This is a genomic window from Gordonia sp. YY1 (assembly GCF_009872315.1).
GTDB lineage: Bacteria > Actinomycetota > Actinomycetes > Mycobacteriales > Mycobacteriaceae > Gordonia > Gordonia amicalis.
On sequence record NZ_WXYI01000001.1, the window covers coordinates 57,672 to 230,781 of the forward strand.

Here is a 173,110-nt window from a genome sequence, read left to right on the forward strand (position 1 = left end):
CGAAGAAGATCAGGTCCTCGATCGACTCCATCACGCGGTCGTCGGTCATCGCGGTGTGCACGATGCAGTCGGGCCTCAGGGCGATCAGCGCGTCCCGGTCGTCGGTCGCGGCGACGCCGAGGTCGCGTCCGAGGTCCGCCAGTTCGCCGGCGTCCTTTCCGACCTTCTCCGGATTCGAGACCCACACCCCGACCAGTTCGAGGTCGGGATGGGCGTCGATCCCGGCGATCGCATGTCTTCCGACGGTTCCGGTCGACCACTCGACCACGCGCAGAGCCATGCCCTCAAACTAGAACACGTTTCAAGTCCGCAAGGTGCGTTCGGTGAGAACGGGTCGTGATCGCCACCAGAGGCCGGTGACCACCGCGACGGTCGCGGCCATGCAGACGCCGGCCAGGACGAAGGCGGCCGCCATCACCACGGCGGGGGTGGACTCGTCGATGAACGGGCCGGGCAGGAAGGTGAAGACCAGCCCCACCGTCCAGGCGGCCGCATTCACCGGTACCCACGTCCATGCGCCGGGAAGCCGGTTCCGCAGGACGACGTACTGCGCCGAGGGGATGCTGGTCAGCAGTACCGCGGCGCCGGCACCGAACAGGAACCAGGTGAGGGGATTCCCGAAGTCGATGTCCACTCCCAGATCGACGAGACTCGACGGCGCCATCCCCAACGACCACGCGAGCATCGCGCCGACCGCGGTCGCCGGGACCCATCGCGCCGGCGGGACCTGCCACGACGTACCGCGAAGGGCGACCGCCTGACCGAATCCGAGAAGCGCGCCCTCGCCGGCCCCACAGACGACCATGAGCAACCAGGCCCATCCGGGCGAGAGCCCGGCGGTGCCGGAGATCGCGAACCCGGCCACCGGGATGAGGAATCCGGTCGACTCGGTCGCCGTCACAACACCGACCCACCGGGGCATGGAGAACGCCGCCACCTGCCAGACCCTACCGAGACTAGGCTCGGAAGACGATGTCCCAGATCAGCACACCGGCTTCCGATCCCTCCTCGGCACCCCTGTACATCGACTTCGACGGGCACCGGACCATGCTCAAGTGGCACCGTGGGCGTCGGCGCGCCGACGATCCGGCCTTCACCGCCACCCGCATCGTCGAGGGCATGCGGCACGGCGCGAGCATCGAGGTGGACCTGGTCATCCACGCCGACCGGGGCTTCGCGATCCTCCACGACCGCGTCGTCGACCACGCCACCACCGGCACCGGGGTCATCTCGGCACTGCCCGCCGCCTACCTTCGCGGACTGTCCTTGCGCGACAACCAGGGAAAGGCGCTCCGGGAGCCGGTCCTGCTGCTCGAGGACCTGACCGAACTGCTCTCGACGGTCGACATCGCACCGACGTCGATCCTCCAGCTCGACTTCAAAGAAGACGACGCCGCGCTCGATCGACGGGCGGTGGACACCTTCGCGCAGAGCGTCGAACCGTTGGCGTCGCACTTCATCCTGTCGTGCGGCGATGCGGCCGCCGTGGCCCGCCTGACGTCGGCCGCCCCCGGAATCCGCGTCGGCTACGACCCCTGCCACCACGGTGCCGCCGACGCCGCGATCCGGTCCGGGGAATTCGACGGCTTCGTCGCGCGCGCCCTGTCCGCATCACCGGACGCCGAGATGATCTACCTCGAGAACCGACTGATCCTCGCCGCGGACCGGCGCGGCCACGACCTCGTCGGCGCATTCCATCGACACGACCGGCTCGTCGACGGCTACACCGTCACCCGCATCGGACCGCGAGCCGTCCCGGAGATCAAGCGGCTCTTGGAGCTACGGGTCGACCAGATCACCACCGACGACCCGGAGGGCCTCGCCGCACTCGATCTCGACGCCACCCCGGCGGGCACCGGGTCGCGGCTGATCCGCTGGCTCCGACGCACCGGATCAGCCGGCCGGTCAGACGTGTAGGGACCAGAATGGTTCCACCGGAATGTTCCGGACGACGAACCAGATGAGCACCACGACGAGCACGACGACGGCGGAATAGCGCATGTTCTGCCAGCTGCGAATCCTTCGTCCGGTCCAGAGCCGCAGACAATACGCACCAAAGGCGAAGAGCAGCAATCCGATCGCGGCCACCCCGGCCGCGTTGTAGTGCAGGGCCGCGGACAGGTCGCCGTGCAGGAGCGAGTAGAGCGCACGCTGCGAGCCGCAACCCGGACAGGTCACGTTGAACATCAGCTTCGTCGGACACATCGGCAGTACCCCGCCGGGTGTGGTGGGGTCGCCCAACAGTACTGCGCCACAGCAGATCCCGGTCGCGGCGACAACTGTCGCCGGACCGAGGACCCGATGATTCGAGAGGGCCGACACCCGTGAGAGAACTGCCCTCTCGAACCGCTCAGTACGTGGACGTGGTCGCTGCTGTGCCGAAGAGGACGACAAAGAAGAGGACATAGGCCACGACGATCAGGATCGAACCGACGACACCGGCGATCGCACCCCACATCGCCCACTTCTTGGCATCATCGGCGGCTTTCTGGGCACCTGCGAAATCTCCTGCAGCCCACAGTTTGCTGACCGAGGTGGACTTGACGATCGCCACGATGCCCAACGGCAGGCAGCACAGGACCGTGGTCAGGATCGCCCACACGAGGTTGTTGTCCGGCTCGGGTCCGGGCGGCGGGCCACCCACGTATGCGCCGTACGGCTGTCCGTAACCACCCTGGCCGTAGTTCGGCGGCTGGTTCGGATCATAGGGATAGCTCATCTGCGCCCTTTCGACTCTCTCTGAGAACCCCAGGAGCGTAACCGACCCTCAGCCTGTTGGGCGGTTCCGGAAATCAGATTGCTTCCAACGATGTACACGCAACGTTCCCGCAGGCGAGAACGTTGCGTGTGACAACGATCGGGCTCCTACGCGGTGTCGCCGAAGAGGCGAGGCAACGTCGCCTCGCGCACCTCGCGCAGCTCGGTCAGCGGCACCGAGAAGTAGTCCTGGACCTCGACCTCGTCGCTGCCCTGATCGACCACGCCGATGCGCGTCCACGGCATACCGCGGGCGTCGAGCATCGCGGCGAAGCGCGACTCCTCGGTACGCGGTACCGCGACCAGCACGCGTCCGGCGGATTCGGAGAACAGCCAGACGAAGGGGTCGGCATCCTCGGGCAGCAGGATTCGGCAACCGGTCTCGCCGGCGAGGGCCGCCTCGACGACGGTCTGGATGAGGCCGCCCTCGCTGAGATCATGTGCGGCCGAGATCAATCCGTCGCGCGACGCCGCGGTCAGGATCTCCGACAGCAGACGTTCGCGTTCGAGGTCGACCTGCGGGGGCACGCCTCCGAGGTGGTCGTAGGCGACCTGCGCCCAGATGGAGCCGTCGAACTCGTCGCGCGTCTCGCCGAGCAGGATCAGCGTCTCCCCCGGTTCGGTGCCGAAGCCCGCCGGGATGCGGCGATGGACGTCGTCGATCACACCGAGGACACCGATCACCGGCGTCGGGAGGATCGCCGTCGCGCCGGTCTGGTTGTAGAAGCTCACGTTGCCGCCGGTGACCGGGATGCCCAGCTGTGCGCAGCCGTCAGCGAGTCCACGGACCGCCTGCTGGAACTGCCACATCACCGCCGGGTCCTCGGGCGAACCGAAGTTGAGGCAGTTGGTTACCGCCTTGGGGGTCGCGCCCGAGACGGCGACGTTGCGGTAGGCCTCGGCCAGCGCGAGCTGCGCACCTCGATACGGGTCGAGGAAGGTGTAGCGACCCGACGCGTCGGTCGCCAGAGCGATTCCGCGTCCGGTCTTCTCGTCGATGCGGATCATGCCGGAGTCGGCGTTCTCGGCCAGGACGGTGTTGCCGCGGACATAGCGGTCGTACTGGTCGGTGATGAATTTGCGGCTGCACAGCGCCGGGCTGGCGAGCATCTTCAGCAGCGTCTCGCGCAGCTGATCCGGCGTGTCCGGACGCTGCAGCGGCTCTGTGGTCGACGCGATCACGGTGTCCTGCCAGTCCGGACGTGCCACCGGGCGCTCGTAGACCGGGCCCTCGTGGGCGACGGTGCGCGGCGGTACGTCCACCACGGTCTCGCCGTGCCAGGTGATGACCAGATGGTCACCGTCGGTGACCTCACCGATCACGGTGGCCAGCACGTCCCACTTCTTGCACACGGCGAGGAAGGCGTCGACGTTCTCCGGGGCGACGACGGCGCACATGCGTTCCTGCGACTCACTGGAGAGCACCTCGGCCGGGGTCATGCCCTCGGCACGCACCGGCACCTGCTCCAGCTCGATGTGCATGCCGCCGTCCCCCGCTGCGGCGAGTTCGCTGGTGGCGCAGGACAATCCCGCGCCGCCGAGATCCTGGATGCCCACCACGAGTCCGGCGTGGTAGAGCTCGAGGCAGCACTCGATGAGCACCTTCTCGGTGAACGGATCGCCCACCTGAACGCTCGGCAGCTTCTTACGGCTCGGACCGCCACCCTCGGCATCGTCGAAGGTCTCCGACGCGAGCACGGACACGCCGCCGATGCCGTCGAGTCCGGTGCGCGCACCGAACAGGATGATCTTGTTGCCGGTGCCCGAGGCGAACGCCAGGTGCAGGTCCTCGGTTCGCAGCACGCCCGCGCACAGGGCGTTGACCAACGGGTTGCCCGCGTAGCTGGCGTCGAAGACGGTTTCGCCGCCGATGTTGGGCAGTCCGAGCGAGTTGCCGTAGCCGCCCACGCCGCGCACCACGCCGTCGACGACGCGTCGGGTGTCGGGAGCGTCGGCCGGGCCGAAGCGCAGCTGATCCATGACCGCGATCGGCCGCGCGCCCATCGCCATGATGTCGCGGACGATGCCGCCCACACCGGTCGCCGCGCCCTGATAGGGCTCGACGTAGCTGGGGTGGTTGTGCGACTCGACCTTGAAGGTCACCGCCCACCCGTCGCCGATGTCGACCACGCCGGCGTTCTCACCGATACCGGCGAGCATGTTGGCCCGCATCTCCTCGGTGGTGGTCTCTCCGAAGTAGCGGAGATGGACCTTCGACGACTTGTAGCTGCAGTGCTCGGACCACATCACCGAGTACATGGCGAGCTCGGCGTCGGTGGGCCGACGGCCCAGGATCTCGCGGATTCGCGCGTACTCGTCGTCCTTGAGACCGAGTTCGCGGAACGGTTGCGGATGATCCGGGGTCGAGGAAGCGGCTGAGACGGTATCCACCTGGGCACTCACGCAGACAAGTCTAGGCGGGCCCGGGCCGTCGGAGGCGACGGGGCGGACCTCAGGCGTTCGGTGCGCCCTCCTCCCCTGGGAGATCTGTAGCCGGGACCGGCCCGGTCTCGGGATAGTCTGTTCACTCGAGCCGTGCAGGGCCGCGGGACGTGCACGGGGGTGCAGGCACGCCGGCGACGCGCGGGGCACGACGTTGACACAGGGGGACGAGATGGCCGATGTCCGCAAGGCGAGGGCACTCTTCGAGCTGGGCGTCCTGTCCTTGAACATCCCCGTCGACGGTCAGGAGCCGATCAACAACCCTGCACAGGCCGCGAAGGCGTTCACCCGCGCCACCGAGTGGGATCCCTCGCTCGGTGACGCCTGGATCGGCCGCCTCGCCTGCGGGGACAGGAGCGACGAGGTCCTGCTGGGACTGTATCGGGCACGAGCGACGATCGGCGCCGAACAGCGTCGGCTCGGCCTTCCCCCGGGCACCATCGCAGGTCGCTGGGACACCGGGCTGCACATCGACTATCCCGCGATCACCGCCGTCGACGCCACTGCCGCATTTGCGTCCAGTCTGATCCGCGGTGCCGACTACTCGGGCGCCGAGGAGGCGCTCGACGAGATCCCGCCCGCCCATCGGTTGCCGATCGTGGAGTTCGTCCGCGCTCACCTCCACTACCGAACACAACGATGGCCCGATGTGCTGACCGCCCTCACCCGCTCGGACCGGTGGGGCGACACGGTCATGCAGTCTGTGGCCGACTTCATGGCCGGATCAGCGTGCGTGCACCTGGGGATGCTCGGCGAGGGCATGCGTCGCCTGCAGAACGCCATCGACGGTCCGGTCGCGGGCTGTTCGGTCAGCGCGATGTACGCCTACGGCCTGGCGCTTCGCGAGCAGGGTCACGAGGAGAAGGCCAAGGCCATGCTCGAGCAGGTCTACGCGCGCAATCCGGCGCACACCGCGGCGGCGCAGGCCATGCGGTCCCCGACGATCCGCGTCCTCCGCACCACGCCCGAGGAGATCGCCGCACGCACCGACCGCTGGGACCCCGCCTCGGTGCCGGACCGCAATCAGACCACGGTGTCGCCGGGCGGAGCCGACGGCGTCGAGAACGAGCTGGTGACCGACGCCCAGCGCGAACTGGAACAACAGATCGGACTCGAGTCGGTCAAACAGCAGGTCGCCAAGCTGCAGTCGGCGGCCACCCTCGCCAGGGTCCGCGCCGACCGCGGACTCTCGACCTCGGCGCGCAGCCTGCACCTCGCCTTCACCGGGCCGCCCGGTACCGGCAAGACGACCGTCGCCCGGATCGTCGCCAAGATCTACTGCGGGCTCGGCTTCATCAAATCCGACAAGGTGGTCGAGGCGACCCGGCGCGACCTGGTCGGCGAACACCTCGGCTCCACCGCCATCAAGACGTCGGCGCTTATCGACTCGGCCATGGACGGCGTCCTGTTCATCGACGAGGCGTACACCCTGATCCAGAAGGGTTTGTCGGGTGGCGACGCGTTCGGTCGCGAGGCCGTGGACACGCTGCTGGCGCGGATGGAGGACGACCGGGATCGTCTGGTCGTGATCATCGCCGGCTACGACTCGGAGATCGACCGGTTTCTCGCTGCCAACGACGGCCTCGCGTCGCGTTTCGCACGTCGGGTCCGATTCGACTCGTACACCCCGCGAGAGCTCGCGCAGATCGGCGAGTTCATCGCGCGCAAACGCGATTCGGTCCTCACCCCGGAGGCGGTCGCCGAACTGGAGCAGGCGTGCGCGCCGCTCTACCACGATGTCCGCGACCACGATGGCGGCACGCGTCGGGCCACCGATCTGGCCGGTAACGGCCGATTCATCCGCAACATCGTCGAGGCCGCCGAGGAGGAGCGCGAGTTCCGGCTCAGCACGGCCGGCGACCTCGCCTCGTTGTCCGCAGACGATCTGATGCGTATCGAACTCGACGACATCCGGTCCGCCATCTCCGGCGTGCTGTCGGGACTGAGGCGCTAGCGGCCCTCGCCCGTCCCGGCACTTCCGCTCGTTTCCCCAGAGAGGTTCTCCATGCTCATGTCCTGCACCCGCTTGGTCCGATCCGGCCTGCTCGCCGGCGCCCTCGCCCTGACCCTGTCGCTGGCCGGATGCTCGTCCGACGACGCCGAACCCGCACCGTCCGCGACCACCTCGAAACAGACCGCCGGCACCGAGCAGACCACCGGAGACACGGGGCGGCCCACAAGAGAAGCGGCCACCTCGGGAGCACCGTCGGGCGCCGTCCGGAGTTCCACCGCCAAGGCTCTGAGCTGCCGCGACTTCCGGGCACTCGAAGACGATGGGCGCGCGGCCGCCGTGGCGGCACTCGGGGTGAAGTCCAACGCCGATCAGGTCGCCACCGTCGCGGCGACGGTCTGCCTCAGCCGTCTCGACGACAAGGTCGCCGATGTTGTCGGTGAGCTCGTGCCCACACGCTGATACGTTCGTTGACCATGAGTGTCCGACCGTGGTCCCTCCTGCACGGCCCGTTGTTCTCCCGCGGCCGTCCACTGGACCGCGAACACGCCGCGCCCCGCATCAGCGCGTACATCTACGGCAACATCCTGATCCTGGCGGCGCTGATCCCGCTGCACCTCACCGACGATTTCGTCGGCATCCTGATCGTGCTCGGCACAGCCGCGTCGACCTTCATCGCACATGTCTTCGCCGAGGCGGTGGCGCGACGGGTGCACGACGGCGCCGTCCACCCCACGAAGACGACGGTCCTGCACCACCTTCGGGATTCGGTACCGATCCTCTCCTCGGCGTCGGTGCCCTGCCTCATCCTGGCGATGGCGTGGATCGGCTGGATCGAACCGCGCACCGCACAGCTGGCCGCCGAGATCGTGATCCTGCTGCGCATCGGCGGAACGGTCTTCGTCATCGACCGCCTGAACAATGAAAGACCCAACCGCGCAACGCTGATCGGGGCGACCGCGGTCACCGTGCTGGCAACCGCCATCGTCGTCGTGAAGGTGTTCCTGACGCACTGACGTTCATGGCGCACCGATCAGCGGAGTCTGCGGCCAACCCGTGGATCAGCTGCGTGCGGTGAAGCTCATCGGCATCGAATGCCACCCCTGGGTGGGCCAGGTGCCGCGCTCCGGGTTCCCGTCGACCTTGAAGGTGTCGATGCGCTCCAGCCAGGTACTGAGGATCGCACGTATCTCGATGCGCGCCAGACCTTCCCCGAGGCACCGGTGATTTCCGGAACCGAAGCTGGTCAGCTGGGTCTTGCCCGGCCGATCGATGTCGACGGAATCGGCGTCGGCGAAGATGTCCTCGTCCCGGCTTCCCGACGCCCACATCTGCAGTACGCGCTCGCCGGCGCAGATCGTCCGACCGCCGATCTCCACGTCCCGAGTCGCCGTACGCGCGGTGGCCTGCGTGGGGGCGAAGACACGCGCGAACTCGCCGACCGCCTTGGTGATCAGTTTGGGATTGGCGCGCAACTGCTCTCGTAGCTCGTGATCCTCGGCCAGATGCGCCAGCGTGGCGCTCGTGACGTCGGCGGTGGTCTCGAACCCGCCGACGATCAGCAGTATGAAGGTGCCGAAGATCTCCTCATTGGTCAGCGGCCGTCCGTCGATGTCGGCCTCCATCAGCGCCGACATCAGATCGTCGCCGCCGGGCTCGGCCTTGGTCTTCTCCATCCACGCCTGGACGTAACCCATGAGATCCATGAAGGTCACGCCGAGCGCTTCCTGGTCACCGGAGGCATTGGCCGACACCATCCCCTCGTGCCAGCTCTTGAATCGCAGACCGTCTTCCTGCGGAACGCCCATGAGCATCGCCAACGCGCTCGAGGACACCCGGTAGTTCAACTGGGATGCCACGTCGGCATGACCGTCGTCGATGAAACTGTCGATGCACTCATGCGCGATGCGGACCAGCTCGGGCTCGAACGCGGCGATTCGGGATCCACGGAAGAAGGGAGCGACCAGGGCACGGTAGTCGGCATGCTGGGGCGGATCGGACTGGACCGGAAGCCATGGAAAGACTCCCCCGGTCATGTCCGGAACGACGAACACCTCTGCTGCACTGAAGGTTTCCGGATCGCCGGCAACCTGTTCGATGTCGGCGTGTTTGAAGACCGCCCACGCGCCGCCGAACTGCTCGGTCCAGGCAACCGGGCACTTGCCGCGCATATTCTTCTGGACCGCGACAGGGTCTGCAAGGTTCGCCTCGGACAGCGGATCCCAGTCTGATGTGACATTGGCCATGAGGGGGATTCCTAAATCTTTTGGGCTACAACGACACACCTAGTGTGGCAACCACCACCTCAACCCGTCAAGGGACAACGTTGTACCTTATTCGCCTGGGCCCCCGTCGGCCTCCGCGCCGAGCGAGATTCCGTGCAGGATCAGCGCAGACATATGTCGCACAACAACTTCGTCGTCATCGTCAACCGATCCCAGCACCGAAGAGTCCATGCTGACGTAGCCCATCACCATGCTGATGAGCGCTCGAACCGTGATGTCGGCATGCTCCGCTGGGTACCCGTGCGCGGCGATGGTGCGCACCGCGATCTCCAGCACCGAGCTCATCCCCTCATCGATGGACTCCCTAACCTGTTGGCGCACTTCGGGTTCGAGCTGTTCTCCGGAGAACATCAGCAGCCGGAGCACGGCGGTGTGGTTGCGGCTGTTCTCGAACAGGTCGGAGATGAACTCGTAGACGAGCTCCAGCTCCGGTGGCTCCTCGGCGAGACGATCGGCCCAGCGGCTGGTCCAACTGTCGGCGAACTGGAGCAGCGGCTTGGTCATCACCTCGGCGAAAAGATCGGCCTTGGTGGCGAAATGCCGAGTGAGGACCGACCTGGTGACGCCGGCACGATTGGCGATGGCCGCCATCGTCGCACCCTTGTAGCCGAGGTGGCTGAACTCCTCCTCGGCCGCGACCACGATCAGGGCCTGCAGGTCCGACGAACGTCGCCGAGTGGTGGGGCTCATGGATTGACGACGTTGGCTACTCATGGATCCGATGATGCACCACGCCGCCGTCCGCTGTCATCGACGCCGATCACACCGGTCCCAGATCATTCCGTCACCGATTCATCGGCCGCCGGTCGGTAGTTCGGCATTGACTCCGGAGATGTCGACGATCTTCCAGTCCTTCGACTTGTCCAGTCGCAGCTTGTATGTCGCAGTCGACTGGATACCGTCGGGGGCCTGGGTGTTCTTCGTGGTGACGCCGACGAAACAGTCCACGGAGTACACGTCGCCGTCGACCGACGTGGTGACCGCGGCTATCGGCTCCGCCGTCGACGTCCACTGCAACGGTGTGACGATCTGCTCCATCGACGTGGCCGCCTGGGTCAATCGGGCGGCCATCTCCTCCGAGGTCCCCTCGGTCAGTCGGGATCGCCAGGCTGGCAGGTCCTTGAAGTCGATCGCGGCGGCACCCTTCGCATAGTCCAGAGCAACCTTCTCGGCCTGCGATTCCGCCGTCGCAGCCGCCTGCGTCGCGGTCAATTCCTCACTGCGCGAGTGCAACTGCCAGCTGACGAGGCCCAGAGCCGCGACCAGGGCGAGGATCACGCCGCCGACGATCACCGACCGCAGGGACACCTGATGCCCACGAGCTCGGTCCCCCGCGGCGTGGCCCGGCACTTCCGTACCGGTGCCGCGCGCACCGCCGGCAGCGGTCGCCGGTTCCGCGCCTTTCTCCAGCACTGCGATACCCGATGTCGTCGCGCTCGCCGTCCCGTCGTCGTCCTTCGTGTCGTCCCTGCGTTCTGGGTCGTTTTCCATGGTCCGCACCGTTTCTCATCCGTTCGTGTGGCTGGCTGCTGTCATCTGCCGCGTTCTTCCGGCAGGTCGTGTATCAGGACCCGGGCACCCCCGCTTCGACGTGGAGCGACCCGTTCCGGACCGCGCCCAGCGCACGGCCGAGCACCGCGCTCGGGTCGACCGTGCGCAACGCGCCGGCGCCGGCGCTGACCGTCGGCAGGAGGTTGTCGCCGATCACCTTGAGATCTGCGGCGGTGTTGTCCAGGAACTTCTGGAGTTCCATCAGGAACGGTCCGGCACCATCCTCGATTCCGGTGGCCAGCGGCCCGCCGCGGAACACCGCGAACTTCAGCGCGTCCTGGAGGACACCGAGATTCCGGCCGAACCCCTCGGCGACCGGGGCAGCCCCGCGGAACGCGGCCGGGATCTCTCCGCTCCTCATGAGCAGCGGCTGCAGGGCGCTGAGCAGCGTGGTGAGATTGTCGGCCTGACCACCGATCGTCGAGGCCAGACGCTCACCGGCGCGGTTGATACTGCCCAGCACGTACTGTTCGTCATCGGTGCACACCCCGCCATCCGTGCACGGGCCGGGCAACGCCACGTCGAGGGTCTCGAAGATCTTTCCCACGCTCTTGGGGTCGACCTGTTCCAGCAGTCGGGTGACGCGCTCGGACAGATCCTTGAACGTGGACGGATCATCGACCTGCGACCGGCCGATCACCGCATCCTCGGCGATGTACGGGCCGGTCGCCACCGCCGGCGTGACCGCCACGTAGGGCTCACCGAGCGCCGACAGGGTCTCGATCCGGAACGTGCTCTCGGTGGGGATCTGATACTCCGGACGGTATTTCATGCCGATCGTGACCCCACGCGCAGACGGACGGACCGATGCCACGGTGCCGATCTCGACGCCGCGCAACAGCACTCGTGCTCCGGGGACGAGACCGTTGCCGTCCGAGACCTCCATGGTGACCCTCCGGTCGTCGCTCTCCCGGCTGACCGGGAGCCCGAGGGTCCCCATGTAGACGAAGGCCAGAACACCGATCACGAGCATCCCGGCAATCGACAGCGTCGACTTCTTCATCGCACCGCTCCCAGCATCCGCAAGAGGTTCTCCACATCGCCGATCAGCTGTTCACCGCCACCTCGTGCCGTCACCGAGGTCACATCGACCGATGGGTTGGATGCGAACGGAAGCAACACATTACGGAGGAAGTCCGAGGTCTTGATCGCCAATCGCGGTCCATCGTCCACGATCCCGCGCACGTCGTCGGACGTGGCCGCGAGAGAATTGAGCATCGGCACCAGCCAGATCCCGCCCTCGAAGATGCTGCCGATCGAGGGCAGCAGATAGGCGATGTGAACCAGGAAGCTGTCGGCATCACGCCGCCAGTAGGTCGCCGCCTCGGCGCCGAAGATCTTGGTCAGCTCGTCATGGCGCTCACCGATCGCCGCGGCCGAATCGTTCATGCCGGTCAGGAAACGATCGATTTCACCGGTGTTGCGTCCCAGGTCTCTCAGATCCACCGACGTGACCGTCGCGAGCCGGCGCAGATCCTGGCGCTTGGGCATCACGTTGTTGATACGCGCCATCGCGTCCTGGATCTGGGCGATGGTGCCGCCGTTGACGAAGTTGGCCAGCACCGCCAGCGTGTCCTCGAGCGGGGGTGGCGACACCGTGCGTTCCACGCCGATGACCGACCCCGGCTCGAGATACCCCCGGGCACCTGTCGAACCGTCTTCTCCGTCGCCCGCAGGCGGGACGAAGGCGATGTAGGTGTCACCGAGAAGGGTGTTCTGCCGGATGACGGCATCGGTGTCGGCGGGAATGCGCGTGCCCTTGCGGATTCGCGCCGCGACCTCCACGTAGTCGTAGGTCAACTCGAGCCCGGTCACCTCGCCGATACGCTGCCCATCGGCGACGACGTCGGCACCGTTCGGCAGCGACAGGACACTGGCGAATCGGACCGACACCTCGTAGCCGTCGCCCGTTCCGGGACGTACCGACGGCAGGTCATCGGGACCGATCGCGCACCCCGCGAGCACGATCGACATGACCATCGCCGGAATCGCCACCGGCACGCCCCGGCGGATCGTCCGCCGACCCAGGCGGGAGAACCATTTCCGTCTCATGACCGACCCCCCAGCAGGACCATCTCCAACAATGCGTCACCCCGGAACTCACTGACCGCACCACGTCTCGTACAGGTGTTGGGTCGCAGCCTGTTGGCCTGAGCGCACAATTGCGGCGAGAGGTCGGACACGCGAACCGTGGGCGGTGTGTACCGGACCGAGAATCCGCGCCCCTCGCCCTGAGTCTGCTGACGCACCGCCTGCGCAACCGCGGGGATGGTCGACACCAGCGACGAGATGTCCGGCGCGCGAGCGGCCGCCAGCGAGATCGCCTGCGTCACCGGACCGTGCACGACCGGCCAGATGTCGCCACCGTAGTTCCGCTCGATGTCGTACAGGGTCGCCACCGTCCAGGCGACCCCCTTGGTCAGTTCCGTCGCACCGGTCCAGAGTTCGGTGCCGACCTCGAGGATGTTCGGCGCCTGGGTGAGGATGGACTCGATCGCACCCCAGTTCTTCAGCGCATCCTCGCTCAGCGGTGCCATGTCGGAGATGACACTGCCGATGTCGGCGATCACCTTGTCCGGGTTCTGCGCCGCATCCGCTGCATTCGTCATGACGTCGCGGGCGTGCGGCCCCACCCCGCGGAGCGCGTCGGCGAGTCCGGTCACGGCTCCCCGGACATTCTGGCCCTCGCCTGCGGGGGCCAGGTCGTCGACGAAATCCGCTGCCGAAGCGGAGATCTCCGAGATCGTCTTGGGCGTGTAACTGTTGGTGAGGGCGATGCATCGGTCGCCGGTGAGCCGAGGACCCGAGGCATAGTTCCCCACGAGCTCCAGACTGCGGTCGGCGAGCAACGACTTGGACCGGATCACCCCCTTCACATCGGCGGGAATCGCACGGGGCGTGTCGATCTCGAAGGTGACCAGGACGCGGTCTCCTCGTGGCTGCACCGCGGCGACCCGGCCGATGCGGTATCCCATCTGTGTGACCGGATTGTCGGCGTACAGACCGGTGGCATCCGGCATCTCGGCGCAGAACTCCCCGGTGGTGGGCGGGAGTTCATCGGCGGCCAGCGCGGTGCCGGCACAGCCGGACAGCGCGAGAACTGCCACGACCCCGATGATTCCCAGGTTCGGACGTCGCATCATCAGCACTTCCTCCCGGCGACCGGGATACAGATATCGGAGGCGAGCACGGTTCCGCCTTTGAGTTCCTTGATCCCCTCGGGACCGAGCCAGCCCGCCAGCTGGTCTCGCAGCGCGGTCAGCTTGTCGATGGCCGGCCCCATCGTGTTCTGCGCGGTCTCGGCGATCTGCCGGAACTGATTGATCGCCGCGACGACCTGATCGCTGTGATCCAGGTAGTAGGCCTCTAGCGGTTGGATCGACATCAGAATCCGTCCGAGCCGCGCATACGCCTCGTTGAACCCCACGTGAGTGTTGTTGTAGGTCGAGAGCACGATGTCGGTCTGTCGCAGCAGATCGAAGATGAATGCCCGGTTGGCCTCGAACGCCTCGAGGTACTCGGTGCTCAGCGCTGCGATCGCGTCGACCTGTGATCGCTGGCGGGCGATGACACCGGTGACGCTCCGCATTCCGTCGACCATGTCCCGCAAGGACGGCGACTGCCCGCCCAGGGCATCGGCGACCTGACCGAGATTGCCGTCGATGTCAGCGGCGTCGACGTTGTCGGTGACCGTCGGCACCTCTTGGATCACGTCCCCGATGCTGTAGGGAACGCTGACCGCACTGGACTGAATCCAGGTGTCCCCCAGTGGAACATCCCCCAGCGGAATGAGCGTCGCGGCGTAGCCGCCGACCGGTGTCAGCATCCGGACCTCGACCCGGGAGCGATCCCCGATGAAGATCTCCTCATCCACCTCGGCGGTGACCCGGACCTCGTTGGCGCCTAGTTCGAGTCCGGTCACCTTGCCGACGTTGAGCCCGGCGACGCGCACGTCCTGCCCGACCGCCACCGACGACACGTCATCGGTGAGGAAGGTGAACTGTTTCTTCCCCGGGGGATTGACGTAGACGACGACGATCACGGCGGCGATGACGATCACCGCGACCAGCAGCGCCGCCCCGATCATGACCTCGCGCCCGACCCTCTTGGTCAAACGTCCCAGCATGGCCGGTGTCATCGTGCCGCGCATACGACGACCTCACTTCCGTCGAGCAGCAGCTCGACATCGGACGGCAGGTCCGCGAGCCCGTTCGCACAACTGCGTCCGGAGTGATCGATGCCGGCCGGGACCTGGAGACCGGCAACCGCCACCGGGATCATCCGGAGCGCCTCGGCGGCTTGCGGAATCGAGCTGAACGCATCGGTGAGCAGCTTGTCGACGTCGAGCCCGGGCCGCAGTCCGATGTTGCCCATCATCCGGTCGATCGGCTCGGTGAAGGCGGGTCCGTAGCGATCCGTCTTGTAGAACTCCTCCAGAACGGTCATTCCCTTGGCGACCGGGATCTTGACCGAGTGAAGGAACTCCATGACCTCCGGGGTCCGGCCTCCCATGGTGTCGGCGATCCGGGCCAGGTTGGCGGTGAGCGTGGAGATCAACCGTTCACGGTCCGTCGCGAACCGGGACAGTTTCGCCACGTTGTCGAGCATCGGCGCCAGTCCGCTGCCGTCTCCCTGCAGGATGGCCAGCGCATTGTCGGTGAACTCGTTGACCTCGTCGGTGCGCATCGTCGCGAGTACCGGCTGCAGGCCGTTGAACAATTCGGTGATGTCGAAGGAGCCCGTCGTGTGGCTGAGCGGGACCGTGTCCACCGGCCGTCCGGCCGGCCCGAAGGCGACGTCGACATATCTTGCGCCCGTGAGATTCTGGTACTTCACGGTCAGACGCGAGTTCTCCGTCAGCCGATACGACTCGTCGAGGGTGAAGTCGACCTCGGCCACGCTGCGCCCGTCGACGCGGACGATGCGCGTGTCGGTGATCTTCCCGATCCGCACCCCCTTGGTGCGCACGTCGCCGTTGATCCGCAGTCCGGAGATGTCGGAGAACTCGGCCCGGTAGGTCCTCGTCGGTTGATCGACCGGTGACTTCATCGCACTGATCACGATCGCGAAGAGCACGGCGCACACCGTGACCGCCACAGCGAGCTTCGCGACGGTGGCAGTCGTCGTGCTCACCGCGCACCTCCCTGCGGCCCGGTCGCGACGTGCGACAGCGGCGCGGCGAGCGCCGGAAACGTGTTGACCACCAGCGCGACATCGAGGGTCGGACGACCGCCCTTCATCGCGAATGCACTGTTGTACTTGTCGATCAACTGCATCAGGCCTTTCGGGGACATACCGCCGCCGACGAAATGCGGGATCAGATCGGATACCTGCGTCACCACCTGGGTCAGGGGTGTCAGTTCTTTCGGATGCGAGGCAAGCAGGGTGCCCGCGAGCCCGAACAGCTGCGAGGACGCCAGTTCGAGGCCGTCACCGAGGCTGTCGAGTACCTCGGTGTCCGCGCGGCGCACGCCGTCGGCACCGACCGGATTGAACGAGTCGTTCTCATAGATCGCGAAGAGCATGTCGATGAGTTCACGGCTGAACTCGGGAGCCTCGGCGAGGATGTCGTCGAATTTCTCCATGAGCTCGTGCGGGAGATGCCGCTGCGTGGCCGCGACCCGATCGGCCACGGTGATGCCGGTGTCGATGAGCGGTGCGAGCCCGTCGGTATAACGGACCGTCTTCTCCAGCGAGCGCACGATGTCGGTCGTCAGGGTCCCGTCGACGACCAGCGAGCCGCGCTCGATCATCGTCGACATGGTGAAGTCGCCCTTCGGTGTCCGTTCGAAGGTCTCACCGCCGGTGAGCGGTTCGCCACCCGGCTGAGCGACGATGTTGATCCCGGTGGTACCGAAGTAGTTCCGCGGCCGGAAGTCGACGTCGAAGGTCGACGTGACGCCCTCGATCAGCTCCGGTCGCAGCCGCATCGCGATGGTGATGTCACCCGGAGCGGCGCTGCTGAGGTCGGTCACCTCACCGACCTCCGAACCGCTCAGGATGACCTTGCTGCCCTCGGTCACCCCTGGGCCCACATAGGAGGTCCGCAGGGTGATGTCGATGCCCGGCGGAGCGTCGTAACGGGGGTAGATCCACGTCGCCGCGACGACGATCAGCACGAGCACCGCTGAGATGATGCCTCCGACGACCACCACCGAGCGATTCTGCCGATCAGATGTTCCGCGAACGAAGTCCTGGCTGTAGGTCCTCGATCCCAACGCACTCACCCCTTGAAGACCAGTTCCGGACTGAGACCCCAGATCACCACGGTCATCAGGAAATTCAGTACGACGATGGCCACCAGACTCGCCCGGATCGCCCGTCCCGACGCCGAGCCGACGCCGGCCGGGCCACCCGCGGCGAAATAGCCGTAGTAGCAGTGGATCACCGTCACCACGGCGCAGAACAGGAGCGCCTTCACCAGTGACGCCGCGAGGTCCGGATAGTCCAGGAACTGCGCGAAGTAGTGGTCATATGTGCCGGGCGGCTGCTTGTAGAAGACCTTCACGATGAGTCCGCCGGTGAAGAAGCTGATCACCAGGGCCATCAGATATCCGGGGATCACGATCAGCATGCTGCCGATCAGTCGCGTGCCGACGACGAACGGAATCGCCCGCAGGCCCATCGATTCGGTGGCGTCGATCTCCTCGGAGATGCGCATCGATCCGATCTCGGCGGTCATCCGGCATCCCGCCTGGGCGGCGAAACCGATGCCGGTGACGATGGGTGCGATCACCCGGACGTTGCCGAACGATCCGATGATCCCGGTGAGGGGCCCGAATCCGAGAAGATCGAGCGCCATGAAGGCCTGGATCGCGACCACCGCGCCGACGGCGATGCCCAGGAAGAACATCAGGCTCAGGACACCACCGTCGACGATGAGCGAACCGTTGCCCCACGCCATGTTGTTCATGGTCTGCAGGGTCTGCTTGCGATAGTGCCGAATGGTGGTGGGCAGCAGAGCGATCGTCTTTCCCCCGAAGATCGCGATCTGTCCGACCTCGGCGAAGACGGAGGTCACTGTGCGGGAAACGGCGTCGACCGGTCGGTTGATGACCGCGGGAATCGCCCGGTACCGGGCCGGTGTGTTCGTCATGCCAGCGCCGCCGGGAAGAACATCGTCTGCAGCTGACTGATCAGCAGATTCGACACGAAGATGCAGAACACGCTCAGGACCACCGAGGCGTTGACCGCGTTGGCGACGCCTCGGGGCCCGCCTTTGGCCTCGAGTCCACGGAGGCTGGCGATGAGCACCACGATGGCCGCGAAGGTCAGCGCCTTGAAGACCGAGAACATCAGGTCCGTCGGAGTTGCGAAGGCGCCGAAGGACATCCAGAAGCTACCCGGGACGACGTCGTTGATGTTGGCCGAGATCGCCAGGCCCGCACCGACACCCGCCGCGATGATCACGATGCAGAGCAGCGGCGCGATGAAGATCATCGCGAGGAAACGCGGGACGATCAGGCGCTCGACCGGGTCGACGCCCATGACACGCATGGCTTCGATCTCCTCGCGGATCGATCGCGCGCCGAGGTCGGACGCGATGGCCGACGCGGCCGCACCGGCCATCAGCAGTCCGGTTGCCATCGGCGCACCCTGGCCGACCACGCCGAGCCCGGATGCGGCGCCGGCCAGCGAATTCGCCCCGACCTGGTTCATGATGCCGCCGACCTGAACCGAGATCTCCGCGCCGATGGGAACCGCCATCAGCAGTGCGGGGAGGGCGGTGACCTTCAGCAGCCGCCACATCTGGTCGACGAGTTCGGGCCACTGCAGATCGAGCCGGAGCAGCCCGGAGACGATGCATTTTCCGATGGCGGCGGCGAGCAGTGCGGTCCGCCCCAGCGTCGCGAGGCTTTCACGTGGTGCCCGCCGTAGGTATTTCACGATGGGCGTCAACGGGTTTCGCACGCGACGCCGCCGTCCGGCGCGCTTGTTCTCGTACGTCGGCGAGTCGACCGGCAGCGCCGGGCTCACCGGGTCAACCGACCTCAGGGCGGTCGTGGCTGTCATGGTCACCTTTCCGGAAATGGGCATCGACAACTGGCCGTGCGCTGGGACTGTTCGAGCACGGCTGGATGAGAATCGTGATGTATGACGAGCGGCTTCGGCGTGTGCGTCTGCCTCGCGGACGGGCGTGATGCCCCGGCGTGGGGCGGGTTCTCCGGTCAGCCGGCGGCGACCGCCTTGCCATCGCGAGCACGCTCGGTGACCTTGACCAGATTGCGTTCACCATCGACCAGGATCCGGTCGCCCTCGCCGATTCTCCGGGTTCCGCTCTCGGTTCCGATCACGTAGGGAACCCCGAGCTCGCGGGCGACGACCGCGCCGTGACTGGCCGATCCCCCGATGTCGATGACCAGGGCCTCGGCCATCGCCATCAGTGGCGCCCAGCTCGGATCGGTGAAGCGGCACACGAGGATGTCGCCGTCGTCGAGCTCGATGTCCTCGGACGGGTCCGACAGGACCCGAGCGCGGCCCTCGACGACCCCACCGCCACTGGCAGCACCCGAGAGCTCTACCGCGCCACCGTCATCGGCGTTGTCGTCGATCCGCTCCGGCTCGGGCATGCCGTAGAACGCGACCGGAAGGACCATCGCCTTGTAGTCCTCACGCGTGGCTCGACGGGTGTCGACGATCCGCTGGGCGTCGGCCAGGCGGCCCGCGGCGAGATCCTCACATTCCTCGACCGTGAGGAAGAAGACGTCGTCGACCTCCCGGAGCGCGCCGAGGTCGACCTGCTGGCGGCCGAAGGTCCGGGCGGCGGCGCGGGCGCGGTCGATCGCGATGAGGTAGGCGGCCTTTCCGACCTGCAGTGATCGGATGACGTCACGCATCTTGCGGACGAGCCACCGCGTGACGGGTCGCTGCAGAGCCGGGGTCGCCGCGAGCAGCCGCGCCTCGGCCGCGGACCCGACCTGCTGCGTGGCCGACGCTCGCGCGGCCGGCCGTTCGGCGCGCTGAGCGAGTGACGCGGCGAGTGATCGCACCGCTCGAGGGTCCTCACGCCACACCGTGGCGAACAGATTGCCCTCGTTGGGGCCGTGGTATCCCCATGAGGACAAGAACTCCGCCTCGCCGATCTCGCCGCGCCCGAGCCGCCACAGGTCATCGGCCATTTTGGCTTCGTTGAGATCGCCTACGCCGGAGAGCAACTGGTCGACGAGCCCCGGTTCGCCGAGCTTCTCGGCCGCCCCGGTCACCGCACTCTGGGCTCCCTGGAAGATGAAGCGCCACACGCAATGCACGCTGAAGACCCGTTCGAAGTCGGTACGGGTCTGCACCAGACGCTCGATCGGGGTCTGGCTGGGCTCGCCGTCGACGACCGTCGCCAGCCAGTCGGCGTACATCTCCTCGTAGAGACGTTCCAGACGCTTCCGCGTCCGCATGAGCGCGACCGGCGCCTTCGCGGCGATCACCGGGACCCGGCCCGGACTGCCGGAGAACTTCGGCGCGTCGGGTCGCACCGAACCCATGAGATCTCGCTCGAAGTCGTCGGCACTGAGTCCCGGCACCGCCGCCATCGTCTTCTTGATGACGTCCACGTTCAACGCCTGACGCCCGTAGAAGCAACTGACGCCCAGCTCATTCGGATCGTCGGACACCACGAGCTTGCTCCGTGGGATCACTCCGAACGAGTACATCGGATACAACAGCCCCTGCTCGGTCGCCGGGCCCCACAGGCTCCAGCACATCGGTGACATGACCTCTGGGCAGGCCTCGCCGAGATTGGTACTCGTCCAGTAACGACCGGGCTCCGAGGAGCCCTTGATGGGATCGGTGACGGGTGTGGGCACGACTGCTCCTTCACGGCTTCGCACAGTGTGACGCCTGTGATCGGCTTCCCCCGGGGAAGGCAGCTCCCTCGCTGAGATGTGACACTCTCGGGAAGGTGACTGTGATCGCTGACACAACAGTTTTACTCTCGCAATGGACTGTTTGTCTATAGATAAACGGAATTTTAGGGGCGATTGTGTCCCTTAGCCGTTGCCGATGTCACTCCACGAACCCGGGGGGACTCGTGATCACTTCCCGATCACACGCCGGCGATCAGCCGCCCGCCCCCTCGGTCGTGACGGTGAGGATCGCCTCGGTGAACTCGGGACGGCAGATCACCAGGTCGGGCAGATACGTGTCGTCGTTGTTGTAGACGAGCGCCGAACCGTCGATGCGTCCGCACCACAGCCCCTTCGCCCGGGCGACGGCTACCGGCGCCGCGGAATCCCACTCGTACTGGCCGCCCGCGTGCACGTAGGCGTCGGCCTCACCGCGGACCACCGCCATCGCCTTCGCTCCCGCCGATCCCATCGGCAGCACCTCCCCCGCGACCGCCGCCGCGACCTCGTCGGCGAAAGCCGGCGGCCGTGAACTGCTCACCACGACGCGGGGCACGTCGCTGCGTGGTCGCGACGCCAGTCCCGACGTCGGTTCGACCTCGGTCTCGTCGTCGAGGTAGGTGACCCCGAGAGCCGGGAGCGCCACGGCCCCGGCGATCAATCCGCCGGTGGCCGACCACAGCGCCACGTGCACGGCCCAGTCCGCGCGACCGGCGCCCGGCTCGTACGTCCCGTACTCACGCGTGCCGTCGACCGGATCGACTATCCAGACCCGGTCGGCGTGCAACCGGGACTTGTCGTCGGCCGATTCCTCCGACAGCACCGCGTCGTCCGGCCGGGCCTCCGCGAGGCGTCGCAGGAGGAACTCGTTGGACCGCGCATCTCCGGCCCGGCCCAGTTCCTTGCCGGTCAGCCCACTGGTCCGGCGGATGTCCAACAGGAGTTCACCTGCCGCGGTGGCCAGTTCGCCTGCGAGTGCTCGATCGTCGGTCACGCTGTGTCCCTCTCTGGCGGTTGGGCTGGTACACCGGCGCCCCGGTGTCCGGTCATGACATACCCACCGGCATCGCGGGCGAACCGGGGCGTCACAGTCCCAGGTTACGGAGGACCATCTCGGCGACGTCGGTAGGCGCGCCGTCCTCGGGAGTGATGACGAGTTCGGCGTGCGTCGGCCGTTCGTAGGGCGAGTCGATGCCGGTGAACTGACTGATCTCACCCCTACGGGCCTTGCCGTACAGCCCCTTCGGGTCCCGACGCTCACATTCCTCGAGCGGGGTGTCGACGAAGATCTCGTAGAACGGCAGGCGTCGCTGTGCGTGGATCTCCCGTGCGCGCTGCCGTTCCTCGGCGAAGGGGCTGATCAGCGAGACGATCGCAACCGCACCCGAATCGGCGAACAGGGCCGCCACCTCACTCGTCCGGCGGATGTTCTCGCGCCGGTCGTCATCGGAGAAACCCAGATCGGAGTTGAGTCCGTGGCGCAGGTTGTCCCCGTCCATCAGGTAGGCGGGTCGGCCCTCGGCGACGAATCGTCGCTCGAGTTCGACGGCGAGGGACGACTTCCCCGACCCCGACAGCCCGGTCAGCCAGATGGTGGCGCCGCGATGCGCCCGGTGCTCGCGGGCGACCTTGCCGGCCTGCCACACGACGTGGCTGTCGTGGCTCACCGGCGCGGTGATCATGCCCGCGCCGACGGTTCGGTTGGTGACCTCGTCGATGAGGATGAAACTCCCGGTGTCACGGTTGCGGCGATAGGAGTCGAACATGACCGGCTCCTGGGTGTGCAGGGTCACCCGCCCGATCTCGTTGAGCGACAGGACCTCGGCGTCCTCGTCGCGATGCAGCGAGTTGACGTCCAGCCGGTAGTTGAGCCCGGTGATCTGCGCGCGGGTCAGCCGCGTTCCACACAGGAGCTGATAACGGCTGTGTCCGCGGAGCTCGGTGTCGTCGTCGAACCAGCAGACCATCGCATCGATCTCGCGCCCGACGTACGGCCGGTTGTTGGGCCGGGCCAGCATGTCGCCACGCACGATGTCGATCTCGTCGGCAAGTTCCACCGACACCGCCATCGACGAGAACGCCTCGTCGACGGCGGCTCCGCCGGGACCCCAGATCTCGGTGATCGTCGTGCTGAAACCGCTCGGCAGGACCACGACCTCGTCGCCCTTGGCGAAGACGCCGCCCGCCACCGTGCCCGCATAGGCACGATGGTCGGCACCGTCGCTCCGTTGCGGACGGATCACGTACTGCACCGGCAGTCGCGCGTCGATGAGATTGCGGTCCGACGCGATGTAGACGTGTTCGAGATGGTCGAGCAACGGCCTACCCCCGTACCACGGCATCGCCGCCGACTGCTCGACGACGTTGTCGCCGCGCAACGCCGACATCGGGATGAAGGTCAGGTCCACGACGTTGAGCTTGGTCGCGAAATCCGCGAAATCCGCACAGATCTCGTCGAACCGTTCCTGAGACCAGTCCACGAGGTCCATCTTGTTGACGCAGACCGTCAGGTGCGGGATCCCGAGCAACGAGGAGAGAAACGCATGCCGCCGAGTCTGTTCCAGCACTCCCTTACGCGCATCGACGAGGATCAGCGCGAGGTCGGCCGTCGACGCGCCGGTCACCATGTTCCGCGTGTACTGAACGTGACCCGGGGTGTCGGCGATGATGAATTTCCGCTTGGGCGTGGCGAAATACCGGTATGCGACATCGATCGTGATGCCCTGTTCCCGTTCGGCGCGCAGTCCGTCGGTCAAGAGGGCGAGATCGGCGTATTCGTCACCCCGTTCCGCACTGGTCCGCTCGATCGATTCGAGCTGATCGGTGAAGATCGCCTTCGAGTCGTAGAGCAGCCGGCCGATCAGCGTCGACTTCCCGTCGTCGACCGATCCCGCGGTGGCGAGCCGCAACATCTCGGTGGCGCCCCGGACGTCCGGAACACCCCTGCCGGCATCGACCCCGTGCATCAGAAGTAGCCCTCCTTCTTGCGATCCTCCATGCCCGACTCGGAGATCCGGTCGTCGGCGCGCGTGGCCCCGCGCTCGGTCAGCCGGGTCACCTCGATCTCCTCGATCACCTTGCCGACGTCGTCGGCCGTCGACAGGACGCAACCGGTGCAGGTGGCGTCGCCGACGGTGCGGAACCGCACGGTCTCGGTCCGCACCTCCTCCCCCGGAAGTTCTTGCAGGAAGCGTGTTCTCGCCAGCAGCATGCCGTCCCGGGGGATCACCTCCCGTCGGTGGGCGTAGTAGATCGACGGCAGGTCGATGTTCTCCTCGGCGATGTACTGCCAGATGTCCAGCTCGGTCCAGTTCGACAGCGGGAACACCCGGATGTGTTCGCCTTTCGAATGACGACCGTTGTACAGGCGCCATAGTTCGGGGCGTTGATCGCGCGGGTTCCACGCGCCGAACTCGTCTCGGAAGCTGAAGACCCGTTCCTTCGCGCGGGCCTTCTCCTCGTCGCGCCGGGCTCCGCCGAACACGGCGTCGAAGCGGTTCTCGGTGATCCCGCGCAGCAGCGCCGTGGTCTGCAGGCGGTTCCGGCTCGCACCCGGCCCGGTCTGCTCGACGACACGTCCGGCGTCGATATCGTCCTGCACGGAGCTGACGATCAGCCGGACGCCGGTCTCGGCGACCACGCGATCACGGAACCGGATCACCTCGTCGAAGTTGTGTCCGGTGTCGACATGCATGAGCGGGAACGGGACCGGCGCCGGCCAGAACGCCTTGCGTGCGAGGTGGAACATCACCACCGAGTCCTTGCCGCCCGAGAACAGCAGGACCGGGCGCTCGAAGGTGGCCGCAACCTCCCGGATGATGTGGACCGCCTCGGCCTCCAACGCGGCCAGGTGGGACAACTCGTACCCGTGACGTTCCATCCGGTCGGGCGTGTCGGTCGTGCTCGCCACAGTGCGCAACCCCCTTGACATGTCGAATATTCGACACTAAGTGTTGATAATGTGACATCGACGGTAGGCGACTTCTCCGAGGCGCGTCAACCGGCACGCGCCGGGTCGCCACCGACCGCACGCGTGGTTGCGATCGTCGAACTGCTCGCGGAGGCGAACCAGCCCGCCCTCACCCTCGCCGAGATCGTGCGCCGCACCTCATTGTCGCGCGCGACCGCCCACGCCATCGTCTCCGAACTCGTCGAACACGGCTGGCTTATCCGGGATCAAGCGGCCGGCACCTTCGCCATCGGCCCGGCCTTCGCCATGCTCGCCCGCAACCTGGGCGGCGCCGACCATCTCTTGCGGTGGGCCACGCTCACGGTGCGGGAGCTGTGCGCACGGTTCGATGTCCCGTGCTTCGTCGCGCGCCGCACCGCACCCGACGTCGTGACCCTCGCCGCGCACGCCTTTCCGCCGCATCTCACGCCCGACGCCGGACTGCATCCGTGGTTGCGCGACGGCGCCCGCATCCGCCTGCGCCCACCCATCAGCCGGGAGTTCATCGCCTGGGATTCCGCGCAGGCGCAGGCGGCCTGGATCGCGCGCGCGCCCGAGTCGAGCCGCACCCGCCTCCGGCTTGCCCTCGACGCCGTGGCCGAACGCGGATACTCGATCGAACGGATGACCGCCGACCACGGGGCGATCATCGATGCGCTCGGCTCGCTGGACACCGTCTCCGACAGCCTGCGGGCCCGGGTCGACGACCTGCTGACCGAACTGTCGGTCATCGATTATCTCCCCGACGAACTGGACGCGTTCGCTGCCGCCGGCGCCGAGGTGCCCGTGGTCACCGTCGGCGCACCCGTCTTCGACGCCGCCGATCACGTCACCGCGGCGATCGTGACCTGCCCCAACACCGCGCTTCGCGCCGACGAACTACGCGAACTGGCCGAGGCCACCCGTGACGCGGCACGTGGGATTTCGGCGCATCTCCACTGAGTCTCACGACCCGATTCGGCCCGATCGTGATGTACACTACGTCTCTATTATTTATAACTAGAGAAGTTCCGTGGTCCATCCCCGCGCTCCTCCTGCCTCACGGCAGGTCCCGCGCGTCACCCCGATCGCCGAGGAGGCTCCATGTCGATCGACGACAGAACCCCCGACGTCATCTCCGACCCGGTCGATTGGGCTGCCCATTTCTGGGATCAGCAGGCCCTCGACGGCGATGAGAGGCGTTTCCTGACCCTGACGTCGCTGTTGCGTTACCAACGGATCGTCGCCGATGCGGTGGACGTGAAGCTGAAGGCACATGGCCTCAACATGACGGACTACCTCCTGCTCATGACACTTCTCCTGTCCGAGACCGGCACCCGCCTGATCTCCGCGCTCGCACGCAACCTCCTGGTCCACGCGACCACCGCGACCCTCGCCACCGACCGCCTCGAGTCCAGGGACCTGCTGGAGCGGAGCCCCCACCCGACCGACCGCCGCGCCACCTGCGTGACCATCACCGACAAGGGACGCGACGCCGCGCGCGCGGTCACCAGCGCTCTCACCGCCGACGAGTTCGGCATGCACGGCGGCACCGATCAAGACGTCGAACAGCTCCGCGCCGCTCTGACCGCGATGCGACAGTCCGTCGGCGACGCCTAGAACGAGCCTTCAGATGCCCCACCTGATCACCAGACCCTGCTGCAACGACGCATCGTGCGTGAGCGTGTGCCCGGTCAATTGCATCCACCCGAAGGATCTCCCCGGATCATCGTCGGCGACCGACTTCGTCGGCTGGTACAACGGACATCTCACGGCCTGACGACCGGCCGGCGGTGCCGGCCGGTCGAGGATCAGACCGGCTCGATGCGTTCGGTCCCACCGGAGCGCATCGAACGGAGCATCGCCATGTGCACCGCCGTGTTGGCGACCCCGTCGTCGAACGTCGCCGGCCCGGCCGCGGCAGGGTCGTCGCCACCGGACAGAATCCGCTGCCGCACAGCCTCGTACATCACGCGCGTCGGTTCGCGGAGCATCCCCGAGGCGCCGGAGAGGGCACGGGACAGCGTGTTGGTCGACACCAGATCGGTGATCGTGGGATCGGTGGTCGCAGCGGCGCGGGGTGCCGCAGCGGCCAGGACCCGCCGGCCCGAACCGTCATCGACGACGATCGACCCGTCCGGGTCGGTCCATACGCAGCCCTTTGTTCCGCTGATCCGCTGAACGCTCAGGCCGGAACCCGCGGTCCCCACGGAGCTGAGGATTGTCCCGACGGCCCCGGCACAGGTCACGAACTGCGCCGCGAACGTGTCCCCGACATCCCAGTTCCGTTCGGTCACCTGCTGCTCGAGAACCGTCACAGAGGCCAACTCCCCGAGCAGCCCGCGGATCTCGTCGATGAGGTGTTGCACCTCTGCGTTGAGCCAACCACCGAACGCGGCCCGCTCACCGAACCACCCCGGGACGGTGGCGCCGACCCCGGCGAGAGTGCTGCTCAACCGGGTGTGGGTGAACAGCTTCGGTGCACCGATCAGCCCCGATCCGACCGCCTCGCGCGTCGCGATCCGGTCGCCGAGGAAACGGAACTCATGGCCGACCACGCCGAGCACCCCGGCCGCACGCACGGCGTCACGCATCCGCTTCGCATCGTCGAGCGAGTGCGCAAAAGGCTTCTCGCACATCACGTGCCGTCCGGCTTCGGCCGCCCGGACCACGAGCGGGGCGTGAGTGTCCGGAGGGGTTGCCACCACGACCAGGTCCACAGCGGGGTCGTCGAGCACTTCGTCGAGGTCGACGGTGGCGCGGTGCACCCCGGCCGCTGCCGCCCGCTCGTCCGTACGTTCCCGATCACGGCCGACCAGCCAGCGGACGTCGATCCCGACGTCCCGCATCGCCGGCGCGTGAGTGAGAAGGCCCCAACCGGTGCCGACTATCGCCGCACCCACAGGTCTGTCATCGGATACCACTCGACCTCCGTCCACCACTCCGGGGCCTGACGCTCCGGATGTCCCGCACTGCCGCACTTAGTCTACGTGTGGATAGTCGCCCACTCGACCACATTCGGAGGTCGCCCCATCGACCGACTCCGATTCGGGCAGAACGGAACGAGAATCCGGTCGTTTCGCGACAATCGGCGGGAGCCGGATCGAACGACCGGCCGCAGACGACACGCGAGGAGACCGAACATGGCAAGGACGAAGACGCTCACCAGGTTGTCCGCGACAGCCCTGGCGCTGGCCGCCGCCGCGGGCCTCGGGCTCGCCGGCACGGGCGAGGCCGCGGCGTCCCGCGAGTTCCCGGTCTCCACCTGCATCGGACCCAGTCCGAACATCGTCGATCTCCCGTTCATGGTCCGACGCGCCATCGTCGGCACCTACGCCGGGAACGCCTACATCGCGGCCGACTTCCCGAGCTACTTCCCCGGTGGCTACCAGTCGTCGTTGCGCATGGACTGGCACAACCCGTCCGCCGGCAAGCACGGGACGAAGCTCAGCAACACCCAGGTCCGCCCGCCCTACCAGGGGGTCCACAACTTCGTCATCCCGGTGTCGCAGATCGGCAAGGGACGCGTCAACGTCACGTTCAGCGCGGTGAACCGCAACGCACTGTGGAGCGTGCCGTCGACCAGTTGCAGCGGGACCATCGTCATTCCCTGACGCCGTGGGTGCATCGCGGCATCCCCCACTACCAACCAAGCACTTGCTAGGTTACGCTCGTGGACATGAGTGATGCCGCCATCCCGCCCGCACTCGGACCCGATGACCTCGGCCCGGACACCACTCCGGTCGCCTATGAGGTCGGCGGTCCCGAAGGTGCCGTCGCGTACGTGACCCTGAATCGTCCCGAGTACCGCAACGCACAGAACTCGGTCATGACGTATTCGCTCGACGCCGCCTTCCGCAAGGCCGTCGAGGACACGGCCGTGAAGGTGATCGTCCTGCGTGCCAACGGCAAACACTTCTCGGCCGGGCACGACATCGGCACCCCCGAGCGCGACTTCGACACCTACTACGAGAACGCCGCCGTGCTCCACTGGGATCACACCGACAAGACCGGTGCCGATCAGCGTCTCGCCCGCGAGATGGAGGTGTACATGGGGATGTGCCGCCGCTGGCGCGACATCCCCAAGCCCCTCATCGCCCAGGTCCACGGGGCGTGCATAGCAGGTGGCCTGATGCTGGCCTGGATCTGTGATTTCATCGTCGCCTCCGACGACGCGTTCTTCTCCGATCCGGTTGCGCGCATGGGTATCCCGGGCGTCGAGTACTTCGCTCACGCCTACGCTCTCGGCACCCGCCGCGCGAAGGAGATCCTCTTCACCGGTGAGCGCTTCACCGCCACGCAGGCCGCCGACTGGGGCATGGTCAATCACGTGACGCCGCGGGATCAGCTCGAGGCCAAGGTGAACGAGATCGCCGAGAAGGCCGTCGCGATGCCGATGCAGGGCCTGTTCCTCAGCAAGAAGGCCGTCAACATCTGCGAGGACCAGATGGGACTGCGCAATTCGATGGACTCGGTCTTCGGCTGGCACCACTTCGCACACTCGGCCAATGCCGAGGCGTCGGGCGGTGACTCGCTCGGCGGGATGGACGCCAAGTCGATGAAGGCCGCGGGATCGACGGCGAACGCGGCGTCGGGATCGGGTAGCTGACATGGACCTTCTGTTCGACGACACGGCCCAGCAGTTCCGGTCCGAGGTCCGCGCCTGGCTGACCGAACACGTTCCGCGCGAACCGCTTCCGTCCATGGACACCGCGGAGGGGTTCGAAGCCCACCGCGAATGGGAACGCACGATGGCAGCCGACCGCATGTCGGTCGTCAGCTGGCCCGAGGAATTCGGCGGCCGCGACGCCCCCCTCCTCCACTGGGTGATCTTCGAGGAAGAGTACTACCGGTCGGGTGCGCCCGGCCGGGTCAGCCAGAACGGCATCTTCCTCCTCGCCCCGACGCTCTTCGAACACGCGAATCCCGCTCAGCTGGAACGCATCATGCCGCGCATGGCCCGCGCCGACGACATCTGGGGCCAGGCGTGGAGCGAACCGGAGGCGGGCAGCGACCTCGCTTCGCTCCGGTCGACGGCGGTGCGCACCGACGGCGGCTGGCTGCTGAACGGCCAGAAGACGTGGAGTTCCCGGTCGAGTTTCGCCGACCGCGCCTTCGGCCTGTTCCGCACCGACAAGGAGGCCCAGCGGCACAAGGGTCTCACCTACTTCATGTTCGACCTGCGTGCCGAGGGCGTCACGGTCCGACCGATCGCGCAGCTCGACGGCGAGGCCGGTTTCGCAGAACTGTTCCTGGAGAACGTCTTCGTGCCCGACGACCCGGCGAACCCAGGCGAGTCCGGCGTCATCGGCGAGGTGGACAACGGCTGGCGGGTGGCGATGAGCACCGCGGCCAACGAACGCGGACTCTCGTTGCGTGCTCCCGGTCGTTTCCTCGCCACCACCGACCGCCTCGTCGAACTGTGGCGGTCGAAGCGGGACGAGGTGCCCTCGACGGCCAACACCGACGCGCGGGTCGCCGACGCCTGGATCGGGGCGCGGGCCTACGAGCTGTCGACCTGGCACACCGTCAGCCGCCTGTCCGCCGGTGGACAACTCGGCATGGAGTCCTCGATCAACAAGGTCTTCTGGTCGCAGTGGGACATCGCCGCCCACGAGACCGCCCTCGACCTGCAGGGACCGGACGCCGAACTCGACGACGCCTGGATGGACGGTTACCTGTTCTCCCTGTCCGGCCCGATCTACGCCGGCACCAACGAGATCCAACGCAATGTCATCGCCGAGCGACTCCTCGGCCTTCCTCGTGGAGATCGCTGATACCCCATGGACTTCCAACTCTCCGACATCCACTCGGACCTCGCCGCCACCGTCGACGCCATGCTCGGCAAGGCGGACATGCCCGCCGCGGCGCGCGCCTGGGCGGCCGGTGACCGCAAGGCGGTCACCAAGGTCTACTCACAGCTCGCCGACGCCGGGATCAGCGGCCTGCTCATCGACGAAGCCCACGGCGGCAGCAGCGCCGGCGCCGTCGAGATGGTCGTCGCGGTGGAGCAGCTCGGACGCCATTGCGCACCCGGTCCTATCGTGGAAAGCGTTGCCGTCCTCCCGATCCTGCTGCGTGACGCGGACGTGACCGGACCGCTCAACGGTCTCGCCGAGGGCCGGCTGGCGACCTGCGCCATCGCCCCGCTGCAACCGCTCGCGCCCGACGTCGAGTCCGCCGACGTCTACGTCGTCTCCGACGGTGTCCTCTCGACGGCCACCGTGCTGAGCACCGAGCCGTCCGTGGACACCACCCGCACGCTGTCGCGGGTCGCACCGGACAAGACCCTGGCGTCGGGGGTCGACCCGTCGGACGCCGTCGACGCGGGGGCACTGGCCACCGCGGCCGAACTCCTCGGTCTCGGTCAGGCGATGCTCGGCCTCGCGAGCGAGTATGCACAGTCCCGCAAGCAGTTCGGCCGGCCGATCGGCTCCTTCCAGGCGGTGAAGCACCACCTGGCCGATGTCGCCATCGCCCTCGAGATGGCCCGTCCCCTGGTCCATGCCGCGGCACTGGGAATCGACGGTCAGGTACCCGAGGAAACGAATGTGTCGCGGGATGTGTCGGCGGCGAAGGTCGCGGCCGCCGACGCCGCCCACCTGTCGGCCCGGCGCTCCCTTCAGGTACTCGGGGCGATCGGTTACACCGCCGAACACGACATCTCCCTGTACATCACCAAGACGCGAGCACTCCTGTCCGCCTGGGGTTCGCCCGCCGTCCATCGTCGACGCATCCTGGAGACACTGTGACCGCCGCCCTGTCGATCTCGGCCGAGGAACGCGAAGCGCTGGCCGAAGCCGTCCGTGATCTGCTCCGTCGCCGGGGAGACTCCGGGGCGGTCCGGACCGCGATGGCCTCGGCCGAACGCATCGACGCCGGACTGTGGCAGACGCTGTGCACCGAGATCGGTGTGGCGGCGCTTCCCATACCGGAGGACGCCGGCGGTGCCGGGGCGTCGTGGATCGAACTGGCCGCCGTGCTGGAGGAACTCGGTGCGGCGCTCAGTCCGGTGCCCGCCTTCGGGTCGTCGGTGCTGGCGACCGGCGCGATCCTGTTGGCGCAGGACGACGACATCGCGTCACACCTCCTTCCCGCACTGGCCTCAGGTGAGCAGACGGCCGCGTTGTGCTGGGCCGGTGAACGCGGATGGAACACCCCGGGCGTGCACGCCGACGCCGGATTGCTGTCGGGCACCGCGCACTTCGTCGTCGATGCCGAATCCGCGGACACGCTCCTCGTGCTGGCGTCGGGACCGGGTGAGCACGTCACCCTCCATTCCGTCGCGGCTGATGCCGCCGGTGTCACGGTGTCGCCGTTGACTCTTCTCGATCCGACGCGCGCGTTGTCCTCGGTGCGGTTCGACGAGGTCGCGTCCACCGTGATCCCGACGCCGTCGGACCTGGCCGACAGTCTGCGGACGCTCGGTTGGGCGTTGCTCTCGGCCGAGCAGGTCGGCGGCGCCCAGCGCGCGCTCGACCTCACCGTCGAGTACACCAAGTCCCGCAAGCAGTTCGGACGCACCATCGGCTCGTTCCAGGCGCTCAAGCACCGCATGGCCGACATGTACGTGCTCGTCGAGACCGCACGCTCCATCTCACGCGCAGCGGTGGCCGCGGTCGCCGTCGAGGATCCTGACGCGGCGGAACTCGCACTCGCCGCTCACGTGTACTGCTCGGATGCCTACCGGCGTATTGCCGGCGAGGCCATCCAGTTGCACGGCGGCATCGGCATCACCTGGGAGCACGACATCCAGCTGTACTTCAAGCGCGCCCAGGCGTCGTCACAACTGCTGGGTGCGCCGCACACCGCGGTCGCCGAGGCGGCAGCGGGCCTTCGGTAACGGCTCTCAGTCGGGGTTGCGCACGCGCGACAGCAACCTCTCGATGGGGTCGGTGAGGACGAGCAACAGGAGCGGCCAGTTCCCGCTCTTCGGGTACACGAGCGCGATGGCCAATGCGATCGCGAGCGCCAGCAGGGTTCCCCAGCCACCCGACGACCTCGTCCAGCGATCGGTGGCCTCGTCGTCGACGAGCAGATCCCGATGGCGGTGCCCCCACTGCCCGATCCCGACGAGCGCGGCCACCGAGATCGCGAGTACGCCGATGTAGAGCACGGTCGCCCACTCCACCCGGCTGTCGTCGACCATCGCCGTGGCGAACGGCAGGACCACGATGGTGAGCAGCCAGACGAAGGTGAGGTTGACCAGAACCCGGTCGTAGGCGCGGAAGTACTCCATCGTCTGATGGTGTTGGCGCCAGAGGATCCAGATGACCACGAAGCTGACGAAGAAGCTCGTCAGCTCGAGGGAGTGATCCGACACCACCTCGCCGATCGAGGTCTCCTCCGGCAGGTCATTCGCGATGTCGACCAACGGGAGCACCAGCAGCGTCAGCGCGATTGCCACCACCGCGTCCGCGAACGCGATCAGCCGGCTCAGACCTTCTTCCGACTTCCGACTCTCCGGTGCGGCCATGGGTTGCACTGTAGATCGGGTCCGGTCTCCCGCGCGCGGCATTCGCCCGCGGGAACGGTCCGCTACTCGCCGAACGCCGCCTCGACCATCGCCTCGTCGAGCCCGTAGTCGGCGAGCTGGTAGCGGTGCTGCGGTTTCCGGGCCCCGGCTTTGCTCTCCTCGTCGAGTGCGGTCACCGCGACGCGGGCCGCGTCGGACATGGGGGTGTCGAGAGCCGCGTAGACGCGTTCGACGGTGCCCATCGGGTCCGAGCGGAGGTCGGCGAAGTCAATGTCGAGGAACTGTGCGGGATCGTATTTCGCACGGGCGCGGGAGAACTCACGCAGCCCCCGTGACCACAGTTCGAGCTGGTCGCGGCCGATCTGGTCGCCGATGAAGGTCGTCGACCAGCCGGGGGTGGCGTGCTCGGCGAGACTGCACATCGACGCGATGATGGTGCTGGGCGCGCGATGGGTCTGGATCACCAGCGCATCCGGGTAGGCGGCCATCAGTGCGTCGAGCGCGAACAGGTGGCTCGGGTTCTTGAGCACCCACCGCTTGCCCGGGTCGTTGAGGCCGATCAGCTGCAGGTTCTTGCGATGGCGCAGGTACGCCGGCGTCCAGTCCTGCTGGGCGAGCCAGCGCGAGTAGGTCGGGATGTGGGCGAGCGACTCGTAGGAGATCGAGGTGACGCTCTGCCGCAAGAGCTGCCAGCATTCCTCGACCTCGCCCGCGTCCATGTAGTGCAGGCCCATGAACTCCGGGTTCTCGACGTGGTGCTGCTCGAAACCGGCCTGGATCTGTTGGTACACGGGGTTGTCGGCCCACGTGTCGCGGGGAGGCCGCGGCTGCGGGAACTCCGCGAGCCACATCTCGAGCCCCTGGTGATCCGGGTCCGCGGCCAGGAGCCGGTGCAGGGCAGTCGTTCCCGTACGCGGGAGGCCGGTCACGAAGATCGGCCGGGTGATCTCGACGTCGGCGTGTTCCGGGTTCGCCTTCCACGACGCCTCGCTCAGCAGGCGTGCGACGAGCGCCCCCTTCAGGAAGAAGCGGAACATCTTGCTGCCCAGCTCGGTGAGGCCGGCCTCGGAACGGTAGGAGTCGAGCAGGATCCCCAGCGGCTCGAGGTAATCGGTGTCGCCGAAGTCCTCGAGACCGGTCGCACGGGTGGCCGACGCGTGCAGGTCTTCGATGGTCCCGACGTCGGTCCGCTGCGCACTAGTCATGGTATTCACCGCAATTCACGTCCAGGGTGTGCCCGGTGATCGCCCGCGCCATCGGCGAGGCGAGAAACACAACGGCATCGGCGATCTCGTCCGGCTCGGGCAGTCGTTTGAGATCGGATTTCGACGCGGTTTGCTCGTAGACCTGCTCGGGGGTGATCCCGTACTTCTTGGCAACCTCGCCGAAGTACCACTTGAGCTGGTCGTCCCAGATGTAGCCCGGCGCCACCGAATTGATGCGAACACCCCGCTCCCCCAGCTCCGACGCCAGCGTCTGCGACATGGCGAGCAGGGCCGACTTGGCGATCTTGTAGCTGCCGTACCGCGGTTCCGAGTGCCGGATGACCATCGAGTTGATGTTCACGATCGACCCGTCCGACTCGGCGAGCGCATCGGTGAACGACTTGATCACCCGCAGCGTCCCGACGACCGTCACCTCGATGCTGTTGGTGATCTGGTCGAAGTCCGTGCGGCCCAGCGGTTTCATCGACGGCAGGGCGAAAGCGTTGTTGACCAGGACGTCCGCCCGGCCGAACTCGGCGAGCGTGGTGGCCACCAGGTTGTCGACGGCGGTGTCGTCGGTGATGTCGGTGGGAACGACGAGGCTCGTGCCTCCCGCGGCATCGATCTCCGCGGCGACCTCTTTCAACCGTGATTCGGTACGTGCGGCGAGCACCACACGCGCACCCTCGGCCGCGGCGCGATGACAGATCGAACGCCCCAGCCCCGGACCCACACCCGAGACGACGACCACCTTGCCGTCGAGAAGGCCCGCTCCAGCACTCATCCCAGCATCCTCTCGGCAAATGCGCGTTGCCGTGCCGCGATCCGCTCGGACCATCCGGCCTGATCGATCTTGTTGTGTTCGAGGTGCGGCAGGTGCGCGGCCACCTCGTCGATGCCGACGACCGTCGCGCTCGGTCCGAGCTCCGGTCCGATCGGCGAGTCGCTGCGCTGCCAGCGGAACTGGAGGATGCCCTGCTGACGGCCGGTCGTCTCGATCCAGTTGGCGACACCGGGATCGCGGTGGGACACGACCATCCGGATCACGCCGTCCGGATCGACCTGCGCCTGTGCGGAATTGAGGCTCGTCTGGTGGTTGACGTAGTCGAGCGAGATGTACCACATACTGCCGAGCTGGAATCCCTGATAGGGCGCATCGGATTTCGGGATGGAGATCACCATCGCCTCGTCGGGACCCAACCGGTAGTGGCCCACCGACGAGAACTGAGTGCTCAACCCGCCCGGGGTCTGGCGGGGCGGCGTGAAGGTGTTGACCGGTTCGTCGAGGTAGAACCACTTGGGAAAATTGAACCAGGTGTTGATGCGAGCGGTCAGCATCTTTCCCGCGGTCGCGTACCGGCGTGCGACGCGGGCGAGATCGGCCTCTTCCGGCGCGGTCCCGACCGTGTCGACACGTTCGATCGTGATCGAGCCCTTGCGCTCGGTCCAGTCGGAATACACTTCGCGGACCGCCAGCATCGACGCCCCCTCACCGAGGGCGAAATAGTTGTCGGGCGGGTCGGGAATCACCGGACCGAAGGTCAGCTCGAACGTGCCGTCGTCGGCGATGGTCAGGCGACGGTCGTCGAAGGCGTCCTCCCCGCCGGGCACCGCGGACGGCGTGTAGTCGCCGCGCAGGACCTGGAAGCTGAGATCGGTTGTGGTACCCCGACGTCCGCGGACCAGATAGGTTCCGGTCGGCTCGACATCCGCGTGGTAATAGAGCGTGTCCGGGTTGTCCAAGCCCATCTTGGTCGACGGTCCGGTCGAGGTCACGAAGTTCGGATGCGACAGGGACCGGCCGCGGACCAGCTGGATGATCGCGGCGATGCTGCCCGCGAGGTAATCGTAGCCCTCGGCGAGATCCTGCTCCGTCTCCGCGAACTCCGCGGAGGCGATCAGTCTCTCGGCCTCGGCGATCGAATCGGTGAGGGGTTTCGTGATGTCCTTCGGTACTGCGATCTCTCGCGAGCTCATAGCCAGGTGTCTCCGCCCGTCCACGTGAGGAAGTTCTCGAGTTCGGCCTGAGCCGGTGTCACCCGCGGATGCTCTGTCGACAGGTAGCCGCCCCGGTAGAAGAGCAACGGCTTGTCCTGCAACACCTCTCCGAGCGTGAGCGCACGGCCGATGACGATGTGGTGATCGCCGCCGTCGGTCACCCGTTCGACGTCGCACTCGACCCAGGTCAGTCCATGCCGGATGACCGGCAGACCGGCCGGTGACGGGTCCCAGATGATGTTGGCGAACTTGTCGTCACCCGGGGCGCCGAAGGCCGCGCTCACGTCCTGCTGCCGGTTGGACAGCACGTTGACGCAGAACTTGCCGGTTCGTTCGATGACCTTCCAGCTCCGCGAGGTCTTCATCGGGCAGAACAGCACGAGTGGCGGGTCGAGGGACAGCGCAGCGAAGGACTGGCAGGCGAACCCGACCGGTTTGCCGTCGTCGTCGAGTGTCGTGATGACCGTGACACCGGTGCAGAACTGCCCCATCGCGGTACGGAACTGCCGGGAGTCGAACTCCGCCGACCCGTATGGCGTGTGGGCCATGTCAGTTCTTGAACCCGACGCTGAAGTCATGCCCCCAGAGACTGACCGCGGTGCTCTCGCGTGCGATCCACTCGTCGTCGTTGACCGTTCTTCCCTCGCAACCGAACTCGACGTCGAAACCGCCCGGCGTCTTCATGTAGAAGGAGAGCATCAGGTCGTTGACGTGCCGGCCGAGCGTCGCCGACATCGGCACCTTCTTGCGCAATGCGCGGTCGAGGCAGAGCCCCACGTCGTCGGAGTTCTCGACCTCCACCATCAGGTGGACGATGCCGGTGCTGTTGGGGATCGGCAGGAACGCCAAGGAGTGATGACGCGGGTTACAGCCGAGGAAGCGCAGCCACGGCACCTCGTCGCCCTCTTCGCGTCCGACGACCTGCGGGGGCAGGCGCATCGAGTCGCGGAGCTTGAATCCCAATACGTCTCGGTAGAACTCGAGAGCCGCCTTGTCGTCCTCACAGGTGAGGACGACGTGGCCGAGCCCCTGCTCCTCGGTGACGAAACGGTGGCCGTACGGGCTGACGATGCGACGGTGCTCGAGCGCGGCCCCGTGGAACACCTCGAGGGTGTTGCCGGCGGGATCGTCGAACACGATCATCTCGGCGACGCGACGATCGGCGATCTCCTCGTCCTTGCCTTCGCGGAAGACGACGTGCGCAGCGGCCAGTCGGTCGCGGACCTCCTGTAGCGCAGCGGCATTCGCGACCTCCCAACCTGCACAGGACAGGCGGTCGTGTTCGGCGGGCACGATGACCAGGCGCGCGGGGAAATCGTCCATCCGCAGGTAGAGCGCGCCCTCGGTGAGTCCCGAGCCCTCGATCATGCCGAGGACCTTGAGACCATAGGTGCGCCACGCCTCGACGTCGGTCGCCTCGATCCTCATGTATCCCAATGAACGGATCGGACTGTCACTCATCTTCACTCCTTTTGCTCCCTGAGGAGCGAGCTTGCGAGCGCTTCCCGCTCCCTGAGGAGCGAGCTTGCGAGCGTCTCGAAGGGTCACCTAGACCATCGTGTCGCCGATGGGAATCCCGAACTCGCCGTTGCCGTATGCGACGTAGGCGCGTTCCGGGTCATTGGCGGCGTGCACGCGGCCGGCGTGGGCGTCGCGCCAGAAGCGCTGGATCGGGGTCCCGTTCTCCAGCGCATGGGCGCCCGAGTTCTCGAAGAGACGGTCGATGGCGGAGATCGCCCGACCGGTGGCGCGCACCTGGTCGCGACGGGCCGACAGACGCAGTTCCATCGGGATCTCCTCACCGGCGAGGATCAGGTCGTATTCGGCCTGCAGGTTGCCCGACAGCTGTCGCCATGCGGCGTCGATGTCGCTGGCGGCCTCGGCGATCCGGACCTTGGCGAACGGATCGTCCTTGGCCTTCTCCCCGGCGTAGGCGGCGCGGACACGCTTGCCCTGATGTTCGACGTGAGCATGGTAGGCGCCGTAGGCCATACCGACGATCGGCGTCGCGATGGTACTCGGATGGATTGTGCCCCAGGGCATCTTGTATACCGGCGCGGTGTTCTGCTCGAGGCCCGGGCTCTGCCCCATCGACATCGTGCGCATGCTGAGCATGCGGTGGCGGGGCACGAAGACGTCCTTGACCTCGATGGTGTTGGACCCGGTGCCGCGCAGACCGACGACGTTCCACACGTCCTTGATCGTGTAGTCCTCGCGCGGGATCAGGAAGCTGACGAAGTCGACCGGCTTGCCGTTCTTGATGACCGGACCGCCGACGAACACCCAGTCGGCGGTGTCGCAGCCCGACGACCAGGCCCACGACCCGTTGACCTTGTAGCCGCCGTCGACGACCTCACCCATACCCATCGGCGCGTACGACGACGAGATGCGGACGTTGGTGTCCTTGCCCCAGACATCTTCCTGCGCCTGCTGGTCGAAGAGCGCCAGGTGCCAGTTGTGGATGCCGATGATGCCCGACACCCAACCCGTCGACCCGCATGCCGAGGCGATGCGTCGCACGGCCTCGTAGAAGGTCACCGGATCGACCTGGTATCCACCCCACTGCTCGGGCTGCATCAGCCTGAAGAAGCCGGCCGTCTCGAGGCTGGACACGGTCTCGTCGGGGATTCGACGCAGATCCTCGGTGGCCTGTGCACGCTGTTCGATCTCCGGGAGCAGTGCGTTGATCTTCTCCAGGACCTGCTCGGCGGCTTCGCTCCGTTGTGCTGGCATCTCGCCTGCTCCTACCTGTCTCTCCCTCGGCCGGACGCACCGGCCGCTTACTCTTCGAGTTTGAGATTAGAACACGTTCTCATTTCTGTCGAGCACCGGGACTTTATGCCCATGTGCAGCACCTATCGCCGATCTGGGGGACGATCCGTCCAAAGTTTTTGAAACGTGTTCTAGTATTGGGAGCAGAGGTTCGATGCGACACCAGTCACAGACAGGAGAGGGCATATGTCATCTGCACCCGACACCGAGGTGGGTATCCGGGAGATCGACACCGGCGCGCCGCCCACCCGGTTCGCCCGCGGGTGGCATTGTCTGGGCCTGAAGAGCGAGTACGACGACGGCAAACCCCACTCCGTCCAGGTCTTCGGCACCAAACTCGTCGTATGGGTCGACACCAAGGGCGAGCTGAACATCCTCGACGCATTCTGCCGTCACATGGGCGGTGACCTCTCGCAGGGCAAGCTGTCCGGCGACAACGTCGCGTGCCCGTTCCACGGTTGGCTGTGGAAGGGTAACGGCCGCTGCGCCGGCGTGCCGTATGCCAAGCGCAACCCCAAGCTGGCCAAGACCCGGTCGTGGCCGTCGATGGTCCGCAACGGTCAGGTCTTCGTCTACAACGACCCCGAGGGCAACCCGCCGCCGGACGAGGTCATCATCCCCGAGCTGGCCGAGTTCGGCTCCGAGGAGTGGACCGACTGGACGTGGAACCGGATCGTCATCGAGGGCTCCAACTGCCGCGAGATCATCGACAACGTCGTCGACATGGCGCACTTCTACTACGTGCATTTCGCTTTGCCGGACTATTTCAAGAATGTCTTCGAGGGCGAGATCGCCGCCCAGTACATGAATTCGCATGGGCGCCCTGATGTCACGCTCGGCACCAACTACGGCGACAGCCGACTCGAATCGATCGCCGCCTATTACGGACCGTCTTACATGCTGAACCCGATGGTCCAGTACTACGGCGGTTACGCCGTCGAGACGATTCTGACGAATTGCCATTATCCGATCGACGAGAACTCTTTCGTCCTGATGTACGGCGTGATGGCGAAGGTTCCCGAGGGACTCACCGCCGAGCAGGCGACGAAGATGGCGACCAAGATCAGCTCCGGCGTCGAGGTCGGCTTCCTGCAGGATGTGGAGATCTGGAAGAACAAGACCCGCATCGACAACCCGCTCCTCGTCGAGGAAGACGGCCCGGTGTATCAGCTCCGACGCTGGTACGAGCAGTTCTACGTCGACAAGGCCGACATCACCGATGAGATGACCGGCCGGTTCGAGTACGAGATCGACACCTCGAAGGCGCTCGAGAGCTGGAACGCCGAGATCCAGGAGAACCTCCGGCGTCAGGAAGCCGAGAAGGCCGAGTCCGACAAGGCAGGGAACGAGACATCGCCGGACGGCGCCGCGGACTCCTCGGAGAAGGCGCAGGTCTGACGATGACCCGGGCCGCAGCACGAGCACACTGGGCCAAGGCGCCTGATTTCGGCGACGATCCCGACCGGGCGGCCCGGGTCCATGCGGCAACACAGCGCGATCGCGAGCACTACCTGCAGGGCGGCATGCGCGAGATCGAATGCCGCGCCTGCCACGCGTGCGTGCTGGTCAAGAAAACCAGCTCGTTTCACACGAGCGTGCAGTGGAACGCCGACGCCCGGAGTCGATGCCTCGGCCTCGAACAGATGCGTGCCGGCGGCGACGACGGGAACGGACCTCTGCTCCCGGGTGCGATGATGCCGACCTGCGTCCGATTGTCGGCGAGTATCGATCACGGCGTCGCAGAGGGAATCATTCCCGCCGAATCGCCTACGACCGATCCCGACGGATATTGGTGACATGCCATTGTGAGCCTCGTGTGGAACATTGATTAACACCGACCCCACGCATCACAACGGTCACACCTTCATCACACGTCGAGAACTATCGGCGACACGCGGGCATCCGGTCGGCCAATCTGATCATCATGTCCGATTTGCGAACCCGCTGTACGCGGGTCACCTGTGCTGTTGCTCTTTCCGCCGCGTTGGCTGTCGCGGCACCGTTCGCCGGCTCGCCGTTCGCTGATGCCGGAAAGGCCGCGGCAGCGGGGTCCAGTTCCGGCTCCAGCGATTCGACGGGATCGGTGCCGATCTACCTCCCCGTGCCCACCCCCACCGGCTTGACCGCGCTCGCCGCGTCGATGACCCAGATCGGCAAGCCGTACCGCTGGGGTGGCACCGGACCGCACTCCTGGGACTGCTCCGGACTGGTGCAGTGGGCGTTCTACACCGCAGGCGTCAAACTGCCCCGGACCAGCCAGCAACAGGCGAGGGTCGGCAACGCGATCCCGTTCAACGCCCTTGCCCCCGGCGACATCATCATCTTCGGCCGCGACGCCGGACACGTCGGCATCTACGCCGGCGGCGGCCGCCTGTTCAACGCCTACACCACCGGCAAACCCATCGGCTTCACCAAGGTCAAGGACATGGGACCCATCAAGACGATTCGTCGTTTCGGCTGACCCGGTCGGCATCAGGCGACCGTCCGGGCCACACCGAGGTCACCACCGCGAACCCCACGACGACGAACAAGAGCACCGCGACCACCACGGTGCCGATCAGTCCGTAACCGGGCTGCATCGTCGGGAGTTCGAGGTCGAGGGCCTCGGTGACCCGGTCGGAGAACAGGTGCGCGGCCGGATCACCCAACGTCCGGATCCCGACGGCCGCGGCGATGACCGAGGCCAGGCCGATCACACCGATCGCCGCCGGACGGAGACGTGCGCGCCACCACCCCAACGCGGCGACCACTGCGATGACCGCACCGAGGACGACCACGCTCAGACCGGGCCGGTCGGTGTCGTCCTCGAAGAAGAAGGCCACGTCCTCATCGCTCGCCCCCGGGACGGTCACCCGTCCGAGCCCGGTGATGGACGGTTGCACGCCCTCGTCGGTGCTTCCCCACTCCACCTGTGCGAACAGCACCAGGAGGAGTCCACCGACGAGGGCGGCAGGCCACACCAGAACGCGAAGTCTGGCGACGATGCCCGATTCTGTCGTCATGCCACCCAGGTTGCCATCTCCCCCGACCCGGCGATCGAGTAGGCGAGGGACCTCGATACGCGGCCGGCAGAGGAGCGCCACCCCCGCTGATTGAGCCGGCACCGAGCGACCTCGATACGCGGCGTCCTCGCTGCGCTCGGTCGGCGCTACTCGGCCGGCAGAGGAGCGCCACCCCCGCTGATTGAGTAGGCGAGGAGGTGCGACGAGCCGTTCCCCCGCTGATTGAGCCGGCACCGAGCGCAGCGAGGAGCCGTGTCGAAATCACGCCCCGGTATCGATCTCCCGTCAGCGCCCGAACCCGCTGTCGCAGCGATGAGTTTGCGCGACGCTGAGAGTCTCCACCTCAGTCGTTCAACAACACTCCGCATGACAAACGAAGGGACACGAGAACATGGCCGAGTACGCAGCCCCGTCCGGGGCGCCGATCTGGTTCGACCTCATGAGCAGCGACACCGAGAAGGCCGAACAGTTCTACGGTGAGATCTTCGGGTGGGAGACCGAGGAACCCACCGAGGAGTTCGGCGGATATCGGAACTTCACCAAGAACGGGAAGCCGGTCGCCGGATTGAGTCCTGCGATGGAGGAGGCCGGACCGCCGAACATCTGGTCGGTGTACCTGCACACCGAGGACGCGAACGCCACCGCGAACGCCGTCGAACAGGCCGGCGGCAGCATCATGGTCCCACCGATGCCGGTCGGCGAGGAGGGCACGATGATGGTGGCGACCGATTCCGCCGGAGCGGTCATCGGCTTCTGGCAACCGAAGCAGCACAAGGGATATTCCGAGTTCGGTGATCACGGCACCCCCTACTGGTTCGAGTGCCAGTCCAAGGATTACGCCAAGTCGCTCGACTTCTATCGCACCGTGCTCGGGGCGCGGATCGAGGAGGTCGGCACCGGCGGCGACCCCGACGCCGTGGGCCCCGACCATTACGGGCAGATCTTCTACGGCGAGGAGTCCTACGCGGGGATCATGGACGCCTCCACGCTCTTTCCCGACGAGGTGCCGTCGTTCTGGCAGATCTACATCACCGTCGACGACGTGGCGGCGACGGTCAAGCAGGTCGAATCCCTCGGCGGTGAGATCCTGATGCCCGGTGAGGACACTCCGTACGGGACGCTCGCGGCCATCAAGGACCCACTGGGCGCGCTGATCTGCTTGGGACACCCGCCGGCCGGGATGTGACACGGCGCGATCGGTAGAGGTGATGCGCGTCTGTGCGTGTGTTCTCTACCGATCGCCCGGCGGGTATTCGTCGGAGTCGTCGGGGCCGACATCGGTGGCTTGTTCCACGACGTCCGCGACGTTGGCTTCCAGGGCGATGTCCGGCCCTTCGGACTCGGACTCGGAGTCGGCGGGAGCCTCCTCGTCGGCGGGCTCGGCCGGCATCGTCTGCTCGACGACGTCGGCGTCGTTCGCTTCTCCTTCGGTCCACGGTTGTACGGCTGCCATGGGGACTCCTTCCGGTAGCTGGGTGCTCGGCACAGGTGTGTCCGGGCGCGACCTTCCGGTGGTGCGTCTCCGATGATCCTGTCGTACCCGGCAGGCGTCAACCGTCCTCGCAACGTCAACCCGCCTCGCAACGTCAACCCGCCTCGCAACGTCAACCCGCCTCGCAACACAGCGCCCGGATCGCGGGACTATGCCGGCAGGCGGAGGAGTTCGCCGGAGACGACGCCTCGGGCGGTCCGGGCGGCGACGACGAACCAGGCGGCCACCAGCACCGAGAACCCGGCGATCGCCGCGATCTCGAACACCGTCCAGCCCAGGGTGAGCAGCAGCGCGGAAGAGCCGGTCACGTAGGTACCCACCGGGAAGGTGAACGACCACCAGGTCATCGCGAACGGCATCCCCGCGCGCGCCGTGCGGACGGTGATCCGGGTGGCGACACCGATCCACGCCGTTGCCGCCACCCAGACGGCCAGACCGTAAGCGACCGCGAACTCGTGCATGGCACCCGCGACCGGTGCGGGCACTGCGTGCTGCGCCGCGTGCGCGAGCAGGCAGGCCGCCGTGACCGACTGCCCGAGCGGGCCCAGCACGATCCACCAGGTCGGCACCATGTGTGCGGCGCCGTGGTCCCCGGTGCGGAACCGCCGGAGGAGCGTGACCAGGATGGGCGTGGCGGCGAGCACCGCCAGACCGAACATCGCGCATCCGACGCCGAGTACCAGGTCCCGCGTCCACCCGGGGTCGAGCTGACCCGACAGGATCGCCGCGGCCGACGCCGACACCATCGGCGGCACGACCGGCATCAACCAGCCGCCGAAGGCGTCGTCGACGCCGGCGCGACCGAGGATCAGGTGGCGATACGGGATGACCAGCGCGGTGACCACGCCGCCGGCCGTGCCGACGATCCAGCACACGACGTCGACGCCGAGGGCGAGGTCCCGGCCGACGATCCCGGCGCCCACCACGAGGGTGCTGGTCCCCACGGTCATGATCGCCATCGGCACCGCTCCGTAGAAATGCGCGACGATGTGGTGCTCGTGGTGGCCGCGAGCGATGTCCGGGTCGGCTCTCCAGTGGCCGATCGTGGCCGCGACCACGCTTCCGAAGACGATGCCGGCCAGCAGCCAGAACCCGACGGCCACGGCACTCAGACCGGCCGGCTGCCACGGGAGACCGTGCGCGGCGATCGCGATGACCCCCGTACCCATCACGGCCGCGAACCAGTTGGGCGGGAACCAGGTGGTCCGGACGGGTGCGCCGGTCGCCGACGCGGTCATCGTGATCATGTCCACCACGATCCCGGCGATGCCCGACGGCCGGTAGCACCCGAATCGTTGACAGGGTACAAACCTGGCTTGTAGCCGGGGTACCACGAACGGTTGTACCCTCGGGCGATGGTGCTCAGTCCCCGGATGCCCGACCTCGCATCGCTGGAGACCCTGCAGAGGGTCGTCGGCACCGGCAGCCTCAATGCCGCGGCGTCGGAGCTCGGTATCACCCAGCAGGCGGTGTCGGCACGCATCCGTGCGTTGGAGACCCAGCTCGGCGTCGGACTACTGACTCGAACGCCGCGCGGATCGGTACCGACTCAGGCCGGGCGGCTCGTCGCCGAGTGGGCGGACCGATTGCTCACACTGGCAGGCGAATTCGATGCCGGGCTCTCCGCGCTGCGCCTGGAACGACGCGATCAGCTGCGGCTGGCCGCGAGTCTCACCGTCGCCGAGCATCTCCTTCCGCGATGGCTCGTGTCGTTCGCGGCCCAGCACGACCCCGCACCCAAGGTGTCGTTCACCGCAGCCAACTCCGACCAGGTCTGCACGCTGGTGCGCGACGGCGAGGTCGAACTCGGGTTCGTCGAAGGACCCCGCGTGGCACCGGGGCTCAGAAGCCGGACGATCGCCCGTGACGAGCTGGTCGTCGTCGTGCCGCCCGGTCATCCGTGGACACGCGTCCGCCGTCGCATCGTGGCCGCCGACCTCACCCACACCGCGCTGGTGACGCGCGAAGAGGGTTCGGGCACACGCGAGTTCTTCGAACGCGCGCTGACGCGAGCGCTGGGACCCTCGCGCGAGGTCACCGCACCGGTGCTGGAATTGTCGACGACAGCATCTGTTCGCGCGGCGGTCATCGCGGGTGCCGGCCCGGCGGTCCTCAGCAATCTGTCGGTCGCCGACGACCTCGACCGCCGGCTGATCCGCATCCCGGTCGACGATCTCCACCTCGAGCGTCCGTTGCGCGCGGTGTGGTTGTCGGGTCCACAGCCCACCGCCGGCGCCGCGCGCGACTTCCTGTCACACATCGGGCGTTCCTGAGCGCTCAGGGCACGTTGCGGTCCCCGACGTCGGTCCCGTGCACCCCGTGGTTGAGAAGTCGGTGCGCGTCCGGCGTCCCGTCGAGAGCACGACTCGTTCGACGTGCGACCTTCCAGCACGCACCGGTGCGCACGAACTTCCAGTGGTGCGCGGTCGCGCGGACGACGCGAAAACCCTTGTCACCGGCGATGACCAGGAGTGAGTGACTCGCGGCGATCGCCTCGTCGCCTTCGACGTTCACGTGGACCGCGCCCTGGAGGTGCGTGCATCCACGGGCGATGAGTCCCTGATGGGCATCGGAACGGACCATCGCGACGATGTCGTCGCGGCCGTGCATGAAGAGGCCGTCGACGTCGTAGATGCCGTCCGGTGTCCACAGTGCGGCCACCGCGTCGGCGTCCCCGCTGTCGACGAGTGGCCCATAGGCGGTGACGAGTCGCGTTATCTCCCGTTCGTCGGCGAGGAGCCGGACGGTGTCCTCGAGCCGCATCAGTCGCTGTTCGGCCGTCACTGTGATCATCCCTCCCGTCCGGCCAGCTGAGCGAGACATCGCAGTTGGCTGACGTAGTGGTCGGCCGACGACGCCCGGATCGTCACGCCGACGATCGTCGCCCCGGCCGCGCGGGTCTTCTCCAGTTCGGCGGCGGTGCCGTCGGCGTCCTCCGGATCGAGCGGCCCGGCACCGAGAACGATCTCGAAGCGGTCCGGCACCTCGACCGATCCGAGCATCTCCCGGAGCCGGGATCGACTCAGCCCGAACGGAACCCAACCGTCGCCCAGATCGATTGCCCGGCGGAGCGACCGCTGCGTTCGCCCGCCCACCCAGATCGGCAGACGCTCTTGCACCGCACACGGTTCGACGATCAGTCCTCCGAACCGGTAATAGGTGCCCTCATACTCCGGCTCGGATGCCGACAGCGACGCCCGGAGAGCGCGTAACGCGTCGTCGGCGCGATCTCCGCGGCCGTCGAACTCGACGCCGAGCAGCTCGAACTCCTCACGCAGCGAACCGACTCCGACACCGAGAGTGACGCGGCCACCACTGACGGCGTCCAGGGTTCCGTACCGTTTGGCGATGGCCAGGGGATGATGGTAGCCGAGGACCAGCACCTGGGTGAGGAATCGAATGTTCCGGGTTCGGCCGGCGAGAAACCCGAAGGTGGACAACGGGTCCCAGTAGGTTCCACCACGCTGCGCGGCGATCTCGGCGGGCACGGCCACGTGTTCGCTGCAGCTCAGGTACTCGAACCCAGTTCGTCCGCGGCGGCAGCGATCTCGGCGAGTTCGGCGATCCCCGCCGTCGCCTCCCATTCCCCGGCGACACCGGGCAGACGCGTGACGATCGGGCTGGTGATGCCGAGGCGCACTCTCAGCTCCGCGTCGGCGCCGCGGAGGCGGCTGCCTTCTGCGGGAACAGTTTCAGCATCGCCTCGTGCTGGGCCAGGATCAGGCTGCGCCGGTCGGGACCGTTGATCTTCTCCACTCGACGCGCGTTGCCGCCGGCCACCCACACCGGGCCGTCGGCGAGATGTTCGAGTCCTTCGCGCGCGACGTCCTCGGGCTCGCTCGCCTTCAGCGGCCCACCGAGATTCATCCCGGCCCGCTCCATGGCCGGCGTGCGCGTCACGCCGAGCACGAGCTCGAGAACGTCGACGCCGTGGTCACGCAGCTCGAGCCAGAGCGACTCGGCGAACACGCGCCCGAAGGCCTTCACGGCACCGTAGATCGAGAGATGCTTGCCGCCGAGGTAGCCGCTCATGGAACCGACGAGCAACAACCCGCCGCTCCCCCTCGCCCGCAACCGCGCACCGAAGTGGTGCACGAGCGCCAGCTGGGCGGTGATGTTGAGATCGATGACGGTCTGGAACTTCTCGAGGTCGCCCTCGACGAAGTCGTTGCCATATGTGTTCGCACCGGCGTTGTAGATGAACAGGCCGACATCGAGATCGTCGGTGACCGAGATGATCTCGTCGATGACCGACGGATCGGTGAGATCGGCCGACAGGGTCAGCGCCTGCACACCGCGGGCCCGGACCTCCTCAGCCGTCTCCTCCAGGGGTCCGGGCTTGCGCGCGACCAGTACGACGTTGATCCCGGCGTCGGCGAGCTGGTGGGCGAACGACGCACCCACGCCCTCGGATCCGCCGGCGATCACCGCCCACGGGCCGTACCGCTTCGGGTCGAAGCCGGAACCTTCGGCGTTCTCAGACACCGGCATTGGCGTCTTGCTTCTTCTTCAGCTCGAGCGCGATGTCGATGAGCTGATCCTCCTGGCCGCCGACGAGTTTGCGCGCGCCGGCCTCGAGCAGGATCTCTGCCGCCGAGACGCCGTAGCGTTCGGCATGGCCCTCGGCATGCTTGAGGAACGAGCTGTAGCAGCCGGCGTATCCCATCATCATCGCCGGGCGGTCCACCAGGCACTCCGACGGCATCGCCGGGCGAACCACGTCCTGCGCGGCGTCGGCGATCTTCATGAAGTCGACGCCGGTGGTGATCCCGAGCTTGTCGCACACCCCGACGAAGGCCTCGGTGGGCGTGTTGCCCGCGCCGGCTCCGAAGCGTCGGATCGACCCGTCGATCTGCTGGGCGCCGGCACGAATCGCGTTGACCGAGTTGGCGACCGCGATGTCGAGGTTCTCGTGACCGTGGAACCCGACCTGGGCGTCGTCGCCGAGTTCGGCGACCAGTGCCTCCACCCGCACGGTGACGTCCTCGAGCACGAGCGCACCCGCGGAGTCCACGACGTAGACGCACTGGCATCCGGCGTCGGCCATGATGCGAGCCTGCTTGGCGATGACCTCCGGCGGCTGGCTGTGGCTCATCATCAGGAAGCCGACGGTCTCGAGTCCGAGATCGCGTGCGAGACCGAAGTGCTGGATGGAGACGTCGGCCTCGGTGCAGTGGGTGGCGATGCGGCAGATCTGGCCGCCGTTGTCCTGCGCGGCCCGGATGTCGTCCTTCGTGCCCAGGCCGGGCAGCATCAGGAAGGCGATCTTGGCGCGCTTCGCGGTCTCCGCGGCCGCCTTGATCAGCTGTTGCTCCGGGGTCTTGGAGAACCCGTAGTTGAACGACGAGCCGCCGAGTCCGTCACCGTGGGTCACCTCGATGACCGGCACACCGGCCTCGTCGAGCGCACCGACGATCGCGCGCACCTCCTCCTCGGTGAACTGGTGACGCTTGTGATGACTGCCGTCGCGCAGCGAGGAGTCCGTGATGCGGATGTCGAGGGTGTCGGAGTACTTGCGCGCGTTGGCCATCAGCTTCGGGTCGCGCGGGGTGGTGACCACGTTGGTGCTCATGCGGGGACTCCCAACTTCTTCTTTGCGAGTTCTTCGCCGACCTTGGTCGCGGCGGCGGTCATGATGTCCAGGTTTCCGGCGTAGGGCGGCAGGAAGTCGCCCGCCCCCTCGACCTCCACGAAGATCGACACGCGCGCGAAGCCGCCGTTCAGGACGCTCGGCGGGTCGAACTGTGGGTCCTGCAGCAGGCGATAGCCGGGCACGTAGGCCTGGATCTCCTTCTCCCGACGGTGGATCGACTCCGCGATCGCATCGGTGTCGGCATCCTCGGGGATGGCGCAGAAGATGGTGTCGCGCATGATCATCGGCGGATCGGCCGGGTTCAGGATGATGATCGCCTTGCCACGCTTCGCTCCGCCGATCGTCTCGACACCGGCCGACGTGGTGGCGGTGAACTCGTCGATGTTGGCGCGCGTGCCCGGACCGGCCGAGACCGAGGCCACGGATGCCACGATCTCCGCATAGGGCACCGGCACGACCGACGAGACGGCGTGCACCATCGGGATCGTCGCCTGCCCGCCGCAGGTGATCATGTTGGTGTTCGGGGCGTCGAGGTGTTCGCGCAGGTTTGCCGGCGGGACCACGGCCGGCCCGACGGCCGCCGGGGTGAGGTCGACCGCGGTGATGCCGGCCGCCTCGTACTTGGGTGCGTACTCACGGTGCACGTACGCCGACGTGGCCTCGAAGATCAGGTCGGGCTTGTCCTGCGATCCGAGGAGTTCGTCCGCGCCGCCGCTCATCGTGATGAGCCCGTGGTCGGCGGCACGTTTCATGCCCTCCGACTCGGGGTCGATGCCGACCATCCAACGGGGTTCGATGACCTCCGAACGCTCCAGCTTGTACATCAGATCGGTGCCGATGTTGCCCGATCCGATGATCGCCGCGGTCAGTTTCGCCGCCACGTGGACCCTCCTCTTGTTGGTGAAGTCTGTTGTATGTCAGGTGAAGTCGAGGGTGACCGAGCCGAGACCGGCGAACTCGGCCACGAAGTGATCACCCGAGGAGATGTCGATCGCCCGCGTCGCCGTGCCGGGCAGGATCACGTCCCCCTTGCGGAGCCGGACACCGAAGCTGTCGACCTTGCGTGCCAGCCACGACACCGCGTTGAGCGGATGTCCCAGCACCGCAGATGAATTGCCCTTCGCCACGATCTCCCCGTTACGATGCAGGACCGCATCGATGTCCCCGGTGTCGATCTCGCTGATCGGGACTCGCTGTTGCCCGAGAATCCAGCCGCACGACGAGGCGTTGTCGGCGATGGTGTCGCACAGCGTGATCTTCCAGTCCTTGATCCGGGAGTCGATGAGCTCGATCGAGGGCACCACCCACTCGACCGCGGCGATGACGTCCTCGTTGGTGCATCCCTCGCCGGGGAGGTCCTCGCCCAGGATGAATCCGACCTCCACCTCGACCCGCGGGAAGCACAGCTTCTTCGCGTCGATGGGAGTCTCCTCGAAGTACTGCATCTCGTCGAGGAGGTGGCCGTAATCGGGCTCGTCGACGCCCATCATCTTCTGCATCGCCTCTGATGCGAGGCCGACCTTGTGCCCGGCGACCTTCGCGCCGGCGTCGAGACGCTTGCGGATGTTGATCAGCTGGATCTCGTAGGCATCGACCACGTCGAGGTCCGGATGGGAGTCCGTGGGACGGTCGATGGCCGTCGCGGAGGCCTCCGACTCCCAGAGCTCAGCAGCGATCTGTTCGCGAACCTGCTGGTCAACCGCCATTGTGCCCTCACCTTCCCAATGTGAACGTGTTCTAGTTTAGAACATGTTCCACTCGCGCAGGAGTCCCGTGCGCAATTCGCGTGGCACCTACGCGAGCGCCCCGCGGACGACTACCGTTCTCCCCATGAGTCCCGACGCCCCGAATCCCGAGAGCCCCACCGCCGACGCCGCCGTGCTCACCTCGTTCGACGGCGGCATCGGCCGGTTGACGCTCGACAACCCGCGCCGCAAGAATGCGATCACCCTCGAGATGGCCGCGGCGATCGAGCGGTTCTGCGATCGGGTGGTCGACGACGAGACAATCGGCGCGGTGGTCGTCGACGCCACGGGTTCCTATTTCTGCAGCGGCGCGGACACCCGAATCCTCGCGGGCGCCTCGGCCGATCCGGCGGCGCCGGAGTCGGTGAAGCAGTTGTCGGCCGTGTACGCCGCCTTCGTTCGTGTCGGTTCCCTTCCGGTCCCCACCGTTGGGGTCGTCGTGGGAGGTGCCGTCGGTGCGGGCCTCAACCTGGCCTTGGCGGTCGACCTGCTCGTCACCACCCCCGACGCGGTTTTGGACAGCGGATTCCTTGCCCGCGGCATCCATCCCGGCGGCGGTCACCTGACCTTGCTCAACCGCGCGGTGGGACGCGCCGACACGATCGCGCTCGCAGCCTGCGGTCAAGCGCTCACCGGCCACGAAGCCGTCGCTCGAGGACTCGCCTACGCCGCGGCCCCGGTCGAGGAGATCCCCGCGATCGTGGACGGCCTCATCGGTCCCGCGGCCCGCGACCCGGAACTGACCCGCAAGGTCATGTCGAGCGTGCGACTGGAGCTGGGTCCGCCCGCGGTGACCTGGGATTCGGCGATCGAGATCGAACGCGGCACCCAGATGTGGTCGATGGCGCGCAAAGGCCAGAACTGGTCGTCGCGGGGGCCCGGCCGGTCGTGACCGACGCTCAGCTATCCCCATTGCGCGCCGAGGTCCGCGAGTTCCTGCGCGCCGAGATCGATTCGGGTGCATTCACTCCCGACGTCGACAGCTGGATGACGGGTTTCGACCCCGCCTTCAGCCGCCGGCTCGGCGAACGCGGCTGGTTGGGTATGACGATGCCGACCGAGTACGGCGGCCGGGGACGCACTCCCGTCGAGCGGTTCGTCGTCACCGAGGAGATGCTGGCGCACGGCGCCCCGGTCGCCGCGCACTGGATCGCCGACCGGCAGATGGCGCCCGGCATCCTGGCCAACGGGACCGAGGAGCAACGACGCCGCTACATCCCGGGGATCTCGGCGGGCACCGTCTACTTCGCGATCGGCATGAGCGAACCCGATGCGGGTTCCGACCTCGCCGGCGTCCGGACACGAGCCACCGACAACGGTGATTCGTGGACGATCAGCGGCACCAAGGTGTGGACCACCGGTGCCCACATGGCCCACGCGATGGTTCTGCTCGCCCGCACGGACGGCACGCCCGACGACCGGCAGCAGGGACTGTCGCAGCTCGTCGTCGACCTGCCCCATCCGGACATCGAGGTCCGGCCGATCCGGAGCATCGACGGGCAGGCACACTTCAACGAAGTGGTCTTCCACGATGCGGTCGTGGATTCGTCGGCACTGCTCGGCCGTCGCGGACGCGGCTGGCAGCAGGTGATGAGCGAATTGGCCTTCGAGCGATCCGGACCGGAGCGCTACCTCAGCACACTGCCGCTGCTGCGCGCGTGGAGCGATCATCTGCGAGACCACGGAGCCACCCCGAACCAGCGGGTGACGCTGGGCCGGCTGACGGCGGAGGCGTGGGCATTGCGCCAGATGTCGCGGCAGGTGGCGCGCGAGCTGTCGGACGGAGGGAAACCGGATGTACTCGCCGCCATGGTCAAGGATCTCGGCTCGACGTTCGAGGGCGATCTGGTGACGGCCATCCGCGACGCCTCCGGCATCGTGCCGCGCCGCGAAGGCGGCACACACCTCGAACGACTTCTGGCCCAATCCGTTCTGCACACACCGGCGTTCACGCTTCGCGGCGGGACCAACGAGATCCTGCGCGGGATCGTCGCGCGCGGATTGGGGATTCGGTGACCGACCTCGCCGACGACCTCAAGGCGACCATCGCCGCGATGCTCCTCCGCATCCCGGCCGACACACAAACACCGGTCGCCGCACCCGACGCGGCCGTGTGGGCCGCCGTCGTCGAGGCCGGGTTCACCGGCGTCGACGTCCCGGAGGACGCGGGCGGGCACGGTGGTGAGCTCGGTGATGCACTGGCTGTCCTGGAGACCCTCACCGAAGCCGGGGCGGTGACTCCCTATCTCGAACACGCGCTGCTCGCGTCGTGGCTGGCCGGCGGCGTCGGACATCCACTCGGCGACTCGACGGCGACGGTCGCAGTGATCGACGACGCCGACGTCCGCGCCGACGGGGATCGAATCCTGGTGTCGGGCAAGGCAACCGGAGTGACACTTACCGACGGCAGCGATGTGATCGTGGCCCTCGCGGCCGGACCCGACGGCCCGCTGGTCGCCGTCATCGCCCGCGACGCCGCCGGCGTCGAGATCGAACCCGGAACCGACCTCCAGGGAGTGTCGTACGGCGACATCGTCTTTCGCGATGCCGCGGCGACGTTCTCCGCGCCCTCCCCCGTCGGCGTCGAGGACCTGCGCCGGCGCGGTGCGCTCGCCTACACCGTCGCCCTGGCCGCGGCCGCCCGCGCGGTCCGCGAGCACACGGTCCGATACGCCTCCGAGCGCACCCAGTTCGGGCGTCCCCTGGCGAAATTCCAGGCCATCCAGCAGCGGCTGGCCGAGATGGCCGCGCAGACCACACTCATGGAGACCGCTGCGCGAGCCGCGGTGGAGTCCACGTCGGGAGACCCGGCGCGGGTCCACACTGCCGTCGCGGCGGCGAAGGTCGTGACCTCGCGGTACGCCACCGAGGTGGCGTCCGCCGGATACCAGATCCACGGCGCGATCGGCTTCACCTCGGAGCACAGCCTGGGGCGGTTCACCACCGGACTGTGGACCTGGTCGGACCGATATGGCACCGGTCAGGACTGGGCGGAGTCCCTCGCGCGCGAGATCCTCGACGACGGTGCGGATCCGTGGGACGTGATCGCCGGTCACACACTGCACCCGCCCACCCCTGGCGCCCCATTTCTGTAACGTGTTCTAATTCAGGTAGAACACGTTCCAGCTGCGCGCACGAAGGGGACCCCATGGCCGGCTCGACCGATCCACAACAGACCAGCACCGAACCCGAGATCTACGACGTGGTCGTCGTCGGCGCAGGTGGTGCAGGTCTGGCCGCCGCGATCACCGCGGCCCGCAAGGGCCTGAACACCGTCCTGATCGAGAAGTCGCCCTACTGGGGCGGTTCGACCTCGCGGTCCGGCGGCGGCGTGTGGATCCCGAACAACTCGGTGCTGCGGCGCGACGGCGTCAGCGATACGCCGGAGAAGGCGCGCGAGTACGTGCACGCGATCATCGGCGAGCACGCACCGGCGGACCGCATCGACGCCTACATCGATCGCGGACCCGAAGCCCTCGACTTTCTCCTCGAGCACGCACCCCTCGACCTCGAGTGGGTGAAGAACTACTCGGACTACTACCCCGAGGCACCGGGTGGACGTCTCGGCGGCCGGTCGATCGAACCGCGGCCGTTCGACGCGCGCCGGCTCGGCGATGACCTGAAGACGCTGCATCCGCAGTACACCAAGGCGCCGCTGAACATGGTCGTTCTGCAGTCCGACTACCGCTGGCTCAACACCGGCCTGCGTCACTGGCGTGGGCCGCTGCGCATGGCCAAGGTCGGCAGCCGGTTCTTCTGGGCGCGCAGCCGCGGCAAGAAGCTCATCGCGATGGGTGCGGCGCTGGCCGCCGAACTCCTCATCGGCGTGCGCGAGGCCGGGGTCCCGCTGCGCCTGAACACCGGCCTCGCGGACCTCATCACGGAGGACGGCCGGGTGGTCGGTGTGATCGCCGAATCCGAGGGCAAGCGGTTCGAGATCCGCGCACGTCACGGCGTGATCCTCGCCTGCGGCGGCTTCGAGCACAACGAGGAGATGCGCAAGAAGTACCAGCGGGAGCCGATCGGCTCCGAATGGACCACCGGCGCACCGAGCAACACCGGCGACGGCATCAACGCCGGACTCAAGATCGGTGCCGCGGTCTCCCTGATGGACGACGCCTGGTGGGGTCCGACGATCCCGCTGCCCCGCGGCCCGTGGTTCGCGTTGTCGGAGCGGTCGGTGCCCGGCACCTTCATCGTGAACACGCGCGGCAAGCGCTACATGAACGAGTCGCTGCCGTATGTCGAAGCGGTGCACCGGATGTACGGCGGCGAGTTCGGTCACGGCGAGGGTCCGGGCGAGAACGTGCCGTCGTGGCTGATCTTCGATCAGCGTTGCCGTAACCGCTACCTCTTCGCCGGGATCAATGCGCGCCAGCCGCTGCCGAAAAAGTGGTTCGAGTCGGGTGTCGTGGTGAAGGCCGACAGCATCGCGTCCCTCGCGGAGAAGATCGGCGTCCCCGCCGAGTCCCTCGTCGAGACGACCGAACGCTTCAACGGTTTCGCCCGCGCCGGTGTGGACGAGGACTTCGGCCGTGGCGCAAGCGGTTACGACCACTACTACGGCGACATCACCAACAAACCCAACCCGAGCCTCGGCGAGGTCAGCAAGGGCCCGTTCTACGCGGTGAAGATGGTCCCCGGCGACCTCGGCACCAAGGGCGGCATCAACGCCGACGCCTCGGGCCGCGCACTCCGCGCCGACGGTTCGGTCATCGACGGCCTGTACGCCGCCGGCAACACGAGCGCACCCGTCATGGGCCACACCTACGCCGGTCCCGGTGCCACCATCGGCCCGGCGATCGTCTTCGGATACCTCGCCGCCAGTGACATCGCGGCCAAGGCGGCCGCCGCCCCCGCACAACAGACAGGAGCCTGAACCATGCCGATCGATCCCGCCGTCGCCGTCGGGGCGGAGCTGCCCGAGGTCTCGTTCGAGTGGTCGGCGTCGGATGTCGCGCTCTATCACCTCGCGGTGGGCGCCGCGACCGACCCGATGGACACCAAGTCGCTGGCGTACGTCCATGATTCGGCACCCAAGGTGTTGCCGACGTTCGCGACCGTCGCGGCCGGCTTCCACACCACCGAGCCGCCGAAGGTCTCCTTCCCCGGCGTCGACATCGACCTCGCCAAGGTCGTCCACGGGAGCCAGAAGGTCACGGCACATCGCCCGCTGCCGCCGGCCGGGAAGGCGACCACCCGGACCCGGATCGCCGAGGTCCAGGACAAGGGTTCGGCCGCCGTCATCGTCCAGGAGTCCGTGACCACCGACGACGCCGGCCAGACGCTGTGGACCGCGCGGTCGTCGATCTTCGCCAAGGGCGAGGGCGGCTTCGGCGGTGAGCGCGGCCGGTCGGAGAAGGTCGAGTACCCCGACCGCGAACCCGACCACCGCCTGCGCATCCCGACGCTGCCCAACCAGGCGCTGATCTATCGCCTGTGCGGAGACCGCAATCCGCTGCATTCCGACCCCGAGTTCGCCTCGCGTGCCGGTTTTCCGCGCCCGATCCTGCACGGCCTGTGCACCTACGGCACGGTCGCGCGGGCCATCGCCGACGAGCTGCTCGACGGGGACGTCGCGGCCATCGCGGAGTTCTCGGCGTCGTTCGCCGGCGTGGTCTTCCCCGGCGAAACCCTCGAGGTCGAGGTCTGGGACGACGGCGCCCGACTCCTGGCCACCGCAAGCGTCGTCGAACGGGAGGGCGCGAAGGCCCTCGCCAATGTGGTGTGCGCGCGTAACTGAGTCACCGGGCGGTCACCGGCCTTCAGTACGCTCTACACGCGGACCGGGAGTCGGTCCGCGTGTACCACGTCGCATATCCACGAGGAGACCGCATGAGCGATTCGCTGACGCCCCTACTTGCCGACAACCGCAGCGCACTGGTGACCGACCTGGTCGGTGTCATCGATGCCGAGGTGGCCGACCAGTCGGGACTGAGCGGCGCCGCTGTGAAGACCGCCTACGCGGCGGTGCAGAAGGTGAAGCCGGGCGTGGTGCGCAGCGCCACGGATCAACTGGCCGAGGACTTCCTGACGGCACTCGCGCCATTCTGGGATACGAAGCCGGCCGGTGTCGCCTTCGGCGATCATCTCTCGGCCCACGGCGACCCTGCCGCCGAGGCACTGCTGGCGGTCACCGACGGCCAGGCCGATTCGGCCAAGCCTGCACTGGCGAAGGCCTACAACTCGCTGCGCGGGAAGGCCAAGAATCATGTGGTCGCGGCACTGCCGCGGGTAGGCGCTGCCATCGAGAAGCACGCCGGGTAGTGACCCCGTCACGCGTCGTCGGCGGTCACACCGCCGACGACGCGATGACGACGAGCGTCACGATGACGCCGATGAGCGCCGCCAGCATCGACAGCACACGCCAGACGTGGAGGCGCGCAGGCGAGACATCGGTGGTGTTCGTGGAAGCGATCGGGGTCGCGCCGGTACTGGGTACTGCAGCGGCGGACGCGACGGAGTTCGACGCGATGTGGGGTGAGGCCATGACCTGTCACCACTTTCGATTGTCCGGGGCCAACATCGACCTTTACAGCCTCAGGTACTGCAGTGATAAATGTGTCACAAGTTACCCACGTTGCGGTGGTTCACCCCACGCGTGTCGCGATAACGAAACCGCAACACGGAAATCGGCAACCGTGCAATCTTACGAGCCAGACACTGAAATCGGGGGCGGAACATGAGATTGCCGAACTTCATCCGGATGGACGCACGCTCCGCCTGGCTCGTCCTCGTCGCCTGCCTGTCGGTGAGCATGGTGGTCGCCGCGATGGCGGCTCTCAACACCGCCCTCCCCGACATCGCCATCGACACCGGCGCCGACTCGGCCGAGATGACCTGGATCGTCGACGGATACACACTCGCCCTCGCCGCGTTGCTGTTGCCGGCCGGCGCGATCGGTGACCGGTTCGGACGGCGCGAGGTCCTCATCGTGGGACTCATCCTGTTCGGCCTGGCATCCCTGGCCGCGATCTGGGTCGACGGGCCGACAGAGCTGATCGTGACGCGATGTCTGGCGGGGGCGGCGGCCGCGCTGATCATGCCGACGACGTTGTCCCTCATCACGTCCGGCATGCCCGACGGCCAGCGAGCTGTCGGGATCAGCATCTGGTCGGCCATCGCCGGCGGCGGCGCGATCGCCGGCTTCCTCGTGACCGGAGTGCTCCTCGAGTTCTTCCACTGGCATTCGATCTTCATCACCTTCGCCGCCTCGTCGGCCGTCGCCGCACTCCTGTGCTTCACGATCGGGACGTCGAAGGACAGCGATCCCGGACGGTTCGACATCCCCGGCACCCTGTGCTCGGTCCTCGCGATCGCCGGTGTCGTGTTCGGCCTCCTGGAAGCCCCACACCGCGGGTGGGCCGATCCGCTCGTCCTGGCGTGCCTGGTGGGCGGCATTCTCCTCGCCGCGCTGTTCGTGGTCGTCGAACTGCGTTCAGCCTCACCGCTCTTCGACGTCCGGCTGCTCGGCAACCGTGCATTCGGGTCGGGTTCGCTGTCGGTGGCGGTGCAGTTCCTGGCCTCGTTCGGCATGTTCTACCTGGTCCTGCAGCTGCTGCAGCTGGTGTTCGGCTATTCGCCGCTTCAGTCCGCGGTTGCACTGATGCCGTTCGTCGCCGGTGTCGGCGTGTTCTCGCTGCTGTCGAATTGGCTGGCGGTGCGTCTGGATTCGCTCAAGTTCGTGATCGCGGGCGGCGCGCTGTTGTCGGGTGCCGGCCTGGTGGCGCTGGGTCTGATCCGCGCGGACGACTATTGGACGCTGGCCGCGATCCTGGCGGTGATCGCGATCGGGATCGGTCTCGCCTCGGCGCCGGCCACCACCGCCATCATGTCGAACACCCCGCTCGACAATCAGGGCGTCGGATCGGCGATCAACGACACCGCACGCGAGATCGGGGCGGCCATCGGCATCGCGATCGCCGGGTCCATGGTCGCCGCCGGATACGAGTCGAGGATCGGCCCCACGGCCGATCTCGCCCGCGAACAGCTCACCGCGGCCGGACAACAGCAGATTGCCGCGGGTGATCCCACAGGCGGGCAGGCCACCATCGCGCAGGCCGAGCAGGCGGGCACGCTCATCGAGCGGTCCCTCGCCGAGGCCACGGTCGTCGTCGACAAGCTCTCCGCGCAGTCGGCGGAACTCGCCCAGAAGATCGCCGACGGCAGCCAGGCCGCCTTCGACGAACCGTTCGAGCAGGCGTCGCTGATCCTCGGCGGCATCATGCTCGTGAGCTCCGCGATCCTGCTCTGGCTGACGCCACGCCGCGTCGTCGAAGGCCCCGTCATCATCGACCGCACCGGCGACCGCGGTCCCGATCTCGACGACACGTTCGCCCGCGACTGATCGCGTAACCTGTCTCCGGTGCTCACCGTGGACAGCATCGCCGGCTGCCTCACCGGCATCGCGGCCCTCGTGGTGGTGATCATCGCAACCCTTGGCGCGCAGCGTGTCCCGGCGGTCGTGGTGGCCGCACCGGTGGCGGCACTGCTCATCCTGCTCGGCCTGACGGACCTCAGCGCCGCGGCCGCCGAGGTCACCACCATGGCCCCGACCATCGGTTTCCTCGCCGCGATGCTCGTGATCGCGGATGTCTGTGCCCGAGAAGGCGTCTTCACCTGGGTCGGGACAGTGCTCGCCGGTTGGAGTCGATCCTCACCACATCGTCTGCTGCGCATCGTCTTCGTCGCCGCGGCGGTGACCACGGCCATCCTCAGCCTCGATACGACGATCGTGTTGCTGACGCCGGTCGCCGTCGCGACCGCCAGGCACATCGGTGCGCGGGTCACGCCGATCGCGTTCTCCAGCGCTCATCTGGCCAACACCGCGTCGACCCTGCTACCGGTCTCCAACCTGACGAACCTGCTGGCGTTCTCGGCCACCGGTCTCGGCTTCCTCGGTTTCACCGGGGTGATGCTGGCCCCGTGGGTCGCGGCGATCGTCGTCGAATACCTGATCTTCCGGTGGTACTTCGCCGGCGAGTTGCGTAGTCCCACACCCGAAGCTGCACGCCGCGAACCCCCACCGCAGTCCCGGCGCCCGACGGTGCTGCTGATGGGGCTGGCCGTGCTGCTCGTCGCGTTCGTCGTGGCCGAACCGTTCGGAGTGCCGCTCGCCGCGGTCGCCGGGGTGGGCGCCGTGTTGTTCACGCTGCCCGCGCTGTTCCGCTCCCCGGTGGCCACGCTGCGCACCACGATCACCGCGGTGAACATCCCGTTCCTGGGGTTCGTCGCCACGCTCGGCGTCGTCATCCTCCCGGTACGCGACGGCCCGCTCGGCGACTGGATCGGCGGACTCATCCCGTCGTCGGCGACGCTGCTCGGCATCCTGGCGGTCGCCGTACTCGCCGCTGTCCTCGCGAACCTGGTCAACAACCTCCCGGCGACGCTGCTGCTGATCCCGCTGGTGGCACACGATCCCGGCCTGGTCCTGGCGATGCTCCTCGGCGTGAACATCGGACCGAACCTGGCCTACTTCGGATCACTGGCCAACCTGCTGTGGCGAGAGATCATGCACCGTGACGTCGCCGCCCCGACCTCACGCGAGTACCTGCGGCTCGGCGCGATCACCGTCCCCGCGACGCTGGGCGTCGCGGTGCTCGCGCTGTGGGCGAGCCTGCAGCTCACCTGAGACCCTCCCGCTCCCTGAGGTGCGAGCGAAGCGGGTTCAGACCGGGGTGCTCTCCTTGGCCGCCTCCGCCTTGGCCCAGCGGTAGTCGGCCTTGCCCGCCGGCGTGCGCTTCACCTCGTCGACGAAGACCACGGTGCGCGGGACCTTGTAGCGGGCGAGGGTTTCGCGGCAGTGATCCTGGATCGCCTCGAGCGACGGTTCGTCGGCACCCTCCGCCAGCGCGATCACCGCGGCGACCCGCTGGCCGTACTTCTCGTCGGGAACCGGGACCACGAGCGCGTCGGCGATCGCCGGATGCGCGTGCAGCGTGGCCTCGACCTCTTCGGCGTAGACCTTCTCGCCACCGGTGTTGATGCACTGCGAGCCGCGACCCAGGAAGACGATCGAGCCGTCGGCCTCGACGGTTCCCATGTCCCCCAGGATCGAGATCCGGGTGCCATCCGGCAGTGTCGGGAAGGTCTTCGCGGTCTTCTCCTCGTCCTTGTAGTAGCCGAGGGGCACATTGCCGATGCGCGCGATGTAGCCGACGTCGCCCGACCCCGGCTCGATCTTGTTGAGCCGCTCGTCGACGACCATCATGCGATCGGTCGGCGGCACCTTCAGGTTGCCGTTGTCGTCCATCATGATCTCGCCGTCGTTGCCCGACTCCGACGCACCGAAGTTGTCGCGCAGCACCAGATCCGGCTTCACGGCGAGCATGCGATCGCGCACGTGCTGCGACCAGATGGCGCCACCTGAGGTGATGGAGAACATCGAGGACAGATCCACCTCGTCCTTGCGCTTCTCCAGTTCCTCCACCAGCGGCATGCCCATGGCGTCGCCGACGATGAGGACGATGTTGACCTTCTCCTTCTCCACCTCGGTGACGATGGCCGCCGGGTCGAAGTCGCGCTGGATGACCAGGCGACCGCCGAGGGTGAAGAACGTGAACAGCGAGTACGACGCCGCACCGTGCATGAGCGGTGCCGCCAGCAGGAAGGCGATGGACGGGAAATCCTTGACCGCGGTGCCGATCTCCTCGAGGTCCTTGCGGGGATCACCGTAGGGATTACCACCGGAGAGCGGCTTGCGGAAGAAGTCGTCGTGCTGCCACATGACGCCCTTCGGGTAGCCCGTGGTGCCACCGGTGTAGAGCAGGTACAGCTCTTCGCCGTTGCGCGGTTCGAAGTCCCGGTTGTCCGGCTTGGACTCCGCGTCGGCGAAGGACACGATCTCCACCGTGCGGCCGTCGGGCAGGTCGGCGGCGGCCGCGGTCAGTTCTTCGAGAACGTCACCGATCACAAACACCGTTCGGACAGTGGGTGTCTCGGTGAGCAGCGCGGCGACGCTGCGCTGATGCTCGGGGAGTTCGACGACGATCGCACGCGAATCGGAGTTGTCGAAGATGTACTGGAGTTCGGCGTTGGTGTACCGGTAGTTGATGTTGACCGGCACGGCGCGGACCTTCAGCAGACCGAGCAGGCTGGTGACGTGCTCGACGCTGTTCTTGAGGAACAGGGCCACGTTGTCGAAGGCGCCGATCCCGGCGCCCGCGAACAGGTGTGCCACCTGGTTGGAGAGCCGGTCGAGTTCGGCGTAGCTGATCTGGCGACCCTGGTAGCTGAGCGCGATCCGCTCGGGCACCGAGTCAGCGACCGTCTCGAAGACATCGGCGAGGTTGAACTTCATCGTGCGCGCTCCTTGTTGCGGAAGTAGTCGTGATTCGGTGCTCGGATCGGCGCTCATGCGGTCAGCACCAATCCACTTGTGGGGACGCCGGTTCCAGCGGTGACGACGACCTTCTCGGCGCCGTCGACCTGATTGACCGAGGTGCCCCGGAGCTGACGGACGGCTTCGGCGATGCCGTTCATGCCGTGGATGTAGGCCTCGCCGAGCTGGCCGCCGTGGGTGTTGAGCGGCAGCCGGCCACCCACCTCCAGGGCCCCGGGCTCACGAACGAGGTCCTTGGCCTCACCGCGTCCGCAGAAGCCCAGCTCTTCGAGCTGGAGCAGCGTGTACGGCGTGAAGTGGTCGTAGAGGACGGCCATGTCCATGTCTTCGGGACCGAGGCCGGACTGCGACCAGAGCTGGCGTCCGACGAGTCCCATCTCGGGCAACGACGCCAGCTCGTCGCGGTAGTAGCTGGTCATGATGTACTGGTCCGCCGCGGAGCCGGCCGCCGCCGCGGAGATCACGGCGGGCCGGTTCGGCAGATCCTTGGCACGCTCGGCCGACACGATCACCAGTGCGACACCGCCATCGGACTCCTGACAGCAGTCGAGCAGATGCAACGGCTCGGCGATGTACCGCGAGTTCTGATGATCCTCGAGAGTGATCGGCTTCTCGTAGAAGAAGGCGTCGGGATTGACCGCGGCGTGTTTGCGGTCGACGACGGCGATCCGGCCGAAATCCGCACTGGTGGCGCCGTAGTCGTGCATGTATCGCTGGGCGATCATCGCGACGAATGCCGCCGGCGTCGACAACCCGTGCGGATAGCTGAAGGCGTTCTCGGTACCGGAGGAGTTCTCCTGGTTGGCGACCGCCGAATTCACCTGTCCGAACCGCAGTCCCGACCGTTCGTTGAATGCGCGGTAGGCGACGACGACGTCGGCGACTCCGGTCGCCACCGCCATCGCGGCCTGCTGGACGGTCGCGCATGCGGCGCCGCCGCCGTAATGGATCCGGGAGAAGTAGGTCAGCTCCGGGATTCCGACGGCACGGGCCACCGAGATCTCGCTGTTGGTGTCCATGGTGAACGTGACGAGACCGTCGACGTCGGCCGGTGTGAGACCCGCGTCGGCGATCGCCGCCGACACCGCCTCGGCCGCGAGCCGCAGCTCGCTCCGGCCGGAGTCCTTGGAGAACTCGGTGGCCCCGATGCCGGCGATCGCCGCCTGTCCGGACAGCCCGCCCATCAGTGCCCCTCCCCTTGCGTCGTCGCGTGTTGATTCGTCGTCGAGGAGCCTTCACCGATGGTGAGGGTCACGGTCGAGATGACGTGCTTGCCGAGCGAATTGGTCCCGGTGACGGCGACCGTCAGCAGGCCGTCGTCCGCGATCTCGGTGACCTCCCCGGTGAAGGTGACCGAATCGTAGGCGTACCACGGCACACCCAGTTTCAATGCGATCGAACGGATTCGGGCGGTGGGACCGGCCCAGTCGGTGACGAACCGTTCGACCAGGCCGGTGTCGGTCAGGATGTTGACGAAGATGTCCTTGGACCCCTTGGCCTGTGCCAGATCGCGGTCGTGATGGACATCCTGGAAGTCGCGGGTGGCGAGTGCCGTGGCGACGACGAAGGTCGGGGTCGCGTCGATGACCAACGGCGGCAACGTGGTTCCCCCGCTCACCACCGGAGTGGCAACACTGGTCACGCTTCTCCCCCTTCACTCACCGGTTTCCACGCGTACAGCGTCCACGCCGGTGTTCCGGCGTCGTCTCGGGCGGGGAAGTCCAGGAACGTCACCCGTACCGGCATCCCGATCGTGACGTCTTCCGGTGCGACGCCGCGCAGTTCACCCAGCATCCGCACCCCCTCGTCGAGTTCGACGAGAGCGACGACGAACGGCAACTCGCGGCCGGGGACCTTCGGCGCCCGGTGGACGACGAAGCTGTAGACGGTTCCGGTTCCCGACGCGACGACGTAGTCGGTCTCCGGCACCGAACCGTCGGCCTCGCGCGGCTTCCAGGTCGCCGGGACCGGTGGATGGCGCAGAATGCCGTCTCCGTCGCGCTGAATGCGCAGTTCGTGCGCGGCCACGCCCTCCCAGAAGAACGCCGTGTCGCGCGAGACGCTCGGCTTGAGCAGCTTCGCCGGGTCGAGGTCATCGGGAGCCGACGACACCGGCTCAGGCGCAGCGGCCTTCGCGGCCGGGCGGAACTTCAGGATGCGGAAACGCATCTCCGCCACGACTTCGTCCTCGACGGACCACACGTTGCGGGTGGTGAAGAACCAGCCCTCGCCGAGCGCGGTGTTCTTGGGTCCGACGACCTCGACGAGTTCGGCGGACAGCGACACCTCTTCGCCCGGCCGGGTATAGCGGTGGTAGACGGTGTCGCAGTTGGTCGCGACCACCGAGGTGAAACCCGCCTCGTCGAAGAGCTGCGTCGCGCGGCCGAGCGGATCGTCGGCGGTGCGGGCTCCGTTGAGTCCGCGCATCGTCCACACCTGGGCCATGGCCGGCGGTGCGACCACGCCGGGATGTCCGGCGGCGCGGGCCGCGGCATCGTCGACGTAGATGGGGTTCTCATCACCCATCGCCTCGACCCAGTTGTTGATCATCGGCTGGTTGATGGGATCGCGTCCACGTACCGGTGCGCTCGCACCCGAGTCCATGATCTGCTGGGCGGCAACACGGATCGCCTCGTCACCGGCCGGCTCAGGTGCGCTCATCGCTTGGCTCGCGGGAGTCCGAGTCCGGCGGTGGCGATCATGTCGCGCATGACCTCGTTGACCCCGCCGCCGAAGGTGATGACCACGTGGCGCTTCTGCTGGACGTCGAGCCAGTCGACGAACGCCGCGGTCTCCGGATCGGTGAAATCGCCGTAGCGCCCCACGATCTCGTTGGCCATGCGGCAGACCGTCTGGATGCGCTCGGTGGAGAACACCTTGGTCGCGGCGGCGTCGGCCATGGAGATCGCCTCGCCGGTGGAGGCGACCTGCCAGTTGAGCAGCTCGTTGATCCGGCCGTAGGCGTCGATGGTGGCCAGCGCCCGACGCACGTCCGGGTGCTTGGCGATGACGGTGCCGTCGGGTCCCGGTCGCTGGGCCCAGGCGCGCAGCCGCGCCGCCAGCCCGTCGATGCGGCCGGCCGGGCCGAGCATGACGCGCTCGTGGTTGAGCTGGGTGGTGATCAGCTTCCAGCCGTCGCCCTCCTCGCCCACGCGCATCGAGACCGGGACCTTCACGTCCTGGTAGTACGTGGCGTTCACGTGGTGGGCGCCGTCGGCGGTGATGATCGGGGTCCAGGAGAACCCGGGATCCCTGGTGTCCACGATGAGGATCGAGATGCCCTTGTGCTTGGGGGCGTCCTTGTCGGTACGGACCGCGAGCCAGATGTAATCGGCGTCGTGTCCGCCCGTGGTGAAGATCTTCTGCCCGTTGACCACGTAATGGTCGCCGTCGAGCACGGCGGTCGTGGTGAGCGACGCCAGGTCGGTGCCGGCCTCGGGTTCGGTGTAGCCGATGGCGAAGTGCACGTCGCCGGCGAGGATCGCGGGCAAGAACTTCCGCTTCTGCTCCTCGGTGCCGTGCACCTGGAGGGTCGGGCCGACCGTCTGCAGCGTGACCGAGGGCAGCGGGACGTCGGCGCGGACGGCCTCGTTGGTGAAGATCTGCTGTTCGATCTCACCGAACCCCTTGCCGCCGAACTCCTTCGGCCACCCCACGCCGAGCCAGCCGTCGTCGCCCATGCGCTTGATGACCTTGCGGTACGCCGGTCCGTGGCGCTCGGTCAGCATGATCTCCGCCTCGTCGGGAGTGACGAGATCGGCGAAATACTCCCGGAGTTCTTCGCGTAGCGCGCGCTGTTCGGGCGTCAGATCGATGAACATGTGCTCACCCCTGTGCTCGGTCGGCCGGGGCAGCGCCCTCGGTGATGTCGGCGAGTTCGTCGAGCCGCACGGCGGCACCACCCACCAGGCGGGCGAGGTCCTTGGCGATGGAGAAGTACCGGTGCAGCGGATAGGTGATGTCCACACCGATGCCGCCGTGGAGGTGGGTCATCGTCCGCAGCGTCGGTGGGATCTCCTCGGCCAGCCAGTAGGCGGCGATGCCGAGATCGGTTGCGGCGTCGAGCCCTTCGGACAACCGCCACGCCGCCGCGGTGGTCGACAGCTCCATCGACCGTCCGATGACGTAGACGTCGGCGAGTTGCTGTCCGACGGCCTGGAACAACGCGATCGGCTTGCCGAACTGTTCGCGCGTCGAGACGTGGTCGGCGGTGAGCCGGGTCGCGCCCGCGACGAGACCGTCGGCGTAGGCACAGAGCGCCAGACGGTAACGGTCCCGCAGGACCGACAGCTCACGGCTGATGACGTCGGCGTCGTCGACCGGGACGTCGTCGAAGGTGACGGTGTATTCGCCCCACCCACTCGACGCCGGAGTGCGCGTGAGCGTGACACCGTCGGAGGTCGGGGAGACGGCCACGATGCCGGCGTCGGATGTGACGAGCAGGACCGAGGCGCCCTCGGCGTGCAGGACCCCGACCTTGGTGCCGTTCAGTCGCCCACCCCGGACGCTGGTCTGGGGAGTCGGTGTCAGCGGGTCGCCGTGTTCGCCGATCGCGATGGCCGCCCACAGGCCACCCGTCAGCGACTCGCCCCATCGCGACCAGGCATCCGCAACGTCCTCGGGGGACCCGGCCTTCGCGAAGACGAGGGCTGCGGTCAGTGTTCCCAGTGCCGGCGTCACCGCGGCGGCACGCCCCATGCGTCGGAACAGCGGGAGGAGTCCCGCCTCGTCGACCTCGTCACCGTCACGGTAGGCCGGCAGCGGCAACGCGAGCAGCCCGGCGTCGACGAGCGCCCGCCAGGTCTCGGCGTCGAAGCCCCCGACCTGATCGCCTGTACCCGCCTCACCGGAACCCAGCTTGCCGAAGGTCGACTCCCAGTCGGGTTGTCGTCGTGCGAACACGTCCTCCGCGACGTCGCGGACCGCAACCGCCGTACCTTCCAGGGCAAAGTCCACCCTGTGTCTCCTCACCATGCGCGAACTACAGAACTAGAACTTGTTCTAGTTGTATCAGAGTCCTCGCACAAGAGGGTAGAGATCGCGTTTTATCTGCGGTTTCAGGCCGATGGGACCGGTCAGCCGCGAGGCAAACCGAGAATGCGTTCCGCAGCCGCGGTCTTCAGAATCTGCGTGGTCCCACCGGCGATCGACAGGCAACGATTCTGGAGGACGGCGTCCGACGCCTCGGTGGCCGCCAGACCCTGTACGCCGAGGAGTCGTAGCGCGAGATCGGGCACTGACTGTCGGTGCTGGACGCCGATGAGCTTGCGGACGCTGGACAGCGCGCCCGGGTCGAGTCCGGCGAGCTGCTGCGTCGCGGCCCGGGCGTCGAGGACCCGGCCGACATGGGCGTCGGCGAACTGACCGCCGAGGGCCGCACGTTCGGCGTCGGTCAGCCCACGCCCCATGCCCTGCACCTGCCGCAGCAGTGACTCCATCTCCTTGCCGAGACCCGCCCCGCCCATCGCCACGCGTTCGTTCGCGAGGGTGGTGCGCGCCAACCGCCAGCCGTTGTTCACCTCGCCGACCACACAGTCGTCGGGCACGACGACCTCGTCGAGGAAGACCTCGTTGAAGTTGGCGCGACCGGTCAGCTCGCGAAGCGGCCGGATGTCGATACCCGGCGAGGACATGTCGACGAGGAAGTAGGTGATGCCCTTGTTCTTCGGCGCCTCGGCGTCGGTGCGGGCCAGGCAGATCGCCCACTGCGCGTTGTGCGCCTGCGAGGTCCAGATCTTCTGGCCGGACAGTTTCCAGCCGCCCTCGACGCGCTCCGCCTTCGTGCGCAACGCCGCGAGATCCGAACCCGCCTCCGGCTCGCTGAACAGCTGGCACCAGACGATCTCGCCGGCGAGGGTCGGGGCGACGAAGCGCTCACGCTGCGCGTCGGTGCCGTGGGACAGGATCGTCGGGATCGCCCAGGCACCGATGACGAGATCGGGCCGGACGACGCCGGCCGCGTCGAGTTCGGTGTCGATGAGCAGCTGCAGCGCGGCGTCGGCGCCGAGACCGTACGGCTTCGGCCAGTGCGGGGTCAGATAGCCGGTCTCGGCGAGAACGCGCCGCTGGTCGTCGGCGTCGACCTCCGCGATGCGGGCGACGGTGGCGCGGACCTCGTCTCGCTGGTCCTCGACCTGCGAGAGGTCGAGCGCGAATCGTCGGCGCGCCCCCGCGAGACCCCGGTCGGCGAGTGTCGTGGCGGCGTGATGCGCGCTGTCCAGAGCGGCCTGGGCCGCAAGCGCGGACCGGAGGTAGAGATGCGCGTCGTGTTCGAAGGTGAACCCGATGCCGCCGAGCACCTGGATGCAGTCCTTGGCCGTGGCCGCCGGGGCTTCCGCCACGACGACGTCGGCCGCGAGCCTGCTGATCTCGAGTTGCTCGCGCGCGGAGTCGGTGTCACCGTCGGACGCGGTGAGCACATCGTCGACCGCACCGGCCACGTCCCAGGCGACCGCCGTGACCTCTTCGCTGCGGCAGAGCATCTCGGCGCAGATGTGTTTGATCGCCTGGAAGGAGCCGATCGGTACACCGAACTGCGTACGGACCTTGGCGTAGTCGACGGCGGTGTCGAGGGCCCAGCGGGTGACCCCGCTCTGATACGCCGCGAGCGTCGCCGACAGCAGTCCCTCGACGAGCGGCGCGTCGGGCAGTTCGACGAGGTCGTCCGCCGTGACTCCGGACAGTTGCACGCGGGCCACCGAGGTGGTGCCGTCGAGCGGTGCCTCCGGCGCGATGTCGGCGCTGCCGACTGCCGGCGGGATGACCCACCAGCGGCCGTTCCGCCCCGGGACGTCGAGCGCCGCCAGAACCGCAACCCCTTCGGAGTAGCCCCCGACGAGTCCGAGGTCGAGCGTGTCGGACAGCGGGGCGCCGGCCCCACCGGTGTGGCTCACGATCGGCGTCACCACGGGGACCGCACCTTCGAGTACACGGTCGAGCAGGTCCTGCGCCCGTGCATCGGAGCTGGTGGAGAGCGCGATCGCGGCGGTCACCGTCGGCGCGATGGGCCCGGGGACCAGCTCGATGCCACACTGTTCGACCATGGCCGCCACGTCGACGAAGCCCGCTCCGAGCCCCCCGGCCGCCTCTGGCACCGCGGCCGCGAACACCCCGAACTCCACGAGCCGGCCGAACAGCTGAGTCCACTGATCGCGCGGTTTGTCGATGTCGGAGCGGACGAGTTCGGTCACCTTTGCGGCGCGCGCCCAGGACTCGATGCTGTGGCATACCGCGATTTGCTCGGAAGACGTGGCGATTGTCACGAGTGATCCTCTGTATGTCGAGTTGTGAGGAATAATTAGAACCTGTTCTAATATGCCATGGGTGGAGGTGATCGGGTAGCCACCCGTGTTCCTCGCCTACCCGATCGCCGATCACGTGAAGGATGTTCGAAAGCACATGGCCCGCTCTGCACCAGGCAACGCCGCGGTCGAGACCCCAGCCGGAACCTCGACCCCAGCCGCGTCGCCCGAAGCCGGTTCCACCGCGCAGCGCGAACGTCGTCGCCGCATCCTCGACGCGACTCTCGCCCTCGCCTCCAAGGGTGGCTACGACGCCGTCCAGATGCGCACCGTCGCCGACAAGGCCGATGTCGCGGTCGGCACGCTCTACCGCTACTTCCCGTCCAAGGTCCACCTGCTGGTGACCGCACTGGCGCGTGAATTCGAGCGCGTCGAGTCGAAGGTCGACCGCTCACAATTGCGGGGCGACACCGCAATCGACCGTCTGCGCCACGTCCTGGACATGATCACGTTCGCGATGCAGCGCGACCCGCTGCTCACCGAGGCGATGACCCGGGCCTTCATGTTCGCCGACGCGTCGGCCACCGCCGAGGTCGATCAGGTCGCCGGCATCATCGACCGGCTCCTCGCCGGCGCCATCGTCGACGAAGGCGAGCCGACCGAAGAGGATCTCGCGATCGCCCGCGTGCTCTCCGATGTGTGGATGTCGAACCTCGTGCAGTGGCTGACCCGACGCGCGTCGGCCACCGACGTCACCAATCGCCTCGAACTGACCGTGCGTCTGCTACTCAAGGACCGCGCCAACTGAGCCGAGCCCGACACGGACCTCTCAGGGTGCGGCTTTCGGCCGGGCATGCACATATGCCTCGACGACGGTCCGCATCACCGGCTTGCCGGCCACATTGACGAGTTCCGAGGTGGACGTGACGAGCGCCCGGTCGCGGTCGTCGAATTCGACGGCGTCGATGGTCAGCGAACCCGTCAACGTATCGCCGGGACGCACCGGCCGCAGGAAGACGACATCGGCAAGACGCTTGCCCGCGATGACCTTCCAGCGATACAGGACCGAGGTGACGGCGAGCTTCTGGTAGATCGACATCGTGTGCAGTCCGCTCGCGATGAGCCCGCCGTAGGCGCCGGCCTCGGCCGCGGCCTTGTCCGTGTGGAAGTCCTGTGGGTCCCAGGTCCGCGCGAAGTCGAGCAGTTCTTCTTCGGTCACGTGGTGCGTGCCGAACCGGAAGACCTGTCCGGCCTCGAGGTCATCGGCCCACAGTCGATCGGGTTCGCTCACTTCAGGTCGTTGGCGATCATCGGCCAGGTGGTCTTGAGGTCGCGCTCCCAGTAACCCCAGGAATGCGTGCCGTCGGGACGGAACAGAACCTTGTGCGGGACCTTCAGCGCGCGCATGCGCTGCGCCATCTGCTTGGTGCACTCGTTGACCGCGGCTTCGATGACCCCACCGACGACCACCTGGCTGGCAAGCGTGAAGGGATCCCCGGCGACCAGCGGGGCCTCGAGACGGTCGTACCACCCGGGAAGTCCGGTGCCACTGGTCATGTAGACCTTGGTTCCGCGCAACTTCGCGGCATTGACGTACGGGTCGTTCTTGCGCCATCCCGCCGAACCGATCGGGCCCCACATGTTGTCGACGTTGCCCATGCCGCGGTCGGCGACGACCATCCGAATGTACGTCTGCCCCAGCGGGTCACTGGTGCGGGCGCAACCGCTGTAGGCGGCGACCGACTTGTAGAGCCTGGGTGCGGCGATGGCGAGGTTCAGCACCGATGTACCGGCCATCGAGATCCCGGCGATCGCGTTCTTCCTCGTGGTGTTGAATTCCTTGTCCACCAACGGGGGAAGTTCTCGGGTCAGGAACGTCGTCCATTTGTTGCGGCCGAGGACCGGGTCGTCACGCTGCCAGTCCGTGTAGTACGAGAACGCACCGCCGATGGGCGTCACCACATTGACCTGCTTGTCGCGGAAGAACTTCGCGTACTGCGTCTTCGCCGCCCAGGTCGCCGAGTCCTCGCCGCCACCGGCCCCGTTGAGGAGGTAGAGCGTCGGACGCGGCTTGGTCTGGTTGTTGGGGCGCAGAACGTTCACCGGGACCAGTCGGCGCATCGCAGCCGAGTAGACGATCAGCGTCGTCTGGTGGGCCGAATCGTGGATGACGGTGTCGATCCGGGCGCGATTCGGGTCGGGCGCCGGTGCGGCAAGCGCCGCCGGTGCCCATCCGGTCGCCGCCACCGCGACGGCACACGCGACGACACTCAGTCGCCTCTTCCACGAGGAACGCACCAGTAGCCCCTTTTGTTAACAATGTTCTCAGACGTAACAAAGGTAACCGAGATCGGCGGGACGTCCCAAGCCGAGACGGTCGTCGTTAGGCGTTTGTGATCAGCGCGGCTGGAACCGCTGCGCCCCGTCGAGGCGCACGATCTCCCCGTTGATGTAGCCGTTCTCCAGCAGATGCTGCGCCAGCGCCGCGAATTCGTTGGGGAGACCGAGTCGCTTGGGGTAGGGCACACCCGCGGCGAACTTGGTGAGCGCCTCCTCCCCCATCGATTCCATGATCGGCGTGCGCATCGTGCCCGGGGCGATGGTGTTCAGGCGCACCGCAACCGAGCCGAGATCGCGCGCGCCCGACAGGGTGAGACCCATGACGCCGGCCTTGGCGGCGGCGTAGGCGGTCTGCCCGATCTGACCCTCGTAACCGGCGATCGAACTGGTCATCACGATCGCACCGCGCTCACCGGACTCCTTGGGCTCGCCGGCGGCGAGCTTCGCCGCGGTGAGACGCAGGACGTTGTAGGTGCCGGTGAGATACAGGTTGAGGGTCTTGACGAACCCCTTCATCTCTGCGGGCGATCCGTCGCGATTGACGATCCGCTGTGCCACACCGAAACCGCCGTGCGCGATGACCGCATAACGCAGGACGCCGAGTTCGCTCGCCTGCTCGAGCGCGGCGTCCACCGAATCGTCGTCGAGCACGTCGGTGCGCGCGTAGACCGCCCGCTCGCCCAGTTCTTCCGCGAGTTCCTTCGCCGGCCGGTCGGCCAGGTCGGCGATCACGACCGACGCACCGGCGGCGTGCAGGCGCCGCACCGTCGCCGCGCCGAGTCCACCGGCACCGCCCGTCACCAGTACGACTTCACCCTCAAACGACATCTGTTCTCCTCACATCGATCTCATGGTCAGATTGACAGCGGGCAGTTGACTGCGGACGACCCTCAGGCGCCGGTCCATTCGGGCTTGCGCTTCTCCGCGAACGCGCGGGCACCCTCGATCGCGTCCTTCGAGGTGAAGACCGGCGCCAGCAATTCGCCCTGACGGTCCCACTTCTCGTCGTCGCTCCACGATTCCGACTCGGCGATGATCCGCTTGGTGACGGCGACGGCCAGCGGGCCGTTCTCGGTGATGCGCTCGGCAAGGGCGAGAGCACCGTCGAGCGCACCGCCCTCATCGGTGAGGACGTTCACGAAGCCCCAGTCCGCGGCCTGCTCGGCGGTGAAGTTGTCGCCGGTGAGCGCCAGCTCGAGGGCCTTCTGATAGGGAATCTTCCTGGGCAGGCGCAGAAGTCCGCCGGCGCCCGCGACGAGGCCGCGCTTGACCTCCGGAATGCCGAACTTCGCCGACTTCGACGCGACGACGAGGTCGGTGGCGAGAACGAGTTCGGTTCCGCCGGCGAGCGCGAACCCCTCGACGGCCGCGATGACCGGCTTGGCCGGCGGCTTCTGCGTGAAGCCCAGCCCGCGCCCTTCGATGGCCACCGACTCGCCCGCCGCGAAGGCCTTGAGATCCATTCCGGCACAGAAGTTCCCACCCGCACCGGTCAGAATGGCGACCGACAGCTCCGGACTGTCGTCGAGTTCGTCCATCGCGTCGGCGAGCGACTGACTCACCTCGTGGTTGATGGCGTTCCGCGCCTGCGGCCGGTTGATCGTGATGACGAGGATGCGCCCCCGGCGCTCCACGAGAACTGCGTCGGACATTGTCGCTGACCCCTCACCGATTCGACGATCGCTGCGGACGCGCTCACGCGGAATCGGGCGGCGTCGGCCGCAGCTCACGAGTGATCGTAAGCAGAGACCGCCCGCCGAATTGGGAAAATGAACGAACTGAGTTAGACAAGTACCCCGTCGCTGGACCGAACCACGTCGATCATCTCCTCTCGGGAGTTGAACTTGGTCCGGCACCGCCCGGGCCGGGCACGTGCGACCTCAGCATCGTCGATGATCCGCCAGTCGGCAAAGTCGACGACCCTCGCAGGCAGGAGGTGCTCGACGCCGGCCAGGCCCGGCTTGCTGATGCACCTGACGGAATGCGCATCTGCAACCTGTGCGGCAGCGTTCTTCGCGGCAGCTCGATTCTGGGCCAGGTTCCCGAGCACTCCGCTCTGCGCACCTCCGACCCGGAAGATCTGCGTGCTGATCACCGGGCTGACAGGAGCGTCGCTCTCCGCCACGAACCCGATCGCGGTGATCACGGTGTCCGCGACGAACTCGACCTCGGTGTTCGACGCAGAATGTGTCCCCGCCAGGACCGCCCGGCCGTCGCGGTGATCCACCGCGCGGGTATCGACCGCGAAGTGGACGTTCACGGCCACCCGCGGTTCACCATCACCCGCCACCTGCTCACCGTCGATCGACACACCCACGCCCGGCAGCTCGCAGAGTTCGCGGAGCATGGCGGCGTCCCACCGCACCCGATCGCGAGGACCGCGCGCGACGATGTCGATGCGCCGGAGGTTCTCCGCTTCGAGCGCGGCTCGGGCCTCGTCGTCGACATCGCTACCGACAAGGTCCTCCGCCGTCTTGGACAGGAGTCGAGCGACGTCCATCGCGACGTTGCCCGCGCCGACGACGACCACCGATTCGCCCAGCGGCCTGCACGAATCGGCGTCGCCGCCGCGAAGGACGCTGTCCGGATCGGCGTTGATGAAGCGCAGCAACTCCCCCGCACCCAGGACCCTGGCGTCAGGGTGGACCGCTATCCCGATGGGCCGATCGTTCGGCAACCCGGTAGCGACGACGACCGCGTCGAAGGCGGCATGGAGGTCGGTCAGGGACAGGTCACGACCGATGCCGGTGTTGCCGACGAACCGCACACCCGGCGAAGCGAAGACCCAGTCGAACTGCCGGGCGACGTTCTTCATGCCCTGATGGTCGGCGGCAACGCCGTAGCGGAGCAGGCCGAACGGTGTCATGCGCCGGTCGAAGACGGTGATCGCCGCGTCGGGCATCAGCCGCCGCAACGCGATGGCGGTATAGCAACCCGACGGACCTGCACCGACGATGGCGACTTCGGCGTGTCGAGCATTCTGTCCTGCAACGGTTTTCGTCATGTCAGGCTCTCTCGGTTCAGTGCAGGCGAATCGGCAGCGAGCGGTAGTTGCGCCCGCGGTCGGTGTGGTAGGTGACCGGCTCACCGGCGAGTTCGATGCGCTCGCACCGCTCGGCGATGGTGGTGAACATCGTCTCGAGTTCCACCCGCGAAAGAAGTTGTCCGGCACAGGCATGCGGTCCGATGCTGAACGAGAGGTGTTTCGCCGCGAGCGGACGGGTGTGGTCGAACTCGTCAGGGCGCTCGAACACCTCGGGATCGCGGTTGGCCGAACCGATCATGAAGCGGATCGTGCTGCCGGCCGAAATCTGCACGCCGCTGATCTCGATGTCGGCGGTCGTGATGCGCGGGAACGACATCTCGGCCGGGTTGAGTCGGATGAGCTCCTCGATGATCATCGACCGCTCCTCGGGCTGGTTGCGGTAGGTCTCGAGGATGTCGGGCCGCTGGGCGAAGAACTCGAGGCCGATGGCGCCGGTGAATCCGGGGTTGTGCCCGCCGGAACCGAATAGCAGCATGAGGGTCTGAAGCACGTTCAGCTCGGTGAGCTCACCCCGATCCTGGGCGGCGATGAGTTCGTCGGCGAGTCCGGTGCCGGGATTGCGTCGCTTCTCGGCGATCATCTCACGCACCCGACCCTCGAGGTAGGCGAACGCCTGCGCGGCAGCGGCATCGGAGTCCGGATGCGGTTCGGCGACAAGAGCATCCATGGCCGTGATCATCGATTCCGGAACCGGCTTCACATCATGCTCCGGAAAACCCAGGATGCGGCACACCGTGACGTGCGTCGGCTTCACGGCCAGTTCGAGGTGCGCCTCGATGACCTCACCCGGAGTCGCCGCGTCGAGCGTCTCGCGCACGACGTCGGCGGTGTGCTCAGCCCACCGCTTGATGAGCTTCGGGGTGAACCACTTGGCCGTACGACGACGGAGCGCGGTGTGCTCCGGCGGATCCTTGAATAGCATCGTGTGGGCAAAGGCCTCCCAGGCACCCATGTCGGGGTCTGCGACGCTCATGCACGGGTCCTTGCCCCACCGCACGATGTCGGCGTGCCGGAAGACGAGGTACGTCCCGTCGGAGACCTGATAGACCGGGCTCTCCGCACGCACCTTCTCGTACCAGGGGTACGGGTTGTCCCGGAACTCCTGGTCGTCCCACGGCAGCAGCTCGGACTCCGGGGGCAGAGCGGGATCGTTGAACGAGGCGGCCGGTTCGATCGTGACGGTCATGGTTGAGCTCCTTCGTCGGGAAGCGACCGGAGTCGCGTTTGGTGGGCGGTCGTTGGCGCAAGGCATTCGCGCGCGATCAGTGGATCAGACTGCGAGAGCGGCAGATTCGACCAGTGCTACACGCGCCCAGTCGATGGCGATCTCCGAGGGGTCCTCACCCGACGCGGCATCGTGGCGCCCGATCTCCCCGACAAGTCGGGCGCCGAGATCGGTGAAGGCTGCCGAGAGCACGTCGACGGCGTTGTTGTAGGTCTCGTAAGTGCTGTCCCCGAGACCGAAGGCCAGGAACTCGATCCCGGTCAGGTCCGGGCGGGAACCGGAGAGTTCGGAGTGCAGCGGTTCCGCGGTAGCGGGCAGACCGCCCTCGCCGTAGGTCGAGGTGATGAGCAGCAGGCGCGTGTCACCGGCGGTCAGGTCGTCGAATCCGGTGACGTCGAAGTCGTCCATGGCGGTCACGGTCGCGTCGAAGTCGTTGTCGCCGAGGAATTCTGCGACGTCGTCGGCCACCATTTCGGCATTTCCGGATTCGGTGCCGTACAGGATGATCACGTTCATGGCTCGGCCTTTCGGAGTTGAGGGGTTGGCCGCCACCGGGCCGGGCATTCACGACCCGGCGGCAGACCTGGATCGGGAGTCGTTCTCAGAACTCTTGGCGTCCGATGCGCTGGTAGACGTCGGGGTTCTGGCCGCGCAGCACCCGCGCGTACAGGAAGCCGACGATCGGGATGCCGAAGGTGATCGCCAGGAAGACGGTGGTCACCGTGCCGGTGTCACCCAGGAGATCGGAGTAGTTGGCGACTGCGAGGTAGGCGACGATGCCGAGCCCGACAGACGCGACGACCGGGGCGACCACGGTCTTCCACTTCGACAGCGTGGTCACGGCGCGGCGCTTGTAGAAGTAGGCCACCACTGCCAGGCTCGCAAGGAACATGACGAGGATGATCGCGAGGTTCCCGGCGCCGGCGGCCTTCGCGTAGAGGCTGTCCGGGCTGGTACCGATCACCGCAAAGGCAACGAGCAGTACCGTCCACACGGCGCCGACGAACGAAGCGGCCATGAAGGGCGAGCGATGACTCGGGTGGACGCGACCGAGTTTCTCGGGAAGCACACCGTCGGTACCCAGCGAGAACAGATAGCGAGCCGAGGCGTTCTGGATCGAGAGCATCGAGGCGAGGATCGACGTGATGAGCAGCACCGTGATGATGTCGGAGACGACGCGCCCGGTGAGGGTGAGCATGGCGGAGTTGAACAGTCCAGCCGTGTCCGCCTCAGCCGCCGCCTGCGCCTTGTCAGCACCGAGGAAGGCCAGGTAGGCCCAAGCGGCGAGTGCGTAGAACACGCCGATGCCGGCCACTGCGATGAACATCGCGCGCGGGATGGTCTTCTCCGCGTCCTTGGCCTCTTCGCGGTAGATCACCGTTGCCTCGAATCCGAGGAAGTTGCCCAGTACGAACAGGACCGCGAGTCCGAGGGCGTTGTCGGAGATCGCCGGCAGCGTGAATCCTGCGCCACCGCTGTCGGCTGGTCCGCCGTTGACGAACGATGCGACGTCGAAGACGACGACCGCGATGACCTCGAGCCCCATCACCAGTGTCAGGACCTTGGCGGACAGGTCGATGCGCCGGTAGGCGAGAGCGGTGGTCACCGCGATGATGCCCAGCCCGTAGACGTACCAGGGGATCTCCGGGAATCCGAGTGGCTCGAGGAAGCCCTTGGCAGTGATCGCGAACATCGACGGCGCGAAGAACCCGATGGCCATGTAACCGGCCGTCGCGAGGAGCGCGCTACCCAGTCCGGCGGATCGTCCGAGCCCCGCGGTGATGAAGGCGTAGAAGCCACCGGGATTGGGCACTGTCCGGCCCATCGCGACGAATCCGACCGAGAAGACGAGCAGCAGCGCCGTCACTGCGAGATAGATTGCCGGCGCGCTCGACCCGCTGAAGAGCAGGAGAACCGGAATGAAGCCGGCAACCGTGGTCAGCGGCGCCGAGAAGGCGAGCACGCTCATCACGAGCTCGCCGACGCCCATATCGCCGCGTAGGCGCTGCGGCGCCGCAGGTGCCGTAGCGGCGGCCGCCTGCGGCACCTTGATCTGTTCGATGGTCATGTCGTGTTCCTTGGTCCGAAGTTCTCTGGTCCGTGAAATCTCTGCGCGCGAATCGATTCGCGCGGTAGCCGGTCGCGACGTCGTCGGCGGGATCGGCCCGGGGTTCCAAACGCGACTTCAGTCGCGACTTGAGTATGCGTTCTCATTTGTGTCCGATACGCAAATCGGGGTGACACGGGAGTAACAGCTTCCAGGGAGGTGAGCGTCGCGTGTCGCATTGACCAAGGAACATCGAAAAGTGTTCGCATACAAAATGTCTCGTCAAATTGCCGGAACCATGCCGGCCGACTGCGAACACGCAAGAACCCACGCGCAGACACACGTGGGTTCTTGTAAGTTATTGACAGACGGCCAGATAGCCGTGGACTAGAGTTCGCATCTCGTCAATCACCGACTCAGATCCGTCTGGATCGTCACGGAATGCGACCTGCCCCAAGCGTTCCAGTACTTCGACGACGACTTCACACTGCGTGAGCGTGAGATTCTCGAAGCACCCTTCGTAACCGGACAACTCCGCGTGGAGCATGACCGCCATCTCCTCGATCCAGATGCGGTCGCGCAGGCGGGTATTGGCGGTGAAGCGCTGACCGACCCAGATGGCACGGACGAGCGGTATGCGGAACCAATCGCAGTACTGGTCGACGAGGGCGTCGACGAACTCCGTCCAGGTCCCGAAGCCCGGGTCGGAGAAGAGTTTCGCCTGCTCCTCCCGCGAGTCCAGCATGCACTGGAGTGCCAGCTCATCGAGAACGCTGTCGGGGGTCTCGAAGAACGCATAAAAGGAACCCTTACTGAAGCCCGATCGTTCGAGCAGCAGCGTCGGCGATCCGACAAGGGCGTCGACGCCCTGTTCGAGGACGATCTGAGCCGCAACGTCGAGGACGTTCCTGATCGCCGCCTTGGATCGCTCCTGCAGCGGTTTCTTGCGGAGCCCCCCGGGAAGACGCGTAGGCGGGATCGTGCCCCAGACCCGCCCGGAACCGGCATCGGTCATGTCCACACCCCTCCTCTCGTCCATCCTCATAACGCGACCGAAGTCGTGTTTTGACGATAGCAAGGGTCATGTGACGCGAGTGTTAACTGGAATGACGGTCGCGTAATGACCTCACCCGGTCACGCAGCCACAGATGCAGCAGTCGCCATACGCTGGCGTTCCTTCCACTCCCAGACGGCATAGATCACCTCGGTGGCGTACCCGATGTCGAGTTTGCCGCCACCCACCGGCACCGTGGCATCCGCAGCGATCCGTTCGTCAGGCGTCCACCCGCCCGGCGCTTTGGTATCTGGACTCACGTCTATCTCCGAACCATCCGGCATGTAGAACGTGAACCGCTGTCCCCCATGCGCTTTGATCGCGAACTCACCTCTGTGCAACGCCCGGTGACACGTCCCGCACAACAGAATCAGGTTGTCGAGCTCGGTCTCGCCATCGTTGGACCAGAACACGACGTGATGCGCATGCAAATGCCGTGCGCCCGCACCCCGGCGTCTGGCAGCACCGATCCCGTAGAAACAGCGCCCGGATCATCGCTTTGGACGGCGTCCGCTGCTTACGCCCCAACCCCAACAACGCACGCTTACCGGGTCGACCAGACACCTTCTTCGACAACGCTTCCCGCACCGACGCCCCACACGCCGCTTCCGCCAGCTCCCCCTCCGCCAGCGCGGGTCCGTCATCCAGGTGAGGCTTCACCCCCTCACCCGCATGCACCAGGATCTCCGCACCGGGCGCCAACTCCGGCATGCCGATCCCTTCGTGGACCGCATCAGCCATCGCGACCACCGCCGGCGCCAGGTTCGACGGCACGTTGCGCCATAGATCCGGCCGGTTCGCCGGATTGAGCTCCGAATCCGCAGCACCCACGGTCTCCAGCCGATCGTCCGAAGCGTTCCGCGGAACGCTCCCCGACACCGGCAGATCCGGATCACCTACCGTGCGAGTCCTCTCGTACTCGGCCCGCACCACACCCGCCAAGAACCGGGCACCGTCCAACGGCGCCAGTCTCATCGACACCGACAACGTGCCGTCGAAGTTCCACCTGCAACTACCCCGTGACTCCACGGGCTGCTGCTCCCCATCACCGCCGGCCGAGCTGTCGATCTGCCGCATCGCCCGCACAACCCGCTCCAACTGCGACGCCGTGCACGACAACGCCACATTCACCAGTTCCTTCTCACGAAGCGGGGTTGCCACCCGCGTCAACGCACGCACCTTCGAATACGTCAACCGGCCCTCACCGAACATCTGCCGGACCGCTGGAAGTTCACGCAGCGCCCTGGCCACGTGGATCTGCTCCTGCGCCGTGCGCTGCGAAAGCCCCGCCCGCCACGATAACCAATGCCCCAGCGAATGAATCCCCGGACCCCGCCACGAATCCCGCTGATCCAACTCCGCCACATGGCCGAGGAATTCAGCGGTCATCGCGGTGATCTGCGCGGCATAGCCGAGCACCCGCCCCTCGAGTACCTCATCCGACAACGACGCCGGATCCGCACCGTCGAACAACGACGACACGCCCTCGCCACGCAACGCGGTAACAGACATCCCGACCTCCCAGCCAGTTCGAACAGATATACGAACAAGCTACCGCCGACTACCGACAGTTTCGCAGGTCACGACTTCGCGAGCGTTCCGCGGAACGCTCCAGACTCAGCCCCGATCTCGTCGACCAACCCCCAGCCCAGTGCCTGCTCGGCGTCGATCTCGGCACCGGTGACGAACAGGTGCAATGCCCGCCACCGCCCGATGCGCCGGGGCACGCTGACGGTGCCGCCCGCTCCCGGGATGAGGCCCATCGACACCTCGGGCAGTCGTATCCGGGTGTCCGGGGCGGCGACGACGCGCCTGGCGAAGGCGGGGATCTCGATTCCGGCGCCGACGCAGGGACCGTGCAGACGGACCTCGACGCGGTCGGCGAGCACGGCCACGAGTCGTCCCGCTCCCCCGCGGGTGCGGATCAGGTGGGCCGTCGACGCGTCGGGCATGTGTCCGAACTCGTCCAGGTCGCCACCGGCACAGAACGCACTGCCCGCCCCGTCGACGACGACGTGATCGATCGAGTCGTCGAGTATTGCCAGGCGCAACGCGTCGACGAACGCGTCGCGCAGCGCGGTGCCGTAGGCGTTGCGGCGTTCGGGCCGGTTGAGGGTGATGCGCAGGGTGTCACCGTCGCGGTCGAGCAGCACCGCGTCGACGGCGGGCGGCGGAAGCGGGCGCCCCTTGGCGCGACGCTCCTCCAGCCATCGGCCGAATTCGTCGCCGCCCTGCAGTGTCGAGTAGCCCAGGGATTCGACGTCGATGGCAGGGACGGGATCGAGCGGTTCGGCTGCGCGCACCACCTGCGCGGCGACGAGCGAGGCCTGCGGACATCGCGAGACCGCGTCGGTGAAGTTCCGGATTGCCACCTCCACGTCGTCGACGCCGATCACCGCGCGATGGTCGGTGCCGGGTGGGCCATACGTGAGATCGAGGCCATCCAGCAGAGGGAACAGTTCGTCGTCCATCATCCTGGTGGACGTCCCCACCAGGATGACGTCCGATGCCGAGGCACGGTCGGCCGCCCGGACCAGGTCGTCGTCGGTCACGTCGTCCACGGTGTCGAGGTCCACCAGCGCGACCGGCGACGCCACGGCTGCACCGTCGCCGAGCAGGTCCCCACCTCCGATGACCGGTGCTGCGGCCAGGTCGGCGATCGAGATACGACGGATCTGCATGGCGGTGAACCTCCTGAGCTTTACGTGCGGACGGTAGCATTTCGTCCGTGTCCAGCCATGCGTCCCATGATCCGGTGCGCGACTGGGCCGCCAGCGGTATCCCGCATCTCACCGGCCGATCCGACGGTCCACCTCTCATCCCGCCGGGTCGGGCAGCGACACTCGCGCGGGAACTCGGCGACTGGATTCGGGAGGCGAGCAACGGCGCCGCCGACATCGACGGCGCTGCCCTGTTCGCCGAGCGCGCCGCACTGACCGGGCACTCTCGGCAAGGCGATCTCACCCCGGGCGGATCAGGGCGCCTCCTGCCCGCCGACGACGGTTGGGTCGCGGTGAGTTCCGCCCGCCCCGACGACCCACTACTGCTGGGTGCGCTGATCGAACGCGAGGTGACCGAGGACAGCGTCTGGCCGGCGGTCGCCGAGTGGACGTCCCAGCACACCCGAGCGGATTTCGACACACGCGCCACCTTGTTGGGGATCGCCGGCGGCGGTGTCGCTCACGGCGACGAGATCGCCGACCAGGCACGTGACGCGTTGCGTCCGAATGGCGTTCCGCGTTCGGTCGACGGCCTGCTCGTCGTCGACTTCAGTGCCCTGTGGGCCGGCCCGCTGTGCGCACACCTGCTGGGTCTCGCCGGAGCGCGAGTGGTGAAGATCGAGACACCGCAACGTCCGGACGGCGCTCGGCGCGGAGACCAAGACTTCTACCGGTTGCTGCATGGAGGGCACGCGTCGGTTGTCCTCGATCCGACGGTCCACGCCGAACGCGGCGCGCTGAAAAGACTCGTCGCGGCCGCCGACATCGTGATCGAAGCGTCCCGACCACGGGCTTTGCGCGGATTCGGCCTGCGCGCCGAGGATTTCGTCGCCTCCGGAACCACCTGGATCTCCATCACCGCCGCCGGGCGCGACTCCGACCGCATCGGCTTCGGCGACGACGTCGCCGCGTCGGCGGGACTGGTCACCGAAGACGACGCAGGCCTGATGTTCGTGGGCGACGCGATCGCCGACCCGCTGTCCGGGCTGACCGCCGCCGCGCTCGCGATGTGTGAACCCGGTCCCGGTCGCGGCACGCTGTGGGACCTGTCGATGCGCGCCACGGTCGCCTCGACCCTCGGCGGACCACCGCCGCCACCCGCGTACCGCGACGGCGATCAGTGGGTCGTCGACACCGATTCCGGCACAGTCCCACTCGATCCGCCCCGGGCACGGTCCGGCTCCGCCGACCCCGCACCGTCGGGACGGGACACGAACTCGGTGCTCGCCGAACTGGGGATCATCCGGTGAGCGCGACGCTGTTCCGCCGTGTGACCCTCCCCGCGGGAGTCCGCGACGTCATCGTCGACCACGGTGTGATCACAGCGGTCGGCGTGGATCTCGACGGCGGCGCGATCAGAGGATTCGAGATCATCGACGGCGACGGCGGAGCGCTCATCCCCGGCCTTCACGACCATCACATCCACCTCCATGCGCTCGCGGCGGCCTCGGCGTCGGTGCAGTGCGGTCCGCCGCTGGTGACGAGCTCCGACGATCTCGCCGCCACCTTGGACCGCGCCCCCGATCTCGACCCCGCCGGCTGGGTCCGTGGCGTCGGATACGTGGAAACCGTTGCCGGGTTGCTCGATTGCACCACCCTCGATCGCCTCCACTCCCGCCGACCGGTCCGCATCCAGCACCGCAGCGGCGCGGTGTGGTTCCTCAACACCGCAGCGGCCGAGGCCGTCGGGTTGCGGACCGCCGAACATCCCGGTGTCGAGCGGGACGACTCCGGCGCACCGACCGGACGCGTGTGGCGCGCCGACGACTGGCTTCGTGAGCGGATGGGCCACTCCCGTCCACCCGACCTGTCGCAGGTCGGTTCCGAACTGGCCCGACTCGGCATCACCGGCGTCACCGATGCCACGCCGGAACTGTCGACGGAGTCCCTCGACGCACTCGTCTCATCACATGTGAACGGGGCTGTGCCACAACGACTTCACCTACTGGGAGTCCCACTCGATGCGACCCCCGACCTCCCACCGACGGTGACCGTCGGCCCGTTCAAGATCGTGCTGGCCGATTCCGACCTCCCCGACTTCCCCAGCCTGTGCGAGCGGATCCGCGCCGCGCATTCGCGGGGACGCGGGGTCGCCGCGCACTGCGTGACCCGGGAAGCCCTCCTGCTGCTCCTCGCCGCCTTCGACGAGGTCGGCCGTCGGCCGGACGATCGGATCGAACACGGTGCGATCATCGCTGCCGAGACCGTCGACGAGTTGAGCCACACGCAGATCGCCGTCGTCACCCAACCGGGATTCATCGCGGCACGCGGTGATGACTATCTGGATCGCCTCGACGCTTCGGACGTCCCCGACCTCTACCGGTGCGCTTCCCTCCTCGAACGAGGTGTGCCGCTTGCGATGTCGAGTGACGCACCGTACGGCCCCGTCGACCCGTGGGAAGTGATCACGGCGGCCGCAAACCGTCTCACCCCGGACGGCCGCACGGTCGGTGCCGACGAGAAGCTCGACCGCGTGACGGCGTTGGATCGCTACCTGACGCCGCTGAGCGCCGTGGGCGCAGCGCCGCGAACGGTCCGCACCGGCGAACCGGCCGACCTCGTCCTGCTCGACGACACGCTCGAGTCAGCACTGCAGACCGGCCGGGAGGCGTTGCACTGCACGATGATCCGCGGTCGCATCGCCTACCGACGCGAGGGATGATCCGGCTGTCAGCCGACGCCCGGCACCGGAACCTGCGCTCCCGTGACCGCGGCGGAGGCGTCGGAGACCAGGAAGGCGACGGTTTCGGCGATCGTCTCCGGCGACACCCAGCCCTTGCGGGAGGAATCCGGTTGGCTCTCCCGGTTACCCGGGGTGTCGATCACCGACGGCAGGATCGCGTTGGCCCGGATGGCGTCGTCCTTGTACTCGGCGGCGAGGGCACTGATGAACGCCCAGACGGCAGCCTTCGAAGTGATGTAACCCGCAGCACCGGAGAACGGCGCGAATGCGGCCTTCGCCGACACTCCCACGATCGATCCGCCACCCGCCTCGATCAGCTTCGGGATCGCCGCCGCGGACAGCAGATACAGCGACCGCAGATTGAGGCGGAGCAGCCGCTCGAACTCCTCGACCGGCGTCGCGTCCACGCGCTCCCCCATGGCGAACCCGCCGACCAGGTTGACCACCGCGGTCACCGGCGCCGAGGACTCCCCCGCGGCGGTCGCGACGACCTCTGCCACCGACGACTCGTCGAACAGATCGGCACGGAGGGTGACGAGCCGATCCGACTCGGGAAGACGCGACAGTTCGGCCTCGACGACCCACGGCACCACTACACGCCAACCGTCGTCGAGCAGCTTCGTCGTGACCGCGGAACCCAATCCGCCCGTACCGCCCGACACGATCACCGTTTGTGCCATCGCCAATCCGTCCTTGTCTCTCGCACTTCGTTCGACATCGGCGACACTACTGCAGGTGTCTGAATGTGTGCATTCATCTCACCGTATGCGTGAGAGGCTGTGTCGATGAGCACGAACGTCACCTCCGAGGCACCGGAGTGGTTCCGCACGGCCGTCGCGACGAAACCCGAGCACTCGTCGGTCACCGTCCATGGTGCGCGCATCACCTACCGCTGTTGGGGTGAACCCGGCTCGCCGGGCCTCCTCCTGGTCCACGGCGGTGCGGCCCACGCCGGCTGGTGGGACCACATCGCGCCGCGGTATGCAGGAGAACGTCGCGTCGTCGCCCTCGATCTGTCCGGCCACGGCGACAGCGACTGGCGCGACACCTACACCCTGGACACCTGGGCCGACGAGGTCACCGCCGTCGCCCATGCCGCACACGCGGGCGACCACGCGGTCCTCGTGGGACACAGTCTCGGCGGCCTCGTCGGCATCCGGACGTCGGTCGCCCACCCCGACCTGATCACCGACCTCGTGCTCGTCGACTCGCGCATCCTCGACGCCGAGATGCTGGACGAGATCCAGCGCCACCAGCCCGAGGGAGGTATCCCTCGACGCAGCAAGCATTACCCTTCGCTCGACGCAGCGCTCGAGCGGTTCCGCCTCGTGCCTGACCACGCGAGCCTCGACTACGCCAAGGACCATGTCGCCCGGCAGTCCGTCGTCCGCGACGTCGACGGGTGGCGGTGGAAGTTCGACCGCGGGTTCGCCGACGATCTGACGGATCTCCCGCCGCGGCCGCCGAGCGCCTGCCGACTCGGCGTCGTCCACGGCGAGCACGGGGTCGTGACCCCCGCGATGATCGACATCGTCACCGCCGGCCTCGACCAACCGGCGCGCGTCGTCGAACTCGCCGGGGCCGGCCATCACATCCCACTCGAACAGCCCCTCGCGCTGATGGATGCCATCGACGACTTCCTTCGGGCCTAGCATGGATGTCGATGACCGACGACCGCGCTCCCGAGATCAGCGACCGCGACTCGTCGGACTCATCAGAATCATCTGATTCACGCGACAGCGTTTTCGCTTCGCTGCACATCTCCAATTACCGGATCTTCTTCGCCGGCATGTCCGTGTCGATGACCGGCTCCTGGATGCAGGCGACCGCCCAGGCCTGGCTGGTGCTGACGTTGAGTGGATCGGCGTCGGTCCTCGGCCTGATCGTCGCGCTGCAGGCTCTGCCGGTTCTCCTGATCGGACCCTATGCCGGTGTCATCGCCGACCGCGTCGACCGTCGGCGATTGCTGACGGTCCTCCAGGCGATGATGGGCCTGCTGGCAGCGGTGCTCGCCGCACTCACGCTCGCCGGGGTGGTGGCGGTGTGGCACGTCGCGATCCTCGCGGTGCTGCTCGGCCTCGGACACGCCTTCGAACAGCCAGCGCGGCAGGCATTCATTCATCAGATCGTCGGGAAATCGCTGATCCGCAACGCGGTCACGTTGAACTCGGTGATGGTCAACGCCGCTCGCGCGGTCGGTCCGGCCGTCGCCGGCGTCATCCTCACACTCGTCGGTGCGGGTTGGTGTTTCGCGATCAACGCGGTCAGTTTCCTGGCGGTGGTCGTCTCGCTCATCGCGCTCGACGGCACGAAGATCACCCAGGAGACCCCCGTCCCCCGCGCGAAAGGACAGCTGCGCGAGGGCATCCGCTATGTCCGCGGCATCCCGTCGCTGTGGATTCCCCTCGCCACCATGGCCCTGGTCGGCACCCTGGCATACAACTTCCCGGTCACCCTGACGGCTGCCGCCGACTTCGTCTTCGACGGTGGGCCACAGGCTCTCGGTTTCATGACGTCGGCCATGGGGGTCGGCGCGGTCGTCGGGGGGCTCGTCGTCGCGGCGCGCGGCACCATCGGACTGCGGCCGCTCACGCTGGCCGCGTTCGGATTCGGCATCACGATCGCCGCGGCGGCGCTGGCACCGGACCTGATCACCGCCATCTGCGCGCTGTTCCTGGTGGGTTGGCTCAGCGTGACGTTCATGTCGACCGGCAACGCCACTCTCCAGCTCAACTCCGAACCCCGGATGCGAGGACGGGTCATGGCGCTGTGGTCGGTGGCTTTCATGGGGTCGACGCCGATCGGCGGTCCGCTCATCGGCGCGATCATCGAGGCCACCAATCCGCGGGTGGGGTTGGGTGTCGGCGCGGCCGCATGCCTGGCCGCCGCATTCCTCGCCTTCGTCGCCGACCGGAGGAGCCGATCGCGGGTGGGGCCCGAACCCGCCATCGACTGAGCCTGGTTCAGACGGCGTCGCTTCCGTCGATGCTGCCGAAGTCGCAGACCTCGACGTTGCCCTGATCGTCGACCGCGGTATCGAAGATTCCGTCGCAGTCGGTGTCGGCGACCGCGATGTCGGTGTAGCCGTCACCGTCGCTGTCGGCCTCGATCAGGTCGATCGCGCCGTCGTCGTTGGTGTCGTAGGCGATCGACTCGGCGTAGCCGTCATCGTCGGTGTCGACCACGATTCCGTCTGCGGGGATCTGGGTGCTCATGGTGTTCCTTTCGTCGTGCCCGCCGGTGCGGGCTGTCTGCTGCGTTCGTGTACTTGGAGCGGGAGCGGGTCGGGAATGTTCCCCGGCTGTCCCGGAGTCGTTCGGTCGGCCGACGTGCGTCTTTCGACGAATGTGCCCCGTCGTCTCACCACACCGGGTTAGCGTGACTCAGGTCACGATCGGAGGGGCGATGACGCCAGATCGATGGGGTATTCACACGATGCGGGGGCGACTGCACGGGGTCGCCTGCCTCGTCGCCGGGGCGCTGCTCGTGTCGACGATGCTGGTGTCCGCACCGGCGACCGCCGCGAACCACTGGTTCCCGGACATCTCCGAAAGCTCGGTACCGAAGGCCGATTGCGGTCCGGGCTCACGACCGGAGCCCGGCCTGCAGGGCGACGTCAGCGCCGAGGACCGGTTGTCCGGTCGCAGCATGCGTGGCTACCACTGCAACCTGACGAAACTCGGCAACGTGACCGGCGCGGGCGGCGGCATCGTGTCGGCGTCGTTCGAGCACTGCAGCTACACCGGAAGCCTGTTCCCCGGCAACAACTTCATGCCTCAGCCGGGCGTCCAGGTCATCGATGCCTCCGATCCCCGGAAGCCGCGAGTGGTTGGCTCGCTCACCGACACCGCGATGCGCGGTGGCACCTGGGAGACCCTGAAGGTCAACAAGAAGCGCAAGTTGCTCGCCGCGACCGGGGTTCCGCTTCTGTGGGGTGCCGGCTTCTTCGCGGTCTACGACATCTCCGACTGCACCCGTCCCAAGCTGCTCAACGCCCGCGGCGGCGGCATCGCCTACCCCACCCCGTTCACCTCACACGAGGGTGGCTGGTCGCCCGACGGCCGGACGTACTGGGCGTCGGGGGTCGCTCCGGGGCACCTGAGTGCAATCGACGTCTCCGACCCGCGCAATCCGCGGGTGATCTGGCAGGGTCTGCACAGCTTCCTGGGGCATGGTTTCGGCATCACGCCCGACGGCAACCGCATGTACCTGTCGAACATGGCGGGTGTCACGGTCCTCGACATCAGCGCCGTCCAACGGCGTGCACCCTACCCGCAGGTCCCGCATGTGGCCGCGTATCTGTGGCCCGACGGCCAGCTCAACCAGCACTCGATCCCGGTCACCTATCGGGGTACACCGCACATCATCACCGCCGATGAAGGCGGTTCGGGCGGCGTGAAGATCTTCGACGTCTCCCGGGTCAACACACCGCGGTACGCCGCACAACTCAAACTCGAGATCAACCTGCCCGAGCATCAGGACACCCAGTTCCGGTCGTCGATGGGCGGTTCGTTGTTCGGCAGCAACCCGCACTACTGCGCGGTCGACCGTCCGAAGGATCCGACGGCATTGGCCTGTGCGTGGGAGTCATCCGGCATCCGTGTGTTCGACATCCGCGACCTGTCCGCGATCAAGGAGATCGCCTACTACAACCCGCCGGCACAGAAGGGCGCCACCGCGCTCAGCCGGCCCAACTCGCCGCACGTGCTGGGCTCGATCATCGGCGCCCCGGGGATCGAATTCCTCAGCCTCGGAATGTCTCTCGCGAACGGGCGAGCCAAGCTGAACGACATGATCGGTCCGCGGATCGGCATGGTCGTGGGTGGTGACATGGCCACCGACTGGTGCTTCTCCCCGCCGGAGTTCCGCGGCAACAAGATCTTCACCACCTGCTCCGACGGCGGTTTCTACGCGCTCGAGTTGAGCAGCCGGGTCTACATCCCGCCGCCGGATCAGGATTCGTTCCTCGGATGACCGAACGGCACACCGACAGGCGCACCGGCATACAGCGACCCGCGTGGCCGCAGATCGCCGGACTGACCTCGCTGGCGGTACTGCTCGTGGCGATCGGAATCGTCGTGGGTTCGGTGTGGTCACCTGGTTCGCAGGACGACGTGACGACGATGAGTGCTGCCGACATCGGCTTCGCGCAGGACATGTCGGCGCACCACGATCAGGCACTGCTGATGGCCCGGACGATTCTCGCCGCCCCCGATGTGGACCCGACGATCCGCGGACTGGCCGACCAGCTCGTCGTCGCCCAGTCCGCGGAGAGCGCCACGATGCGCGGTTGGCTGCAGTTCTTCGGGCTGCCGCTCACCTCGGACTCGCCGATGTCATGGATGCCCCACGACGATTCGCATTCACACGGCCATCCGTCGGCGGCGACGCCCGACACCCCACCCATGCCGGGCATGGCGAGCACCGACGAACTCGGCCGACTCGCCACACTGCGTGGCGATGAGGCCGAGAAACTGTTCCTGCAGTTGATGATCCGTCACCACCGCGGCGGTCTCGACATGGCTCAGGCTGCGTACAACGACGACCGTTCCGCACCGGCGACAAAGCAACTCGCCCTGAACATGCTCGGCGACCAGGGCAACGAAATCGGTCAGATGTCGATGCTCCTGAAGGAACGCGGCGCCGAACCCCTGCCCACCTGAACCTTCTGGATTGAACCCCTCTGGGCCGTCAGTCGGTCTTGGGATGCAACGTGAACATCTCCCAGACCTCTTTCTGGTCCGCCGCCCACGGGTCGTAGACGAAGGGGGCGTGCCGCAACGCCATTCCCGCCTTCCGGGGCGTCCGGTCGGCCTTGAAACCGTTACAGGACTTGCACGCCGCGACCTGGTTGCCGAAAGTGCTGGGCCCTCCCTGGGATACCGGCAGGATGTGGTCCACCGTGTCGGCGGGACCGTCACAGTAGGCGCAGATCCACTGGTCACGACGAAGGATCGTCGCGTTGGAGGCGTAGGAATCCATCGTCTTGCCTGCGTACGGACGGTAGGCGTCCCGCTTGATCGCCACCACCTTGTGAATGGGCAGTGACACCGTCGGCGAATGGACCACGCGCACCAGGGGGGTGCCCTCGACGTTGCGCGCGACCTCGGTGGTCAGCAGGACGGCAGCGCGCCGCCAGGTGACGCGCGCGAGGATCTGTAATCCCGCATTCGTGACGAAGATGGTCATGGATACTCCTCGATGCGTGGGCGAGTGAGCGCGCCGACCATCGAGGTTCACGACCTCAGGAACTGGTGACGCTGGATGTGATTGGTCCGGACCGGGTTCGGGCTGGTAGCCCGTACCGGCAGCCGAGGTCGGTCATCCGCCACTCGCGAACGAACACCGCCATACCGATCGACATCTGCGCCACCTCCTTTCAGTTCTCTTCTGGTCTGCTGTCCGCCACGATAACCGCGGTCAGCGGAGCCTGCCACCGTTCAAGCCGTGTGTTCGCCGATGTTCACGTGCTGAACACAGTGTGTTCGCGGCCTGCCGGGCCGATCTCAGAAGATGTCGGGGAGGTCCTCCGACACCGTGTTCGGGTACGTCGCCGACCGCTTCTCCAGGAACGACATGACGCCCTCGTAGACGTCGCCGGACTGGCCGCGGTAGAAGATCGCCTTCGAATCGGCGTGATGGGCGTCGAGCGGGCTGGGCGCCCCGGCCATCCGCCACAACAGCTGGCGGGTCAGCGCGGCCGAGACGGGGGCGCTGCCCGCGGTCATCTCGCGCGCCACGGCGATCGCGGTCTCGAGGACCTTGTCCTTCGGCACGACCTGCTGGATCAGTCCGCGCTCGTGCGCCTCGTCGACCTGCACCATCTTGGCGCCGATCGTCCACTGCAGAGCGGTCGGCAGGCCGACGAGTCGCGGGAGGAACCAGCTCGACGCCGCCTCCGGAACGAGGCCGCGGGCGGCGAAGACGAAGCCGAATTTGGCATCTTCGGAAGCGATCCGGACGTCGGCGGGCAGGGTCATGGTGACGCCGACACCGGCCGACGGGCCGTTGATCGCGGCGACGATCGGCTTCAGCGAGGCGAACATGCGCAGCGTCAGTTTGCCGCCCTCGTCCGCCGGGACCTCGTCGCCGGCGACCTCCGAGGATGCGTCGAAGGTGGACCCGCCTTCCTCCAGGTCGGCGCCGGCGCAGAACGCCCGACCGGTACCGGTGAGCACCACGGCGCGCACGGAGTCGTCGGCGTCGGTCTCGTCGAATGCCGCTCGGAGCTCCTCGCCCATCTGCACCGTGAAGGCGTTGAGACGATCGGGGCGGTTGAGCCGGAAGATCGCGATGTCGCCGTCGCGCTCGACGGTGATGGTGGGTTCGGCCTGGGTGGCCTTCCGGCCGGCCTTTGATGTATCGCTCGTCACACGGGTGATGCTATCGAGAGCCGTCACCGACGATGCAGGCGGCCGATACAAAACGGCGGCGCCACCCTTTCGGGTGACGCCGCCGTCTGTGTCAGATCAGCTGAGGTCAGCTCGCGTCCGAACCGCCGTCGCCTGCCTTGGACAGCTCGACCGGTGCATCCGGAACCGCACGCGGCTTCTCCGAACCGGTGAAGGTGAACTTGGCGTCCTCGCCGTCGCCTTCGCCGTCCCAACCCTCGACGTCGACCAGGACGATCTGTCCGGGCGCGATGTCGCCGAACAGGATCTTCTCCGAGAGCTGGTCCTCGATCTCGCGCTGGATGGTGCGACGCAGCGGACGCGCACCGAGCACCGGATCGAAACCGCGCTTGGCCAGCAGCGACTTCGCGCGGTCGGTGACCTCGAGGGACATGTCCTTGTTCTTCAGCGCAGCTTCCACGCGCGTCAGCATGAGGTCGACCATCTGGATGATCTCGTCACGCGTGAGCTGGTGGAACACGACGATGTCGTCGATACGGTTGAGGAACTCGGGCCGGAAGTGCTTCTTGAGCTCGTCGTTGACCTTCTGCTTCATCCGCTCGTAGCCGGACTTGGTGTCGTCCTTCGACGAGAAGCCCATGCCCACGGCCTTGGAGATGTCGCTCGTACCGAGGTTCGAGGTGAAGATCAGCACGGTGTTCTTGAAGTCGACCGTACGACCCTGACCGTCGGTGAGACGGCCGTCCTCGAGGACCTGCAGCAGGGTGTTGTAGATCTCCGAGTGGGCCTTCTCGATCTCGTCGAACAGCACCACCGAGAACGGCTTGCGGCGCACCTTCTCGGTGAGCTGGCCGCCCTCCTCGTAACCGACGTAGCCGGGAGGGGCACCGAACAGACGCGACGCGGTGAACCGGTCGTGGAACTCGCCCATGTCGATCTGTATGAGCGCATCGTCCTCGCCGAACAGGAAGTTGGCCAGCGCCTTGGAGAGCTCGGTCTTACCGACACCGGACGGGCCGGCGAAGATGAACGAGCCCGACGGACGCTTCGGATCCTTCAGGCCGGCGCGGGTGCGTCGGATCGCCTTCGAGACCGCCTTGACGGCGTCCTCCTGGCCGATGATCCGCTTGTGCAGCTCCTCCTCCATGCGGAGCAGACGCGTGGTCTCCTCCTCGGTGAGCTTGAACACCGGGATACCGGTCCAGTTGCCCAGGACCTCGGCGATCTGCTCGTCGTCGACCTCGGCCACGACGTCCATGTCGCCGCTGCGCCACTGCTTCTCCCGCTCGGCACGCTCGGCGACCAGCTGCTTCTCCTTGTCGCGGAGGCTGGCGGCCTTCTCGAAGTCCTGCGCGTCGATCGCGCTCTCCTTCTCCTTGCGTGCGTCGGCGATGCGCTCGTCGAACTCGCGCAGGTCTGGCGGCGCGGTCATCCGGCGGATGCGCATGCGTGCACCGGCCTCGTCGATGAGGTCGATCGCCTTGTCCGGCAGGAACCGGTCGTTGATGTAGCGATCGGCCAGCGTGGCGGCGGCGACGAGCGCACCGTCGGTGATCGAGACGCGGTGATGCGACTCGTAGCGGTCACGCAAACCCTTGAGGATCTCGATCGTGTGCTCGACCGACGGCTCGCCGACCTGGACCGGCTGGAAGCGACGCTCGAGAGCGGCGTCCTTCTCGATGTACTTGCGGTACTCGTCGAGGGTCGTCGCACCGATGGTCTGCAGCTCGCCGCGGGCCAGCTTCGGCTTGAGGATGCTGGCGGCGTCGATCGCACCCTCGGCGGCACCTGCGCCGACGAGCGTGTGCAGCTCGTCGATGAACAGGATGATGTCGCCGCGGGTGTTGATCTCCTTGAGGACCTTCTTCAGGCGTTCCTCGAAGTCACCGCGGTAGCGGCTGCCCGCGACCAGCGAACCGAGGTCGAGGGTGTAGAGCTGCTTGTCCTTGAGCGTCTCGGGGACCTGGCCGTTGACGATTGCCTGCGCGAGGCCCTCGACGACGGCGGTCTTGCCGACGCCGGGCTCGCCGATGAGAACAGGGTTGTTCTTGGTGCGGCGGCTCAGGACCTGCATGACCCGCTCGATTTCCTTTTCCCGGCCGATGACCGGGTCGAGTTTGCCCTCGGCGGCGGCAGCGGTCAGGTTGCGACCGAACTGGTCGAGGACCAGCGAGGTGGACGGGGTGCCGGACTCGCTGCTGCGACCGCCGGTGCCCGCCTCCTGCGGTTCCTTGCCCTGGTAGCCGCTCAGGAGCTGGATGACCTGCTGGCGGACCCGGTTGAGGTCGGCGCCGAGCTTGACCAGGACCTGCGCGGCGACACCCTCACCCTCGCGGATGAGGCCGAGCAGGATGTGCTCGGTACCGATGTAGTTGTGGCCGAGCTGCAGGGCCTCGCGCAGCGAGAGCTCCAGCACCTTCTTGGCACGCGGGGTGAACGGGATGTGCCCGGACGGCGCCTGCTGGCCCTGGCCGATGATCTCCTCGACCTGACTGCGGACACCTTCCAGAGAGATCCCGAGCGACTCGAGCGCCTTGGCAGCCACGCCCTCGCCCTCGTGGATGAGGCCGAGGAGGATGTGCTCGGTACCGATGTAATTGTGGTTGAGCATCCGCGCTTCTTCTTGGGCCAGAACCACAACCCGTCGCGCGCGGTCGGTGAACCGTTCGAACATTGTTCTCCCTCACATTGCTAGCGCCCCGGCCGCCGCGAGAACCACCTCGTGTGTCCGGTCGGGACAACGCGGTGCGGGTAGGCGACGACCAGCCTGCTTCTACTCTAGAGGTCGTCTCGGGTGTACCTGCAGTTAACGCCCGTGCAGACTGCACGGATTGACCGCGACGGCGGGGATGTGCACTGTACAACTGCGCAGGCCGGGGCGGTGTTCCCGGTCCGCTACGCCGAGAGCGAACGGGCCGCCGGATCACCCGATATCACCCGATATGAGGAAGAACCGGGCTCAGACCGACAAGACCGAGAGAATATTGCCCGACGGGTCGGTGAACCAGGCGATGTCCGGCTCCCCGTCACCACCCCGCACGATGCCCCGCTCGTCGTGCTCGAAACCGTCGTAGCGCAGGATCTCGACCCCCTTGCCGACGAGGTCGTCGACCGTCTTCGCGAGGTCGTCGACGGCGATGTTCAGCACGGTGAACCCCCCCGACCGGTGATCGTCCTTCGGGTACACCATCACCGTCGTCTGACGGCTCACCCGGACACCGGCCACACCCATCGGATAGCGCAGCACCCGCATTCCGAGGACGTCCCGATAGAAGCGCTCGGCCTCGTCGAGGTCGCGGACCGCGAAAGTGCTGCACGTCGACGCGGGCGGCCCCAGCGCGATCTCCTCCGCGTCGGAGAACCAGACGATCTGGATCCAGTTGCCGTCGGGATCGGTGGCCGTCCCGAGGAAGTTGCCGTCGCGTTCCTCGAGGGGACTGATCCACTCGGCGCCGAGCGAGTCCAGGCGCGCAGCGGTCGCGCGCGGGTCGTCGACCTCCACGTTCAGGATCGAGCGGGCGCCGTCGCCGTTGGGGCCGGACACATCGTCGCGTTTGTCGAACATGAGGTAGAAGCCGTCGAGTTCGACGACGTCGTAGCCGGGCCCGCCGTCGCCGGTGGACTCGACCTTCGCCTCGAACGCCGTCGCGTACCAGTGCGCGAGTCGTGCGGGGTCGTCGCTGGACAGGAGCATTGAGCCGATCGTTGCGGTTGCCATACCAATCCTGACCGGACGAGGGCGCCGAATTCATCGGTCACGACCGAGTCGGGCAATTCACCCGACCGCCCCGATCAGGAGAGGCTAGCGTCACAGGTCATGAGTGCCGGCGAAAGACCTGCAGTCCCGTCCACTCCCGCCTCCCCGGACACCGGGGAACCGTCACGACGTCCGAGTTCGGTCAACCTGACCGTCTTCGTCGCGTCGGCCGCCATCGTGCTCGCCTTCGCGATCTGGGCGCTGGCCGCACCGGCTGCGGCGGAGACCGTCATCAACGACGTCCGCGATTTCATCACCCGCTGGTTCGGCTGGTGGTACTTCATCCTCGCCACCGCGATCGTCGGTCTCGTCGTGTTCCTCGGTGTCAGCAAGTACGGGCGGTACCGCCTCGGGCCGGAAGAGTCCCGTCCCGAGTACAGCTTGTTCACCTGGACGTCGATGCTGTTCGCCGCAGGCATCGGTATCGACCTGATGTTCTTCTCGGTCGCCGAGCCGGTCACCCATTTCCTCACCCCGCCGACCGGCGTCCCGGAGAGCAACTTCGCGGCACGGGAAGCCGTGACGTGGACGGTCTTCCACTACGGGATCACCGGCTGGGCGATGTACGCGCTGATGGGCGGTGCCCTGGCCTATTTCGCGTTCCGGCACAACCTGCCGCTGACCATCCGCGCGGCCCTGTACCCGATCTTCGGCAAGCGCGTCGAGGGACGATGGGGCGACGCGATCGACGTCGCGGCCGTGCTCGGCACCATCTTCGGCATCGCGACCTCGCTGGGAATCGGCGTCGTACAGCTCAACTTCGGCCTCAACGAGATCTTCGGCATCGAGCAGGGCAAGGCCGCCCAGATCGGGCTCATCGCCCTGTCGGTGGTCATCGCCACCGCATCGGCGACGTCCGGTGTGGACAAGGGTATTCGGCGGTTGTCCGAGATCAACGTGATCCTCGCGATCGTGATGCTCGTCTACATCACGGTCGCCAAGGACGCGGGCTTCCTGCTCAACGGTCTGGTCCAGAACGCGGGCGACTACGTGTCGACGTTCGCCGACCGCACCCTCGACACCTTCGCGTGGGATCAGGTGAATCCCGCGCCGGGACAGGACGCTCGGGCCTTCGTCGACGGCTGGACGCTGTTCTTCTGGGCCTGGTGGGTGGCCTGGGCGCCGTTCGTGGGACTGTTCCTGGCGCGTATCTCCCGCGGACGGACGTTGCGGCAGTTCATCTTCGGCGTCCTCGTGGTCCCGTTCAGCTTCATCCTCATCTGGATCTCGATCTTCGGGAACAGCGCCCTGGCTGTCGCCCGCGGTGATCAGGAGTTCGCCGAGACCACCGCCTCGACCCCGGAGGCCGGCTTCTACTCGCTGCTCGAGCAGTACCCGGGGGCAACGCTGCTGATCGGTGTCGCGACCATCACCGGCCTGCTGTTCTATGTGACCAGCGCCGACTCGGGTTCGCTGGTGATGGGCAACTTCACCAGCCGCCTCACCGACCCGATGGCCGATTGCCAACGCTCCCTTCGCATCTTCTGGTCGGTCGCCATCGGCCTGCTGACCCTGTCGATGCTGTTCGCCGGAGGTGGCGACGGATCGATCCTGACCTTGCAGGCCGCGACCGTCATCATGGGCCTGCCCTTCTCCTTCGTCCTCGGCCTGATCGGGGTGTCACTACTGCGTGCGGTACGCAACGAGTCGTACAAACTCGACAGCTTCCGTACGACGCTGCCGAAGGTGATCGCGGTCGGACGCGGGCCGACCGAACACGGCAGCTGGCGACAACGCCTGGTCGGAACACTCCGGTTCCCCGGTCGGGTCGCCACCCGCAGGTACATCACGGCGACGGTTGTCCCGGCGATGCACGAGGTCGCGGAACAGTTCGGTCGGGAGGGCGTCACGGCGACGGTCGACGAGTCGGAGGTCAACGAGGGTTTGCCGTCGCCTCGCCTCATCGTCGAACTCGCCGACGTCCCGGCCTTCGAGTACTGCGTGTGGCCGGTGTCCGCACCGACGCCCACGTATGCGGTTCGCAGCCAGCGTTCCGACGACCGGTACTTCCGGTGCGAGGTATACCTGACCGAGGGTTCACAGGGATATTCGTTGTCGGGGTACAACCGTGAACAGATCATCGGCGACATTCTCGATCAGTACGAACGACATCTGGGTTATCTCCATCTACGTGACTCGGCCGCCGATCACCACGACCCTGCCGCCGACCTCCCGGACACCGTCGCCGGCACCGGATTCCCGAACGCCGGTACGGTCGCAGAGGCGGACATACCCGACAGCGATCCGGAAGGAGCGCCTGCTCCATGAGCGAGACTCTCTACATCGACGGCCGGTGGTGCGCCGCGAGATCCGGCAAGACCCGCGAGATACGCTGCCCGGCCGACAATTCCATGGTGGGTGTGGTCGCCGAGGCGTCCGCGGACGACACCGAGGCGGCGATCGCAGCTGCCCGGCGCGCCTTCGATATCGGGGAGTGGAGCGCCACCCCGGCCGCCGAGCGGGGCGATCTCCTCCTCCGCGTCGCCGATCAGATCGATGCGCGCCGAGACGAATTCGTCCGAGCCGAGACCCTCGACACGGGCAAACGTCCGTATGAGTCGGATATCGACATGACCGACATCGCCAACTGCTTCCGGTATTTCGGAAAGCTGGCCGCGCAGGACGCCGGTCGTGTCGTCGACACCGGGTCGCCCGATGCCGATTCGCGGATCGTCTACGAACCGGTCGGCGTCTGCGGCCTCATCACGCCGTGGAACTATCCGCTGCTGCAGGCGGCGTGGAAGGTGGCGCCCGCCCTGGCGGCCGGCAACACCTTCGTCCTCAAACCCGCCGAGCTGACGCCGCACACCTCGATCCTCCTGCTGGAAGTGCTTGACGGCCTCGGCCTTCCGGCCGGGGTTGCGAACCTCGTACTCGGCGCCGGAGCGGATGCGGGAGCGCCGCTGTCGTCGCATCCCGACGTCGACCTGGTCTCCTTCACCGGCGGACTGGTGACGGGGCGGGTCATCGCGCGCGAGGCCGCGGCGACGGTGAAGAAGGTGGCCCTCGAACTCGGCGGCAAGAACCCGAACGTCGTGTTCGCGGACGCCTGCGCCACCGACGATCTGCTCGCCGCCGCGGTGGACAACGCACTCAACGCGGCGTTCTTGCACTCGGGTCAGGTGTGTTCCGCGGGCGCACGACTCGTCGTCGAGGAGTCGGCGCACGACCGGTTCGTCGACGAACTGGTCCGGCGCGCCGAGCAGATCCGTCTGGGACTGCCGTACTCCGAGGGCACCGAGACCGGACCGCTGATCTCCGAGGCGCATCGCGACAAGGTGCACGCCTACGTCGAACAGGCCCGAGCCGACGGCGCGATCATCCGCACCGGCGGCGCCTTCGCGACCGGCGACCAGGGGTCGGGCAGCCTCGACGACGGCTGGTTCTACCTGCCCACCGTCATCGACGGCGCCGACCGTTCGATGGCCTGTGTGCACGACGAGGCCTTCGGCCCCACCGTGACCGTCGAGACCTTCACCACCGAGGACGAGGCGGTGAGGTTGGCCAACGACACCGTCTACGGTCTCGCCGGGGCGGTGTGGTCGGCCGACGCCGCCCGCGCCCGCCGCATCGCCGGACGCATACGGGCAGGAACGGTGTGGGTCAACGACTTCGGCCCCTACCTACCCGAGGCGGAGTGGGGCGGCTACGGCCAGTCCGGCTTCGGACGTGAGCTCGGACCGTCGGGTCTGGCCGAGTACCGCAAGGCCAAGCACGTCTACGAGAATCTCCGGCCGGGTGTGACCGGCTGGTTCGAGAACCGGAAGGGGCCGCAGTGAGCGAGTCGCACGGCACGGAGACCTACGACTACGTGGTCGTCGGCGGCGGTTCGGCGGGCGCCGCGGTGGCGTCCCGGTTGTCCGAGGACCCGTCGGTCACGGTGTGCCTGCTGGAAGCCGGCCCGTCCGATGTCGGGGACGACGCGATCCTGCGACTCGACCGTTGGATGGAGCTGCTCGAATCCGGGTACGACTGGGACTATCCCATCGAGCCGCAGCGCAACGGCAACGACTTCATGCGGCACGCCCGCGCAAAGGTGCTGGGCGGCTGCAGTTCCCACAACAGCTGCATCGCGTTCTGGGCACCGCGAGAGGACCTCGACTCCTGGGAGCGCGACTTCGGTTGTGCAGGCTGGGGTTCGGAGGAGCTGTATCGACTCTTCCCTCGGATCGAGACCAACGACGCCCCCGGCGACCATCACGGCCGCAGCGGACCCGTCCACATCATGACGGTGCCGCCGAACGACCCGTGCGGTGTCGCCGTGCTCGATGCCTGTGAGGCCGTCGGCATCCCGCGGACCGAGTTCAACAGCGGGAAGACGGTCGTCAACGGCGCCAACTTTTTTCAGATCAACCGACGTCCCGACGGAATCAGGGCGTCGTCGTCGGTGAGTTATCTGCACCCGCACCTCGATCGGCCGAATCTCACGATCCGTACCGGATCCTGGGCCAAGCGGATCGTCATCGAGAAGATCGACGGCGAGCTCCGGGCCGTCGGCGTCGACATCACCGACAACGCGTTCGGCCGGACGACCAGGATCGACGCCGGACGCGAGGTGATCGTGTCGGCGGGGGCCATCGACACCCCGAAACTGCTGATGCTCTCGGGGATCGGGCCGGCCGATGATCTTCGTCAGCACGAACTCGACGTCTTCGTCGACTCCCCCGGCGTCGGCGAACACCTCCAGGACCATCCCGAGGGCGTCATCGGATTCGAGACGAAAAAGCCCATGACACAGGAGTCGACCCAGTGGTGGGAGGCCGGCATCTTCACGACCGTCGACGATGATCTGGATCGGCCGGACCTCATGATGCATTACGGCAGCGTGCCCTTCGACATGCACACCCTGCGCCAGGGGTACCCGACCAGTGAGAACACCTTCTGCCTCACCCCGAATGTCACCCATGCGCGATCGCGGGGCACGGTGAAGCTGCGCTCCCGTGATTTCCGGGACAAGCCGCGCGTCGACCCGCGGTACTTCACCGACCCCGAGGGTTACGACATGCGGATCATGACCGCAGGCCTGCGCAAGGCGCGCGAGATCGCTTCCGCCGCACCGCTGCGAGAATGGGTTGCGCGCGAACTGTATCCGGGACCGGACACCACCGGTGACGAGGAACTGGCCGACTACATCCGTCGCACCCACAACACCGTCTACCACCCGGTGGGCACGGTACGGATGGGACCGCCGGACGACGAGATGTCGCCGCTCGACCCCGAACTGCGGGTCAAGGGCGTGGCGGGCCTGCGCGTCGCCGACGCGTCGGTCTTCCCCGAGCACACCACGGTGAACCCGAACCTGACCGTGATGCTCGTCGGGGAACGGTGTGCCGAGCTGGTGGCCGGCAGCTAGGTCCGGAACGAGTCGACGATGCGGTCGAGGACCGCGGCGACCTCCGCGGTCGCTGCGTCCCGGTCCTGCGCCGCAGCGACGTACAGGGCGGCCTCGTCGAGCGCACCGATCGCGACGTGGGCGAGGGGTCGGGTCGGCTGATCGACGGCCTGACCGGCCGCGATCGCGGCCTGGATCAACCCCTCGACGAGGGCGAAACCGAACTCTTCACCTCGCGCGCGCCATTGCGCCCAGCCGAGGACGGACGGTGCCTCGACGAGGGTGATCCGGTGTACCGAGGGCTCGGTGCAGAGTTCGAGGAAGAGCCGCATGCCCGTCTTGAGCGCGACGATCGGGTCCTCGGCGGCGAGAGCGCCGGCGGCTTCGGCGATCTGGGCGACCACATCCTGTTCCACCGCGTCGTAGACGGCCGTGAACAGGCCCTTCTTGTCTCCGAACTGGTGGTAGAGCGCACCACGGGTCACGCCCGCCGCGTCGACGATCTCCTGGGTGCCCACGTCGGCGAAACCGCGTTCACCGAAGAGCTTGCGACCTGCGGCGATGAGCGCCGCGCGGGTGGCCGCGGTGCGTTCGGCCTGGGTCCGACGGTTGACTTTCATACAGTCTGCACGTAACTTTCGTACTCAGTGTTCGTATGTTATCCGAGTCTACGAGAAGCGGACCTCGCCATGGCAAACATGCTGCCGACCGTCGAACTCCCGTCCGGTGTGATCGAGTACGCCACGTACGGACCCACCGACACCACACTTCCGCCGATCGTCTTCATGCACGGCGCCGTCGTCGACCATCGCCTGTGGGAACCGGTGGCCGAGCTCCTCGCCGAACGCGGCCACCGTTGCTTCGTCCCGTTGATGCCGCTCGGTTCGCACCGGATCCCGTGGGGGCCGGACGCGGATCGTTCGCCGCGCGGGGCGAGCCGGCTGCTCCGCGAGTTCGTCGGACACTTCGACCTGTCGCCGGCGACCCTGGTGGCCAACGACACCGGCGGCGCGGTCACCCAGTTCGCGCTCGACGAGGATCCCCGCTTCGTGAGACGCGTCGTGTTCACCAACTGCGATGCCTTCGATCTGTTTCCGCCGCAACCGTTTCGGCTGTTCTTCGCATTGATGCGACACCGGTTGTTGCTGAAGCCCCTGGTCGATTCGATGCGGCTCAAGACCCTCCGGCATTCCCCGCTCGGCGTCGGCCTGCTGCTCAACGATCCCGACCCCGACGTCACCGCCTCCGTGTTCGTTCCCCTGCAAGACGACGTCCGCATCCGCGACGACTTCAGAGCGTTCCTGCGCGAGATCAGCCCAGCGGAGCTCGCCATCGTGACCGCCCGCATGTCGCGGGTCGACCTGCCCGTCCGCTTCGTGTGGGGCCGTGACGATCGGTGTTTCACCCTGGAACACGGCCGGCGGTTCGCCTCGGTCTTCACCGGAGCCGACGGCGAGGGTGCCCGGTTCGTCGAGATCGCCGACGCCCGAACGTTCGTGTCGCTGGACCAGCCGCATGCGGTGGCGGCGGAGATCGCGACGTTCACCGCGGAAGAGTCGGAGAAGAAACTTCGCTGAAGGGCGTCGGATTCCGGGCCCCCCGCACGACGATGAATACGTGAGCAGCGACCACTCCGATTCTTCCGGACCAGCGGGACTGCTGGCGGTGTACGACCAGGCACTGCCGGCGGTGTATGGATTCGTCGTCCGGCGCTGCGCGGATCGCCGAACCGCCGAGGACGTCACGTCGGAGACCTTCCTGGCCGCCATGGACTCCGTTCGCCGGCACCGGGGCACCGAACCGACGACTCCCTGGCTCATCGGGATCGCGCGGCACAAGCTCGCCGACCACTGGCGGCGTGCTCAACGCACACCGGAACCGGTCGACGACGTCCCCGACCACGGGGACGACCCGTGGGACACCGAACTCGACCGCATGGTCGCCCATCACACGCTGAGGCAACTGACGCCGATCCACCGCGCAGTCCTCACATTGCGCTACGTCGACGACCTACCGGTCGGCGAATGCGCGGAGATCCTCGGTCGCACGGTCGGTGCCACCGAGGCGCTTCTCACCCGCGCGAAGCGCGCCTTCCGCGCGGCCTACCCCGAAACACAACCCCAGAGCAGCGGGAGAGGAGGTCACGCATGAGCACCCGGAACAGCACACGCTTCGGTGAGGCACGGGATCCGCTGCACGTACTGCGCGCAGCCGACACTCCCGGCTTCGACGATCCCGTCGAACCCGACCGCGGTTTCGCCGCCTCGTTGCGCGACCGCCTCGAACGCGGGGCGAACCTACCGCAAGGAGTCATCATGGCCACCGCAACACAATTCGACGAACTGACCACCACCGATACCGCCATCACATCCGACGCGATCGTCGAACGCCCCGGCGCACTTCCCTACCTCACCGTGGCGGAGCCGCAGGCCGCCATCGACTGGTACATCGCCAATCTCGGCGCGCGGCTGCGTGGGCAGCCGATCGTCATGGACGACGGCGTCATCGGTCACGCCGAGCTCGAGATCGGCGGCGGTGTCATCTATCTCGCCGCCGAGTTCCCGGATCTGGGACTGCGGGCGCCTGCCCCCGGTCACGTGTCGGTGAGTCTGATGGTCGCGGTCGACGACACCGACACAGCCATCGCGACGACCGCCCGGGCCGGCGCCTCCGTCACCCGTGAACCCTACGAGGCGCACGGCACGCGGACCGGGGTCATCGTCGACCCGTTCGGTCACCGCTGGATGCTGACCGGACCGTCGAAGACACAGTTGTCCAACCGCATCCATCAGGGCGACATCGGCTACATGTCCCTGAACACCCCGGACGCCGCACGCGCGCGCCGGTTCTACGGCGAGGTCCTCGGTTGGGAGTTCGATCCCGAGGGGCGTCGTGTGACCAATATCGGTCACCGGCTGGGCATCTTCGAGACAGACGGCGACCCGACGGTGTTCTGCGCCTACGCCGTCGACGATCTCGAGGCGGCCCATGCGCGCATCGTCGCAGCCGGCGGACAGGGCGAATTCGGGTCGAGTCCCGACGGGCACCGGATCGTCGACGCCGTCGACGCCCAGGGCGTGCGATTCGCGGTGTACGCCACCGAACCCGGCGACGTGCGGCCTGCCCAACATCCCCGCGGCATCGGCGCGATGAGCTACCTGACCGTGCTCACGCCGGACAGCGCGCGCTACCGGGACTTCTACGGATCAGTGCTCGGCTGGACGTTCCACGGCGGTCGCATCGACGACGGCTGGGAGGTCGACGATGTACGACCCCAGGTCGGGATCGCCGGTGGCGCCGACACTTCCGTGGCGGTCCCGATGTGGGTGACCGACGATGTCGAGGGGGCGGTCGCACGTGTCCGCGCCGCTGGTGGCAGCGTCCTCGAGGAGCCCCGCACCGCTCCTTACGGCATCTCCGCGCGGTGCACCGACGACCAGGGAGCGCAGTTCTACCTCGGCCAGTTGTTCTGAGGGAGCCTGACTGTCAGACTTCATTTCGATGTTGCGACTTCGATCGAGGTCGCAACGTCGAGATGAAGTCTGGAAGTGGAAGGACCGATTCTCGCGTAACCCATTGCTGCACAACCTCTTGCCACCGCGCCTGTGGATGAGTATCTGTTCTTGTCGGTGGGGTGTTCTACCTTGGTTGGTGACAGATTCAGCCAACCAGGTTGGGCTGTAGACGTTGTGGGGGCAGCGTGTCAGACAAGTGGACCGATCTACCGGCCGAGTTCCTCGCCGGGGTCGATCCTGCCCACCCCGAATCGTCCGACACCGCAACACATATGACACGGATGCGGTCGATCCGCCACGGCGAGGCCTTCCTGGCCTGGTCTCGCTACCAGTCGATCGCCACCGTCTACGACCAACTCGTCCTCAACAGCACCGGCGGCTTTTTCATCGATCGCTACACCGAAATGGTCACCCGAGTGTGCCGCGAAGACGCCATCACCCGCTACCAGGCCGATCAGTGGGTCGGCGAAGCACTCGCGCTGCGCGAGCGGCTGCCGAAGGTGTTGACCACCCTGCGTGATGGCATCGTGTCGCGCGCACTGATCCAGACCGTCCTGTCCCGCACCGACCTGATCACCGACGACACGATCATGGCCGACCTCGACACCGAGATCGAACACATCCTGCGCAGCCGTAAGGGCGCCTGGTCGAAGCCGAAGCTCCGCGACATGGTCGATCGCCTGGTGTTCCGGCATGATCCCGATGCGGTGCGTGAGCGGCGTCGTGAAGCCGTGGACAAGCGCGGTATGTATACGGAGAATTTCGTCGACGGCACCGGTGAGATCACCGGCGTGATGGTCGCCGAGAACGTGCGCATCGCGGCGAAAGCCGTGAAAGCGTTGGCCGACACCGTCTGCGCCCATGATGGTCGCAACCGTAACCAGCGCAACTCTGATGCCATGTTCGCGTTGTTGACCGGCACCGCCTACGAATGCCAGTGCGGGCGTGAGGAGTGCGCCGCCGACATCCCCGACCCCGACGAGGTTGTCCGGTCGGTGAGCACCGAGGTCGTCATCCACGTCGTCACTGACGCCGCCACCCTCGCCGGCGCGCCCGGTATCGGCTGGGTGGACGGGCACGGTGTCGTCTCCGATGACCATGTCCGTGACCTCGCGCAGCGGCCCGACGCCACCATCAAACCTGTCACCCCGGTGCGCACGCCACCAGCCCGCGTAGTTGCCGAAGACGCTGCGTCGAAAGACGTCGTGATCGTCTACCCGGGTGCGCAACCGGCTGATCCGTACCGGCCGACCGCTGCTTGCGCCGATTTCGTGCGCGTGCGCGACGGCTACTGCACCGAACCCGGCTGCCCGAGCTCGTCATTCGACAGCGACCTCGACCACGTCACCGAGTACGACCGCACCAGCCCAACCCAGGGTGGGGCGACGTCGAGCGAGAACCTCAACGCCAAATGCCGGTTCGGGCATTTGCACAAAACCTTCGGCGACTGGATCGACACCCAGTGCCGCGACGACGACGGCCACCTGGTCACCGAATACCGCACCCCCGAAGGCTTCACCATCCCCGGTGACGCCGAAACCCTGGAAGACTTCTTCCCCAACCTGCGACGCATCCGCTACGAACAACCACCCCAGGCACCACCCACACCCAGAGTGATCACCGGGGACGACGCTCCCTCCACCGACAACCGGCTCGCGCGGAAACACGCACGCCGGAGGGCCGAACGTGCCCGCAACAAGAAACAACGCCTCACCGACCAGGCAGACCCGCCACCTTTCTGACCTGGACCGAGTTGCTCGTGCCTCACATGGTTCACTCTTACCCATGTCCTCACGCTCCCGCGCCCGGGCGCTTTCGGCGCGCCTGCCGTTCGGTATCGGGACCGTCGTACTGATCCTCTGCGCAGCGATGCTCGTCACCGTCGGAGTGGTGCTCTCCGGTGGTAAGTACCAGGTGGACGACACCGAGTACGCATATGGGGAACTGCGCGACTACCACCGGGCGCCGTCCATCGCCTGGACCATCGTCGGCCACGAGGATCTGCCCGACTATCGCGACGAGGTCACCATCCAGGTCGTCGACACCTCGGACGAGGGCTGGCTCATCGCGTACCCCTCCGGCCTGGGCCGCTCGTTCACGATGGTGGACCGACGCAACGGTCGTATGCTCTGGGACTCACCCATCAACGCTGGCCAAGGCGACTGCGCCGTCAACGAGGCCGGGCAGGTGGGCTGTGCCGTCCAACTCGGCACGCCGCTCGACGACGGCTTCTATCTCGTCGACGACGCGGGACACCCGACGCAGACCTCCGAGTATCTGGACACGAAGAAGGTCGTCGGACTCGGCAACAACTTCCTGCGCGTCAACCGCGTCGGCCACCAGGTCTCGCTGAACACCCCGGCCGGGAAGACCATCTGGGCACGAACCTTCGCCGCGCCGGTCGTCGACATCGAGGTCACCGGCGACATCGTCGTCGTCAAGACCGCGGACGCCAGCCAGTACCTGGTGAACCCGACGAACGGCGACAACCGCATCGCCTGCGACCAGTGCAACATCGCCCTCTATCCGACGGGCGTGACCGTCGAGCACCAGGACCACAACGCCGAGCGGGTCACCAGCTACGCCACTGTCAACGGACGCGTCGACGCGGACCCCGTCGACGACTCAGAAGGCCTGCAGGTGGAGTCCGGTCCGTCGACGCTTGCGCTGCTGACCGCGTCCAACCGCATCTTCGCCGACCGCGGGGAGTACGAGGTCCGCGACCCGGCCCGACACGGCGCTCTGTGGCGGATCAGCGACCGGGAACTCTCCAAGTCAGGGGCCATCGCCTGCGGCTCACTGGTCAACTTCGGGCGCCTCGACGGTTCGCGGACGACGTACGCGCTCGCGGACGGCAAGCACATCGGCAGCGGTCCGCCGCCCGGTCCGGAGCAACCCATCCTGGCCAATCCGGCCTGCATCGGGTCGACGGACACCACCATGATCCTCTCGAACCAGGGACAGCTGACCGCTCTGACGCCGGAGAACACCGTGGCCTGGGAACAGGGCGTCGGCTCCCCCGGGCTGATCAAAGTCGTCGAGGGTTACATCGTCCTCAGCGAGGGCGCCACGATGTCCGTTCTGCGTCCGAATTGAGGCTCGTGTGGGCCGTCTCACATCGACACGAGTGCGCCCGCGGCTACCTGCGAAGACACACAGTCGTTCAACTGTCCAGACCTAGGTTGGTCACGGACAGATAACGCTTTGCTCACGACCACGTGTACGGTCGGCTCGGTTCCGAAAGCACGAACCATCAGCAGTACACGCGAGGTCAGAGTTTTGGGTAAGCATTCCAAGCCACGGAAGAAAACACGCACACCGCTGTGGGCCACGGCCCTCCTCCCCGTCGGGGTCCTGGCGGGCGCGGCGACCGCAGGAGCCGAGCTGTCCCACCCGACAGCCGCCCCGGAGCCCAGCATCCCCGCCAAGGGCGTGACGGCCACCGCGGCCCCGGCCCTCACCCCCGCGGCGAACGTCCACCCGGTCGCCCCGGCACCGAAGCCGGCACCCGCCCCGGTCATCCGACCGGCGAGCGTCACCTCCGGCGCGGTCCCCGTGACCAACTACGACGCCTACACGAAGGCAGCGAAGACCATCGCCGACACCAACCCGCGCTGCGGCATCGACTGGAAGGTCATCGCCGGCATCGGCAAGGTCGAGTCCCATCACGCCGACCAGGGCAACGTCAATCCCGACGGCGTGCTGCGCAGTGCCATCTTCGGCCCCGTCCTCGACGGCTCGCTCGGCGGCAACGAGGTCATCAGCGACACCGACGGCGGTGAGCTCGACGGCGACGCGGCCTACGACCGCGCGGTCGGCCCCATGCAATTCCTGCCGTCGACCTGGAAGGCCTACGCGGCCGACGGCAACGGTGACGGAAAGTCGGACCCGCAGAACATCTTCGACGCGGCGCTGACCACTGCGCGCTACCTGTGCGACGACCACCTGGACCTGCGCAACCCGGCGTCGCTGACCACCGCGATCCTGCGGTACAACAACTCGATGGAGTACGTGAACAACGTACTCGGGTTCGCGCGTTCCTACTGACCCGAACTACTGCTGGGCTAAAAACGCCTGTAGCGCAGCGGAATACATCGGCACGTCGGCGGCACCCATCAGTTCGCGCGCGGAGTGCATCGCGAGCTGTGGAGCCCCGACGTCGATCGTCGCCAGTCCCGTGCGGGTCGCGGTGATCGGTCCGATCGTCGAACCGCAGGGCAGATCCGCCCGATGGACGTAGCGCTGCATCGGTACGCCGGCGTCGTCGCAGGCCATCGCGAAGACGGCCTCCCCCAGAGCATCCGAGGCGTAGCGGAGATTCTGGTTCACCTTGAGCACCGGACCGCCGCCGATCGAGATCCGATGGCCGGGCTCATGTCGCTCGGGATAGTTCGGGTGCGTCGCGTGGGCCATGTCTCCGGACAGGCACACGCTCGCCGCCATCGCCTGCAGATAGTCGGAGCGAGAACCGCCGCGCGCTAACACGATCCGCTCGCACACCGAGGCCAGGAAGTCCGATGCGGCACCGCGCTCGGAGCCGCTGCCGACCTCTTCGTGGTCGAACAGCGCCAGCATGCGGGTATTCGTCGACGACGAGCCGTCGAGCAGCGCCCGCAGTCCCGCGTAACAGGTGCCCTGATTGTCCAAACGCGGTGCGCTGAGCAGATTCTCCGCCGTACCGATCAGCGCCGAGGGCGCGATGTCGTGGGTCATCAGTTCCCAGCCCAGCAGTGTGCCGGGGTCGATCCCCGCATATTCGGCGACCCAGCCGAGGACGTCGGGGGCGCCGTCGTCGAGGCCCCAGAGTCCGTCGACGTGCCGCTGCGGATCGGGCGAGACGCCTTTCCGGTCCTCCGACAGGTGGATTGCCAGCTGCGGCACCCGTACCACTGCTTCGGTCACGTGGACGAGCGTGTGCGCCACGCGATCTCCCGCCCGATAGGCGAGTCGCCCGGACAGTCCGAGATCACGGTCGAGCCAAGAGTTGAGCCACGCGCCCCCGTAGGGTTCGAGCGCGATCATCGCCGCGCCGGCCGATGAACGGTCGGGATGCTGTTTCAGCCGGAGGTTGGGACTGTCGGTGTGCCCGCCGACGATACGAAACGCCGGACCTCCACCCGTTTCCCACGCGATGAGGGAGCCACCGCGGATCACATAGGACTTCGACGACGCCGCACTGACCGCGGACGGCCACGCCTGATCCTCGAAAAGCCGTGTGTACCCCGCATTCTCGAGCTCGCGGGCGACGGTGGCGCAGACGTGGAAGGGCGACGGCGACGCGTCGATGAACCCGCCGAGCCCGGACGCCGAGGCGCTGGTCGGGATCCTCGGTCCGGTCATACCGAGGCGAGCACCGAGTCGATCACCGAGTAGAACAGGCCGAGACCGTCGTCGCTGGGGCCGGTGAGCGGTTCGGTCGCGTGCTCGGGATGCGGCATGAGCCCGACGATCCGCCCGTTGGGGCTGGAGATCCCGGCGATGTCGAGTGCCGACCCGTTCGGATTGCGCTCCGGGTAGGTGAACACGATCAGGCCCTCACCCTCGAGCTCTTCGAGCTTGCGCTCCGACGCCACATACCGACCTTCGCCGGACTTCAGCGGGATGAGGATCTCCGCGCCCCGCTCGAACCGGGTCGTCCATGCGGTGGTGTTGTTCTCGACGCGCAGCCACTCGTCGCGGCAGATGAAATGCAGGCCCTCATTGCGGGTGAGCGCGCCCGGCAGCAGGCCGGCCTCGCACAGCACTTGGAATCCGTTGCAGATACCGAGAACCGGCATACCCTTGCCGGCCGCGTCGACGACCGAGCCCATCACCGGCGCGAAACGCGCGATGGCGCCGGCACGGAGGTAGTCGCCGTAGGAGAAGCCGCCGGGCACGATGACCGCGTCGACGCCCTTCAGGTCGGCGTCGCCATGCCACAGCGCAATGGGTTCGGCACCCGCGAGCCGGACCGCGCGCGCGGCGTCGACGTCGTCGAGGGTGCCGGGGAAGGTGATGACACCGATCCGAGCTGTCATGCCGCCTACTCCGCGACCCGAGAGACGTTGAAGTTCTCGATGACCGTGTTGGTCAACAACTCTTCGGCGATCCGCTCCAGGGTCACGTCGTCGACGGTGTCGTCGACCTCGAGTTCGAAGCGCTTGCCCTGACGGACGTCGCCGATCCCGGTGAATCCGAGCCGACCCAGTGCGCCGACGATGGCCTGCCCCTGCGGGTCGAGAATCTCGGCTTTGGGCATCACGTCGACCACCACTCGCGCCATGGCACCGCTCCTCAATGTCTACTGATCAGTTCTCGCCTGGTCAGCTTACCGGGTGCCCCAAATCGGCTCAGAGCACGGATTCGATCGCGGCGACGACGGTGGGGTCGGTCGGCTCGGTACGCGGACGGAAACGGTTGACGACCTCACCGTCGGCGTTGACGAGGAACTTCTCGAAGTTCCACTGGATGTCGCCGGCCTCTCCGTCGGCGTCGGCGTGCCGGGTCAGCTCGGCGTACAGCGGATGGCGCCCGTCGCCGTTCACGTCGGTCTTCTCGAGCAGCGGGAACGTGACCCCGTAGGTGGTCGAGCAGAAGGTCGCGATCTCTTCGGCGGTGCCGGGCTCCTGGCCCATGAACTGGTTGCACGGGACGCCCACGACGGTCAGCCCCTTGTCGCCGTAGGACTTGGCGAGCTGCTCGAGACCTTCGTACTGCGGGGTGAGGCCGCACTTGCTGGCGACGTTGACGATCAGCAGCGGCCCACCGAAGTCCTTCAGCGAGACGTCGGAGCCGTCGAGAGAGGTGACCGGGATGTCTTTGATGTTGCCCATGGGGAGAGATTAGACGTCCTCGACGGAAGTGCACCACGCAGCGTGAGACGGGGCTCACACCATCTCGCAGCATATGTGCCATTTCACACCTATTGCGTTTCCGCAATAGTTGCATCGGAGTTAGCATTTTCCGGTGTCTGAGGAAACCTCGTGCGCCTACGGCGCCGCCGACCCGATCGATTCTGCATCGATCGAGTCCGCTTCGGCGGCCCTCGTCGCATTCCTCGATCGGCTCCTCGACCTCGGCCGGCCCGAGACAATGGAGAGTCTCGCCGCCACCGACATCACCTTCTCGCAGCTGAGGGTGCTCTGCGCGCTCGGCAGCCATGACGGTCCGATGCCGGTCAACGCCATCGCCGAGCAGGTTCAGCTGTCCCTCGCGGCCGCGGGCCGGACGGTCGACAAGCTGGTCTGCAGCGGCTTCGCCGACCGTCGTGAGGACTCGGCGGACCGTCGGATCAAGCGGGTCTCGCTCACCGACGACGGCGTGCGCTACCTCGAGACACACCTGGCGCTGCAGCACGACACCGTACGACGGTTCGTGGCCGGCCTGCCCGCCGAACTCCGGGACAACCTGTGTTCGGCGCTGCGACCCATCGTCGACGACGCCGTCGACCACTTCTGCCTGACGGTCCCGACCAGGCAGGAGGCGTCGTGACCCCCACCCGGGGCCGCCCCCACGGCAATCTCCTCGCCCGTTGACCGCGAACAACTCCCGACACCCGCTCGTCGCCCGCACGTAGTAGATCGAGACCGCCCTTGCGCAGGGCCGTCTCTCGACCGACCGATAGGAACACGCATGACATCATCCACCGGAGGCCACCTCCACGAAGGTCCGCCGGACACCAAGCTGGACCGCAACGTCCTGATGGTCGCCGGTGTGGTCGTGCTCGGCGCGATCATGTCGATTCTCGATGTCACCGTCGTGGCCGTCGCACAGAACACCTTCCAGCAGGAGTTCAACACCGACGCCGCCGGTGCGGCATGGACCGCGACCGGTTACACCCTTGCCCTGGCCGCGGTCATCCCGCTGTCGAGCTGGGCGGCATCGCGTTTCGGCACCAAGAAGGTCTATCTCGTCTCACTGGTGCTGTTCACCCTCGGTTCCGTGCTGTGTGCGCTGGCCCCGAACATCGGTGCGCTGGTCGCGTTCCGCGTGATCCAGGGTCTCGGCGGCGGCATGCTGATGCCCGTCGGCATGATGATGCTGACCAAGGCCGCCGGCCCGGAACGAGTGGGCTCGGTCATGGCAGTCCTCGGCATCCCGATGCTGCTCGGCCCGATCTCGGGCCCCATCCTCGGCGGCGTCCTCATCGAGCAGCTGAGCTGGCACTGGATCTTCCTGATCAATGTCCCCATCGGAATCGGCGCCCTGATCTTCTCCTGGATCGTCCTTCGCGACGACGCGGAGACCACGCGCTCGTCGATCGACGTCGTCGGTCTGCTGCTCCTGTCGCCGGGCCTGGCGCTGTTCCTGTTCGGCATCTCCTCGAGCGCGGAGCACCGGACCTTCGTCAGCGGGCAGGTGCTGATCCCGACGATCATCGGCGCGATCCTGATCGTCGCGTTCATCGCCCACGCGCTGCGCAAGAAGAACCCGCTCCTGGATCTGAAGCTCTTCAAGAACCGCACGCTGAGCATCGCGGTGCTGACCATGGTGCTGTTCATGATCGCGTTCTTCGGTGCCGCACTGCTGTTCCCGCAGTACTTCATCGGCGTCCGCGGCGAATCCACCCTGGCGGCCGGTCTCCTCCTGGCACCGCAGGGCATCGGCGCCATGCTGACCATGCCGATCGCCGGAAAGCTCACCGACAAGATGGGCCCGGGCAAGTTCGTGCTGGGCGGCATCGTGCTGATCCTCGTCGGCATGGCGACCTTCACCATGCTCGGTGCAACCACCTCGTACTGGCTGATCTGCGGTTCGCTGTTCGTGCAGGGTCTCGGCATGGGTATGACGATGATGCCGATCATGTCGGCGGCGCTCGCCACCCTGAACAATGCGCAGGTGCCCGACGGTTCGACGCTGATGAATGTCATCCAGCAGGCGGCCACCTCGATCGGCACCGCGGTGATCTCGGTGATCCTCGCCAGCAGTCTCGCGAACAAGCCGGAGGCGGGTCTCGCGATCATGGCGAACACCTCCGACAAGCCGCTGCCGCCGGGAGTCCCGAACCCGCTGCCGGAGTCGTTCTTCGACACCGCGGCCGACGTGTTCTCCAACACCTTCGTGGTGTCGGTCGTGCTGATCGTGCTCACGTTGATCCCGGCGTTCTTCCTGCCCCGCAAGAAGATCGCGTCACCCCTGACCGAAGAGGATCTGGACCGCGGACCGATCATGATGCACTGATCGGGCGACCTGACCGGAAGAGCCCCACCGACTTGCGGGTCGGTGGGGCTCTTCCGGTCACGGGGTCAGTCTCCGGACCGTTCCAACGCACCCGACTGCTGCAGGATCCACGCCAGCTCGAAGGCGACTTCCTCCCACTGCTTGTAGCGTCCGCTCACGCCGCCGTGACCGGCCGTCATCTCCGTCTTCAGCAGGATCGGATTGTCCGACGTCGAATTCTCTTGAAGTCGCGCAACCCATTTCGCCGCCTCGACGTAGAGCACCCGGGTGTCGTTGAGCGACGTCAGCGCGAGGATCGGCGGATACGGTTTCGCGTCGACATTCTCGTAGGGCGTGTAGGTCTTCATGTACTCGTAGACCTTCGGGTCGTGCAACGGGTCGCCCCACTCGTCCCATTCGATGACCGTCAGCGGCAGCGACGGGTCGAGGATCGAGTTCAGGGCGTCGACGAACGGCACCGACGCCAGGATCCCGTTGAACAGTTCCGGCGCGAGGTTGGCGACCGCGCCCACCAGGAGACCACCGGCCGAACCACCCTCGGCGACCATCTGCTGCGGCGTCGTCCACCCCGTTTCGACGAGATGCCGTCCCGCCGCGACGAAATCGTTGAAGGTGTTCTTCTTGCTGAGTTCCTTGCCGTTCTCGTACCAGTAGCGTCCCATCTCGCCGCCGCCGCGGATGTGGGCGAGGACGAAGACCATGCCGCGATCGAGCATGGACAGACGGGCCACCGAGAAGTACGGGTCGATGCTCGCCTCGTAGGAGCCGTACCCGTACAGCAGCAACGGAGCGGGCTTGGCGGCGTCGGTCTCCTTGCGGCGCACCACCGACAGCGGAATCCGGGTGCCGTCGTCGGCGACCGCCCACTCGCGGGACTGAACGTAATCGGCGGGGTCGTAGCCGCCGAGCACCGGCTGCCGCTTGAGCAACGTGCGTTCGCCGGTCGCGACGTCGAGTTCGAACAGCTCCGCGGGTTCGATGAAACTGCCGTATCCGATGCGCAGCTTCGGCGACCACCACTCGGGGTTTCCACCGAGTCCGGCCGTACTCAGCTCCTGCTCGAATTCGACCTCGTGGAAATCCGATTCGGCGGGGATGCCCTCGATCTGACGAAGATCGGCGATGGCCAGACGCGGCAACGCCTCTCGCCGGTACGACAGCACCAGGTAGTCGGCGAAGGCGTCGAGGTCCTCGACTCGGCGGGCCGGGTCGTGTGCGATCAGCGGACGCCGGTCCGACGGGTTGTCGACCGGCGCGATGTCGACGGCGAAGTTCTCCGCCTTCTGACCGTCCACGACCTCGTTGTGCACGATCACGAAATAGTCGTCGCCACCGATGACGGCATGTTCGACGCTGTACTCGACGCCGTCCACCCGCGGTGCGACACTGCGGAATTCACCCGTCGGGTCGTCGGCCTCGAGAATGTAGCTCTCCGAGGTGATCTTGGAGCCGACACCGATGACGACGTACTTGTCGCTGCGGGTGGTGCCCATGCCGACCCAGAACCGCTCGTCTGGTTCGTGGAAGACCTTGACGTCCTCGGTGCCGGCACCGATGTCGTGGCGCCACACCGTGTCCGGACGCCACGCCGCGTCGACCGTCGAGTAGAAGACGTGGCGGGCGTCGGCCGACCACACCGCGCTGCCCGACGTGTCCGTGACCACGTCGTCGAGGACCTCACCGGTGCGAAGATCCTTGATGCGCAGCGTATATCGCTCGTCACCGACGACGTCGGTGCTGTAGGCCAGCCAGTTCCCGTCGTCGCTGACGGTCAGTGCGCCCAGGCTGAAGAAGTCGTGTCCCTCGGCTTCGACGTTGCTGTCGAGCAGGATCTCCTCACCGGGTAGTTCCACACCGTCGTCGACCTTCGGCGGGGTCCAGTCGTCGTCCGCGGCGATCGGGCACCGGCACGACGTCGAATACTGCTTGCCCTCGTGGGTGCGGGCGAAATACCAGTAGCGTCCGCGCCGGACCGGCACCGACATGTCGGTTTCCTTGGTGCGGCTCTTGATCTCGTCGAAGATCTGCTTGCGCAGATCCGACAGATGGCCGGTGTGCGCCTCGGTGAACGCGTTCTGCGCCTCGAGGTAGGCGGTGACCTCCGGGTCGTCCTTGTCGCGCAACCATTCGTAGTCGTCGACGAAGGTGTCGCCGTGATGGGTGCGCTCCGCCGGGACCTTCTTCGCGACCGGGGGTGTCGGGGTCTCGCGCTCGTCGATCACGAAACCACCTCCGCGGTGGGCCAGTCGGCGAAGGACTTCTGCGTGATCCATTCGTAGGCTTCGATGTACCGCTGCCGCGTACGTTCGACGACATCGCCGGGCAGGGTCGGCGGAGCCTCGTCGGATGCCTTGTCCCAACCGGATTCGGCACTGGTGAGCCAGTTGCGAACGATCTGCTTGTCGAAACTGGGCTGCACCTTGCCCGCCTCGTAGGTCGCGGCCTCCCAGTACCGGGACGAGTCGGGCGTCAGGACCTCGTCGGCGAGTACGAGTTCACCGTCGGGGCCGCGTCCGAACTCGAACTTGGTGTCCGCGAGGATGATCCCGCGTTCAGCGGCCACCGCCGCGCCGCGTCCGTAGATGTCGAGGGTCGCCGACCGCAGCGCCTCGGCCAACTCGGCCCCCTCCTGCTCGACGACCCGTTCGAAGCTGATGTTCTCGTCGTGCTCACCCTGCTCGGCCTTGGTGGCCGGGGTGAAGATCGGCTCCGGCAGCTTGCCGGCCTCGGTCAGGCCCGCGGGCAGCTCGACGCCGCACACCGCGCCGGTCGCCTGGTAGTCGAGCAGTCCCGACCCGGTCAGGTAGCCACGCGCGACGCACTCGACCTGGACCATCGGGAGCCGACGCACGACCATCGAGCGGCCGACGACCTCGCCCGGGATGCGCTCGTCGGTGGGACCACCGGCGAGATGATTGGGGACGCCGAGCTCGTCGAACCAGAAGAAGCTCATCGCGGTCAGGATGCGCCCCTTGTCGGGAATCGCGGGGCTCAGGATGTGGTCGTAGGCCGAGATCCGGTCGGTGGCCACCAACAGCAGGGTGTCGGCGTCGATCTCATAGATCTCCCGGACCTTCCCCGACGCCAGATGCCGGTAGGACTGCAGTTCAGGACGCATGGACTCGACCCTAGAGGGTCACCGGTCCGCCGGGGGCGGCAGCCTCTGACATTCTTGACCGATGAGCGCACCACACATCACCATCACCTACTGCACCCAGTGCAACTGGCTGCTGCGGGCGTCGTGGATGGCCTCTGAGTTGCTGAACACCTTCGGCACCGAACTCGGCTCGGTGACCCTGATCCCGGGAACCGGGGGCGTGTTCCACATCGACGTCGACGGGAAGCAGATCTGGGAGCGCAAGCGCGACGGCGGTTTCCCCGACGCACCCGAACTCAAGCGACGGGTACGCGACGTCGCACTCCCGGACTGGCGACTCGGACACGGCGACCCGTCCTGACAGTCTGCCTCGATTTTCGAATTATGTCGATCAACTATTGATTGACAAATAGTCTAGATAACAAATACTTTGAACCGTGGCATGGATCACACATCCGGGGCTGTGGCGCTTCGTCGACGCGGACCACGATCTGGCAAGTAAGGGTCAACCCTGTCCCCTACGTGCCGGCTTCCATGCCGCCACTGACGTGCGCGGCACGTGAGGAGTTCCAGGAGAGATGAACCTGAAGGAGTGACGCCGGTGTCTGCGTTGACGACGGATCCCGCCGAGGGGATCCAGGGGAAGAAGCGATGGTCAGCCAGGTGGGTCGCATTCGGTGCGGCCACCCTGTTCGTGGTGGTGTCCCTCATCATCACCAAACAGGACAACAACCGGTTGTCCGAGACGAGCATGGACGACCACTTCAACCTCCCGATGAAGCCCCTCTACGAGCCCTACCTCGTCGGCAACAACGTGATCGCCACGATCCTGATGACACTGCTCGGGCTCTCCGGCGTGGCGATGGGCGTCGCCTTCTACCGCCGGACCCGCGACATCGTGCCCCTCATGCTGGCCATCAGCGCTCCTCTGGTGGTGTTCACCGAGGTCTTCCTGGACATCATGGGTGCGGTCTACTTCCCGTGGAGCGACACCGAATTCCTCGGCCACGCCTTCACCCTGATGGGTCGCCAGATGCCGTGGTGGATCGTCGCGGCGTGGTTCGGCTATGCGGCCCTCGGTGCATTCGAGTACGCGACGCTCGCCAAGAAGCCGCCGACCAAGCACATCTGGTTCGCATTCGGCGGCCTCGTGGTGGCGGCGATCATCTTCGAGGAGATCCTCCTGTCGATGGGCCTCTACCACTACTACGGCAATCATCCGCTGGTGTTGGTCAGAGAGCTGCCGTGGTGGTGGGAAGCATGCAACCCGCTCGGCGTCACCCTCGCAGTCGCCCTCGGTTACCGGCTTCGGTCGTACTTCACGGGCGTGCGGGCGCTACTGTTGCTGCCGATCATGCCGATCACCATGGCCGCCGCCTACGGTTTCGCAGCCCTTCCCGGCTGGATCGCCGTCAACAGCGACTACCCGTGGCTGCCCACCCAGCTTCTCGGCTTCGCCTCGATCGCGCTCGGGTTCGCGCACTTCTACCTGATTCTCCGCGTGATCCTCAACCGCGACCCGTTCGACTTCAACTACGTTCCGCCCGAGGGTGAGGACGAGTTCCGCGTCGACATCTCCAAGCGGAAGAACCAGCCCGCGTAGTCAGCGGCGTCGCCCGGAGGTCGGTGCGCTACAGGATCGGCGCAGGCGCGTATGCCGCGGCCTCCGGGTACTGGCCGATGATCTTCTCCGCGGCCGCGATGACGTCGGCGACCTGCTGCTCGGCAGCACCGACGAAGACCGACTTGTCGGCGAGCAGCTCGTCGAGCTGAGCCCGGTCGAGCGGGATGCGGTCATCGGCGGCGAGGCGGTCGAGCAGATCGGGCTCACGCCCCTCCTCGCGCATCGCCAGCGCCACCGCGACGGCGTTCTCCTTGATCGCCTCGTGGGCGGTCTCGCGACCGACGCCCGCGCGCACCGCGGCCATCAGCACCTTGGTCGTCGCGAGGAACGGCAGGTAACGGTCGAGCTCGTTGGCGATGACCGCGGGGTACGCACCGAACTCGGCGAGGACGGTCAGGAAGGTCTCCATCAGGCCGTCGATGGCGAAGAAGGCATCCGGCAGCGCGACGCGGCGGACGACCGAGCAGAACACGTCACCCTCGTTCCACTGGGCACCGGCGAGTTCGGCGGCCATCGAGCCATAACCGCGCAGGACCACCGCGAGGCCGTTGACACGCTCGCAACTGCGGGTGTTCATCTTGTGCGGCATCGCCGAGCTGCCGACCTGACCGGGTTGGAAGCCCTCGGTCACCAGCTCGTGGCCGGCCATGAGTCGGATGGTGTGCGCCAGCGACGACGGCGCGGCAGCGACCTGGACCAGCGCGGACACGACATCGTGGTCGAGCGACCGCGGGTAGATCTGGCCGACCGAGGTGAAGGACCGGGCGAAACCGAGGTGATCGGCGACCCGGGACTCGAGATCGGCGAGCTTGGTGGCGTCACCGCCGAGCAGGTCGAGCATGTCCTGCGAGGTGCCCATCGGGCCCTTGATACCGCGCAACGGGTATCGGTCGATCAGCTCACGCAGGCGGGTGAGGGCGATCATCAGTTCGTCTGCGGCCGAGGCGAACCGCTTGCCTAGGGTCGTCGCCTGAGCGGCGACGTTGTGGCTGCGGCCGGCCATGACGACCGACGAATACTGAGCGGCACGTTCGACGATGCGGGCCAGGACCGCGACACCGTGGGAGTGCACGTGTTCGAGAGAACGCAGGATCTGCAGCTGCTCGACGTTCTCGGTGAGGTCGCGGCTGGTCATGCCCTTGTGGATCTGTTCGTGACCCGCGAGGGCGTTGAACTCCTCGATGCGGGCCTTCACGTCGTGGCGCGTGACGCGCTCACGATCGGCGATCGAGGCGAGATCCACCTGGTCGACGACGCGCTCGTAGTCGGCGATGGCATCGGCCGGGACGTCGATCCCGAGGTCGCGCTGTGCCTTCAGTACCGCGATCCACAGGCGCCGTTCGAGTGCGATCTTGGTGGTGGCCGACCACAGCTCGGCGAGGTCGGTGGAGGCATAGCGGCTGGCCAGGACGTTGGCGATGGCAGGCTTCGACACCCGATCAGTGTAGGTCGGTCGCGGACGGATCCCGAATTCCACCGTCCCCGGCGCTTAGAACGCGAAACACGTTCCGTTGGACCCGTAGCCCTGACGCACTTTCACCAGCGTGGGCGGCGAGGCCTTGCCGTTCTGTACGGCATAGAGGTACTTGTCACCGATACGACGGGGAACCCAGGTGACCGAGGCGAGGGCACCCGACGGGAGATCGCGGCCGATGAAACGTGCCGGCAGACCGGGTTTGACCTCCCAGAACGACACCCAACCCGACGAGTTCACGGGAATCGTCACCGGATAGGTGCATCCGGTGCCGTACACCGCGGACGACAGCGGAACACCCGCGTCGACGCGACCGGCGGGCGCGGCGTGTGCGCCGGGGGCGACGAGCATCGCCACCCCGGCGATCAGGCACATGAGCGCGGCGACAAGGCCTGCGCGGGTGCTGTGTCTACTCATCGGCTCCCCCGGACATCCGATCCGTTTCCTTGCATGCCGTCACGCCCGCGGCGCGAGGACGTCGACCACCTCGAGCAGGGCGTCGCGCACCGCGTCCATGGGCCGGACACCGTTGCGTCCGAGTGCACCGACGATGGCACCGTCCTCGATCCCGATCAGCTGGGCGATGTGGGCTGGATCGGCGACCCGGCCGGATTTGGCGAGCACATCGAGGTGGCACAGCGACAACGTCCGCCACCGGTCGCTCACCACCTCACGCAACATCGGGTAGCGCGCCGACAGCGCGATCATCTCGTAGCGGGCCGACAGCTGCTGGATCGTCGTGTCCACGCCGACGATGACCTCGGCGAGCGCGGACGCGGTCGCGGTCCTCCCGCGGCGTCGGCGCGGAAGTGCGTTGCAGCGCTCGGAGACTGCGGACGCGTCGTGGCTGCACAGACTGGCCGCGGCCTCGGCCATCAGGTCGTCGAGCGAGGCGAAGTAGTACGTCGTCGACGCCAGCGGCAGCTGGGCGCGCTCGGCCACCGCACGATGACGTACGGCGTCGAAGCCGCCTTCGAGCAGCAGCTCACCGGCGGCCTCGATCAAACGGGACCGCCGTCGCGCACCCTTCGGTGTCGCTGCCGACGTCATCATGTGGTTCATGCTGCCAAAGGCGTCCGTACCGCCGTATTGCTTTTGACCAAAGCGGCACGACCACAGGCGAATTCCCGTATAAGACGACGACGCCCGTGCTGAATGCACTGTTCACGGTCCACGTCAGTCGGTCGTCGGACGAGAGGATCGGTCCGCGCCCGACCGCGTCTACCGTGATGCCATGCAGTTCGACGGCCTCCACGCTGTCGCCGATTATGCGGCGCTCTACACCTCGCTGAGACAGTCCGCGTTCGTCGACTTCCTCCGTGAGAGGCTGGGCGCCTTCGATGTACGGTGCGACGAGGACAACCGGGTGGTCGTGTTCACCTCCGACGACGCCGGTTCCGGATCGGACGGTGAGGTGACGGTCGTCCGGTGCCGGGCGTCGCTGGTCGCCGTGGTTGAACCGTCGGCGATCGTCTGGGGCTGGGCTCACCCGCTCGGCGACGAGACCGGGCTCGCGTCGAGACTGCGCGAGGCCGGTGCGCGACTGGGCATCGACGATTTCACCTCTCCGCGAGTGACGCTGCCACCCGGTCCGTCTCGCGACCGAGCCGACGATCCGGCCGACCGGGTCATCGACGTCATCGCGGCGGCGGCCGTCGGCAGCACGGGAATGAGTCCGTATTGCACGGTTCGTCTCGACGGCGACGATCGCGGCGTTTTTCTTCTCGACGACCTCACCCTTCCCGAGCCGACCTTCGCCGACTTCGCCACCGGACTGCCGAGGATCATGGGTTCCCTTGCGGTGAACGATCATCGGGTCGCCATCCACGGGATGGCCGCACGGCGCGGCTGGCACATCAGCTGGCGCACCGGGACAGACGGCGGACGCTCACCGATCTGTGATGTGACCGACGGTCGTTCCATGGCCAGGGTGAACTTCGACCGGCGCGGCCGGCCGATCGACTACCGCTGCGAACTGGCAGACCGGAACTGATACCCCAAGGGGTATACTTGCCTCTTGTCATAGCAGTTGCACACGTGCAAGAACAGTAGGAGGTCGCCATGGTCGGCGACGAAGAATCGATCGGCGTCGTGCTCAACCGGTTGCGGCGGGCTCACGGCCAGCTTGCCGGCGTGATCTCGATGATCGAACAGGGACGCGAATGCAAGGATGTCGTGACCCAGCTCGCCGCGGTGTCGAGTGCGCTCGATCGGGCCGGTTTCAAGATCGTCGCGACGGGCCTTCGGGAATGCATGACCGGCGAACAATCGCAGGACTCGGAACCGATGACCATCGACCAACTGGAAAAGCTGTTCCTGGCGCTCGCCTGATCGGGCGCGAGGAGTACGAGAGGAGCGATCATGAAACTCGGATACCGGACGACCCTGCAGACCAGCTTCGACGACGCCGTCGCCCGCACGAGAGAAGCGCTGAGCGATGTGGGTTTCGGTGTGCTCACCGAGATCGACGTGAAGGCGACCCTCAAGAAGAAGCTCGACGAGGACATGGAGAACTACCTCATCCTCGGAGCCTGCAATCCGCAGTTCGCCCATCGGGCGCTCGGCGTCGAGCGTCAGATCGGCCTGCTGCTGCCCTGCAACGTCGTGGTGCGCGACGACACCGACCACGCCGGGACGATCATCGTCGAGGCGATGAATCCCGACATCATGGTCGCGGTGACCGACGCCCCCGGCCTCCCCGACGTGGCCGCCGGAGCCGCCGAACTGTTACAGAAGGCCATCGCCTCACTCGACTGAACGTCAAGTCAGGGACAGATATCTCACAGCGTCGGCGAGTCGGCCGACTCGACGTTGCGTCGAGCCCGGGGTCCACGATTACCCTGTTGATTCGATGACCAGCGTGCGATCCCGTTTCTCCGATGCTGCCGACCGCGACCTGCCGCGCGTGGGCCGTCGAGCCGTACTCGCCGCAGGGGTCGGGGCGGCAGCCATCGGGATCGCCGCCTGCTCGGGCAAGGCGCCCTCGACTTCGGTGCAGCCGCGCAACCTCGAAGGCCGGGCCGCCGACGACGAACTCCCCGTCGAGACGTCGCCGCCGCCGGTCACGAGCGGTCCCCCACTGATCACCGGAAGCTTCAGATCCGTCCGCATGGGCGGTCGGGACACCCGCTGGGCGGTGGCCCGGCCCAACGGGGTGACCGGCAAGCTCCCGGTCGTCGTGGTGCTGCACGCGTTGAACACCAACGAGAAGTCCATCTTCGGGCCGAAGCTCGAGATGCAGACCGTCATGCAGCAGTACGTGGACAACGGCAACACCCCGTTCGCGCTGGCCGCAGCCGACGTGGGTCGCAACTATTACCATCGCCGGACCGACGGCACCGATGGTGGGGCGATGATCCTCGACGAGTTCCTGCCGATGCTCGCGAACGACCCGAAGCTCAACCTGTCCACCGACCGCATCGGACTCTTCGGCTGGTCCATGGGCGGATACGGCGCGCTGCGCCTGGCGTCGATGGTCGGCGCCCCGCGCGTCGCGGCCGTGGCCGTCAGCTCGCCCGCGATGTGGGCCGACCCGCGCAACTTCCCGCCGCGCGCCTTCGACAGCCTCGACGATTACCAGGCCAACTCGCTGTTCGGCGCGCAACCGAGCTTTGCGAAGATCCCGCTGCTGATCAACATCGGTTCGAGCGATCAGTTCTACACCTACACCCGCCAGTGGGCCGCGGGTCTGCACCCGCCGGCCGCCTTCGGCACCGCTGCCGGCGGTCACACCAACCGGTACTGGCGCAGCGTGCTGCCCGAGCAGATCGAGTTCCTGGGCCGCAATCTCGCGGTATGAGAGCGTTTCGCTCACTCGTTCCGCTCCCGCTCACGCGAATCAATCGGGTGAGCGGGAACGGAGAACGTGAGCGGACCAGTGTCTAGATGCTGATGCGACCTTCGAGAGCGTTGCGCCCGATGTCGGTGCGGAAGTGCGAGCCCGGCAGCTTGATCTTCTCGATGCGGGCGTAGGCCTGGGTGCGGGCCTCGGCGAGGTCGGCGCCGGTACCGACGACGGCGAGCACGCGGCCACCGGCGGAGACGATCGCGCCGTCGGCATTGCGAGCGGTGCCCGCGTGCAGCACCCCCTCGGCGTCGGCGCCGGTGATGATGTCACCGGTACGCGGCTTGCCGGGGTAGTTCTCGGCGGCGACGACCACCGTGACCGCGGCGCCGTCGCGCCATTCCAGCGGCGGGAGGTCGGCGAGCGTCCCGGTGGCGGTCGCGTTGAGTGCCGCACCGAGCGGCGACTTCAGCAGTGCGAGGACCGCCTGGGTCTCGGGATCACCGAAGCGACAGTTGAATTCGACGACCGCGGGACCGTCCTTCCCGATCGCGAGACCGGCGTACAGGAGGCCCGAGAACGGGATACCGCGCTTGACCATCTCGGCCGCAACGGGTTTGACGACCTCGTCGACGATGCGCTCGGTCATCTCGGCGGGCAGCCACGGCAGCGGCGTGTAGGCGCCCATGCCACCGGTGTTGGGTCCGGCGTCGTTGTCGCCGACACGCTTGTGGTCCTGCGCGGGCAGCAGCGGGACCACGGTCTCGCCGTCGACGAGGCAGAACAGCGAGACCTCGGGTCCGTCGAGGAAACTCTCCAGCAGAACGGGGTGTCCGCTCTCCAGGCATTCGGCGGCGTGGTCGCGGGCGACGTCCCGGTCGGGTGTGACGACGACACCCTTGCCGGCGGCCAGACCGTCGTCCTTGACGACCCAGGTGGGCCCGAAACGGTCGAGGGCGGCGTCGAGATGGGCCGGGTTGTCGACGATCTCCGCATGCGCGGTCTTGACGCCGGCGGCAGCCATCACGTCCTTGGCGAAGGCCTTGGAACCCTCGATCTGCGCGGCCCGGGCGCTCGGACCGAAGGTCGCGATGCCGGCCTCGCGCAGGGCGTCGGCGACGCCGAGGACGAGTGGCACCTCCGGTCCGATGACCACGAGGTCGGCGTCCAGCTTCTGCGCCAGGGCCACGACCGCTTCACCCGAGACCACATCGACGGCGTGGTTGGTGGCGATCGCCGAGGTGCCGGCGTTGCCGGGAGCGACATGCAGGTCGGTGACCGACGGATCGTTCTTGAGGCCGATGAGAAGGGCATGTTCGCGGCCGCCCGAGCCGATCACGAGTACGCGCACGACCATGACTCTAAACCGTCGGCGTATGCCGCCGCGAAAACGCACCATGGACTGCTCAGCTCGCCGGCTGGGTCAGGTCGTACATCGTGGTGCCGTCGACGGTGACTGCAGTGAAGTTGTCCTGAACCCACGCGCTGATCTGCGACGACGGCTGCGACGAGCCGCCGGCCATCCCGGGAGCGCCGGCGCCCGGCCCACCGCCGGCGATGAAGTAGTGGATCTCCCTGGCGGCGACCAGCTTCTGGAACTCGGCGAGAGTCGGCGACGGATCGCTGCCGTTGAACCCGCCGATCGGCATCACCGAGTGGCCGGTCTCGAGCTGGTAGCCCGAGGCGGACTGCGAGCCGACCGCGGCGGCGACCCACGTGTAGTCGTCGGCGTCGGCGACGAGCTTGTCGACGACGGCCTGCGTCGGTCTGGAACCGCGCAGGAGTCCACCCGGCCCGTCGCCGCCGCGGGCGCCGGGCATGCCCGGGCCGCCACCGGGGAAGCCCTGGCCCGGACCGCCCGGGCCGAACTCCATGAACCCTCCGCCGGGCATGCCCGGGCCACCGCGACCACCCGGGCCGAACCCGCCCGCGACCGCCGGACCGGCGGTGATGATCGACCCGCTCTTCTCGGCCGTGACCGTGTCGATGGTGTACGCGACCGGCCCGGCCAGACCCGCGATGACCGCGCCGCTCAACGCTGCCGCGGCGACACCCCGTATCCGGGCGAACACCATGGCGACCGCGGCCAGGAGTCCGACGATGAGGACCGCGTACCGCAGCCACGGAACCAAGTCGGGCGTCCGGTCGAGCAGTACGAAGCCCCAGATCGCGGTGATCGCCACCGAGACACCCAGTGCGAGGCGCACCCACAGGCGGTCCCGATGCGACCAGCAGACGGCACCGCCGGCCGCGACGACCGCTGCCACCGCCGGCGCCAGAGCCGCCGTGTAGTACTGGTGGAAGATGCCGGCCATGAAGCTGAAGACACCCATCGTGACCAGCAGCCACAGACCCCAGACCGAGAGATACGCGCGGCGCGGATCGGTGCGCCGGGCCTTGCCGATGAGCACGAGAGCCACCATCGCGAGCACGAGACCCGCCGGGATCAGCCACGCGATCTGACCGCCCTGCGCGGGTTCGAACATCCGCAGCCAGCCGGTCTCGCCCCATGCGCCGCCGCGGCCACCACCGGGCCCGCCGCCGGGGCCGCCCATGCCCTCCAGTGCGCCCATGCCGTGACCACGACCGGGAACCACCGCCCCGGTCTCGTCACCGTTGAGCCTGCCGAGACCGTTGTAACCCAGCGTCAGTTCGAGGATCGAGTTGTTCTGTGACCCACCGATGTACGGCCGCGACGACGCGGGCCAGAGCTCGACGGCGAGAATCCACCAGCCGGCACTGACGATCATCGCGCCTAGGGCGGCGAACAACTGGCCCAGGCGACGAGGCCAGCCACCGGGACCGAAGGCGAGATAGGTGACCGACAGCGCGGGCACGATGAGGGTCACCTGCAACTGCTTGGTGAGGAATCCGAATCCGACGAACACGCCCGTGAGGATCAGCCACCGCCAGCGACCGTCGTCGACCGCCTTCATCAGCGACCAGACGGCCGCGATCATCAGCAGGATCAGCAGCGCCTCGGGATTGTCGAAGCGGAACATCAGCGCCGCAACCGGAGTCAGTGCCAGCACCGCGCCGGCGAGGATTCCGGCCCGGTGACCGAAGTACTTCCGTGTGATCAGGTACAACAGGGCGACCGATGCCACGCCCATCAGGGCCTCGGGCACCAGGATGGACCACGAGTTGACGCCGAAGATCCGCGCACTGATGCCCGGAATCCACAGCGAGGCGGGAGGTTTGTCGACGGTGATCGAGTTCGCCAGGTCGGACGAACCGAAGAACCAGGCCTTCCAGGACTCCGAACCGGCCTGGATCGCCGCCGAGTAGAAGGAGTTCGCCCAACCGTTGATCGAGAGGTTCCAGAGATAGAGGACTCCGGTACCGATCAGCAGTGCGGCCAGCGAGAGGCGTTCCCGCAGAATCTTCTTCGAGCTACCGGACGTCCGGTTCGGCTCGGCGTGGTTCACCGGCGGGCCGATGGTCGAGGTCGTCACGCGGCCACCTCCGCCCCATGTCCGGGCGCCTTGCGGAACACCCAGCGGAGACCGACGAACCGGGTGAGCGTGGCCACCAGGTTCGCGATCACCAAGACGATCAGTTCGATGTGTTTGGTCGCCTCCGGCGCGACAGTGTGCAGCAACAGCAACGAGCCTGCGGTGACCAGCCAGCCGAACAGGAACACCCCGAGCCCGAAGAGCTGGTGTCGCAGGGCACTGTCACGACCGCGGACCCCGAAGCTGAACCGACGGTTGGCCGCGGTGTTGAGCACAGCGGTGATCGCGAGGGCGACCAGGTTCGAGACCTGCGCTCCCAGGAACGAATGCAGCGCCAGGAACAGCACCGCGAAGGCGATCGTCGAGGCCACCCCGACTACGCAGAACCGCGCGAGCTGGCCGACCAGACCCTTGGGCACACCGTCGATCTGGGGTCCGGCGGCCCGGTCGCGACCGATGGAGGCGCGCAGTGCGGCGATCGGCAACCGTCCCATCGCGAGCGCGAGACCGACTCGCGCACAGCCCTTCAGGTCGGCGATTGCGGTGGGCACGATGTCGACGGTGCTGTCCGGGTCGTCGACCCAGTCGACCGGGACCTCGGCGATGCGCAGCCCGATCTGTTCGGCGAGGACGAGGAGTTCGGTGTCGAAGAACCAGCCGGTGTCGACGACGAACGGCAGCAGCTCGCGGGCGATGTCGGTGCGCATGGCTTTGAATCCGCACTGTGCATCGGAGAACCTGGCGCCCATCGCCGTTCGGAGGATGAGGTTGTACGAGCGGGAGATGAACTCTCGCTTCGGTCCCCGCACGACTCGCGATGACCGGTTCAACCGGGTGCCGATCGCGATGTCCGAGTGTTTCGACACGAGCGGGGCGATGAGCGGCATCAGCGCATTGAGGTCGGTGGAGAGATCCACGTCGCAGTACGCGACGATCTCGGCGTCGCTGCGCTGCCACACCGCGTTCAGCGCACGACCACGACCCTTCTCGTCGAGATGGACGACGCGGACGCCCTCGAGTTCGTCGACGAGGCCGACGGCGATCGCGAGGGTGTCGTCGGTGCTGGCGTTGTCGGCAACGGTGATGCGAGCCGGATACGGCACGTGCTGCTGCAGATGGGCGGCGAGCCGGCGCACCGAGGATGCGACGTCGGCCTGTTCGTCGTGGACGGGAACGACGATGTCGAGGACCGGGGTCGACACCGAACTGTCGGCGAGGGTGTACACCGGCGCCGTTGCGCCCGGCGGTGCTTGGAGGATCATGGGGATGACGATCGGCTCGCACCCTCGAACCCGTCTGGAACCCTGCTGTCAGGTTCCTGTGAACCGACGATCCCTGCTGTCGGGTGTCGCCACTACATTGGGCTCATGGCTGCAACCCTCGCCCCAGACCAGCTGACCGCCGCCAACCGCGTGATCACCAGCCTGGCCGGTGAGGGCGCCCGGCTGCGCGAGGACCAGCTGCGAGCGGTGACCGCGCTGGCCGGCGGTGAGCCCGGCACTCCCGGCGCGCGGGTCCTGGTGGTCCAGGCGACCGGATGGGGTAAATCGGCCGTCTACTGGTCGGCCACCGCGATCATCCGTGCCGGCGGCGGCGGACCGACGCTCATCGTGTCCCCGCTGCTGTCACTCATGCGCGATCAGGTAGCCGCGGCGGCTCGCGGCGGTCTTTCCGCGGCGACGCTGAACTCGTCGAACGTCGACGAGTGGTCGGCGATCGAGGCACAACTGCGGGCGGGCGAGCTCGACGTCCTGCTCGTCTCCCCGGAACGCCTCGCGAATCCCGGTTTCGGACGTCGTGTGCTCGACGCCCTGGCCGGCAACCTCGGGCTGCTGGTGATCGACGAGGCGCACGCGGTCTCGGACTGGGGTCACGACTTCCGGCCCGACTACCGCCGCGTGGCCGACGTGCTGCGCTCGGTCAACCCGACGACGCCGGTCCTGGCGACCACCGCCACCGCCAACGCCCGCGTCACCGAGGACGTCGCCACGCAGCTCGACTCCGGTTCCGACGCACCGACGCTCGTCCTCCGCGGACCACTCGCCCGAAAGTCGTTGCACCTCAACGTTCTCGACGGGCTCTCGCCCGTGCAGCGGTACGGCTGGGTGGCGCAGGCCCTCCCCCATCTCCCGGGTTCGGGCATCGTCTACGTCCTCACCGTCGCCGACGCCGACCGGCTCGTCGAAGCCATCCGGGCGGTGCACGGGGACTCGGTAGAGGTCGCGGCCTACACCGGACAGCTCGATGCCGGCCGCCGGCACGAACTCGAAGATGCATTGCTGCACAACAAGGTCAAGGCACTGGTGGCGACCTCTGCCCTGGGGATGGGCTACGACAAACCCGACCTCGGCTTCGTCGTGCACGTCGGTTCACCGCCGTCGCCGGTCTCCTACTACCAGCAGGTCGGCCGTGCCGGGCGCGCGCTGGACGACGCCGTGGTGATGCTCCTGGCGTCGCAGACCGACGACCGGATCTGGGAACACTTCGCCACCGCCACGATCCCCGATCCCGACAAGATGCGTGACCTCCTGGCCGTCCTTGAGGCCGCCGACGAACCGCAGTCGGTCATCCAACTCGAGGCGGCCACGCGCTTCCGCCGCACGCGAATCGAGTTGATGCTCAAGCAACTCGCCGTCGACGGCGTCACCGATCGCACCCCGGACGGCTGGGTCGCCACCGGCAAACCCTGGACCTACGACGCCGCCCACTACGACGGCGTGCTCGCCGTCCGCCGCCGCGAGGCCGACATCATGCGCGCCTACATCGCCGGACGCACCTGCCTGATGCGCCTGCTGACCGAATCGCTCGACGACCCGCAGGCCGCCGACTGTGGCCGCTGTTCGGTGTGCCGAGGTGCGCTGAGTGAGGGACTACCCGACACCGCGGACACCGAGGTCGTCCGCACCGTCACGTCGACGCTGCGCCGCAAGGCCTCGACCCTCGATCCGAGGAAGATGTGGCCGGGCGGCGAATTCGGCCGTCGCGGAAGGATTCCCGCCGACCTCCTCGCCCAGCCAGGCCGCGTCCTGGCCCACGCCGATGCGCCCGAATGGGCGGAGGTACTGGCCGCCGCCCGCAGCGGCGACGAACGCGCACTCGGCGAACTCGGCGACGCAGCGGTCGCGACGCTGGCGGCGTGGGTGCGCGAGACGGGGGTCCGCGCCGATGTCATCGTGTCACTGCGCCTGACCGGCACGAACCTGGCCGAGACGCTGGCCGAACACCTGCGCACGGTCGGGAAACGCGGCGGCGGGACCTTCCCCGTCCGTCTGGGCGATCCGCCGGCCGATGCGACCGGCGCGGTCGAAGCCGCGTATTGGCGCGATCACCTCGGCGATCCGCCCGAGGTCGCCGGCCAGAACGTGATGCTCGTCGTGGATGCCAACAGCTCCGGTTGGCCGATCACCCTGGCCGCCGCAGCGCTCCGCGAGGCCGGTGCAAACGCGGTGCTGCCGTTGCTGATCCACCGGACGGTGTGAGTCGCGGGTCCGACGGTCCCCTGGTCACCGGCCCAGCGCGAGCACCTCGTCGAATCCGTCCGCGAGGCATGCGTGGAAGATGTCGACGTCCTCGATTGCACCGGTGTCCACGTCGATGCCCAGTTCGCAGGTGTCGACGTAGGTGAGGAGGGTGACGTTGACCGCTGCCCCGATGGTGGGGCCGAAGGCGTACTGAGCTCGCAGCCGAGCGCCACCGACGTAGACCGGCACCGGGATACCGGGAACGTCGCTGCACAGGAAGTCGACGTGGCGCAGGACCGACCCGATGTACCAGCGCGGCATCAAGTTCATCGCACCGGCGATGAGCTGGGTGTACGGCAGCGAGCGCTCGTTGCGGACACGTGCGGTCCGGCGGTGGATCTGCGCGATCCGCCGTGCCGGATCGACTTCGGCGCCAGGCACATCGAATCTCATCAGGGTGATCCGGTTGCCACCGGGGGCGTCCTCCTCGGTCCGCAGACTCACCGGCATGCACAGGTGGAGGTCGCCGACCTCGGCGCCGTGCTTCTCGTGGTACAGACGGAGCCCGCCGAGGACGCCGGCGACGAAGGCGTCGTTGAGTGAACCACCGCCACGATGCCCGGCGTCGCGTAGTTGCCGCAGCGGAACCTCGTGGACGGCGAGATGCCGGACCAATGACCGGTCGGTCATCAGCGGCGATCCCGTCTCGTTGACCGGACGAACCGTGCGGTACACCGATGCGGCGGTCTCGACCGCCGCGCCGGCCGTCGCGACGGGATGACGAATGGCGTTGTACGCCAACGACGGTGCGGATCTGACCAGGTCGGTGACGGTGTTCGACGCGCGTTCGGCATCGAATCGCAACGAATCCACGTAGTCCCGCCACCACGTTTCCTCGTTCGACGACGACGCCGGGGCGTGGGGTGCGGCAGTCGGCTGTTCCGGTTCCTCGGTCAGGTCGAACAGCCGCATCGCGATCTCGATCGCGCCGACACCATCGGTGAGAGCGTGATGGAACTTGCAGACGACCGCGGCGCCGCCGTCGGCAAGCCCATCGACCAGCGTCGCCTTCCACAACGGGCGAGCACGATCGAAGTCCTCCATGGCCGCGAGCCGCGCCATCTCGAGCACGGTGTCGAAGGTGCCCGGCGCGGGGGCCCGGACCCGGCGCATGTGGAAGTCGAGGTCGAAATCCGGATACGGAACCCACCGCGGCGGCGCCGACAGCGGCGAGTACACGACGCGCTCGCGGAACATCGGCAGTTCCGCACTGATGGTCTCGAACCGACTGCGCATCGCATCCCAGTCGGGCGGGCGGTCCAACAGGATGAGCGTCACCACCGTCGATCGCAGACGCGGGTCGGACTCCATCGACCAGGTGAAAGCGTCGCTGTTGCGCATGTACTCGGTCATGACTGCCTCCGGCATCGACCGTACTCAGCCCCCGCCGCCTCCGTACCGTTTCGGCGCAGCAGAGGACTTTGTGCCTTGCTCCCTGAGTAGCCCCGGAGCGTGCGGAGGGGCGTATCGAAGGGTCAGTCGGCGACGTACTCGCCGTAGCCCAGCGAGCGCAGGCTCGCGCGGATCTTCTCGGCCGCGGCGTCGAGGTCCTCGGGGCTGGCGTTCTTGTTCGCGTTGGCGAGGTCGAAGGTCTCCAGCGACAGTCCCTGAAAGACGTGGATGTGCACGTGGGGAACCTCGAGACCGGCGATGAGCAGACCGATTCGCGGCGCGTCGAAGGCGTTCTTGACGGCCTGGCCGACCTTCTGGGCGACCCCGCTGAGATGGGCGAACAGCGAGCCGTCGATCTGTTCCCAGTGGTCGACCTCGTTGCGGGGCACCACCAGGACGTGGCCGGGGGTGACGGGTTCGATGGTCAGGAATGCGACGGCTTCGCCGTCCTTCCAGACGAAACGACCAGGGATGTCGCCGTTGATGATCATGCTGAAGACCGATGCCATGGCCCGAGTCTAGATGTTGTGGGGTCCGGCGACGGGGCGCAGCCGTGTTGTCCACGGGCCTGTCGGGGGTCCATGACATTCTTTTCGGTGTGAGTGGGCCAGAATCCTCCCGACCGGGACGCCGCGTTCGATCCAGCGCAGTCGGATCCAGTGACGTCCTCGCCCGCGCACAACGGTTCCCGCGGCTGCGGTACATGGGGTCGAAGTACCGGCTGCTCCCCCACCTCGAACGCACCTTCGCCGAGATCGGCGGGTCGACGGCCGTCGACGCCTTCTCCGGCTCGGGCGTCGTGTCCTACCTGTTGAAGGCGCAGGGCTTCGAGGTCCTCAGCAACGACTTCCTGCACTTCCCGCACATCATCACGCGTGCCTCGGTGGCGAACTCGAGTGTCCGCCTCGAACCGGAACTCGTGGAGCAGATCTGCGGGCCGGCCGCCGACGACCGCGACTACATCTCCCGCACCTTCGACGGTCTGTACTTCACCGCCGAGGACCGCGAGTTCCTGGACTCGGCGTGGTCGCACATCGACGCGCTGCGCGGCTACCGTCGCGACCTCGCCGTGTCCGCGCTGGTCCTCTCCGCCGCACGCAAGCAACCCCGCGGGGTCTTCACGTTCACCGACTCCACGCGGTACGCGGACGGACGCCGCGATCTCACGATGTCGCTGCGCGACCACTTCCGGCTACGTGCCGCCGCCGACTACAACGCCACCGTGTTCAGCAACGGCTGCAGCAGTCGAAGTGTCCAGGGCGACATCTTCGACCTCGACCTGCCGTGGTCGGCGCCACCGGACCTCGTCTACCTCGACCCTCCGTATGCGCCGCCCGCCGACGACAACGACTACATCAAGCGTTATCACTTCCTCGAAGGGCTCTCCGCGTACTGGCGCGGGATGACCATCATGGAGAACACCAAGACCAAGAAGCTGCCCAAGCGCTTCACGCCGTTCGCCTACAAGCGAACCATCGAGGATGCCCTGCTGCGCACGTTCGAACACTTCGAGGACGCGGGCGCGATCGTGCTCTCCTATTCGTCGAATGCGTTGCCGGGCAAGGACCGGATCGTCGATCTGCTGGGCAAGGTCAAGCCGTCGGTCGAGGTGATCGCGATCGATCACAAGTACAGCTTCGGCACGCACGCCGCGGCGACTCGTCGAGACGTCAGCGAGTTCCTGTTCATCGGACGGGACTGACGCCGAGCACATGAGCACTGCAGTTGACTTCGACGATTATCTGAAATCGTTGGGACGGTTGACCTCTCACGTCGACCCCACCGCCGCCACGCCGGAGGCCGAGCGGATCGTCGAGGCCACCGGACGTCTCGGCGGGCTCCTCGACACCGACATCACCGGACTCGCCGCCTGGGTGCGCGACAACCCCAACGACGTCCCGGTGCTCGGGCTGGCGGTCGGGCTGTCGCAGGAGAAGCTCAAGAATGCGTTGCGCGATCGTTTCGACACCAGCGGCTGGCACGGACTGGCGCGCACCCAGCCCGTCGAACTGGTGACCTGGCTCGACGCGGAGTTCGATCTGGTGCGGATGTTGCGGACCCAGATGGAACGCACCTACACCTTCGCCGACATCCTCGTGGCCCGCGCGGGAACCCGCGCGACCGCGACCCGCGCCGGGGCGTCGGGCCGGCGGATCGAGGACGAGATCGAGGACATCGCCCGCGACCTCGGTCTGGATTACACGACGCGCTCCCGGTTCGCCGGACGCAACGGACGCACCGCACCGGCCGACCTGATCGTCGGCGATCCGAACTCTGCCGACATCGTCGTGGCCGCAAAGGGTTTCGACTCCACCGGATCGAAGCTCACCGACGCCGTCCGCGAGATCGAGGAGATGGCCGAGGTGCGCCTCCCGACGCAGCTGGTCCTGGCGGTGATCGACGGAATCGGCTGGAAGTCACGACAGTCCGACCTCCGACGCATCCATCAGCTGTGGGCGACCCGCCAGATCGACGGCATGTACACCCTCGTCACGCTCGACCGCTTCCGCGCCGATGTCGCCGAGTTCGCCCGGTTGCGGCGCCTCATCTGACGCTTCGCTCAGCTGAGCAGCAGCGGCAGCCGCACCCAGAAGGTCGCGCCCTCACCCGGCGTCGATTCGACGCCGACCCGACCCCCGTGCGCCTCCACGAGGGCGGCGACGATGGACAGGCCCAGGCCGCTTCCGCCGCCCGAACCCCGGTGGCGTGACTGGTCACCGCGGTAGAACCGCTCGAAGACGTGGTCGGCGTCTTCCGGGGCCAGTCCCGGTCCGGTGTCGGCGACCGTCAGCACCACCTCCGATCCGCCGTCAGGATCTGCCTCGACCGCCACCCCGACCGTGATCGACGCGTCGTCCGGGGTGTGGTTGACCGCGTTGCCGATGAGGTTGCGCAGCACCTGCAAAAGCTTCGGCGCGTCGCCGGATACGACGGGCGGCTGGTCGCCGGTCGTCACCTCGAGCCGGATGTCCCGATCCGGGGCGGCCACCCGTGCGGACTGCACGGCGTCAGCGGCCAGGCTCAACAGGTCGACCGGTGCCGTGGCGAGGGGACGCTGCGCGTCGAGACGAGCCAGCATCAGCAGGTCCTCGACGAGCAGGTTCATCCGGCCCGCCTCGTCGTCGATGCGCCGCATGGCATCGGTGACATCGGGAACACCGCCCTGCGAATAGAGTTCGGCGAATCCCTTGATGGAGGTCAGCGGCGTGCGCAGCTCGTGGCTGGCGTCGGCGATGAAGCGTCGCATCTCCTCTTCGGAGGCACGGGCCTGCCGCTCGGAGGCAGCAGTGGTGACGAAGGCCTGCTGGATCTGGCCGAGCATCGTGTTCAGCGAATCCGACAGACTGCCGACCTCGGTGTTGGGTGCGGCCGGCGGAACTCGGCGCGTGAGGTCGCCCGCGGCGATCGCCTGAGCTGTCTCCTCGACCCTGCGCAGGGGACGAAGACTGGTCCGCACCAACAGATAACTGAGCACGCCGATGAGCACCACGACCACGGCGCCGATGGCGAACTGCAGCCAGATCAGCCGGCTCACGGTGGCATCGATGTCCGACATCGGGGTGGCCACGATCGACGTACCGAACCGGTTGCTGCGCTTGATCACCCGCCACTGGGGACCGTGCGGATCCACCGATCCGACGGTCACCGGACCGGCGTTGTCGCCGGTGAGCCGGTCGAGATCCGGGGCGTGGTCGAACTGGTTGTAGACGCTGACCGCCGAGATACCGCCCGGCCCTCGGAGAATCGACTCCACGTAGTACGGCGACGGCGGACGACGCGGCCCCGGCGGGCCGGAGCGCGGTTCGTCGGCCGGAGATCGTGGCTCAGCCCAGGTGCGGGTGGCGTTGACCAGTCCTTCGTCGGCGCGGGAGATGAGGTCCTGGCGCATCGACGAGGTGACCGCCACCCCGGAGGCCAACAGCCCGACGACCACCAGGGCGAGCGTGAGTGCGACCAGGGAGAACCGCAGTGGCACACCGCGCTTGCGCGGCTGCGGCGTCGGAACGGGTGCGGACATCAGCCGCGCGGCTCGCGCATCACATAGCCGACACCGCGCAGGGTGTGGATGAGACGCTTCTCGCCGTTGTCGAGTTTGCGACGCAGGTAAGAGACATAGGACTCGACGACGTTCACCTCACCGCCGAAGTCGTAGTTCCAGACATGATCGAGGATGCGGGGTTTGGACAGCACCGTCCCCGCGTTGACCATGAAATACCGCAGCAGGGTGAACTCGGTCGGCGAGAGCTGGACCGGTTTGCCCGCCTTGAAGACCTCGTGGGTCTCGTCGTCGAGCTCGAGGTCGGCGAAGGTGATCCGCGACGAGGCCTGCTGCTCCTCGCCGAATCCGCTGCGCCGCAGGAGCACCTGCAATCGGGCGACGACCTCCTCGAGGCTGAACGGCTTGGTGACGTAGTCGTCGCCGCCGATCGTCAGCCCGTTGACCTTGTCCTCGACCGAGTCCCGAGCCGACAGGAACAAGGCGGGGGCCTCTATCCCGTCCGCGCGGAGACGACGCAACAGACCGAAACCGTCCATGCCCGGCATCATGACGTCGAGGATCAGGATGTCGGGTTTCCTGCTGCGACATCGGTCGATCGCCGCCGGTCCGTCGGCGGCGGTCTCGACGTCGTATCCCTGGAACTTCAGCGACACCGACAGCAGCTGACGGATGTTCTCCTCGTCGTCGACGACGAGGACCTTCGCGCCGCGCGCGGCGTCGTTCTCGGCCGGTCTGGTCACACGTCTACTGTTCCAAAGTCGCCTGGGGCCTCACTGGCCGGACACTGGGAGGTTCCTGTGAGCCTCGACCTGCGGCTTATCGGCGATCCTCAAGCCGTGGGGTCGCCGTAGGCAGCAGCGATGGCCTCGGAGTCGCGCCATCGGGAGTAGGTGGGAACCTGGGGCCACCCGGCGGGCGAGTCCTGCCACTCCTCCTGGCGCCCCCACGGCAGCACGTCGAGAAGACCGAAGGTGAACCCGAGCTGTTCGGTCCCACGACCCGCGGTGTGCCAGGTGCGGTACACCGTGTCGCCGTCTCGTAGGAAGACGTTGATCGCGAAACCCTCACCCGGCGCGGCGTCGACGTCGGCGGAGAAGGTCGTCCCTGCCGAGGAGTACCAGTCCATGCGGTTGCCGACGCGCTTCTTGTAGGCCAAAGCTTCCTCGATCGGGCCGTGGGTGATGATCACGAACCGGGCGTCGTAGTCGGCGAGGAAGTCCAGTCGGCTGAACTGCGCCGTGTACCCGGTGCATCCGGGGCACTGGTAGGTCGCGCCGGGATTCCACATGTGGTTGTAGACGATCAGCTGCGACCTCCCGTCGAAGACGTCGACGAGACGGATCGGCCCGTCGGGTCCGGTCAGGGTGTAGTCCGGCATCTCGACCATCGGCAGGCGACGGCGCTGCGCGGCGATCGCGTCCAGTTCACGGGTGGCCGCCTTCTCCCTGGCGCGCAGTTCGGCCAGCGCGGCGGTCCAGGTGTCGTGGTCGGCCACGGGTGGAAGTTGATCGCTCATCGCGGTGCCCTTTCGATCGATGCGGATGGTCCCGCAGAGGCAGACCGCGGCGCGGAGCTCAACTCATCGCTGTCGCATGTACGGCGCGGCGTACCCGATCTTCATGGGTGCCTCGCCGAGCCACGCCGCCAGCTCCGCGGCCCGCGCGTCGAGTTTCCTCCGGGCCTCGGCCGGCAGGGGTTCGAGCGGGTGGATCGCGATCGAGTTGTCATCCCGGCGATACCAGCCGCCGACGATCCGCCCGTCCCACCACGCGGTCTGGCCGCCGTTGCCCACCGAGTCGAAGACCGCGGGTCCGTGATCGCCGAGATAGAAATCGCGCTCCTTGAAGCCCATCGTCGTGGGATCGAGTTCGGGCAGCAGCACCGCCTGCGGTTCGCAGTCCTCGTCGTCCCCGTCCCCGTTGTCGCTGTCACTGTCGCCGGGAAGGTCGTCGGGCAACACATGACCGACGCCGCCATCCAGGTCGACCTCTACGGTGCCGAGGTCGGCGAGCGCGGCACGCACCGCGGTCTTGGTGGAACCCAGCCACCACACGATGTCGGTCTCGGTGCCCGGGCCGTACGTGCGCAGCCAGCGTTCGATGAGGGCTTTGTGCCCGTCGTGCACACTCGGCACGTCCGGGGTCTCGCCGAGCCACACCTTCATCGACGTCCACGCCGGCCGGGACAGATGCCAGTCGAGGCGGTTGGGTCCACGGACGATGTCGCCCGAGGCGTCGAGCATGTTGAGCACCCGCGGCCCGAAATGACTCTTGCCGGCCCACGACTTGCCCTCGCCGAAGATGATCGACCCGTCCAGGGCGGGCAGTCGGCCGCGGAGTTCGGTCGACGTCAGGGACTCGCCGCCGGCGAGCTCGGCGAGGACCGCGTCCCGCGCGGTCTCGATCCAGCCCTCCGGGTCGTCGACCTCGGGAGTGCGCCGGAGATCGCGGAGCATATTGGTGCGCTCGGAGGCAGAGATGCGGGGACCGAGCGCACCGATCGACTCGGCCAGGAGATCTCGGGGGAAGGCGAAGAGTGTTCGGCGCATCGCGAGATGTCTGACGAGGGTCCGGTCCCCGTACAGCGCAGTGTCGATGTCGGCGCGGGCGAGACCGTCGACGCGCGCCCAGGCGGACAGATACACCGTCGACGGCGTGGTCGAGTGGAGGCCGACCATCGTCCTCGCGGCGTCGACGGCGGACGGCGCTCGCGACGCGGCGTCGAGATGCATGCGACGCATCAGACGGGAACGGCGCTGGGCGTCGGTGATGCGGGGTCGCACTGGCATGCCGCGATCCTAGTGATCTGCCGAGCCGAGGAAGCAGATGAAAAGAGGGAGCCGGGAAGAAGAGGGGAAGCGGGTGCCGGAGACCGGCCGACCCCCATCGACCCGGTACCCCGGCACCCGCCCGGTTGCGTGGGCCGGACGACACACAGCCCCCGACGGGCAGTGCCTGAGAACACCTCCGTGTGTCCTGCGACCGACGCATCCTTACGCTCCCGACCCCCGGTCGGGAACGCTCACCAAGGAGACCCCACCGCGCGAGCCGAGTACAGCCGCCGTCCGGAATCGGGCGCGAATATCCAGGTCAGGACGCGAACGGACTATCCGGACCGGACACGGACGAATCCGGATCCGGACGTGTTCAGGTCAGATGACCTGGTCGCTCGTGGCCGACGTGTCCGTCGCCACGTCCTCCGACGCTGGCGCCCCCGTCCCGCCTGTCGCAGAATGGGTCGGTCGATCAATCGTGCAGTCGGAGCGTGGAGTCGGGTGAGTGGATTTCGGTGAAGCGCTCGCGCGCCTGTTCGTGCAAGCGGGTCGCCCCACCCTTCGGGCATCGGCGGCCCGGGCCAAGGTCTCCGCGCAGCGCATCAGCGACTGGCGCAACGGGCGGCATCTGCCCCGCGACTTCGCGACCGTCGAACCACTCCTGGTCTGGCTGACGTCCCGGGCGGTGGCCGCGGGCGTCGCCGATGCCCTCACGATTCCCCAGTGGCGAGAACTATGGCACCGTCACCTGAATCAGGAGGCTCCCGAAACCCCGGCGCCGCCGGCCCGCCACGCCCGACCCTATGCCGGACTGGCCACGCTCACCGCCGCCGACAGCGAGCTGTACTTCGGCCGCGACGACCTCGTCGGCATCCTCGTGGACACGATCATCACCGCCGGGTCCGGGCCCTCGATGCTGTCGCCCTCTTCCCGGCTCGTCGTTGTCACGGGTGTGTCGGGCTCGGGCAAGTCGTCGCTGCTGCGTGCCGGACTGGCCCGTGACCCGCGGATCTCGACACCACGTCTCGCGGAGGTCACCCCGGACGGGCTCACCATCGCGCCGCCGGTCGACGGTGAGACCGACGCGGTCATCGTCATCGACCAGTTCGAGAACGTCTTCTCCCTTGCGGACGAGCTGCGATCGGCCACGATGCGCGAGGTCGAGGAACTCGCGGCCGACACCGTCGTGGTGGTGGGGGTCCGCGCGGACTTCTTCAGCCAGTGCGTGGAACACCCGTTCCTCGCCGACGCGTGGCAGAACCGCTGCGTGATCGTCTCGGAGATGACGCGCACCCAGCTCCGCGAGGTCATCACCGCCCCGGTCCGGCTGGCCGGTGGACGTATCGAGGCAGGCCTGGCCGATGTGATGATCACCGACCTGTACGAGGCGTCGACGGTCGGCGACCGCGCCGGGAGGCTGCCTCTGCTGGCCCACGTCCTCCAGGCGACCTGGGCACGACGGTCCGGCAACCGCATGACCCTCTCCGGCTATCGCGCGACCGGTGGCATCGCCCGCGCGGTCGCCGACACCGCGGAAGCCGCGTGGGAGGCCATCGCCCCCGAACACCGCGACCTCGCCCGCGCGGTCCTGTTGTCGCTCGTACATGTGGGTCCGGCCGGGATCGCGCTGCGGGTGCCGCTGTCGACCTCGACCGTCAGCAGCCGCTTCCCACCCGAGGTCTCGACCGTCATCGACGAGTTCGCGCAGGCCCGGCTGCTGACCGTGTCCGCCGAGTCGGTGATGCTGGTGCACGACGTGGTGCTGACCGCGTGGCCGCGCCTGGCGGCGTGGATCGCCGACGACTCCGACACCCACGTGTGGTGGCAGCAGCTCGACGCCGACACCCAGTCGTGGGTGGACAACGGCCGGAGCCGCTCGTTCCTCTACACCGGTTCGCGACTCGACGACGCCAAGCGTCACCGCGAAGCCCTGCGCAGCAACTACGTCCACCTGTTGAGCAGGGACAACGACGAGTTCCTCGACTCCGCGGTCGCGGCGCAGCGTCGGCGCCGACTGCTGCAGGTGGGTGCGGTCTCGGTGATCGCGGTCCTTGCGATCGCGGCGTCGATCACTGCGGTCATCGGCTTCCGACAGGCACACGACCTGCGACAACAGCGAAACGCCGCGGAACGCGCGGCCCTGCTGTCCCACATCGACAGCATGGAGTACTCGAATCCGTCGTTGGCGGCGCGGCTCCTCCTCGTCGCGCATCAGCTCTACCCCGACGATCCGACGGTGGCCGGGCGCCTGCGCGGCGCGGCCACCAGCCCGCTCGCCACACAGATCACCGGTCACACCGGCCCCGTGTACGACCTGGCGTTCGACCGGTCGGGCCGCTACCTCGCCTCGGCGAGCGGCGACCGCACGGTCCGGGTGTGGGAGAGCACCGACAGCACTCCGCGGTACCGCGCGGTGGCCACCCTGCACGGGTTCGGCAACTACGTCACCTCCACCGGCTTCCACCCAACGCGACCGCTCCTGGCCACCTCCAGCGGTGACGGTTCGGTCCGGATCTGGGACCTCTCCGATCCCGCCCGGCCGGTGCTGCGGGTGACGGTGCCGCTGCGCCGCGGCACCGTCTACATGGCCCGCTTCTCCGCCGACGGCCGCACACTCGCCGCCTCGTCCGACGACGGTTCCATCACGGTGTTCGCGGTGTCGCCGACCGGGACACTGCGCGAGACCGCGGTGATCCGGGGTCACCGTGCCGCCGCGCGAACGCTGTCCTTCAGCCCCGACGGACGGCTGCTCGCCAGCGGCGGGGACGACCGCGTCGTGCGTCTGTGGACCACCGGCGAGCGGCCCGCGCCCGTCGGCGGACCCATCACCGGGTTCCCCAGCATCACGCACGCCGTCGCCTTCAGCCCGGACAGTCGCTCACTGGCCGTCACCGGCGACAGCCCGAACGCCCAACTCTGGGACGTGACACAGCCGCTGTCCCCCCGGCCGCTGAGCACGGCACTCCCGACTGCCACCGCCGGCTCCTGGTCGGTCGCTTTCGATCCGACGGGTTCGCAGGTCGCCTCGGCACGCGCCGACGGCACGGTCCGGGTGTGGAACACGACGAATCGCAGTTCGCCCACGGCCCAGTGGGCGCTGCAGACCGCCTCCGAGCAGGGTTCCGTGCGCACCTTCTCGGCCGCCTTCGACCCGACCGGTGACCGCCTCGTGTCCGGACGGTCCGACGGCACTATCGACGTCTGGTCGTTGCCCGACCGTTCGGTCCCCGACCGGGGCGGCACGATCAGCGGGGTGGCCACCGACCCGGCGCAGCGCATCCTCGCGACCGTCGGCTCGGACACCACCCTCAACGTCTGGACCCTGGACGGCGCGGAGATGTCCCTGCGTTCCCGCACTCCCGTCCAGCGGCGGGTCAACGATCACCCGCGCGTCTCGGTGAACGAACGCGGAACCCTCGCGGCGACGGCCAACAACAACGGCGGTCTCGTCGAACTGTGGGACATCGGCAACCCGGACGCACCCCGTGCCGCAGCCAGACTGCCGGTCGCGACGCGCTACTCGTTCCCGGTCGGGTTCGCGCCCACCGGCAACGTCCTCGCGACCGGCGACACCGACACCACGATCGCCCTGTGGGACACCAGCGACCCCACCTCGCCGACCCGCATCGGCGCTCCCCTGCGCGGTCCGGCCGACCTCATCCGCAGCGTCGCCTTCAGCCCCGACGGCACCCGCCTGGCGGTGACCTCCGACGACAAGCGCGTGTACCTCTACGACCTGACCACTCGGGACACCAACCCGGTGACGGTGATCGCCGACGACGCACCCGTCACGCAAGCGGCCTTCGACGACGACGGCGAGGTCCTGGTCGTGGCCGCCCGCGATCTGTCCACCTGGCGGCTGCCGGCAACGGACACCGACGGTGAGGCCGAACTGATCGACCGGCACGAGGACATGTACGCCAACACGCTGTCCATGTCGCCCAACCGGATCGCGGTGGGCACCGCCACGCACGAGCTGATCAGCTTCGCGCTCGCCGACGACGGCACGCTGAGTGATCGGCAGTCGGTGGGGTCGCTGCTCAACTCCACCGACACCACCACGACCTGGCAGGTCCCGGTCCGGCTCCCGGCGGACGACGAGATCATCGCCGGCGGCGACACCACCGGCAACGTCTACGTGCACACGCTGGCCGTGCCCGAGGCCCGCGAATGGGTATGCGACAGCACGACTCCCATGACCGAGGCGCAGCGGGAGACCTATCTGCCCCACGCCGACATCCGGGGCGACTGCGACTGAGGTGGTCAGCGGAAGCCGAGCACTTCCTCGCCCCACGCCTCCCACAGGTCGCCGTCGAGATTCTGGACCACCCGGTCCTCGGCGTCGATGCGCAACACCGGTCGTCGACCGGTGTCGTAGGTCGGCCAGTCGTCACCGAGCGGGCCGGCGTCGGGTGCGCGACCGTGCGCGAACGACGTCCACCGGCGCATGAGTCTCTCCGACACGGCTTCTCCGTGTCTGCGTCCGCCGAGCAGGAACGTGATGTCCCGCGGACCCGAACCGAGATTCCCCCATACATAGGGCACCTCGGTGGCATGGGCGGCGCCGAGACCCAACAACCGGAACATCCGGGTGGTCCAGTCATATCGGTAGACATAGACGGGCGCCCGGTGTGCATGGGCGTCCGCGAGCCACAGCGTGGGCATGCGGAACGCGACGTCGCGCGCCACCCCGAGACCGGTGACCTTGGGACGCAGACCCGAGTACGCCGAAAGCACCTGTGCGCGTTCGGGCAACACCACCTCGGGGTACTCCTCGCGCATGCCGGCGAACATCCGCTCGATCTCCTCGGTCGTGATCGGCATGAGCGGCGACTTCATGTATTTGAAGAGGTTCGCCTCGTCACGGTTGGTCCCGATGATCAGAGGTACGGGCAGCGCCCGACCATCACGGTAGACGTCGAGGGGATGTTCGGGCAGCAGGTCGCCGTCGACCACCGGGGCGAAGGCGATGGTGCCGGGCGATTCGGTGGGAACCTTGGCGAACAGTTCCGTGGTCAGCGTCGAACACCTTGCGCCGTCGAGGGATTCGAGCCGTTCCACCACCCCCGCCGTGTCGCCCGGGTCCTCGACACCGGCGGTCTCGAGCAGCATCTGCGCGACGCGGGCGGCCCGGCCGGCACCGTACATCGACGTCACCGGCGAACTCTGCGCGATCGCGCGGCCGAACAGTCCCTCCGCCGCGGGCATCGTCAACAGCGCGGTGACGAGCCCGGCGCCCGCCGACTCACCGAACAGGGTCACCTTGTCCGGATCGCCGCCGAATGCGGAGATGTGGTCGCGCACCCAGGCCAGCGCCGTGAGTACGTCGCTGAGGCCGACGTTCGACTCGAAGCGGGGATCGATCGACGACAGGTCGGCGAACCCGAGCACGCCGAGCCGGTAGTTCAGGGTCACGATCACCACGTCGCCGGTGGCGGCGAGCGCCGCGCCGTCGTAGTACGGCTGGCTACCGGAACCCAGCACGTACGCTCCGCCGTGCAGCCAGACCATGACCGGCAGTGCGACGGCGTCGTGCGCATGTTCCGACGCCCCCGGCGGTGTCCACACGTTGAGGAACAGACAGTCCTCGTCCATCACGACGTCCGGGCCGAGCCGGACGGCCGGGTTGAGTTCCTGCGGGCACACGGCGCCGAACATCTGGGCGTCGATGACGGCGTCGGCGTCGCCGTCGGGGATCAGCGGCCGGGCACGACGCCATCTCAGGTCGTCCAGAGGGGGCCGCGCATATCGGATACCGCGCCAGACGTCGGCGCGGTCGGTGGCGACCCCGCGGTAGGTACCCAGTGCGGTACGAGCAAGCGGATCCGCGACCGGGGACGCCGACGTCGTCTCGGCTACGGCGGAGATACCGGGTTCGTCGTGCTCCATCTGTACATCGTGCCCTGCAAGAGGAACCACGGGTGGCCGGAATGCGCACCTCGGCTGGGTAAAGTGCAGACCATGGATGTACTACGCAACGTCGTAATTCTGCTGCACATCGTCGGCTTCGCGGTGACCTTCGGAACCTGGGTCTCCCAGGCGGTCACCCGTGAGTTCCGGTTCACCCGCGTCATGGACTACGGCGTACTGCTGTCGTTCATCACCGGACTCGCGCTCGCCGCGCCGTGGCCCGCCGGGATCGACCTGAATTACCCGAAGATCGGCATCAAGCTGGTCATCCTCGTCGCCCTCGGTGCGATCCTCGGCATCGGCAGCGCGCGACAGAAGCGCACCGGTGAACCGGTGCCGCGTGCACTGTTCTGGGCCGTGGGCGCGTTGTCGCTGCTCGCAGCCGGTCTCGCCGTCATCTGGTGACACGAGAGGTGGCGGGCGTTCGAGCCCGCCACCTCGTGGAGCCCCCTGTCAGGATTGAACTGACGACCGCTCGCTTACAAGGCGAGTGCTCTACCACTGAGCTAAGGAGGCGTGCGTGCGCGAGTATATCCACCGCGCCCGTGCCCGCCCCATCGGACCCGGTCAGGCCGGGATCGCGGCGACCGCCTCGATCTCCACCAACTGGTCGTCGTAGGCCAGTACCGAGACACCCAGCAGGCTGCCGGCCGGCTTGTGGTCGCCGAAAGCCGCGGTCACCGCATCCCACGCGACCACCAGATCGGCTTGCAGGTGTTCGGCGACGAAGACGGTGACCTTCGCGACGTCGGTCAGCGACGCGCCTGCCTCGGCGAGTGCGGTCTCCAGGTTCGCCATGCACTGCCGGGCCTGTTCGCTGACGTCGCCGGGGGCGACGGTGGCGCCGTCCTCGTCGATGGGTGCGGCACCCGCGGTGAAGACGAGACTACCGGGGGCCACTGTCGCACTTCGGGTGTGACCGTTACGGGGACCGTTGATCTGCACTGAGGACATGCCACGATCCTAGAGTGCGCCGGCGAACTGGCGGCCCCGCATGAGATCCGCCGTGTCCGGGTACCGCAGTGTCGGTACCGCCGTGTGCTGGTGGTTCGCCGACGAGATCGATTCGGTGTCAAGATCGGAACGGCAGTCGTCGACCATCGTCGACTCCGACCGACCGCGAAGGTCCGACCGATCCAAGGAGGCATGGGTGCGCGAGTTCCTCGGCCGCGCGCTTCGTCGGCTCACCGGTACCCGGCAGGCGACGATCGACACGATCGAACCCGGCAGCATCATGGTGTCGCCGCGCAAACCGATCGAACCGTTCGACGTCGCGGCGATCACCGAGGTGCTCGACCTCGCCACCAAGATCGGCGCCGTCCTGCTCGACTCGGGCACCGGCGCAATCGACACCCAGACCCAGATCAAGTTCGTCGCAGGCGTTTACGGCCTCGACGACGTCGACGTCGACGTGACGTACAACACGATCGTCGTCAGCGCCCGGCGAGGCGCCACCCTCCCGCCGATCACCACGATGGAGCAGGTCTACTACCGCTCGATGGACTTCACCCGGCTCGCCCAGGTGGACCGGCTCGTCCGGCGCATCCGCGACTCCGGCATCACCCCGTCGACCGCGCACCGGATGGTCGACGAGATCATCACCGCGCCACATCCGTACCCGCACTGGGTCGCGACGGTCGCGTGGGGCGCGATGGCGTCGGGGATCTCCGTCCTGCTCGGCGGCCAGTACCTGGTCGCCGCCCTGGCGTTCCTCACCACGGTCGCGATCGTGGTGATCAACCGGAACCTCAACCGGATCGGTACGCCCGTCTTCTTTCAGCAGCTCGTCGGCGGATTCATCGCCGTGGTCCCGGCGGCCCTCGTCTTCGGCGCGGCCGACCGGCTCGGTGTGGAGATAACACCGTCACAGGTCATCGCCGCCGGCATCGTCGTCCTGCTCTCGGGGCTGTCGCTCGTCGGTTCGGTGCAGGACGCCATCACCGGCGCCCCGATCACCGGCGTCGCCCGGTTCTTCGAACTCCTCCTCATGACCGGCGGCATCATCGCCGGTGTCGGTGTGGCCATCCGGCTGCTCGAGGCGGGCGGCATCTTCCTGCCGACGATCACCACGACCACCAGCTTCGAAGCGGTGGAACTGCCGATTCGGGTGGCTGCGGGCGCCTTCGCGGCCTGCGCCTACGCACTGGCCAGCTATGCCGAGACACGCGCGCTCGGGGTCGCCTTCCTCGGCGGCCTCATCGGTACCGCGGTCGCGGCCTCGGCGACCTTCACCTCCATCGGCGACGTGATCGCCAACGGTCTCGCCGCTGCATTCGTCGGACTCGTCGGCGGCCTGATGGCCCGCCGCGCGCTGACGCCGCCGCTGGTCGTCGCGGTCGCCGGCATCACCCCGCTCCTGCCGGGTCTGGCCGTCTACCGCGGCCTGTACGGCATCCTCAGCGAACAGACGCTCAGCGGTTTCACCTGGATCGCGAACGCCCTCGCCATCGGATGCGCCCTCGCCGCGGGCGTCACCCTCGGCGAGTTCGTCGCCCGGTCGCTGCGCCGGCCACAGCTGCCCCCGCGGCCCGACTGGAGCCTGCGGCGCCGCCTCCTCGCCCAGCGCGAGGCCCGCGAGGGGCGGGCGATCCGCCAGAACCGCCGGTGGCCCCCACCACCGCGGCGGTTCTGAGCACCCTCATCCCCCGGGTAGAATGGCGAATCGGGCGCGCCACCCACCGGCCGCTCGAGCCCGTACGGCCCCAGGCCACACCGCGACACCGCACGCACTACGAGGGGACTCACATGCCCGCGAAGACCACCGACATCGCCGACGAAGAACTGGAACCGGTAGCCGACGAGACCGCGAATTCGGCGCGTCGCGTCGTGGCCGCCTACGCCACCGACGCCGACGAATGCCGGATGCTGCTCGCCATGCTGGGGATCGCGCCGGGCGAGAACGCCTGATCAGGTGACGCCGCGACCGGCTGGAACCGGGCACGACGCCGCCCGAGACCGCGAGCACGGGGAGGGGCCCAACCGGGTTGCTCCGCACGACGGCGCAGAGTTCGTCGTCGTCGCCAACCGTCTGCCCGTCGACAAGGAGGTCCTGCCCGACGGCACTGTCAACTGGAAGCGGAGTCCCGGCGGCCTGGTGACCGCCCTCGAGCCGATTCTGCGAGCCAACACCGGTGCGTGGGTCGGATGGTCGGGCATCCCCGATTCCGACGACAATCCCCCGGACATCGAGGGCATCGACATCCACGCGGTGCCGCTGTCCACCCGGGAGATCGCCGAGTACTACGAGGGCTTCTCCAACGGTGCACTGTGGCCGCTCTACCACGACGTCATCGTCAAACCCGAGTACCACCGCGAGTGGTGGAACACCTATGTCGAGGTCAACCGGCGGTTCGCCGAGGCCGCGTCGAAGGCGGCCGGCGAGGGTGCCGTCGTGTGGGTGCAGGACTATCAGCTGCAGCTCGTCCCGAAGATGCTGCGCATGCTGCGGCCCGACGTGAAGATCGGCTTCTTCCTGCACATCCCGTTCCCGCCGGTGGAACTGTTCATGCAGATGCCGTGGCGCACCGAGATCGTCGAGGGCCTCCTGGGCGCCGACCTGATCGGTTTCCACCTGCCCGGCGGAGCTCAGAACTTCCTCTTCCTCGCGCGCCGGCTGGCCGGCCAGGCCACCAGCAAGGGCACCGTCGGTGTCCGGTCGCGCTTCGGCGTCGTCCAGGCCGGCTTCCGCACCGTGCGCGTGGGTGCGTTCCCCATCTCGATCGACTCCGGCGAACTCGCCGCACTGGCGAAGACCAAGAAGATCCGTGATCGGGCCGCCGAGATCCGCAAGGAACTGGGCAATCCCAGGACGATCATGCTCGGCGTCGATCGACTCGACTACACCAAGGGCATCGACGTCCGCCTGAAGGCGATCTCGGAGTTGCTGGACGAGGAACGGCTCGACCCGTCCGAGACGGTGATGATCCAGCTCGCCACCCCCAGTCGGGAACGCGTCGAGAGCTACAAGCGGATGCGCGCGGGAATCGAGCAACTGGTCGGCAACATCAACGGCAACCACAGCAGCACGGTGAGTCGGCCGGTCGTCCAGTATCTCCACCGACCGGTGCCGCGCGATGAGCTCATCGCCTTCTTCGTGGCCGCCGACGTCATGCTGGTGACGCCCCTGCGCGACGGCATGAACCTCGTGGCCAAGGAGTACGTGGCCTGCCGCAGTGACCTGGGCGGCGCCCTGGTGCTCAGCGAGTTCACCGGTGCCGCAGCCGAATTGCGGTCGGCGTACCAGGCCAACCCGTATGACCTCGACGGAGTGAAGGACGCCATCGAAGCAGCGGTGAACCAGAGCGAACACGAGGGACGACGCCGTATGCGGGCGCTGCGCCGACAGGTACTCGCCCACGACGTCGACAAATGGGCCCGCAGCTTCCTGGGTACTCTCGGCGAGAACTCGGAGACCGAACTGGAACCGAACCGCGGTGTACACCTGGTGGACTCGGACGCCGAGGCCGCTGAGGCGTCGAACGAGGTCGTCGACAACGTATGAGCGACACCGGGATTCCCGCGGCGCTACGCGAAGCCCTCGACGGGGCCGCGCGCGCACGTCGGCTGCTCGTCGCGTCCGACTACGACGGATGCGTGTCGCCGATCGTGTCGCGTCCGGAGGACGCGGTACCCGATCCCGCGTCGGTCATCGCCCTGGAGGCGGCCGCTGCGCTCGCCGACACCGAGGTCGCGGTCATCTCCGGTCGTGAGCTCGCCGTCCTCGCAGCTCTGTCCGGCCTGTCGGCACCGGTGACGCTGGTCGGGAGTCACGGCAGCGAGTTCGACACCGGTTTCGCGGTCGAGGTGACCGACGAGGCACGCGCACTGCTCGTCCGGCTCATCGACGAATTGCGCGGCATCGCAGCACGATTCCCCGGCTCGACGGTCGAGACCAAACCCGCGAGCACCGTACTGCACGTCCGCAACGCGGACCCGGATGACGCCGTGACGGCACTCGAATGCGCACGATCCGGCCCCGGCGCCTGGGACGGCGTACATCCCACCGAGGGCAAGAGCGTGCTCGAACTCGCGGTCATCGAAACCAGCAAGGGACATGCGCTCGACACCCTGCGGGAGCGTCTCGACTGCGACGTCGTCATCTACCTGGGCGACGACGTGACCGATGAGAAGGCGTTCGCGCACCTGCGTCCCGACGCCGGTGACATCGGTATCAAGGTCGGCGACGGGGATACGGCCGCCGGCTTCCGGATCGGGGACACCGACGACGTCGCCGCCGTTCTCGATCACGTGGCCACCGCGCGGCGAGGCGTTCTCGGCGCCTGATCCGGTTCAGCCGATGGTGATGCGGGTCGTCGCGTCGTCGTAGGGCAGGTCACCGCGGACCGTTGCGGTCACCGCATAGGAGTTGAGGGTGATCGTGCCGCGGTGGTTGTCGAGGAAGGCGGTGTCCGCGGCGTCGCGTCCGGTGGCGATGCGGACGAACGACTGCCGGGGGGCCAGCCGCGTGGCGTCGACGACCACCCATCGACCGTCGATGATCGCCTCCGCGACAGCGTGGAAATCCATCGGGGAGCATCCCGGCGCGTACACGGCGACGAGCCGAGCCGGGATGTTCAGCGCTCTGAGGAGTGCGACGACAAGGTGTGCGTAGTCCCGGCACACCCCGGCCCCGGCGAGCAGGGTGTCGACGGCACCGTCGATGGGGTCGCTCGTCCCGGGAATGTAGCTGAGCCGTTTCTGGACGAAGGTCACCACCTGATCCAGGAGTTCCCCCTCGGGCAGTGACAGGTCGAACTGCCCGGCGACGAACCCGAAGAACTTGTCGCACTCCGCATACCGACTGGGCCGCAGGTACCGCGACCGGTCGGTGCTCTCCACCGGGAGCGGGTCCGCGGGAGTGAGGATCTCGGCGGTGTAGTCGATCGTCAGCAGTCCACGGTCGAGCTGCATCCGGTGGATCCGCGACCCATGGTCGGCGACCAGTTCCTCCGCGGCGACGGCCTCGCCGTCCAGCTCGATCTTGAGTTCCTCCTGCAACTGCAGGCCGGGCAGCTTCGCGACCGTGATCTGCATCTCGAGTTCGGTCGGGTCGTCGATGCGCACCTCGAGCCGGGCGGACACATCGCGGGGCAGGGTCATGTCCCCCACCGTAGGTGATCACCCCCGGCTCGGCACACGTGGCGGTCGGCGTCCGCGAACCGACGGCGGTTCAGAGTGTGGCGACGGCGGCGATCGGATCGGCGTAGATGACACTCAGCGCCACCACGACCGCAGCGCTCTCCTGAACGTGCACACCGAATCTCGACGGCGCGATCTCCAGCGACCACTCGATGGTCGACGCCTCGTCGAAGGCCGCCTGTACCGGCGCGAGGCCCCGCGGGTGCGCCGAGAACGCGTCACCGGCGACGACGATCGTGTCGGGGTTGATCACGTCACGGATCAACGCGGCCGCCTCCCCGAGGACCCGCGCGCGTTCGTCGACGATGCGGGACGAATCCGGGTCGATGCCGAGGCGCTGCGCGGCGGCCAGCGCCGCGTCGTCACCGATGACGTTCTGCAGCCGGACGCGGGTGAGTCCGGGAGCCAGCACCGGCGCGGACACGGGTAGGTGCGCAATGGTCCCGGCGCCTCGTTCGGGGATGTGCACGCGCCCTTCGAGAGTCATTGCCATACCTGCGGTCTCGCGGGCGTAGAAGAACAGGCCGGTCCCGGACCCGTCCCGCGGTCCGGCCAGCAACAGTTCCGCGGCGGCCATCGCCTCCACGTGTTCACACACCGACACCGGGGTGTCGAGGCGGGCCGCAAGGGTTGCGCCCACCGGGAGCTGATGCCACCGGAGAACACGGTGATCCACCACACCCGTCTCGACGTCGACCGCGCCGCCGACGGCCACCCCGCCCCACAGCAGACGTCGTCCGCTGAACCGGCCGGCGAGCTCGGCGAGCTGCGCGCACAGTTGCCCGATCGCCTCCTGCTGGTCACCGGACGGGGTGAGCACGACATGACTGTGCAGCGTGCGCCCACCGAGATCGGCGATCACCAGCACGGTGCGCCGGGCACCGATGTGCATCCCCGCGACGCACAGCGAGTCCCGGTCGATGGTGAGCGGATTCTTCGGGCGGCCAATGGTTTTCGGACCCGCAAGATCGGGTCGCTCGGCGATCAGGCCGTGGGCTGCCAGCGCATGGACCTGGCGATTGATCGTCGCCGCGGACAGGCCCGTCGTCGCGGCGAGCTGATCCCGGGTCACCGGCCCGCTGACCCGGATCGCATGCAAGACCGCGGCCGCCGGAGTGGACGTCAGTTGCAGCGCCGCCGGGATCACTCCCCCACGCATGGGACGAATGTAGCAGTGCGCGAGCGCACACCGACGCGTCGGCGGGATGTCGCATTGCGTCGTAAGGTGGGCGCATGAGCCCTGACACCAGCACCGACGCCACCGCACCGACCTCTGATCAGCGACCGATCGCCGTCGTCACCGGCGCGAGTTCGGGGATCGGCGCCGCCACCGCTCGTCAACTCGCGAAGCAGGGCTACCACGTGGTACTCGGCGCGCGGCGCGTCGACCGTGTCGAGGCACTCGCCGCCGAGATCGGCGGCACCGGCAAGCAGCTCGACGTCACCGACGAGGATTCGGTGGCGGCGTTCGTCGAGGGCCTCGACCGCGTGCACGTACTCGTGAACAACGCCGGTGGTGCCAAGGGCCTCGACCCGGTTTCCACCGCGAACCTCGACGACTGGCGCTGGATGTGGGAGACCAACGTCCTGGGCAGCCTGCGGATCACCAAGGCCCTCATCCCCGCGCTCATCGCCTCGGGGGACGGACTGATCGTCGCGATCACCTCCGTCGCCGCGCTGGAGGCCTACGACAACGGTGCCGGCTACACCTCGGCCAAACACGCTCAGGCGATCACCCACCGCACCCTGCGCGGCGAACTCCTCGGCAAGCCGGTGCGTCTCACCGAGATCGCGCCGGGCATGGTCGAGACCGACTTCTCGCTCGTGCGATTCGCCGGCGATCAGGAACGCGCCGACGCCGTCTACGAGGGCCTCACCCCGCTGACCGCCGAGGACGTCGCCGAGGTCATCGGCTTCGTGGCTTCCCGCCCGCCGCACGTGAACCTCGACCAGATCGTGCTCAAGCCGCGTGACCAGGCGTCGGCGCGGCGCAACATCAAGACGGGCTAGCGTTCGCTCCGGGGGCTAGCGCGGAGCGGGAACGTTGGTGGTCGGGGCGCCGCTCGGCGTCGCCGGCACCGACGACTCCGTCACCTCGCCCTTGATCGCCGACATCCCCTGCCAGGTCTCCCAGTCGAAGATCCAGTCGTAGATGTCACCGTCGGCCTCCGACAACTGGATGCGCGTACCCGAGACCTCCACGGGGTCACCGTAGACGGCGGTGGTGAAATACCGCTCGGCGTCGGCCTCGGACAGGTTGATGCAGCCGTTGGTGACGTTGGCCGTGCCCTGTACGTTTACCGTCTCGGGATTGGCGTGGATGAACTCGCCGTTGTTGGAGATGCGCACGGCCCAGCGTTCCCGGATGTTGAAGTAGCCGGCCGCCGGGTTGCTCATGAAGAACTCGTCGTACTTCTCGGTGACCACGTGGATCCCCGACCGGGTGACGTTGCGGTCGAGGTCGCCACCGCCGTAGCTGCAGGGCAGGGACATCAGTTCGGCGCCGTCCCGGATCACGACGATGCGGTGCGAGGACTCCACGGCCTGCACCACCTGTGCGCGTCCGATCGAGAAATCACTGGTCACGTCGGCCGCCCCATAGGCGCCGCCGCCGTGGTCGAGGCCGTACAGCTTCGCGTCCATGTGCACCTTGGTGCCGGGGGCCCAGTACTCGCGGGGACGCCAGTGCACGCGAGATCCGTTGTCCTCGCCGAGCCAGGCCCATGACCCCTCGGTGGGCGGCGTGGTGGTGACGGTGAGGGCCCGCTCCACCTCTTCCTTGTCCTCGACGGTCCCGTTGAACTTCAGGATGATCGGCGCCGCGATGCCGACCTCCTGACCGTCGCCGATGTTGACCACGACGTTCAGCTGACTCGACGGCTCGAGCGTGGTGAAGCTCCCCGCCACCGGCACGGTCTTGCCGTCGGTTCCGAGAGCTGTTCCGCTCCAGGTGTATTCGGTGCCATAGCCCAGGGGCTCGGCGATGGTGTAGCTCGTCCGGTCCTCCGACAGCCGGCCGTTCACCACTCGCCCGCGCGGATTCGTCAGCTTCACATCGGGGTTGAGCGTGCCGTCCGCGGCCTGCACGGAGATCTCGGCGATCGGGCTGGGCGCCTCACCGTCGAGCGGCGGGGTGAAGGTCAGCCGGACCTTGGGTTCGGCAGGTTTGTCGCCGCCCGAGCCGGCGTCGGAACCCGTACACGCCGCGATCGCGACCCCGAGTACGCCGACCCCGGCCGCGGCGAGCACAGCACGTCGGTTCACCGGGGCCTGAGAAGTCATCACGCGCTCAACACTACCGACCGCACGTGATCGAGCGGGTGAGCCGCGTGGCTCAGGCCGGCTCCTCGGCGACCGTCGCCACGGACGGCATGTGGGCGCGCTCGCCCGCGTGATCCATGATCGAGAGCACCTCCACCGGACCGTCGTGAGCACAGATCGCGTGCGGGATCATGGTCGAGAACTCCGCGGCATCACCTTCCGGGACGATGATCGTGCGGTCGCCGAGCCGAAGCCGCACCGTGCCCGAGAGCACCGTGAACCATTCCCGACCGGGGTGAACCCTCAGGTCGTCGAGCGGTTCTTCACGTTCGAAGCGCATCTTCGCGACGGTCACCCCCTGGGGGCTGTTCTCGCGCGAGAGCAGCCACATCGTCATCCCCTCGACGGTGTGCGGCTGCGGGCGGATCACGACGTCCGTGTCGTCGGCGGACTCCACGAGCTGATCCAGCGTCGTACCCAGCGCTCGGGCGATCGGGACCAGCTGGTCCAGCGCGACCCGCCGATGTCCGGTCTCGATACGGCTCAGCGTCGACGGGGAGAGGTAGCACCGCGCAGCCAGGGCGTCGAGGGTCCAGCCCTTGGCCAGCCGCAGGCCACGGATGCGCTGGCGGACGACCGCGTCGAGTTCTTGCGTCATAGGCAAGATGGTATGCCCCTAACGCATAGTCGCGCTACCGTCGATCCCATGGCCCACTCCCATGAGCACGCGCATCTCGCGTCGGCACTCGACCTCGACGCCGAACTCGTCGGCGGCTACCTCGACGACGCGGCGGCGGCGATCACCCGATCCCTCGGCCGGACTCCGCAGCGGATCGTCGACCTCGGCGCCGGGACCGGCACCGGGACCGAGGCTCTGGCCCGGCACTTCGACCGGGCGCAGGTCGTGGCGGTCGACAGTTCCCCGGAGATGATCGCCCGCGTGGGCGAACGGGCCCGCGCCGGCGGATTCGAGTCGAGAACCACCACCCTGGTCGCCGACCTCGACGACGGACTTCCGCCGCTGGGCTCCCCGGACGTGATCTGGGCCGCCATGTCGCTGCATCACGTCGCCGACCCCGCCGCACTGTTGCGTCAGGCGGCCGCCGCGCTGGCCCCGGACGGCGTCGTCGCGATCGTGGAGATGGCGGGCCTGCCGCGGTTCGCTCCCGACGCCGACACCGCGCTGGGCACACTCGAGGCCCGATGCCACGCCGCCGCTTCCGGCGCCGGATGGGAGGCCATCGTGGACTGGACCGACACCCTCGACGCTGCGGACTACGACGTGCTGTACCGGGACACGATCCACGTGGCACGTACCGGACCGAGCGAGAGCGTCGCCCGGTACGCGGTCCACTGGTTCAGCCAGTTCCGGCATCGACTGGCCGACGACCTCTCCGGCTCGGAGCTGGCATCCCTCGATCGCCTCATCGCCCCCACCGACCCCGCATCTCTGCACAGGCGCGCCGATCTCACGATGACCGCCGGACGCCTGTTGTGGGTCGCAAAGCCGGCCGTCTGAACACCCTTGCGGCACCTGACCACCGACACCCGAGCGAGGACTCATGAACTCCACCACCGACTCGACCTTCACCGAAACCGGCTCCGTCACTGTTGATCACGACGTCGCGATCATCGGGGGCGGATCCGCAGGACTGAGCGCGGCGACCACACTCGCCCGTTCGCTGCGTTCCGTCGTCGTCATCGACGGCGGTGAACCCCGCAACGCCCCTGCCGACGGTGCCCACAATGTTCTCGGCCTGGAGGGCATCCCGCCGCTCGAACTCCTGGCGCGAGGACGTGCCGAGGTCCGCGGGTACGGCGGTGAGATCCGCCCCGACACGGTCGTCGACGCCCGCCGGGACGGCGATCGGTTCGTCCTGGCCCTCGCGTCGGGCGACACCGTACGGTCGCGACGCCTCTTGTTGGCGACCGGTCTCGTCGACGAACTCCCCGACATCCCCGGCGTCGCCGAACTGTGGGGACACGACGCCCTCCACTGCCCCTACTGCCACGGCTACGAGGTACGCGGGTCCCGGATCGTGGTGCTGGCGACGAGCCCGATGTCCGCCCACCAGGCTCTCCTGTTCGGACAGCTCAGCGACGACGTCACCGTCGTCGCCCACAGCGCCGAGGCGCTGGGTGAGCAGGAGCGCGCGAACCTCGGCGTTGCCGGGATCCCGGTGATCGACACATCGGTCGAGGGGCTACGAATCCGCCACGACGCGACGGACACCGGCGGTGCGATCCCCCGCCTCGACGGTGTCGAGTTGTCCGACGGCACCGTCCTCGACGCTGACGCCGTCGTCGTCGCACCGAGGTTCGTGGTGCGCGGAGATCTCTACGAACGACTCGGCGGCACTCTTGCGCAGACCCCGATGGGCGCGGTCGTCGAGACCGGCCCGATGGGTGCGACCGCGATTCCCGGCGTCTGGGCGGCCGGCAACAACACCACGCTCAACGCGGTGGTGACCGTCGCGATGGGTGAAGGGGTCTCGGCCGGCGCAGCGATCAACGCCGATCTGGTGATGGCCGACGTGCAACAGAAACTCGCCCCCGTCGCGTGACCGGCCTCGCCCCGATCACTCCGGGAAGCCGTCGAGCACGGTCGCGGACGACGACAGGCCCAACCGGGTCGCGCCGGCGGCGATGAGCTCGGCGGCGAATTCCGCCGTCCGGATGCCGCCGCTCGCCTTGACCCCGACACGGTCGCCGACCGCGGCACGCATGAGGCGGACCGCCTCGACACTCGCCCCACCGGCGGGGTGGAAACCGGTCGAGGTCTTCACCATGCCCGCACCCGCCCGCTCGGCACGGCGGCACACCTCGGTCACCGTGTCCGGGCCGGCGAGCTGCAGCAGGACCGCGGACTCGATGATCACCTTCAGCAGCGTCGAATCCCCCACCGCCTCACGCACGGTCAGCACATCGGCGAAGACCTCGTCGAACCGGCCGTCGACCGCGGCGCCGACATCGATCACCATGTCGACCTCATCCGCCCCGGAGTCCACCGCGAGACGCGCCTCGGCGGCCTTGACCAGCGAGTGGTGCTTTCCCGACGGGAAGCCGGCAACCACACAGGTCCGCTGGGAGCCCGTGTCGATCGGCAGCATCGACGGCGACAGGCACACCGCGAACACACCCAGGCGGGCGGCCTCGGCAACGGCGGCCTCCGCGTCGGCGCGGGTGGCCTCGGGCTTGAGAAGCGTGTGGTCGATGATGGCGGCGACGTCGCTACGCCGCAGGTCCGTGTTCGTCACATCGACGAGCTTGGCACACTGAGGGTCGTGACGAGCGGACAGACGACCCCCACCGACCAGACCGAGCACCGCTACGTGCTGACGCTCGGCTGCCCCGACCGCACGGGCATCGTCGCCCGGATCTCGACCTTCCTGACCGAGATCGGCGGCTGGATCACCGAGGCCGGGTACCACTCCGACCCCGACACCGGCTGGTTCTTCACCCGCCAGGCCATCCGTGCCGACACGGTCTCGTTCAGTGCCGAGGAACTACGCGCACGCTTCGCCGCGGAGGTCGCCGCCGAGCTCGGCCCCGAGACCGAGTGGCGCCTCACCGACACACGTGAGGCCAAGTCCGTGGTTCTCCTGGTAAGCAAGGAAACCCACTGTCTCATCGACCTTCTCGGACGTGCACATCGAGGCGAGTTGCCGGCGACCATCAGGGCCGTCGTCGGCAATCATCCCCAACTCGAGGAGTTGGCGACCCGTTTCGAAATCCCGTTCCATCACGTCCCGTTCGGGGGAGAGCGAAAAGCGGAGGCCTTCGCCGAACTCGCCCGGATCGTCGACGGTTACCAGCCGGACGCGGTGGTCCTGGCCCGGTTCATGCAGATCCTGCCGCCGCAGCTGTGCGATGCCTGGGCCGGCCGCGCGATCAACATCCACCACAGCTTCCTGCCGAGCTTCATCGGCGCCCGCCCGTATCACCAGGCTTTCGCCCGGGGCGTCAAACTGATCGGCGCGACATGCCATTACGTCACCGCAGACCTCGACGCGGGTCCGATCATCGAACAGGACGTGATCCGTGTCGATCACAGCGACTCGGTGACCGACATGGTGCGTCAGGGACGCGACATCGAGACGCTCGTACTGTCCCGCGGACTGCGCTGGCACCTCGAGGACCGGGTCCTGGTGCACGGCCGAAAGACGGTGATCTTCAACTAACCTCGCCCCCTGAGGTGCGAGCGAAGCGAGCCTCGAAGGGTCAGCGAAGCGCGCGTTCGTAGAACGACCAGGAGCGGTGAAGCTGGTCCTGCCAGTATCCCCAGGAATGGGTGCCGACGGACGGCAGGTCGACCGTCGCGGGGATGTTCAACTGCCGCAGGCGGTTCACCAGCTGCAGGGTGCAGGCCATGGTGCTGCCCTCGATGACGCCACCGACCACGATCTGGTCGGCGAGGGTGTCCTGCTTCTTGACGTACGCCGGGCTGTCATACGGACCGGGCAGCCCGGTCGCGTTGGAGATGTAGAGCTTGGTGCCACGCAGCTTGTGGGCGTTGATGACGGGATCGTGCTTGCGCCATCCGGGCCCGTTGTACGGCCCCCACATGTTCCTGGCGTCGCCGCCGCCACGCACCTCGACCACGAGACGGATGCTGTTCTGCCCGAACGGGTCCGCGGTGGTCGGGCAACCGCTGTAGGAGCCGACGGCCTCGTACAGATCCGGATGCTCGATCGCGAGATTCAGCACCGACGTACCGGATGAGGAGATGCCGCCGATCGCGTTGCGTCCGGAGGTGTTGAAGTGCGCGTCGAAGACGGGCGGCAATTCCTTGCCGAGGAAGGTCGACCACTTGTGGACGCCGAGCTCGGGGTCGGGCTTCTCCCAGTCGGTGTAGTAGCTGAACTGGCCCTGATTGGGGATGACGACGTAGAGGTTCTTGTTCTTTGTGAACTCGACGATGTCGGTCTTCGCCAGCCAGTTGGCACCATCCTCGCCGCCGCCGGCGCCGTTCAGCAGGTAGAGAACCCCACGCGGCTTGGACGCGTCGGCGGGTTTGATGACCGTCAGCGGGATGTCTTTGTTCATCGCATCGGAGTGCACGACGATGTCGGTGACCCTTTCGGTGGGCGAACCCGCGGTCACGAGACTCGGTGCCGCCGCCGCAACGCCTGTCGTACCGGTGGCCGACAGCGTGAGCCCGATGCCCAGCGCGACCGCGATCGCGGCGCCGCCTCTACGCAGTCGCTGGTTCATGCATTCCTCCTCGTCGAATCCCGATCGGCCTCGGGCGAGCATGGGTCGTGTCAGATGGACCGTATCGCGTCGGGCCGCCCGGCGGACACGCACCGCGGATCATTCGGTCCCCCGGACGCTTCTGCGACGCCGGCGCTTCGACCACCCAACGCGAATCGCCCCACAGCCGAGGCTGTGAGGCGATTCGAAAGTCTGTCGATCTACGTCGTCGGCTCGGTGCCGCCGTCGAGCGAACCGGTGAACGCTTCGAGGATCGCGCCCGTGATCGTTTCGGTGATGCTGTCGTTGATCGAGTCTCCAATTGAATCAGCCATGATTCTCCTCCATCCGTGGTGAGATGATTGGAATATGACCGCCTGCTCCCACCAGTGCGACGGCTTGAGACAGAGATTACATATCCGCCTCGGCAATGTCTTCATTACTTCGCGGTTCTTGTCACGAATATTCTTTTCTCCGCCATCCATCCCGACGGAAAGCGCAGGTCAACAGCCCCTCTTTAATCGAACAATCGATTTTAGTTGGACGCATGTCCGTAAACCTGGCGGTAGAACGGCGGTTAGCAACGTCGCTGCAACGTTTCCGGTCGAAATCCACAATTGTGTGCCATTGGCGACGTGCGCCCTTTACCACGAATTCGACTGACCGCGGCCATAACCTTCCGAACCGTAACTTTCCCGATCCGCGAATTTCCGTTCCACGATCCTTCAAAGTGGGTCAAGCGTTCGAATCGAGTGGAACGCATCAATGAATGGGTTCCGAAAATGAGACCATTACGCCCGGATGATGGTCGTTGACCTCTACCGATTCATCTCGGCCCGGGATTCCAGGTCGACGCCGCAGCGGCGCGCGTAGACGCCGCCGGCGGCTGCCAATTCGTCGTGGGTTCCGGCCTCGACGATCGTGCCGCCCTCGAGGACGACGATCTGATCGGCAAGCGCGGCGGTCGCCATCCGGTGGGTGATCAGCAGGGTCGTCGTACCGGCGCGCAGGCGTTGCAGCGCCCGCTGGACGAGCAATTCGGTGCGCGGATCGGCGGCGCTGGTCGCCTCGTCGAGGATGAGTATCCGTGGAGATGCCGCGATGGCACGAGCAACGGTCACGAGCTGCTTCTCACCCGCGCTGAGGTTCTCCGACTCCTGGCCGATCTCGGTGTCGATACCCCGCGGCAGGGCCGCCAGGATCTGATCCAGGTGGCCGTCGTGAACCGCCTTGGCCACCGCGTCGTCACCTGACGTGCCGTATGCGATGTTCTCGCGGACGGTTCCGGTGAACAGCCACGGGTCCTGCGTCACCACCGCCATCCCGTTGCGAACACGATGCGGACCGAGCTCTGCGGAGTCCTCGCCGTCGATCAGTATCGAACCGGAGGTCGGGCGGTAGAAGGCCTGCAGCAGGTTCGTGAGGGTCGTCTTGCCGGCCCCGGTCGACCCCACGATCGCCGTGGTCGTGCCCGGAGCCATGCGGAAGCTCACCGAGTCCAGAACCGGCGAGCCCTCGTCGTATGCGAAGCCGACGTCGTCGAAGACGATCTCCGGGGGCCGGCGATGCCGCGCCGAAGGCTCTGGCTCGTCGGTTTCGGGCGCGGCGTCCTCCGGCTCGTCGAGCACTTCGCGCACTTTGCTCGCCGACACCGTGCCCGACTGCACCTTGGTCACGAATCCGGCCAGTTCGCGCACCGCGGACGACAGCTGCTGCGCGAAGATCACGGCCACCTGAGCTGCGCCGAGACTCAGGGTTCCATCGACGACCATGATGCCGCCGAGGACCGCCAGGATCAGGAAGACGACGGCATTGATCGCGCCGAGCACCGGTGCGAGGGTGCCGGCGGTCCACTGTGCTGAACGCGTCGAACCGAACAACCTCTCGTTGAGGTCGTCGAAGCGGCGTCTGGCGAGGGGCTCGGCGTTGTACGCCTGCAACATGCGACGGGCGCTGAGTTCCTCCTCGATGTGTCCGGTGAGCGCTGCCGTGGTGGTCCACCTGGTCTCCAGGAACGGTCGGACCTTGCGCGCGATCACGACCGAAGCGGCCGCCGACACCGGCGCGGCGGCGAGTGCGACCACGGCCAGCAGCGGCGAGATGACGAACAGCACGATCGTCACCACGACCAGGGTCAGCACGTTCGTGGGGACCGTCACCAGCACGGGCGCGATGACGGTGGCGGAGTTGTCGGTGTGTGCGGTGAGCTTGCTGACCAGCACTCCGCGATTGTTGGACTCGAAGTAGCGCAACGGGAGCCGGTGGACCTTGTCCTCGATGCGAGTGCGCAGCCCCGCCACGGATCGCTGCACCGCGATGGTCAACAACTGTCCCTGCGTGAAGGTCAGGCAGGCGACGACCACATAGATCACGGCCTGCGCGCCGAGCAGCGACCAGAGTCGGTTCCAGTCCATCCCGGCCCCGGTCGTTCCGTCGACGATCACGTTTGTGATCGCGCCGAAGAGGATCGGCCCGACGACTCCTCCCAGCGAGGCCGTGATCGCGAAGAGAGAAATCGTGGCCGCCCGACCGCGGCTCAGATGCAACTGTCGCATCAGCCACCGCAACGAGCCGTCGCGCCTGCTGCCGTCAGGCATTGGTCACCGCCTGCGCGTGGGCGATCTCGCGGTAGATCTCGCTGTCGGTGCGCAGCGTCTCGTCCGTCCCGACCGCGACCAGACGGCCGTCCTCGAGCACCCCGATGACATCGGCGTGCCGCACCGACGAAACCCGTTGCGCCGCGATCAAGATGGTCGACTCCGGATGGGCGAGCCGCAGATTGGCGATGATTCGCTGCTCGGTGTCGACGTCAAGCGCACTGAACGGGTCGTCCAGCACGTACAGCGACGGACGTCGCAGGACAGCGCGGGCCAACGCCAGTCGCTGACGCTGACCCCCGGAGAAGTTGCGTCCTTCCTGCGCGACCGAAGCGGCCAATCCACCCTGCCGGGCGGCGACGAAGTCGTCGGCCGCTGCCACCTCGAGCGCCTCCCACAGTTCGGCGTCGGTGGCGTCCGGACGCCCGAGCCGCAGGTTCTCGGCAATCGTGCCGGTGACCAGCGCGGCGCCCTGCCCGGTGAACGCCGAACGCGCGCGTACCCACGCCGGGGCCAAGCCGGTCACGTCCGCTCCGTCCCAGCGCACCACGCCCGCATCGGGGTCGGCGAAACGCAAGGGCAGCGAGAGCAGCGTCGACTTGCCGCTCCCGGTCCCGCCGAGAACACCGGTCACCGAACCGGCCGCGCAGGTCAACGAGATCCCGTCGATTGCGGGTGCTTCGGCGCCCGGGTACCCGACGGACACCGATTCGAAGACCAGGGCGGGTGCCGGGGATGGCGTGGCGGGGTCGGCGTCACCGGATTCGAGCACCTCGGTGTCGAGCACCTCGCCGATACGGCCTGCGCTGGTGACCGCTCGCGGGATGACACCGGCGATCACCGTCAGCATCGACACGGCCAGCAGGATCTGGCCGAGATAGCCGACGGCGGCCGTGATCTGGCCGATCTGCATCTGACCACGGTCGACGTAGACGGCGCCCAGCGCGGCCACTGCCACCGCCGCGAGGTTGGACACGGCCGTGACGGTCGGGAGCATCAGAACCTGCGTTCGTCCCAGCCGCAGTGCCACGTGGGTGAGTTCGTCGTTCTCCGCGGCGAATCGGGCACGCTCACGGTCCTCACGACGGAAGGTCCGGATCACCGCGATCCCACGCAGCTGCTCCCGGAGTACCCGGTTCACGACGTCGAGACGGCGTTGCATGAGGGCGGCCCACGGGAGGAGGCGCCGCACCAGCGTGCCGATCAGCGCGACCAGGAGCAGACCGGCGACGAGGATCACCGGAGCCATCTGCCACGCCTGCGAGAGCGACAGGACCAGTGCACCGAACAGCATGAGCGGCGCGGTCACGACGATCGTGAGACCGATGAACAGGAAGCCTTGGATCTGCCCCACGTCCCCGGTGGACCTGGTCAACAGGCTGGACAGTCCCAGGCGGGCAACCTGCTGGTTCGTGAGGGCTCCGATACGGCCGTTGAGCCGACTGCGCAGATCGCGTGCGGCCACCGCCGACACATGGGAAGCGAAGTAGGTCGCGCCGATGGCGACCACGAGATTGACCACCGCGACCGCGACCATGATGAGGCCCACGAACTTGATCGTCCCCACGTCGCCGCGCAGGATTCCGTCATCGATGATCGCGGCGTTGAGGGCCGGCTGCGCGAGCGAGGTGAACACGCTCGCGAGCTGAAAGACCACGAAACCGGCCATCGCCCACGGTGACGACCTGAGCGCGGTGCCCACGAGACCGAGAAGCGCGCGCACCTCATCTCTGTTGAACGATGGGGTGACGGGCATCGGGCGAGACCACTCCGAACTGGAAACGGAACAGGACGAGAATCGGCGTCGGATGTCGGCGCCGACATAATGCTGCCTCACACCGTAGAGGTCGTCAGGCGGTTGTGAAGTCTACAGATCGATTTCAGCCGCACCGCCCGGACGCGGCGGAAGCGTGCCGGCGTGGTGTCGCTGTGCTGATATGTAGCGGTGACGAAAGGCATCCTGGCATCTGTGAACGGAGCTCGGCTGTTGACGGAGTCCGATCGGGAAGACGCACTGGACCTGCTCGAAACCGGACTCCGCGAGGTTCCGGCCTATCGATGGGTTCTCGGCGAGGAGGCTCCGGCCCACGCCTACCGGTGGTACGGCGAGGTCCTGTTCGCCGAGAATCTTGCGGGCATGTACGGAGTTTTCGATGAATCGGGGAGATTGATCGCGCTCGCCGCGATTTCGGAGCCGGGCCGGGCGAACGGCATCGTCGACGCCGATCTCAAAGAGCGGAATCGGTACTACGTCCGGACCCTGGACGGATTCGTCGAACGTTTCACCGAATTCAGGCGCGCGAATGCCGAGGCCTCCGTCGCCGACGAGTCGATCGGCATCATCTTCGGCCTCGTCCACCCGGATCACCGGCGCAGCGGGGTACTGTCCCGCCTCGTCGACGCCATCGTGGAGAAGGGGCGACGGCAGGGCCTGCCGGTGACCGCGGGTACGGCCGACCCCGTGATGTCCGCGGTCTACACCCGGCGGTGGAAGTCGGTTGTCCGCGCCGAATACACGCTCACCGACGGGCCCACGGTGTGGGTCCACCGTGTCGATCCCCCCGCGGACGCCGAGCGGTGACCGACGGCCCGGTCAGGCCGAGCAGCCGCCCGACTCCTGGTTTCCGGTCATCTCGTTGGTGAGCTGGACGTCGGAACCGCTGATCGCGAACTCGAGCCCGGTGTCGGTGACCGTCAACTGATCGACCTGGACCTCGTCGAAGAACGGTCCGAGCGCCGACGTGGTGACCTGGTCGACGATCTGCTGTGCGAAGTCCGGCGGGATGCCGAACACCAGCGCGCTGGCCTTGACGACCTGGAAGTCGACCCGGCCGTCCTGGAGGACCGGCTTGATGGTCGCCGAGACCGGCACGGAGAAGAACATGACCGGGAACCCGGCCTGTACCTCGAAGGTGCCCTCGGCCGCGTTGCCGGTGATCTCCTCGACCGAACCGACCGGGCTCGCACCGTTGCCGGTGCTCTGGCCACCGGCACCCGGAGGCGCACTCTCCTTGCTGAGCTCGACGATCCGCTCGTACGGGATGAAGCCGTGGCCGTTGAGGGTGCGGATGTCGGTACTGGTGTTGTCGCCGGAGATGCCGTCGGCGCGCATGTGCAGACGTACTCCGTTGGCGTCGGAGCCGTCCTTGGTGTCGACCTGCACGTACGGGATGTCGCCGGTGCCCTGCATGATGATCGGTTTGCGACTCAGGGACACCGAGGTGGCTACACCGGTGAGGCCGCTGAACGAGTCCTCGAGGCAGTTCGTGACCTTGTTGCGCAGATAGAGTTCGCTGCCGACCGCGCCGATCACGGCCAGGAGCAGCACGGCGACGAGGCTCAGCGCCACGATCTTCCCGGTGCTGCGATTCTTCCGCGGCGAGGTGATCACCGGGCCGCTGCCAGGCGTCTCTAGGGGTGCACTCGACTCATCCCCGTAGGGGGTCTCACCGGGCGGGAACCGCGCGGTGCCCGGCGTGCCCGGTCCGCCACCCAGGCCGGTGGTATCCGCCTCGGACGGCGGGACGTTCGAATACGCGTGTGCCCCCGGGGCGACCGGTGTCGTCGGGAACTGTTCGGTCTCCCCCGTCTCGGGGACGACCGGCCCGGCGTTCGACTCGGCCGGACCGTCACCGGACACCGGACGCCACTCGTCGCCGGTGGTCACCGGTTCGTCTCCGGAGGGTGTGCCCGCGTCTCGGGGGTCATCACCGGGAGTCTTGTTGTCGTCGCTCATGGGTTCCGTCCTCGGTCGTCGGACTCTCGGAGCCGTTCGCCGGCGGGTGTCAACTCGCTGTGCACCGCATCGCCGACCGGCAAAGCTCGCTCGTTGGCTAGGACCGCCAGTTGCATACGAGCCTTCTCGACCAGTTCCAGGTCGAGGTCGTGAACATCGACACAGACCGTCTCCGGGTACGCGGCGACCACCGTACCGAAGGGGTCTGTGATTTGGCTGTGTCCGATCCCGGTCGGGACCCCGGATCCGGCGACCGCCTCATCCGGCGGAAGGGCCTGTCCCACCGCGACGACGAAGGTCGTGGAATCCAGCGCGCGAGCCGTGGCGAGCACCTCCCACTGGTGGATCTTGCCGGGCCCGGCACCCCAGGACGTGGGCACCACGATGACCTGTGCGCCGCGTCGTGCCAGGGTCGTGAACAGGGCGGGAAACCTGATGTCGTAGCAGGTCGCAACTCCCACGGTGACCCCGTCGACCTCGAAGGTCACCGGCTCCGCACCGGGCGCGACGGTCTTGGACTCGTGAAAACCGAAGGCGTCGTAGAGGTGCAGTTTGTCGTAGCCGAGGCGCGACCCGTCGGGATGCGCGACGAGGACCGTGTTGAACACGCGACCGTCATCCGAAGGGGTGAACATCCCGGCCACCACGGTCACACCGGCCGACGCCGCGACCTCCGACACCCCGCGTGCCCACGACCCGTCGATTTCCTCCGCCACCGGCTTCAGCGGCACGCCGAACCGGCACATCGTCGCCTCCGGGAACACCACCAGCCGCGCCCCGCGCGATGCCGCCTCCTGCGTCGCCGCACGCAGGGTCGCCAGGTTCTCGCTCGGATCGTCGGTCGAGCTGATCTGGGCCATCGCCACACGCATAGCCGCCACAGTAATGCCCGACACCCGCTGTGCCGACAGGTTCCCTCGGGGTTACTCCGACGGGGCGACCACTGACCACGGAACGGTCAGCACGTTGTCCGACATCCGGCGGCGCGTGACCACGCAGTCCACGCCACGCTCACGCAGCAGGTCCTGCGCATGGCGCCAGCGCACCCGCGGTCCGTACGGAGCCATTGGGGCGGCGATGTCCCAGCACTGGTCCGCGAGCGTCAGCAGTTCATGGATCTTCTCGCCCGGCACGTTGCGGTGGATGAGCGACTTGGGCAGTCGTTCGGCGAGGTCGGACGGGCGATCGGAGTGTTCGGGCGCCCAGCAGAGCGTCAAGCTCACCGGGCCTGCGTGGTCGAGCAGCACCCAGGCGCACCGCCGGCCGATCTCGTCGCAGGTTCCCTCCACGATCACGCCACCCGGCGACAGGGCCGCACGCAGCCTCGACCACGCCGCCTCGACCTCGGCCTCGTCGTATTGCCGCAGGACGTTGAAGGCGCGCACCACGCGGGGACGCAGACCCGCCATCTCGAAACCGCCGACGGCGAACCGGACACCGTCGCGCGGTTCGACGACACGTGCCGGGTCGATCTCGAGTCCCACCATCTGCAGATCCGGGGCGACGCGGCGCAGCCGACCCGCCATCTCGACGGTCGTGTCGGGGCGTGCTCCGTACCCGAGGTCGACGACCAGCGGACGGTCGACATCCAGCGCCGCGATCACTGCCGGTTCATGCGCCATCCACCGATCCACCCGACGCAGGCGGTTGATGTTGGTGGTCCCGCGCGTCACCCGGCCGATCGGAGCGGCCAGACGACTCACAAGTTCTTGTCGATCCAGTCCTTGGCGTATTCGGCCTCGGCGCGGAACAGATCGACGAGGTTGATGAGGATCATCTGCTCGAGCTTGCCGTTGACGAACGGGACGAAGACCTTCGCCTCGCTGGTCCGGCGGATCGTGCAGCCCTCCTCGGTCGGGAACAGTTCCTGCCAGCCGTTGAGGCTGCCGGGACCGGCGGGGATGGACGCGTTGTAGGTGCCCTTGGTGTTGTCCGGATCGAACGGACCGAGGGTCTCCTCACGCGTGATGACCATGTCTTTCATCATCACCGTCTGCGCGAGCGGGGGCAGCTGGTCGCGTCCGATGTGCTGCTTCAGGACGACCCGGACGCCGGTCTCGTCGGCGGAGAAGGAGGCGACCTCGCAGTGCGGCGAGATCATCTGGAATCCCGCCATCATGTCGTCCCAGTACTGCTTGATGCTCTGCGCTTGGTAGAGCTTCTCCGCGGGATGGGTGTAGCGAGCGGAGTAGCTGAGCCGTCGTGCCATGACGACCAGGCTACGTCAGCCGATTTTCCGAATCCCAATCGACGGTGTGGCCACGCTCGTGCTCCAGCAGGCCGACCAGCTCGCTGACCACGGCCTTCTCGATCTTCCCACCGAACATCGGCAGGTTCACCGACACCTCGGCCTCGCAGTCGCTGGTCGCCGGATCGCCCGACGTGGTGATGGTCCCGTACACGTTCACCGGCACCGGCGCGCCTTCGACCGTTGCGTGCATCTCGGCCACGATTCGGTCTCCGACCAGCCGATATGTGTTCCTCCGCGGAATCCGGAGGTCGCCGGGCATGATCTTGGTGACCGCCGACGGGAGCTTCTCCGCAGGAATGCCCTGGTTCATCTCGACCGTCACGGTGTCGCCCGCGATGGTCACCTTCTCCACGTGGCCGTGACCGGCGTTCATCCGCTCCACCAGATCGTGCCAGTACTGCTCTGTGGTGAAGATCGCCCAGAGCCGTTCGGTGGAGAACGGGTAGGAGTCCAAGTGCTGCAGCTTGCTCGCCATGGAGAGAACGCTACCGTTCGCCGGTTAACGTTTAACGCGTGACCGACACGCAGACGCCGCTGAGCGCGCCCCTCGCCGAGCTGACCACCCTGCGTCTCGGCGGCCCCGCCCGTGAGATCGTGCGCTGCTCCGACACGCGCAGCATCGTCAAGACCATCCTGGAGCTCGACGAGCAGTCCGAACCCGTGCTCGTCATCGGTGGCGGGTCCAATCTCGTGATCGGCGACGCCGGCTTCGACGGCACCGCCGTGGTGCTCGCGAGCAGCGGCATCGAGTTCGGATCGGGCCGCGAGTCGGGCCGTCCCCATGTGGTCGCCGACGCGGGGGTGGGCTGGGACGATCTGGTCGCCGCGACCGTTGAGGCGGGTTTCGGCGGGCTGGAGTGCTTGTCGGGGATTCCGGGCGCCGCCGGTGCGACCCCGGTTCAGAACGTCGGGGCCTACGGCGTCGAGGTCGCCGACATCCTGCGGTCGGTCCAGGTTCTCGACCGCCGGTCCGGCACCCTGCGCTGGGTCTCGCCCACCGAACTCGGGCTCGGCTACCGCACCAGCAATCTCAAGCACCGCCACGACTTCGTGGTCGTCGCGGTGTCGTTCTGGCTCAACGACGACCGCGCGAGTCAGCCGATCCGCTATCGCGAGCTGGCGACGAAGGTGGGCGTGGAACCCGGCGAACGAGTCGACGCCGTGACCGCGCGCGAGGCGGTTCTCGGTCTACGTCGTGGCAAGGGGATGGTCCTCGACCCCGACGACTTCGACACCTGGAGCGCGGGATCGTTCTTCACCAATCCGATCATCCCCGGGGAGGAAGCCCCGGCCGTGCTCGAACGGATCGCGGGACGGGTCGGCGACGACGTCGCGATCCCGTCCTATCCGGCCGGTCCGCAACCGAGCACGCCCGACGGCTCCCCCACCGCGATCAAGTTGTCGGCGGGCTGGCTGATCGAGCGGGCGGGCTTCGTCCGCGGTTACCCGGGGGCGGATGCCGCGGTTCGCCTGTCGACGAAACACACTCTGGCACTGACCAATCGCGGTTCGGCCACCACCGAGCAGCTACTGACGCTGGCGCGCGAGGTCCGCGATGGTGTGTTCGACGCCTTCGGTGTCACTCTTCGACCGGAACCGGTCTTCGTGAACTGCGCGCTGTGACGACGGTCCGGGAGTGCGGGCTCAGCTGACCCGCTGCTCGGTACGCGAGACCTCGGTGACCAGTTCGTCGAGCATCTCGTTGAACCGCTCGGCGGCCTCGATACTCGACATGTGCCCGACGCCCTCGTAGACGACGAGTTCCCGGAGGGAACCGTTGCGCCGCAGCACCTCTGCCATCTGCTCGGCGTGCTTGCGCGGGGTCAGCCGGTCCTCGGTCCCGACGACGACGGTGGTGGGCACCGAGAGAGCGGCCAGCCCGGCCGTCACATCGAGTTTGCCCATCGCCGATCCCCAGCCGGCGCGTGCGCGCGGCGGGCACGCGCCGATCATCTCGTCGACGAAGTCGACATGCGCCTTACGTGCGTTGGGCCCCAGGGCGATGTAGTGCGAAAACCGAACGCCGTACGAGGTTTTGGGGATCGGCACCGGCACCGAGGTGATCGCTTTGGACACCAGAGGCGCGAAGGGCCGCGCATACGCTGGCAGATCGACCGGCACGAGGGCGTGGTTCTCCATGACCGCGTTGGCAGCGGTCGAGACGAGCACCACGGCGGAGACACGCGTGCCGACCTTCTCGCGATACTGGTCCGCCCACGACATAATGGTCATCCCACCCATGCTGTGCCCCACCAGGATTGCGCGACGCCCAGCCGGAACGGTCGCCTCGAGCACGGCGTCGAGATCTTGTCCGAGCATCGCCACGGTCGGACGGCGGCGACCACGTTCACTGAGTCCGTGGCCACGCTGGTCGTAGACGACGACCCGTCGCCTGCCGCCCTCGGACGAGGTGAGGTGATTGATCTGGGGGTACCAGTAGGCGGTGTTGCAGGTCCATCCGTGGACCATCACGATGACGTCGCCCTCGTCGTCCGCGTCGTCGACCCCGTAGACCTCCGCGTTGAGGAGGGTGCCGTCGGAGCTGCGGACCGGCAGCCGCCGGGGCGGGGAGTCGGGTGCGGTGAGCAGGTCGTCGGGACCGTCGTCGACCGCGAGTTCGGCGCGCAGCGCGTCACGGGCGATCCCGGCGAGGACAGTGCCGACACCGACTCCGACTGCTGCCGCACCGATCGCGGCCGCGATTCCACCGACCCTCTTCAACGACTTCGTGTTCACCGGCACCCCTCAACCTCGGTCGGGATCGTCCGCGATGGAGACCCCGGGCGGGGACGCCGCGTTCAGCGTCCCCGTGTCGGAGTTCAATGTACCAATATCGGTTGTCTCATAGCCGAGGCCCGGCTGGTCACCGGTGGAACCCGGCGTCGCGGTGTCCGGTTCGTCGTCCGCGGTCGCCGCGTCGAAGTAGGTCGCCGCCTGCCCGATGGCCTTGGAGATCTGTTCGTCGAGCGCCTTGCGGAAGGTCGTCTCGACGATCTCGTGCGCCATCGGACGAACGGTCTGGATGAGGTCGGCCATCTCGCTCACGCCGGCTTCACCCAGGTCAGGAAGGTTCTCGTCGAAGTACTTGTCGGTGATGATCGAGACGAAGCTGGTCGCGACGTCCTCGAGGTCTTCCTGGACCCGCACCCAGCGGTCGAGGAGGACGTCGATGTCGATGCCGCTCTTCACCAGGATCTCCGCGCCCTCGAGCAACTCGGGGTTCCGGATGGCGTAGTGCGCGCCGTCCTTGGCGAGCAGACCCAGTTTCTGGCTGAGGGCGATGGAGCGATCCGAGGCGTTGAGGGTTTTGCGCAACTCGGTGATGGTGATGGTCGCCGCGCGTTTGAAGTTGCGGAACCGACCGCCCTTCGGCGATCCCCGCAGGATCTGCTCGACACGCATGCCGTGGTGGGCCGCGTGCAAAAGCTCGCTGATGGTCGCGAAGGTGTACCCGCGTTCGAGCATGCGGGAGATGAGGTTCAGCCGGACCAGATGCTGGTCGGAATACCAGCCTGCACGGCCGCGGATGCTGGGCGGCGGAAGCAGTCCGCGATCCTGATAGACCCGGATGTTGCGAACGCTGACCCCCGACGCCTCGGCGAGGTCATTGATCCGATACTCCGCCACGATGCATCAGGCCTTTTTGCTGAACCAGGACTTGCCCTGAATGTCGTCGACACGCTTGCGCACATCGACCAGGTACACGAGCATCGCGACCACGCCGATGATGCCCAGAAAGCTCACCGCCCCGAAGAACCAGATGAACAGGGAGGCGCCGGCCAGGATCGCCACCCAGATCACCTTGCTCTGCCGGTCGACCGCCGGGAACGCGTCGGGACGCTGAATGGCCGCGTGGATCAGCGCGACGACCGCCGCGACCCCCGCTACCACGGTCAGGGCCAACATGATCAGACTCTGGCCATAGGCCAACACGCCGAAGAAGTCCACGCCGAACACTCTAGTCCCGTGCGCCTCGATTGCCGCAGCAGCCTACGACGGCGCGCGCGGCCGGAATGTGCGCGCACGGGTCAGTCGGCGCTGGGAGCAGCTTTCTTGGCAGGCGCTTTCTTGGCGGGCGCTTTCTTGGCGGGCGCCTTCTTGGCTGCGGTCTTTTTCGCCGTGGCCGCCTTCTTCGCCGCAGGCGTCTTCTTCGTGGCCGCCTTGGTGGGGGTGGCCTTACGGGCCGGCGCCTTCTTGGCCGCGGCGCGTTCGGCGGCACCCTTCACCGCCGCGGCCTTCTTCGCCGGTGCTGTCTTGGCCGGAGCCTTCTTCGCCGGTGCCTTCTTGGCTGCGGCCTTCTTCGCCGGCGCCTTCTTAACCGGCGCCTTCGCCGCGGCCGCCTTCTCCGCCGGCGCCTTCTTGACCGGAGCCTTCTTGGCCGGGACCTTCTTCGCCGCCGCTTTCTCCGCCGGTGCTGTCTCGGCGGGCGCCTTCGTCGCCGGGGCCGGCGCGGCAACCGCGCGCACCGGCGCGTCCGCGCTGGCGTCGCGAATCGTCCCGTCGGGTCCGCCGTCGTCGGCCAACCCGGCCAGCCGGAGCGCCCGTTCGCCGACGGCGCGCGTCTGCTCGGAGATCGTTCCCAGCGCGTCCTCGGTGAGACCGACCGCGTCGCTGTAGACCTTCTCGAGCTTCGGCAGATTCTCCCCGACGACCGGCTGCGCCTTGAGCTTCTCGACGGCCTCGTCACGCCTCTCCGACAGCGACGTCAGGAGACCGGCCGCGACGGCGAGATAGGCCTCGGCGACCTTGCGCAGTTCATCCGGCGAGAACCGGGCACGCAGTTCCTCGATCTCGGCGGGCAGTTCGACCGGCAGGGTCGACAGCTTCGTCTTGGCCTCCTCGAAAAGGGCCAGCGCGGTCGCGCGCGCCTCGTCGATCCTCGCCTGCGCCTCGTCCCGGGAACCAGCGATCTTCGCCTGAGTGGATTCGACAGTCTCCGCAAGCTTCGACTGAGTTGTCCCGACAGTCTCCGCAAGCTTCGACTGAGTTGTCCCGACAGTCTCCGCAAGCTTCGACTGAGTTGTCCCGACAGTCTCCGCAAGCTTCGACTGAGTTGTCC

The 173,110-nt window shown here is 67.4% G+C and carries 162 protein-coding genes, 1 tRNA gene and 2 pseudogenes (1 of these 165 running past the window's edge); 64 read left to right on the forward strand and 101 right to left on the reverse strand.

Annotated elements, in window-relative coordinates; translation table 11 throughout:
- Window positions 1–280: the 5' end (the start) of an NAD(P)H-dependent amine dehydrogenase family protein gene (locus BPODLACK_RS00255; protein ID WP_159404465.1), read on the reverse strand. 797 nt of this gene lie to the left of the window's left edge; only the first 280 of its 1,077 coding nucleotides appear in the window; its start codon is at window positions 278–280; its stop codon lies off the left edge, out of view.
- A gap of 21 nt (window positions 281–301) precedes the next feature.
- Window positions 302–937 (reverse strand): hypothetical protein, encoded by a 636-nt coding sequence (locus BPODLACK_RS00260; protein ID WP_024500091.1) that lies wholly within the window; start codon window positions 935–937, stop codon window positions 302–304.
- 35 nt (window positions 938–972) lie between these two features.
- On the opposite strand from BPODLACK_RS00260, the gene BPODLACK_RS00265 reads away from it, so the two are divergent.
- Window positions 973–1,917: a glycerophosphodiester phosphodiesterase gene (locus BPODLACK_RS00265; RefSeq protein WP_024500092.1), complete on the forward strand. Its 945-nt coding sequence runs from the start codon at window positions 973–975 to the stop codon at window positions 1,915–1,917.
- Here BPODLACK_RS00265 and BPODLACK_RS00270 read toward each other — a convergent pair.
- The 3 genes from BPODLACK_RS00270 to purL form a co-directional block, all read right to left on the reverse strand.
- On the reverse strand, window positions 1,906–2,322 hold the full coding sequence (locus BPODLACK_RS00270) for a DUF2752 domain-containing protein (RefSeq protein ID WP_024500093.1): 417 nt from the start codon (window positions 2,320–2,322) through the stop codon (window positions 1,906–1,908). The two genes, BPODLACK_RS00265 and BPODLACK_RS00270, sit on opposite strands and share 12 nt — an antisense overlap.
- Window positions 2,323–2,350: 28 nt before the next feature.
- Complete coding sequence (locus tag BPODLACK_RS00275) at window positions 2,351–2,719, reverse strand: CD225/dispanin family protein (protein WP_006435705.1); 369 nt, start codon at window positions 2,717–2,719, stop codon at window positions 2,351–2,353.
- Window positions 2,720–2,865: 146 nt separating this feature from the next.
- Complete coding sequence (gene purL, locus BPODLACK_RS00280) at window positions 2,866–5,160, reverse strand: phosphoribosylformylglycinamidine synthase subunit PurL (protein ID WP_024500094.1); 2,295 nt, start codon at window positions 5,158–5,160, stop codon at window positions 2,866–2,868.
- Between the two features lie 211 nt (window positions 5,161–5,371).
- Here purL and eccA point away from each other — a divergent pair, with 211 nt between their 5' ends.
- Genes eccA through BPODLACK_RS00295 form a run of 3 tightly spaced genes read left to right on the forward strand, consistent with a single transcriptional unit; the run spans window position 5,372 to window position 8,166 of the window.
- On the forward strand, window positions 5,372–7,153 hold the full coding sequence (gene eccA / locus BPODLACK_RS00285) for a type VII secretion AAA-ATPase EccA (protein ID WP_024500095.1): 1,782 nt from the start codon (window positions 5,372–5,374) through the stop codon (window positions 7,151–7,153).
- Window positions 7,154–7,210: 57 nt separating this feature from the next.
- On the forward strand, window positions 7,211–7,612 hold the full coding sequence (locus BPODLACK_RS00290; RefSeq protein WP_236577578.1) for a hypothetical protein: 402 nt from the start codon (window positions 7,211–7,213) through the stop codon (window positions 7,610–7,612).
- A gap of 14 nt (window positions 7,613–7,626) precedes the next feature.
- Window positions 7,627–8,166, forward strand: coding sequence for a hypothetical protein (locus BPODLACK_RS00295; protein WP_024500097.1), 540 nt, complete (start codon window positions 7,627–7,629; stop codon window positions 8,164–8,166).
- 45 nt (window positions 8,167–8,211) lie between these two features.
- Here the strand turns inward: BPODLACK_RS00295 and BPODLACK_RS00300 are convergent, their stop codons facing one another.
- Complete coding sequence (locus BPODLACK_RS00300; protein WP_159404466.1) at window positions 8,212–9,009, reverse strand: cytochrome P450; 798 nt, start codon at window positions 9,007–9,009, stop codon at window positions 8,212–8,214.
- A gap of 6 nt (window positions 9,010–9,015) precedes the next feature.
- Here BPODLACK_RS00300 and BPODLACK_RS00305 point away from each other — a divergent pair, with 6 nt between their 5' ends.
- On the forward strand, window positions 9,016–9,381 hold the full coding sequence (locus tag BPODLACK_RS00305; RefSeq protein WP_159404467.1) for a hypothetical protein: 366 nt from the start codon (window positions 9,016–9,018) through the stop codon (window positions 9,379–9,381).
- 102 nt (window positions 9,382–9,483) lie between these two features.
- Here BPODLACK_RS00305 and BPODLACK_RS00310 read toward each other — a convergent pair whose 3' ends face one another.
- From BPODLACK_RS00310 to cysD, 14 genes are all read right to left on the reverse strand, one after another.
- Window positions 9,484–10,125 (reverse strand): TetR/AcrR family transcriptional regulator, encoded by a 642-nt coding sequence (locus tag BPODLACK_RS00310; RefSeq protein ID WP_024500099.1) that lies wholly within the window; start codon window positions 10,123–10,125, stop codon window positions 9,484–9,486.
- Window positions 10,126–10,227: 102 nt separating this feature from the next.
- Window positions 10,228–10,926, reverse strand: coding sequence for a hypothetical protein (locus tag BPODLACK_RS00315; RefSeq protein ID WP_024500100.1), 699 nt, complete (start codon window positions 10,924–10,926; stop codon window positions 10,228–10,230).
- Window positions 10,927–10,999: 73 nt separating this feature from the next.
- Window positions 11,000–11,989, reverse strand: coding sequence for an MlaD family protein (locus tag BPODLACK_RS00320; RefSeq protein ID WP_024500101.1), 990 nt, complete (start codon window positions 11,987–11,989; stop codon window positions 11,000–11,002).
- Complete coding sequence (locus tag BPODLACK_RS00325; RefSeq protein WP_081712479.1) at window positions 11,986–13,038, reverse strand: MlaD family protein; 1,053 nt, start codon at window positions 13,036–13,038, stop codon at window positions 11,986–11,988. Before BPODLACK_RS00325 ends, BPODLACK_RS00320 begins: the two co-directional genes overlap by 4 nt.
- On the reverse strand, window positions 13,035–14,129 hold the full coding sequence (locus BPODLACK_RS00330; protein ID WP_024500103.1) for an MlaD family protein: 1,095 nt from the start codon (window positions 14,127–14,129) through the stop codon (window positions 13,035–13,037). Before BPODLACK_RS00330 ends, BPODLACK_RS00325 begins: the two co-directional genes overlap by 4 nt.
- Window positions 14,129–15,136: an MlaD family protein gene (locus BPODLACK_RS00335; protein ID WP_024500104.1), complete on the reverse strand. Its 1,008-nt coding sequence runs from the start codon at window positions 15,134–15,136 to the stop codon at window positions 14,129–14,131. Before BPODLACK_RS00335 ends, BPODLACK_RS00330 begins: the two co-directional genes overlap by 1 nt.
- Window positions 15,121–16,119, reverse strand: a complete 999-nt coding sequence (locus BPODLACK_RS00340) for an MlaD family protein (protein ID WP_024500105.1) — start codon at window positions 16,117–16,119, stop codon at window positions 15,121–15,123. The genes BPODLACK_RS00335 and BPODLACK_RS00340 overlap by 16 nt, the downstream gene beginning before the upstream one ends.
- Window positions 16,116–17,141 (reverse strand): hypothetical protein, encoded by a 1,026-nt coding sequence (locus BPODLACK_RS00345; RefSeq protein ID WP_024500106.1) that lies wholly within the window; start codon window positions 17,139–17,141, stop codon window positions 16,116–16,118. Before BPODLACK_RS00345 ends, BPODLACK_RS00340 begins: the two co-directional genes overlap by 4 nt.
- A 68-nt stretch (window positions 17,142–17,209) precedes the next feature.
- A complete protein-coding gene (locus BPODLACK_RS00350) occupies window positions 17,210–18,082 on the reverse strand; it encodes an MlaE family ABC transporter permease (RefSeq protein WP_024500107.1) in 873 nt (290 codons plus the stop codon).
- Complete coding sequence (locus tag BPODLACK_RS00355) at window positions 18,079–18,999, reverse strand: MlaE family ABC transporter permease (protein WP_081712484.1); 921 nt, start codon at window positions 18,997–18,999, stop codon at window positions 18,079–18,081. Before BPODLACK_RS00355 ends, BPODLACK_RS00350 begins: the two co-directional genes overlap by 4 nt.
- 155 nt (window positions 19,000–19,154) lie before the next feature.
- Complete coding sequence (locus tag BPODLACK_RS00360; RefSeq protein WP_024500109.1) at window positions 19,155–20,783, reverse strand: PEP-utilizing enzyme; 1,629 nt, start codon at window positions 20,781–20,783, stop codon at window positions 19,155–19,157.
- A 253-nt stretch (window positions 20,784–21,036) separates the two neighbouring features.
- Window positions 21,037–21,816: a 3'(2'),5'-bisphosphate nucleotidase CysQ gene (locus tag BPODLACK_RS00365; protein WP_006435720.1), complete on the reverse strand. Its 780-nt coding sequence runs from the start codon at window positions 21,814–21,816 to the stop codon at window positions 21,037–21,039.
- 91 nt (window positions 21,817–21,907) lie between these two features.
- Complete coding sequence (gene cysC / locus BPODLACK_RS00370) at window positions 21,908–23,788, reverse strand: adenylyl-sulfate kinase (protein ID WP_024500110.1); 1,881 nt, start codon at window positions 23,786–23,788, stop codon at window positions 21,908–21,910.
- Entirely contained in the window at window positions 23,788–24,702 is a 915-nt protein-coding gene (cysD, locus tag BPODLACK_RS00375) for a sulfate adenylyltransferase subunit CysD (RefSeq protein ID WP_152528563.1), read from the reverse strand. Before cysD ends, cysC begins: the two co-directional genes overlap by 1 nt.
- 81 nt (window positions 24,703–24,783) lie before the next feature.
- On the opposite strand from cysD, the gene BPODLACK_RS00380 reads away from it, so the two are divergent.
- Both BPODLACK_RS00380 and BPODLACK_RS00385 read left to right on the forward strand, forming a co-directional pair.
- Window positions 24,784–25,713 (forward strand): IclR family transcriptional regulator, encoded by a 930-nt coding sequence (locus tag BPODLACK_RS00380; protein ID WP_024500112.1) that lies wholly within the window; start codon window positions 24,784–24,786, stop codon window positions 25,711–25,713.
- A gap of 141 nt (window positions 25,714–25,854) precedes the next feature.
- A complete protein-coding gene (locus tag BPODLACK_RS00385; RefSeq protein WP_024500113.1) occupies window positions 25,855–26,370 on the forward strand; it encodes a MarR family winged helix-turn-helix transcriptional regulator in 516 nt (171 codons plus the stop codon).
- A gap of 191 nt (window positions 26,371–26,561) precedes the next feature.
- Here the strand turns inward: BPODLACK_RS00385 and BPODLACK_RS00390 are convergent, their stop codons facing one another.
- Window positions 26,562–27,674, reverse strand: a complete 1,113-nt coding sequence (locus tag BPODLACK_RS00390) for a Gfo/Idh/MocA family protein (protein ID WP_024500114.1) — start codon at window positions 27,672–27,674, stop codon at window positions 26,562–26,564.
- A gap of 219 nt (window positions 27,675–27,893) precedes the next feature.
- Here BPODLACK_RS00390 and BPODLACK_RS00395 point away from each other — a divergent pair, with 219 nt between their 5' ends.
- From BPODLACK_RS00395 to BPODLACK_RS00415, 5 genes are all read left to right on the forward strand, one after another.
- Entirely contained in the window at window positions 27,894–28,364 is a 471-nt protein-coding gene (locus tag BPODLACK_RS00395; protein WP_024500115.1) for a hypothetical protein, read from the forward strand.
- Between the two features lie 65 nt (window positions 28,365–28,429).
- Complete coding sequence (locus BPODLACK_RS00400; protein WP_024500116.1) at window positions 28,430–29,359, forward strand: enoyl-CoA hydratase; 930 nt, start codon at window positions 28,430–28,432, stop codon at window positions 29,357–29,359.
- Window position 29,360: 1 nt separating this feature from the next.
- A complete protein-coding gene (locus BPODLACK_RS00405) occupies window positions 29,361–30,527 on the forward strand; it encodes an acyl-CoA dehydrogenase family protein (protein ID WP_159404468.1) in 1,167 nt (388 codons plus the stop codon).
- A gap of 6 nt (window positions 30,528–30,533) precedes the next feature.
- Window positions 30,534–31,502, forward strand: coding sequence for an acyl-CoA dehydrogenase family protein (locus BPODLACK_RS00410; RefSeq protein WP_024500118.1), 969 nt, complete (start codon window positions 30,534–30,536; stop codon window positions 31,500–31,502).
- Window positions 31,499–32,593, forward strand: coding sequence for an acyl-CoA dehydrogenase family protein (locus BPODLACK_RS00415; RefSeq protein WP_159404469.1), 1,095 nt, complete (start codon window positions 31,499–31,501; stop codon window positions 32,591–32,593). The genes BPODLACK_RS00410 and BPODLACK_RS00415 overlap by 4 nt, the downstream gene beginning before the upstream one ends.
- A 6-nt stretch (window positions 32,594–32,599) precedes the next feature.
- On the opposite strand, the gene BPODLACK_RS00420 is transcribed toward BPODLACK_RS00415, so the two are convergent.
- The 7 genes from BPODLACK_RS00420 to hsaA all read right to left on the reverse strand — a co-directional run bounded on the left by BPODLACK_RS00420 (window position 32,600) and on the right by hsaA (window position 39,162).
- Window positions 32,600–33,226: a TMEM175 family protein gene (locus BPODLACK_RS00420; RefSeq protein WP_159404470.1), complete on the reverse strand. Its 627-nt coding sequence runs from the start codon at window positions 33,224–33,226 to the stop codon at window positions 32,600–32,602.
- Between the two features lie 62 nt (window positions 33,227–33,288).
- Window positions 33,289–34,431, reverse strand: coding sequence for a sulfotransferase family protein (locus BPODLACK_RS00425; RefSeq protein WP_159404471.1), 1,143 nt, complete (start codon window positions 34,429–34,431; stop codon window positions 33,289–33,291).
- Entirely contained in the window at window positions 34,424–35,215 is a 792-nt protein-coding gene (locus BPODLACK_RS00430; protein ID WP_159404472.1) for an SDR family oxidoreductase, read from the reverse strand. The genes BPODLACK_RS00425 and BPODLACK_RS00430 overlap by 8 nt, the downstream gene beginning before the upstream one ends.
- Window positions 35,212–36,408, reverse strand: a complete 1,197-nt coding sequence (locus BPODLACK_RS00435) for a hypothetical protein (RefSeq protein ID WP_159404473.1) — start codon at window positions 36,406–36,408, stop codon at window positions 35,212–35,214. Before BPODLACK_RS00435 ends, BPODLACK_RS00430 begins: the two co-directional genes overlap by 4 nt.
- Window positions 36,405–36,977, reverse strand: a complete 573-nt coding sequence (gene hsaB / locus BPODLACK_RS00440; protein ID WP_159404474.1) for a 3-hydroxy-9,10-secoandrosta-1,3,5(10)-triene-9,17-dione monooxygenase reductase subunit — start codon at window positions 36,975–36,977, stop codon at window positions 36,405–36,407. The genes BPODLACK_RS00435 and hsaB overlap by 4 nt, the downstream gene beginning before the upstream one ends.
- Window position 36,978: 1 nt before the next feature.
- The gene (hsaC, locus tag BPODLACK_RS00445) at window positions 36,979–37,890 is read right to left on the reverse strand and encodes an iron-dependent extradiol dioxygenase HsaC (RefSeq protein WP_006435736.1); all 912 of its coding nucleotides are present in this window, start codon (window positions 37,888–37,890) and stop codon (window positions 36,979–36,981) included.
- Between the two features lie 87 nt (window positions 37,891–37,977).
- Window positions 37,978–39,162, reverse strand: coding sequence for a 3-hydroxy-9,10-secoandrosta-1,3,5(10)-triene-9,17-dione monooxygenase oxygenase subunit (gene hsaA / locus BPODLACK_RS00450; protein ID WP_159404475.1), 1,185 nt, complete (start codon window positions 39,160–39,162; stop codon window positions 37,978–37,980).
- A 225-nt stretch (window positions 39,163–39,387) separates the two neighbouring features.
- Here hsaA and BPODLACK_RS00455 point away from each other — a divergent pair, with 225 nt between their 5' ends.
- The 3 genes from BPODLACK_RS00455 to BPODLACK_RS00465 all read left to right on the forward strand — a co-directional run bounded on the left by BPODLACK_RS00455 (window position 39,388) and on the right by BPODLACK_RS00465 (window position 41,662).
- Window positions 39,388–40,599: a Rieske 2Fe-2S domain-containing protein gene (locus BPODLACK_RS00455; RefSeq protein ID WP_159404476.1), complete on the forward strand. Its 1,212-nt coding sequence runs from the start codon at window positions 39,388–39,390 to the stop codon at window positions 40,597–40,599.
- Window positions 40,600–40,601: 2 nt separating this feature from the next.
- Window positions 40,602–40,997, forward strand: coding sequence for a hypothetical protein (locus BPODLACK_RS00460; RefSeq protein WP_006435739.1), 396 nt, complete (start codon window positions 40,602–40,604; stop codon window positions 40,995–40,997).
- A gap of 128 nt (window positions 40,998–41,125) precedes the next feature.
- Window positions 41,126–41,662, forward strand: a complete 537-nt coding sequence (locus tag BPODLACK_RS00465) for a C40 family peptidase (RefSeq protein ID WP_159404477.1) — start codon at window positions 41,126–41,128, stop codon at window positions 41,660–41,662.
- On the opposite strand, the gene BPODLACK_RS00470 is transcribed toward BPODLACK_RS00465, so the two are convergent.
- Entirely contained in the window at window positions 41,637–42,203 is a 567-nt protein-coding gene (locus BPODLACK_RS00470; protein WP_159404478.1) for a hypothetical protein, read from the reverse strand. The two genes, BPODLACK_RS00465 and BPODLACK_RS00470, sit on opposite strands and share 26 nt — an antisense overlap.
- 391 nt (window positions 42,204–42,594) lie before the next feature.
- On the opposite strand from BPODLACK_RS00470, the gene BPODLACK_RS00475 reads away from it, so the two are divergent.
- Window positions 42,595–43,389, forward strand: a complete 795-nt coding sequence (locus BPODLACK_RS00475) for a VOC family protein (RefSeq protein WP_159404479.1) — start codon at window positions 42,595–42,597, stop codon at window positions 43,387–43,389.
- 45 nt (window positions 43,390–43,434) lie between these two features.
- Here the strand turns inward: BPODLACK_RS00475 and BPODLACK_RS00480 are convergent, their stop codons facing one another.
- Both BPODLACK_RS00480 and BPODLACK_RS00485 read right to left on the reverse strand, forming a co-directional pair.
- Window positions 43,435–43,656, reverse strand: a complete 222-nt coding sequence (locus BPODLACK_RS00480; RefSeq protein ID WP_159404480.1) for a hypothetical protein — start codon at window positions 43,654–43,656, stop codon at window positions 43,435–43,437.
- A gap of 188 nt (window positions 43,657–43,844) precedes the next feature.
- Window positions 43,845–44,942 (reverse strand): TDT family transporter, encoded by a 1,098-nt coding sequence (locus BPODLACK_RS00485; protein ID WP_159404481.1) that lies wholly within the window; start codon window positions 44,940–44,942, stop codon window positions 43,845–43,847.
- A 108-nt stretch (window positions 44,943–45,050) separates the two neighbouring features.
- On the opposite strand from BPODLACK_RS00485, the gene BPODLACK_RS00490 reads away from it, so the two are divergent.
- Complete coding sequence (locus BPODLACK_RS00490) at window positions 45,051–45,968, forward strand: LysR family transcriptional regulator (protein ID WP_159404482.1); 918 nt, start codon at window positions 45,051–45,053, stop codon at window positions 45,966–45,968.
- Between the two features lie 4 nt (window positions 45,969–45,972).
- On the opposite strand, the gene BPODLACK_RS00495 is transcribed toward BPODLACK_RS00490, so the two are convergent.
- The 6 genes and pseudogenes from BPODLACK_RS00495 to BPODLACK_RS00520 all read right to left on the reverse strand — a co-directional run bounded on the left by BPODLACK_RS00495 (window position 45,973) and on the right by BPODLACK_RS00520 (window position 50,994).
- Window positions 45,973–46,488 (reverse strand): nuclear transport factor 2 family protein, encoded by a 516-nt coding sequence (locus BPODLACK_RS00495; RefSeq protein WP_236577579.1) that lies wholly within the window; start codon window positions 46,486–46,488, stop codon window positions 45,973–45,975.
- Window positions 46,485–47,335 (reverse strand): annotated as a pseudogene (locus BPODLACK_RS00500) (TIGR03619 family F420-dependent LLM class oxidoreductase). The gene BPODLACK_RS00495 and the pseudogene BPODLACK_RS00500 overlap by 4 nt, the downstream one beginning before the upstream one ends.
- Before the next feature lie 2 nt (window positions 47,336–47,337).
- On the reverse strand, window positions 47,338–48,186 hold the full coding sequence (locus tag BPODLACK_RS00505) for an SDR family NAD(P)-dependent oxidoreductase (protein ID WP_159404483.1): 849 nt from the start codon (window positions 48,184–48,186) through the stop codon (window positions 47,338–47,340).
- Complete coding sequence (dmpG, locus tag BPODLACK_RS00510) at window positions 48,173–49,267, reverse strand: 4-hydroxy-2-oxovalerate aldolase (protein ID WP_159404484.1); 1,095 nt, start codon at window positions 49,265–49,267, stop codon at window positions 48,173–48,175. The genes BPODLACK_RS00505 and dmpG overlap by 14 nt, the downstream gene beginning before the upstream one ends.
- Window positions 49,264–50,169 (reverse strand): acetaldehyde dehydrogenase (acetylating), encoded by a 906-nt coding sequence (locus BPODLACK_RS00515; RefSeq protein WP_159404485.1) that lies wholly within the window; start codon window positions 50,167–50,169, stop codon window positions 49,264–49,266. The genes dmpG and BPODLACK_RS00515 overlap by 4 nt, the downstream gene beginning before the upstream one ends.
- A 36-nt stretch (window positions 50,170–50,205) precedes the next feature.
- Window positions 50,206–50,994 carry a 2-keto-4-pentenoate hydratase gene (locus BPODLACK_RS00520; protein WP_159404486.1) on the reverse strand — a complete coding sequence of 263 codons (789 nt, stop codon included), beginning with the start codon at window positions 50,992–50,994 and terminating at the stop codon, window positions 50,206–50,208.
- Window positions 50,995–51,118: 124 nt separating this feature from the next.
- On the opposite strand from BPODLACK_RS00520, the gene BPODLACK_RS00525 reads away from it, so the two are divergent.
- The 6 genes from BPODLACK_RS00525 to BPODLACK_RS00550 all read left to right on the forward strand — a co-directional run bounded on the left by BPODLACK_RS00525 (window position 51,119) and on the right by BPODLACK_RS00550 (window position 57,300).
- On the forward strand, window positions 51,119–51,925 hold the full coding sequence (locus BPODLACK_RS00525) for an enoyl-CoA hydratase-related protein (RefSeq protein ID WP_159404487.1): 807 nt from the start codon (window positions 51,119–51,121) through the stop codon (window positions 51,923–51,925).
- Window positions 51,922–53,049, forward strand: a complete 1,128-nt coding sequence (locus BPODLACK_RS00530; RefSeq protein ID WP_159404488.1) for an acyl-CoA dehydrogenase family protein — start codon at window positions 51,922–51,924, stop codon at window positions 53,047–53,049. The genes BPODLACK_RS00525 and BPODLACK_RS00530 overlap by 4 nt, the downstream gene beginning before the upstream one ends.
- A complete protein-coding gene (locus BPODLACK_RS00535; RefSeq protein WP_159404489.1) occupies window positions 53,046–54,128 on the forward strand; it encodes an acyl-CoA dehydrogenase family protein in 1,083 nt (360 codons plus the stop codon). The genes BPODLACK_RS00530 and BPODLACK_RS00535 overlap by 4 nt, the downstream gene beginning before the upstream one ends.
- A gap of 53 nt (window positions 54,129–54,181) precedes the next feature.
- Window positions 54,182–55,912 carry a 3-oxosteroid 1-dehydrogenase gene (gene kstD / locus BPODLACK_RS00540; protein WP_024500137.1) on the forward strand — a complete coding sequence of 577 codons (1,731 nt, stop codon included), beginning with the start codon at window positions 54,182–54,184 and terminating at the stop codon, window positions 55,910–55,912.
- A gap of 3 nt (window positions 55,913–55,915) precedes the next feature.
- Window positions 55,916–56,776, forward strand: a complete 861-nt coding sequence (locus tag BPODLACK_RS00545) for a MaoC/PaaZ C-terminal domain-containing protein (RefSeq protein ID WP_024500138.1) — start codon at window positions 55,916–55,918, stop codon at window positions 56,774–56,776.
- A gap of 92 nt (window positions 56,777–56,868) precedes the next feature.
- The gene (locus tag BPODLACK_RS00550; protein ID WP_024500139.1) at window positions 56,869–57,300 is read left to right on the forward strand and encodes a DUF6918 family protein; all 432 of its coding nucleotides are present in this window, start codon (window positions 56,869–56,871) and stop codon (window positions 57,298–57,300) included.
- Window positions 57,301–57,325: 25 nt separating this feature from the next.
- Here BPODLACK_RS00550 and BPODLACK_RS00555 read toward each other — a convergent pair whose 3' ends face one another.
- A complete protein-coding gene (locus BPODLACK_RS00555) occupies window positions 57,326–57,523 on the reverse strand; it encodes a hypothetical protein (RefSeq protein WP_006435759.1) in 198 nt (65 codons plus the stop codon).
- A 192-nt stretch (window positions 57,524–57,715) separates the two neighbouring features.
- On the opposite strand from BPODLACK_RS00555, the gene BPODLACK_RS00560 reads away from it, so the two are divergent.
- Together BPODLACK_RS00560 and BPODLACK_RS00565 are read left to right on the forward strand one after the other, a co-directional pair.
- Window positions 57,716–59,380 carry an MFS transporter gene (locus tag BPODLACK_RS00560; RefSeq protein WP_024500140.1) on the forward strand — a complete coding sequence of 555 codons (1,665 nt, stop codon included), beginning with the start codon at window positions 57,716–57,718 and terminating at the stop codon, window positions 59,378–59,380.
- 18 nt (window positions 59,381–59,398) lie between these two features.
- Window positions 59,399–60,664, forward strand: coding sequence for an SLC13 family permease (locus BPODLACK_RS00565; protein ID WP_024500141.1), 1,266 nt, complete (start codon window positions 59,399–59,401; stop codon window positions 60,662–60,664).
- 36 nt (window positions 60,665–60,700) lie between these two features.
- Here BPODLACK_RS00565 and BPODLACK_RS00570 read toward each other — a convergent pair whose 3' ends face one another.
- From BPODLACK_RS00570 to BPODLACK_RS00600, 7 genes are all read right to left on the reverse strand, one after another.
- Window positions 60,701–62,332, reverse strand: a complete 1,632-nt coding sequence (locus BPODLACK_RS00570) for an acyl-CoA synthetase (protein WP_024500142.1) — start codon at window positions 62,330–62,332, stop codon at window positions 60,701–60,703.
- 53 nt (window positions 62,333–62,385) lie between these two features.
- On the reverse strand, window positions 62,386–63,558 hold the full coding sequence (locus BPODLACK_RS00575) for a lipid-transfer protein (RefSeq protein ID WP_006435764.1): 1,173 nt from the start codon (window positions 63,556–63,558) through the stop codon (window positions 62,386–62,388).
- A complete protein-coding gene (locus tag BPODLACK_RS00580; RefSeq protein ID WP_024500143.1) occupies window positions 63,558–64,016 on the reverse strand; it encodes a MaoC family dehydratase in 459 nt (152 codons plus the stop codon). The genes BPODLACK_RS00575 and BPODLACK_RS00580 overlap by 1 nt, the downstream gene beginning before the upstream one ends.
- On the reverse strand, window positions 64,013–65,035 hold the full coding sequence (locus tag BPODLACK_RS00585; RefSeq protein WP_024500144.1) for a bifunctional MaoC family dehydratase N-terminal/OB-fold nucleic acid binding domain-containing protein: 1,023 nt from the start codon (window positions 65,033–65,035) through the stop codon (window positions 64,013–64,015). Before BPODLACK_RS00585 ends, BPODLACK_RS00580 begins: the two co-directional genes overlap by 4 nt.
- Complete coding sequence (locus tag BPODLACK_RS00590; protein WP_024500145.1) at window positions 65,032–66,195, reverse strand: acyl-CoA dehydrogenase family protein; 1,164 nt, start codon at window positions 66,193–66,195, stop codon at window positions 65,032–65,034. The genes BPODLACK_RS00585 and BPODLACK_RS00590 overlap by 4 nt, the downstream gene beginning before the upstream one ends.
- A gap of 4 nt (window positions 66,196–66,199) precedes the next feature.
- Entirely contained in the window at window positions 66,200–67,330 is a 1,131-nt protein-coding gene (locus BPODLACK_RS00595) for an acyl-CoA dehydrogenase family protein (protein WP_024500146.1), read from the reverse strand.
- A 119-nt stretch (window positions 67,331–67,449) separates the two neighbouring features.
- On the reverse strand, window positions 67,450–69,636 hold the full coding sequence (locus tag BPODLACK_RS00600; protein ID WP_024500147.1) for an acyl-CoA dehydrogenase: 2,187 nt from the start codon (window positions 69,634–69,636) through the stop codon (window positions 67,450–67,452).
- Window positions 69,637–69,772: 136 nt separating this feature from the next.
- Here BPODLACK_RS00600 and kstR point away from each other — a divergent pair, with 136 nt between their 5' ends.
- Complete coding sequence (gene kstR / locus BPODLACK_RS00605) at window positions 69,773–70,423, forward strand: cholesterol catabolism transcriptional regulator KstR (RefSeq protein ID WP_024500148.1); 651 nt, start codon at window positions 69,773–69,775, stop codon at window positions 70,421–70,423.
- 21 nt (window positions 70,424–70,444) lie between these two features.
- On the opposite strand, the gene BPODLACK_RS00610 is transcribed toward kstR, so the two are convergent.
- The 11 genes and pseudogenes from BPODLACK_RS00610 to BPODLACK_RS00660 all read right to left on the reverse strand — a co-directional run bounded on the left by BPODLACK_RS00610 (window position 70,445) and on the right by BPODLACK_RS00660 (window position 82,008).
- Window positions 70,445–70,906 carry a MaoC/PaaZ C-terminal domain-containing protein gene (locus tag BPODLACK_RS00610; protein WP_096273089.1) on the reverse strand — a complete coding sequence of 154 codons (462 nt, stop codon included), beginning with the start codon at window positions 70,904–70,906 and terminating at the stop codon, window positions 70,445–70,447.
- Window positions 70,903–71,913 carry an alpha/beta hydrolase gene (locus BPODLACK_RS00615; RefSeq protein WP_096273087.1) on the reverse strand — a complete coding sequence of 337 codons (1,011 nt, stop codon included), beginning with the start codon at window positions 71,911–71,913 and terminating at the stop codon, window positions 70,903–70,905. Before BPODLACK_RS00615 ends, BPODLACK_RS00610 begins: the two co-directional genes overlap by 4 nt.
- Window positions 71,914–72,012: 99 nt before the next feature.
- Complete coding sequence (locus tag BPODLACK_RS00620; protein WP_159404490.1) at window positions 72,013–72,783, reverse strand: SDR family NAD(P)-dependent oxidoreductase; 771 nt, start codon at window positions 72,781–72,783, stop codon at window positions 72,013–72,015.
- 62 nt (window positions 72,784–72,845) lie between these two features.
- On the reverse strand, window positions 72,846–73,607 hold the full coding sequence (locus tag BPODLACK_RS00625; RefSeq protein ID WP_159404491.1) for a crotonase/enoyl-CoA hydratase family protein: 762 nt from the start codon (window positions 73,605–73,607) through the stop codon (window positions 72,846–72,848).
- A 131-nt stretch (window positions 73,608–73,738) separates the two neighbouring features.
- Complete coding sequence (locus BPODLACK_RS00630; RefSeq protein WP_159404492.1) at window positions 73,739–74,959, reverse strand: FAD-dependent oxidoreductase; 1,221 nt, start codon at window positions 74,957–74,959, stop codon at window positions 73,739–73,741.
- A 16-nt stretch (window positions 74,960–74,975) separates the two neighbouring features.
- Window positions 74,976–76,187, reverse strand: a complete 1,212-nt coding sequence (locus BPODLACK_RS00635) for a cytochrome P450 (RefSeq protein ID WP_159404493.1) — start codon at window positions 76,185–76,187, stop codon at window positions 74,976–74,978.
- Between the two features lie 84 nt (window positions 76,188–76,271).
- Window positions 76,272–76,742, reverse strand: coding sequence for a flavodoxin domain-containing protein (locus BPODLACK_RS00640; protein ID WP_159404494.1), 471 nt, complete (start codon window positions 76,740–76,742; stop codon window positions 76,272–76,274).
- 85 nt (window positions 76,743–76,827) lie between these two features.
- Window positions 76,828–78,294, reverse strand: a complete 1,467-nt coding sequence (locus BPODLACK_RS00645) for an APC family permease (RefSeq protein ID WP_201450577.1) — start codon at window positions 78,292–78,294, stop codon at window positions 76,828–76,830.
- A gap of 337 nt (window positions 78,295–78,631) precedes the next feature.
- Window positions 78,632–79,288, reverse strand: a complete 657-nt coding sequence (locus BPODLACK_RS00650; RefSeq protein ID WP_157753361.1) for a TetR/AcrR family transcriptional regulator — start codon at window positions 79,286–79,288, stop codon at window positions 78,632–78,634.
- Window positions 79,289–79,407: 119 nt separating this feature from the next.
- A pseudogene (locus BPODLACK_RS00655) lies at window positions 79,408–80,839 on the reverse strand (DUF222 domain-containing protein).
- 68 nt (window positions 80,840–80,907) lie between these two features.
- Complete coding sequence (locus BPODLACK_RS00660) at window positions 80,908–82,008, reverse strand: enoyl-CoA hydratase/isomerase family protein (protein WP_159404495.1); 1,101 nt, start codon at window positions 82,006–82,008, stop codon at window positions 80,908–80,910.
- 47 nt (window positions 82,009–82,055) lie between these two features.
- Between BPODLACK_RS00660 and BPODLACK_RS00665 the strand changes: the two genes are divergently transcribed.
- Both BPODLACK_RS00665 and BPODLACK_RS00670 read left to right on the forward strand, forming a co-directional pair.
- A complete protein-coding gene (locus BPODLACK_RS00665; protein ID WP_024500150.1) occupies window positions 82,056–83,297 on the forward strand; it encodes a CoA transferase in 1,242 nt (413 codons plus the stop codon).
- A complete protein-coding gene (locus BPODLACK_RS00670; protein ID WP_024500151.1) occupies window positions 83,294–84,709 on the forward strand; it encodes an amidohydrolase family protein in 1,416 nt (471 codons plus the stop codon). The genes BPODLACK_RS00665 and BPODLACK_RS00670 overlap by 4 nt, the downstream gene beginning before the upstream one ends.
- A gap of 8 nt (window positions 84,710–84,717) precedes the next feature.
- On the opposite strand, the gene BPODLACK_RS00675 is transcribed toward BPODLACK_RS00670, so the two are convergent.
- Window positions 84,718–85,410 (reverse strand): SDR family NAD(P)-dependent oxidoreductase, encoded by a 693-nt coding sequence (locus BPODLACK_RS00675; protein ID WP_024500152.1) that lies wholly within the window; start codon window positions 85,408–85,410, stop codon window positions 84,718–84,720.
- 105 nt (window positions 85,411–85,515) lie between these two features.
- Between BPODLACK_RS00675 and BPODLACK_RS00680 the strand changes: the two genes are divergently transcribed.
- Complete coding sequence (locus BPODLACK_RS00680; RefSeq protein ID WP_024500153.1) at window positions 85,516–86,382, forward strand: alpha/beta fold hydrolase; 867 nt, start codon at window positions 85,516–85,518, stop codon at window positions 86,380–86,382.
- Between the two features lie 11 nt (window positions 86,383–86,393).
- Window positions 86,394–87,686: an MFS transporter gene (locus tag BPODLACK_RS00685; RefSeq protein WP_024500154.1), complete on the forward strand. Its 1,293-nt coding sequence runs from the start codon at window positions 86,394–86,396 to the stop codon at window positions 87,684–87,686.
- A 7-nt stretch (window positions 87,687–87,693) separates the two neighbouring features.
- Here the strand turns inward: BPODLACK_RS00685 and BPODLACK_RS00690 are convergent, their stop codons facing one another.
- Entirely contained in the window at window positions 87,694–87,945 is a 252-nt protein-coding gene (locus BPODLACK_RS00690) for a hypothetical protein (RefSeq protein WP_024500155.1), read from the reverse strand.
- Window positions 87,946–88,225: 280 nt separating this feature from the next.
- Between BPODLACK_RS00690 and BPODLACK_RS00695 the strand changes: the two genes are divergently transcribed.
- Together BPODLACK_RS00695 and BPODLACK_RS00700 are read left to right on the forward strand one after the other, a co-directional pair.
- Entirely contained in the window at window positions 88,226–89,704 is a 1,479-nt protein-coding gene (locus BPODLACK_RS00695; RefSeq protein ID WP_024500156.1) for an LVIVD repeat-containing protein, read from the forward strand.
- Entirely contained in the window at window positions 89,701–90,393 is a 693-nt protein-coding gene (locus tag BPODLACK_RS00700) for a DUF305 domain-containing protein (RefSeq protein WP_024500157.1), read from the forward strand. Before BPODLACK_RS00695 ends, BPODLACK_RS00700 begins: the two co-directional genes overlap by 4 nt.
- A gap of 28 nt (window positions 90,394–90,421) precedes the next feature.
- Here the strand turns inward: BPODLACK_RS00700 and BPODLACK_RS00705 are convergent, their stop codons facing one another.
- From BPODLACK_RS00705 to BPODLACK_RS00720, 4 genes are all read right to left on the reverse strand, one after another.
- A complete protein-coding gene (locus BPODLACK_RS00705; protein ID WP_024500158.1) occupies window positions 90,422–90,919 on the reverse strand; it encodes an HNH endonuclease in 498 nt (165 codons plus the stop codon).
- Window positions 90,920–91,236: 317 nt separating this feature from the next.
- Complete coding sequence (locus BPODLACK_RS00710) at window positions 91,237–92,103, reverse strand: enoyl-CoA hydratase-related protein (protein WP_024500159.1); 867 nt, start codon at window positions 92,101–92,103, stop codon at window positions 91,237–91,239.
- Window positions 92,104–92,209: 106 nt separating this feature from the next.
- Window positions 92,210–94,756: an ATP-dependent Clp protease ATP-binding subunit gene (locus BPODLACK_RS00715; RefSeq protein ID WP_024500160.1), complete on the reverse strand. Its 2,547-nt coding sequence runs from the start codon at window positions 94,754–94,756 to the stop codon at window positions 92,210–92,212.
- A gap of 285 nt (window positions 94,757–95,041) precedes the next feature.
- On the reverse strand, window positions 95,042–95,800 hold the full coding sequence (locus BPODLACK_RS00720; RefSeq protein ID WP_024500161.1) for a VOC family protein: 759 nt from the start codon (window positions 95,798–95,800) through the stop codon (window positions 95,042–95,044).
- A gap of 99 nt (window positions 95,801–95,899) precedes the next feature.
- Here BPODLACK_RS00720 and betT point away from each other — a divergent pair, with 99 nt between their 5' ends.
- Genes betT through BPODLACK_RS00735 form a run of 3 tightly spaced genes read left to right on the forward strand, consistent with a single transcriptional unit; the run spans window position 95,900 to window position 101,192 of the window.
- A complete protein-coding gene (betT, locus tag BPODLACK_RS00725; RefSeq protein ID WP_159404496.1) occupies window positions 95,900–98,107 on the forward strand; it encodes a choline BCCT transporter BetT in 2,208 nt (735 codons plus the stop codon).
- On the forward strand, window positions 98,104–99,618 hold the full coding sequence (locus BPODLACK_RS00730; RefSeq protein ID WP_159404497.1) for an aldehyde dehydrogenase family protein: 1,515 nt from the start codon (window positions 98,104–98,106) through the stop codon (window positions 99,616–99,618). The genes betT and BPODLACK_RS00730 overlap by 4 nt, the downstream gene beginning before the upstream one ends.
- A complete protein-coding gene (locus BPODLACK_RS00735; RefSeq protein ID WP_159404498.1) occupies window positions 99,615–101,192 on the forward strand; it encodes a GMC family oxidoreductase in 1,578 nt (525 codons plus the stop codon). The genes BPODLACK_RS00730 and BPODLACK_RS00735 overlap by 4 nt, the downstream gene beginning before the upstream one ends.
- Here BPODLACK_RS00735 and BPODLACK_RS00740 read toward each other — a convergent pair.
- Complete coding sequence (locus BPODLACK_RS00740; RefSeq protein ID WP_159404499.1) at window positions 101,189–101,791, reverse strand: TetR/AcrR family transcriptional regulator; 603 nt, start codon at window positions 101,789–101,791, stop codon at window positions 101,189–101,191. The two genes, BPODLACK_RS00735 and BPODLACK_RS00740, sit on opposite strands and share 4 nt — an antisense overlap.
- 69 nt (window positions 101,792–101,860) lie before the next feature.
- On the opposite strand from BPODLACK_RS00740, the gene BPODLACK_RS00745 reads away from it, so the two are divergent.
- The 6 genes from BPODLACK_RS00745 (at window position 101,861) to BPODLACK_RS00770 (ending at window position 108,733) form a co-directional block, all read left to right on the forward strand.
- Window positions 101,861–102,748: an alpha/beta fold hydrolase gene (locus BPODLACK_RS00745; protein WP_159404500.1), complete on the forward strand. Its 888-nt coding sequence runs from the start codon at window positions 101,861–101,863 to the stop codon at window positions 102,746–102,748.
- Between the two features lie 40 nt (window positions 102,749–102,788).
- Window positions 102,789–103,322, forward strand: a complete 534-nt coding sequence (locus BPODLACK_RS00750; RefSeq protein WP_201450578.1) for an RNA polymerase sigma factor — start codon at window positions 102,789–102,791, stop codon at window positions 103,320–103,322.
- Window positions 103,319–104,644, forward strand: coding sequence for a VOC family protein (locus BPODLACK_RS00755; protein WP_096273047.1), 1,326 nt, complete (start codon window positions 103,319–103,321; stop codon window positions 104,642–104,644). The genes BPODLACK_RS00750 and BPODLACK_RS00755 overlap by 4 nt, the downstream gene beginning before the upstream one ends.
- Before the next feature lie 227 nt (window positions 104,645–104,871).
- Window positions 104,872–106,428: an HNH endonuclease signature motif containing protein gene (locus BPODLACK_RS00760; protein WP_096273045.1), complete on the forward strand. Its 1,557-nt coding sequence runs from the start codon at window positions 104,872–104,874 to the stop codon at window positions 106,426–106,428.
- Between the two features lie 43 nt (window positions 106,429–106,471).
- The gene (locus tag BPODLACK_RS00765) at window positions 106,472–107,782 is read left to right on the forward strand and encodes an outer membrane protein assembly factor BamB family protein (protein ID WP_024500165.1); all 1,311 of its coding nucleotides are present in this window, start codon (window positions 106,472–106,474) and stop codon (window positions 107,780–107,782) included.
- Between the two features lie 183 nt (window positions 107,783–107,965).
- Window positions 107,966–108,733 carry a lytic transglycosylase domain-containing protein gene (locus BPODLACK_RS00770; protein ID WP_024500166.1) on the forward strand — a complete coding sequence of 256 codons (768 nt, stop codon included), beginning with the start codon at window positions 107,966–107,968 and terminating at the stop codon, window positions 108,731–108,733.
- Between the two features lie 6 nt (window positions 108,734–108,739).
- Here BPODLACK_RS00770 and BPODLACK_RS00775 read toward each other — a convergent pair whose 3' ends face one another.
- From BPODLACK_RS00775 to BPODLACK_RS00790, 4 genes are all read right to left on the reverse strand, one after another.
- Window positions 108,740–110,026, reverse strand: a complete 1,287-nt coding sequence (locus BPODLACK_RS00775) for a M18 family aminopeptidase (RefSeq protein ID WP_096273043.1) — start codon at window positions 110,024–110,026, stop codon at window positions 108,740–108,742.
- Window positions 110,023–110,703, reverse strand: a complete 681-nt coding sequence (gene purQ, locus BPODLACK_RS00780) for a phosphoribosylformylglycinamidine synthase subunit PurQ (RefSeq protein WP_096273041.1) — start codon at window positions 110,701–110,703, stop codon at window positions 110,023–110,025. Before purQ ends, BPODLACK_RS00775 begins: the two co-directional genes overlap by 4 nt.
- Window positions 110,704–110,708: 5 nt before the next feature.
- Entirely contained in the window at window positions 110,709–110,948 is a 240-nt protein-coding gene (gene purS / locus BPODLACK_RS00785; RefSeq protein WP_006435808.1) for a phosphoribosylformylglycinamidine synthase subunit PurS, read from the reverse strand.
- A gap of 67 nt (window positions 110,949–111,015) precedes the next feature.
- Entirely contained in the window at window positions 111,016–111,498 is a 483-nt protein-coding gene (locus BPODLACK_RS00790) for a glutathione peroxidase (protein ID WP_006435809.1), read from the reverse strand.
- 133 nt (window positions 111,499–111,631) lie between these two features.
- Between BPODLACK_RS00790 and BPODLACK_RS00795 the strand changes: the two genes are divergently transcribed.
- Window positions 111,632–112,156: a MarR family winged helix-turn-helix transcriptional regulator gene (locus tag BPODLACK_RS00795; protein WP_159404501.1), complete on the forward strand. Its 525-nt coding sequence runs from the start codon at window positions 111,632–111,634 to the stop codon at window positions 112,154–112,156.
- A gap of 141 nt (window positions 112,157–112,297) precedes the next feature.
- Window positions 112,298–113,845, forward strand: a complete 1,548-nt coding sequence (locus BPODLACK_RS00800) for a DHA2 family efflux MFS transporter permease subunit (RefSeq protein ID WP_024500170.1) — start codon at window positions 112,298–112,300, stop codon at window positions 113,843–113,845.
- Between the two features lie 65 nt (window positions 113,846–113,910).
- Here BPODLACK_RS00800 and BPODLACK_RS00805 read toward each other — a convergent pair whose 3' ends face one another.
- Window positions 113,911–116,067 carry a S9 family peptidase gene (locus BPODLACK_RS00805; protein ID WP_159404502.1) on the reverse strand — a complete coding sequence of 719 codons (2,157 nt, stop codon included), beginning with the start codon at window positions 116,065–116,067 and terminating at the stop codon, window positions 113,911–113,913.
- The gene (locus BPODLACK_RS00810) at window positions 116,064–116,963 is read right to left on the reverse strand and encodes a phosphoribosylaminoimidazolesuccinocarboxamide synthase (RefSeq protein WP_159404503.1); all 900 of its coding nucleotides are present in this window, start codon (window positions 116,961–116,963) and stop codon (window positions 116,064–116,066) included. Before BPODLACK_RS00810 ends, BPODLACK_RS00805 begins: the two co-directional genes overlap by 4 nt.
- 61 nt (window positions 116,964–117,024) lie before the next feature.
- Between BPODLACK_RS00810 and BPODLACK_RS00815 the strand changes: the two genes are divergently transcribed.
- Window positions 117,025–117,303 (forward strand): SelT/SelW/SelH family protein, encoded by a 279-nt coding sequence (locus tag BPODLACK_RS00815; RefSeq protein WP_096273035.1) that lies wholly within the window; start codon window positions 117,025–117,027, stop codon window positions 117,301–117,303.
- A gap of 240 nt (window positions 117,304–117,543) precedes the next feature.
- Window positions 117,544–118,545: a hypothetical protein gene (locus tag BPODLACK_RS00820; RefSeq protein WP_232513058.1), complete on the forward strand. Its 1,002-nt coding sequence runs from the start codon at window positions 117,544–117,546 to the stop codon at window positions 118,543–118,545.
- 28 nt (window positions 118,546–118,573) lie between these two features.
- Here the strand turns inward: BPODLACK_RS00820 and purB are convergent, their stop codons facing one another.
- The 3 genes from purB to BPODLACK_RS00835 are packed head-to-tail and all read right to left on the reverse strand — an operon-like array spanning window position 118,574 to window position 121,090.
- Window positions 118,574–120,001 carry an adenylosuccinate lyase gene (gene purB, locus BPODLACK_RS00825; protein WP_024500175.1) on the reverse strand — a complete coding sequence of 476 codons (1,428 nt, stop codon included), beginning with the start codon at window positions 119,999–120,001 and terminating at the stop codon, window positions 118,574–118,576.
- A gap of 54 nt (window positions 120,002–120,055) precedes the next feature.
- A complete protein-coding gene (locus tag BPODLACK_RS00830) occupies window positions 120,056–120,457 on the reverse strand; it encodes a hypothetical protein (protein ID WP_024500176.1) in 402 nt (133 codons plus the stop codon).
- 39 nt (window positions 120,458–120,496) lie between these two features.
- On the reverse strand, window positions 120,497–121,090 hold the full coding sequence (locus tag BPODLACK_RS00835) for a TetR/AcrR family transcriptional regulator (RefSeq protein WP_191834971.1): 594 nt from the start codon (window positions 121,088–121,090) through the stop codon (window positions 120,497–120,499).
- Window positions 121,091–121,274: 184 nt separating this feature from the next.
- Between BPODLACK_RS00835 and BPODLACK_RS00840 the strand changes: the two genes are divergently transcribed.
- The 4 genes from BPODLACK_RS00840 to BPODLACK_RS00855 all read left to right on the forward strand — a co-directional run bounded on the left by BPODLACK_RS00840 (window position 121,275) and on the right by BPODLACK_RS00855 (window position 123,839).
- Window positions 121,275–122,033: a DUF6882 domain-containing protein gene (locus tag BPODLACK_RS00840; protein WP_024500178.1), complete on the forward strand. Its 759-nt coding sequence runs from the start codon at window positions 121,275–121,277 to the stop codon at window positions 122,031–122,033.
- A gap of 68 nt (window positions 122,034–122,101) precedes the next feature.
- Window positions 122,102–122,371, forward strand: coding sequence for a metal-sensitive transcriptional regulator (locus tag BPODLACK_RS00845; protein ID WP_006435820.1), 270 nt, complete (start codon window positions 122,102–122,104; stop codon window positions 122,369–122,371).
- A gap of 30 nt (window positions 122,372–122,401) precedes the next feature.
- Window positions 122,402–122,797, forward strand: coding sequence for a DUF302 domain-containing protein (locus BPODLACK_RS00850; protein ID WP_024500179.1), 396 nt, complete (start codon window positions 122,402–122,404; stop codon window positions 122,795–122,797).
- 94 nt (window positions 122,798–122,891) lie between these two features.
- The gene (locus BPODLACK_RS00855; protein ID WP_096273032.1) at window positions 122,892–123,839 is read left to right on the forward strand and encodes an alpha/beta hydrolase; all 948 of its coding nucleotides are present in this window, start codon (window positions 122,892–122,894) and stop codon (window positions 123,837–123,839) included.
- 82 nt (window positions 123,840–123,921) lie between these two features.
- Here BPODLACK_RS00855 and purD read toward each other — a convergent pair whose 3' ends face one another.
- Genes purD through BPODLACK_RS00870 form a run of 3 tightly spaced genes read right to left on the reverse strand, consistent with a single transcriptional unit; the run spans window position 123,922 to window position 128,541 of the window.
- Complete coding sequence (gene purD, locus BPODLACK_RS00860) at window positions 123,922–125,175, reverse strand: phosphoribosylamine--glycine ligase (RefSeq protein ID WP_191834713.1); 1,254 nt, start codon at window positions 125,173–125,175, stop codon at window positions 123,922–123,924.
- A 55-nt stretch (window positions 125,176–125,230) separates the two neighbouring features.
- A complete protein-coding gene (locus BPODLACK_RS00865; RefSeq protein WP_096273028.1) occupies window positions 125,231–127,279 on the reverse strand; it encodes an ArnT family glycosyltransferase in 2,049 nt (682 codons plus the stop codon).
- Complete coding sequence (locus BPODLACK_RS00870) at window positions 127,276–128,541, reverse strand: glycosyltransferase (protein WP_024500184.1); 1,266 nt, start codon at window positions 128,539–128,541, stop codon at window positions 127,276–127,278. Before BPODLACK_RS00870 ends, BPODLACK_RS00865 begins: the two co-directional genes overlap by 4 nt.
- Window positions 128,542–128,646: 105 nt before the next feature.
- Between BPODLACK_RS00870 and BPODLACK_RS00875 the strand changes: the two genes are divergently transcribed.
- Window positions 128,647–130,758 (forward strand): RecQ family ATP-dependent DNA helicase, encoded by a 2,112-nt coding sequence (locus BPODLACK_RS00875; RefSeq protein WP_024500185.1) that lies wholly within the window; start codon window positions 128,647–128,649, stop codon window positions 130,756–130,758.
- A 24-nt stretch (window positions 130,759–130,782) separates the two neighbouring features.
- Here BPODLACK_RS00875 and BPODLACK_RS00880 read toward each other — a convergent pair whose 3' ends face one another.
- Both BPODLACK_RS00880 and BPODLACK_RS00885 read right to left on the reverse strand, forming a co-directional pair.
- Window positions 130,783–132,153, reverse strand: a complete 1,371-nt coding sequence (locus tag BPODLACK_RS00880) for a wax ester/triacylglycerol synthase domain-containing protein (protein WP_024500186.1) — start codon at window positions 132,151–132,153, stop codon at window positions 130,783–130,785.
- Between the two features lie 122 nt (window positions 132,154–132,275).
- A complete protein-coding gene (locus BPODLACK_RS00885; RefSeq protein ID WP_006435829.1) occupies window positions 132,276–132,701 on the reverse strand; it encodes an HIT family protein in 426 nt (141 codons plus the stop codon).
- Between the two features lie 194 nt (window positions 132,702–132,895).
- On the opposite strand from BPODLACK_RS00885, the gene BPODLACK_RS00890 reads away from it, so the two are divergent.
- A complete protein-coding gene (locus BPODLACK_RS00890; RefSeq protein ID WP_159404504.1) occupies window positions 132,896–133,894 on the forward strand; it encodes a DNA adenine methylase in 999 nt (332 codons plus the stop codon).
- Between the two features lie 10 nt (window positions 133,895–133,904).
- Window positions 133,905–134,744: a hypothetical protein gene (locus BPODLACK_RS00895; RefSeq protein ID WP_006435831.1), complete on the forward strand. Its 840-nt coding sequence runs from the start codon at window positions 133,905–133,907 to the stop codon at window positions 134,742–134,744.
- Between the two features lie 8 nt (window positions 134,745–134,752).
- Here the strand turns inward: BPODLACK_RS00895 and BPODLACK_RS00900 are convergent, their stop codons facing one another.
- The 4 genes from BPODLACK_RS00900 to BPODLACK_RS00915 all read right to left on the reverse strand — a co-directional run bounded on the left by BPODLACK_RS00900 (window position 134,753) and on the right by BPODLACK_RS00915 (window position 138,980).
- Window positions 134,753–136,210 carry a sensor histidine kinase gene (locus BPODLACK_RS00900; protein WP_159404505.1) on the reverse strand — a complete coding sequence of 486 codons (1,458 nt, stop codon included), beginning with the start codon at window positions 136,208–136,210 and terminating at the stop codon, window positions 134,753–134,755.
- Window positions 136,210–136,932: a response regulator transcription factor gene (locus tag BPODLACK_RS00905; RefSeq protein WP_159404506.1), complete on the reverse strand. Its 723-nt coding sequence runs from the start codon at window positions 136,930–136,932 to the stop codon at window positions 136,210–136,212. The genes BPODLACK_RS00900 and BPODLACK_RS00905 overlap by 1 nt, the downstream gene beginning before the upstream one ends.
- Window positions 136,933–137,021: 89 nt before the next feature.
- Window positions 137,022–137,708 (reverse strand): DUF899 domain-containing protein, encoded by a 687-nt coding sequence (locus BPODLACK_RS00910; protein ID WP_159404507.1) that lies wholly within the window; start codon window positions 137,706–137,708, stop codon window positions 137,022–137,024.
- A gap of 63 nt (window positions 137,709–137,771) precedes the next feature.
- Complete coding sequence (locus BPODLACK_RS00915; protein ID WP_159404508.1) at window positions 137,772–138,980, reverse strand: winged helix DNA-binding domain-containing protein; 1,209 nt, start codon at window positions 138,978–138,980, stop codon at window positions 137,772–137,774.
- A gap of 490 nt (window positions 138,981–139,470) precedes the next feature.
- Here BPODLACK_RS00915 and BPODLACK_RS00920 point away from each other — a divergent pair, with 490 nt between their 5' ends.
- Complete coding sequence (locus BPODLACK_RS00920; RefSeq protein WP_159404509.1) at window positions 139,471–143,223, forward strand: WD40 repeat domain-containing protein; 3,753 nt, start codon at window positions 139,471–139,473, stop codon at window positions 143,221–143,223.
- 5 nt (window positions 143,224–143,228) lie between these two features.
- Here the strand turns inward: BPODLACK_RS00920 and BPODLACK_RS00925 are convergent, their stop codons facing one another.
- Window positions 143,229–144,854: a carboxylesterase/lipase family protein gene (locus tag BPODLACK_RS00925; RefSeq protein ID WP_159404510.1), complete on the reverse strand. Its 1,626-nt coding sequence runs from the start codon at window positions 144,852–144,854 to the stop codon at window positions 143,229–143,231.
- Window positions 144,855–144,926: 72 nt separating this feature from the next.
- Here BPODLACK_RS00925 and BPODLACK_RS00930 point away from each other — a divergent pair, with 72 nt between their 5' ends.
- Complete coding sequence (locus BPODLACK_RS00930) at window positions 144,927–145,280, forward strand: Fe-S protein (RefSeq protein WP_159404511.1); 354 nt, start codon at window positions 144,927–144,929, stop codon at window positions 145,278–145,280.
- Between the two features lie 36 nt (window positions 145,281–145,316).
- Here the strand turns inward: BPODLACK_RS00930 and BPODLACK_RS00935 are convergent.
- Together BPODLACK_RS00935 and BPODLACK_RS00940 are read right to left on the reverse strand one after the other, a co-directional pair.
- A tRNA-Thr gene (locus tag BPODLACK_RS00935) sits at window positions 145,317–145,391 on the reverse strand.
- A 51-nt stretch (window positions 145,392–145,442) separates the two neighbouring features.
- The gene (locus BPODLACK_RS00940) at window positions 145,443–145,829 is read right to left on the reverse strand and encodes a RidA family protein (protein WP_159404512.1); all 387 of its coding nucleotides are present in this window, start codon (window positions 145,827–145,829) and stop codon (window positions 145,443–145,445) included.
- 196 nt (window positions 145,830–146,025) lie between these two features.
- Between BPODLACK_RS00940 and BPODLACK_RS00945 the strand changes: the two genes are divergently transcribed.
- The 4 genes from BPODLACK_RS00945 to otsB all read left to right on the forward strand — a co-directional run bounded on the left by BPODLACK_RS00945 (window position 146,026) and on the right by otsB (window position 150,158).
- Entirely contained in the window at window positions 146,026–147,507 is a 1,482-nt protein-coding gene (locus BPODLACK_RS00945) for a threonine/serine ThrE exporter family protein (protein WP_159404513.1), read from the forward strand.
- Between the two features lie 113 nt (window positions 147,508–147,620).
- A complete protein-coding gene (locus BPODLACK_RS23265) occupies window positions 147,621–147,782 on the forward strand; it encodes a hypothetical protein (protein WP_005200235.1) in 162 nt (53 codons plus the stop codon).
- Window positions 147,783–147,786: 4 nt separating this feature from the next.
- A complete protein-coding gene (locus BPODLACK_RS00950; protein ID WP_159404514.1) occupies window positions 147,787–149,376 on the forward strand; it encodes an alpha,alpha-trehalose-phosphate synthase (UDP-forming) in 1,590 nt (529 codons plus the stop codon).
- Window positions 149,373–150,158: a trehalose-phosphatase gene (gene otsB / locus BPODLACK_RS00955; RefSeq protein WP_159404515.1), complete on the forward strand. Its 786-nt coding sequence runs from the start codon at window positions 149,373–149,375 to the stop codon at window positions 150,156–150,158. Before BPODLACK_RS00950 ends, otsB begins: the two co-directional genes overlap by 4 nt.
- A gap of 6 nt (window positions 150,159–150,164) precedes the next feature.
- Here the strand turns inward: otsB and BPODLACK_RS00960 are convergent, their stop codons facing one another.
- On the reverse strand, window positions 150,165–150,974 hold the full coding sequence (locus BPODLACK_RS00960; RefSeq protein WP_024500194.1) for a transglutaminase-like domain-containing protein: 810 nt from the start codon (window positions 150,972–150,974) through the stop codon (window positions 150,165–150,167).
- A gap of 70 nt (window positions 150,975–151,044) precedes the next feature.
- Window positions 151,045–152,172 (reverse strand): ROK family transcriptional regulator, encoded by a 1,128-nt coding sequence (locus BPODLACK_RS00965; protein ID WP_159404516.1) that lies wholly within the window; start codon window positions 152,170–152,172, stop codon window positions 151,045–151,047.
- A 74-nt stretch (window positions 152,173–152,246) separates the two neighbouring features.
- Between BPODLACK_RS00965 and BPODLACK_RS00970 the strand changes: the two genes are divergently transcribed.
- Complete coding sequence (locus BPODLACK_RS00970) at window positions 152,247–153,023, forward strand: SDR family NAD(P)-dependent oxidoreductase (protein ID WP_159404517.1); 777 nt, start codon at window positions 152,247–152,249, stop codon at window positions 153,021–153,023.
- Window positions 153,024–153,038: 15 nt separating this feature from the next.
- Here BPODLACK_RS00970 and BPODLACK_RS00975 read toward each other — a convergent pair whose 3' ends face one another.
- On the reverse strand, window positions 153,039–154,295 hold the full coding sequence (locus BPODLACK_RS00975) for a L,D-transpeptidase (RefSeq protein WP_201450583.1): 1,257 nt from the start codon (window positions 154,293–154,295) through the stop codon (window positions 153,039–153,041).
- A 52-nt stretch (window positions 154,296–154,347) separates the two neighbouring features.
- The gene (locus BPODLACK_RS00980; protein WP_159404518.1) at window positions 154,348–154,932 is read right to left on the reverse strand and encodes a helix-turn-helix domain-containing protein; all 585 of its coding nucleotides are present in this window, start codon (window positions 154,930–154,932) and stop codon (window positions 154,348–154,350) included.
- A 48-nt stretch (window positions 154,933–154,980) separates the two neighbouring features.
- On the opposite strand from BPODLACK_RS00980, the gene BPODLACK_RS00985 reads away from it, so the two are divergent.
- Together BPODLACK_RS00985 and BPODLACK_RS00990 are read left to right on the forward strand one after the other, a co-directional pair.
- Window positions 154,981–155,793 carry a class I SAM-dependent methyltransferase gene (locus BPODLACK_RS00985; protein ID WP_159404519.1) on the forward strand — a complete coding sequence of 271 codons (813 nt, stop codon included), beginning with the start codon at window positions 154,981–154,983 and terminating at the stop codon, window positions 155,791–155,793.
- Window positions 155,794–155,836: 43 nt separating this feature from the next.
- Complete coding sequence (locus BPODLACK_RS00990) at window positions 155,837–156,838, forward strand: NAD(P)/FAD-dependent oxidoreductase (protein ID WP_159404520.1); 1,002 nt, start codon at window positions 155,837–155,839, stop codon at window positions 156,836–156,838.
- A gap of 15 nt (window positions 156,839–156,853) precedes the next feature.
- On the opposite strand, the gene deoC is transcribed toward BPODLACK_RS00990, so the two are convergent.
- Entirely contained in the window at window positions 156,854–157,531 is a 678-nt protein-coding gene (gene deoC, locus BPODLACK_RS00995; protein ID WP_174324766.1) for a deoxyribose-phosphate aldolase, read from the reverse strand.
- A 27-nt stretch (window positions 157,532–157,558) separates the two neighbouring features.
- On the opposite strand from deoC, the gene purU reads away from it, so the two are divergent.
- The gene (gene purU / locus BPODLACK_RS01000) at window positions 157,559–158,455 is read left to right on the forward strand and encodes a formyltetrahydrofolate deformylase (RefSeq protein WP_006438725.1); all 897 of its coding nucleotides are present in this window, start codon (window positions 157,559–157,561) and stop codon (window positions 158,453–158,455) included.
- A gap of 40 nt (window positions 158,456–158,495) precedes the next feature.
- Here purU and BPODLACK_RS01005 read toward each other — a convergent pair whose 3' ends face one another.
- From BPODLACK_RS01005 to BPODLACK_RS01015, 3 genes are all read right to left on the reverse strand, one after another.
- Complete coding sequence (locus tag BPODLACK_RS01005) at window positions 158,496–159,488, reverse strand: alpha/beta hydrolase (RefSeq protein ID WP_006438726.1); 993 nt, start codon at window positions 159,486–159,488, stop codon at window positions 158,496–158,498.
- Between the two features lie 797 nt (window positions 159,489–160,285).
- Window positions 160,286–162,064: an ABC transporter ATP-binding protein gene (locus tag BPODLACK_RS01010; RefSeq protein WP_006438728.1), complete on the reverse strand. Its 1,779-nt coding sequence runs from the start codon at window positions 162,062–162,064 to the stop codon at window positions 160,286–160,288.
- Window positions 162,057–163,820, reverse strand: a complete 1,764-nt coding sequence (locus BPODLACK_RS01015; RefSeq protein WP_159404521.1) for an ABC transporter ATP-binding protein — start codon at window positions 163,818–163,820, stop codon at window positions 162,057–162,059. The genes BPODLACK_RS01010 and BPODLACK_RS01015 overlap by 8 nt, the downstream gene beginning before the upstream one ends.
- Before the next feature lie 231 nt (window positions 163,821–164,051).
- On the opposite strand from BPODLACK_RS01015, the gene BPODLACK_RS01020 reads away from it, so the two are divergent.
- Entirely contained in the window at window positions 164,052–164,645 is a 594-nt protein-coding gene (locus tag BPODLACK_RS01020; RefSeq protein ID WP_006438730.1) for a GNAT family N-acetyltransferase, read from the forward strand.
- A gap of 12 nt (window positions 164,646–164,657) precedes the next feature.
- On the opposite strand, the gene BPODLACK_RS01025 is transcribed toward BPODLACK_RS01020, so the two are convergent.
- Genes BPODLACK_RS01025 through BPODLACK_RS01045 form a run of 5 tightly spaced genes read right to left on the reverse strand, consistent with a single transcriptional unit; the run spans window position 164,658 to window position 168,526 of the window.
- Window positions 164,658–165,800, reverse strand: a complete 1,143-nt coding sequence (locus BPODLACK_RS01025; RefSeq protein ID WP_006438731.1) for an LmeA family phospholipid-binding protein — start codon at window positions 165,798–165,800, stop codon at window positions 164,658–164,660.
- Window positions 165,797–166,672 carry a carbon-nitrogen hydrolase family protein gene (locus BPODLACK_RS01030; RefSeq protein WP_006438732.1) on the reverse strand — a complete coding sequence of 292 codons (876 nt, stop codon included), beginning with the start codon at window positions 166,670–166,672 and terminating at the stop codon, window positions 165,797–165,799. Before BPODLACK_RS01030 ends, BPODLACK_RS01025 begins: the two co-directional genes overlap by 4 nt.
- 51 nt (window positions 166,673–166,723) lie before the next feature.
- Entirely contained in the window at window positions 166,724–167,473 is a 750-nt protein-coding gene (locus tag BPODLACK_RS01035; protein ID WP_024500204.1) for a hypothetical protein, read from the reverse strand.
- Window positions 167,474–167,499: 26 nt separating this feature from the next.
- On the reverse strand, window positions 167,500–168,009 hold the full coding sequence (locus BPODLACK_RS01040; RefSeq protein ID WP_006438734.1) for a DUF2505 domain-containing protein: 510 nt from the start codon (window positions 168,007–168,009) through the stop codon (window positions 167,500–167,502).
- Window positions 168,010–168,019: 10 nt separating this feature from the next.
- Window positions 168,020–168,526 carry a DUF2505 domain-containing protein gene (locus BPODLACK_RS01045; protein WP_006438735.1) on the reverse strand — a complete coding sequence of 169 codons (507 nt, stop codon included), beginning with the start codon at window positions 168,524–168,526 and terminating at the stop codon, window positions 168,020–168,022.
- A 38-nt stretch (window positions 168,527–168,564) separates the two neighbouring features.
- On the opposite strand from BPODLACK_RS01045, the gene BPODLACK_RS01050 reads away from it, so the two are divergent.
- Window positions 168,565–169,674 (forward strand): UDP-N-acetylmuramate dehydrogenase, encoded by a 1,110-nt coding sequence (locus tag BPODLACK_RS01050; protein ID WP_006438736.1) that lies wholly within the window; start codon window positions 168,565–168,567, stop codon window positions 169,672–169,674.
- Between the two features lie 21 nt (window positions 169,675–169,695).
- On the opposite strand, the gene BPODLACK_RS01055 is transcribed toward BPODLACK_RS01050, so the two are convergent.
- The 4 genes from BPODLACK_RS01055 to BPODLACK_RS01070 all read right to left on the reverse strand — a co-directional run.
- Window positions 169,696–170,787, reverse strand: a complete 1,092-nt coding sequence (locus BPODLACK_RS01055; RefSeq protein WP_024500206.1) for an alpha/beta fold hydrolase — start codon at window positions 170,785–170,787, stop codon at window positions 169,696–169,698.
- 9 nt (window positions 170,788–170,796) lie between these two features.
- Window positions 170,797–171,678: a MerR family transcriptional regulator gene (locus tag BPODLACK_RS01060; RefSeq protein ID WP_006438738.1), complete on the reverse strand. Its 882-nt coding sequence runs from the start codon at window positions 171,676–171,678 to the stop codon at window positions 170,797–170,799.
- Window positions 171,679–171,684: 6 nt separating this feature from the next.
- The gene (locus tag BPODLACK_RS01065) at window positions 171,685–172,008 is read right to left on the reverse strand and encodes a DUF2516 family protein (RefSeq protein ID WP_006438739.1); all 324 of its coding nucleotides are present in this window, start codon (window positions 172,006–172,008) and stop codon (window positions 171,685–171,687) included.
- Between the two features lie 71 nt (window positions 172,009–172,079).
- Window positions 172,080–173,110: heparin-binding hemagglutinin (locus BPODLACK_RS01070; protein ID WP_159404522.1), on the reverse strand; the 1,031-nt coding region annotated here is incomplete at its 5' end.

Excerpts from the sequence above, each read along its gene's own strand:
- BPODLACK_RS00265 (WP_024500092.1), top strand. The coding sequence starts at position 973 with ATGTCCCAGATCAGCACACCGGCTTCCGATCCCTCCTCGGCACCCCTG.
- BPODLACK_RS00275 (WP_006435705.1), bottom strand. The coding sequence starts at position 2,719 with ATGAGCTATCCCTATGATCCGAACCAGCCGCCGAACTACGGCCAGGGT.
- eccA (WP_024500095.1), top strand. The coding sequence starts at position 5,372 with ATGGCCGATGTCCGCAAGGCGAGGGCACTCTTCGAGCTGGGCGTCCTG.
- BPODLACK_RS00290 (WP_236577578.1), top strand. The coding sequence starts at position 7,211 with ATGTCCTGCACCCGCTTGGTCCGATCCGGCCTGCTCGCCGGCGCCCTC.
- BPODLACK_RS00295 (WP_024500097.1), top strand. The coding sequence starts at position 7,627 with ATGAGTGTCCGACCGTGGTCCCTCCTGCACGGCCCGTTGTTCTCCCGC.
- BPODLACK_RS00305 (WP_159404467.1), top strand. The coding sequence starts at position 9,016 with ATGACCGTCGTCGATGAAACTGTCGATGCACTCATGCGCGATGCGGAC.
- BPODLACK_RS00310 (WP_024500099.1), bottom strand. The coding sequence starts at position 10,125 with ATGAGCCCCACCACTCGGCGACGTTCGTCGGACCTGCAGGCCCTGATC.
- BPODLACK_RS00315 (WP_024500100.1), bottom strand. The coding sequence starts at position 10,926 with ATGGAAAACGACCCAGAACGCAGGGACGACACGAAGGACGACGACGGG.
- BPODLACK_RS00320 (WP_024500101.1), bottom strand. The coding sequence starts at position 11,989 with ATGAAGAAGTCGACGCTGTCGATTGCCGGGATGCTCGTGATCGGTGTT.
- BPODLACK_RS00325 (WP_081712479.1), bottom strand. The coding sequence starts at position 13,038 with ATGAGACGGAAATGGTTCTCCCGCCTGGGTCGGCGGACGATCCGCCGG.
- BPODLACK_RS00330 (WP_024500103.1), bottom strand. The coding sequence starts at position 14,129 with ATGATGCGACGTCCGAACCTGGGAATCATCGGGGTCGTGGCAGTTCTC.
- BPODLACK_RS00335 (WP_024500104.1), bottom strand. The coding sequence starts at position 15,136 with ATGCGCGGCACGATGACACCGGCCATGCTGGGACGTTTGACCAAGAGG.
- BPODLACK_RS00350 (WP_024500107.1), bottom strand. The coding sequence starts at position 18,082 with ATGACGAACACACCGGCCCGGTACCGGGCGATTCCCGCGGTCATCAAC.
- BPODLACK_RS00355 (WP_081712484.1), bottom strand. The coding sequence starts at position 18,999 with ATGACAGCCACGACCGCCCTGAGGTCGGTTGACCCGGTGAGCCCGGCG.
- cysC (WP_024500110.1), bottom strand. The coding sequence starts at position 23,788 with ATGCACGGGGTCGATGCCGGCAGGGGTGTTCCGGACGTCCGGGGCGCC.
- cysD (WP_152528563.1), bottom strand. The coding sequence starts at position 24,702 with ATGGAACGTCACGGGTACGAGTTGTCCCACCTGGCCGCGTTGGAGGCC.
- BPODLACK_RS00385 (WP_024500113.1), top strand. The coding sequence starts at position 25,855 with ATGTCGATCGACGACAGAACCCCCGACGTCATCTCCGACCCGGTCGAT.
- BPODLACK_RS00395 (WP_024500115.1), top strand. The coding sequence starts at position 27,894 with ATGGCAAGGACGAAGACGCTCACCAGGTTGTCCGCGACAGCCCTGGCG.
- BPODLACK_RS00400 (WP_024500116.1), top strand. The coding sequence starts at position 28,430 with ATGAGTGATGCCGCCATCCCGCCCGCACTCGGACCCGATGACCTCGGC.
- BPODLACK_RS00405 (WP_159404468.1), top strand. The coding sequence starts at position 29,361 with ATGGACCTTCTGTTCGACGACACGGCCCAGCAGTTCCGGTCCGAGGTC.
- BPODLACK_RS00410 (WP_024500118.1), top strand. The coding sequence starts at position 30,534 with ATGGACTTCCAACTCTCCGACATCCACTCGGACCTCGCCGCCACCGTC.
- BPODLACK_RS00420 (WP_159404470.1), bottom strand. The coding sequence starts at position 33,226 with ATGGCCGCACCGGAGAGTCGGAAGTCGGAAGAAGGTCTGAGCCGGCTG.
- BPODLACK_RS00425 (WP_159404471.1), bottom strand. The coding sequence starts at position 34,431 with ATGACTAGTGCGCAGCGGACCGACGTCGGGACCATCGAAGACCTGCAC.
- BPODLACK_RS00430 (WP_159404472.1), bottom strand. The coding sequence starts at position 35,215 with ATGAGTGCTGGAGCGGGCCTTCTCGACGGCAAGGTGGTCGTCGTCTCG.
- BPODLACK_RS00435 (WP_159404473.1), bottom strand. The coding sequence starts at position 36,408 with ATGAGCTCGCGAGAGATCGCAGTACCGAAGGACATCACGAAACCCCTC.
- hsaB (WP_159404474.1), bottom strand. The coding sequence starts at position 36,977 with ATGGCCCACACGCCATACGGGTCGGCGGAGTTCGACTCCCGGCAGTTC.
- hsaC (WP_006435736.1), bottom strand. The coding sequence starts at position 37,890 with ATGAGTGACAGTCCGATCCGTTCATTGGGATACATGAGGATCGAGGCG.
- hsaA (WP_159404475.1), bottom strand. The coding sequence starts at position 39,162 with ATGCCAGCACAACGGAGCGAAGCCGCCGAGCAGGTCCTGGAGAAGATC.
- BPODLACK_RS00455 (WP_159404476.1), top strand. The coding sequence starts at position 39,388 with ATGTCATCTGCACCCGACACCGAGGTGGGTATCCGGGAGATCGACACC.
- BPODLACK_RS00460 (WP_006435739.1), top strand. The coding sequence starts at position 40,602 with ATGACCCGGGCCGCAGCACGAGCACACTGGGCCAAGGCGCCTGATTTC.
- BPODLACK_RS00465 (WP_159404477.1), top strand. The coding sequence starts at position 41,126 with ATGTCCGATTTGCGAACCCGCTGTACGCGGGTCACCTGTGCTGTTGCT.
- BPODLACK_RS00470 (WP_159404478.1), bottom strand. The coding sequence starts at position 42,203 with ATGACGACAGAATCGGGCATCGTCGCCAGACTTCGCGTTCTGGTGTGG.
- BPODLACK_RS00475 (WP_159404479.1), top strand. The coding sequence starts at position 42,595 with ATGGCCGAGTACGCAGCCCCGTCCGGGGCGCCGATCTGGTTCGACCTC.
- BPODLACK_RS00480 (WP_159404480.1), bottom strand. The coding sequence starts at position 43,656 with ATGGCAGCCGTACAACCGTGGACCGAAGGAGAAGCGAACGACGCCGAC.
- BPODLACK_RS00485 (WP_159404481.1), bottom strand. The coding sequence starts at position 44,942 with ATGATCACGATGACCGCGTCGGCGACCGGCGCACCCGTCCGGACCACC.
- BPODLACK_RS00490 (WP_159404482.1), top strand. The coding sequence starts at position 45,051 with ATGGTGCTCAGTCCCCGGATGCCCGACCTCGCATCGCTGGAGACCCTG.
- BPODLACK_RS00495 (WP_236577579.1), bottom strand. The coding sequence starts at position 46,488 with ATGATCACAGTGACGGCCGAACAGCGACTGATGCGGCTCGAGGACACC.
- BPODLACK_RS00505 (WP_159404483.1), bottom strand. The coding sequence starts at position 48,186 with ATGCCGGTGTCTGAGAACGCCGAAGGTTCCGGCTTCGACCCGAAGCGG.
- dmpG (WP_159404484.1), bottom strand. The coding sequence starts at position 49,267 with ATGAGCACCAACGTGGTCACCACCCCGCGCGACCCGAAGCTGATGGCC.
- BPODLACK_RS00520 (WP_159404486.1), bottom strand. The coding sequence starts at position 50,994 with ATGGCGGTTGACCAGCAGGTTCGCGAACAGATCGCTGCTGAGCTCTGG.
- BPODLACK_RS00525 (WP_159404487.1), top strand. The coding sequence starts at position 51,119 with ATGAGTCCCGACGCCCCGAATCCCGAGAGCCCCACCGCCGACGCCGCC.
- kstD (WP_024500137.1), top strand. The coding sequence starts at position 54,182 with ATGGCCGGCTCGACCGATCCACAACAGACCAGCACCGAACCCGAGATC.
- BPODLACK_RS00545 (WP_024500138.1), top strand. The coding sequence starts at position 55,916 with ATGCCGATCGATCCCGCCGTCGCCGTCGGGGCGGAGCTGCCCGAGGTC.
- BPODLACK_RS00550 (WP_024500139.1), top strand. The coding sequence starts at position 56,869 with ATGAGCGATTCGCTGACGCCCCTACTTGCCGACAACCGCAGCGCACTG.
- BPODLACK_RS00555 (WP_006435759.1), bottom strand. The coding sequence starts at position 57,523 with ATGGCCTCACCCCACATCGCGTCGAACTCCGTCGCGTCCGCCGCTGCA.
- BPODLACK_RS00560 (WP_024500140.1), top strand. The coding sequence starts at position 57,716 with ATGAGATTGCCGAACTTCATCCGGATGGACGCACGCTCCGCCTGGCTC.
- BPODLACK_RS00570 (WP_024500142.1), bottom strand. The coding sequence starts at position 62,332 with ATGAAGTTCAACCTCGCCGATGTCTTCGAGACGGTCGCTGACTCGGTG.
- BPODLACK_RS00575 (WP_006435764.1), bottom strand. The coding sequence starts at position 63,558 with ATGGGCGGGCTGTCCGGACAGGCGGCGATCGCCGGCATCGGGGCCACC.
- BPODLACK_RS00585 (WP_024500144.1), bottom strand. The coding sequence starts at position 65,035 with ATGAGCGCACCTGAGCCGGCCGGTGACGAGGCGATCCGTGTTGCCGCC.
- BPODLACK_RS00590 (WP_024500145.1), bottom strand. The coding sequence starts at position 66,195 with ATGTTCATCGATCTGACGCCCGAACAGCGCGCGCTACGCGAAGAACTC.
- kstR (WP_024500148.1), top strand. The coding sequence starts at position 69,773 with ATGGCCCGCTCTGCACCAGGCAACGCCGCGGTCGAGACCCCAGCCGGA.
- BPODLACK_RS00620 (WP_159404490.1), bottom strand. The coding sequence starts at position 72,783 with ATGTCGTTTGAGGGTGAAGTCGTACTGGTGACGGGCGGTGCCGGTGGA.
- BPODLACK_RS00625 (WP_159404491.1), bottom strand. The coding sequence starts at position 73,607 with ATGTCCGACGCAGTTCTCGTGGAGCGCCGGGGGCGCATCCTCGTCATC.
- BPODLACK_RS00630 (WP_159404492.1), bottom strand. The coding sequence starts at position 74,959 with ATGACGAAAACCGTTGCAGGACAGAATGCTCGACACGCCGAAGTCGCC.
- BPODLACK_RS00635 (WP_159404493.1), bottom strand. The coding sequence starts at position 76,187 with ATGACCGTCACGATCGAACCGGCCGCCTCGTTCAACGATCCCGCTCTG.
- BPODLACK_RS00640 (WP_159404494.1), bottom strand. The coding sequence starts at position 76,742 with ATGAACGTGATCATCCTGTACGGCACCGAATCCGGAAATGCCGAAATG.
- BPODLACK_RS00645 (WP_201450577.1), bottom strand. The coding sequence starts at position 78,294 with ATGACCATCGAACAGATCAAGGTGCCGCAGGCGGCCGCCGCTACGGCA.
- BPODLACK_RS00650 (WP_157753361.1), bottom strand. The coding sequence starts at position 79,288 with ATGACCGATGCCGGTTCCGGGCGGGTCTGGGGCACGATCCCGCCTACG.
- BPODLACK_RS00660 (WP_159404495.1), bottom strand. The coding sequence starts at position 82,008 with ATGCAGATCCGTCGTATCTCGATCGCCGACCTGGCCGCAGCACCGGTC.
- BPODLACK_RS00675 (WP_024500152.1), bottom strand. The coding sequence starts at position 85,410 with ATGGCACAAACGGTGATCGTGTCGGGCGGTACGGGCGGATTGGGTTCC.
- BPODLACK_RS00680 (WP_024500153.1), top strand. The coding sequence starts at position 85,516 with ATGAGCACGAACGTCACCTCCGAGGCACCGGAGTGGTTCCGCACGGCC.
- BPODLACK_RS00685 (WP_024500154.1), top strand. The coding sequence starts at position 86,394 with ATGACCGACGACCGCGCTCCCGAGATCAGCGACCGCGACTCGTCGGAC.
- BPODLACK_RS00690 (WP_024500155.1), bottom strand. The coding sequence starts at position 87,945 with ATGAGCACCCAGATCCCCGCAGACGGAATCGTGGTCGACACCGACGAT.
- BPODLACK_RS00695 (WP_024500156.1), top strand. The coding sequence starts at position 88,226 with ATGCTGGTGTCCGCACCGGCGACCGCCGCGAACCACTGGTTCCCGGAC.
- BPODLACK_RS00700 (WP_024500157.1), top strand. The coding sequence starts at position 89,701 with ATGACCGAACGGCACACCGACAGGCGCACCGGCATACAGCGACCCGCG.
- BPODLACK_RS00705 (WP_024500158.1), bottom strand. The coding sequence starts at position 90,919 with ATGACCATCTTCGTCACGAATGCGGGATTACAGATCCTCGCGCGCGTC.
- BPODLACK_RS00715 (WP_024500160.1), bottom strand. The coding sequence starts at position 94,756 with ATGTTCGAACGGTTCACCGACCGCGCGCGACGGGTTGTGGTTCTGGCC.
- BPODLACK_RS00720 (WP_024500161.1), bottom strand. The coding sequence starts at position 95,800 with ATGGCAACCGCAACGATCGGCTCAATGCTCCTGTCCAGCGACGACCCC.
- betT (WP_159404496.1), top strand. The coding sequence starts at position 95,900 with ATGAGTGCCGGCGAAAGACCTGCAGTCCCGTCCACTCCCGCCTCCCCG.
- BPODLACK_RS00730 (WP_159404497.1), top strand. The coding sequence starts at position 98,104 with ATGAGCGAGACTCTCTACATCGACGGCCGGTGGTGCGCCGCGAGATCC.
- BPODLACK_RS00740 (WP_159404499.1), bottom strand. The coding sequence starts at position 101,791 with ATGAAAGTCAACCGTCGGACCCAGGCCGAACGCACCGCGGCCACCCGC.
- BPODLACK_RS00745 (WP_159404500.1), top strand. The coding sequence starts at position 101,861 with ATGGCAAACATGCTGCCGACCGTCGAACTCCCGTCCGGTGTGATCGAG.
- BPODLACK_RS00755 (WP_096273047.1), top strand. The coding sequence starts at position 103,319 with ATGAGCACCCGGAACAGCACACGCTTCGGTGAGGCACGGGATCCGCTG.
- BPODLACK_RS00765 (WP_024500165.1), top strand. The coding sequence starts at position 106,472 with ATGTCCTCACGCTCCCGCGCCCGGGCGCTTTCGGCGCGCCTGCCGTTC.
- BPODLACK_RS00775 (WP_096273043.1), bottom strand. The coding sequence starts at position 110,026 with ATGACCGGACCGAGGATCCCGACCAGCGCCTCGGCGTCCGGGCTCGGC.
- purQ (WP_096273041.1), bottom strand. The coding sequence starts at position 110,703 with ATGACAGCTCGGATCGGTGTCATCACCTTCCCCGGCACCCTCGACGAC.
- purS (WP_006435808.1), bottom strand. The coding sequence starts at position 110,948 with ATGGCGCGAGTGGTGGTCGACGTGATGCCCAAAGCCGAGATTCTCGAC.
- BPODLACK_RS00790 (WP_006435809.1), bottom strand. The coding sequence starts at position 111,498 with ATGGGCAACATCAAAGACATCCCGGTCACCTCTCTCGACGGCTCCGAC.
- BPODLACK_RS00800 (WP_024500170.1), top strand. The coding sequence starts at position 112,298 with ATGACATCATCCACCGGAGGCCACCTCCACGAAGGTCCGCCGGACACC.
- BPODLACK_RS00810 (WP_159404503.1), bottom strand. The coding sequence starts at position 116,963 with ATGCGTCCTGAACTGCAGTCCTACCGGCATCTGGCGTCGGGGAAGGTC.
- BPODLACK_RS00815 (WP_096273035.1), top strand. The coding sequence starts at position 117,025 with ATGAGCGCACCACACATCACCATCACCTACTGCACCCAGTGCAACTGG.
- BPODLACK_RS00830 (WP_024500176.1), bottom strand. The coding sequence starts at position 120,457 with ATGAGTAGACACAGCACCCGCGCAGGCCTTGTCGCCGCGCTCATGTGC.
- BPODLACK_RS00835 (WP_191834971.1), bottom strand. The coding sequence starts at position 121,090 with ATGACGTCGGCAGCGACACCGAAGGGTGCGCGACGGCGGTCCCGTTTG.
- BPODLACK_RS00840 (WP_024500178.1), top strand. The coding sequence starts at position 121,275 with ATGCAGTTCGACGGCCTCCACGCTGTCGCCGATTATGCGGCGCTCTAC.
- BPODLACK_RS00845 (WP_006435820.1), top strand. The coding sequence starts at position 122,102 with ATGGTCGGCGACGAAGAATCGATCGGCGTCGTGCTCAACCGGTTGCGG.
- BPODLACK_RS00850 (WP_024500179.1), top strand. The coding sequence starts at position 122,402 with ATGAAACTCGGATACCGGACGACCCTGCAGACCAGCTTCGACGACGCC.
- BPODLACK_RS00855 (WP_096273032.1), top strand. The coding sequence starts at position 122,892 with ATGACCAGCGTGCGATCCCGTTTCTCCGATGCTGCCGACCGCGACCTG.
- BPODLACK_RS00870 (WP_024500184.1), bottom strand. The coding sequence starts at position 128,541 with ATGATCCTCCAAGCACCGCCGGGCGCAACGGCGCCGGTGTACACCCTC.
- BPODLACK_RS00875 (WP_024500185.1), top strand. The coding sequence starts at position 128,647 with ATGGCTGCAACCCTCGCCCCAGACCAGCTGACCGCCGCCAACCGCGTG.
- BPODLACK_RS00880 (WP_024500186.1), bottom strand. The coding sequence starts at position 132,153 with ATGACCGAGTACATGCGCAACAGCGACGCTTTCACCTGGTCGATGGAG.
- BPODLACK_RS00885 (WP_006435829.1), bottom strand. The coding sequence starts at position 132,701 with ATGGCATCGGTCTTCAGCATGATCATCAACGGCGACATCCCTGGTCGT.
- BPODLACK_RS00890 (WP_159404504.1), top strand. The coding sequence starts at position 132,896 with ATGGGGTCGAAGTACCGGCTGCTCCCCCACCTCGAACGCACCTTCGCC.
- BPODLACK_RS00895 (WP_006435831.1), top strand. The coding sequence starts at position 133,905 with ATGAGCACTGCAGTTGACTTCGACGATTATCTGAAATCGTTGGGACGG.
- BPODLACK_RS00900 (WP_159404505.1), bottom strand. The coding sequence starts at position 136,210 with ATGTCCGCACCCGTTCCGACGCCGCAGCCGCGCAAGCGCGGTGTGCCA.
- BPODLACK_RS00910 (WP_159404507.1), bottom strand. The coding sequence starts at position 137,708 with ATGAGCGATCAACTTCCACCCGTGGCCGACCACGACACCTGGACCGCC.
- BPODLACK_RS00915 (WP_159404508.1), bottom strand. The coding sequence starts at position 138,980 with ATGCCAGTGCGACCCCGCATCACCGACGCCCAGCGCCGTTCCCGTCTG.
- BPODLACK_RS00925 (WP_159404510.1), bottom strand. The coding sequence starts at position 144,854 with ATGGAGCACGACGAACCCGGTATCTCCGCCGTAGCCGAGACGACGTCG.
- BPODLACK_RS00930 (WP_159404511.1), top strand. The coding sequence starts at position 144,927 with ATGGATGTACTACGCAACGTCGTAATTCTGCTGCACATCGTCGGCTTC.
- BPODLACK_RS00940 (WP_159404512.1), bottom strand. The coding sequence starts at position 145,829 with ATGTCCTCAGTGCAGATCAACGGTCCCCGTAACGGTCACACCCGAAGT.
- BPODLACK_RS23265 (WP_005200235.1), top strand. The coding sequence starts at position 147,621 with ATGCCCGCGAAGACCACCGACATCGCCGACGAAGAACTGGAACCGGTA.
- otsB (WP_159404515.1), top strand. The coding sequence starts at position 149,373 with ATGAGCGACACCGGGATTCCCGCGGCGCTACGCGAAGCCCTCGACGGG.
- BPODLACK_RS00960 (WP_024500194.1), bottom strand. The coding sequence starts at position 150,974 with ATGACCCTGCCCCGCGATGTGTCCGCCCGGCTCGAGGTGCGCATCGAC.
- BPODLACK_RS00965 (WP_159404516.1), bottom strand. The coding sequence starts at position 152,172 with ATGCGTGGGGGAGTGATCCCGGCGGCGCTGCAACTGACGTCCACTCCG.
- BPODLACK_RS00970 (WP_159404517.1), top strand. The coding sequence starts at position 152,247 with ATGAGCCCTGACACCAGCACCGACGCCACCGCACCGACCTCTGATCAG.
- BPODLACK_RS00975 (WP_201450583.1), bottom strand. The coding sequence starts at position 154,295 with ATGACTTCTCAGGCCCCGGTGAACCGACGTGCTGTGCTCGCCGCGGCC.
- BPODLACK_RS00980 (WP_159404518.1), bottom strand. The coding sequence starts at position 154,932 with ATGACGCAAGAACTCGACGCGGTCGTCCGCCAGCGCATCCGTGGCCTG.
- BPODLACK_RS00985 (WP_159404519.1), top strand. The coding sequence starts at position 154,981 with ATGGCCCACTCCCATGAGCACGCGCATCTCGCGTCGGCACTCGACCTC.
- BPODLACK_RS00990 (WP_159404520.1), top strand. The coding sequence starts at position 155,837 with ATGAACTCCACCACCGACTCGACCTTCACCGAAACCGGCTCCGTCACT.
- BPODLACK_RS01005 (WP_006438726.1), bottom strand. The coding sequence starts at position 159,488 with ATGAACCAGCGACTGCGTAGAGGCGGCGCCGCGATCGCGGTCGCGCTG.
- BPODLACK_RS01010 (WP_006438728.1), bottom strand. The coding sequence starts at position 162,064 with ATGCCTGACGGCAGCAGGCGCGACGGCTCGTTGCGGTGGCTGATGCGA.
- BPODLACK_RS01015 (WP_159404521.1), bottom strand. The coding sequence starts at position 163,820 with ATGCCCGTCACCCCATCGTTCAACAGAGATGAGGTGCGCGCGCTTCTC.
- BPODLACK_RS01025 (WP_006438731.1), bottom strand. The coding sequence starts at position 165,800 with ATGAGCGACGACAACAAGACTCCCGGTGATGACCCCCGAGACGCGGGC.
- BPODLACK_RS01030 (WP_006438732.1), bottom strand. The coding sequence starts at position 166,672 with ATGCGTGTGGCGATGGCCCAGATCAGCTCGACCGACGATCCGAGCGAG.
- BPODLACK_RS01040 (WP_006438734.1), bottom strand. The coding sequence starts at position 168,009 with ATGGCACGACGGCTCAGCTACTCCGCTCGCTACACCCATCCCGCGGAG.
- BPODLACK_RS01045 (WP_006438735.1), bottom strand. The coding sequence starts at position 168,526 with ATGGCGAGCAAGCTGCAGCACTTGGACTCCTACCCGTTCTCCACCGAA.